This is a genomic window from Arenimonas aestuarii (assembly GCF_054781715.1).
Genome location: NZ_BAAGTW010000008.1, coordinates 56,101 through 278,798 on the forward strand (window position 1 = coordinate 56,101; position 222,698 = coordinate 278,798).

General features: G+C 69.3%; 209 protein-coding genes, 2 tRNA genes, 2 other RNA genes, 1 pseudogene and 1 riboswitch (2 of these 215 only partly in view). Of the genes and pseudogenes, 132 read left to right on the forward strand and 82 right to left on the reverse strand.

Annotated elements, in window-relative coordinates:
* On the reverse strand, positions 1–739 hold the 5' portion of the coding sequence (locus ACYVJH_RS12170; protein ID WP_460454924.1) for a DMT family transporter. It extends 149 nt beyond the left edge of the window; only the first 739 of its 888 coding nucleotides appear in the window; the start codon lies at positions 737–739; its stop codon lies beyond the left edge, outside the window.
* Positions 740–867: 128 nt separating this feature from the next.
* On the opposite strand from ACYVJH_RS12170, the gene ACYVJH_RS12175 reads away from it, so the two are divergent.
* Complete coding sequence (locus tag ACYVJH_RS12175; protein ID WP_460454925.1) at positions 868–1,374, forward strand: hypothetical protein; 507 nt, start codon at positions 868–870, stop codon at positions 1,372–1,374.
* Between the two features lie 67 nt (positions 1,375–1,441).
* Here the strand turns inward: ACYVJH_RS12175 and ACYVJH_RS12180 are convergent, their stop codons facing one another.
* Entirely contained in the window at positions 1,442–1,945 is a 504-nt protein-coding gene (locus tag ACYVJH_RS12180; RefSeq protein WP_460454926.1) for an Mpo1 family 2-hydroxy fatty acid dioxygenase, read from the reverse strand.
* A gap of 11 nt (positions 1,946–1,956) precedes the next feature.
* Positions 1,957–2,853 (reverse strand): phosphoribosylaminoimidazolesuccinocarboxamide synthase, encoded by an 897-nt coding sequence (locus ACYVJH_RS12185; RefSeq protein ID WP_460455211.1) that lies wholly within the window; start codon positions 2,851–2,853, stop codon positions 1,957–1,959.
* 94 nt (positions 2,854–2,947) lie between these two features.
* Here ACYVJH_RS12185 and ACYVJH_RS12190 point away from each other — a divergent pair, with 94 nt between their 5' ends.
* Genes ACYVJH_RS12190 through rpe form a run of 3 tightly spaced genes read left to right on the forward strand, consistent with a single transcriptional unit; the run spans position 2,948 to position 4,309 of the window.
* A complete protein-coding gene (locus ACYVJH_RS12190) occupies positions 2,948–3,310 on the forward strand; it encodes a c-type cytochrome (protein WP_460454927.1) in 363 nt (120 codons plus the stop codon).
* Positions 3,307–3,633, forward strand: coding sequence for a J domain-containing protein (locus ACYVJH_RS12195; RefSeq protein ID WP_188664384.1), 327 nt, complete (start codon positions 3,307–3,309; stop codon positions 3,631–3,633). Before ACYVJH_RS12190 ends, ACYVJH_RS12195 begins: the two co-directional genes overlap by 4 nt.
* Before the next feature lie 7 nt (positions 3,634–3,640).
* On the forward strand, positions 3,641–4,309 hold the full coding sequence (rpe, locus tag ACYVJH_RS12200) for a ribulose-phosphate 3-epimerase (protein WP_460454928.1): 669 nt from the start codon (positions 3,641–3,643) through the stop codon (positions 4,307–4,309).
* Here rpe and ACYVJH_RS12205 read toward each other — a convergent pair.
* The 3 genes from ACYVJH_RS12205 to ACYVJH_RS12215 form a co-directional block, all read right to left on the reverse strand.
* Positions 4,272–4,922: a class GN sortase gene (locus tag ACYVJH_RS12205; RefSeq protein ID WP_460454929.1), complete on the reverse strand. Its 651-nt coding sequence runs from the start codon at positions 4,920–4,922 to the stop codon at positions 4,272–4,274. The genes rpe and ACYVJH_RS12205 overlap by 38 nt on opposite strands.
* 20 nt (positions 4,923–4,942) lie before the next feature.
* Positions 4,943–5,125: a hypothetical protein gene (locus tag ACYVJH_RS12210; RefSeq protein ID WP_460454930.1), complete on the reverse strand. Its 183-nt coding sequence runs from the start codon at positions 5,123–5,125 to the stop codon at positions 4,943–4,945.
* A gap of 176 nt (positions 5,126–5,301) precedes the next feature.
* Entirely contained in the window at positions 5,302–7,311 is a 2,010-nt protein-coding gene (locus tag ACYVJH_RS12215; protein WP_460454931.1) for a marine proteobacterial sortase target protein, read from the reverse strand.
* Positions 7,312–7,452: 141 nt separating this feature from the next.
* Between ACYVJH_RS12215 and pdsR the strand changes: the two genes are divergently transcribed.
* The 5 genes from pdsR to ACYVJH_RS12240 all read left to right on the forward strand — a co-directional run bounded on the left by pdsR (position 7,453) and on the right by ACYVJH_RS12240 (position 16,531).
* A complete protein-coding gene (gene pdsR, locus ACYVJH_RS12220; protein ID WP_460454932.1) occupies positions 7,453–8,142 on the forward strand; it encodes a proteobacterial dedicated sortase system response regulator in 690 nt (229 codons plus the stop codon).
* Positions 8,143–8,149: 7 nt separating this feature from the next.
* Positions 8,150–10,159 (forward strand): ATP-binding protein, encoded by a 2,010-nt coding sequence (locus ACYVJH_RS12225; RefSeq protein ID WP_460454933.1) that lies wholly within the window; start codon positions 8,150–8,152, stop codon positions 10,157–10,159.
* A 49-nt stretch (positions 10,160–10,208) separates the two neighbouring features.
* Positions 10,209–11,684: an anthranilate synthase component I gene (gene trpE / locus ACYVJH_RS12230; RefSeq protein ID WP_460454934.1), complete on the forward strand. Its 1,476-nt coding sequence runs from the start codon at positions 10,209–10,211 to the stop codon at positions 11,682–11,684.
* A gap of 10 nt (positions 11,685–11,694) precedes the next feature.
* The gene (locus ACYVJH_RS12235) at positions 11,695–13,419 is read left to right on the forward strand and encodes a sensor domain-containing diguanylate cyclase (protein WP_460454935.1); all 1,725 of its coding nucleotides are present in this window, start codon (positions 11,695–11,697) and stop codon (positions 13,417–13,419) included.
* A gap of 151 nt (positions 13,420–13,570) precedes the next feature.
* Complete coding sequence (locus tag ACYVJH_RS12240; protein ID WP_460454936.1) at positions 13,571–16,531, forward strand: autotransporter outer membrane beta-barrel domain-containing protein; 2,961 nt, start codon at positions 13,571–13,573, stop codon at positions 16,529–16,531.
* 51 nt (positions 16,532–16,582) lie between these two features.
* On the opposite strand, the gene ACYVJH_RS12245 is transcribed toward ACYVJH_RS12240, so the two are convergent.
* A complete protein-coding gene (locus ACYVJH_RS12245) occupies positions 16,583–16,930 on the reverse strand; it encodes a MerR family transcriptional regulator (RefSeq protein WP_460454937.1) in 348 nt (115 codons plus the stop codon).
* Positions 16,931–17,153: 223 nt separating this feature from the next.
* Between ACYVJH_RS12245 and ACYVJH_RS12250 the strand changes: the two genes are divergently transcribed.
* From ACYVJH_RS12250 to ACYVJH_RS12270, 5 genes are read left to right on the forward strand one after another with little or no spacing between them, the layout of a single operon-like run.
* The gene (locus tag ACYVJH_RS12250; protein ID WP_460454938.1) at positions 17,154–17,741 is read left to right on the forward strand and encodes an anthranilate synthase component II; all 588 of its coding nucleotides are present in this window, start codon (positions 17,154–17,156) and stop codon (positions 17,739–17,741) included.
* A 23-nt stretch (positions 17,742–17,764) separates the two neighbouring features.
* Entirely contained in the window at positions 17,765–18,799 is a 1,035-nt protein-coding gene (trpD, locus tag ACYVJH_RS12255; protein ID WP_460454939.1) for an anthranilate phosphoribosyltransferase, read from the forward strand.
* A 5-nt stretch (positions 18,800–18,804) separates the two neighbouring features.
* Entirely contained in the window at positions 18,805–19,155 is a 351-nt protein-coding gene (locus ACYVJH_RS12260) for an antibiotic biosynthesis monooxygenase family protein (protein ID WP_460454940.1), read from the forward strand.
* Positions 19,152–19,940, forward strand: a complete 789-nt coding sequence (gene trpC, locus ACYVJH_RS12265; RefSeq protein WP_460454941.1) for an indole-3-glycerol phosphate synthase TrpC — start codon at positions 19,152–19,154, stop codon at positions 19,938–19,940. The genes ACYVJH_RS12260 and trpC overlap by 4 nt, the downstream gene beginning before the upstream one ends.
* A 4-nt stretch (positions 19,941–19,944) precedes the next feature.
* Entirely contained in the window at positions 19,945–20,607 is a 663-nt protein-coding gene (locus tag ACYVJH_RS12270; protein WP_460454942.1) for an HAD family hydrolase, read from the forward strand.
* A gap of 9 nt (positions 20,608–20,616) precedes the next feature.
* Here ACYVJH_RS12270 and ACYVJH_RS12275 read toward each other — a convergent pair whose 3' ends face one another.
* Both ACYVJH_RS12275 and crp read right to left on the reverse strand, forming a co-directional pair.
* Positions 20,617–21,075, reverse strand: coding sequence for a GNAT family N-acetyltransferase (locus tag ACYVJH_RS12275; protein WP_460454943.1), 459 nt, complete (start codon positions 21,073–21,075; stop codon positions 20,617–20,619).
* Between the two features lie 3 nt (positions 21,076–21,078).
* Positions 21,079–21,750: a cAMP-activated global transcriptional regulator CRP gene (gene crp / locus ACYVJH_RS12280; protein WP_425489108.1), complete on the reverse strand. Its 672-nt coding sequence runs from the start codon at positions 21,748–21,750 to the stop codon at positions 21,079–21,081.
* Between the two features lie 183 nt (positions 21,751–21,933).
* Here crp and speD point away from each other — a divergent pair, with 183 nt between their 5' ends.
* Positions 21,934–22,728: an adenosylmethionine decarboxylase gene (gene speD, locus ACYVJH_RS12285; RefSeq protein WP_460454944.1), complete on the forward strand. Its 795-nt coding sequence runs from the start codon at positions 21,934–21,936 to the stop codon at positions 22,726–22,728.
* Positions 22,729–22,851: 123 nt separating this feature from the next.
* Here the strand turns inward: speD and coq7 are convergent, their stop codons facing one another.
* Together coq7 and ACYVJH_RS12295 are read right to left on the reverse strand one after the other, a co-directional pair.
* Entirely contained in the window at positions 22,852–23,499 is a 648-nt protein-coding gene (coq7, locus tag ACYVJH_RS12290) for a 2-polyprenyl-3-methyl-6-methoxy-1,4-benzoquinone monooxygenase (RefSeq protein WP_460454945.1), read from the reverse strand.
* On the reverse strand, positions 23,496–24,665 hold the full coding sequence (locus tag ACYVJH_RS12295) for a (Fe-S)-binding protein (RefSeq protein ID WP_460454946.1): 1,170 nt from the start codon (positions 24,663–24,665) through the stop codon (positions 23,496–23,498). The genes coq7 and ACYVJH_RS12295 overlap by 4 nt, the downstream gene beginning before the upstream one ends.
* Positions 24,666–24,775: 110 nt before the next feature.
* Here ACYVJH_RS12295 and rplM point away from each other — a divergent pair, with 110 nt between their 5' ends.
* The 4 genes from rplM to ACYVJH_RS12315 all read left to right on the forward strand — a co-directional run bounded on the left by rplM (position 24,776) and on the right by ACYVJH_RS12315 (position 27,096).
* Positions 24,776–25,207, forward strand: coding sequence for a 50S ribosomal protein L13 (gene rplM / locus ACYVJH_RS12300; protein WP_460455212.1), 432 nt, complete (start codon positions 24,776–24,778; stop codon positions 25,205–25,207).
* Positions 25,208–25,216: 9 nt separating this feature from the next.
* Positions 25,217–25,609 (forward strand): 30S ribosomal protein S9, encoded by a 393-nt coding sequence (rpsI, locus tag ACYVJH_RS12305; RefSeq protein ID WP_188664434.1) that lies wholly within the window; start codon positions 25,217–25,219, stop codon positions 25,607–25,609.
* 30 nt (positions 25,610–25,639) lie between these two features.
* Positions 25,640–25,713, forward strand: a tRNA-Gln gene (locus ACYVJH_RS12310).
* Between the two features lie 321 nt (positions 25,714–26,034).
* The gene (locus ACYVJH_RS12315; RefSeq protein ID WP_460454947.1) at positions 26,035–27,096 is read left to right on the forward strand and encodes a cyclic nucleotide-binding domain-containing protein; all 1,062 of its coding nucleotides are present in this window, start codon (positions 26,035–26,037) and stop codon (positions 27,094–27,096) included.
* Between the two features lie 120 nt (positions 27,097–27,216).
* Here the strand turns inward: ACYVJH_RS12315 and rpiA are convergent, their stop codons facing one another.
* From rpiA to ACYVJH_RS12350, 7 genes are all read right to left on the reverse strand, one after another.
* Positions 27,217–27,876 carry a ribose-5-phosphate isomerase RpiA gene (gene rpiA / locus ACYVJH_RS12320; protein ID WP_460454948.1) on the reverse strand — a complete coding sequence of 220 codons (660 nt, stop codon included), beginning with the start codon at positions 27,874–27,876 and terminating at the stop codon, positions 27,217–27,219.
* On the reverse strand, positions 27,877–28,356 hold the full coding sequence (locus ACYVJH_RS12325) for an EVE domain-containing protein (RefSeq protein WP_460454949.1): 480 nt from the start codon (positions 28,354–28,356) through the stop codon (positions 27,877–27,879).
* Entirely contained in the window at positions 28,356–28,937 is a 582-nt protein-coding gene (locus tag ACYVJH_RS12330) for a 5-formyltetrahydrofolate cyclo-ligase (RefSeq protein WP_460454950.1), read from the reverse strand. The genes ACYVJH_RS12325 and ACYVJH_RS12330 overlap by 1 nt, the downstream gene beginning before the upstream one ends.
* A gap of 1 nt (position 28,938) precedes the next feature.
* A non-coding RNA gene (gene ssrS / locus ACYVJH_RS12335) (6S RNA) lies at positions 28,939–29,122 on the reverse strand.
* A 41-nt stretch (positions 29,123–29,163) separates the two neighbouring features.
* Positions 29,164–29,457 (reverse strand): cell division protein ZapA, encoded by a 294-nt coding sequence (locus ACYVJH_RS12340; protein WP_460454951.1) that lies wholly within the window; start codon positions 29,455–29,457, stop codon positions 29,164–29,166.
* Positions 29,454–29,675 (reverse strand): TIGR02449 family protein, encoded by a 222-nt coding sequence (locus tag ACYVJH_RS12345; protein WP_188664449.1) that lies wholly within the window; start codon positions 29,673–29,675, stop codon positions 29,454–29,456. The genes ACYVJH_RS12340 and ACYVJH_RS12345 overlap by 4 nt, the downstream gene beginning before the upstream one ends.
* Before the next feature lie 32 nt (positions 29,676–29,707).
* A complete protein-coding gene (locus ACYVJH_RS12350) occupies positions 29,708–31,954 on the reverse strand; it encodes a putative bifunctional diguanylate cyclase/phosphodiesterase (RefSeq protein WP_460454952.1) in 2,247 nt (748 codons plus the stop codon).
* A gap of 123 nt (positions 31,955–32,077) precedes the next feature.
* On the opposite strand from ACYVJH_RS12350, the gene ACYVJH_RS12355 reads away from it, so the two are divergent.
* Both ACYVJH_RS12355 and ACYVJH_RS12360 read left to right on the forward strand, forming a co-directional pair.
* Positions 32,078–32,629 (forward strand): UPF0149 family protein, encoded by a 552-nt coding sequence (locus tag ACYVJH_RS12355; protein WP_460454953.1) that lies wholly within the window; start codon positions 32,078–32,080, stop codon positions 32,627–32,629.
* 7 nt (positions 32,630–32,636) lie between these two features.
* On the forward strand, positions 32,637–33,947 hold the full coding sequence (locus tag ACYVJH_RS12360) for an aminopeptidase P N-terminal domain-containing protein (RefSeq protein ID WP_460454954.1): 1,311 nt from the start codon (positions 32,637–32,639) through the stop codon (positions 33,945–33,947).
* 36 nt (positions 33,948–33,983) lie between these two features.
* Here the strand turns inward: ACYVJH_RS12360 and ACYVJH_RS12365 are convergent, their stop codons facing one another.
* Both ACYVJH_RS12365 and ACYVJH_RS12370 read right to left on the reverse strand, forming a co-directional pair.
* Positions 33,984–34,409, reverse strand: a complete 426-nt coding sequence (locus tag ACYVJH_RS12365) for a DNA polymerase III subunit chi (RefSeq protein ID WP_460454955.1) — start codon at positions 34,407–34,409, stop codon at positions 33,984–33,986.
* Position 34,410: 1 nt separating this feature from the next.
* Positions 34,411–35,886: a leucyl aminopeptidase gene (locus ACYVJH_RS12370; protein WP_460454956.1), complete on the reverse strand. Its 1,476-nt coding sequence runs from the start codon at positions 35,884–35,886 to the stop codon at positions 34,411–34,413.
* Positions 35,887–35,957: 71 nt separating this feature from the next.
* Between ACYVJH_RS12370 and lptF the strand changes: the two genes are divergently transcribed.
* Positions 35,958–37,037, forward strand: a complete 1,080-nt coding sequence (gene lptF / locus ACYVJH_RS12375) for an LPS export ABC transporter permease LptF (protein ID WP_460454957.1) — start codon at positions 35,958–35,960, stop codon at positions 37,035–37,037.
* Positions 37,034–38,134, forward strand: coding sequence for an LPS export ABC transporter permease LptG (lptG, locus tag ACYVJH_RS12380; RefSeq protein ID WP_460454958.1), 1,101 nt, complete (start codon positions 37,034–37,036; stop codon positions 38,132–38,134). Before lptF ends, lptG begins: the two co-directional genes overlap by 4 nt.
* A 12-nt stretch (positions 38,135–38,146) precedes the next feature.
* Here lptG and ACYVJH_RS12385 read toward each other — a convergent pair whose 3' ends face one another.
* Positions 38,147–38,584 carry an RDD family protein gene (locus tag ACYVJH_RS12385; RefSeq protein ID WP_460454959.1) on the reverse strand — a complete coding sequence of 146 codons (438 nt, stop codon included), beginning with the start codon at positions 38,582–38,584 and terminating at the stop codon, positions 38,147–38,149.
* 75 nt (positions 38,585–38,659) lie between these two features.
* Here ACYVJH_RS12385 and xerD point away from each other — a divergent pair, with 75 nt between their 5' ends.
* The 21 genes from xerD (at position 38,660) to ACYVJH_RS12490 (ending at position 62,541) form a co-directional block, all read left to right on the forward strand.
* On the forward strand, positions 38,660–39,613 hold the full coding sequence (gene xerD, locus ACYVJH_RS12390) for a site-specific tyrosine recombinase XerD (protein ID WP_460454960.1): 954 nt from the start codon (positions 38,660–38,662) through the stop codon (positions 39,611–39,613).
* An 83-nt stretch (positions 39,614–39,696) separates the two neighbouring features.
* The gene (locus ACYVJH_RS12395) at positions 39,697–40,488 is read left to right on the forward strand and encodes a DsbC family protein (RefSeq protein ID WP_460454961.1); all 792 of its coding nucleotides are present in this window, start codon (positions 39,697–39,699) and stop codon (positions 40,486–40,488) included.
* Positions 40,489–40,562: 74 nt separating this feature from the next.
* Positions 40,563–44,417, forward strand: coding sequence for a phosphoribosylformylglycinamidine synthase (purL, locus tag ACYVJH_RS12400; protein ID WP_460454962.1), 3,855 nt, complete (start codon positions 40,563–40,565; stop codon positions 44,415–44,417).
* Between the two features lie 93 nt (positions 44,418–44,510).
* The gene (gene gspE, locus ACYVJH_RS12405) at positions 44,511–46,223 is read left to right on the forward strand and encodes a type II secretion system ATPase GspE (protein ID WP_460454963.1); all 1,713 of its coding nucleotides are present in this window, start codon (positions 44,511–44,513) and stop codon (positions 46,221–46,223) included.
* Positions 46,224–46,227: 4 nt separating this feature from the next.
* Positions 46,228–47,445 (forward strand): type II secretion system F family protein, encoded by a 1,218-nt coding sequence (locus ACYVJH_RS12410; RefSeq protein WP_460454964.1) that lies wholly within the window; start codon positions 46,228–46,230, stop codon positions 47,443–47,445.
* A gap of 4 nt (positions 47,446–47,449) precedes the next feature.
* Positions 47,450–47,875 (forward strand): type II secretion system major pseudopilin GspG, encoded by a 426-nt coding sequence (gspG, locus tag ACYVJH_RS12415; RefSeq protein ID WP_460454965.1) that lies wholly within the window; start codon positions 47,450–47,452, stop codon positions 47,873–47,875.
* Between the two features lie 18 nt (positions 47,876–47,893).
* Entirely contained in the window at positions 47,894–48,346 is a 453-nt protein-coding gene (locus ACYVJH_RS12420) for a GspH/FimT family protein (protein ID WP_460454966.1), read from the forward strand.
* Positions 48,343–48,798, forward strand: a complete 456-nt coding sequence (locus ACYVJH_RS12425) for a type IV pilus modification PilV family protein (protein WP_460454967.1) — start codon at positions 48,343–48,345, stop codon at positions 48,796–48,798. Before ACYVJH_RS12420 ends, ACYVJH_RS12425 begins: the two co-directional genes overlap by 4 nt.
* Complete coding sequence (locus tag ACYVJH_RS12430) at positions 48,795–49,487, forward strand: prepilin-type N-terminal cleavage/methylation domain-containing protein (RefSeq protein ID WP_460454968.1); 693 nt, start codon at positions 48,795–48,797, stop codon at positions 49,485–49,487. The genes ACYVJH_RS12425 and ACYVJH_RS12430 overlap by 4 nt, the downstream gene beginning before the upstream one ends.
* The gene (locus ACYVJH_RS12435) at positions 49,484–50,362 is read left to right on the forward strand and encodes a type II secretion system minor pseudopilin (protein WP_460454969.1); all 879 of its coding nucleotides are present in this window, start codon (positions 49,484–49,486) and stop codon (positions 50,360–50,362) included. The genes ACYVJH_RS12430 and ACYVJH_RS12435 overlap by 4 nt, the downstream gene beginning before the upstream one ends.
* On the forward strand, positions 50,362–51,495 hold the full coding sequence (locus ACYVJH_RS12440; RefSeq protein ID WP_460454970.1) for a PilN domain-containing protein: 1,134 nt from the start codon (positions 50,362–50,364) through the stop codon (positions 51,493–51,495). The genes ACYVJH_RS12435 and ACYVJH_RS12440 overlap by 1 nt, the downstream gene beginning before the upstream one ends.
* Complete coding sequence (gspM, locus tag ACYVJH_RS12445) at positions 51,479–52,072, forward strand: type II secretion system protein GspM (protein ID WP_460454971.1); 594 nt, start codon at positions 51,479–51,481, stop codon at positions 52,070–52,072. Before ACYVJH_RS12440 ends, gspM begins: the two co-directional genes overlap by 17 nt.
* Positions 52,065–52,793 carry a hypothetical protein gene (locus tag ACYVJH_RS12450; protein WP_460454972.1) on the forward strand — a complete coding sequence of 243 codons (729 nt, stop codon included), beginning with the start codon at positions 52,065–52,067 and terminating at the stop codon, positions 52,791–52,793. The genes gspM and ACYVJH_RS12450 overlap by 8 nt, the downstream gene beginning before the upstream one ends.
* Positions 52,794–52,797: 4 nt before the next feature.
* Entirely contained in the window at positions 52,798–54,981 is a 2,184-nt protein-coding gene (gene gspD / locus ACYVJH_RS12455) for a type II secretion system secretin GspD (protein ID WP_460454973.1), read from the forward strand.
* A 1-nt stretch (position 54,982) separates the two neighbouring features.
* Positions 54,983–55,756 (forward strand): ABC transporter permease, encoded by a 774-nt coding sequence (locus ACYVJH_RS12460; RefSeq protein WP_460454974.1) that lies wholly within the window; start codon positions 54,983–54,985, stop codon positions 55,754–55,756.
* Entirely contained in the window at positions 55,753–56,943 is a 1,191-nt protein-coding gene (locus ACYVJH_RS12465) for an ABC transporter ATP-binding protein (RefSeq protein WP_460454975.1), read from the forward strand. Before ACYVJH_RS12460 ends, ACYVJH_RS12465 begins: the two co-directional genes overlap by 4 nt.
* Positions 56,940–57,797, forward strand: a complete 858-nt coding sequence (locus ACYVJH_RS12470; protein ID WP_460454976.1) for a glycosyltransferase family 2 protein — start codon at positions 56,940–56,942, stop codon at positions 57,795–57,797. Before ACYVJH_RS12465 ends, ACYVJH_RS12470 begins: the two co-directional genes overlap by 4 nt.
* Positions 57,798–57,806: 9 nt before the next feature.
* A complete protein-coding gene (locus ACYVJH_RS12475; protein WP_460454977.1) occupies positions 57,807–58,646 on the forward strand; it encodes a class I SAM-dependent methyltransferase in 840 nt (279 codons plus the stop codon).
* Complete coding sequence (locus ACYVJH_RS12480) at positions 58,643–59,518, forward strand: glycosyltransferase family 2 protein (protein WP_460454978.1); 876 nt, start codon at positions 58,643–58,645, stop codon at positions 59,516–59,518. Before ACYVJH_RS12475 ends, ACYVJH_RS12480 begins: the two co-directional genes overlap by 4 nt.
* Positions 59,515–60,456: an SPASM domain-containing protein gene (locus tag ACYVJH_RS12485; RefSeq protein ID WP_460454979.1), complete on the forward strand. Its 942-nt coding sequence runs from the start codon at positions 59,515–59,517 to the stop codon at positions 60,454–60,456. Before ACYVJH_RS12480 ends, ACYVJH_RS12485 begins: the two co-directional genes overlap by 4 nt.
* Before the next feature lie 225 nt (positions 60,457–60,681).
* Entirely contained in the window at positions 60,682–62,541 is a 1,860-nt protein-coding gene (locus tag ACYVJH_RS12490; protein WP_460454980.1) for a S8 family serine peptidase, read from the forward strand.
* A 90-nt stretch (positions 62,542–62,631) separates the two neighbouring features.
* Here ACYVJH_RS12490 and ACYVJH_RS12495 read toward each other — a convergent pair whose 3' ends face one another.
* A complete protein-coding gene (locus ACYVJH_RS12495) occupies positions 62,632–63,366 on the reverse strand; it encodes a hypothetical protein (RefSeq protein WP_460454981.1) in 735 nt (244 codons plus the stop codon).
* 58 nt (positions 63,367–63,424) lie between these two features.
* A complete protein-coding gene (gene ettA, locus ACYVJH_RS12500) occupies positions 63,425–65,089 on the reverse strand; it encodes an energy-dependent translational throttle protein EttA (protein WP_460454982.1) in 1,665 nt (554 codons plus the stop codon).
* Between the two features lie 230 nt (positions 65,090–65,319).
* On the opposite strand from ettA, the gene creD reads away from it, so the two are divergent.
* From creD to ACYVJH_RS12555, 11 genes are all read left to right on the forward strand, one after another.
* Positions 65,320–66,636, forward strand: a complete 1,317-nt coding sequence (gene creD / locus ACYVJH_RS12505; protein WP_460454983.1) for a cell envelope integrity protein CreD — start codon at positions 65,320–65,322, stop codon at positions 66,634–66,636.
* A 75-nt stretch (positions 66,637–66,711) separates the two neighbouring features.
* The gene (gene glyA / locus ACYVJH_RS12510; protein ID WP_460454984.1) at positions 66,712–67,962 is read left to right on the forward strand and encodes a serine hydroxymethyltransferase; all 1,251 of its coding nucleotides are present in this window, start codon (positions 66,712–66,714) and stop codon (positions 67,960–67,962) included.
* Between the two features lie 10 nt (positions 67,963–67,972).
* Positions 67,973–68,488, forward strand: coding sequence for a transcriptional regulator NrdR (nrdR, locus tag ACYVJH_RS12515; protein WP_460454985.1), 516 nt, complete (start codon positions 67,973–67,975; stop codon positions 68,486–68,488).
* 52 nt (positions 68,489–68,540) lie between these two features.
* Complete coding sequence (locus ACYVJH_RS12520; RefSeq protein ID WP_460454986.1) at positions 68,541–68,996, forward strand: GNAT family N-acetyltransferase; 456 nt, start codon at positions 68,541–68,543, stop codon at positions 68,994–68,996.
* Entirely contained in the window at positions 68,993–70,081 is a 1,089-nt protein-coding gene (gene ribD / locus ACYVJH_RS12525; protein ID WP_460454987.1) for a bifunctional diaminohydroxyphosphoribosylaminopyrimidine deaminase/5-amino-6-(5-phosphoribosylamino)uracil reductase RibD, read from the forward strand. Before ACYVJH_RS12520 ends, ribD begins: the two co-directional genes overlap by 4 nt.
* A gap of 110 nt (positions 70,082–70,191) precedes the next feature.
* Positions 70,192–70,797, forward strand: coding sequence for a riboflavin synthase (locus ACYVJH_RS12530; protein WP_460454988.1), 606 nt, complete (start codon positions 70,192–70,194; stop codon positions 70,795–70,797).
* Positions 70,794–71,882 (forward strand): 3,4-dihydroxy-2-butanone-4-phosphate synthase, encoded by a 1,089-nt coding sequence (gene ribB / locus ACYVJH_RS12535; protein WP_460454989.1) that lies wholly within the window; start codon positions 70,794–70,796, stop codon positions 71,880–71,882. Before ACYVJH_RS12530 ends, ribB begins: the two co-directional genes overlap by 4 nt.
* 38 nt (positions 71,883–71,920) lie before the next feature.
* A complete protein-coding gene (gene ribH / locus ACYVJH_RS12540; RefSeq protein ID WP_460454990.1) occupies positions 71,921–72,388 on the forward strand; it encodes a 6,7-dimethyl-8-ribityllumazine synthase in 468 nt (155 codons plus the stop codon).
* The gene (gene nusB / locus ACYVJH_RS12545) at positions 72,385–72,846 is read left to right on the forward strand and encodes a transcription antitermination factor NusB (RefSeq protein ID WP_460454991.1); all 462 of its coding nucleotides are present in this window, start codon (positions 72,385–72,387) and stop codon (positions 72,844–72,846) included. Before ribH ends, nusB begins: the two co-directional genes overlap by 4 nt.
* Positions 72,846–73,808, forward strand: coding sequence for a thiamine-phosphate kinase (thiL, locus tag ACYVJH_RS12550; protein WP_460454992.1), 963 nt, complete (start codon positions 72,846–72,848; stop codon positions 73,806–73,808). The genes nusB and thiL overlap by 1 nt, the downstream gene beginning before the upstream one ends.
* Positions 73,805–74,293, forward strand: coding sequence for a phosphatidylglycerophosphatase A family protein (locus ACYVJH_RS12555; RefSeq protein ID WP_460454993.1), 489 nt, complete (start codon positions 73,805–73,807; stop codon positions 74,291–74,293). The genes thiL and ACYVJH_RS12555 overlap by 4 nt, the downstream gene beginning before the upstream one ends.
* Here ACYVJH_RS12555 and ACYVJH_RS12560 read toward each other — a convergent pair.
* Genes ACYVJH_RS12560 through ACYVJH_RS12575 form a run of 4 tightly spaced genes read right to left on the reverse strand, consistent with a single transcriptional unit; the run spans position 74,290 to position 78,454 of the window.
* Complete coding sequence (locus ACYVJH_RS12560) at positions 74,290–74,892, reverse strand: uracil-DNA glycosylase family protein (RefSeq protein WP_460454994.1); 603 nt, start codon at positions 74,890–74,892, stop codon at positions 74,290–74,292. The genes ACYVJH_RS12555 and ACYVJH_RS12560 overlap by 4 nt on opposite strands.
* On the reverse strand, positions 74,889–76,292 hold the full coding sequence (locus ACYVJH_RS12565) for an FAD-binding oxidoreductase (protein ID WP_460454995.1): 1,404 nt from the start codon (positions 76,290–76,292) through the stop codon (positions 74,889–74,891). Before ACYVJH_RS12565 ends, ACYVJH_RS12560 begins: the two co-directional genes overlap by 4 nt.
* 28 nt (positions 76,293–76,320) lie before the next feature.
* Positions 76,321–76,689, reverse strand: a complete 369-nt coding sequence (locus tag ACYVJH_RS12570) for a YraN family protein (RefSeq protein WP_460454996.1) — start codon at positions 76,687–76,689, stop codon at positions 76,321–76,323.
* Positions 76,673–78,454, reverse strand: a complete 1,782-nt coding sequence (locus ACYVJH_RS12575) for a penicillin-binding protein activator (RefSeq protein ID WP_460454997.1) — start codon at positions 78,452–78,454, stop codon at positions 76,673–76,675. The genes ACYVJH_RS12570 and ACYVJH_RS12575 overlap by 17 nt, the downstream gene beginning before the upstream one ends.
* Before the next feature lie 61 nt (positions 78,455–78,515).
* On the opposite strand from ACYVJH_RS12575, the gene rsmI reads away from it, so the two are divergent.
* From rsmI to lpxC, 17 genes are all read left to right on the forward strand, one after another.
* The gene (gene rsmI / locus ACYVJH_RS12580) at positions 78,516–79,349 is read left to right on the forward strand and encodes a 16S rRNA (cytidine(1402)-2'-O)-methyltransferase (protein WP_460454998.1); all 834 of its coding nucleotides are present in this window, start codon (positions 78,516–78,518) and stop codon (positions 79,347–79,349) included.
* Between the two features lie 67 nt (positions 79,350–79,416).
* Positions 79,417–79,770: RNase P RNA component class A (gene rnpB / locus ACYVJH_RS12585), an RNA gene on the forward strand.
* A gap of 295 nt (positions 79,771–80,065) precedes the next feature.
* On the forward strand, positions 80,066–80,512 hold the full coding sequence (mraZ, locus tag ACYVJH_RS12590; RefSeq protein WP_460454999.1) for a division/cell wall cluster transcriptional repressor MraZ: 447 nt from the start codon (positions 80,066–80,068) through the stop codon (positions 80,510–80,512).
* A gap of 5 nt (positions 80,513–80,517) precedes the next feature.
* Positions 80,518–81,474 carry a 16S rRNA (cytosine(1402)-N(4))-methyltransferase RsmH gene (gene rsmH, locus ACYVJH_RS12595; RefSeq protein WP_460455000.1) on the forward strand — a complete coding sequence of 319 codons (957 nt, stop codon included), beginning with the start codon at positions 80,518–80,520 and terminating at the stop codon, positions 81,472–81,474.
* A 2-nt stretch (positions 81,475–81,476) separates the two neighbouring features.
* A complete protein-coding gene (gene ftsL, locus ACYVJH_RS12600) occupies positions 81,477–81,740 on the forward strand; it encodes a cell division protein FtsL (RefSeq protein WP_460455213.1) in 264 nt (87 codons plus the stop codon).
* On the forward strand, positions 81,737–83,488 hold the full coding sequence (locus ACYVJH_RS12605) for a peptidoglycan D,D-transpeptidase FtsI family protein (RefSeq protein WP_460455001.1): 1,752 nt from the start codon (positions 81,737–81,739) through the stop codon (positions 83,486–83,488). Before ftsL ends, ACYVJH_RS12605 begins: the two co-directional genes overlap by 4 nt.
* Positions 83,485–84,963: a UDP-N-acetylmuramoyl-L-alanyl-D-glutamate--2,6-diaminopimelate ligase gene (locus ACYVJH_RS12610; RefSeq protein ID WP_460455002.1), complete on the forward strand. Its 1,479-nt coding sequence runs from the start codon at positions 83,485–83,487 to the stop codon at positions 84,961–84,963. Before ACYVJH_RS12605 ends, ACYVJH_RS12610 begins: the two co-directional genes overlap by 4 nt.
* Positions 84,960–86,342: a UDP-N-acetylmuramoyl-tripeptide--D-alanyl-D-alanine ligase gene (locus tag ACYVJH_RS12615; RefSeq protein WP_460455003.1), complete on the forward strand. Its 1,383-nt coding sequence runs from the start codon at positions 84,960–84,962 to the stop codon at positions 86,340–86,342. Before ACYVJH_RS12610 ends, ACYVJH_RS12615 begins: the two co-directional genes overlap by 4 nt.
* A complete protein-coding gene (mraY, locus tag ACYVJH_RS12620; RefSeq protein ID WP_460455004.1) occupies positions 86,332–87,414 on the forward strand; it encodes a phospho-N-acetylmuramoyl-pentapeptide-transferase in 1,083 nt (360 codons plus the stop codon). Before ACYVJH_RS12615 ends, mraY begins: the two co-directional genes overlap by 11 nt.
* A gap of 1 nt (position 87,415) precedes the next feature.
* Entirely contained in the window at positions 87,416–88,720 is a 1,305-nt protein-coding gene (gene ftsW, locus ACYVJH_RS12625) for a putative lipid II flippase FtsW (protein ID WP_460455005.1), read from the forward strand.
* Positions 88,717–89,802, forward strand: coding sequence for an undecaprenyldiphospho-muramoylpentapeptide beta-N-acetylglucosaminyltransferase (gene murG / locus ACYVJH_RS12630; protein ID WP_460455006.1), 1,086 nt, complete (start codon positions 88,717–88,719; stop codon positions 89,800–89,802). The genes ftsW and murG overlap by 4 nt, the downstream gene beginning before the upstream one ends.
* Positions 89,802–91,235 carry a UDP-N-acetylmuramate--L-alanine ligase gene (gene murC, locus ACYVJH_RS12635; RefSeq protein ID WP_460455214.1) on the forward strand — a complete coding sequence of 478 codons (1,434 nt, stop codon included), beginning with the start codon at positions 89,802–89,804 and terminating at the stop codon, positions 91,233–91,235. Before murG ends, murC begins: the two co-directional genes overlap by 1 nt.
* Positions 91,232–92,203 carry a D-alanine--D-alanine ligase gene (locus tag ACYVJH_RS12640; RefSeq protein WP_460455007.1) on the forward strand — a complete coding sequence of 324 codons (972 nt, stop codon included), beginning with the start codon at positions 91,232–91,234 and terminating at the stop codon, positions 92,201–92,203. The genes murC and ACYVJH_RS12640 overlap by 4 nt, the downstream gene beginning before the upstream one ends.
* Positions 92,200–92,919 (forward strand): cell division protein FtsQ/DivIB, encoded by a 720-nt coding sequence (locus tag ACYVJH_RS12645; RefSeq protein ID WP_460455008.1) that lies wholly within the window; start codon positions 92,200–92,202, stop codon positions 92,917–92,919. Before ACYVJH_RS12640 ends, ACYVJH_RS12645 begins: the two co-directional genes overlap by 4 nt.
* Positions 92,916–94,151 (forward strand): cell division protein FtsA, encoded by a 1,236-nt coding sequence (gene ftsA / locus ACYVJH_RS12650; RefSeq protein ID WP_339828256.1) that lies wholly within the window; start codon positions 92,916–92,918, stop codon positions 94,149–94,151. Before ACYVJH_RS12645 ends, ftsA begins: the two co-directional genes overlap by 4 nt.
* An 82-nt stretch (positions 94,152–94,233) precedes the next feature.
* Complete coding sequence (ftsZ, locus tag ACYVJH_RS12655) at positions 94,234–95,469, forward strand: cell division protein FtsZ (protein ID WP_460455009.1); 1,236 nt, start codon at positions 94,234–94,236, stop codon at positions 95,467–95,469.
* 247 nt (positions 95,470–95,716) lie between these two features.
* Positions 95,717–96,628 carry a UDP-3-O-acyl-N-acetylglucosamine deacetylase gene (lpxC, locus tag ACYVJH_RS12660; RefSeq protein ID WP_460455010.1) on the forward strand — a complete coding sequence of 304 codons (912 nt, stop codon included), beginning with the start codon at positions 95,717–95,719 and terminating at the stop codon, positions 96,626–96,628.
* A gap of 67 nt (positions 96,629–96,695) precedes the next feature.
* On the opposite strand, the gene ACYVJH_RS12665 is transcribed toward lpxC, so the two are convergent.
* A complete protein-coding gene (locus ACYVJH_RS12665; protein WP_460455011.1) occupies positions 96,696–97,202 on the reverse strand; it encodes a DciA family protein in 507 nt (168 codons plus the stop codon).
* On the opposite strand from ACYVJH_RS12665, the gene ACYVJH_RS12670 reads away from it, so the two are divergent.
* The 3 genes from ACYVJH_RS12670 (at position 97,186) to ACYVJH_RS12680 (ending at position 101,932) form a co-directional block, all read left to right on the forward strand.
* Positions 97,186–98,100, forward strand: a complete 915-nt coding sequence (locus ACYVJH_RS12670) for a M23 family metallopeptidase (RefSeq protein WP_460455012.1) — start codon at positions 97,186–97,188, stop codon at positions 98,098–98,100. The genes ACYVJH_RS12665 and ACYVJH_RS12670 overlap by 17 nt on opposite strands.
* A 130-nt stretch (positions 98,101–98,230) precedes the next feature.
* Positions 98,231–100,972 carry a preprotein translocase subunit SecA gene (secA, locus tag ACYVJH_RS12675; RefSeq protein WP_460455013.1) on the forward strand — a complete coding sequence of 914 codons (2,742 nt, stop codon included), beginning with the start codon at positions 98,231–98,233 and terminating at the stop codon, positions 100,970–100,972.
* A 9-nt stretch (positions 100,973–100,981) separates the two neighbouring features.
* The gene (locus tag ACYVJH_RS12680; protein WP_460455014.1) at positions 100,982–101,932 is read left to right on the forward strand and encodes a Nudix family hydrolase; all 951 of its coding nucleotides are present in this window, start codon (positions 100,982–100,984) and stop codon (positions 101,930–101,932) included.
* A 19-nt stretch (positions 101,933–101,951) separates the two neighbouring features.
* On the opposite strand, the gene coaE is transcribed toward ACYVJH_RS12680, so the two are convergent.
* Genes coaE through pilB form a run of 4 tightly spaced genes read right to left on the reverse strand, consistent with a single transcriptional unit; the run spans position 101,952 to position 106,420 of the window.
* The gene (coaE, locus tag ACYVJH_RS12685) at positions 101,952–102,560 is read right to left on the reverse strand and encodes a dephospho-CoA kinase (protein ID WP_460455015.1); all 609 of its coding nucleotides are present in this window, start codon (positions 102,558–102,560) and stop codon (positions 101,952–101,954) included.
* 4 nt (positions 102,561–102,564) lie between these two features.
* Positions 102,565–103,431, reverse strand: a complete 867-nt coding sequence (locus tag ACYVJH_RS12690; protein ID WP_460455016.1) for a prepilin peptidase — start codon at positions 103,429–103,431, stop codon at positions 102,565–102,567.
* A 7-nt stretch (positions 103,432–103,438) separates the two neighbouring features.
* The gene (locus ACYVJH_RS12695; protein ID WP_460455017.1) at positions 103,439–104,692 is read right to left on the reverse strand and encodes a type II secretion system F family protein; all 1,254 of its coding nucleotides are present in this window, start codon (positions 104,690–104,692) and stop codon (positions 103,439–103,441) included.
* Between the two features lie 3 nt (positions 104,693–104,695).
* A complete protein-coding gene (gene pilB / locus ACYVJH_RS12700; RefSeq protein ID WP_460455018.1) occupies positions 104,696–106,420 on the reverse strand; it encodes a type IV-A pilus assembly ATPase PilB in 1,725 nt (574 codons plus the stop codon).
* Positions 106,421–106,549: 129 nt separating this feature from the next.
* Here pilB and ACYVJH_RS12705 point away from each other — a divergent pair, with 129 nt between their 5' ends.
* Positions 106,550–107,407, forward strand: a complete 858-nt coding sequence (locus tag ACYVJH_RS12705; RefSeq protein WP_460455215.1) for a glycosyltransferase family 2 protein — start codon at positions 106,550–106,552, stop codon at positions 107,405–107,407.
* A gap of 10 nt (positions 107,408–107,417) precedes the next feature.
* Here the strand turns inward: ACYVJH_RS12705 and ACYVJH_RS12710 are convergent, their stop codons facing one another.
* From ACYVJH_RS12710 to ACYVJH_RS12765, 12 genes are all read right to left on the reverse strand, one after another.
* Entirely contained in the window at positions 107,418–108,137 is a 720-nt protein-coding gene (locus ACYVJH_RS12710) for a cephalosporin hydroxylase family protein (RefSeq protein ID WP_460455019.1), read from the reverse strand.
* Between the two features lies 1 nt (position 108,138).
* On the reverse strand, positions 108,139–109,071 hold the full coding sequence (locus ACYVJH_RS12715) for a class I SAM-dependent methyltransferase (RefSeq protein WP_460455020.1): 933 nt from the start codon (positions 109,069–109,071) through the stop codon (positions 108,139–108,141).
* A 128-nt stretch (positions 109,072–109,199) separates the two neighbouring features.
* Positions 109,200–110,036 (reverse strand): NAD-dependent epimerase/dehydratase family protein, encoded by an 837-nt coding sequence (locus ACYVJH_RS12720; RefSeq protein ID WP_460455021.1) that lies wholly within the window; start codon positions 110,034–110,036, stop codon positions 109,200–109,202.
* Positions 110,033–111,262, reverse strand: coding sequence for a methyltransferase domain-containing protein (locus tag ACYVJH_RS12725; RefSeq protein ID WP_460455022.1), 1,230 nt, complete (start codon positions 111,260–111,262; stop codon positions 110,033–110,035). The genes ACYVJH_RS12720 and ACYVJH_RS12725 overlap by 4 nt, the downstream gene beginning before the upstream one ends.
* Positions 111,259–111,795, reverse strand: a complete 537-nt coding sequence (locus tag ACYVJH_RS12730; RefSeq protein ID WP_460455023.1) for a dTDP-4-dehydrorhamnose 3,5-epimerase family protein — start codon at positions 111,793–111,795, stop codon at positions 111,259–111,261. The genes ACYVJH_RS12725 and ACYVJH_RS12730 overlap by 4 nt, the downstream gene beginning before the upstream one ends.
* 11 nt (positions 111,796–111,806) lie before the next feature.
* Complete coding sequence (gene rfbG, locus ACYVJH_RS12735) at positions 111,807–112,913, reverse strand: CDP-glucose 4,6-dehydratase (protein ID WP_460455024.1); 1,107 nt, start codon at positions 112,911–112,913, stop codon at positions 111,807–111,809.
* A complete protein-coding gene (rfbF, locus tag ACYVJH_RS12740) occupies positions 112,895–113,665 on the reverse strand; it encodes a glucose-1-phosphate cytidylyltransferase (protein WP_460455025.1) in 771 nt (256 codons plus the stop codon). Before rfbF ends, rfbG begins: the two co-directional genes overlap by 19 nt.
* A gap of 74 nt (positions 113,666–113,739) precedes the next feature.
* Positions 113,740–114,624, reverse strand: coding sequence for a hypothetical protein (locus ACYVJH_RS12745; RefSeq protein ID WP_460455026.1), 885 nt, complete (start codon positions 114,622–114,624; stop codon positions 113,740–113,742).
* 15 nt (positions 114,625–114,639) lie between these two features.
* Entirely contained in the window at positions 114,640–115,497 is an 858-nt protein-coding gene (locus ACYVJH_RS12750) for a glycosyltransferase family 2 protein (protein ID WP_460455027.1), read from the reverse strand.
* Positions 115,494–117,347, reverse strand: a complete 1,854-nt coding sequence (locus ACYVJH_RS12755) for a hypothetical protein (RefSeq protein WP_460455028.1) — start codon at positions 117,345–117,347, stop codon at positions 115,494–115,496. The genes ACYVJH_RS12750 and ACYVJH_RS12755 overlap by 4 nt, the downstream gene beginning before the upstream one ends.
* Before the next feature lie 63 nt (positions 117,348–117,410).
* Positions 117,411–117,818 carry a pilin gene (locus tag ACYVJH_RS12760; protein WP_460455029.1) on the reverse strand — a complete coding sequence of 136 codons (408 nt, stop codon included), beginning with the start codon at positions 117,816–117,818 and terminating at the stop codon, positions 117,411–117,413.
* Positions 117,819–117,938: 120 nt separating this feature from the next.
* Complete coding sequence (locus ACYVJH_RS12765) at positions 117,939–118,352, reverse strand: pilin (protein WP_460455030.1); 414 nt, start codon at positions 118,350–118,352, stop codon at positions 117,939–117,941.
* A gap of 333 nt (positions 118,353–118,685) precedes the next feature.
* Between ACYVJH_RS12765 and ACYVJH_RS12770 the strand changes: the two genes are divergently transcribed.
* Positions 118,686–121,709 carry a fused MFS/spermidine synthase gene (locus ACYVJH_RS12770; RefSeq protein WP_460455031.1) on the forward strand — a complete coding sequence of 1,008 codons (3,024 nt, stop codon included), beginning with the start codon at positions 118,686–118,688 and terminating at the stop codon, positions 121,707–121,709.
* Positions 121,710–121,724: 15 nt separating this feature from the next.
* On the opposite strand, the gene ACYVJH_RS12775 is transcribed toward ACYVJH_RS12770, so the two are convergent.
* A complete protein-coding gene (locus ACYVJH_RS12775; protein WP_460455032.1) occupies positions 121,725–123,110 on the reverse strand; it encodes a sigma-54-dependent transcriptional regulator in 1,386 nt (461 codons plus the stop codon).
* Positions 123,111–123,160: 50 nt separating this feature from the next.
* Positions 123,161–124,795 (reverse strand): sensor histidine kinase, encoded by a 1,635-nt coding sequence (locus ACYVJH_RS12780; protein ID WP_460455033.1) that lies wholly within the window; start codon positions 124,793–124,795, stop codon positions 123,161–123,163.
* Between the two features lie 115 nt (positions 124,796–124,910).
* Here ACYVJH_RS12780 and sucC point away from each other — a divergent pair, with 115 nt between their 5' ends.
* From sucC to ACYVJH_RS12795, 3 genes are all read left to right on the forward strand, one after another.
* On the forward strand, positions 124,911–126,071 hold the full coding sequence (sucC, locus tag ACYVJH_RS12785) for an ADP-forming succinate--CoA ligase subunit beta (protein ID WP_460455034.1): 1,161 nt from the start codon (positions 124,911–124,913) through the stop codon (positions 126,069–126,071).
* Between the two features lie 21 nt (positions 126,072–126,092).
* Entirely contained in the window at positions 126,093–126,968 is an 876-nt protein-coding gene (gene sucD, locus ACYVJH_RS12790) for a succinate--CoA ligase subunit alpha (RefSeq protein ID WP_460455035.1), read from the forward strand.
* A gap of 181 nt (positions 126,969–127,149) precedes the next feature.
* On the forward strand, positions 127,150–128,781 hold the full coding sequence (locus ACYVJH_RS12795; RefSeq protein WP_460455036.1) for an NAD+ synthase: 1,632 nt from the start codon (positions 127,150–127,152) through the stop codon (positions 128,779–128,781).
* On the opposite strand, the gene ACYVJH_RS12800 is transcribed toward ACYVJH_RS12795, so the two are convergent.
* Positions 128,782–129,621, reverse strand: coding sequence for an outer membrane protein assembly factor BamD (locus tag ACYVJH_RS12800; RefSeq protein WP_460455037.1), 840 nt, complete (start codon positions 129,619–129,621; stop codon positions 128,782–128,784).
* 112 nt (positions 129,622–129,733) lie between these two features.
* Between ACYVJH_RS12800 and rluD the strand changes: the two genes are divergently transcribed.
* The 4 genes from rluD (at position 129,734) to ACYVJH_RS12820 (ending at position 135,821) form a co-directional block, all read left to right on the forward strand.
* On the forward strand, positions 129,734–130,729 hold the full coding sequence (gene rluD, locus ACYVJH_RS12805; RefSeq protein ID WP_460455038.1) for a 23S rRNA pseudouridine(1911/1915/1917) synthase RluD: 996 nt from the start codon (positions 129,734–129,736) through the stop codon (positions 130,727–130,729).
* Positions 130,726–131,496 (forward strand): peptidoglycan editing factor PgeF, encoded by a 771-nt coding sequence (gene pgeF / locus ACYVJH_RS12810; protein ID WP_460455216.1) that lies wholly within the window; start codon positions 130,726–130,728, stop codon positions 131,494–131,496. Before rluD ends, pgeF begins: the two co-directional genes overlap by 4 nt.
* Before the next feature lie 139 nt (positions 131,497–131,635).
* On the forward strand, positions 131,636–134,218 hold the full coding sequence (clpB, locus tag ACYVJH_RS12815) for an ATP-dependent chaperone ClpB (protein ID WP_460455039.1): 2,583 nt from the start codon (positions 131,636–131,638) through the stop codon (positions 134,216–134,218).
* 76 nt (positions 134,219–134,294) lie between these two features.
* Positions 134,295–135,821, forward strand: coding sequence for a cryptochrome/deoxyribodipyrimidine photo-lyase family protein (locus tag ACYVJH_RS12820; protein ID WP_460455040.1), 1,527 nt, complete (start codon positions 134,295–134,297; stop codon positions 135,819–135,821).
* A 48-nt stretch (positions 135,822–135,869) separates the two neighbouring features.
* Here the strand turns inward: ACYVJH_RS12820 and ACYVJH_RS12825 are convergent, their stop codons facing one another.
* Both ACYVJH_RS12825 and ACYVJH_RS12830 read right to left on the reverse strand, forming a co-directional pair.
* Complete coding sequence (locus ACYVJH_RS12825) at positions 135,870–136,466, reverse strand: hypothetical protein (protein ID WP_460455041.1); 597 nt, start codon at positions 136,464–136,466, stop codon at positions 135,870–135,872.
* A gap of 85 nt (positions 136,467–136,551) precedes the next feature.
* Positions 136,552–138,234 (reverse strand): cation:proton antiporter domain-containing protein, encoded by a 1,683-nt coding sequence (locus tag ACYVJH_RS12830; RefSeq protein WP_460455042.1) that lies wholly within the window; start codon positions 138,232–138,234, stop codon positions 136,552–136,554.
* A gap of 124 nt (positions 138,235–138,358) precedes the next feature.
* On the opposite strand from ACYVJH_RS12830, the gene ACYVJH_RS12835 reads away from it, so the two are divergent.
* Both ACYVJH_RS12835 and ACYVJH_RS12840 read left to right on the forward strand, forming a co-directional pair.
* Positions 138,359–140,224 carry an ABC-F family ATP-binding cassette domain-containing protein gene (locus tag ACYVJH_RS12835; protein ID WP_460455043.1) on the forward strand — a complete coding sequence of 622 codons (1,866 nt, stop codon included), beginning with the start codon at positions 138,359–138,361 and terminating at the stop codon, positions 140,222–140,224.
* Between the two features lie 97 nt (positions 140,225–140,321).
* Positions 140,322–141,869 carry a sodium:solute symporter family transporter gene (locus ACYVJH_RS12840; protein WP_460455044.1) on the forward strand — a complete coding sequence of 516 codons (1,548 nt, stop codon included), beginning with the start codon at positions 140,322–140,324 and terminating at the stop codon, positions 141,867–141,869.
* Here the strand turns inward: ACYVJH_RS12840 and ggpS are convergent.
* A complete protein-coding gene (ggpS, locus tag ACYVJH_RS12845) occupies positions 141,776–144,133 on the reverse strand; it encodes a glucosylglycerol-phosphate synthase (RefSeq protein WP_460455045.1) in 2,358 nt (785 codons plus the stop codon). The genes ACYVJH_RS12840 and ggpS overlap by 94 nt on opposite strands.
* Positions 144,134–144,153: 20 nt before the next feature.
* Positions 144,154–145,410: an MFS transporter gene (locus ACYVJH_RS12850; RefSeq protein ID WP_460455046.1), complete on the reverse strand. Its 1,257-nt coding sequence runs from the start codon at positions 145,408–145,410 to the stop codon at positions 144,154–144,156.
* A gap of 130 nt (positions 145,411–145,540) precedes the next feature.
* On the opposite strand from ACYVJH_RS12850, the gene ACYVJH_RS12855 reads away from it, so the two are divergent.
* The 18 genes from ACYVJH_RS12855 (at position 145,541) to ACYVJH_RS12940 (ending at position 158,882) form a co-directional block, all read left to right on the forward strand.
* A complete protein-coding gene (locus tag ACYVJH_RS12855; protein WP_460455047.1) occupies positions 145,541–145,849 on the forward strand; it encodes an FmdB family zinc ribbon protein in 309 nt (102 codons plus the stop codon).
* A gap of 40 nt (positions 145,850–145,889) precedes the next feature.
* On the forward strand, positions 145,890–146,540 hold the full coding sequence (locus tag ACYVJH_RS12860) for a hypothetical protein (RefSeq protein ID WP_460455048.1): 651 nt from the start codon (positions 145,890–145,892) through the stop codon (positions 146,538–146,540).
* A gap of 112 nt (positions 146,541–146,652) precedes the next feature.
* Entirely contained in the window at positions 146,653–148,428 is a 1,776-nt protein-coding gene (aspS, locus tag ACYVJH_RS12865; RefSeq protein WP_460455049.1) for an aspartate--tRNA ligase, read from the forward strand.
* Positions 148,429–148,432: 4 nt separating this feature from the next.
* Positions 148,433–149,068 carry an esterase/lipase family protein gene (locus ACYVJH_RS12870; RefSeq protein ID WP_460455217.1) on the forward strand — a complete coding sequence of 212 codons (636 nt, stop codon included), beginning with the start codon at positions 148,433–148,435 and terminating at the stop codon, positions 149,066–149,068.
* Positions 149,069–149,134: 66 nt separating this feature from the next.
* On the forward strand, positions 149,135–149,866 hold the full coding sequence (locus ACYVJH_RS12875) for a YebC/PmpR family DNA-binding transcriptional regulator (protein ID WP_460455050.1): 732 nt from the start codon (positions 149,135–149,137) through the stop codon (positions 149,864–149,866).
* Entirely contained in the window at positions 149,863–150,390 is a 528-nt protein-coding gene (gene ruvC, locus ACYVJH_RS12880) for a crossover junction endodeoxyribonuclease RuvC (protein ID WP_460455051.1), read from the forward strand. The genes ACYVJH_RS12875 and ruvC overlap by 4 nt, the downstream gene beginning before the upstream one ends.
* Positions 150,387–150,983: a Holliday junction branch migration protein RuvA gene (gene ruvA, locus ACYVJH_RS12885; protein WP_460455052.1), complete on the forward strand. Its 597-nt coding sequence runs from the start codon at positions 150,387–150,389 to the stop codon at positions 150,981–150,983. Before ruvC ends, ruvA begins: the two co-directional genes overlap by 4 nt.
* A 38-nt stretch (positions 150,984–151,021) precedes the next feature.
* Entirely contained in the window at positions 151,022–152,059 is a 1,038-nt protein-coding gene (ruvB, locus tag ACYVJH_RS12890; RefSeq protein ID WP_460455053.1) for a Holliday junction branch migration DNA helicase RuvB, read from the forward strand.
* Complete coding sequence (ybgC, locus tag ACYVJH_RS12895; protein ID WP_460455054.1) at positions 152,056–152,454, forward strand: tol-pal system-associated acyl-CoA thioesterase; 399 nt, start codon at positions 152,056–152,058, stop codon at positions 152,452–152,454. Before ruvB ends, ybgC begins: the two co-directional genes overlap by 4 nt.
* A 141-nt stretch (positions 152,455–152,595) precedes the next feature.
* A complete protein-coding gene (gene tolQ, locus ACYVJH_RS12900; protein ID WP_460455218.1) occupies positions 152,596–153,246 on the forward strand; it encodes a protein TolQ in 651 nt (216 codons plus the stop codon).
* Positions 153,247–153,290: 44 nt separating this feature from the next.
* A complete protein-coding gene (gene tolR / locus ACYVJH_RS12905; RefSeq protein ID WP_460455055.1) occupies positions 153,291–153,731 on the forward strand; it encodes a protein TolR in 441 nt (146 codons plus the stop codon).
* Positions 153,721–154,671, forward strand: a complete 951-nt coding sequence (locus ACYVJH_RS12910; protein WP_460455056.1) for a cell envelope integrity protein TolA — start codon at positions 153,721–153,723, stop codon at positions 154,669–154,671. The genes tolR and ACYVJH_RS12910 overlap by 11 nt, the downstream gene beginning before the upstream one ends.
* Positions 154,668–155,978: a Tol-Pal system beta propeller repeat protein TolB gene (gene tolB, locus ACYVJH_RS12915; RefSeq protein WP_460455057.1), complete on the forward strand. Its 1,311-nt coding sequence runs from the start codon at positions 154,668–154,670 to the stop codon at positions 155,976–155,978. The genes ACYVJH_RS12910 and tolB overlap by 4 nt, the downstream gene beginning before the upstream one ends.
* A gap of 70 nt (positions 155,979–156,048) precedes the next feature.
* Positions 156,049–156,552: a peptidoglycan-associated lipoprotein Pal gene (pal, locus tag ACYVJH_RS12920; RefSeq protein ID WP_460455058.1), complete on the forward strand. Its 504-nt coding sequence runs from the start codon at positions 156,049–156,051 to the stop codon at positions 156,550–156,552.
* 3 nt (positions 156,553–156,555) lie between these two features.
* A complete protein-coding gene (ybgF, locus tag ACYVJH_RS12925; RefSeq protein ID WP_460455059.1) occupies positions 156,556–157,392 on the forward strand; it encodes a tol-pal system protein YbgF in 837 nt (278 codons plus the stop codon).
* Positions 157,393–157,417: 25 nt separating this feature from the next.
* On the forward strand, positions 157,418–158,074 hold the full coding sequence (gene queE, locus ACYVJH_RS12930; protein WP_460455060.1) for a 7-carboxy-7-deazaguanine synthase QueE: 657 nt from the start codon (positions 157,418–157,420) through the stop codon (positions 158,072–158,074).
* A 19-nt stretch (positions 158,075–158,093) separates the two neighbouring features.
* Positions 158,094–158,777 (forward strand): 7-cyano-7-deazaguanine synthase QueC, encoded by a 684-nt coding sequence (gene queC / locus ACYVJH_RS12935; protein WP_460455061.1) that lies wholly within the window; start codon positions 158,094–158,096, stop codon positions 158,775–158,777.
* A gap of 32 nt (positions 158,778–158,809) precedes the next feature.
* A tRNA-Lys gene (locus ACYVJH_RS12940) sits at positions 158,810–158,882 on the forward strand.
* A gap of 68 nt (positions 158,883–158,950) precedes the next feature.
* On the opposite strand, the gene ACYVJH_RS12945 is transcribed toward ACYVJH_RS12940, so the two are convergent.
* Positions 158,951–159,952 carry a lipid A deacylase LpxR family protein gene (locus tag ACYVJH_RS12945; RefSeq protein ID WP_460455062.1) on the reverse strand — a complete coding sequence of 334 codons (1,002 nt, stop codon included), beginning with the start codon at positions 159,950–159,952 and terminating at the stop codon, positions 158,951–158,953.
* Positions 159,953–160,020: 68 nt separating this feature from the next.
* On the reverse strand, positions 160,021–161,823 hold the full coding sequence (gene recQ, locus ACYVJH_RS12950; protein WP_460455063.1) for a DNA helicase RecQ: 1,803 nt from the start codon (positions 161,821–161,823) through the stop codon (positions 160,021–160,023).
* 112 nt (positions 161,824–161,935) lie between these two features.
* Here recQ and ACYVJH_RS12955 point away from each other — a divergent pair, with 112 nt between their 5' ends.
* Both ACYVJH_RS12955 and ACYVJH_RS12960 read left to right on the forward strand, forming a co-directional pair.
* Positions 161,936–162,325 carry a DUF4878 domain-containing protein gene (locus ACYVJH_RS12955; RefSeq protein ID WP_460455064.1) on the forward strand — a complete coding sequence of 130 codons (390 nt, stop codon included), beginning with the start codon at positions 161,936–161,938 and terminating at the stop codon, positions 162,323–162,325.
* Positions 162,326–162,329: 4 nt separating this feature from the next.
* Positions 162,330–162,977: a YiiX/YebB-like N1pC/P60 family cysteine hydrolase gene (locus ACYVJH_RS12960; RefSeq protein ID WP_460455065.1), complete on the forward strand. Its 648-nt coding sequence runs from the start codon at positions 162,330–162,332 to the stop codon at positions 162,975–162,977.
* 6 nt (positions 162,978–162,983) lie between these two features.
* On the opposite strand, the gene ACYVJH_RS12965 is transcribed toward ACYVJH_RS12960, so the two are convergent.
* Positions 162,984–163,499 carry a Dps family protein gene (locus ACYVJH_RS12965; protein WP_460455066.1) on the reverse strand — a complete coding sequence of 172 codons (516 nt, stop codon included), beginning with the start codon at positions 163,497–163,499 and terminating at the stop codon, positions 162,984–162,986.
* A 94-nt stretch (positions 163,500–163,593) separates the two neighbouring features.
* Here ACYVJH_RS12965 and hrpA point away from each other — a divergent pair, with 94 nt between their 5' ends.
* The gene (hrpA, locus tag ACYVJH_RS12970) at positions 163,594–167,592 is read left to right on the forward strand and encodes an ATP-dependent RNA helicase HrpA (RefSeq protein ID WP_460455067.1); all 3,999 of its coding nucleotides are present in this window, start codon (positions 163,594–163,596) and stop codon (positions 167,590–167,592) included.
* A 3-nt stretch (positions 167,593–167,595) separates the two neighbouring features.
* Here hrpA and ACYVJH_RS12975 read toward each other — a convergent pair whose 3' ends face one another.
* A complete protein-coding gene (locus ACYVJH_RS12975; RefSeq protein ID WP_460455068.1) occupies positions 167,596–168,075 on the reverse strand; it encodes a hypothetical protein in 480 nt (159 codons plus the stop codon).
* 103 nt (positions 168,076–168,178) lie between these two features.
* Between ACYVJH_RS12975 and ACYVJH_RS12980 the strand changes: the two genes are divergently transcribed.
* On the forward strand, positions 168,179–170,281 hold the full coding sequence (locus ACYVJH_RS12980) for a RelA/SpoT family protein (protein ID WP_460455069.1): 2,103 nt from the start codon (positions 168,179–168,181) through the stop codon (positions 170,279–170,281).
* Positions 170,282–170,341: 60 nt separating this feature from the next.
* Positions 170,342–171,952, forward strand: a complete 1,611-nt coding sequence (locus ACYVJH_RS12985) for a hypothetical protein (protein ID WP_460455070.1) — start codon at positions 170,342–170,344, stop codon at positions 171,950–171,952.
* Between the two features lie 4 nt (positions 171,953–171,956).
* On the opposite strand, the gene ACYVJH_RS12990 is transcribed toward ACYVJH_RS12985, so the two are convergent.
* Positions 171,957–174,071, reverse strand: coding sequence for a glycosyltransferase (locus ACYVJH_RS12990; protein WP_460455219.1), 2,115 nt, complete (start codon positions 174,069–174,071; stop codon positions 171,957–171,959).
* 639 nt (positions 174,072–174,710) lie between these two features.
* Positions 174,711–176,261: pseudogene (locus ACYVJH_RS12995) on the reverse strand (glycosyltransferase family protein); the annotation flags it as partial.
* Between the two features lie 72 nt (positions 176,262–176,333).
* On the opposite strand from ACYVJH_RS12995, the gene mrcB reads away from it, so the two are divergent.
* From mrcB to tsaB, 4 genes are read left to right on the forward strand one after another with little or no spacing between them, the layout of a single operon-like run.
* Positions 176,334–178,691, forward strand: coding sequence for a penicillin-binding protein 1B (gene mrcB / locus ACYVJH_RS13000; RefSeq protein WP_460455071.1), 2,358 nt, complete (start codon positions 176,334–176,336; stop codon positions 178,689–178,691).
* A gap of 1 nt (position 178,692) precedes the next feature.
* Positions 178,693–179,217, forward strand: coding sequence for a tetratricopeptide repeat protein (locus ACYVJH_RS13005; RefSeq protein WP_460455072.1), 525 nt, complete (start codon positions 178,693–178,695; stop codon positions 179,215–179,217).
* Complete coding sequence (locus ACYVJH_RS13010; protein WP_460455073.1) at positions 179,218–181,260, forward strand: ATP-dependent DNA helicase; 2,043 nt, start codon at positions 179,218–179,220, stop codon at positions 181,258–181,260. It abuts the gene before it with no gap.
* A complete protein-coding gene (gene tsaB / locus ACYVJH_RS13015) occupies positions 181,257–181,946 on the forward strand; it encodes a tRNA (adenosine(37)-N6)-threonylcarbamoyltransferase complex dimerization subunit type 1 TsaB (protein WP_460455074.1) in 690 nt (229 codons plus the stop codon). Before ACYVJH_RS13010 ends, tsaB begins: the two co-directional genes overlap by 4 nt.
* A gap of 3 nt (positions 181,947–181,949) precedes the next feature.
* Here the strand turns inward: tsaB and mgtE are convergent, their stop codons facing one another.
* The 14 genes from mgtE to ACYVJH_RS13085 all read right to left on the reverse strand — a co-directional run bounded on the left by mgtE (position 181,950) and on the right by ACYVJH_RS13085 (position 193,245).
* Positions 181,950–183,308: a magnesium transporter gene (mgtE, locus tag ACYVJH_RS13020; RefSeq protein ID WP_460455075.1), complete on the reverse strand. Its 1,359-nt coding sequence runs from the start codon at positions 183,306–183,308 to the stop codon at positions 181,950–181,952.
* A gap of 45 nt (positions 183,309–183,353) precedes the next feature.
* Positions 183,354–185,066 (reverse strand): phosphoenolpyruvate--protein phosphotransferase, encoded by a 1,713-nt coding sequence (ptsP, locus tag ACYVJH_RS13025; RefSeq protein WP_460455076.1) that lies wholly within the window; start codon positions 185,064–185,066, stop codon positions 183,354–183,356.
* A complete protein-coding gene (locus tag ACYVJH_RS13030; protein WP_460455077.1) occupies positions 185,066–185,335 on the reverse strand; it encodes an HPr family phosphocarrier protein in 270 nt (89 codons plus the stop codon). Before ACYVJH_RS13030 ends, ptsP begins: the two co-directional genes overlap by 1 nt.
* Complete coding sequence (locus ACYVJH_RS13035; RefSeq protein ID WP_460455078.1) at positions 185,328–185,720, reverse strand: PTS sugar transporter subunit IIA; 393 nt, start codon at positions 185,718–185,720, stop codon at positions 185,328–185,330. Before ACYVJH_RS13035 ends, ACYVJH_RS13030 begins: the two co-directional genes overlap by 8 nt.
* Positions 185,720–186,592, reverse strand: coding sequence for an RNase adapter RapZ (rapZ, locus tag ACYVJH_RS13040; RefSeq protein WP_460455079.1), 873 nt, complete (start codon positions 186,590–186,592; stop codon positions 185,720–185,722). The genes ACYVJH_RS13035 and rapZ overlap by 1 nt, the downstream gene beginning before the upstream one ends.
* A complete protein-coding gene (hprK, locus tag ACYVJH_RS13045; protein ID WP_460455080.1) occupies positions 186,589–187,539 on the reverse strand; it encodes an HPr(Ser) kinase/phosphatase in 951 nt (316 codons plus the stop codon). Before hprK ends, rapZ begins: the two co-directional genes overlap by 4 nt.
* Positions 187,540–187,543: 4 nt before the next feature.
* Positions 187,544–188,014 (reverse strand): PTS sugar transporter subunit IIA, encoded by a 471-nt coding sequence (locus ACYVJH_RS13050; RefSeq protein ID WP_460455081.1) that lies wholly within the window; start codon positions 188,012–188,014, stop codon positions 187,544–187,546.
* A 3-nt stretch (positions 188,015–188,017) separates the two neighbouring features.
* A complete protein-coding gene (gene hpf / locus ACYVJH_RS13055) occupies positions 188,018–188,344 on the reverse strand; it encodes a ribosome hibernation-promoting factor, HPF/YfiA family (protein WP_460455082.1) in 327 nt (108 codons plus the stop codon).
* Between the two features lie 132 nt (positions 188,345–188,476).
* Entirely contained in the window at positions 188,477–189,901 is a 1,425-nt protein-coding gene (locus ACYVJH_RS13060) for an RNA polymerase factor sigma-54 (protein ID WP_460455083.1), read from the reverse strand.
* 31 nt (positions 189,902–189,932) lie between these two features.
* On the reverse strand, positions 189,933–190,652 hold the full coding sequence (gene lptB / locus ACYVJH_RS13065; protein ID WP_460455084.1) for an LPS export ABC transporter ATP-binding protein: 720 nt from the start codon (positions 190,650–190,652) through the stop codon (positions 189,933–189,935).
* Complete coding sequence (gene lptA / locus ACYVJH_RS13070) at positions 190,652–191,158, reverse strand: lipopolysaccharide transport periplasmic protein LptA (RefSeq protein ID WP_460455085.1); 507 nt, start codon at positions 191,156–191,158, stop codon at positions 190,652–190,654. Before lptA ends, lptB begins: the two co-directional genes overlap by 1 nt.
* Entirely contained in the window at positions 191,142–191,699 is a 558-nt protein-coding gene (gene lptC, locus ACYVJH_RS13075; RefSeq protein WP_460455086.1) for an LPS export ABC transporter periplasmic protein LptC, read from the reverse strand. Before lptC ends, lptA begins: the two co-directional genes overlap by 17 nt.
* Complete coding sequence (locus ACYVJH_RS13080) at positions 191,696–192,235, reverse strand: KdsC family phosphatase (RefSeq protein ID WP_460455087.1); 540 nt, start codon at positions 192,233–192,235, stop codon at positions 191,696–191,698. Before ACYVJH_RS13080 ends, lptC begins: the two co-directional genes overlap by 4 nt.
* Before the next feature lie 8 nt (positions 192,236–192,243).
* On the reverse strand, positions 192,244–193,245 hold the full coding sequence (locus ACYVJH_RS13085; RefSeq protein ID WP_460455088.1) for a KpsF/GutQ family sugar-phosphate isomerase: 1,002 nt from the start codon (positions 193,243–193,245) through the stop codon (positions 192,244–192,246).
* 70 nt (positions 193,246–193,315) lie between these two features.
* Here ACYVJH_RS13085 and ACYVJH_RS13090 point away from each other — a divergent pair, with 70 nt between their 5' ends.
* Together ACYVJH_RS13090 and murA are read left to right on the forward strand one after the other, a co-directional pair.
* A complete protein-coding gene (locus tag ACYVJH_RS13090; RefSeq protein ID WP_460455089.1) occupies positions 193,316–193,561 on the forward strand; it encodes a BolA family protein in 246 nt (81 codons plus the stop codon).
* Between the two features lie 13 nt (positions 193,562–193,574).
* Positions 193,575–194,834 carry a UDP-N-acetylglucosamine 1-carboxyvinyltransferase gene (gene murA, locus ACYVJH_RS13095; protein ID WP_460455090.1) on the forward strand — a complete coding sequence of 420 codons (1,260 nt, stop codon included), beginning with the start codon at positions 193,575–193,577 and terminating at the stop codon, positions 194,832–194,834.
* On the opposite strand, the gene ACYVJH_RS13100 is transcribed toward murA, so the two are convergent.
* From ACYVJH_RS13100 to purM, 3 genes are read right to left on the reverse strand one after another with little or no spacing between them, the layout of a single operon-like run.
* On the reverse strand, positions 194,831–195,547 hold the full coding sequence (locus ACYVJH_RS13100; protein WP_460455091.1) for a DUF3108 domain-containing protein: 717 nt from the start codon (positions 195,545–195,547) through the stop codon (positions 194,831–194,833). The two genes, murA and ACYVJH_RS13100, sit on opposite strands and share 4 nt — an antisense overlap.
* A complete protein-coding gene (gene purN / locus ACYVJH_RS13105) occupies positions 195,540–196,217 on the reverse strand; it encodes a phosphoribosylglycinamide formyltransferase (protein WP_460455092.1) in 678 nt (225 codons plus the stop codon). The genes ACYVJH_RS13100 and purN overlap by 8 nt, the downstream gene beginning before the upstream one ends.
* 2 nt (positions 196,218–196,219) lie before the next feature.
* Positions 196,220–197,251 carry a phosphoribosylformylglycinamidine cyclo-ligase gene (gene purM / locus ACYVJH_RS13110; RefSeq protein ID WP_460455093.1) on the reverse strand — a complete coding sequence of 344 codons (1,032 nt, stop codon included), beginning with the start codon at positions 197,249–197,251 and terminating at the stop codon, positions 196,220–196,222.
* Between the two features lie 117 nt (positions 197,252–197,368).
* On the opposite strand from purM, the gene ACYVJH_RS13115 reads away from it, so the two are divergent.
* From ACYVJH_RS13115 to ACYVJH_RS13165, 11 genes are all read left to right on the forward strand, one after another.
* Positions 197,369–198,565: a DUF2066 domain-containing protein gene (locus ACYVJH_RS13115; protein ID WP_460455094.1), complete on the forward strand. Its 1,197-nt coding sequence runs from the start codon at positions 197,369–197,371 to the stop codon at positions 198,563–198,565.
* Complete coding sequence (locus tag ACYVJH_RS13120; RefSeq protein WP_460455095.1) at positions 198,562–199,122, forward strand: CDP-alcohol phosphatidyltransferase family protein; 561 nt, start codon at positions 198,562–198,564, stop codon at positions 199,120–199,122. Before ACYVJH_RS13115 ends, ACYVJH_RS13120 begins: the two co-directional genes overlap by 4 nt.
* The gene (locus ACYVJH_RS13125) at positions 199,119–200,237 is read left to right on the forward strand and encodes an AI-2E family transporter (protein ID WP_460455096.1); all 1,119 of its coding nucleotides are present in this window, start codon (positions 199,119–199,121) and stop codon (positions 200,235–200,237) included. Before ACYVJH_RS13120 ends, ACYVJH_RS13125 begins: the two co-directional genes overlap by 4 nt.
* Complete coding sequence (hda, locus tag ACYVJH_RS13130; RefSeq protein ID WP_460455097.1) at positions 200,234–200,917, forward strand: DnaA regulatory inactivator Hda; 684 nt, start codon at positions 200,234–200,236, stop codon at positions 200,915–200,917. Before ACYVJH_RS13125 ends, hda begins: the two co-directional genes overlap by 4 nt.
* Before the next feature lie 27 nt (positions 200,918–200,944).
* On the forward strand, positions 200,945–201,982 hold the full coding sequence (locus tag ACYVJH_RS13135) for an aminoglycoside phosphotransferase family protein (RefSeq protein WP_460455098.1): 1,038 nt from the start codon (positions 200,945–200,947) through the stop codon (positions 201,980–201,982).
* Positions 201,979–202,665 (forward strand): N-acetylmuramate alpha-1-phosphate uridylyltransferase MurU, encoded by a 687-nt coding sequence (gene murU / locus ACYVJH_RS13140; protein WP_460455099.1) that lies wholly within the window; start codon positions 201,979–201,981, stop codon positions 202,663–202,665. Before ACYVJH_RS13135 ends, murU begins: the two co-directional genes overlap by 4 nt.
* Positions 202,666–202,763: 98 nt before the next feature.
* Complete coding sequence (locus ACYVJH_RS13145) at positions 202,764–203,909, forward strand: GGDEF domain-containing protein (protein ID WP_460455100.1); 1,146 nt, start codon at positions 202,764–202,766, stop codon at positions 203,907–203,909.
* 59 nt (positions 203,910–203,968) lie between these two features.
* Entirely contained in the window at positions 203,969–205,378 is a 1,410-nt protein-coding gene (locus tag ACYVJH_RS13150; protein WP_460455101.1) for a mannose-1-phosphate guanylyltransferase/mannose-6-phosphate isomerase, read from the forward strand.
* Positions 205,375–206,667: a nucleotide sugar dehydrogenase gene (locus tag ACYVJH_RS13155; RefSeq protein WP_460455102.1), complete on the forward strand. Its 1,293-nt coding sequence runs from the start codon at positions 205,375–205,377 to the stop codon at positions 206,665–206,667. Before ACYVJH_RS13150 ends, ACYVJH_RS13155 begins: the two co-directional genes overlap by 4 nt.
* A 36-nt stretch (positions 206,668–206,703) precedes the next feature.
* The gene (locus tag ACYVJH_RS13160; RefSeq protein WP_460455103.1) at positions 206,704–207,714 is read left to right on the forward strand and encodes an NAD-dependent epimerase; all 1,011 of its coding nucleotides are present in this window, start codon (positions 206,704–206,706) and stop codon (positions 207,712–207,714) included.
* 60 nt (positions 207,715–207,774) lie between these two features.
* A complete protein-coding gene (locus ACYVJH_RS13165) occupies positions 207,775–208,047 on the forward strand; it encodes a hypothetical protein (RefSeq protein WP_460455104.1) in 273 nt (90 codons plus the stop codon).
* Here the strand turns inward: ACYVJH_RS13165 and ACYVJH_RS13170 are convergent.
* From ACYVJH_RS13170 to hslO, 3 genes are all read right to left on the reverse strand, one after another.
* The gene (locus ACYVJH_RS13170) at positions 208,031–209,143 is read right to left on the reverse strand and encodes a sensor histidine kinase (protein ID WP_460455105.1); all 1,113 of its coding nucleotides are present in this window, start codon (positions 209,141–209,143) and stop codon (positions 208,031–208,033) included. The two genes, ACYVJH_RS13165 and ACYVJH_RS13170, sit on opposite strands and share 17 nt — an antisense overlap.
* A gap of 212 nt (positions 209,144–209,355) precedes the next feature.
* Positions 209,356–210,357 carry an XOO1806 family protein gene (locus ACYVJH_RS13175; protein ID WP_460455106.1) on the reverse strand — a complete coding sequence of 334 codons (1,002 nt, stop codon included), beginning with the start codon at positions 210,355–210,357 and terminating at the stop codon, positions 209,356–209,358.
* A gap of 110 nt (positions 210,358–210,467) precedes the next feature.
* Complete coding sequence (gene hslO / locus ACYVJH_RS13180) at positions 210,468–211,361, reverse strand: Hsp33 family molecular chaperone HslO (RefSeq protein WP_460455107.1); 894 nt, start codon at positions 211,359–211,361, stop codon at positions 210,468–210,470.
* Between the two features lie 116 nt (positions 211,362–211,477).
* On the opposite strand from hslO, the gene mtgA reads away from it, so the two are divergent.
* The 3 genes from mtgA to ACYVJH_RS13195 all read left to right on the forward strand — a co-directional run bounded on the left by mtgA (position 211,478) and on the right by ACYVJH_RS13195 (position 213,661).
* Entirely contained in the window at positions 211,478–212,185 is a 708-nt protein-coding gene (mtgA, locus tag ACYVJH_RS13185) for a monofunctional biosynthetic peptidoglycan transglycosylase (RefSeq protein ID WP_460455108.1), read from the forward strand.
* A 9-nt stretch (positions 212,186–212,194) separates the two neighbouring features.
* Complete coding sequence (locus tag ACYVJH_RS13190; RefSeq protein WP_460455109.1) at positions 212,195–213,133, forward strand: glycosyltransferase family 2 protein; 939 nt, start codon at positions 212,195–212,197, stop codon at positions 213,131–213,133.
* Positions 213,134–213,232: 99 nt separating this feature from the next.
* Positions 213,233–213,661 carry a CBS domain-containing protein gene (locus ACYVJH_RS13195; RefSeq protein WP_460455110.1) on the forward strand — a complete coding sequence of 143 codons (429 nt, stop codon included), beginning with the start codon at positions 213,233–213,235 and terminating at the stop codon, positions 213,659–213,661.
* A 9-nt stretch (positions 213,662–213,670) separates the two neighbouring features.
* On the opposite strand, the gene trhA is transcribed toward ACYVJH_RS13195, so the two are convergent.
* The 3 genes from trhA to ACYVJH_RS13210 are packed head-to-tail and all read right to left on the reverse strand — an operon-like array spanning position 213,671 to position 217,101.
* Positions 213,671–214,321 carry a PAQR family membrane homeostasis protein TrhA gene (gene trhA / locus ACYVJH_RS13200; protein WP_460455111.1) on the reverse strand — a complete coding sequence of 217 codons (651 nt, stop codon included), beginning with the start codon at positions 214,319–214,321 and terminating at the stop codon, positions 213,671–213,673.
* Between the two features lie 55 nt (positions 214,322–214,376).
* Positions 214,377–215,981: a peptide chain release factor 3 gene (locus tag ACYVJH_RS13205; RefSeq protein WP_460455112.1), complete on the reverse strand. Its 1,605-nt coding sequence runs from the start codon at positions 215,979–215,981 to the stop codon at positions 214,377–214,379.
* Between the two features lie 16 nt (positions 215,982–215,997).
* Positions 215,998–217,101 carry a phytase gene (locus tag ACYVJH_RS13210; protein WP_460455113.1) on the reverse strand — a complete coding sequence of 368 codons (1,104 nt, stop codon included), beginning with the start codon at positions 217,099–217,101 and terminating at the stop codon, positions 215,998–216,000.
* Positions 217,102–217,263: 162 nt separating this feature from the next.
* Positions 217,264–217,392, forward strand: a riboswitch (SAM riboswitch).
* A 75-nt stretch (positions 217,393–217,467) separates the two neighbouring features.
* Between ACYVJH_RS13210 and metX the strand changes: the two genes are divergently transcribed.
* Genes metX through ACYVJH_RS13225 form a run of 3 tightly spaced genes read left to right on the forward strand, consistent with a single transcriptional unit; the run spans position 217,468 to position 220,732 of the window.
* Complete coding sequence (gene metX, locus ACYVJH_RS13215) at positions 217,468–218,493, forward strand: homoserine O-succinyltransferase MetX (protein ID WP_460455114.1); 1,026 nt, start codon at positions 217,468–217,470, stop codon at positions 218,491–218,493.
* Positions 218,490–219,683, forward strand: coding sequence for a cystathionine gamma-synthase (metB, locus tag ACYVJH_RS13220; protein ID WP_460455115.1), 1,194 nt, complete (start codon positions 218,490–218,492; stop codon positions 219,681–219,683). Before metX ends, metB begins: the two co-directional genes overlap by 4 nt.
* On the forward strand, positions 219,680–220,732 hold the full coding sequence (locus ACYVJH_RS13225) for a homoserine dehydrogenase family protein (protein ID WP_460455116.1): 1,053 nt from the start codon (positions 219,680–219,682) through the stop codon (positions 220,730–220,732). The genes metB and ACYVJH_RS13225 overlap by 4 nt, the downstream gene beginning before the upstream one ends.
* A gap of 66 nt (positions 220,733–220,798) precedes the next feature.
* On the opposite strand, the gene ACYVJH_RS13230 is transcribed toward ACYVJH_RS13225, so the two are convergent.
* Positions 220,799–222,355 (reverse strand): inorganic phosphate transporter, encoded by a 1,557-nt coding sequence (locus ACYVJH_RS13230; RefSeq protein ID WP_460455117.1) that lies wholly within the window; start codon positions 222,353–222,355, stop codon positions 220,799–220,801.
* Between the two features lie 132 nt (positions 222,356–222,487).
* A protein-coding gene (locus tag ACYVJH_RS13235; RefSeq protein WP_460455118.1) for a M23 family metallopeptidase crosses the window boundary here: on the reverse strand, positions 222,488–222,698 show its final stretch. It continues 563 nt past the right edge of the window; 211 of the gene's 774 nt are visible here — the last part of the coding sequence; its start codon lies beyond the right edge, outside the window — the gene reads right to left on this strand; the stop codon is at positions 222,488–222,490.

Consider the following 222,698-nt stretch of genomic DNA (forward strand, 5'->3'; position numbering starts at 1 on the left):
ACACCGGCGTCAGCAGCAGCCAGGGCATCACCTTGGCCACGGCGTGGCGCTGCACGAGGCTGTAGTAGATGCCGTGGCCAAGCACCGACGCGACGATGGCCGCATAGGCCACGCCCGCCCAGGCCGTGCCCGAAACGCCGCCGAGCCGGCCGATGGCGCCCGGCTCCAGCCACAGGCTCAGGCCCAGCAGCGGAGACACCCCCACCAGCGCGATCCAGGCCTGCAGGCTGTAGCGGGTGACGCCCCCGAGGCCGCGCATCAGCACCGTGCTGATCGCCAGGAAAAAGCCAGACGCCAGCATCAGGCCCAGCGATGCCGGGTTGTCGAGCACCAGGGGGTCGAATCCGAGCACCAGCACGCCCCCGAAGCTCAGGGAAATGGCCGCGCCCGTGCGCCAGGCAAAACGCTCGCCCAGGAAAGCCCAGGCCAGCAGCACCGAGAACGGGATGTAGCTCTGCATGACGATCGATGGCGAGCTGAGGTCGCCGGCAAGCTTGAGCGCCCAGAAGCTCAGGCCGAAATGCATCACCCCCGTGCACAGCGTGATCGCCAGGAGCCGCGGCCATTGACCCGGCCCGGGGCGACGCAGGAAGGGCGCCAGCAAGACCACCAGCAGCATCAGCCTCAGCGCCGTGAAGAGCAGCGGCGGCATTTCCTGCAGGGCTGTCGCCGATCCCAGGAAGTTACCCGCCCAGGCGACGCAGACCAGCAGGGCCAGCAGGATGTCGCGGAGTGGCATGGCGGGGCCCGGACGGAGAAGGCCACATTATGGCCCCGTCACCGGGTCCGGCTTGCCCCGGATGCATGATCGGGTCAAAGTCGGGCTGCGCCGTGCTGGCGCGATCCTTTCGAATGGGGAGATTCGCAATGGAAATGGCAGCAGTGGGGGGAGTGCTGGTGATCATGCTGATCACGGTGCTCGTGGGGCTCTTGGTCGCCGGCCTGGTCCTGAAGCTTTCCGTCCGCCTGGTGGCGGGCTTTTCAACCGGTTACGGCCGCGCCCTGCTGACGGTCCTGGCCGCGGCGGCGCTGGGTTTCGTCGTCAATATCGTGCTGACGATGGTCTTCGGCGTGGGTGGTGGACTGATGGGCGGCGGGCTGTCCGGTAACGACCCGGATGCCGCCGCCGCCGCGATGGCCGGCGCCGGCATGGCGATGATGGGCGTCATGGCCGTCAGCGCCATCGTCAACCTCTTCATCATCGCCGCCTGCGTCAACTGGATCATCAAGCGGCCCGGCGGCATTGCCATCGGCTATGGCCGTTCGCTGCTGGTTGCCCTGGTCTACCTGTTGATCTTCATCGTGATCGGCATCATCGCCACCGTTCTGATGAGCGTGCTGGGCCTGGGTGCCGGCATGATGAGCGGTCTGTAGGCAGCGCCCTGTGGAAAGAACGAGGGCGCGGCTGCCTGGCAGCCGCGCCCTTTTTCGTGGGCCCGGTTCAGTGCGACCAGCCGGCCTTGCGGTAGAGCTTGTCGAGCGTCCACAGCGGCCCGACGAGCAGGTACTTGAGGTCGGTGAAGAAGCTGGGGCGGCGGCCTTCGATATTGTGGCCAACGAACTGGCCGATCCAGGCCACCACGAACACACCCAGCGCCAGCCAGCCCAGGCCTGCGTTACCCAGCTGCTGCGAGACCAGGAAGTTGACCAGCCCGAAAACGGCGAACACCGCCAGCGCGCCCAGGGCCAGCGGTCGCGACAGCCGCCAGTACCAGGCCAGCGCCAGGAACATCGCCAGCCCCATCCAGGCGCCGGGCCGGACCAGCGCCGCAGGCACCGGGATGATCCACAGCGCCGCCGTCACCGACCAGACGATGGCCGGCACGCAGACCAGGTGGATGGCCTGGTTGGTGGGATTCTGGTGGTCGCCGGAATAACTGTGCAGCCAGCGGTCGATCGGCCGGCGCGGGTCGGGCGTGTCGATCAGGTCGGGCGAAGTAGCCATAACGGTCTCCTTCAGTCGAGTTTGATGTCGGCCAGTCGGTCCAGGGCTTCAGCGTACTTGGCGCGGGTGCCTTCGATCACGCCGGCTGGCAGGTGCGGGCCGGGCGCGGTCTTGTCCCAGTCCAGCGTTTCCAGGTAGTCGCGCACGAACTGCTTGTCGTAGCTGGGTGGGCTGGTGCCCACTTCGTACAGGTCCGCCGGCCAGAAGCGCGAACTGTCGGGCGTGAGCATCTCGTCCATGACGTGAAGCACGCCGTTTTCGTCCAGGCCGAACTCAAGCTTGGTGTCGGCGATGATGATGCCGCGCTCGCGCGCATGCCGGGCCGCGAACTTGTAGATCTGCAGCGTTGCGGCGCGGATCTGCTCGGCCAGGTCGGCGCCGACCTGGGCGACCATGGTGTCGAAGCTGATGTTCTGGTCGTGTTCGCCCGGGGCGGCCTTGCTCGACGGCGTGAAGATCGGCTGGGGCAGGCGCTCGGCCTGGCGCAGGCCGTCGGGAAGGCGGATTTCGCAAACGGCGCCGGTGCGCTGGTAGTCCTTCCAGCCGCTGCCGATGAGGTAACCGCGCACGATCGCTTCAACCGGCACCGGCCGCAGCTTCTTGCACACCACCGAACGGCGCGCGTACAGCGCCGAGTCGGTGCCTTCGGGCAGGACCGAGGACACCGGTTCGTGGGTGAGGTGGTTGGGCACCAGGTGCGCGGTCTTGTCGAACCAGAAGTTGCTGATCTGGCAGAGCATCTCGCCCTTGCCCGGGATCGGGTCGGGCAGCACCACGTCGAAGGCCGAGAGCCGGTCGGTGGCGACCATCAGCAGGCGTTTGCCCGGCAGTTCGAACACGTCGCGGACCTTGCCGCGATGGAGCAGGGGCAGGCCGGGAAGCTCGGCGGTATGCAGGGTGGTGGGCACGGGCGTCTCGTAGAACGGGACCGGGCCGGCCATTGTACGTATCTATCGGCCCCGGTGCGCGCCCGGCTGCTGGGCCGGCTGCTAGAATCGCCGCATGCTCCGACCCGTCCTTATCCTGGGCCTGGTACTGGCCCCGCTGGTGGCCTGCGCCGACGGCCAGACTGCCACCCCGCCGCCGGTCACCGCCGCCGCCGCAGGCGCGCCGGAACGGCCCGCCAAGCTGGGCCTTTGCACCGCCTGCCACGGGGACGAGGGCACCAGCCGCACCGCCGGCACGCCGCACCTGGGCGGGCAGGACCGCCTCTACCTGGCCCGCTCCCTGGCCGCATACCGGAGCGGCGAACGCCGGCACGAACCCATGACCAGCCTTGCCAACGCACTGCAGCCCGGCGACATCGAGGCCCTGGCGGCCTGGTACGCGGCCCAGCCGGGATTCGCCGGTGGGAGCCAGCCATGAGGTGGTACGGGAAACTCTTCGGTTTCATCGCCGGCTGGCTGCTGCTGCGCCACCCGGCGGGCGCGGTGCTGGGCCTGGCCCTGGGCCACGCCTTCGACGCGGACTGGTTCCGTGCGAAGAAGTACGACCCCTACGCCGTGCTGGGCCTGACCGAAGACGCCAGCGAGGCCGAGATCGACCGCGCCTATCGCCGGCTCATCACCCAGTACCACCCCGACCGCCTGGGCGGAATCGCCGAGGACCTGCGCAAGCAGGCCGAGGAAAAGGCGCGGGAGATCAACCACGCCTACGACCGCATCAAGAAGCTGCGCAACAAGCACTGAGGCCGCCATGTCCAACTGCATCATCGCCCCGTCCATCCTGTCGGCCAATTTCGCCAAGCTCGGCGAGGAAGTGGACGCGGTGATCGCCGCCGGCGCCGACTGGGTGCACTTCGACGTGATGGACAACCATTACGTGCCCAACCTCACCATCGGTCCGCTGGTGTGCGAGGCGCTGCGCAAGCACGGCGTCACCGCCCCGATCGACGTGCACCTGATGGTGAAGCCGGTGGACCGCATCGTGCCGGACTTCGCCGCGGCCGGCGCCAGCCTCATCAGTTTCCATCCCGAGGCCAGCGAGCACGTGCACCGCACCGTGCAGCTGATCAAGGCCCAGGGCTGCAAGGCCGGCCTGGTGCTCAACCCGGCCACGCCGGTCGAGGTGCTGGACTATGTGCTGCCCGAACTCGACCTGGTGCTGCTGATGTCGGTGAACCCGGGCTTCGGCGGCCAGGCCTTCATCCCGTCGGCGCTCGACAAGCTCAAGCGCGTTCGCGATCGCATCGACAAACTCGGCAAGCCCATCCGCCTGGAAATCGACGGCGGCGTGAAGGTCGACAACATCCGCGCGATCGCCGCCGCCGGCGCCGACACCTTCGTCGCCGGCTCGGCCATCTTCAATGCGCCCGATTACCGCGAGGTCATCGCGAGGATGCGCGCGGAAGTGGCCGCAGCGTAACCAGGTAACGCAGCGGCCCGCGCGGCGCCGTGGCCTCGAAGGGCCAGCAGGTCACCAGCAGCAACTGGTCGCGGCCGGATGCCGCGATGCGTTCGCTGCGGGCATCGGCCACGCGCGTGCCGGCCACCTGGTAGCGACGCGGGCCATCGCGGGATTCAAGTTGCACCACGTCGCCGTCGCGCAGGTCCTTGAGCCAGCGGAAGTGGGTGTCGCGGTGGCCGCTGATGACCACCGTGCCGGCCGCCCCTGGGGCAGCGCTCGACTCCGCCCAGCCCGGCCCGAAGGCGAGGCTGCGGCCGCTGTCGCCGGCCAGCACGACCTGCGAAACGCCCAGCCGTGGCGATGACAAACGCGCCACCGCATGTGTATCGGCCCAGGGCCAGGGGCGGTGCGCTTTGCCGTCGGCCAGGGACTGCTGCCAGGACGTCGCAAGCAGGACCTGCGCCAGCGCGGCCTTGGCCGGCAGCCAGGCCGCCTGCGCCGCCAGCAGCCCGGCGGCGAGGAGCAGGGTCCTGGCCAGCCAGCGCCGGGCCGGTGCGGCACTGCCGCGAAGTCCGCGCGGCCGCGGCATGCGGCGAATGGCTGGTGGGACGTCCTTGTCCCGAGGGTGCATCCATGATGCCGGGGCGAAGTTCACCGCGCCTCCTGCGCGGCCTTTGGGGAGGGAAGGGGAAACGGCCGGCGGCGCAGCAGCGGGCTGGCGTCGGCGGGCACGAAGAACCAGTGCATGTGCGCCAGCGCCTGTTCGGTCGAACGTGGACCGGGCTCGGGCGCCGGGGTGGGGAAGCGACCGCGGTTTTCAACAATCAGGACCATGTCGGTATCTCCATCGGCTGTCATGTGGGAACGGCCTTGGCCGTCGTTCTTTCGACTTCGCTTTCAGCGAAGCAGGGCTTCGCCCCTGAAGGCGCTCCTGGACGGGGTGTCGGTTGCACGCAGCAGGCACATCAGCAGCGCGCAGAACAGGCAGGCGAGCACGCGCGAGGCCATCGTCAGCTCCGCGTCCGCAGGAGCAGCAGGCTGCCCAACAGCAGTAACGCCGCGAGCAACGCGTCCCGCATCCAGCCCGTGCTGCCCTGGGCAAAGGCCAGGCTGCCCGCCGGCGTGGCGTTCGCCAGGCGCGTGCTTGCCAGGCCCTGGTCGGCGGGTCGCGCCGGTGTCCTGTCCACGGCGACCAGGCTGGTGTAGCTGCTGACAAGGCCATGGCGAAGCGCGACATCCACGATGGCCGGACGCAGGCTCTCGATGTCGCCACTGCGGCGCAGTTCGTCTTCCAGCGCATTGATGCGCGCCCGGCCCCAGAGCCGCGCCACGCCCGGCGCCGGCACCGATTTTTCGCTCACCAGCGCCAGCCGACGCGACCAGGGCTGCGGGGCCAGGCCACGCACGGTGGCGATGCCGTCGACGCGGTCCAGGCGCGCGACCACCTGCACGGCTTCGCCCTGGTAGAGGTCGGGGATGCGGGCCGGGTAGGCTTCGGTGACGCCCGGCCAGTCCACCTGGATGTCGCGCATGGCCGGTCGGTCGAGTTTGGCCAGCAGGCCGTCCATCTTTTCGGCGACCTCGTTGACGTCGCGCACCACCACGCCGGTGCCGCGGCCAAGTTCGGCGGCCTTGCGCAGGAAGTGGTCATTCGGTGCGCTGCCGATGCCAACCGGGAACAGCCGGCTCTTGCCGCGTCCGGATTCGATCAGGCGGAGCAACTGGTCCTCGTTGCCGATCGCGGCATCGGTGGCCAGCACCACCTGGCGCAGGTAACCCTCGGGCGCGTGCCCGGCAAAGGCGGCAACCAGCGCCGGCAGCATTTCCGTGCCACCTTCGGCGCGCAGCGAGCGCACGTAGGCGCGGGCGCGGGCGACGTTGCCCGGCTGCGCGGGCACCGCGTCCGCGAACAGCAGGTCGAAGTCGTCGTCGAAGCGGATCACGTTGAAGCGATCCCCCGGGCGCAGCCGCGCCAGCGCGCGGTCGGCGGCTTCGATGGCCTGGGCCATGGACGCACCCGACATCGAACCCGAGTTGTCGATCACCAGGATCAGCTCGCGCGGCAGCGGCGCGGTCGGCAGGGTCGGTGGCACCAGCATCAGCAGCGCGTAGTCCTCGCCGGCGACGCGGTCCAGGAACACGGCGCTGCGCGGGGCCTTGCTCGGCTCGGGCTCCCATTCGAGGACAAAATCGCGGTCGCTCGCTTCCACCAGGTTGGCCAGCTCGACGCGGTGCCTGCCTTCGTGGCCGAACACGGTCACGGCATGGGTGGGACTGTGGATGCGCTGCAGCGGCAGGCCGGCGTCGATGTCGGCGACCAGGGCCACGGTCGGGCCGGCGGCCACGCCACCTTCAAGGCTGCCGGCGACGGCGGGCAGGGACTCGGGTGTTTCCCGTGACATCGCGTGCATGGCAAAAGAGGCGTCGGGCGAAGGCGTCGGCAGGTAACGCGGGGTCAGCGTCAGCGGCAGCCCCAGTGAGAACACGCCGTCGCGGTAGGTCACCGGCTGCCAGTAGCTCACTTCGATCTCGATTTCCTCGCCGGGACCGATGTTGGCCAAGGCGGTCTGGAACAGGTTCGGCCGGTTCTGCGACACCAGGCTGGCGCGTTGGCCTGCCGCGGCGGCGGCTTCGTAGACGGCCTTGGCATCTTCCTTCTCGCGGATCTCGCCTTCGACCAGGCGGTTGCCGATGCGCAGGGTAAGGGCGCCAACCGCGGCGTTCTCCGGCAGCGGCAGGAGGTAGCGGCCCTCGCGCCAGCGGTTCGAATCATTGCGGTAGGTCTGGCGCACGGACACCTCCGCCATCAGGCCGTGCACCTGCATGTGCACGCTGGTGTCCATGGCCAGCGTGGCCACCCATTCGCCTTCCTCGTTGAACATCAGGCCCTCGGGGTCTTCGCCGGCCAGGGCCAGCAGCGGCAGCAGCGACAACAGCAGTCCGGCCAGCCAGCGGCGGGTCCAGCCGGCCGTGCGCAGGGACAGGTACAGGCGGGGTTTGCGGGTTTCGCGCTCGGTCATGGCGGCTCTCCGTGGGGACAGCTGCATCACAGCGCCACCGGCGGCCCGTCGCGGGGCAGGCCGGGGCAGGGCGCTGACCAGTTGTGGCGATTTGCGGGCAACACATTGCCGGCCCGCGGCCGCTGGCCTAGGCTGGCCGCCATGTCACGCACTGTTGCCATCGTCGAAGACGAACCCGCCATCCGCGAAAATTACGCCGACGCCCTGCGCCGGCACGGTTACGGGGTGCTGGCCTTTGCCAGCCGCGCGGAGGCGCAGGCCGCCTTCGCGCTGAAGCTGCCCGACCTGGTGATCATCGACGTCGGCCTGGGCGAGGAGCCCGAGGGCGGCTTCGACCTGTGCCGGGAACTGCGCGCGAAGTCGGCGACGCTGCCTATCCTGTTCCTGACCGCGCGCGATTCCGATTTCGACGTCATTTCGGGCCTGCGCCTGGGCGCCGACGACTACCTCAGCAAGGGCACCAGCCTGCCCCAGCTCACCGCGCGCATCCACGCGCTGTTCCGGCGCATGGACTCGCTGGCCGCGCCGCGGGTGAAGGAACAGGTGTTCCGCCTGCGCGGGCTGACGCTGGAACTCGAGCGCATGCGCGTGACCTGGAATGACCTGGACGTCGCGCTCACCGTCACCGAATTCTGGATGGTGCACGCGATGGTGCGTTACCCGGGCCACGTCAAAACCCGCGAGCAGCTGATGCGCGAGGCCCAGGTGGTCGTGGATGACGCCACCATCACCTCCCACATCAAGCGCATCCGCCGCAAGTTCCAGGCGCTGGACCCGGCCTTCGACGACATCGACACCGTGCACGGCGCCGGTTACCGCTGGCGCGCCTGAGCCCGGCATGAGCCTGCGAGCAAAGCTGCTGCTGGTCGCCCTGTCGATCCTGGCGCTGCCCTGGGCCGGCTGGCAGTTCGTGCGGCAAATGGAAACGCTGCTGCGCCAGGGCCAGGAGCAGGCCCTGCTCGCCTCCGCCGAAGCCCTCGCGCGCGGCATCGCGGTGCGCCCGGCGGGGCTGCCCGCGGCCGGTGACAGCTGGTTCGTGCATCCGCTGGATTTCGCACCGCGGCTCGACGGCGAGGCCAGCGACTGGCGCGGCGCCGCTTCGGCACCGCTGGCCTTCGGTGCGCCGCGACCCTGGCTGCGGGTCGTCGCCGGCCGGGCCAACGAGCGCCTGCACCTCTGGATTTCTGTGGACGACGCCAGCGCGCAGCGCGGCGACGCCCACTGGCCGGCCGACCTGGACTTCGACCGATTGCAGCTGCGGGTGCTGGGCCGCGGCGGCGACCTGCTGCTGCGCCTTGCCAACGCCAGTCCCGGTGAGCTGCGCGTGGCCGGCGAAGACGGCCTGCCGCCATCCGTGCGCGTCGAAGGCGCCTGGCGCGAACGCGAGGGTGGCTACGACGTCGAGCTGGCCCTGCCGCAGGACTTCAGCGTTCGCGCGATCGGGCTGCGGGCGCAGGATGTCAACGCCGCCGGCGACGTCCGGATCGCCGGGACGCTCGATGGCACCGGCCAGCTCGGGGCCGTGCCGCTGCATGGTTTCCTCGGGTCGCTCGAGCCGGTGTTGCAGGCATTGGCCCCGGAGGGCATGCGCGTGCGCGTGGCCGACCGCGATGGCTGGGTGCTGGCCCGGGCCGGTGAGCTGCGTGCCGATGAATCCGAGGACGACATCCTGCCGTGGCGACGCGGCCTTTACCGGGCGCTGCTTTTCCGCGACGTCACCGCGACGGCCGAGGAACCGCCGATGGCGCGCCGGCTCGTGCGCGCCGAGGTGGCCCGCGCCGTGGCCGGCACGCCGGCCGTGGCCTGGCGCCGCGATCCGGCCGGCGCGCGCCTGCTGCTGTCGGCGGCGGTGCCGCTGTACGTGGCGGGGCAGGAGCGCGGGGCGCTGCTGATCGAGCGGTCGAACTCGGAAGTGCTCCTGCTCACCGACCAGGCGTTTTCAGGCCTGCTGGGTGTCAGCCTGGTGGCCTTCCTGGCTTCGGGCGGCATCATCCTGCTGTTCGCCACGCGCCTGGGCCAGCGCATTCGCCGCCTGCGAGACGCCGCCGAACATGCGCTCGACCGCGAGGGCCGGGTCACGCCCTTCCCGCGCACGAACGCCCGCGATGAAATTGGCGATCTTTCGCGCAGTTTCGCGCGCCTGCTCGACCAGGTGGCGGCCTACACCGACTACCTGCGTTCTCTGTCGGGCAAGCTGTCGCATGAGCTGAACACGCCGCTGGCGATCGTGCGCACCTCGCTCGACAACCTCGACGATGCCCGGCTCGACCCGCAGGCGCGGGTGGTGGTGGCCCGCGCGCGCGACGGCATAGAACGCATGGGCCACCTGGTGCGCACGATGAGCGAAGTCACGCGCATCGAACACGCCATCGAAGCCGCCGAGGCCGAGGACCTGGACCTGCGCGCGCTGCTCGAGGGCTGCGCCGAGGCCTACGCCGCGCTGCTGGCGCCGCGTTCGCTGCAGCTGACGCTGCCGCCCGGCCCGCTGCCGCTGCGAGCCGCGCCCGAACTGCTGGTGCAGGCCCTGGACAAGCTGGTGGACAATGCCCACGGTTTCACCCCCGAATCGGGCTGGGTGCGCCTGTCCGCGTCCCGGGAAGAGGGCGGCGTGCGCATCGCCCTGGCCAACCAGGGGCCGCCGCTGCCGGAAGCCATGCGCGGCCGCCTGTTCGACTCGCTGGTGAGCCTTCGCGACAGTTCCCGGCGCGCCGAGGGCGGCGCCCACCTGGGTTTCGGTCTTTACGTCGTGCGCCTGGTCGCCGACCTGCACCGCGGCCACGCCGAGGCCAGCAACCTGCCGGCGGGCGACGGCGTCGAGTTCGTTCTTCACCTGCGCGGCATGCCCTGAGCCAAACGCGGCGGATATACTCGGGGCCTGCCAAACACGGGCGCCGTGCGTGATTTCCGCCGAACAGTTCCAGACCCTGGCCAAGGCCGGCCACAACCGCATCCCGGTGGTGCGCGAGGTGCTTTCCGATCTCGACACCCCGCTGTCGGTCTACCTCAAGCTTGCCGACGGCTCGCACACCTACCTGTTCGAGTCCGTGGAAGGTGGCGAGACCTGGGGCCGGTATTCGATCATCGGCCTGCCGGCGCGCCGTACCTACACCTTCCGTGGCCACGAGCTGGAAGTGCGCGAGCACGGCGAGGTGGTGGAAACCCGCACGCTCGAAGACCCCCTGGCCGAGGTCGACCGGCTGCGCGCCTCGTTCAAGGTGCCGCGCATTCCCGAGCTGCCCGGTTTCACCGGCGGCCTGGTCGGCTACTTCGGCTTCGAGACCATCGGCTGGATCGAATCGCGACTGGCCGGCGGCGACAAGCCCGACCAGCTGGGCACGCCCGACGCGCTGCTGATGCTCAGCGAGGAACTCGCGGTCTTCGACAATCTCAAGGGCCGCCTGTACCTGGTGGTGCATGCCAACCCCGACGAGCCGCACGCCTATGCCCGTGCGCTGCGCCGGCTCGACGAACTGGTGCACCGGCTGCGCCACTCGGGCCGCAGCTATCCGGACGTGCTCGATCCTTCGCTGCTGCAGGAACAGGACTTCGTCTCGGGCTTCACGCGCGAAGGTTTCCTGGCGGCCGTGGAGCGCTGCAAGGAGTACATCCGCGCCGGCGACATCTTCCAGGTCGTGCTCAGCCAGCGGATGAGCGTGCCCTTCCGCGCCCGGCCGGTGGACGTCTACCGTGCCCTGCGTGCGCTCAATCCCTCGCCCTACATGTATTTCCTCGACCTGGGCGACACCCAGGTGGTGGGCAGCTCGCCCGAGATCCTGGTGCGCCTGCAGGGCGGGGAAGTGACCGTGCGGCCGATCGCCGGCACCCGCCCGCGCGGTGAGACCCCCGAGGCCGACGCCGCGCTGGAAGCCGAGCTGCTGGCCGATCCCAAGGAACGCGCCGAGCACCTGATGCTGATCGACCTGGGCCGAAACGACGTTGGCCGCGTCGCCAACGCGGGCAGCGTCACCGTGCCCGACCAGTTCATCATCGAACGCTATTCGCACGTGATGCACATCGTCAGCGAAGTGCGCGGCCAGCTGCAGCCTGGCCTGGGTTTCGCCGATGTCATCAAGGCCACCTTCCCGGCGGGTACCGTGAGCGGCGCGCCCAAGATCCGCGCGCTGGAGGTCATCCGCGAACTCGAGCCGATCAAGCGCAACATCTATTCCGGCGCCGTCGGTTACCTCAATTGGTGGGGCGACGCCGACACCGCGATCGCCATCCGCACCGCGGTCATCCAGGACGGGCGCCTGCATGTGCAGGCCGGCGCCGGCATCGTGCACGACTCCGACCCGGTCAGGGAGTGGGAAGAAACGATGAACAAGGGCCGGGCGCTTTTCCGCGCCGTCGCCCAGGCCGCCGGCGGCCTCTGAGGCGCACGGGGTGGAAGGGTTCCTTCGCCACTTCCGCCCCCGGTCCACGGGCCTGAGGCTCTGGCTGGCGCTGAGCTTCGGCGCGCTCGCGGTCGTCCTGGTGGGCGTGCTGGCGTGGCGGGTGGAGCGTGTGGCCGCCGACAAGCTGCAGGAGGACATCGGCCTGCGCATGCAGACCCGGGCCCAGGCCCTGGCCGGACGACTGGATCGTGGCCTCTACGAACGCCTGAACGACATGCGTGCGCTGGCACTGATGCCGATGCTCGACGATCCGGCCGGCAGCGAAGACGCCGTGCGCGACCTGTTCGACCTCATGCAGCTCAACTACCCCGACTACGTCTGGATGGGCGTGGCCGACTCCACCGGCCGGGTTCGGATCGCCAACCGCGGCCTGCTCGAGGGCGCGGACGTGTCGCAGCGGTCCTGGTTCGCGGGCGCGCGCCGCGAGCCCTTCGTGGGCGACCTGCACGACGCGGTGCTGCTGTCGGAGCTGTTGTCCACCCCGGGCGGTGAGCCGCTGCGCCTGGTGGACGTCGCGGCACCGATCCACGACGCCCACGGCGTGGTCACCGGCGTGCTCGGCGCACACCTGTCCTGGCGCTGGGCCGAGGGCCTGCGCCAGGACCAGATGGCGGCCAACGACCCGGTGGAGGTGTTTTTCCTGAACGTGGCCGGCGAGGTGATCATGGGCCCCGAGGACATGCGCGGCCAGGTCTTGCAGGTTCCCAGTGCCCTGGCGGTCCGCGAGGGCCAGCGCGGAGCCTTGCTGGAAACCTGGCCCGACGGCGAGCTCTACCTCACCGGTTTCGAGCCCACCCAGGGCCACGAGTCCTACACCGGCCTGGGCTGGACCGTGCTCGTGCGCAAACAGGCGCGCCAGGCCTTCGAACCGGTGCGGGAACTGCGCCAGCAGATCGTGCTTGCCGCGATCGCCATCACTGCGCTTTTCCTGGCGCTGGGCAGCCTGATGGCACGCTGGATCGGCGCGCCCCTGCACGCGCTGGCCGTGGCCGCGCGGCGCATCCAGGCGCGCGAGCCCGATGCCGCGTTTCCGCCCGAACGTGGTTATCGCGAGGCGCGCGAACTCACCCTGGCCCTGCGCGGCCTGGTGGACGACCTGACCGAACACGAACGTGAACTCACCGACATGGCCGCCGGCCTTGAGCAGCGCGTGCGCGAGCGGACCCTGGCCCTGAGCGAAGCCAACGCCCAGCTCGAAGTGCTGGCCATGACCGACGCCCTGACCGGGCTGGCCAACCGCCGCCATTTCGGCGACCAGCTGGCACGTGAATCCACCCGCGCCGCCGAGACCGGCCGGCCGCTGAGCCTGGTCACGATGGACATTGACCACTTCAAGGCCATCAACGACCAGCACGGGCACCCGACCGGCGACGCGGTGCTGCGTCGCATCGCACTGCTGCTCGAAGAATGCGTGCGCAGCAGCGACCTGCTGGCGCGCGTCGGTGGCGAGGAATTCGCGGTGCTGGCGGTGGACACCGGCCCGGGCGAGGCCGGCCAGCTGGCCGAACGCCTGCGCGCGGCCGTCGAGAACGCGGGTCCCGTCAGCGTCGGGCGTGCATCCATCCCGGTGACGATAAGCCTGGGCCTGGTGACCCGGCGCATCCAGCCCGGCGAACTGTCCCGTGCGCCCGAACGCCTGCTCGCCGCCGCCGACGACGCCCTTTACCGGGCCAAGCGCAATGGCCGCAACCGGGTGGAAGTGGCGGCGAACTGATTCCGCCCGCGTTGGCAACGAGCCCGGTGCAAGCCGAGGCCGAGGGTGAAATCCGCCAACTTCCGGAAGGGTGGCGGATCCGGCATGTAAGCGCTTGACCTTGCACTTGCTGCAAGCCCCAGAGTCCCGGCTCCCCCAACGGAGCCAAACCATGAATCGAATCCATCGGCGCGATTCCCGCGCCTTTCGCCGCACGGTACTGAGCCATGCGCTCCTGCTGGCTTTCGCCAGTCTTTCCCAGTCGGCGCTGGCCGACGACGAGTGCGGCGTGGCCAACGCCGGCGGCCAGGTTGTCTGCGATCCCTCGGGTCCGGACCCGTTGCCCCAGGTGCGTTACACCGGCGTCACGGACGTCGAAGTGGTGCTGCGCAGCGGCGTCGTCGTCGATGGCAGCGCGATGCCCGAAGGCGACACCGCAGTGACGCTCTACGGCACCGGCAGCCTGGGCCTGCATGCCGAGGACGGCACCGTGATCCGCGCCTACGACGCCTGGCCCGCTGTTGACGTTGTTTCGGACTCCGGCCCGGTCAGCGTCCGCGTCGACCAGGTCTACGGCGGCAACATCGGCATCTCCGCCGGCAGCTCCGGCGACGTGACCGTGTGGGCCAACCACGTCGAGGGCACAACCGCGATCGAGGCTTTCAGTTCCGGCGGCAACGTGCTCGTGGACGTCGCCAGCGCCCGGGCGGGCGCCTACGGCACCGGCGTGTACGCGCTGTCGGAGCAGGGTGATGTCGGGGTCCTGGCCGGCGAGGTCCGGGCACGGGGCGACTTCACCGCCGGCATCGACGCCACCACCTACGACGGTTCCGTCGCCATCGAGGCCGGCTACGTGATGGCCGATGGCTACGCTGCACGGGCCGTGCTGGCCGTCTCCTACGAGGGCGGCGACGTCAGCGTGGACGTGGAGAACGCGGCCTCGTTCGGCGAAGGCAGTTCGGGCATCGTCGCGTTTGCTGGCTTCGGCGACGTCAATATCCGCGCCGGGTTCGTAAGCGCCAGCGGGAACTACGGCCTCGGCCTGGGCGTATATGCCTTCGAGGGCGGCGCCAACCTGGATGTCGGCAACGTCGGCACGGACGGTGACTTCTCCCGCGCCATCGACGTCAATGCGCTGCTGGACGTCAACATCCTCAACGAATCCGTCTTCACGAGCGGCATGTACTCGGACGCGATCAGCGTCGAGACCGTGGGTGACGTCAACATCGCCTCCAGGCGCGTCGCGACCTATGGCAACGAGTCGACCGGCATCCGCGTCCTGACCAGCCAGGACATCTCGATCGACGTCGACGAGGTCATGACCTATGGCGCCGGCTCCGCTGCCGTCTCTGCGGCCTCGTACGCTGGCGACGTGTTCGCCCGGGTCGGCAGCGTCCGCACCTGGGACATGTCGTCGCCGTGGTACGCCATCGGCCTGGGTTCGTACCTGGGCGACGTCACCCTGGTCGTCGACGAACTCGTACGTTCCGAGGGCGGCTACGCCGTCACCCTGGGTTCCCAGATGGGCCAGGCACGCATCCTGGTGGGCGAAGGCGCCACCGTGCACGGCGAAATGACGGCCATCGACGCGGCGGCCGGGCTGGGCAGCCGGATCGACGTCGCCGGCACCGTCACCAGCAACCGCGGCGCCGTCATCCAGGTGGCCGCCAACGACCTTGGCGACGGTGCGGCCGATATCCGGATCGGCTCGACCGGCCTGGTGCAAGGCTGGGTCGACCTGACCGACAACGACGACCGCGTCGCCAACGCGGGTCGCTTCCTCAGCGCCGGCACCAACCGGTTCGGCGCCGGCGATGACCTCTTCACGAATTTCGGCACCCTCGGCCTGAAGGCGGGCTCGCACGAGATCTTCTTCGAGGGTCTGGAGCGGCTGGAGAATGCCGGCCGCGTGGATCTGGTGAATGGCGTCGCCGGCGACCAGCTGGTGCTGGACGGCACCCTGCACGGCGTCGGCGGCACGCTGGCGATCGACTACAACGTCATCAGCGGCCAGGCCGACACGATCTCGGTCGGGGCGGTTTCCGGCACCAACCTGCTGGATCTGTCCCTGGTGGGCCACGGATCGCTGCTCGGCATCGACGGGGTGCGCGTGCTCAGCTCCGGCGCCTCCCAGCAGGGCGATGAACTCGTGCTGTCCTCGGCCAGCCGCAACCGTGGTTTCATCGGCTTCGACCTGGCCTTCGACGGCGTCGACAGCTGGTTGCTGCAGAGCGACCTCGCCGACGCCGCCTACCTCGCCGGCGCCGTCCCCACGGCCGCCCGCGACGCCTGGCGCCAGGGCGTGCAGGCCGTCACCAGCCATCTGGACGCGACCCGGGACCATGCCGACAGCAGCGGTGCCTGGCTGCAGGTCTACGGCGGCGACTTCGACGGCAGTTCCGACTTCACGCACACGCTGGGTGCGCGCGAGCTGGCCTGGAAGGGCTCGCACGAAGGCCTGCAGGCCGGCCTCGAGGGCGACTTCGGCGTCTGGCGCGCCGGCGTCACCGCCGGCATCGGCAAGGCGGACATGGACCTGGGCGGCAACGAGGGCAATGAGCTCGACCTGGCCAACGCCGGCCTGTACGCGCGTTACGAGCAGGACGGCTGGTTCGCCGGCGCGGTGCTGCGCGCCGAGCGGATCTCGCTGGACGCCGACTGGGCCTCGATCGGCCTGGTCGGTTCGGGCAAGGGCAACGTTCTTGGCCTGCAGCTCGAGGGCGGACGCCGCTTCGCCGTCTCGAACGTCTGGATCGAGCCGAGCCTGCGCCTGGCCTGGACCGACCTGTCGCTGCCCGAGCTCGATGGCGCCAACGGCGACGTGCGCTGGCAGGACGGTGCGCGCGGCAGCGGTGAGCTGGGCCTGTCGATCGGCCTGGCCGAAGGCTGGAAGGGCCTGCGGCCGTACGCGACGATGGCGATTGGCCGTGAGTTCGGCGGCGCCGATCGCACGCTCTACGACCTGGCTGCCGATGACGTGGTCGTGCATGCCGAGGGTGGCCGCGGCTTCGGTCGCTTCGCCGCCGGCCTGAATTGGACGCGTGGCCGCTTCGACGCTTACGGCGAAGTGGACGCGCGCACGGGTGACATCGAAGGCAACACGACGCGCGTCGGCCTCCGCGTGCGCTTCTGAACCAGCACGGCCCCGGGGCGCACGTCGCCCCGGGGCCGTTGCGTGACGGCCTCAGGGGCCGGGATGGCGCGACAGCCAGCGCCGCAGGTGGCGTCGCAGCCGGGCCTTGCGGTGAAGCTCGCAGTCCAGTCGCGACAGGTGCGAGCGCAGCAGGCGCAGCAGTCCGCTTCCGCCGCGGGTCACGGCGTCGGCGACCTCGGCCATGCTCAAGCCCAGTTTCCTGGCCCGGCGCACCAGCCGGGCCCGCCGCAGGTCCTCGGCCGAATACTTGCGATAGCCCGAGAGTGATCGTTTCGCCGGCGGCAGCAGGCCGCGGCGCTCGTACAGGCGCAGTGTCGCGGGGCTCACGCCCACGCGGCGGGCGGCTTCTCCGATATCAAAGGAAGGGCGGGGAGGCATGGGGGTGGCGTGTTTCCGGAAACGCGCCCGAGGCTGGGGTTTGCCATGGGGGCAAGGTCAATCCCGCGCGTTCGTCCCGCAGGCTCCGTGCCCGGAGCCCAACCTCCGCTATCCTAGGCACCCGGCTCGCCGGGTCGTCCTGTTTCCACCCGCCGGTTCCCCCGAGGGGCCATCGGCGCTTCCGGCATGGCGAAGACAAAAGAATCAAGGACTTGGGCCGCCCATGCTGCTGATGATCGACAACTACGACAGCTTCACCTACAACCTCGTGCAGTACCTGGGCGAGCTGGGGCAGGACGTGAAGGTGGTGCGCAACGACGAGCTGACGGTGGCCCAGATCGCGGCCCTGGCGCCCGAACGCATCGTCATCTCGCCGGGCCCGTGCACGCCCAACGAGGCCGGCGTGTCGCTGGAGGTGCTGGCGGAACTCTCGGGCAAGCTGCCCATCCTCGGCGTGTGCCTGGGCCACCAGAGCCTCGGCCAGGCCTTCGGCGGCAAGGTGGTGCGGGCGCGCACGATCATGCATGGCAAGACCTCGCCGATCCGGCACAAGGGCCTTGGCGTGTTTTGCGACCTGCCCGATCCCTTCGAGGCCACCCGCTACCATTCGCTGGTGGTGGAGAAGGAGTCGCTGCCCGACTGCCTGGAGATCACCGCCTGGACCGAGAATCCCGACGGGTCGATGGACGAGATCATGGGCCTGCGGCACCGGACGCTGCCGGTGGAGGGCGTGCAGTTCCACCCCGAATCGATACTCACGCAGCATGGGCATGCCATGTTGCGAAACTTCCTTCAGGCCACGCGCGCCTGAAGGCGCCCCCACAGGTGATGCCCATGCCGATCAAGCCGCAGGATGCGCTCCAGCGCATCATCGAAAACCGCGAGATCTTCCACGACGAGATGGTCGACCTGATGCGCCAGGTGATGCGCGGCGAAGTCTCGCCCGTGCTCACGGCCGCCATCCTGTCGGGCCTGCGCGTGAAGAAGGAAACGGTCGGCGAGATCGCCGGCGCGGCGCGGGTGATGCGCGAGTTCTCGGCCAAGGTGGTGGTGCCGGACGCCCATAATTTCGTCGACATCGTCGGCACCGGCGGTGACGGCGCGCACACCTTCAACATCTCCACCGCCAGCATGTTCGTGGTGGCCGCGGCCGGCGCCAAGGTGGCCAAGCACGGCAACCGCAGCGTGTCGTCCAAGTCCGGCAGCGCCGACGTGCTCGAGGCCCTGGGCGCGGTGATCGAGCTGCAGCCCGACCAGGTCTCGGCCTGCATCGCACAGACCGGCATGGGTTTCATGTTCGCGCCCATCCACCACCCGGCCATGAAGAACGTGGCGCCGGTGCGCAAGGAAATGGGCGTGCGCACCCTGTTCAACATCCTGGGCCCGCTGACCAACCCCGCCGATGCACCGAACATCCTGATGGGCGTCTTCCACCCCGACCTGGTGGGCATCCAGGTGCGCGTGCTGCAGCGCCTGGGCGCCAAGCGCGCGATGGTGGTCTGGGGCCGCGATGGCATGGACGAAATTTCGCTCGGCGGCGCCACCATGGTCGGCGAGCTGCGTGGCAACGAGATCGTCGAGTACGAGATCCACCCCGAGGACTTCGGCATCCCCATGGCCGCCAGCCGTAACCTGCGTGTCGAGGACGCCGACCAGTCGCGCGCGATGCTGCTCGAAGCCCTGGACGGCAAGGACGGGCTGCCGCGCGAGATCGTCGCGCTCAACGCCGGCGCCGCGCTGTACGCGGCCGGCCGCGCCGTCTCGATCACCGATGGCATCGGCCAGGCCCGCGCCGCGCTTGAAGGCGGCAAGGCCCGCGCCAAGCTCGATGAATTCGTCGCGGCCACCCGCCGCCTGGCCGGGAAATGAGCGCCATGTCCGAACGATTCGCCCGCACGCCGGAACCGCCGTACTACGCGGTCATCTTCGCCAACCAGCGCACCCCGGGCGACGACGGCTACGCCGCCACCGCCGACCGCATGGTCGAGCTGGCGTCGCGGCAGCCGGGTTACCTAGGCATCGAAAGCACGCGCGACGAGGCCGGCTTCGGCATCACCGTCAGCTACTGGGAATCGGAAGCCGCGATCGCCGCCTGGCGCGCCGACGCCGAGCACGCCGACGCGCGCCGCGATGGCCGCGAGCGCTGGTATGAACACTTCGAGCTGCGCGTGGCCCGGGTCGAACGCGCCTACGGTGGCCCGGCGCGACGTGGGGAAGGCGCATGAGCGACATCCTGCAGACCATCCTGGCCCGCAAGGCCGTCGAGGTCGCCGAACGGTCGGCGAGACTGCCGCTGGCCGAACTCATCGCCCGCCAGGCTGACGCGCCGGCGCCGCGCGGGTTCGCCGCGGCGCTGCAGGCCAGGGTCGCCGCCGGCCAGCCGGCGGTCATCGCCGAGGTGAAGAAGGCCAGCCCCAGCAAGGGTGTCATCCGGCCGGACTTCCGCCCCGCCGACATCGCCGCCAGCTACGAACGTGGTGGCGCCGCCTGCCTGTCGGTCCTCACCGACGTGGACTTTTTCCAGGGCGCCGACGCTTACCTGCAGCAGGCCCGCGCGGCCTGCTCGCTGCCGGTGCTGCGCAAGGATTTCGTGGTGGACGCCTACCAGGTGCACGAAGCCCGCGTCCTGGGCGCCGATTGCATCCTGCTCATCGTCGCGGCGCTGGACGACGCGGCCCTGGGCCGGCTGGCGAACCTGGCCCTGGAACTGGGCATGGACGTGCTGGTGGAAGTGCACGACATCGACGAACTCGAACGCGCGCTGCAGGTGGGCGCACCGCTGGTGGGCATCAACAACCGCAGCCTGCGCACGTTCGAGGTGTCCTTGGACACGACGCTGGCACTGAAGCCGGCGGTGCCGGCCGACCGCCTGCTGGTGACCGAGAGCGGCATCGCGACGCGCGAGGACGTCGCGCGCATGCGCGCCAACGACGTCAACGCCTTCCTGGTGGGCGAAAGTTTCATGCGCGCCGACGACCCGGGCGCCGAACTGGCCAGGCTGTTTGGCTGACGACATGCCTACCCGCGCTGCCAGCGTCCTGTTCGATTTCGACGGCACCCTGGTCCGTGGCGACTGCGCGGCGGCGTGGCTGCGCGACCTGCTGGCCAGCCACCCGCTGCGGCGGCTGCTGGCGGGCGCCAGTTTCCCGGTGCTCAAGCCGGCCTTCGCTTGGTGGCGCGTGGCCTGGATGCCGGCGAGCTTCTACACCTGGCTGGCCACGGTGGGGCGCACCGACGAGGCCCTGGCCGAAGCGCGCGAGGATTTCCTGCGCCTGTGCGCGGCCCGCCGCGACCAGCTGCTGATCGCGCCGGCGGTTGCGCGCCTGCATGCCCATCTGGCGCTGGGCGACCCGGTGGTGATCGTCACGGGCGCCGAGGCGGGCCTGGCGCGTTCGCTGTGGCGGGCGCTGGGCCAGCCGGACGTGCCGGTCGTGGGCTCGAGCGTGCGCCCGGCCCTGGGGGGTTACATCGGCGCCGAACACACCGTCGGCCCGCGAAAGCTCCAGGCGCTGCGGCGCCTGGGCATCCACCCGCCCTTCGCCGCGGTGTATTCGGATAGCGCCATCGACCTGCCGCTGCTTTGCGAAACCGCCCGCCCGGTGCTGGTCCAGCCCGACCCGCGCAGTCTCGCCCGCGTCGACAAGCGCCTGCGCGGCGCCTTCGAAACCCTGCTCTGACGCCGGGGCTCAGGCCCCGAGGCGCTTGAGGAAACGCAGCGCCCCGTCTTCGTAGCCGCAGGCGCGGTAGAAGTCGTGGGCCTGCATGCGCTGTGCGCCCGAGGTGAGTTCGATGCGGGCGGCGCCGGCCTGGCGGGCGCGCTGTTCGGCCTCGCGCAGGAGCATGCGGCCCACACCCTGGCGCTGTTCACCGGAAGACACCGCCAGCGCCGTGATCCGGCAGGTCGGCCCGCCCAACGGCAGGTAGTAGCGGATGTCCAGCGCCAGCAGCCCGACCAGGCAGCCGTGGCGGTCGGCCACCAGCACCTGCTGGCCCGGTTCTTCGGCCACCGCACGCAGCCGGCCCGCGGCTTCCTCGCGGTCGCAGGGGTAACCCAACACGCCCAGCAGGCTGGCCAGGCCACTGGCGTCCTGCGCGGCGGCCGGCCGCACCAGCAGGGTGTCGGTGCCGGCGGCCTGGCGTCCCATCGGTCAGCGGGTTCCGTAGACCACGACGGTCTTGCCGCGGGCGTGCAGCAGGCCCTGCTCCTGCAGCTGCTTGAGCACGCGGCCGGCCATTTCGCGGCTGCAGCCGACGATGCGCGCCAGTTCCTGGCGCGACACCCGGATCTGCGTGCCCTGGGGATGCGACAGGGCGTCCGGCTCCTGGCACAGGTCGTGCAGCGTGCGGATGATGCGTCCGCTCACATCCAGGAAGGCCAGTCGGCTCGCCTTGCGGCTCGTGTCCAGTAAACGTTTGGAGAGCTGCAGGCCGATCGCGTAGAGGATGCGCGGGCATTCGGCCGCCAGCGGCCCGGCGAACAGCTGGTGCAGCCGGTCATAGTTGATTTCGGCCAGTTCGCAGGCGCTGCGCGTGCGCACCACCACCGCGCGGGCGTCGGCGGCGAAGAACAGGCCCATCTCGCCGATGAACTCCCCGGCGTTCACGTAACCCAGGATCAGCTCGCGGCCGTCCGGCTCTTCGCTGACCACCGACAGGGAGCCGCTGACCACGTAATAAAGCGAGGTGGCGGGCGTGCCGGGCCGGAAGACGTCGTTGCGGGACGGGTACCTTCGCCGGTGGCAGTGATCCAGGAAGCGACTGAACGTCGCCGCGTCGGGCGCCAACGGACTGTTGACCACCTTGTGCGGCTGGATCGGCATCGGCGGCGTACTTTCCTGCGCCATGGCGCGTCCTCGACTGGCTGTGAAGCGTTCAGATTAGGCCGTCATGGCGGGATCGGCAATGCCGGCGGCGGCCCGGCCGGGCCAAGGTTTCCCCCGGGGGGTATTTGGCCGATAATGCCCGCCCTCCGCTCCACCCCCTTCGCACGCAGGAAAGCCATCGTGGTCAAGCCGCTTCCTCGCCTCAGGCTCCAGGGTTTCAACAACCTGACCAAGGCCCTGAGCTTCAATATCTACGACGTCTGCTACGCCGTGTCGGAAGAGCAGCGCCAGCGCTACATCGAGTACATCGACGAAGCGTACAACGCCGAGCGCCTGACCCAGATCCTGACCGACGTCGCCGAGATCATCGGCGCCAACATCCTGAACGTGGCCCGCCAGGACTACGACCCCCAGGGCGCGTCGGTGACGATCCTGATCTCCGAAGAGCCGGTGATCGACAAGAAGGCCGCGGGCAAGGAGATCATCTCCGACGCCGTGGTGGCGCACCTGGACAAGTCGCACATCACCGTGCACACCTATCCGGAAACCCATCCGCACAACGGCATCGCCACCTTCCGCGCCGACATCGACGTGGCCACCTGCGGCGTCATCTCGCCGCTGAAGGCCCTGAACTACCTGATCGAGAGCTTCGAGTCCGACATCGTGGTCATGGACTACCGCGTGCGCGGCTTCACCCGCGACGTGAAGGGCACCAAGCATTACATCGACCACAAGATCAATTCGATCCAGGACTTCATGTCCAAGCCGATCAAGTCGCGCTACGAGATGATCGACGTCAACGTGTACCAGGAAAACCTGTTCCACACGAAGATGCACCTCAAGGAGTTCGACCTCGACACCTACCTGTTCGAGGAAAAGGCCAAGAACCTGAGCTTCAAGGACCGCATGCGCATCGAGTCCCAGCTCAAGCGCGAGATCGTCGAGCTCTTCAACGGTCGCAACCTGGCCGACTGAGGGTGTTGCCCGGGCACGCCTGGGCAACCACACGGCTTGCTTCGCAAGCCGCCGGCCCCGACCGGGGGCTGCCAGAGCCCCAGCCGCGCTTCGCGCGGATCGCCCCCTGACCCAGGGGGCTATTCAAACGCGGTAAGCCACCGCCTTCATCAGCTTCGAAGTGAGGGCCATGAGGCCCGGAATGGGGGCCGGCAGGACGCGGGCGCCGGCCTGCTGGGCGTCGTCGGCGTGGCGGGCCTCGTCGGCCTTCATGGTGCGCAGGATGGCCCGGCTTCGCTGGTCGCCGGGTGGCAGGGTCTGCAGGTGTTCTTCCAGGTGGGCTTCCACCTGCCGTTCGGTCTCCACCACGAAACCCAGGTTCCAGCCGTCGCCGCGCAGGCCGGCGGCCAGGCCGATGGCGTAACTTCCGGCGTACCACAGCGGATTGAAGAGGCTGGGCCGGCTGTCGAGCTCGGCCAGGCGGTCGCCGCACCAGGCCAGGTGGTCGGTTTCCTCCTGGGCGGCGTGCTGCAGGTGCTGGCGCGTGTCCGGGTCGCGGGCGACCGCGGCCTGGCCCAGGTAAAGCGCCTGCGCGCAGACCTCGCCGGTGTGGTTGATGCGCATCAGGCCGGCCGCATGGCGACGGTCCGGCTCGGCCAGTGTCTGGTCGTCGGACAGGCTGCCGGCCGGGTTCGGCCGCTCTGCGTGCGCCTGTCCCAGGCTGGTGCCCAGCGCGTGCTGGAACTCGATGATCAGGCGGTCCAGGGGGCTGAATTGGCGGGTGGGTGTCATGCCAGCTGCTCGGCCAGGAAATCAAGGGGATGTCGGACCACCATTGTAGTCCCGGTGGCCAGGTGCAGCCGGCAGCCGATGTTGGCCGACAGCAGCTCAGTGGCGCCGGAATCGGCCAGGGCCTGCAGCAGCGGCGCCCTCAGGGCGTCGGCGCGGTCCGGTTCGGCCAGCTGGTGCAGGCCGGCGGCGCCGCAGCAGCCGGTGTCGGGCAACTCCACCAGGTCCAGCCCGGGAACGCGCGCCAGCAGGCGGCGAAGGGCGGCCTCCGAGCGCACCACGCTGCGCTGGGTGCAGGGCAGGTGCAGGGCCACCCGGCGCGGCGCGGGGCGGAACTTCAGCCGGTCGCCGGCCTGGTCGAGCAGCACCAGGGGATCCTCGACCCGGCCCAGGCCGGCCAGGCTGCTGGCCAGGGTGTCGTGGCAGCCCGAGGCCAGGCACAGCACGCGATCGTGGCCGGCCAATGCCTGCCGGTTGGCCCGGGCCAGCTTCGCCGCCCCGGCGGCATCACCGGCGTGGGCGGCGGCCGCACCGCAGCAGCCTTGCCCGGACGGCACCACGCTGGCTATTCCGGCGGCCGCCAGCAGGCGGGAAAGGGCGTCGCGGCTGCCGGCCTCGTGCGGCCGGGCGATGCAGCCGGCGAACAGGGCAACCACCGGGGACCCGTCCGGGGCCGGCACGGCTGCCCTGCCGGCCTCCCGCCGCGGCGGGGGAGGCAGGCCCGCGCGCCAGCGCCGGGGCAGGGCCCAGGCCAGGGGGCGCTGCAGCGCCACGAGGACGGCCAGCAGCCGGGGCCGGGCCAGCAAGGCCAGCGCGGCGCGGATCCGGGCCGGCGGGGGCCGGCGGGTGGCCTGCAGCGCACGGGCACTCTGCAGCAACTCCCCGTAGCGCACGCCGGCGGGGCAGGCGGCTTCGCAGCGCCGGCAGCCCAGGCAGTGGTCGAGATGGGTGTCCCCAACGGGGCCCGGGGCCATCTGGCCGGACGCGAGGGCCCGGACGTAGGCGATCCTGCCCCGCGGCGACTCGGCCTCGCTGCGGTCCAGCTGGTAGGTGGGGCAGTGCGGCAGGCACAATCCGCACTGCACGCACTGGTCGGCCAGGGCCAGCAGGGGCGCAGCGCCCGGCGCCAGGGGCGGGGAGGGGCGGGCCAGGGGCGGCGTGGCGGGCATGCGGCGATGCTAACACGGGGTTAAAACGGGCTTGCACGAGGTCCGGAACGCGGCTATCATTCCGCTTCTTTCAACCCCGATTTCTATCTTTTGGAGCCGTCATGAAGTCCATGACCGTCAGCGCCAACGCCCAGACCGTCAAGCAAGACTGGTATGTGGTCGATGCCAGCGGCAAGACCCTGGGCCGCCTGTGCTCGGAACTCGCGCGTCGCCTGCGCGGCAAGCACAAGCCGGAATACACCCCGCACGTTGATACGGGTGACTACCTCGTCGTGATCAACGCCGAGAAGATCCACGTCACCGGCAACAAGCTGCAGGACAAGAAGTACCACCGCTTCACCGGCTACGTCGGCAACCTCAAGACCCAGTCCCTGGGCCAGGTCCTCGACGCCCATCCGGAGCGCGTGATCGAAATCGGCGTCAAGGGCATGCTGCCCAAGAATCCGCTCGGTCGTGCCATGTACCGGAAGCTCAAGGTGTACAAGGGCTCCGAGCATCCGCATTCCGCCCAGCAGCCGCAGGCGCTGGACTTCAAGGCTTAAGGCAACTTTATGGCTACCCAGCAGAACTACGGCACCGGCCGTCGCAAGTCCTCCACCGCCCGCGTCTTCATGCGCTCGGGCAGCGGCAAGATCGTCGTCAATGGCCGTCCGGTCGACGAGTTCTTCGGCCGCGAGACCTCGCGCATGATCGTGCGCCAGCCGCTCGTGGTCAGCGACATGGCTGACAAGTTCGACTTCACCGTCACGGTCGAGGGCGGTGGCATCACCGGCCAGGCCGGCGCCATCCGCCTGGGCATCGCCCGCGCGCTGGTCGAGTACAACGACACGCTCAAGCCCGACCTGCGCAAGGCCGGCCTGATGACCCGCGACGCCCGCGAAGTCGAGCGCAAGAAGGTCGGCCTGCACAAGGCTCGCCGCGCCACCCAGTTCTCGAAGCGCTAATAACTTCGTAAACTGGCGCGGTCCCGGAATTGGGGGATCGTCTAATGGTAGGACTGCAGACTCTGACTCTGCCTATCTAGGTTCGAATCCTAGTCCCCCAGCCAAAAAACAGAGAGGGCTCCCGAAAGGGGGCCCTCTTTGTTTTTCTGCTCGGGGGAGAGGAGACGGGCCTGTGTTCGACAAATTTGTCTGGAACAAATTTGGTCGGCGCAGCCGACCCCGGAGCGAAGCGCAGGGGCCAAGCCCACGGATGGGCTTGGCAATCCTAGACCCCCAGCCAAAAAACAGAGAGGGCTCCCGAAAGGGGGCCCTCTTTGTTTTTCGGTTCGGGGAAAAGGTTTCGGCCCTCGTTCGCCGCAGCCCCGACTACCCCTCCGGCCCCGCCCGGCGATAGACTCGGGTGCAATTGCTCCCGGAGCCTGTCCATGCCCGTTCCCGCGACCGACCTCGCCCGCCTTTTCCCGCTGGAATCACTGCGCCAGGAAACCCGGGACCAGCTGGCCCGCGAGGCCCTGGTGTCGGAATACCACCGGGGCGACAACGTCTTCGAGGCCGGCGACCTGGACGAGGACACGATCTACCTGCTCGAGGGCGAACTTCGCTGCGTGTACCCGGACGGCCGCAACGTGGCCCACATCGCCTCGGCGCCCCACGGTCGCTATTCGCTCAACGACGCGATCCCGCGCCGGTTCACGGCCAAGGTCATGTCCGGCAGCGCCAAGGTGATGCGCGTGGACCGGCGCTACCTGGAAAAGCTGATCACCTGGGACCAGCTGAGCCGCGACGACAACAACCGGCACTTCGGCAGTGCGCCGGGCGGCAACGACTGGGTGTTCCGGCTGCTGCGCGCGCAGGCCTTCGCGCGACTGCCAACGGGCAACATCGAGAAGATGTTCCAGATGTTCGAGCCGGTGACGGTGAAGCCCAGCGAGGTCGTGATGCGCGAGGGTGACCCGGCCGATTATTTCTACGTGGTGCGCTCGGGCACGGCGTCGGTCTCGAAATACCTGGACGGGGCGCCGCAAGTGGTGGCCTATCTGCGCGAGGGCGATACCTTCGGCGAGGATGCCCTGCTGTCGAACCTGCCTCGAAACGCGACCGTCCGGATGATGCAGGGTGGCCAGCTGATGCGGCTGTCGCGCGAGGCCTTCGAGGCGGTCCTGAAGCCGCCGCTGCTGTCCTGGGTGTTGCCGGCCGACGCGGCCCGGCAGGTGCACTCGGGCGCGGTGCTGCTGGACGTGCGCATGCCCGAGGAGCACGCGCAGCGTGCGATCGACGGTTCCGTGAACGTGCCGCTGTTCCGGCTGCGCGAGGACGTGGGCAACGTGCTGTCGCCGGGCGCGCGCGTGGTGGTCTACTGCAACACGGGCGAACGTTCGGCCGCTGCGGCCTTCGTGCTCAAGCGCCTGGGCTACGAAGTCAGCGCCCTGCACGGCGGCCTGGGTGCCATGCTGCGCATGATTGCCGCCAGCACCCCCGCCGACTGAGCACGCACTTGTAGGAGCTCCATCAGGCGCGACTCTTTTAGCCCTCTGGCGATGCCCTTGGCCCTTGGCCGAAGGCCAAGGGCATCGGGACTGACGTGCCTCCCACGCGGAGGGGGATGGTCAGGCGGGGCGACGGATGGGGCGGACTTCGCCGCCGATGATGACGTCGTCGGCGCCGCGCGCGGCGAACAGGCCGCAGGTGACCACGCCCGGGATCTGGTTGAGCTTGGCTTCCAGGCCCACCGGGTCGGCGATGCGCCAGTGGTGCACGTCCAGGATCCAGTTGCCGTTGTCGGTCACCACGCCTTCGCGCCAGATCGGGTGGCCGTCCATGTTGGCGATCGCCCGGGCCACCAGGCTGCGCGCCATCGGGATCACTTCCACCGGCACCGGGAACGCGCCCAGGTGTTCCACCTGCTTGGCCGCGTCGATGATGCAGATGAAGCGGTCGCTTGCCTGCGCGATGATCTTCTCGCGCGTCAGCGCCGCGCCGCCGCCCTTGATCAGGCGGTTGTACGGGTCGCATTCGTCCGCCCCGTCCACGTAAAGCTTCAGCGGCCCCACCGCATTGAGGTCGAAGACCGGGATGCCGTGGGATTCCAGCTGCCGCGTGCTCTGTTCCGAGCTCGACACCGCGCCTTCGATGCGGTTCTTCATCCGGGCCAGGCCGTCGATGAAAAAGGCCACCGTCGAGCCCGTGCCGACGCCGACGACCATGCCGTCCTCGACGTATTCCAGGGCCTTTTCTGCAGCCAGCTTTTTCTGTTCGTCGCGGGACATCTACTGGCCTCCGGCCTTTGCCATGGAAAGGATGCGCTTGTACTGCGCCGCGCCCACCGGCATCACCGAGAGCCGGTTGCCGCGTCGGAGCAGTGCGAAATCGCCGAAATCTTCCGCCTGGGCCTTCATGGACTCAAGCGACACCGTGCCGCCGAACTTGCGCTCGAAACCCACGTCCACCAGCCACCAGCGCGGTTCCTCGGGCTTGCTCTTGGGATCGTGGTAGTCCGAGCCAGGCTCGAACTGGGTCGGGTCCGGGTAAGGCGCCGACGCCACCCGGGCGATGCCCACCACGCCGGGCACGGCGCAGTTGGAGTGGTAGAAGAGGATGGGGTCGCCGACCTTCATGTCCTTGAGCATGTAGTTGCGTGCCTGGTAGTTGCGCACGCCGCTCCAGGGCTCTGTGCCGACGCGTTCGAGCGCGTCGATCGAGAACTCGTCGGGTTCGGATTTCATCAGCCAGTGTTTCATGGCCGCCATTATCGCCCGAACGCGAGCCAATCGAGCTCGGTGGCGACGGCGTCGAGCGGCACGTCCCAGTCCTGCGCCGCCAGCGCCGGCACTTCCTGGCAGGAATAGGCCACGCCGACCAGCCGCGGCGGGGCCGGTGCCCCGCGCCGGAAGGCGAAACTGCGGTCGTAGAAACCGCCGCCCATGCCCAGGCGGTTGCCGGCCCGGTCGAAACCCACCAGGGGCAGCAGGACCACGGACAGGTCTTCGGGTGCCAGTGTCGATGCAGGATCGACGTCGGGTTCGGGGATGCCAAACCGGTTGTTCACCAGCGGGTCGCCGGCGCGCCAGGGCGCGAAACGCAGGTGGCCGCCGTCCTGCAGCACCGGCAGGCACCAGACCTGGGCCGGGGCAAGGCGGAGCTGCACCGCGTGCAGCGGGACTTCACCGCCCACCGCCCAGTAGCCGGCGACGTAGCCGGGCTCACGCAGGTCGGGCTGGGCGCAAAGATGGCGCGCCACCGCGTCGGCGGCGGCCAGGCGTTCGCCCGGGGAAAGCGCGCCGCGCCGGGCCTGCAGCTGCCTGCGAAGTTCGGGGCGCGTCGAATTCAAGAGAGCCTCCACCATGCCGATGCGTGCGAAACGACCTTGATCCCTGGGATCAAGTGGGTACCCGGACCATCGCTTCAGGCTTTCCGCAACAGGGCGGACATGCACACCACTTTGGGCCAGATTCCCGGGTCGTGTTTATGGGACAAGGCGAATGTTAGGCACGCTGTCGGACACGGCAGAGGACTGGACGGAATTATATGCCCGGCGTTGCCGGAAAGCGTGAACGTCAGCGCGCCGTGTCGAACAGGCCGTCGAGCTTGCGGTTCAGTTCGGAAAGGGTCTGGTTCAGGGCCTGGTCGCGCTGCTCGGACTGGTTGCGCAGCTGCAGCAGTTCGTGGGCCAGGTTCAGCGCCGCCAGAACCGCGACGCGGTCGATCGCCGCCATGCGGTTGCCGCCGCGGATTTCGCGCATGCGGGCATCGAGCAGGTGGGCCGCCGCGGTGAGACCCTCGCGTTCACCCGGCTCCACGCCGACCGTGTACTCGCGGTCGAGGATCTTGACGTTGACCGGCTCGCTCACGCGTTGTGCTCCAGCGACTTCAGGCGCGCGATCATGGCCTCGACCCGGGACCGGGCCTGTTCGTTCTTGTTGAGCAGCGCGGCACGTTCCGACACCAGCTGCTCCTGGCCCTGGCGCAGGCTGCGGTTTTCGTCGAGCAGGCGCCGGTGTTGTTCGGCCAGGCGCTCGAAGCGCTCGGCAAGGGCCTGCAGCTGGGCGATCGGGTCGTTGGCGCTCATCGCGGACATCTTGGGCGGGCCTCGGGACGGGGTCAATAAGGCGCCGGGATGGCGGCCACGGTGGCGGGCTGCCAGCTCCGGATGAAGGCCAGGCAGCGGTGCGCGTCCAGGGGCGGCGACAGCCAGAAGCCCTGGATCTCGTCGCAGCCCTGTTCGCGCAGGTAGCTGAGCTGCTGTTCGCTTTCCACGCCCTCGGCGATGACGTTCAGGCCCAGCGAGTGGCCCATCGTGATGACCGTGGCGGTGATCGCCTCGTCGTCGGGGTCACGGGTGAGGTCGCCGATGAATTCCTTGTCGATCTTGAGCGTGTCGATCGGCAGCCGCTTGAGGTAGACCAGGGACGAATAGCCGGTGCCGAAATCGTCGATCGCCAGGGTGATGCCCAGCTTGCGGAGTTCGTTGAGCACGTGCGTGGTCTGTTCGGCGTTCTGCATCACCATCGATTCGGTGACCTCGAGCTCGATGCGGTTCGAGGGCACGCCCAGGTCCTGGATCAGGTGGCGCAGCTGCGCGGGCAGGTTGCCGCGCAGCAGTTGCAGCACCGACACGTTGACGCCGATGGAAATCTCGTTCAGGCCGTGCGCACGCCAGCGCTTGAGCGTCTGCAGCGCCTCGTTGAGCACCCAGTCGCCGATCTGCAGGATCAGCCCCGATTCCTCGGCCAGCGGCACGAACACGGTCGGCGGGATTTCCCCCAGCTCGGCGCTATGCCATCGCAGCAGCGACTCGACGCCGGTGATGCGGCCATCGGCCAGCGCCATGCGTGGCTGGTACACCAGCCGGAACTCGCCGCGGTCGAGCGCCTTGCGCAGCGACGCCAGCACGGTGGCGCGCCGGCGGGACTCGGCGTCCATGGTTTCGTTGTAGATCTGGTAGGTGTTCCGGCCTTCGGCCTTGGCCTGGTACATCGCCGTATCGGCGAACTTGAGCAGGTCGGTGGGCACCAGGGCGTGGTCGGGGTAGAGGCTGATGCCCAGCGACGGCGTGATCGAGACATCGTGGCGCTCGTCCACCTCGAGCGGCATCGTGAAGGCCGTGAGGATCTCGCGGGCCATGCGCTCGACCGCCGGGAAGGACTCCACGTCCTCGAGCACCACCGTGAACTCGTCGCCGCCCAGGCGCGCGACCGTGTCCGAAGCCCCGACCGTGGCCTGCAGACGCGTGGCGGCGGCCTTGAGCAGGCGGTCGCCGGCGGCATGGCCGAGGGAGTCGTTGATGTCCTTGAAGCGGTCGAGGTCGAGGAACAGCACCGCGACCCGGGTTTCCTGCCGGCGCGCCCGCACGATGGCGCGGCCCAGGCGCTCGGACAGCAGGGCGCGGTTGGGCAGGCCGGTGAGGGTGTCGTAGTTGGCCAGGTAGCGCAGCTCCTGCTCGGCGCGCTTCTTGTCGGTGATGTCGTTGACCACCGCGACGAAATGGCTGCGCAGGCCCAGGGCGTCGCGCACCTCGCTCATTTCGATCCAGCCGAGGAATTCTTCGCCGTCCTTGCGCCGCTGCCACATCTCGCCGGCCCAGTGGCCGGTGCGTTCGAGCACGTCGCGCACGCGCCGGTAGAACTCGGCGCTGTGCTGGCTGGAGTCGAGCAGGCGGCTGTTCTGGCCGATCACTTCCTCTTCGCTGTAGCCGGTGATGCGCGAGAAGGCCGGGTTCACCGAGATGAAGCGGAAATCGAGGTCGATCACCGCCACGGCTTCGCTCATGCTGCGCAGCACCTCCAGGGCGACGCGGCGTTCGCGCTCCGCCCGGCGGATGGCGGTGATGTCGCGGGCGGTGCCGGCCATGCGCAGCGGGCTGCCGGAGCTGTCGCGTTCGACCACCTTGCCGCGCGAGCGCACCCAGACCCACTCGCCGCGGGCATTGCGGATGCGGTGCTCGGACTCGAAAACGTCGGTGTGGCCGACGATGTGCTCCTGCAGCAGCTTCTGGACCCGTGGCAGGTCCTCGGGGTGGATGGACTGCGTGCGCCAGTCGTCCGTGCTCATCTTGTCGCGGCTGCCGTGGCCCAGCAGCTGGTTGGCACCCAGCCGGTAGAGGCTGTTTTCGCGAATGTTCCAGTCCCAGAACTCGTCGCCCGAGCCCCACAGGGCCAGGTTCAGGCGCTCCTCGCGTTCGTGGATCTCGCCGAGCAGGGAGGTTTCCTGGCGGCGGCGGTGGCTCCGCACCCGCCACAGCAGCCAGCACAGGAACAGGGCGATCGCCAGCAGCAGCCACTGCACGATGCCTCCCAGGGCCAGGCCGCTGGCTTGGGCCACCACCGCCCCATTTGCGTTCAGCGCCATTACCAGCCGTGGTCCCCTGGGTTTTCCCCTGATATCTCGCCGAGTGTAGGGTGACGCTAACAGGGCCACAAGCGGCGAGGCCGCCCTTGCTAGAATGCCCGCACCCCCGACAAGGCCGATTCGATGACCCAAGCCCAGCTCCCGACGCACGCCCTCGTGGCCGCCGAACTCGAGGCCCTGGAGGCCTCGCTGGCCGCTTCGGAGCTGCATGGGTCGCTGTGCGGCTTCCTTTCGGGCGGCGGCGCGCACGATCGCAAGGGCTGGTTCGCCGCGGTGATGGCCGACCCGCTGCTGTCGGCGCCCGAGCCCGACAGCGCGCTTGACCATCTTTACCTGGCCAGTGCCGCCCAGCTCGAATCTCCTGATTTCGGCTTCGAGCTGCTGCTGCCGGCCGAAGACCGGCCGGTGGACGAGCGGGGCGACGGCCTGCTTGCCTGGTGCCGCGGCTTCCTCGGCGGCTTTGGCCTGGCGTCGGGCGCCAAACCGCCGCTGTCGGAGGATTCCGAGGAAGCCCTCGCCGACATGGCCCGCATCGCCGCCAGCGACCTCAGTTACGAAGAGCCGGAAGCCGACGCCGAGGCGCTTGAGGAAGTCGCCGAATTCATACGCGTCGCCGCGCTGTTGCTGCACAGCGACTGCGTGCTCGGGCCCCGGCATCGCCGCAGGCTCAACTGACCCGGCCATGATCAAAGCCGCCGAATTCGCGCGCCGTCGCAAGCAGCTGATGCGCATGGCGGACGAGGACGCCATCCTCATCCTGCCGGCTTCGCCCGAACGCGTGCGCAGCCATGACACCCACTACCCGTACCGCCAGGACAGCGACTTCTGGTACCTCAGCGGCTTTCCCGAGCCCGAGGCGGTGCTTGTGCTGGTGCCCGGGCGCGCCCACGGCGAGGTGCTCATGTTCTGCCGCGAGCGCGACGCCGAGCGCGAAGCCTGGGACGGTCCGCGTGCCGGGCCGGAAGGCGCGGTGGACGGTTACGGCATGGACGATGCCTATCCCATCGCCGACCTCGACGAAATCCTGCCGGGCCTGCTGGAAGGCCGTTCGCGCGTTTATTACCACTTCGGCCGCGACACCGAATTCGACCTCAAGTTGATCGGCTGGGTGAATCGCGTGCGCTCGCAGGTGCGCCACGGCGCGCAGCCGCCGCACGAATTCCTCGAGCTTGGCCACCTGCTGCACGAACTGCGCCTGTTCAAGAGCGCGGCCGAACTCAAGCTGATGCGCCGTTCCGCGGCGATTGCCTGCGACGCCCAGCTGGCCGCCATGCGCGCCACGCGCCCAGGGGGGCACGAATACGAAGTCGAGGCGGCGCTGCAGTACACCTACCGCCGCCACGATGCCGTCGCCGCCTACGAACCCATCGTCGGCGCCGGCGCCAACGGCTGCGTGCTGCACTACCGCGCCAACAAGGGCGCGCTGGCGGACGGCGACCTGTTGCTGTGCGACGCCGGTGCCGAGTACGCCGGTTATGCGTCCGACATCACCCGAACCTGGCCGGTGAACGGGCGTTATTCAAAGGAGCAGCGCGCGCTCTACGACATCGTGCTGGCCGCCCAGGGCGCCGCGATGGCGCAGGCGGCGCCGGGCCGACCCTGGATCCTGGGCCACGAGGCGGCGGTGGAAGTGCTGACCGAAGGCCTGCTGTCGCTGGGCCTGCTCAAGGGCAGCCTGAAGGCGGCGCTGCAATCAGGCGCCTACCGGCGCTTCTACATGCACAAGACCGGCCACTGGATCGGCCTGGACGTGCATGACGTCGGCGAATACAAGGTCGCCGGCGAGTTCCGCGAACTCGAGCCGGGCATGGTCTTCACCATCGAGCCGGGCCTTTACATCCCGCCCGGCAGCAAGGGCGTGCCCGCCAAATTTCAGGGTATCGGCATCCGCATCGAAGACGACGTCGCCATCACCAAGACGGGCCATGAAGTCCTTACCGATGCAGTGCCGCGTGAGGTCGAGGCGATCGAGTCGGTGTTGGCCGATCGCTGATCAGGCCACGACCTGGGCCGGGAGCGGCCCGGGCGCCTACATGTCGAACTTGTTCAGTTCCAGACCCTGCGCCTGGTAGTGCTTCCAGCGCTCTCGCAGGGGGGCGCGCGCCGACGGGTCGGCGGGCACGACCTCGAGCACGCGCTCGAAGCCGGCGGGCACGGGATCGTCGCGCAGGTTCAGCACCAGAGGGCGCAGCGCCGGCGATTGTTCCGGCGGCACGATCAGCACCTCCACCTCGTCTTCGTCCTCGTCCATTCCGGCGATCTGGTGCGGCAGGAATTCGTCGGGGTCGAAGGACCACATGAGGTCGTCCAGGGCCTCGGCCTGCTCCGCCGAGGCCGCCAGCACCAGCAGCGGCTGCCCAGCGTGCACGGCCTTGCGGGCCAGTTCGCACACCAGCAGCAGCGGCTGCTCGCGGAAGCGCGGCTTGCCGATCAGGTAAAAATCGGCGCGGGCCATGTCAGCCGGCCCGGTCGACCAGCCACTGCGTCAGCAGGCCCACCGGGCGACCGGTGGCCAGTCCCTTGCGGCCCTCGGTGTTGGAGACGCCGGCGATGTCGATATGCGCCCAGCGCTGGCCTTCGGTGAAACGCGACAGGAAGCAGCCAGCGGTGATCGTGCCCGCGGCCTTGCCGCCGATGTTGTAGACGTCGGCGAAGCCGGACTCGAGCTGGCTCTGGTAGTCATCCCAGAGCGGCAGGCGCCAGGCGCGGTCGTGCACGTTGTCGCCGGCGGCCAGCAGTTCGTCGGCCAGGTCGTCGTGCTTGCTCATCAGGCCGGCAGCGTGTTTGCCCAGGGCGATGACGCAGGCGCCGGTGAGCGTGGCGACGTCGACGATGGCCTGGGGCTCGTAGCGCTGCACGTAGGTCAGGGCGTCGCACAGGATCAGGCGGCCTTCGGCGTCGGTATTGCCGACCTCGATGGTCTTGCCCGACATCGAGGTGATGACGTCGCTGGGACGGTAGGCATCGGCGTCCACCATGTTTTCCACCGCCGGCACCACCATCACCAGGTTCAGCGGCAGCTTCATCTTCGCCACGGACAGGAAGGTGCCGAAGACGCTGGCGGCGCCGCACATGTCGAACTTCATTTCCTCGATGCCACCCTGGACCTTCAGGTTGATGCCGCCCGAGTCGAAGGTGATGCCCTTGCCGACCAGCGCGTAGGGCTTGGCGTCGCCGGCGCCGTTGTAGCGCAGCACCACGAGGCGCGGCGGGTTGGCCGAGCCGCGGGCCACGGCCAGCAGCGAGCCCATGCCCAGCTTCTCCATGTCGGCGCGCTCGAGCACCTCGGCGGTCACGCCCGCGTGGTCCCGGGCGATGCGGTGGGCAGTGTCGGCCAGGTAACCGGGGTTGCAGATGTTCGGCGGCAGGTTGCCCAGCTCGCGGGCCAGGGCCACGCCGGCGGCGATGGCCTGGCCGCGTTCGAAGTCGTTCTGGTGCGCGGCGTCGCCGGCGATCTCGACCGACGCCAGGCCGCTGTCGCCGTTCTTGACGCTGCGGGTGGCGGTGTACACGTAAGCCGCGTGGTTGGCCGACACCACCGCCTGGCGAACGGCCCAGCCGGCGTCGCGGCCGGCGACGGGAATGTCAGCCAGGGTCAGCAGGGCGCTGCGCGCCGGGCCGGCGCGGAGGGCGCGCACGGCATCGGTGACCGCCTTCTGGAACTGGGGGGCGCCGAACTTGCCGGATTCGCCCAGGCCCACCACCAGCACGCGCGGCGCCTTCACGCCGTCGAGGTCGTGCAGCAGGGTGGTGCGTCCGGTCTTTCCAGACAGGTCGCCACGCGTGGCCAGCGTCGAAAGCCGGCCACCGGCCGCCTTGTCGATGGCCTTGCCCGACGCGGACAGGCTGCCATCGGCAAACAGGCCCACCACGACACAATCGACGTCGGCGTGGCTGGGTTCAGGGCGGTTCAGGCGAAATTCGAGGCTCATGGGCGATCACCGTTACAATTTGCAAACCCCGATTCTAGCAAGCCCGCCCCCTCACAGCCCGGCGCCCCTGAATGCTGCTTATCGAGCGTTACCTGCTGCGCCAATTCGTCCAGAGCGTCACCGCCGTGGCCGTGGTCCTCCTGCTGGTGGGGCTGGGCGGCCTGCTCGTGGACCTGATGAGCGACATCGCCCGCGGCCAGGTGCCGGCCGGCCTCTTGCTCTCGCAGCTGGGCCTGCGCTCCATCCAGGTGCTGCCGCTGCTCCTGCCGCTGGCCCTGTTCGTGGGCCTGCTGTTGGCGGTGGGCCGCCTGTACGGCGACAGTGAGATGGCCGTGCTTGCCTCCGTGGGGCTGGGACCGCGGCAACTCTGGCGGCCGTTGGCGGCCGTGACGATCCCGGTGGCGCTGCTGGTGGCCGCTGCCTCGCTCTGGGCGGCGCCGGCCGGTGCGCGCCTGGCCCAGCGCATGGTCGAAGACGCCAACCGGTCCTTCCTGGTGGCGGGGCTGGAGGCCGGGCGGTTCATCGAGCTGCCTGGCCGGGGCGGCATCCTCTATGTCGGCGAGATCGACACCGAAGGCTCGCGGTTTGGCCGCATGTTCGTGCAGTCCGAGCGCGATGGCCGCATCGACGTGGTCACCGCCAGCGAGGGCGAACTGATCCTCGAGGGCGAGCGTGGTCGCTACCTGCTGCTGCGCGATGGTTTCCGGGTAGAAGGCGACCCCGCCGCGCGCGACTTCCGCATGATGCGTTTCCAGGAAAACGAACTGCAGGTCCCCGATCGCGAGCCCGAGGTCGGGGCCGATGAACTCAACGCCGTGGCGACCGGCGCACTGTTGCCCGCCACCGCGCCGGCCGCCCGCGCGGAGCTGCATTGGCGCATGGTGACGCCGCTGCTCGTGCTGGTGCTGGGGGTCCTGGCCCTGCCGCTGGGACGCGGCGAACCGCGCCAGGCCCGCTACGGGCGCATCCTGGCCGCCCTGCTCATCTACATCAACGCGATGATCCTGCTGGTGCTCGGCAAGGGCTGGCTGGCGGTCGGCATGATGCCGGCCTGGCTCGGCCTGTGGTGGCTGCTGCTGCCGATGGCGGCGCTGGCCACCTGGCTCTTCGCCACCGACGGGCGCCTGCCGCGCCGGCGGGTGTCGGCATGATGCTGCGGCGGCCGGGCCGCATCGACGCGTACCTGGCGCGAACCGTCCTGGTCGCGACCCTGGTCGCCTGGGCGGTGCTGCTCGGCTTCGACGTGCTCACGGCGATGGTCAACGAACTCGACGAGGTGGGCGAGGGCGGCTACACGCTGAGCCACGCCTTCCTCTACACGCTCTACACGATCCCGCGGCGCACCTACGAACTGTTCCCGACCACCGCGCTCATCGGCACCGTGCTCGGCCTGGGTGGCCTGGCGGCACGTTCGGAGCTCACCGCGATGCGCGCCGTCGGGCTGTCGCGCCTGCGCATTGGCCTGGGAGCACTGGGTTCGAGCGGATTGCTGGCGCTGGTGATGGTGCTCAACGCCGAAACGGTGGCGCCGATGGGCGAGCAGCAGGCGCAGTTGGTGGCCAATTCGGCCAAGGCCGGCGACGTGGTGATGGCGCGGGTGTCGGGCCTCTGGGCGCGCGAGGGCAATCTGTTCCTCAACGCCCGCGACGGCCAGCGGCGCGAACTGGACGGCAAGGTCTGGACTGAACTGCAGGGCGTGCGCCTGTACGAATTCGACGACGACGGCCGGCTGCTGTCACTGGCCGAGGCCAGGTCGGCGGAACACCGCGACGGCGAGTGGCGGCTCAAGGAAGTAAGACGCAGCCGTTTCGGCGAACGGTCGGTTGAAGTCGAAACCCATGCATCGGAAGTCTGGACCACGGCCCTGGGCGACGAAGTGGTGTCGTCGGCAGTGGCGCGGCCGCGCTACCTGTCCAGCGCCGAGCTGCAGCGCAACATCACCTACCTCGAACGCAACGGCCTGGATGCCAAGGCCTTCGAGAACGCCTACTGGGCGCGCTGGTTCTACCCGGTCAACGTGGTGGTGCTGTGTCTTTCGGCGCTGCCCTTCGCGTTTGGTTCGCTGCGTTCGGGGGGCTTCGGCAAGCGCCTGTTCATTGCGATCGTCATCGGCATCGCCTACCTGCTGGCGCAGCGCCTGGTCGTGAGCCTGTCCGACGTCTACCGCTTCGATGCGCGCCTGGCCTACCTGTTGCCGCCGCTGGGGCTGATGGCGGTGACCTGGGGCCTGTTCGCCCGGCGCGAGTAGCGCCCGCGCGGGTCAGCGCGGCGGCGGGGCGTCCAGCCGCACGAGCACCGTGCCGCTGGCCAGGTCATGCCAGCCGCGGCGGTCGCGGTCGACCAGGCACCACAGCAGGCCCAGGCCACCCGCGGCCAGCGACACCGTCGCCACCACGAAACGAAGCACCAGGGCGCGCAGCGCGGGCCGCTTGCCGTCGGCCTGCAGCACCTTGAGCCGCCAGGGCCGCATGCCCAGGGTCTGGCCACCGCGGTGCCAGGAAAACACCACGTAAAAGCCGGTCACGGCCCAAAGCAGCGCCAGCTCCAGCCATGACGCCAGGCTCCCGGGTTGCACCGGCTCGCCGCCGCGGACGAGCAGGACCAGGGCACTGGTCGCGAACCACAGCGCCAATGCTGGGAAGAAGTCATAGACCAGGGCGAACAGGCGCCAGCCCAGGTGGGCCGGGCGGCCGCTCAAGGCGCCCGGTGGGGAAGGGTTTGCGGACATCGGCACAGCATAGCCGGGGCCGGTGCCGGCCGTTAAGCTGGCGGCATGCCTGCCCGCTCCCCCGCCGACCGACGCGCCCGCGCCCAGTCCCTGCCGCCGGCCTCGGAGGCCGACCAGCGGGCGATCACCGGTTTCCTGGACCGGGCCTGGGCAGAAAGTGGCCTGGCCCGGCTGACCCTGGACAGTTACAGGCGCGACCTCGAGGGCCTTGCCCGATGGCTGGCCGCCCGCGGCCAAAGCCTGGGCGCCGTCGACCGGCAGGGGCTCTTCGATTACCTGGCCTACCGCACCACCGCGGGCTATGCCGCGCGCAGCAACGCCCGCCTGCTTTCGGCGCTGCGGGCCTATTTCGCCCAGCAGGCGCGGCTGGGCCTGCGCGACGAGGACCCGACGGCGAGGCTGGACCCGCCCAAGCTGCGCCGCAGCCTGCCCAAGGCCCTGTCCGAAAGCGAGGTCGAAGCCCTGATCCAGGCGCCGGATACCGGCACGCCGGCGGGCCTGCGCGACCGCGCCATGGTCGAGCTGATGTACGCCACCGGCCTGCGGGTGAGCGAGCTGGTGAACCTGCCGGCGATGGCGGTAAACCTGCGCCAGGGCGTGCTGCGGGTCACCGGCAAGGGCGGCAAGGACCGCCTGGTGCCGCTGGGCGAAGAAGCCCAGCACTGGCTGCAGCGCTACCTGGACCAGGGCCGCCAGGTACTGGCCGGGGGGCGGGCAACGGCACCGCTGTTCCTGGGCCGGGGCGGTGAGGCGATCAGTCGCCAGCAGTTCTGGAACGTGGTCAAACGCCTTGCGGCGGCGTCGGGCATCGACCCGGCGCGGGTCAGCCCCCATGGGCTCCGGCACAGCTTCGCCACCCACCTGCTCAACCACGGCGCCGACCTGCGCACCCTGCAGATGCTGCTGGGCCACAGTTCGCTCTCGACCACGCAGATCTACACCCTGGTCGCGCGCGAAGGCCTGAAACGGCTGCACCAGCAGCACCACCCGCGCGCCTGAACGGGCCTGCGCCTGTGCGAGAATCGCTGAACTTTCCGGCCCCTTGCGGGTCGGACCCGCAATGCCCCGAGGAACACGACCCGATGATCCGTCCCACCCTGTTTGCCCTGGCCTTCTCGGTCTCCCTGGCCGCCTGTGCCGCTGAATCCCCGGCCACCGCCGGAGGCCAGGCCGTCGCCAAGGCACCGGCACCGGCCACTGCCGACGCCGCCACGCGTGACCGCATCGAGGCCGCGCTGCAGGGGCTGGCGCCGGGCATGAAGGTGGACGCCATCGCGCCATCGCCGATCCCGGGTTTCCTGGAAGTGGCCCTGGGCGCCCGCATCATCTACGTGTCCGAAGACGGCAAGCAGCTGCTGCAGGGTTCCCTGGTGGATATCGCCAGCCGCGAGAGCCTCACCCAGGCCAGCGAGGCGAAACTGCGGCGCGACATGCTGGCCGAGGTCGGCGACGAGACCGGCATCACCTTCGCCGCGGCCGAGCCCAGGTACGAAGTCACCGTGTTCACCGACATCGACTGCGGTTATTGCCGGCGCATGCACAGCGAAATCGCCGAATACAACCGCCTGGGCATCACCATCAACTACCTGTTCTACCCGCGGGCGGGCGTGGGCTCGGAGTCCTACCAGAAGGCCGTCAACGTCTGGTGCGCGCGCGATCGCCGCAAGGCGCTGACCGAGGCCAAGGCCGGCAAGGACCTGCCCAAGGGCAACTGCACCAGCCCGGTCACCCGCGACTACGACCTGGGCCGCCGGATCGGCCTGGACGGCACCCCGGCCGTCTATGCGGCCAACGGTACGCAGCTGGGCGGCTACGTGCCGCCGGCCGAAATGCTTGCCCGGCTGGACGAAATAGCCGCCAAGTCGGGGCAATAACGCGCCCGGGCCGGGCCCCGGGCCCGGCCTTGGTTTACAATCGGCGGCTCGCTTCCCCAGGGATCTGTGCGGACATGATCGTCCTCGAGGGCCTTCCGGCCCTGTCGCCTTTCCGGCACGAACGTCTCCAAGCCCGCCTGCAGCAGCTCGTACCCGGGCTCCGGCTCACCGGCGCTTGGTTCGTCTACTTCATCGAGCCCGGCTCCGGCGGCAGCCCGGACACCGCTGCGCTGGGCCGCATCCTGGAAGGCTGCGTGTCCTTCGAAGCCGCCGCGCCCGGCGCCAGCTCGCGCTTCGTGGTGCCGCGCCTGGGCACGATGTCGCCCTGGGCCAGCAAGGCCACTGAAATCCTGCGTGGTGCCGGCCTGGCGGTGAAGCGTGTCGAACGTGGCACCCGGCTCGACCTCGAAGGCCTGCCGGCCGCGGGCGATGCGCGCTGGCCGAAACTGGCCCGCATCCTGCACGACCCGATGACCCAGTCCCTGCTCGAGACCCGTGAACAGGCCTCGGCGCTGTTCGTGGCCGGCCAGCCCGGCCAGGTCGAGCGCATTGCCCTGGACCAGCTCGAAGCCGCCAACCGCCGCCTGGGCCTGGCCCTGTCGGATGACGAAATCGACTACCTGCGCCGCCGCTACGGCGACCTGGGCCGCGACCCGTCCGATGCCGAACTGATGATGTTCGCGCAGGCCAACTCCGAACACTGCCGGCACAAGATCTTCAATGCCGACTGGACCATCGATGGCGAGCAGCAAAGCCATTCCTTGTTCCGGATGATCAAGAACACCCACGCCCGCAGCCCGCAGCTGACGCTTACCGCCTACAGCGACAACGCGGCGGTCGTGCAGGGCCATTCCGGCGCGCGTTTCCGGCCCGAGGCCGGCACCGGTGAATACGGCCACAGCGCACCGATGGATTCGGCCTTTGCCATCAAGGTCGAAACCCACAACCACCCGACCGCCATTTCGCCTTTCCCGGGCGCCGCCACCGGCGCCGGTGGCGAGATCCGCGACGAGGGAGCCACCGGTCGCGGCGGCAAGCCCAAGGCCGGTCTTACCGGTTTTTCGGTCTCGCACCTGCGTATCCCGTCGCTGCCCCAGCCCTGGGAAGGCGAGCGCCCGCTCAACCCGCGCATGGCCACGGCCCTGGAAATCATGACCGACGGCCCGATCGGCGCGGCCGCGTTCAACAATGAATTCGGCCGCCCGGCGCTGGCCGGCTACTTCCGCAGTTTCGAACAGGTCACCGACCAGCCCGGCCTGGTGCGCGCCTACGACAAGCCGATCATGCTGGCGGGCGGCCTGGGTGCCATCGACCCCTCGCAGGTCACCAAGCTGGGCCTGCGCCCGGGTGACGCGGTGGTGGTGCTCGGCGGCCCGGCGATGCTCATCGGCCTCGGCGGCGGCGCCGCTTCGTCGGTGGCATCGGGCCAGAGTTCGGAAGACCTCGATTTCGCCTCGGTCCAGCGCGACAACCCCGAGATGCAGCGCCGCTGCCAGGAAGTGATCGACCGCTGTTTCGCCCAGGGCGAACGCAACCCGATCCTGACCGCGCACGACGTTGGTGCCGGCGGCCTGTCCAACGCCATTCCCGAGCTGCTGCACGACTCCAACGTCGGTGGCGTCATCGACATGGCGAAGATCCCCAGCGACGATCCCTCGCTGTCGCCGATGCAGCTTTGGTCGAACGAAGCCCAGGAGCGTTACGTGCTGGGCGTCGCCGCCGACCGCGTGGCCGATTTCGAGGCCATCTGCCGGCGCGAGCGCGCCGTGTTCGCGGTGGTTGGCCATGCCACCGCCGAAGAACGCCTGGTGCTGCGTGCACCGGACGACAGCACCCCGATCGACCTGCCGATGGACCTGCTGTTCGGCAATTCACCGAAGATGCTTCGCGACACCCAGCGTGAACCGGCCCCGCGCTGGCCGCGCCTGGAAAGCGCCAGGCTCGACCTGCACGAAGCCGGCCTGCGCGTGCTGGCGCACCCGACGGTTGCGTCCAAGAACTTCCTGGTCACCATCGGCGACCGCAGCGTCGGCGGCCTGTGCTCGCGCGACCAGATGGTCGGCCCCTGGCAGCTGCCGCTGGCCGACGTCGCCATCACCCTGACCGACTTCAACGGCGTGGCCGGCGAAGCCATGGCCGTGGGCGAACGCACGCCGCTGGCCCTGATCGACGCTGCTGCCTCGGCGCGCATGGCCGTGGGCGAAGCCATCACCAACCTCGCCGCGGCGCCGGTGGCCTCGCTCGAGGAAGTGAAGCTGTCGGCCAACTGGATGGCGGCGGCCTCGTTCCCGGGCGAGGACGCGGCCCTGTTCGACGCGGTCAGGGCCGTGGGCATGGAACTGTGCCCGGAACTCGACCTGTCGATCCCGGTCGGCAAGGACTCGCTGTCCATGCAGGCGCAGTGGCAGGCCGACGAAGGCCCGCAAAAAGTCGTCTCGCCGGTCTCGCTGGTGGTCAGCGCCTTCGCCCGCGTCGCCGACGCGCGCCGGCAGCTGCTGCCGGTGCTCGACCGCGGCGCCGATTCCGAAATCTGGCTGATCGGCCTGGGCGCCGGCCAGCGGCGCATGGGTGGCTCGATCCTGGCCCAGGTGCACGGCGCCTTCGGTGGCGCCTGTCCGGACCTGGACGAACCCGGCCGCCTGCGCGCCTTCTTTGAAATGATCCAGGCCGCGCGTGCCGACGACCTGCTGCTTGCCTATCACGACCGGTCCGACGGCGGCGCTTTCGCGGCGCTGTGCGAGATGGCCTTCGCCGGCCACTGCGGCCTCGAGCTCAACCTCGAAGGCTGGGGTGACGATGCCTTCGCCGCGCTCTTCAACGAAGAGCTCGGCGCGGTCGTGCAGATAGCCTCCGAAGACCGCGTGGCCTTCGCCGATCTCGTCAACCGCCACGACCTCACCCACTGCGCCCAGCGCATCGGCAAGCCGACCACGGCGCCGGTGGTGCGGGTGAACCAGGGTCGCGAACTGCTGGCCGAATGGAGCTGGCAGCAGCTTTTCGGCGCCTGGTGGTCGGTGACGCACGCCATCCAGGCCCTGCGCGACGACCCGGCCGGTGCCGACGGCGAACGCGCCGCGCGCCTGGACTTCGCCGACCCGGGCCTGTCGCCGGTGCTGACGTTCGACCCGGCCCAGGACATCGCCGCGCCCTACATCCACACCGGCGTCCGGCCCCGGATCGCCGTGCTGCGCGAGCAGGGTGTCAACGGCCAGGTGGAAATGGCGGCCGCCTTCGACCGCGCCGGCTTCAGCGCGGTTGACGTGCACATGACCGACCTCATCGAAGGACGGCACCGGCTGGAAGACTTCAAGGGCCTGGCCGCCTGCGGCGGCTTCAGCTACGGCGACGTGCTCGGCGCCGGCCGCGGCTGGGCCACGTCCATCCTCGAGCGCCCCGGCCTGCGCGAACAGTTCGCGCGTTTCTTCGAGCGTCCCGACAGCTTCAGCCTGGGCGTGTGCAACGGCTGCCAGATGCTGGCCCAGCTCAAGGGCCTGGTGCCCGGCGCCGAACACTGGCCGCGTTTCCTGCGCAACCGCAGCGAACAGTACGAAGCCCGCCTCGCCCTGGTGGAAGTGCTGGACTCGCCCTCGATCCTGCTCGCCGGCATGGCCGGCTCGCGCATCCCGGTCGTGGTGGCGCATGGCGAAGGCCAGGCCCGCTTCGACCAGCCCGGCCACCAGGGCCAGGCGGCGGTGGCCTTGCGGTTCGTGGACAACAGCGGCGCCGTCACCGAGGCTTACCCGGCCAATCCCAATGGCTCCCCGGCCGGCATCACCGGCCTGGCCAGCCGCGACGGCCGCGCCACGCTGATGATGCCGCACCCCGAGCGCGTGTTCCGGACCCTGCAGATGAGCTGGCACCCGGCCGACTGGGGCGAGGACTCGCCCTGGATGCGCATGTTCCGCAACGCCCGCGCCTGGGTCGGCTGACGAGGTTTTCCTACGCCGCCCCTCGCCCTCGGGGGAGGGCAGGGTGGGGGCTTACCTGCTAAATTCCGGGCTCCCCCAGACGTGGAGCCCCGCGTGGCCGCGGCCCTGAACGAACAACCCGGCAATGCCGACCTGCGGGTCGCCGAAGCCCTGGCCGAACGCGGCCGCCTCAAGGACAGCGACCTCGCGCGCGCCCAGCGCCTGCACGCCGAGGCCGGCGGTTCGCTGGTGGCGCTGCTGGTGCGCCTGGGCATGGTGTCCGAGCGCGACATGGCCGAAACCGCGGCCGAAGTCATGGGACTGCCGCTGCTGTCCACCAAGGACTGCCCGGAAGCGCCGCCGGCGGGCGTGCAGCTGTCCCTGCGTTTCCTCAAGCAGGCTTCGGTCTGCCCGGTGGGCGAGGATGAAACCCACGTCGACCTGCTGGTCGCCGACCCCCAGGATCCCTACGCCGCCGAAGCCGTGGCCCTGGCCACCGGCCGCGCGGTGCGCGTGAAGGTGGGCCTGCGCGCCGAGATCGCCGACCTGGTCGAGCGCTACTACGGCTCGGGCCGCTCGGCCATGGGCACCATCGTCGAGAACCTGGGCGACGAATCGAGTGGCGACGAAGCCGACGTCGAGCAGCTGCGCGACCTGGCGTCCGAAGCCCCGGTCATCCGCCTGGTGAACCTCGTCATCCAGCGTGCGGTCGAGCTGCGCGCCTCGGACATCCACATCGAACCCTTCGAAAATCGCCTCAAGGTGCGCTACCGCGTCGACGGCGTGCTCGAGGAAGCCGAGTCGCCGCCGGCCAACCTCACCGCCGCGGTGATCTCGCGCATCAAGATCATGGCCAAGCTCAACATCGCCGAACGCCGGCTGCCGCAGGACGGCCGGATCATGGTGCGAGTGCAGGGCAAGGAGCTGGATCTTCGTGTTTCGTCGGTGCCCACGGCGCATGGCGAATCCGTGGTCATGCGCCTGCTCGACCGCGAGTCGGTGGTGCTGGACTTCAAGGCCCTGGGATTCACCGACGAGTTCCTGGACAAGTTCGTCAAGGTGCTCGAGCAGCCGCACGGCATCCTGCTGGTCACCGGCCCCACCGGTTCGGGCAAGACCACCACGCTGTACGCGGCGCTCAGCCAGCTCAACACGCCCGACGTGAAGATCATCACCGTCGAGGACCCGGTCGAATACCAGATCGAAGGCATCAACCAGATCCAGGCCAAGCCGCAGATCGGCCTGGACTTCGCCCAGGCCCTGCGCAGCATCGTGCGCCAGGATCCGGACATCATCATGATCGGCGAAATGCGCGACCTGGAAACCTCGCGCATCGCCATCCAGTCGGCGCTGACCGGCCATCTGGTGCTGTCGACGCTGCACACCAACAACGCCGCCGGCGGCATCACCCGCATGATGGACATGGGCGTCGAGGACTACCTGCTCACCTCCACCGTGAACGGCATCCTTGCCCAGCGCCTGGTGCGCCGCATCGAGCCCACGCACGCCGAGAAGTACGAAGCGCTGCCGGAGGTGATCGAGGAATTCGGCCTGCGCCGGTTCCAGCCCGAAGGCCCGATCCATCTCTACCGGCCGAAGCCTTCCCCGCTGACGCCCACCGGCTACCTGGGCCGCACCACCATCATGGAGTTCCTGGTGATGGACGACGACCTGCGCCGGCTGGTGATGCAGCACGCCGGCATGGGCGAGCTCGAGGACGCGGCGCGCGCCCGCGGCATGCGCACCATGTACGAAGACGGCCTGCTCAAGGCCATGCAGGGGCTGACGACCATCGAGGAAGTCCTGCGCGTGACCCAGGAAGCCTGAGCCGATGCCGCTGTTCCGCTACAAGGCCCTGTCCACCGTCGGCGAATCGCTGGAAGGGCAGATGGAGGCCGGGAGCGCCGACGAGGTGATCGTGCGCCTGCAGGAGCAGGGCCACCTGCCGGTGGAGGCCCGCCGCGCCGACGAAGACGGCGCCGGCGTCGGCTGGACGCCGCCGTGGCGGCGCAAGGAGTTCGACGAAGAGCAGGTGCTGCAGTTCACCCAGCAGCTGGCCACGCTGCTCGGCGCCGGCCAGCCGCTCGACCGCGCCCTGGGCATCCTGCTCGAATTGCCCGACACCGCGCAGGCCCGGCGCGTGGTCGAACGCATCCGCGAAGCCGTGCGCGGCGGCACCCCGCTGTCCACCGCGCTCGAGCAGCAGCACGGCGTGTTCTCGCGCCTGTACGTGAACCTGGTCCGCGCAGGCGAGGCCGGCGGCAACGTGCACGAATCCCTGGGCCGGCTGGCCGACTACCTCGAGCGCAACGCCAAGCTGCGTGGCCGGGTGGTCAACGCCCTGATCTACCCGGTGATCCTGGTGGTCATGGTCTTTGCCTCGGTGGCCTTCCTGATGGCCGTGGTGGTGCCGCAGTTCCAGGAATTGTTCGAAAGCATGAATGCCGACCTGCCCTGGTATTCCGAAGCCGTGCTGCATGTCAGCCTGTTCATGCGCAGCTGGTGGTGGGTGGTGGCGTTGATCCTGGCGGGCGCCGGGATGTGGCTGGCGGTGCGCCTGCGCGAGCCCGATGCCCGCCGCGCCATCGACGCGCGCCTGCTGCGGCTGCGCTACGTCGGCGATCTGGTGGCGCGCCTGGACACCGCCCGCCTGGCGCGCACCCTGGGCACCCTGGTGCGCAACGGCGTACCGCTGCTCAGCGCGCTGAACTTGTCGCGCCCGGTGCTGTCGAACCGGGTGCTGGCCGACGCGGTCGAGGTGGCGGCCGAGGACGTCAAGACCGGCAACGGGCTGGGGTACGCACTGGGTCGGCAGAAGTGTTTCCCCCGCCTGGCCGTGCAGATGATCCAGGTCGGCGAAGAGTCAGGTGAACTCGATACCATGCTGCTGAAGGTGGCCGACACCTTCGACCAGGAAACCAGCAACGCGCTCGACCGGCTGATGGCGGCGCTGGTGCCGGCCCTGACCATCCTGATGACGGTGGTGGTCGCGGTGATCATCCTGTCCGTGCTGCTTCCCATCTACGACCTCACCAACGCCATAGGCTGACACCATGCAAGCAATGCCCCGCAAGATTTCCGCCCCGCGCAGCCAGCGCGGCATGAGCCTGATCGAGATTATGATCGTGATCGTGCTGATCGGCGGCGTGCTGGCCCTGATCACCAGCCGCGTCATGGGCGGACAGGACCGTGCCAACGTCAAGCTGACCGAAAGCCAGCTGATCACCCTGGCGCAGAAGGTCGACGCCTACCGCCAGGACACCGGCCGCCTGCCCGATTCACTCGACCAGCTGGTCACCAGCGGCGGCCAGCCGAACTGGCTGGGTCCCTACGCGACAGCCGAAGAGCTCAAGGACCCGTGGCAGACGCCGATCGAACTTCGCCGTCCCGGCAGCAACGGTCCCTTCGAGCTGGTCAGCCTGGGTGCCGACCAGGCCCCGGGCGGCGAAAGCGTCAACGCGGACATCCGCAAGCCCTGACGGGCCGGCGACGCCGCCATGAATCGCGCGCGCGGCATGTCGCTGCTGGAGCTGCTGATGGTGCTGGTGCTTGTCGCCACCCTGGCCGGCATCGGTGCGACGGTCATCGGGCGGCAGTTGCCGGGGCGCGAATTGCATGACGCCGCCCGCACCGTCGCCGGCGAACTGCGCTTCGCGCGTGCACGCGCCATTGCCACCGGCAGGCCGCAGGTGTTCGTGATCGACGTGAACACCCGCAGCTGGCAAGGCGCCGACGAGCGCAAGGGCACGCTGCCCGAGGGCCTGGACGTGGTCGCCACCACCGCCCGCGAAGAGCGGCCCGCGCGCGACCAGGCCGCCGTCAGGTTTTTCCCGGAAGGCGCCGCCACGGGCGGCCGAATCGTCATCAAGCGCGGTGGAGCCGCCTGGCGCGTGGACGTCGCCTGGCTCACCGGCGAGGTCACGCTCAGCCGCGGCGAGGGCCCCGCATGAAGCGTGCGCGCGGTTTCAGCCTGATCGAGGTGATGCTCGCCTTCGTGCTGATGGCGGTGTCGCTGGCTATCCTGATCGCCATCCTCGGCGGCGGCCTGGCCCAGGTGCGCACGTCCGGCGACGCCACCGAAGCCAGCCTGCTGGCACAGAGCCTGCTGGCCGAACAGGGCGTGCTGTCGGCCATCGAGCCCGGCACGCAGCAGGGCGAATTCGCGCGCGGGCGCTACCGCTGGACCCTGGAGATCACCGAAGTGCCCGACCCGGCGCCGGCCGCGCCGGTCATCCCGGGCGCCGAACCCATCGAAACCGCCGGCCGGGTCATGCCCAACGCTCCGGTGCTGTACCAGCTGCAGCTCGACGTGGGCTGGGGCGAGGACGACTACGCCCGCCAGCTGCGTTTCACCAGCCTGCGCGCGCGCTATCCGCCGATGCTGGAAGGGGCGCTGCCATGAGCCGGCACGCGCGCGGTTTCAGCCTGATCGAAGTAATGATGGCCACGGCGCTGCTGGCGGCCGGCATGGCCCTGGCTTTCGCCGCGGTCAGCAACGCGACCCGCGCCACGGCCGCGGCCGAAGTCGAGTCGGCGCGCAATGAACGGCTTCGCGCGGCGCAGAGTTTCCTGCGCCGCCAGCTGGAAGGCGCGCTGCTGCTGCCGATGGAGGTGCCGCGCGCCGGCGAGGAGGCGCCGGTGTTCGAAGCCAGCGCCGACCACCTGCGCCTGGTGGCGCCGATGCCGGGCTACCTCTCGCGGGGCGGTCCGCACGTGCAGGAATTCCGCCTGGTGCGCGGCGCCGGCGGCCTGCGCCTGGAATTCCAGCACCAGCAGCTCAGCCCGGAAGGCCCGATCGAACACGACCGTCCGCCGGAAGTGCTGCTCGACGGCATCCGCGACGCCCGTTTCGCCGTGCGCACGCTCGACCAGACCGGCGAAGCCGGCGACTGGCTGGCCGACTGGGAAACGGTGGGGCAGATCCCGCGCCTGGTGCGCCTGGAACTCGAGTTCGCTGAACCGCGTGCTCGTTGGCCCGACTTCGTGGCCGCGCCACGGCTGGGCCAGTCGCTGCCGCCGGGTGCGGGCGAAGGCCTGCTGTCGCCCGGCAGCCCGGTGCCCCTGCCCGAAACGCCGGGGCCGGTGCGATGAAGGCCTCGCGCGGCGCCGCCCTGCTGCTGGTGATCTGGCTGCTGTTGCTGTTGGCCGGCGTGGTCGTGGTGTTCGCCTTCAGCGCGCGCATCGAGTCCATGCAGGGCAGTGCCCTGCGCACGCGCCTGGCGGGCCAGCTCGCCGCCGAGGCCGGCCTGGAAGTCGCGGCCCTGAGGCTGGCCGAGGCCGACCCGACCCGGCGTTGGTTTCCCGACGGCCGCGCCAACCGTTTCGATTTCGCGGGCCACACCGTGGACGTGAGGGTGCTGGACGAATCGGGGAAAGTGGACTTGAACGCGGCCGATGCGTCGCTGATCGCCAACCTGATGATCGCGCTGGGCGTGGAGGAATTGCGGGCCCGGCAGCTTGCCGGCGCCATCCAGGACTGGCGCGACACCGACGACCTGCTGGCGATCGGCGGCGGCGCCGAGGATCCCGACTACGCCGCGGCCGGCTTCGACTACGGCGCCAAGGACCAGCCCTTCAACACCGTTTCCGAGCTGCAGCAGGTACTGGGCATGGATGCCGATGTCTACGCGCGCCTGGTGCCCCATGTCACGGTGTTCACGGCGGCGCCAAGGCCCCTGCGCGATTTCGCGCAATTGCCGGTGCTGCTGGCCCTGGGAATGAACCCGGCCGATGCCGAAGCCTGGATCCAGGCGCGATCAGCCTGGCAACCCGGCCTGCCGCTGCCGGTATCGCCGGAAGGCGGCGCCCTCGCCGCGGCCGGGTCCGGCACGTATAGTGTGGCCAGCCGCGCCGTCCGTCCGGACGGCCTGGCGGTCGAAGTCACCAGCACCGTGCAGATCGGCGCGGCGGCGGGCTTCGGCCAGCTCTACGCACCGCTGGCCTGGCGGGTAGGGGAACCCGACTGATGCCTGCTGTCGATACATTGATCACATCGCTCGAAACCCTGCGCCTGCGCCTGGCACGCACGCCGCTGCCCGGCTGGGGCCACGAAGCCGCCGCGGCCTGGCGCGACCTCCTGCCGGCGGGCCTGCGCCCGCTGCTGCAGGGTGAGGCCAACCGCTTGCTGCTCGATCGCCATTCCGACCTGCTGCAGGTGGCCGTGGCCGACGCCGCGGGCGAACGCCCGCTCGGCGACGTTTCGCTGGATGACCCGTCGCTGCAGGATGCCCTGGCCCGCCGGCTGGGCGAGTCGCCGGCGCCGGTCTGGCTGATGTTGCCGGCCAGTGCCGTGCTTCGCCGTACGCTCACGCTTCCCGCTGCCGCCGAGGCGCGCCTGCGCGACGTGTTGGCCCACGAAATCGACCGCCAGACACCGTTCTCCGCCGACCAGGTGAGTTTCGAAGGCCGGGTGCTGGCCCGGGACGCCGCCGGCCAGTCGCTGCGGGTGGAGCTGCTGGTGTTGCCGCGGGCCCGCCTCGAACGTGAGCTGCAGTCCATCGGCCCCCTGGCCGGGTGCCTGGCCGGTGCCGACGTGCGCGACGCGGACGGCCGCGGCCTGGGCGTCAACCTGCTCACGCACACCCAGCGCGCCCGCCGCAGCGACCCGTCTCGCAGGTTCAACCTGGGACTGGCGGCCGTGGCCCTGGTGGCCCTGCTGCTGGCCCTGGGCCTGGTCCGCTACAACCGCGGCGAAGCCCTGGCCGACCTGCGCGCGGACGTGGCCGATGCCACGGCCGAAGTCCGGCAGGCCCGCCTGGCGCGAAACCAGCTGGTGGCCAAGGTCGAGGCCGCCAACTTCCTGGCCACGCGCCGCGCCGCCCAGCCGACCATGCTCGAACTGCTCGACGAACTCACCCGCCTCATTCCCGACGACACCTCGGTGGACAAGCTCACCGTGAATGACGGCCGCCTGGTGATGGTCGGGCAGAGCCGCGCCGCGCCGGCGCTGGTGGGGCTGCTGCAGGCTTCCCCGCTGCTCGAGGAGCCCGCGCTTACCGGCGCGGTGCAGGCCGACCCGCGCACCGGTCGCGACCGTTTCACCCTGACCGCGCGCGTGGTTGGCGCCAACCCGGAGGCTGGCGATGACACCGTCCGCTGACCGTCTGCGCTGGCTGCTGGTGGGCGCGGCCATCGCCACGCTTGCCTATTTCGTGCTGGTGCACTGGTGGTTCACCGCGCCGATGCTGGCCATGGGCGACGAGATCGGCCGTCTGCGCGACGAACACCTCATGCTGCGCATGGAAATCGCCCAACGTCCCGCGCTGGAGGCCGAGCTCGAGCGCGTTCGCGCCTTTGAAGCCGGCAATACCGCCTACCTTCCCGAAGCCAACCGCCAGCTGGCCACCGCCGCGCTGGTGCAGCGGCTCGAGTCGGTGGTTTCGGAGGCCAGCCCGCAGTCTTCGCGTTGCCAGATCACCGCCCGCACGCCCACCGAAAGCCGCAGCGACGAACCCTTCGTGCGTGCCACCGTGCAGGTGCGCCTGCGCTGCGGCATGCCCGAGCTGGCGGCGGTCCTGCACGCGCTCGAAAGTGGCAGTCCGCAGCTGTTCGTGGACAACCTCGACCTGCTCTCGCGCGCCAGCTACCTCGGGTCCGCCCAGGAGTCGGGGGCGGTGGACGTGAACTTCAACCTCTATGGCTACCTACTCGACGTGCCGGGGGTGCCTGGTGCTTGAGTCCCTGCGCCCGGTCAACGTCTTGCCGGCTGCCCTGGCGGCCTGGGCGCTGGCCTTGCTGCTGCTGGCCATCGCCGGGCTGGGCGCGAATTTCGGCCCCCACCCGGACGATGCGGCGCTGGCGCCGCCGCTGCCCCGGGTGGAGCTGGCGGACAGCAGTCCGCGCCTGGGCCCGCCCAGCCAGTACGCGGAAGTCGCGCAGCGCCCGCTGCTGATTCCCAACCGGCGCCCGGTGGCGGTTTCCGACTCGGGCGACCAGGACGCGCCGCTGGACTTCAACCTGACCGGCATCCTGCTGGTCGGCGAGTTCCGCGCCGCGATGCTGCAGTCGCCCGACGGCCGCCGCGACGAGCGGGTTCGCGAGGGTGAACTGGTCGAGGGCACGAGCTGGCGGCTGGTATCGCTCGAGCCGCGGGCTGCGGTATTCGAGGGCCCGGAAGGGCAGCGCCGGCTGGACCTGCGGCTTTACGACGGCAGCGGCGACCCGGTGCGTCCGCGCGCCGCCGCCGGGCCGACGCCCGCCGCGGACAGCCGCCGCAGCCGCCGCACCGGCGAGGTGGCGCAGGAAGGTGCGCCGGACGGGGCGCCGGCCGAAGCACCGGCCAAGGAAACCGAGGCCATGAGCGAAGAACAGCAAGTCGAAGCAATCCGCCGCCGCATCGAGGCCCGCCGCGCGCAGATGCGCGAGCAGTCCGCGCGGGAAGGCCAGAAGGTAGAGTAGCCAGATGAATTTCCGACTCCGTCCCGCCCTCCTCGTCGTGCTGGCCCTGCTGGTGTTCCTGGCAGGCTGCGCCACGCCGGCCTCGCCGGTGGTCCGCCGCGGCGCCGACCCGCTGGCCGGCGTGCCGGTGATCAGCCGCGAAGCCACCTCGCCGGAGGCCGGCGCCGACCCGTCCACCGCGCCGGAAGAAGCCGCGCCCGATCCCTACGCCGCCCGGCTCACCCCGGGCACCGGCCGGGTCATCAACGAACGGGTCGCCTCGGCGCCGCCGCCGTCCCTGGACCTGCCCGGCGAGGCCACCTTCAACTTCGAAGGCGAGCCCGTGCACGCCGTGGTCAAGGTGATCCTGGGCGACCTGCTGCAACAGAACTACGTCATCGCACCGGGCGTGCAGGGCCAGGTGACGCTGGCCACGCCGCGTCCGGTCAACGCCGCCCAGGCCCTGGGCCTGCTGGAAATGGTGCTGGGCTGGAACAATGCCCGCCTGGTCTGGCTTGACGGTCGCTACAACGTGCTGCCGACCGAGCAGGCAATCGCCGGCAACCTGTCGCCGCGTACCGGCGGTGCCGGCAACGCCCGCGGTTACGAGGTGCGTGCGGTGCCGCTGCAGTTCATTTCGGCCAACGAAATGAAGAAGCTGCTCGAGCCCTACGCGCGCCCCAATGCCGTGGTCAGCACCGACCCGGCCCGCAACATGATCGTGCTGGCCGGCACCCGCGCCGAGCTGCAGAATTACCTGCGCACCATCGAGATCTTCGACGTCGACTGGCTGTCGGGCATGTCGGTGGGCGTGTACCCGCTGCTGTCGGCCGAGGCCGACGACGTGGTCGGCGAACTCGAGGCCATCTTCGGCGCCGAAGGCAATACGCCGGTGTCGGGCATGTTCCGCTTCATGCCGCTGCAGGGCCAGAACGCCGTGCTGGTGATCACGCCGCAGCCGCGTTACCTCAACGAAGCCAAGACCTGGATCGAACGCCTGGACGCCGGCGGCGGCGAAGGCGCGCGCCTGTACACCTACGAAGTGCTGTACATGAAGGCCACCGACCTGGCCGAGCAGCTGAGCCAGGTCTTCGGCGGGGGTTATTCGGCCTCCGGTGGCGGCGACGCCGCGGGCCCGCCCTCGCTGATGCCCGGCCTGGAGCCGGTGCAGATCCGCTCGATCAATACGCCGGCGCCCGACGCCGCCGACCCTGGCGCGCGCGCCAAGGCGGCCGAACAGGCGGCGGCTGGCCGCGGCGGCGGCGACGGCATCGCGGTGGGCTCGTCCAACGACGTGTCGGTGAGCGCGGTCGAAGAATCCAACGCCCTGCTCGTACGCGCAACGCCGGGTCAGTGGGAGTCGATCCGCCGGACCATCGAACGCCTGGACACCATGCCGCTGCAGGTGCACATCGAGGCGCAGGTGGTCGAGGTCGAACTCAGCGGCAAGCTCAGCTATGGCGTCAACTGGTTCTTCGAACAGGCCGTGACCGAAAACGACCTGCCCAGCGCCCTGGGCCGCGACATCTGGGGCGACATCGCCGGCAGCATCACCGGCAGCAACGGCCTGGGCTGGACCTTCCTCGGTCGCAACGCCGCGGCGGTCATCTCGGCGCTGGACAACCATTCCAACGTGCGCGTGCTGTCCACGCCGTCCGTGGTCGTGCGCAACAACGCCGAAGCCAAGCTCGACGTCGGCACCAAGATCCCGGTCAACTCGACCAGCTTCAACCCGATCATCGGCGACGGCACCGGCGGCAACGGCACCTTCACCCAGGTGCAGTACCTCGATACCGGCGTCATCCTCACGGTCACGCCGCGCATCAGCCGCGACGGCACCGTGTTCATGGAAATCGACCAGGAGGTCAGTTCGCCCGGTGACACGCCGGACGACAATGGCAACCTGCCGATCAACAAGCGCAGCCTCGTCACCGAAGCCGCGATCCAGAGCGGCGAAACCGTGATGCTGGCCGGCCTCATCCGCGACAGCTCGCTCAAGGGCAGCGACGGAATCCCGGGCCTGAGCCGTCTGCCGGTGGTCGGTGCCCTGTTCGGCAAGAAGACCGAAGACAACCTGCGCACCGAAGTGATCATCCTGGTCACCCCGCGCGTCATCCGCGACCCGAACGAAGCCCGTCGCCTGACCGACGAATACGGCGAGCGTTTCCGCGCGCTTGAGCCGATGCGCCGGGAAGACGATTCGCGCTGACATGGGTCCGGCCGTCCGCGCGGTTTTCCGCGAGCTGCTTCGACGCGAGCTCGAGGAACGCTACCGCGGCAGCCTGCTCGGTGCCGCCTGGCTGCTGCTGCTGCCGCTGCTGCAGCTGGCGGTGCTGGCCTGGGTGTTCGGCGCGCTGCTGCCGGCGCGCGCGATGGGTGGCGGCGAGCTTCCCTACGCCGCCTTCCTGGCCCTGGGTCTGTGGCCATGGAACCTGCTTGCCAATGCCGTCAACCGCGGCGTCACCGCGCTCACCGACAACGCCGCGCTGATCGGCAAGGTCACCGTGCCGCACGGGCTGTACGTGGACACCCGCGTCGCCGCCAGCGCGCTGATCGAACTGGCCGGCTTCGCCATCGTGCTGCTGGCGCTGTGGCTCTGGGGCGTACCGCTGGACTGGACCGGCCTGCCGGCCCTGGCCGCCGGCCTGGGCGTGGTGGCGGTGCTGGCCCTGGCGCTGGCACGGCTGCTGGCGGTGCTGCAGGTGTTCCTGCGCGACATCGCGGCGCTGACCAGCCAGTTGCTGGTGCTGGGCTTCTTCATGACGCCGGTGCTGTACGACCGCACGCTGCTGCCGCCGGCGGTGTCGCCGTGGCTGGTCCTGAACCCGATGACGGTGCCGGTGGAAGCCATCCGCGCCGGCCTGTCGGGTGGTCCGGTGGACTGGCAGGCCCTGGCCGTTTGCGCCGCCGTCGCCGGCCTGCTGCTGGTGTTGGCGCAGTGGCTGATGCGCCGCGGCCGTGCCCACCTCGAGGACTTCCTGTGAGCACGCCGCTGGTCGAAGTGCGCGGCCTGTGCAAGCGCTACCCGGTGCTGGGCCACCGCGGCGACCGCCTGGCGGCGCTCTGGGACGTGGTGCGCGGCCGGCCGGCGCGACGCCACGCCAGCGTGCTCGAGGACATAGGTTTCAGCGTGCAGCCGGGGGAATCGCTGGCGATCATCGGTGAAAACGGCGCCGGCAAGTCCACGCTGCTCAAGCTGATCACCGGCGTGCTGACGCCGACCTCGGGCCGGGTGCGCACCCGCGGCCGCATCGGCGCGCTGCTCGAGCTTGGCGCCGGTTTCCACCCCGAACTCAGTGGCCGCGACAACGTGCGCCTGGCCGCGGCCCTGCACGGGCTCGATGCCCGCGCGCTGGCGGAAAAGCTGCCCGAGATCGAAGCCTTTGCCGACATCGGCGACTACCTCGACGAACCGGTGAAACACTATTCCTCGGGCATGGTCGTGCGCCTGGGCTTCGCCATCATCGCCGCCGTGCGGCCGGCGCTGCTGGTCACCGACGAAGTGCTGGCGGTCGGCGACGAGGCCTTCCAGCGCAAGTGCATCCGCTGGCTCGACGACTACCTGGCCAGTGGCGGCACCCTGCTGCTGGTGTCGCATTCGCTCTACCACGTGCGCAAGCTGTGCCGGCGCGCGCTGTGGCTGCAGGACGGCAAGGTCCGCGCACTGGGTGACGTGTTCGAGGTCAGCCAGGCCTATGAAGCCGCCCAGGCGGAAAAATCCGCCGGCGAAGTCGCCAGCGAATCCGCCGCCGCACCGCGCCTGCCCGGCGAGGTCAGCGTCCAGGTCTTTCGCCTGCAGGGCGACGAGGGCAGCGACACCCTGGTGCTGGGGCAGGGCGCCGGCCTGGACTGCGAACTCGAGCTGCACAGCCGCGACGGCCGCGCGCCGGTGGCGATGCTGGGCTGGCTGCACGCCGACGGCACGCCGGTGTACGGCGTCAGCTCGGAAATGGACGACGCGAGACCCGAGCCCCTGGGCAATGGCCGCTTCGGCTTCCGCATCCGCTTCGACGCGCTGCCGCTGCTGCCGGGCCGCTATCGCCTGCGCGCGGTGGCGCTGGACGCCGAGGGCCTGCGCCTGTTCGACCAGCGCGAACGCGAAGTCGTGGTGCGCGGCGAGTCGCGCGAGTTTGGCCTGGTGCGGCTGCCGCACCGCTGGGGCGCGCCATGAGCCGCCTGCCCACGGTCATCGTGCCCATCTACAACGCGCTCGAGGCGCTGGACGCCTGCCTGGCCTCGCTCGACCGCACCTTGCCGGCCGGTGCCATCGTGCTGCTGGCCGACGACGCCTCCACCGACCCGCGCATCAGTCCGATGGCGCGTGGCTGGTGTTACCGCAGCGCCCTGGACGCCCGCTACGTGCGGCGCGAGCTGAACATGGGCTTCCCGGCCAACTGCAACGCCGCCTTCGAGGAAACCGGCGACGCCGACGTCGTGCTGCTCAACTCCGACACCGTCACCACGCCCGGCTGGCTGCAGCAGATCGCCCGCTGCGCCGACCGCGACCCGCGCATCGCCACCCTCACGCCCTGGTCCAACAACGCCGAGATCTGCAGCTTCCCGCGCTTTTGCGAAGCCAACCCGGTGCCCGAACAGCCCGACACCCTGGCCGAAGCCGCCGCCCTGACCACCGACTCCGACCTGCCCGAGCTGCCGACCGCCGTGGGCTTCTGCATGTACCTGCGCCGGGCGGCGCTGCGCCAGCTCGGTGGCTTCGACGCCGCGACCTTCGGCCGGGGCTACGGCGAGGAAAACGACTTCTGCCTGCGCGCGGCCGCCATGGGCTGGCGCAACGTGCTGTGCGAGACCGCCTACGTGGTGCACCTGGGCAATGCTTCCTTCGGCCCGCTGGACATGGCGCCCAACGGCGACAACCTGGCCCGCCTGCTGGCCCGCTGGCCCGACTACAACGAGCGCGTGGCCCGGTTCATCATGGCCGACCCGCTGCGACCGCACCGGGAGCGCCTGCAGGAAAACCTTGAAAAGATCGCGCGTTCGGGCCCGCAGCGCGACCTGTTCGGCTAGCATCTGCACATGTCCGAACGCCCCGTCCTGCCGTTCACCGGCGAGCGCTACACGCCCGAGCGCGGCCTCGAGATCGCCTACGAGCACTGGCACCGCTACGCCCTGGCGCGCCCGCTGGCCGCCGGCCGGCGCGTGCTCGACGCGGCCTGCGGCGAAGGTTACGGCAGCGCCCTTGTCGCCCGCGCCGGCGGCCGCGTGCTCGGCCTGGACACCGACGTCGAAACCATCGAACACGCCCGCAGCCGCTACGCCGGCATCCCGGGCCTGGTGTACGAACAGGCCGACGCCACCGCCCTGGACCACCTGCCCGACGCCAGCTTCGACCTGATCCTGAGTTTCGAAACGCTTGAGCACGTGCAGGCCCAGGAAAGGCTGCTCGACGGCTTCGCCCGCCTGCTCGCGCCCGGTGGCCTGCTGCTGGTGTCCACGCCCGACAAGCGCGTGTACACCGAGCTCACCGGCGAAGTGAACCCGCATCACGTGCGCGAGCTCTACCGCGATGAGTTCGAGGCCCTGCTGGCAGCGCGTTTCCCGGCCCGGCGCCTGTTCGGCCAGAAGCTGCTGTTCCAGTCGGTGCTGTGGGACCTGGCTGGAGGCGGCACGGCCGACGCCAGCACCGCCACGCCCGAAGGCCTGCAGCCCGGCCTGGCCTATGCGCCGATGTACCTGCTGGCCGCCTGCGCCCACGCGCCGCAAGCCCTGGCGGCGCTGCCGGCGCTGTCCCTGCACGGGGACCTGGCTGAAAGTGTTTACGCCGACTACCGCGACGAGGTGCGCCGCAATCGCGCCGCCGCCGCCCACATCGCCCACCTCGAGGGCGAGCTGGCCCGACTCCGGGGCGACGCGTGAACCAGACCCCCGTGCCCCAGGGAGCGCTGGACTTCGGCGCCCGCGACATCGGCGTGGTGGTCGTGACCTACGCCAGCGCCTCCACCATCGAACGCTGCCTGGCCGCGCTGCTGGCAGCCAGGCACGTGATGCGGGTGATGGTGGTGGACAACGCCTCTAAGGACGACACCTGCGCCATCGTCGAGCGACTGGCCGCGCGCGACCCGCGTGTCGGTCTGGTGCGCAACCCCGACAACCGCGGCTTTGCCGCCGCCTGCAACCAGGGCGCCACCGCGATCGCCCAGCCCTGGATCGCCTTCGTCAATCCCGATGCCTTCGTCGAACGCGACACGCTGGCCCGCCTCGCGGACGTCGCGATGGCGCGCGCCGGCGCCGGCCTGCTGGGCGTCGAACACCGGGACCCGGACGGCCAGCCCGACCCGGCGTCGCGCCGCAGTGACCCGTCGCTGCGCGAACAGCTGTTTTCCCTGGGCCGCCGCGAAAACCTGTTCCTGGGTCGCGACCCGGCCCTGGCGGTGCAGGCGGTGGACGCGGTGTCGGGCGCGCTGATGTTCCTGCCGGCGGTGCTGTTCGTGCGCATCGGCGGGTTCGACGAAGCTTATCGCCTGCACGCCGAGGACCTGGACCTGTGCCGCCGCGTTCGCCAGGCCGGCTACGAGGTGCTGGTGGTGAACGACCTGCCCGTGACCCACCTGCGCGGCGTGTCCAGCCGCCGCCGCCCGGCCTGGGTGGAATGGCAGAAACACCGGGGCATGTGGCGCTATTTCCGAAAGTTCGAGGCGCAACAGACGCCGATGTGGCTGCAGCCGCTGCTGTTCGTTGCGCTGTGGCTGCACCTGCCGCTGGCACTGGCCCGTAAGCTATGGCGATGAACCGCAAGCCCGCCCGCAGCATTTATCTCGCCCACCTGGACATCGTGCACGGCTGCCAGCTGCGTTGCCTGGGCTGCCCGAACTCGATCCTGCAGCCAAAGATCAGCCAGGTCCCGGAAGCGGATTTCGCGGCGATCCTGGCCAATATCGACGTCGACCGCATCCACCTGCTGCGCCTGTTCAACTTCGGCGAACCGCTGCTGCATCGCAATCTTTCCGGCCTGCTGGCGCACATCCCGAAGCAGCGCTGGACGGTGGAGCAGGTCGAGCTCTCGACCAACGCGCAGAAGGTCTACTGGGACGACTTCGAGAAGGCCATCGCCGGCGGCGTGCTCAGCCGCATCATCGTCAGCTGCGACGGCGACGGCACGCCGGAGGAATACGAACGCCTGCGGCCGCCGTCGCAGTGGTCGAAGCTCGAGGAGTTCCTGGAGCGCACCAAGGCGCTGTGCGACAAGCACGGCCAGGACATCGAGCTGCGCACGATGACGGTGTGCGAAGACGAGGCCTCGCGCGAGCGCTGGAACGCCTTCCTGCTGCCGCGCGGCTGGACGCCGCGTTTCCGGCGCTGGATGTGGCTGCCCGAATCGAGCCAGAACCTGACCGGCCGCGATCCTCAGCCCGGCAAGGGCGTGTGCCTGTTCATGGCCGACCCGGAGGAGTTCACCGACCATCCCTGGGATGGGGAGGTGAACCAGCTGTACATGGACGCGGACGGCACGGTGGTGCCGTGCTGCGTGCATCCGCAGGCGGGCATCCTGGGCAACCTGCGCGAGCAGTCCTACAACGAGGTGCTGGCGGGCGCCGCTCGCGCGGGCTTCGTCAGTGAACTGCGCGACAACCGCGCCGCGATGCGCATCTGCGGCGGCTGCGAAGTCGGCCCCGCCGGCGCCGCCGGCCCTCCGCAGGAAGCTGCCCTGGACGGCGGCAATAATTAGTCGCGGATCCCGCGCTTTTGCCCGGTCGTAAAGTTTTTGTTAAGGCCAACCGGCAGGCTCCCAGGCCCATCTGACGCCGTTTCGGGAGCGACCTCGCCTGACGGGAAGATGAACGCGACGCGACCTATATGAATGACGAATAAATCCTGTTAGCGTCCGGTTACTTTGCGACGGGCAGCACAGTTCTGTCACCGCCGCGCCCCTTTTTTCCGGTGGAGGATTTTCGTGAACAAGCTGACCCGTAATCTGCTCTGCACTGCTGTCGCTCTGGCGTTCTCGGGCGCGGCCCTGGCTTCCCAGCCGGACGCAGACCGCTACATCATCAAATTCCAGGATGGCGCCCGCGGCAATGCCGAAAACGCCGTGCGCGCTGCCGGCGGCAGCGTCAAGCTGCAGATCTCGGGCATGAACGCGATGGCCGTCTCGGTTCCCGCGGCTGCCCTCAATGGCCTGCGGAACAACCCGAACATCGAATACATCGAGCAGGACCACCCGCGTTACCTGATGGCGCTGTACAACGACGACGCAGGTAACCCGACGACCACCCAGCTGACCCCCTATGCGATCTACCAGTCGCAGGCCAACCAGGTCGCGCTGAACCTGGCCAGCGCCAAGACGGTCTGCGTCATCGATTCCGGCCTGGCCTATTCGGGCCAGGGCGAGACGGGCGGTCCGAACATGGACTTCTCGGACAGCAACATCACCGGCAGCAACGACAGCGGCACCGGCAACTGGTTCCAGGACGGCGGCCCGCACGGCACCCACGTCGCCGGCACCATCGCCGCGCTCGACAACGGCTTCGGCGTGGTCGGCATGGCGCCGGGCAACCCGCTGCATATCGTCAAGGTCTTCAACGAGGCGGGCTGGGGCTACTCCTCCGACCTGGCCAATGCGGCCTCGAAGTGCTCGCAGGCCGGCGCGAAGATCATCTCTATGAGCCTGGGCGGCGGTGGCGCCAACAGCACCGAGCAGAACGCATTCGACCAGTTCACTGCCAATGGCGGCCTCGTCATCGCCGCGGCGGGCAACGACGGCAACAGCGTGCGTTCCTATCCGGCCGGCTACAAGTCGGTGATGATGATCGGCGCCAACGACGCCAACAACCAGATCGCCGACTTCTCGCAGTTCCCGTCCTGCACGGTCACGAACGGTCGCGGCAAAAATGCGACCACCGAGACCCACGACGGCTACTGCGTGGAAGCGACCGCCGGCGGCGTGGACACGCTGTCCACCTATCCGGCCGGTGGCGCCACGCTTTCCACGCTCGAAGCCGACGGCAGCGGTTTTGCGTCGTCCGCCATGGAGAACGTCGGTTCCGCGTCCGGTGCCACCTTCTTCATGGGTACGGCCGAGTCGACGGCCGCCGGCGCGGCCGGAAGGGTCTGCGTCATCGATCGCGGCGTGATCTCCTTCCACGACAAGGTGAAGAACTGCCAGAACTCCGGCGGCATCGGCGCAATCATCATCAACAACGAAGCGGGCATGCTGTACGGAACGCTCGGCACCGCCAACACCACCTCGATCCCGGCGGTTGGCGCCGCGCTTGAAGACCGCAGCGCGCTGGTCGGTTCGTCTTCCGCCGCGGTCAGCATTGGCGCCGGCGACTACGGCTACATGAGCGGCACCTCGATGGCCACCCCGGGCGTGTCCGGCGTCGCGGCCCTGGTGTGGTCGAACCATCCGACCTGCACCGGCACGCAAATCCGCGACGCCCTCAAGGCCACGGCCGAGGACGGCGGTGCGGCGGGTCCGGACGCTTACTTCGGCTACGGCATCGTCAAGGCCAAGGCGGCCAGCGACTACCTGACCGCGAGCGGCTGTGGTGGTGGCAACGAGCCGCCGCCGCCGGCGGGCGCGCCGGAGAACCTCAGCGGTTCGGTGAACAAGCGCGGCAAGAACTACAACTACAGCCTGTCCTGGAGCGGCGGTGGCTCGACGGTGGACATCTTCCGCAACGGCGGCAAGATCACCACGACCAGCAATTCCGGCGGCTTCAGCGAGAACCTGGGCGCCACCTCGGCGAGCTACCAGGTGTGCAATGCCGGCACCACCAGCTGCACGGCCACCGTCATCGTCACGTACTGAGTCGACACGGCAACCGGTTGCACAGAAGGCCCGCGCAAGCGGGCCTTCTTCATTCGGCGAGGCTTGTGCGCACGTGGGAACGTTCTACTGCTAGCCGACGAACAGGGAAAAGGCCCGATTCGTGAATTCGTTCCAGCCCGGAGCCCGCGCGAGTGCGTGGCGCAAGAAGCCACTGCCTTGCACCAGCAACAGCCCAAGCAGGTAGATCCAGGGCCAGCGGCGTTCGAAAAGTGCATCCTTGAAGATGCCCGCGAGCAGCGGCAGGCTGATGAGGAGCAGGATGGCCGGGAAAACCGGAAGCTCAAACGTTGACAAGGCGCGGGCACTCGCCGGCTCGAGCAACTGTGCGTGGGCAACGATGATCCATCGTTTGTGCCAGTCCGGCCGGTTGCGAAACCGGATCGCCAGCCCGATCGCCAGGGCAAAGCCGAGCATGATCACCAGCGGCAGCGCGAACAACCCGGCGTCCTTTCCATCTGCAAGCCAACGCGTGGCCTGCACGCCTCCGACATAGATTCCCGTGACGACCAGCGCCAGTGCCAGCCAGGCGGTCCACAGGCCGACCCGGCGATGGTCGCGAATGCGCCCCGCGCGGATCTGCCAGGGCTGGTAGACCGCCAGCGCCAGCCACAGCGTGAACACCAGGGCGTGGAGCACGACGCCAGGGTAGATCGGTGCGCTCCCGGCAAGCGGGGTCGAACCGAATGGCAGCAGGTAGAAGTTCCGGGCAAAGCCAATCAGGCCAAGCGCTGCGACGTAAATGCCGACCAGGAGATAAAAAGCGTCGCCACGTTCCGCGGGCAAGGCCCTGCCGTATACGCCCATCGCGATTCTCCGTACTGGCGCGCGGCTCTGTCCGCGCGCCGGTGGTGGGAGGAATAGCTTACTTCAAAGCCTTGAAGCGCAGGCGGTGCGGGCCGGCGGCGTCTTCGCCGAGGCGGCGCTTCTTGTCTTCTTCGTATTCGCGGTAGTTGCCCTGGTAGAACTCCACGTGCGAGTCGCCCTCGAAGGCCAGGATGTGCGTCGCGATGCGGTCCAGGAACCAGCGGTCATGCGAGATGACCAGCGCGCAGCCCGGGAATTCCAGCAGCGCGTCTTCGAGCGCACGCAGGGTTTCGATGTCCAGGTCGTTGGACGGTTCGTCGAGCAGCAGCACGTTGCCGCCCTGCAGCAGGGTGGCTGCCATGTGCAGGCGGCCACGTTCACCGCCCGACAGCGTGCCCACCAGCTTCTGCTGGTCCTGGCCCTTGAAGTTGAAGCGGCCGATGTAGGCGCGTGACTGGATCTCGACGCCGTTGATGTTGAGGATGTCCGAGCCACCCGACACCGCCTGCCACACGTTCTTGTCGGCATCGAGTGAATCGCGCGACTGGTCCACGTAGGCCAGCTTCACCGTCGGGCCGATGTTGATCTCGCCCGTGTCCGGCTTTTCCCGGCCGGTAAGCATGCGGAACAGCGTCGACTTGCCGGCGCCGTTGGGGCCGATGATGCCGATGATCGCGCCGCCCGGCACCGTGAAGTTCAGGTCCTCGAACAGCAGCCGGTCGCCGTAGCTCTTCGACACGTTCTTGAACTCGATGACGTTGTTGCCCAGGCGCTCGCCCGGCGGGATGAAGATCTCGTTGGTTTCGTTGCGCTTCTGGTACTCGACAGACTGCAGGTCCTCGAGGCGCTGCAGACGGGCCTTGCCCTTGCTGCGGCCGCCCTTGGCGTTCTGGCGCGACCACTCGAGTTCGCGCTGCAGCGCCTTCTGGCGGGCCTTTTCCTGGGACTCTTCCTGCTTGAGTCGGTCGGACTTCTGCTGCAGCCATTCGCTGTAGTTGCCCTTCCAGGGAATGCCGCGGCCGCGGTCGAGTTCGAGGATCCACTCGGCGGCGTTGTCCAGGAAGTAGCGGTCATGGGTGACCGCCACCACGGTGCCCGGGTAGCGGGCCAGGAACTGTTCCAGCCACTCCACCGACTCGGCGTCGAGGTGGTTGGTGGGTTCGTCGAGCAGCAGCATGTCGGGCTTGGACAGCAGCAGGCGGCACAGCGCCACGCGGCGCTTCTCGCCGCCCGACAGCGGGCCCACGATGGCGTCCCAGGCCGGGATGCGCAGGGCGTCGGCGGCGACCTCCAGCTGTTGTTCCAGGGTATGGGCGTCGCCCGAGGCCAGGATCGCTTCCAGGCGCTCCTGTTCCTTGGCCAGCTTGTCGAAATCGGCGTCTTCCTCGGCATAGGCCGCGTAGACCTCGTCCAGGCGCTGCTGGGCCTGCAGGATGTCGCCCACGCCTTCTTCCACGGCTTCGCGCACGGTGTGTTCGGGGTTGAGCTTGGGCTCCTGCTCCAGGTAGCCGATCTTGATGCCCGGCTGCGGGCGCGCCTCGCCGGTGAAATCGGTGTCCACGCCGGCCATGATGCGCAGCACCGTGGTCTTGCCCGAGCCGTTCAGGCCCAGCAGGCCGATCTTGGCACCCGGGAAGAAGGACAGTGAGATGTCCTTGATGATCTGCTTCTTCGGCGGCACGGTCTTGCTGACGCCGATCATGGTGTAGATGTATTGCGACATGGTGTTTCCCGGTTCAAGCGCGCCGGCGCGCAGGTAGCGCGGGGCCGGGCGGGGGTGGGGCCGCGCCAGGGGGCGCAGCCGGTCCGTCAATCGGAGGGGCGGCCATTATCGCTGAAACGGTGCCCGGCCTGAACCGCCCGCGTTTTGCCATTTCGCTGCCGTTGTACCGCCAGATCCGGCTGTTTCCATGTCCCTGGCCGCATTTGGCGGCGGTGAACGGGGATCGCGCCATGCGCATTGGATGGAAACTGGCCCTGGTCGGGCTGCTGCTGTTGCTGCTGCTGGTGCCGCTGATGATGCTCAGTGGACTGGTGTCCGAACGCCAGCAGCGCGGGCGGGAGGTGGCGGCGGAGATCGCCCGGGCCACGGCCGGCGAGCAGGCCCTGGTGGGCCCGCTGCTGCTGGTGGAGGCCGAACACCGCGTCGAGCACCGACGGGTGGTGAACCGCGGCGGCCACATGAGCCAGGAAACCGAAGAGACCGTGCAGCCCTTCCACTACCTGGTCGCGCCCGAGCGGCTCGCCGTGGACGGCAGCCTGCGCAGCGAGCGCCGCGGACGCAGCCTGTTCAGCGTGCCGGTCTTCCATGCCAGCCAGACCCTCCAGGGCCGGTTCCGGCACGTGCCGCCGCCGGTGGATGCCGGCGAGCTGCAGCCCAGGCGTGCCTGGCTGGTGCTCGGCCTGGGCGACAACCGGGGCGTGCGGCGGATCAGCCTTGAGCTGGCGGGCAAACCGGTCCCGGTCGAGCCGGGCTCGCGCGTGGCCTGGCTGGGCGAGGGCCTGCATGCGGCGGTACCGCTGGCGGCCCTGGACGATGAGCTGGGCTTCCTGGTGAACCTGGACCTGGCCGGCACGGGATCCCTGGCCTGGGTGCCGGTGGGGGGCGAAACCAGCGTCAGCCTGGCCGGCGACTGGCCGCACCCGGGTTTCGAGGGCCACCACCTGCCGGACCAGCGCGAGGTCGGCGAGGCGGGTTTCAGCGCCCGCTGGGCGGTATCGCGGCTGTCGAGCCGGGTGTCGCAGGCCCTGGCGGCGTGCGCGCCGGGCGACGGGCAGTGCAAGGGCGTGTTCGAAGGAGCCTTCGGCCTGCGGCTGGTGGAGCCGGTGGATCGCTACCTGATGACCGACCGGGCGATCAAATACGCCCTGCTGTTCCTGGGCCTGGTGTTCGGCGCGGTGTTCCTGGTCGAGGCCCTGGCCGCGCGGCCGGTGCATTTTGTCCAGTACGGGCTGGCGGGGCTGGCGATGGCCATGTTCTACCTGCTGCTGCTGTCGCTGTCCGAGCACGTCGGCTTCGGGCCGGCCTACGCCACGGCGGCCCTGGCCTGCAGCGGCCTGCTGGGCTTCTACCTGGCCGGGGTGCTGGGCGGGCGGGGCCGGGGGCTGGGCTTCGGCCTGGGCCTGGCCGGACTGTACGGCCTGCTCTACCTGTTGCTGCGCTCGGAAGACCACGCCCTGCTGGTGGGCAGCGGGGCGCTGTTCGCGGCCCTGGCGACGGTGATGGCGCTGACGCGCAGGGTGGACTGGCACACGCTGGGCAAGGGCTGAGGGGGCGGCGGGCAGCCCAAAGACAAGAAGGCTACAATTTCGGCATTGCAGCCTAATCAAGGAAGCGCGCCCCCGATGTTTGCCAAGGACATGCAGATTGCCGGTTATGACGATGAACTGGCCCGGGCCATCGCCCAGGAGGCCCGGCGCCAGGAAGACCACGTCGAGCTGATCGCCTCGGAGAACTACGCCAGCCCGCGCGTGCTCGAGGCCCAGGGCACCGTGCTGACCAACAAGTACGCCGAGGGTTACCCGGGCAAGCGCTATTACGGTGGCTGCGAATTCGTGGACATCGCCGAGAAGCTGGCGATCGAACGCGTCAAGCAGCTCTTCGGCGCCCACTACGCCAACGTGCAGCCGCATTCGGGTTCGCAGGCCAATGCCGCGGTGTACCTGGCGCTGCTGCAGCCGGGCGACACGATCCTGGGCATGTCGCTGGCGCACGGCGGCCACCTGACCCACGGCGCCAAGGTCAATTTCAGCGGCAAGCTTTTCAACGCCGTGCAGTACGGCGTCAACGAGCAGGGCCTGATCGACTACGACGAGGTCCAGCGCCTGGCCACCGAACACCAGCCGAAGATGGTGGTGGCGGGCTTCAGCGCCTACTCGCAGGTGGTGGACTGGGCGCGCATGGCGGAGATCGCCAAGTCGGTCGGCGCGTATCTGTTCGTGGACATGGCGCACGTGGCCGGCCTGGTGGCGGCGGGCGTGTACCCGAACCCGCTGCCGTTCGCCGACGTGGTGACCTCGACCACGCACAAGACCCTGCGCGGCCCGCGCGGCGGCATCATCCTGGCCCGGGCCAACGAGGCGCTGGAGAAGAAGTTCCAGTCGCTGGTGTTCCCGGGCACCCAGGGTGGCCCGCTGATGCACGTGATCGCCGCCAAGGCGGTGGCCTTCAAGGAGGCGCTGGAGCCGGGTTTCACCGACTACCAGAAGCAGGTCGTCAAAAACGCCCAGGCCATGGCCAAGGCGATGATGGCGCGTGGTTACAAGATCGTTTCCGGCGGCACCGAGAACCACCTGATGCTGATCGACCTGATCGGCCGCGACGTCACCGGCAAGGATGCGGAGGCCGCGCTCGGCGCTGCCCACATCACGGTCAACAAGAACGCCGTGCCCGGCGACCCGCGTTCGCCCTTCGTCACATCGGGCCTGCGCATCGGCACGCCGGCGGTCACCACCCGCGGCTACAAGGAGCCGGAGTGCGTGGCGCTGGCGAACTGGATCTGCGACGTGCTCGACGCGCCGACGGACGAAAACGTCATCCGTGGCGTGCGCGAGAACGTGACCAAGCAGTGCCACGCTTTCCCGGTCTACGGCTGACAGGCTCCGGATGTTCTGTCCCTTCTGCCAGCACACCGACACCCGCGTGATCGATTCGCGCGTGTCCGACGACGGCAGCACCATCCGCCGCCGGCGCGAGTGCGAGGCCTGCGGGGAGCGTTTCAATACCTTCGAGAACGCCGAGCTGAAGCTGCCGGCCATCGTCAAGAGCGACGGCCGCCGGGAGGCCTTCGACGAACGCAAGCTGCGGATCAGCTTCGACCGGGCGCTGCAAAAACGCCCGGTGTCGGCCGAAGACATCGACGTCGCGGTGCGCGGCGTCATCCACGCGCTTCGCCTCACCGGCGAACGCGAGCTGCCTTCGCTGCGTGTCGGCGAGTTCGTGATGGCCGAGCTCAAGAAGCTCGACCAGGTGGCCTACGTGCGCTTCGCGTCGGTGTACCGCAAGTTCGAGGACGTGCAAGCTTTCCGCGAGGAAATCGAGCGGCTCGAACGCGACCTGCCCGGCCTCGAGGGCCTGCAGCTGCCCTTGCTCGACGCCGCGGCGGACAAGGCCAAAAAATGAACCGGGGTCAGTTGCGGCCCGCCGGGAAATGAGCCGGCTCGAGATACGGCCCTTGGCCGATTGCCCGGGGCAGGCGGCACGGCTGGCGGCCTGGCACGTCGGGCACTGGGGCCACTTCTACGACCCGGCCGACTGGAACCTGGCCTTGGCCACCGCCGAACTCGAGGACCATGCAAGCCGGCGCGGCCGGCCGACCACGCTGGTGGCGATGCAGGACGATGCGCCGGTGGGCTCGGTGAGCCTGGTGGATGAAGACGCCCCGGAATTCAGGGGCGTCGGCGAGGCCTGGCTGGCCAGCCTGTTCGTGCTGGAGCCGGCGCGGGGTCGCGGCATCGGGGCGGCGCTGGTGCGCGCCTGCGTGGCGCTGGCGGCGCGGGAGCGGGTGCCCAGGCTGTGGCTGTTCACCCCGGAACACGTCGGCTTCTACGCCGCGCTGGGCTGGCGCGACCAAGGCGCGGCGACGCTGCGTGGCCAGCCCGTACACCTGATGGACATCGTCCCGGCATGACCCCGTTTTCCGCCCACGACCACGCCCACATGGCGCGCGCCCTGCAGCTGGCCGAGCGCGGCTGTTTCACCACCAAACCCAATCCGGTGGTCGGCTGCGTCATCGCCGACGGCGGCCGGGTGCTCGGCGAAGGCTGGCATGAACGCGCAGGCGAACCACATGCCGAAGTCATGGCGCTGCGCGCCGCCGGTGGCCGGGCTTCGGGCACCACGGCTTATGTCACGCTCGAACCCTGCGCCCACCACGGCCGCACGCCGCCCTGTGCCGACGCGCTGGTGGCGGCGGGCGTTACCCGGGTGGTGGCGGCCTGCCGCGATCCGTTCTACCAGGTGGCCGGGCAGGGGTTTGCCAAGCTCGCCGCCGCCGGCATCACGGTCGAGCACGGGCTCATGGAAGCCGCGGCGCGCCACCAGAACCGCGGCTTCATCTCGCGCATCGAACGTGGCCGGCCCTGGGTGCGGGTGAAGCTGGGCATGAGCCTGGACGGACGCACGGCGCTGGAAGACGGCGTTTCGAAATGGATCACTTCCGAAGCGTCGCGCGCCGACGTGATGCGCTGGCGTGCGCGCTCGGGCGCCATCATGACCGGCATCGGTACCGTGCTTGCCGACGACCCGCGGCTGACGGTACGCCTGACCGGCGACGAGGCCTTCGTGCCGCCACTGCGCGTGGTGCTGGACGAACGCGGCCGCCTGCCGGCCACCACGGCCCTACTCACCGACGGTGCCGCGCCGACCCTGGCCGTGCATGGCGACGACGTGGTGCCCGACTACGGCGATGACGTGGACGCCTTCGCGGTGCGCCGCGCGGGCGCGGGTCTGGATCTGAACGCGGTGCTGTCGCAGCTGGCCCAGCGCGGTGTCAACGAACTGCAGGTCGAGGCCGGAGCCACGCTGTCCGGCGCCCTGGTGGCCGCCGGGCTGGTCGATGAGCTCCTTCTCTACGTCGCGCCGGTGCTGCTGGGCGACCGCGGCCGTCCCCTGCTCGCCGGCGTGACACCGGCGTCAATGGCCGACCGCATCGGCCTGCGCCTGCTCGAAACCCGCCAGGTCGGCCCCGACCTGAGGCTGCTGCTGGCGTCATAGGCAGCTGCGGTCGGAGAGGACGGTTCGTTCCACTGGCCGGTGAAGCCCGTCCCGGTCGGCCCGCGTACAATGGCGGGCTTCCGGCGAAAGCCGGCTTTCTGGGTGCTGGGATGTTCACGGGACTGATCCAATCGGTTGGCCGCCTGCTGGCCCGCGAGCCGCGCGGCGGCGACCAGCGCCTGCGGTTCGGCTGGGGCGCGATGGCGCACGATGACGTGGCCCTGGGCGAGTCGATTGCCGTCAATGGTTGCTGCCTGACCGTCGTGGCCTTCGGTGCCGAGGGCTGGGACGCCGATGTCTCCAACGAGTCCCTGGCCCTGACGACGCTCGGCTCGCTGCCGGTCGGCGCGGCGGTGAACCTGGAGCGATCGCTTCTGCCCACCGACCGCCTGGGCGGGCACCTGGTCTCGGGCCACGTGGATGCCGTCGGCCGCGTCGAAAAGATCTGGGACGACGGCCGCAGCCAGCGCTGGCGCTTCGCCGCGCCGGCCTCGGTGCTGCGCTACGTCGCGGTGAAGGGCTCGATCGCCGTCGACGGCACCAGCCTCACCGTCAACGCCGTCGACGCCACCGGCTTCGAAGTGAACCTGGTGCCGCACACCGTCGCCCACACCGCCTTCGGCGAAACCGCCGCCGGCGACGCCGTCAATCTCGAGGTCGACACCGTCGCCCGCTACGTCGAGCGGCTGCTGGCCGCCCGCGAGGAATCCGCATGAGTTTCGCCCCCGTCCCCGAACTGCTCGAAGAAATCCGCCAGGGCCGCATGGTCGTGGTGGTGGACGACGAGGACCGCGAGAACGAAGGCGACCTGATCATGGCCGCCGAGCTGGTGAAGCCGGCCGACATCAACTTCATGGTCACCCATGCCCGGGGCCTGGTCTGCCTCTCGCTCACCCGCGAACGCTGCCGGCAGCTGGGCCTGGGCCCGATGGTGCGCGACAACAACTCGCCCTACCAGACCAACTTCACCGTCAGCATCGAAGCCGCCGAAGGCGTCACCACCGGCATCAGCGCCTACGACCGCGCGCACACCATCCGCACCGCCGTGCGCCCCGATGCCGCCGCCGACGACCTGACCCAGCCCGGCCACATCTTCCCGCTGATGGCCCAGCCCGGCGGCGTGCTCACGCGCAGCGGCCACACTGAGGCCGCCAGCGACCTGGCCCTGCTGGCCGGCCTCGAGCCCGCCGGCGTGCTGGTGGAGATACTCCATCCCGACGGTTCGATGGCGCGCCGCCCCGAGCTCGAGAAGTTCGCCGCCGAACACGGCCTGAAGATCGGCTCGATCGAGGACCTGATCCGCTACCGCCTGGAAACCGAACACACGGTCGAACGCGTGGACGAGCGCGACATCCCCACCGCGCACGGCGACTTCCGCCTGGTGACCTATCGCGACCGGCTCAGCCGCGACCTGCATTTCGCCCTTGTCCTGGGCCAACCGCGCGCCGATACGCCCACCCTGGTGCGGGTGCACGTCAAGAACCCGCTGTCGGACGCCCTGCACTGGCAGCGCGCCGATTTTGGCGTCGCCACCGGCGACGCGCTGGCCGCCGTGGCGGCGGCGGGCGAGGGCGTGGTGGTGGTGCTGTCCGAACCGCTGTCGCCCGACGACCTGCTGGCCCGCATCACCGAAGCCACCAGCCCCGATGCCCCGCGCGCGCGCGAATGGCGCCGCAACGGCGCCGGCGCCCAGATCCTGCACGACCTGGGCCTGGGCAAGCTGCGCGTGCTTGGCACCCCGCGCCGCCAGGTCGGCCTGGCCGGCTACGGCCTTGAAGTGATCGAATACGTCTCGCCCTGAACGGGTAAACTGGCGTCCCACATCCCGTCCCGGTCCCCATGACCCACTTCGAAGGCGACGTCCGCAGCCCCGCCGCGGCCCGTTTCGCGATCATCGCCAGCCGCTGGAACCCGCGCATCACCGATGCGCTGGTCGACGGTGCGCGCCGGGCCTTCGAGGGCAACGGCGTCACCGCCGACGCCGTGGACGTCATCCGCGTCCCCGGCGCCTGGGAACTCCCCGTGGCTACCGCCAACGCGCTCGACCGCCAGGGTTACGCCGGCGTGGTCGTGCTGGGCTGCGTGGTGCGCGGCGATACCCGCCATTTCGAACAGGTCGCCGACGAATGCGCGCGCGGCCTGATGAGGGTGTCCCTGGACACCGGCGTACCGGTGGCCAATGGCGTGCTGGCGGTCGACGACTACGCCCACGCCGAGGCACGTGCCGACGGCGCCCACGGCAACAAGGGCGAAGAAGCCGCGCTGGTGGTGATCGAAATGGCCAACCTGATTGGAAAACTGGCATGAAGCATCCCCGACTCGACGGCGTCGACCCGCAGGCGCGTTCGCGCGCACGCCGCCGCGCGCTGCAGGCGGTCTACGCCTGGCAGATGTCCGACACGGCCATCACCAAGGTGCTCGAACAGTTCCGCAACGAGCAGGACATGGAGATCGCGGACGTCGAATACTTCGAGGACCTGGTGCGCGGCGTGCACACCAACCTGGCCTCGCTGGACGAGGCGCTGGCGGTTTTCCTCGACCGCGAGATCGACCAGGTCGACCCGATCGAACGCGCGGTGCTGCGCATCGCCGCCTACGAGCTGCGGCATCGCATCGACGTGCCCTACCGGGTGATCATCAACGAGGCCATCGAAACCACGAAGCGTTTTGGTTCCGAGCATGGCCACACCTTCGTCAACGGCGTGCTCGACCATGCCGCCGCCGACTGGCGCACGGCCGAGGCCCAGGCGCCGCGCCGGTCCTGATGCCGGGCGAATTCGCCCTGATCGACCGCATCCGCGCCCGCGCGGCGCGGCGCGACGACGTGGTCAGGGGCATCGGCGACGACGCCGCCGTCCTGGCCGCGCCGGCTGGCCATGAACTCATCGTCACCTGCGACACCCTGGTCGCCGGCGTGCATTTCCCCGATGGCACCGGCCCGGCCGACGTGGGTTACAAGACCCTGGCGGTCAACCTGAGCGACCTGGCCGCCATGGCCGCGGCGCCGGCCTGGTGCACGCTGGCGCTGACCCTGCCCGAAGGCGACGACGCCTGGCTGGATGCTTTCCTCGACGGTTTCCTGGAACTGGCCGATGAACACGGCGTGTCCCTGGTCGGCGGCGACACCACGCGTGGCCCGCTGGCGATCACGGTCACTGCCCTTGGCCTGGTGCCGACCGGCCAGGCCCTGCTGCGCAGCGGTGCGCGCGCGGGCGAGGACATCTGGGTCACCGGCACCCTGGGCGACGCCGCCGGCGGCCTGGCGCAGTGGCGCCAGCGCGGGCCGGCGTCGGCCAAGCTGCGTTATCGCCTGGACCGCCCGACGCCGCGCGTGCAGGCCGGCCTGGCCCTGCGCGGCCTGGCCAGCGCGGCGGTCGACCTCAGCGACGGCCTGGCCGCCGACCTGGGCCACGTGCTGGCCGCCAGCGGCGTCGGTGCACGCCTCGACCTGGGCCGCCTGCCAAGTTCGCGCACCCTGGCCGACCACTTCGAAGAAAACCGCCGCTGGGAGCTCCAGCTCACCGGCGGCGATGACTACGAGCTGTGTTTCACCGCGCCTGCTGCCAATGCGCTCGCCATCGAACAGGCCATGGCCGCGCTCGAGCTGCCGGCCACCGTGGTCGGCCAGGTCGAAGCCGAACCGGGCCTGCGCCTGCTCACGCCCGAGGGCGGCGCCTGGTCACCCCCGGCCACCGGTTACCAGCACTTCGAAGGTGGCCACGCATGAGCAAGCTGCCCGAGGGTACGCGCCGGCGCCTGATGAAACACCCGCTGGGCTGGATCGCCGCGGGTTTCGGCGCCGGCTTTTCGCCCAAGGCGCCGGGCACTGTCGGCAGCGTCGCCGCCCTGCTGCCCTGGTGGTTTTTCATGAAGGACCTGCCGCTGCCGGCCTACCTGGCGGTGGTGGTCGCGGGTTTCGCGCTTGGCTGGTGGGCCGCGCACTGGGTTATCCACGATACGAAGATCGAAGACCCGGGCCTGGTGGTCTGGGACGAATACGTCGGCATCTGGATCACCCTGCTGGCGGTGCCGGCCGGCTGGCCGTGGATGCTGGCCGGCCTGGTGCTGTTCCGCATATTCGACATCGCAAAACCCTGGCCGGTGAGCTGGGCCGACCGCAAGCTGCACGGCGGCTTCGGCGCCATGTTCGACGACGCCCTGGCGGGGCTTTACGCCCTGGCCGTCCTGCAGCTTGTGGCGCGGTTTTTCTAAGGCTGTTTTTCGATCAGCGACGCAACGCGTGAACGCAGCGCCGGCACGACGTCGGCGTCGAACCAGGGGTTGTGCTTGAACCAGCCGGTATTGCGCGGGCTGGGGTGGGGCAGGGGGAATACGCGCGGCGCATAGTCCCGCCAGGCCTGCACGGTGTCGGTCAGGGTCTTGCGGCGATGCTCGGCCAGGAAAAAGGCCTGCGCGTACTGGCCGATCGCCAGCACCAGTTCCACCTGCGGCAGCAGCGGCAGCAGTCGCGGGTGCCAGGTGGCGCGGCATTCCGGGCGGGGCGGCAGGTCGCCGGAGGCCCCGCGGCCCGGGTAGCAAAAACCCATCGGCACGATCGCGACCTTCGATTCGTCGTAGAACACCGCCTTGTCCAGGCCCAGCCAGCCACGCAGGCGCACGCCGCTGGCGTCGTCCCAGGGAATGCCGCTGCCGTGCACCAGGGTGCCGGGCGCCTGGCCGACCACCAGCAGCTTGGCGCTGTCGCTGGCGCGCAGCACCGGGCGCGGGCCCAGGGGCAGGCTGGCTTCGCAGATGCGGCAGGCGCGGATCTCGCCAAGCAGCTGCTCGAGCTCGCTGCGCGGCCGGCTCATGCCTGGCCTTCGGCCGGCGCCGGCAGCACCTTGCCGGGATTGAGGATGCCGGCGGGGTCGAACTGTGACTTGATCGCCCGCATCAAGGAAAGCGTCGCCTGGTCCAGCGACCTGGCCAGCAGCTCGCGCTTGACCAGGCCGATGCCGTGTTCGCCCGACACCAGTCCGCCGAGCGCGATGACCGCGTCGAAAACGGCCTCAAGGGCCGCCGCGGCGCGTGCGCATTCATCGGGGCTGGCCGGATCGTAGAGGATGTTGACGTGCAGGTTGCCGTTGCCGGCATGGCCGAAACACACGATGGCCAGCGACTGCGCCGCGGCGGCCTCGCGGACCGCGGCCACCAGGGCCGGGATGCGCGACACCGGCACCACCACGTCTTCATTGATCTTGCCTGGCGCCAGCGTGCGCAGCGCCGGCGAGAGCGCCTTGCGCGCGGCCCAGAGGCGGGTGCGCGCGGCTTCATCGGGTGCGGCTTCCACCGCCAGGCAGCCGGGGCCGTCGGCGGCGCGCGTCAGCGCGGCGACGGCGGCGTCCAGCACGGCCTCGTCGCCGTCGGCTTCGATCATCAGCAGCGCGCCGGCGTCCGCGGGCAGGTCGGCGCCGCCGACCTCGCGGGCCAGGCGCACGCAATCGCCGTCCATGAATTCAAGCATCGAAGGCGTGACCGGCTGCGCCATCAATCGGGCGACGGCAGCCGCGGCCGATTCCACGTCGGCGTACAGCGCGCGCAGGGCGCGTCGATGCGTCGCCATCGGCGTCAGCTTCAGGGTGGCCTCGACGATCAGCGCCAGTGTGCCCTCGGAGCCGATGAGCAGGCGCGACAGGTCGTAGCCGCTCGCGCCCTTGGTCGTCGCGGCGCCGAACTCCACCAGGGCGCCGGTGCCAGTGACGGCCTTGAGCGCCAGCACGTTGTCGCGGGTTGCGCCGTATTTCACCGCGCGCGGGCCGCCGGCGTTGCAGGCCAGGTTGCCGCCGATGGTGCTGAAGGCGGCGCTGGTGGGGTCGGGCGGCCAGAACAGGCCGTGCGGCGCCAGCGCTTCCTGCAGGTCGCCGTTGAGCAGGCCCGGCTGCACGATCGCCACCCGGTCGCCGGGCCGGATGGCCAGCAGCTTGTCCATGCGTTCGAAGGAAACCACCAGGGCGTCCTCGCCGGGCACGGTGGCGCCGGTGGTATTGGTGCCACGGCCGCGGGCGACAACCGGCAAGCGATGGTCGCGGCACAGGCCGACGATGGCCTGCACCTGCGCCGCGTCGGTGGGCAGCGCCACCGCCAGCGGCAAGCCCTGCCGCCGGGAGTTGTCGAAGCCGTAGACCAGGCGCTCGGCGGCATCGAGCAACAGGCCGCCGGGTCCCAGCAGGGTCCGCAGTTCGTCGGCCAGCGAGGCAGGCAGCTCGGTCATGATGCGAGTGTAGGGCAAACGCCGGATTTCACAGGTCGTCGAGCGTAAATGCCGCACGCTGCCAGTCGAGGCCGGCGGGCGAAGCGGCGACGATATCGAAGCGGCAGGGCGCGTCGGCGAGCTCCGGCTGCCGAGCGAGCCAGGCGCGGGCCGCGAGGACGATGCGGCGGCACTTGCGCCGGTCGACCGAGGCCAGGCCGCCGCCGAATCGATCATCGCGGCGGTAGCGCACTTCAACGAAGACCACGGCCTCGCCGTCGCGCATCACCAGGTCGATTTCGCCGAACCGGTAGCTGACGTTGCGGGCCAGCGTGCGCAGGCCCTCACCCTCCAGCAGCCGGCACGCCGCGATTTCCGCAGCGTCGCCCGAGGCCCGCTTTTCAGGGCGTGCCGGCATCCGAGGCCGACGCGCCGTCGTCCTGGTACAGCGCGCCGTCGGGCGCGGGACGCGGGCGGCCGCCGCTGAACACGGCCCAGGCCGGCGCGCGCTGGACCTGGCCGGTGGCGTCGAGCGTGAGTTCGCCGGTGGCGCCGCGCACCTGGGCGCCCGGGTCGGACACCAGCTTGTCCAGGTAAACCGCCAGCTTCCAGGCGTCCATGCCGAAGGCGAACAGGCGGGCGCCGCCACCCTGGGCGCTCGGCAGGGTGCTGCCTACCGTGTCCGGGTCGGGCAAGCCACCGCGCAGGCCGATCAGCCAGGGCAGCTCCGGGTATTCGATGCCGTCGAGTTCGGTGTCCATGCGCAGGTTGGCGCCCGACAGGATCAGCGAGGTCGCCACCCTCGGCACGCCGGCCAGGCCGGCCGGTTCGACCTGGCTGGCCAGCAGCCGCGCTTCGGCGGCCTTGAGGCTCAGGAACAGCGCTTCGGGGCGCAGTCCGCCCGCCGACTGAACCGCCTGCTGCAGGGCCGGCACGATGTCGGGGTTGTCGGCCGGCATGCTGACTTCGGCGATGATCTCGCCGCCGCGTGCGCGCATGTGGTCGCGGAAAGCCGCCAGGCCGCGCTGGGCGGTTTCGTCGGCCTGGCTGACCACCAGCACGCGGCGAAGGCCACGCTGGAGCAGGCGTTCGGCGGCCGCCACGCCTTCGTCCTCGGGCGCCAGCGCGTAGCTGGCGCTGCCCGGGGTCGGCGGATGGCTGCCGCGATTGAGTGCGACGGTGGGCAGTGACAGCTCGGGCAAGGCGAACAGTTCGTTCACCGCGTCGCGCGACAAGGGGCCGACCAGCATCTGGGCGCCGTCACCGGTGGCTTTCGCCAGGGCCGCACGCAGGCCGCCGGGCGCGCCGGTATCGTAGAAGCGCAGGGCCGGGCGGCGGCGGGATTCCGCGTAATAACCGGCCAGCATGCCGTCGCGAACCGACTGGCCGGCCGCGGCCAGCGGACCGGTCAGCGGCAGCAGCGCGGCCAGGCGCTCGGGCGGGCGGTAGCCGTCGAATTCGGCGCGGGGCAGGGCGTCGAGTCCGGGCGTGCTGCCGCTGCGGTCGTAGGGACGCGGCAGCGGCAGGCCACGCTGCGACAGCGCGCGGCCCGCATAGGCATAGAGCGGATGGCCGACCGGCAGCGCCGCGGCCTTGGCCGACAGCGCGGCATCGGATTCAACCGAAAGCAGGCTGGCGATTTCGCCGACGGTGGCGACGCGGCTTTCGCCGAGCTGGCGCGTGGCCAGCCAGGCCAGGTCGCCGGCGGCGTCGAAGCCGCGACCCAGACGGCGCAGCGCGTCGGCACGCAGTGCGTGCCAGCGCGCGGCATACGCATCGGGCACCGACTCACGGCGCTGGCCCAGCAGCGCCAGGGCCGCTTCGGCCTGGCCCGCTTCGAGCCGGAAACCGGCGTTGAGCAGGTCGTGCAGGAGTTCGTCCTGGCCCTCGAGGCGGCGGCGCGGTGCATTGGCGAACGCGGCGCGCGCGGCTTCGGCTTGGCCGGCCAGCTGGTGCTGCCAGGCGGCGCGCAGCCAGGCGCGGGCGCGGGCGTCGCCGCGGGCCTGTTCGGCCTGGGCGGCGTAGGCGCGCGCGGCTTCGGCGTGGCGGCCTTCGTCAGCCAGCTGCGATGCGGGTGAAGTTGGCGCGGCCGGCGCCGGCGCACCGGGGTCGCGCTGCACCGAGACGCTGGCGCAGCCGGCGAGCAGGGCGAGGGCCAGCAGAAGTGGGGCGGTTCGCAGCATGGTCGGGGTCCGGGTTCGTGGCGCGTAAGATGATACCCGGTGCACAAGGAGGGCGCGGTCAATGACGAACACACAGGCAGGTGCGCTTCATGTGGTGGCCACCCCGATCGGAAACCTGGGTGACCTGACCGCGCGTGCGCGCGAGGTGCTGGCCTCGGTGGACGCCATCTGCGCCGAAGACACCCGGCACACGCGCCAGCTGCTGGGCGCGCTGGGCATCGAACGGCCATTGCTGGCCCTGCATGAACACAACGAGGCCGACGTCGCCTGGAAACTGGTGGAGCGCCTGAAAGCCGGCGACTCACTGGCCCTGGTGTCCGACGCCGGCACGCCGCTGGTCAGCGATCCGGGTTACCGGCTGGTGCGCGAAGTGCGCGCGGCCGGCCTGCGCGTGATCCCGCTGCCGGGGCCCTGTGCGGCGATCGCGGCGCTGTCGGTGGCCGGCTTGCCCAGCGACCGGTTCTGCTTCGAAGGTTTCCTGCCGGCCAAGGCGTCGGGACGACGCGAACGCCTGACGGCGCTGGCCCGCGAACCCCGGACGCTGGTGTTCTACGAAAGCTCACACCGCATCGAAGAATGCCTGGCCGACCTGGTGGCGATATTCGGACCCGAACGCGAGGCGGTGCTGGCGCGCGAGCTGACCAAACTCTTCGAAACCGTGCTCGGCGACACCCTGGGCGAGCTGGCCGAACGCGTGGCCGCCGATGACAACCAGCGCAAGGGCGAGTTCGTGCTGGTCGTGCGTGGCTGCGAAGACGACGGCGAGGCGCGGCTCATCGAAGGCCAGCGCATCTACGCCAAGCTCGCCGAACACCTGAAACCCTCGGTGGCCGCCAGGCTCGCGGCCGACCTGAGCGGCGCGCCGCGCAAGGCGCTCTACGGCGGCGGCGAATGAAGCGCCCGGCGGCCACCGCCGGCGGCTGAAACGGCGATGCCCCGCCTGTGCGAGAATCCGCCCCGGCGGAGTCGGCCGAGGCAGTCGCGTCGCAGCAATGCGCCGAGGAAAGTCCGGGCTCCACAGAGCAGGGTGCCAGGTAACGCCTGGGCGGCGTGAGCCGACGGAAAGTGCAACAGAAAACAAACCGCCGAACGGCCCGCAAGGGTGCGTGGTAAGGGTGAAACGGTGGGGTAAGAGCCCACCGCCCGGGGGGACAACGCCCCGGGGCACGGCAAACCCCACCCGGAGCAAGACCAAATAGGGGTGCTATGGCATGGCTCGTGCCGCACCCGGGTTGGTTGCTTGAGGCCTGCGGTGACGCAGGTCCCAGAGGAATGACTGTCCACGACAGAACCCGGCTTAATGGCCGGCTCCGCCACTTCCTCGCCCCACCCATCCGCGCAATCGCCCCGCCCGGGGCTTTCGGCCGGCCGCCCTGGCCGCTGCCGGTCCTTTCCGCGACGTGTTTCACGACTTTGGATCAAATCCATGTGAAACAACAGTTGCCGAATGGTTCTTAAACAAGACTCTCAAGTATCGCGCAAGGCGTTGATCCGCTTGGCGAAATTCCCTCCCAATTGTCCTTGACACCCCGTAGGGGCAGGTCTAACGTGGGCATCTGAGGGAATTCCGGGCTTTTTGTGGTTTTTAGTGGCGAGGGTGGATCCGAGGCGATGTTCCAGGGCGAAACGGCGATCACGATCGATGACAAGGGGCGGCTGGCCATTCCCACGGCTTACCGCGACCTGGTCGCGCGCGCCTGCGGCAACCGCCTGGTGGTCACCTACAACCCCTACGAAGCCGGCTGCCTGTGGCTCTACCCGGAAGCGACCTGGGAAAAGGTCCGCGACCAGGTCAACGCCCTGCCCAACGCCAAGCGCGTGCACCGCAACCTGCAGCTCAAGCTCGTCGGCGCCGCCACCGTGGTCGAGCCCGACGGCAGCGGCCGCGTGACGCTGCCGGCCAGCCACCGCAACGCGGCGGGCCTGGAGAAGAAGGCCGTGCTGCTGGGCATGGGCGGCAAGTTCGAATTGTGGAGCGAGCAGGCGCACCTCGCGCAGATCCGTCAAACCATCGGTGAAGACGAGATCAGCGAGGACATGCTCGACCTGAGGCTGTGACGGGCATGGCCGGGATGCGTCCTGGAACGCAGCCCAGCCATCTTCCGGTGATGTGGGCGCAGGTCATGGACGGCCTGCAGGTACGCAGGGATGGCAGGTATCTGGATGGCACGTTCGGGCGAGGGGGCCATGCGCGCGGCGTGCTCGACCGGCTGGGACCGGATGGACGGCTGTTGGTGATGGACAAGGATCCTGAAGCGATCGCCACCGCGCACGCGCTTTCCAGCGCGGACGGGCGGGTTCTCGCCCGCCAGGGCTCCTTCGCCGGCATGGCCGAATGGGACGAAGCCGCGGCCGGCCTGGACGGCGTGATGCTGGACCTGGGCGTTTCCTCCCCGCAGCTCGACGTCGCCGAGCGTGGTTTCAGTTTCGGCAAGGACGGCCCGCTGGACATGCGCATGGATCCGGGCTCGGGTGAAAGCGCCGCCAACTGGCTGGCGCGCGCCGACGAACGCGAGATCGCCGACGTGCTGTGGAAGTACGGCGAGGAAAAACTCAGCCGCAAGATCGCCCGCACCATCGTCGCCCGCCGCGACGACGAGCCGCTGCTGCGCACCGGCCAGCTGGCCGACCTCATTGCCTCGGTGCTTGGCCGCGGCGACGGCAAGATCCATCCCGCCACGCGCAGCTTCCAGGCCATCCGCATCCACATCAACCGCGAACTCGAAGACCTCGAGGCGGGCCTCGACGCCGCGCTCAAGGTGCTCAAGCCCGGCGGCCGGCTGGCGGTGATCAGCTTCCACTCGCTCGAAGACCGCATCGTCAAGCAGTTCATCAACCGACACGCCAAGGCGCCCCCCGGCAACCGACGCATGCCGGTGGAACAGCCGTTCACGCCGGACCTGCGCGACCTCGGCGGCGCCCTGCGCGCCACGCCCCAGGAAGTAAAGGACAACCCGCGCGCGCGCAGCGCCGTGCTGCGTGTCGCCGAGAAGCTCGCCGTGCAGGGGGAGCCCGCGTGAGCCTGCGCAACTTCGCCCTGTTCGTGCTGGCCCTGGTGGTGATCACCAGCGCCCTGGGCGTGGTCTGGGCGCGCCACCTGCATCGCCAGGCCTACATCGCGCTGAGCACCCTGGAAAGCGAGCGCGACGAGCTCAACATCGAATTCGGCCGCCTGCAGCTGGAGCAGGCCACCTGGTCGGAAGCCAACCGCATCGAACAGGTCGCCGGCACCCGCCTGGGCATGACCTTCCCGGCCGACACCGACATCGTGGTGCTGCAGCCATGAGCGGCCGGGCCAACTACAGCCCGCGCAGGCGCCTGATGGTGGTCGGCGGCATCCTCGGCACCTGCTGTGCCGTGCTGGTGGCGCGCGCGGCGCACCTGCAGGTGGTCAGCGAGGAGTTCTACCAGCGCCAGGGCGACGCCCGCTTCCTGCGCGAGATCCCCATCGCCACCTCGCGCGGCATGATCACCGACCGCAACGGCGAACCGCTGGCGGTGTCTTCGCCGGTGGAATCGATCTGGGCCAATCCGCAGGAACTGCTGCTGCACCCGGATCGTCTTGGCGAGCTGGCCGAGGCGCTGTCGATCCCGCGGGACGTGCTGACCCGGCGCGTGTCCGAGCGTGCCGACAAGGAGTTCGTCTACCTGCGCCGGCACCTGAACCCGGACGTCGCCGAGGCCATCACCGCCCTGGGCATTCCCGGCGTGTACTCGCAGCGCGAATTCCGGCGCTTTTATCCCTATGGCGAGGTGATGGCCCACGTGCTGGGTTTCACCAACATCGACGACAAAGGCCAGGAAGGCCTGGAACTGGCCTTCAACCACCACCTGACCGGCAAGGAAGGCAAGCAGCGCGTCATCCGCGACCGCCGCGGCCGCATCGTCGAAAACGTCGACCTGGTCGAGGCCGCCGAACCGGGCGGCGACCTGATGCTGTCGATCGACCGCCGCATCCAGTACCTGGCCTACCGCGAGCTCAAGTCCGCCCTGGTCGAAACCGGCGCCACCAGCGGATCGGTAGTCGTGCTCGACGTGCCCACCGGCGAAGTGCTGGCGATGGTGAACCAGCCGTCCTACAACCCGAACTCGCGCGTCGGCGCCGACGCCGAGTCGCGCCGCAATCGCGCCGTCACCGACGTGGTCGAGCCGGGTTCGGTGATGAAGACCTTCACCCTGGCGGCGGCGCTGGAGGCGGGCAAGTTCACCCCGGCGTCGCTGATCAATACCGCGCCGGGTTACACCACCTTGCCCGGTGGCTACACGGTCAAGGACTTCCGCAACTACGGCACGCTCAGCCTGGCCGGGATCCTGACCAAGAGTTCCAACGTCGGCGCCATCAAGGTGTCCAACGAGCTCAGCGCCGACCACCAGTACGACATGTACCGCCGCTTCGGCCTGGGCCAGCGCAGCGGCAGCGATTTCCCGGGCGAACTGCAGGGCGTGCTGACCTCGGCCGCGACCTGGGGTCCGACCGAAAAGGCGAGCATTTCCTATGGTTACGGCCTGTCGGTGACGCCGCTGCAGCTGGCGCGCGCCTACGCCGCCGTCGGCAACCACGGCCGGCTGATGGAGGTCACCTTCGTCAAGGGTGGCGCCGGCGAAGGCACCCAGGTCATCGACCCGGCGATCGCGGGCCAGCTGATGGACATGCTCGAAACCGTGGTCGGTCCCGACGGCACCGCCCGCCGGGCCGCCGTGCTCGGCTACCGCGTGGCCGGCAAGACCGGCACCTCGCGCAAGGCCAGCGGCGGCGGTTATGCCGCCAACCGCTACGCCGCCGTGTTCGTCGGCCTGGTGCCGGCGACCAACCCGCGCTTCGCCATGGCCGTGGTCATCCACGAACCGCAGGGCCTGGAATACGGCGGCGGCGCGGTGTCGGCGCCGGTATTCCACCGGGTGATGGAGGGCGCGCTGCGGCTGATGGACGTGCCGCCGGACGACATCGAAGGCTGGTACGCCGCGCAGGCGGCCAACCAGGCCAGGCAGGCGCGCCAGGCCGCCGCGGCCGCGCCGCGCGAGGTGGCGCCGTGACCCGCGCCATGCCCCTGCACGCATTGCTCGAGGGCCTGGCCCTCGCGCCGGCCGGGCTGGACCCGCTGGTGACCGGCCTGGGTGCCGACAGCCGCGCCCTGCAGGCCGGCGATGCCTTCGTCGCGCTGGCCGGCGAAAGCACCCACGGCCTTCGCCACCTCGACCAGGCGCAGGCCGCCGGTGCCAGCGTCATCCTGTATGAACCGCCGGCGCCGGAGGCGCTGCCGCTGCCGGCCAACGCCATCGCCTTCCCGGGCCTGCGCGCGCGCCAGGGCGAGCTGGCCGATCGTTTCTACGGCGCGCCGTCGAAGGCCCTGCGCCTGGTCGGCGTCACCGGCACCAACGGCAAGACGTCGACGGTGCAGCTGATCACCCAGGCCCTGGCGCTTTCCGGCGTGACCGCCGGCAGCATCGGCACCCTGGGCGCCGGGCTGCACGGCCGACTGGTGGCCGGCGAACGCACCACGCCCGACGTGATCGCCGTGCACCGCCTGCTGGCCGGCATGCGCGACGATGGCGCCAGCCACGTCGCGATGGAAGTGAGCTCGCACGCGCTGGCCCAGGGTCGCGTGGACGCCGTCGCGTTCGACGTCGCGGTGTACACCAACCTCACCCGCGACCATCTCGATTTCCACGGCAGCATGGACGCCTACGGCGAGGCCAAGGCGCTGCTGTTCGGCTGGCCCACGCTCGAAGCGGTGGTGATCAATCTCGACGATCCTTTCGGTGTGCGGCTGGCCGCGCGCATCGCGCCCGGCGTACGCATCATCGGCACCAGTGCCCGCGGTGCGGCGCAGGCGAACCTGCGCGCCGACGGCGTGCGGCTGGTGCCCGAAGGCCTGCGGTTCACGCTGTCCGGGGCCGGGGAAAACCACCCGGTGTCCTCGCCGCTGCTGGGCCGCTTCAACGTCGAAAACCTGCTTGCCGTCGCCGGCACCCTGCATGCACTGGGCTGGTCGCTGGCCGATGTCGCGGCGATGCTGCCGCGGCTGTCGCCGGTCGGCGGCCGCATGAGCCGCGTCGGCGGCCGCGATGGCCAGCCGCTGGTGGTGGTGGATTACGCGCACACGCCCGATGCGCTGCAGCAGGCCCTGGCCGCGCTGCGCGAACACACCCCGGGCCGCCTGACCTGCGTCTTCGGCTGCGGCGGCGAACGCGACGCCGGCAAGCGGCCGCTGATGGCCGCGATCGCCGAAGCCGGTGCCGACTGGGTCATCGTCACCGACGACAACCCGCGCGGCGAAGACGGCGACGCCATCGTCGCCGGCATCCTGGCCGGCTTCACCCGCCGCGACGCGGTGCACGTCCAGCGCGACCGTCGCCGTGCCATCGCAATGGCACTGGCCGACGCCGCGGCGGGCGACATCGTGCTGGTCGCCGGCAAGGGCCACGAGCCCTACCAGGAAGTCGCCGGCGTGCGCCACGCCTTCGACGACCTGCAGGTCGCCGGCGAACTGCTGGAGGCGCGCGCATGAGGCCGCTGATGCTCTCGCAGGTCGCGCGCTGGGTCGAAGGCCGCCAGCTCGGCGCCGACGTGGAAATCCACTCGGTGGGCACCGACACCCGAAACCTGGCGCCCGGTGCGCTGTTCGTTGCCCTGCGCGGCGAGCGCCACGACGGCCACGACCTGGCCGGGCAGGCGCTGGCGGCCGGTGCCTCGGCGCTGCTGGTGCAGCGCGAAGTCGACTGCGCGCTGCCGCAGGTGCTTTGCGCCGACACCCAGGACGCACTGGGCGAACTGGCGGCCGGCGTGCAGCAGGGCCGCCCGGCGGTGGTGATCGCCCTGACCGGCAGCAACGGCAAGACTTCGGTGAAGACGCTCGTGCTGGCGATCCTGTCCGAAGCCGGCAAGGCCTACGCCAACCCCGGCAACCGCAACAACGAAATCGGCCTGCCGCTGGCGGTGCTCGAGGCGCCCGAAGACGCACGTTTCGCCATCTACGAAATGGGTGCCGGCAAGCCGGGCGACATCGCCTACCTGGCCTCGATCGCGCCGCCCCAGGTCGCGCTGGTGAACAACATCATGCCGGCCCACCTCGAGCGCATGGGCAGCCTGCTCGGCGTGGCCGAAACCAAGGGCGCGATCTACGAGGCGCTGCCCGACGACGGCATCGCGGTGGTCAACGCCGACGATGCCTTCGCGCCCTGGTTCATGCAGCGCATCGGCGAACGCCGCTGCCTGCGCTTCGGCATCGAGAACGACGCCGACGTGCGCGCCAGCGCCCTGCGGCTGGGCCCGGAGGCCTCGCTTTTCCGCCTGCACACGCCCGGTGGCGACGCCGACGTGGCGCTGCCGCTGGCCGGCCGCCACAGCGTGATGAACGCGCTGGCCGCGGCCGCGCTGGCCCTGGCTGCCGGCGCCAGCCTGGAGAACGTGGTCACCGGCCTGCAGTCGGCGCCCGCGGTGCCCGGCCGGCAGGTGCCGCACGCGCTGCGTGGTGGCGCGGTGCTGGTGGACGACAGCTACAACGCCAATCCCGGTTCGGTCGCCGCCGCCATCGCCGCGCTGGCCGAAACCGGCGCCGAGGCCTGGCTGGTGCTGGGCGACATGGGCGAACTGGGCGAGGGCGCCGAGGCCCTGCACGCCGAGGTTGGCGAACGTGCGCGCCGGGCCGGCATCAAGCGGCTCTGGACCGTCGGCGAACTCAGTGCCGCCACCAGCCGCGCCTTCGGTGACGGCGGCCACCACTTCAACGACCAGGCCGGCCTGCTTGCCGCGCTGGGCCCGGCGCTCGCCGCCGCCCCCGCGGGGCTGCGCTGCCTGGTGAAAGGCTCGCGTTCGAGCGCGATGGACAAGGTGGTTGCCGCGCTGCTGGCGGCCGACAGGCAAGGAGACGCCGACCATGTTGCTTGAACTGGCCCGCTGGCTGAACGAAATGGGCTGGATGCCGCCGCTTTTCGGCTACATCACCTTCCGCGCCATCCTCGGCGCGCTGACCGCGCTGCTGCTGTCGCTGTGGCTTGGCCCGGCCGTGATCGCCCGCCTGGCCCGGCTCAAGGGCGGCCAGCCGATCCGTGCCGACGGCCCGCAGTCGCATTTTTCCAAGGCCGGCACGCCGACCATGGGCGGCGCGCTGATCCTGCTCACCATCGGCCTGTCGACCCTGCTCTGGGCCGACCTGCGCAACCGCTACGTGTGGGTGCTGCTGGCCGTGATGGTGGCCTTCGGCGCCATCGGCTGGCTGGACGACTGGATCAAGATCGTCAAGCGCGATCCCAACGGCCTGAAGTCGCGGCACAAGTACGCCCTGCAGTCGCTGTTCGGGCTGGCCGCGGCGCTGGCACTGTTCTGGACCGCCGACCATCCCAGCAACACCACGCTGTTCCTGCCCCTGCTCAAGGATTTCGCGATCCCGCTGGGTGGCCTGTTCGTGGTGATCGCCTATTTCTGGATCGTTGGTTTCTCAAACGCGGTGAACCTGACCGATGGCCTCGATGGCCTGGCCATCATGCCGACGGTGCTGGTGGCGGCGGCGCTGGGCATCTTCGCCTACGCCTCGGGCAACGCGGTGTTCTCGGAATACCTGCAGATCCCGCCGATCCCCGGTGCGGGCGAAATCACCATCTTCTGCGCGGCGATCGCCGGCGCCGGCCTCGGTTTCCTGTGGTTCAACACCTATCCGGCCATGGTCTTCATGGGCGACATCGGCGCGCTGGCGCTGGGCGCGGTGCTGGGCACCATCGCGGTGATCGTTCGCCAGGAAGCCATCCTCGTGCTGATGGGCGGCATCTTCGTCGTCGAAACCCTGTCGGTGATGATCCAGGTCGCCAGCTTCAAGCTGACCGGGCGGCGGGTGTTCCGCATGGCGCCGATCCACCACCATTTCGAGCTCAAGGGCTGGCCGGAGCCGCGCGTGATCGTGCGCTTCTGGATCATCTCCGTGATGCTCGTGCTGGTCGGCCTCGCCACGTTGAAGGTGCGCTGACATGAGCCTTCTCGAAGAACGCGCCGGACAGGCCACCAAGCTCGAGCAGATCGCCGGTCGCTACGACCCGGTGCTGCTGGGATTGGCGCTGCTGATGGCGGGCTTTGGCGTCGTGATGGTCGGCTCGAGTTCGATCGCCATCGCCGAGGGCCTGGACGTCGGCCCCTTCCATTTCCTGGCCCGGCACGTGGTGTTCCTGGTCCTGGGCGGCGTGCTGGCCTTCGCGCTGATGCGCACCGAGCTCAAACTGATCGAACGCCACAACCACCTGTTGCTGTTCGGTTGCATCGTGCTGCTGGGCCTGGTGTTCATGCCCGGCATCGGCCACACCGTCAATGGCGCGCAGCGCTGGATCAACCTGGGCGTGTCCAAGTTCCAGGCGGTCGAGGCGGTGAAGCTGCTGCTGATCGTCTGGCTGGCCAGCTACGTCGTTCGCTACCGCGACGACATCGGCGAGAAGTGGTCGACCCTGCTCAAGCCGCTGGGCGTGGCGGGTTTCCTGGTCGCCCTGCTGCTGCTGCAGCCCGACTTCGGTTCGGCGGCGCTGATCCTGGCGATCACCGGCGGCATGGTCTGGCTGGGCGGCGCGCGCATCGGCCACCTGCTGCTGATCGGCGCCGGCGTGCTGCCGCTGCTGGTGGGCGTGGCGGTGGCCGCGCCGTACCGCGTGGCGCGCCTGAAGTCCTTCCTCAATCCCTGGGAAGACCCGTTCAACGACGGCTTCCAGCTGACCCAGGCGCTGATCGCGATCGGCCGCGGCGAATGGTTCGGCGTAGGCCTCGGCGGCAGCGTGCAGAAGCTGTTCTACCTGCCCGAGGCGCATACCGATTTCATCTTCTCGGTCAGCGCCGAGGAGCTGGGTTTCGTGGGTTCGGTGGCGATCATCGCGGTGTTCGCGATCTTCAGCTGGCGCACCTTCAGCATCGGCCTGCGCGCGGTCGAGATGCGCCGCTATTTCGCCGGCTTCTGCGCCTTCGGCGTCGGCCTGTGGATCAGCCTGCAGTCCTTCGTCTCGATCGGCGTGAACCTGGGCCTGCTGCCGACCAAGGGCCTGACCCTGCCGCTGGTGTCCTCGGGTGGTTCGAGCGTGCTGGTGACCTCCATGGCCATCGGCCTGCTCCTGCGCGTGAGCTACGAGCTCGACCGCGCCGAACGCCAGGTCGCCCGCCTGCGCGGCGGCGTGTCCGACGAGCTTGCGGTCACCGGCGAACGCGATCCGGCGTCTTCGCCCGCCGCGGTGGCGCCGCCGGTCGGCGCACGCAGTGGCCGCGGCCGCATCGAACCCAAGATCGGAGCCGTGGCATGAGCGCCGCGACCGCTCCCGTGCTGATCCTCGCCGGCGGCACCGGTGGCCACATCTTCCCGGGCCTGGCCGTCGCCCAGGCCCTGCGCGAGCGCGACGTGCCGGTGGTCTGGCTCGGCTCGGCCGGCGGCATGGAAACCCGGCTGGTGCCGCCCGCCGGCATCCGCATCGAAACCATTTCGGTCAAGGGCCTGCGTGGCAAGGGCGCGCTGGCATTGCTCAAGGCGCCGTTCCTGCTGCTGCGTTCGGTGGCCCAGGCGCTGTCGATCCTGCGCCGGCTGCGTCCGCGCGCCGTGCTGAGCTTCGGCGGTTACGCCGCCGGCCCGGGCGGCCTGGGCGCCTGGCTGCTGCGCCGGCCGCTGCTGGTGCACGAACAGAACCGCGCTCCCGGCCTGACCAACCGCGTGCTTTCGCGCCTTGCCCGGCGCGTGCTGTGCGGATTCCCCGGCAGCTTCCCGGAAGGCCGGGCCGAAGTCGTGGGCAACCCGGTGCGCCCGGCGATCGCGGCCCTGCCGGTGCCGGCCGACCGCCTGGCCGGTCGCCAGGGGCCGGCCCGCCTGCTGGTGCTGGGCGGCAGCCAGGGTGCGCATGCGCTCAATACGGTGCTGCCGCAGGTCCTGGCCGCGCTGCCGGCCGGTGATCGCCCGCAGGTGCGCCACCAGTGCGGCGAGCGCCACGCCGACGCGACCCGCGCGGTGTACGCCGACGCCGGCGTCGACGCGCAGGTCGAACCCTTCATCGCCGACATGGCCCAGGCCTACGGCTGGGCCGACCTGGTGGTCTGCCGCGCCGGTGCGCTGACCCTGGCCGAGCTCTGCGCCGCGGGCGTGGGCAGCGTGCTGGTGCCGTACCCGGCCGCGGTGGACGACCACCAGACCCGCAATGCCGACTACCTGGTCGAGGCCGGCGCCGCCGTGCTGGTGCCCGAAGGCGAGGGCTTCCGCGACCGCCTGGCCGAAACCACCCGCCGGCTGTTGCCGGCCGCTGGCGTGCGCCTGGCCATGGCCAACGCCGCGCGCGGCATCGCCCACGCCGATGCCGCCGGCCGCGTGGCCGAGATCGTGATCCAGGAGGCCCGCGCATGATCCGCCGTCGCCTGCAGGAAACCGGAGACCTGGCCCGCGCGTTCCCGCGCGTGCACTTCATCGGCATCGGTGGCGTCGGCATGTCGGGCATCGCCGAAGTGCTGGTGACGCTCGGTTACCAGGTGTCCGGTTCGGACGCCAACGAGTCCGTGGCCACCCGCCGGCTGACCACCCTGGGCGCCAGCGTGTTCCGCGGCCACGCCGCCGGCAACATCGCCGGCGCCGACGTGGTGGTGGTGTCGAGCGCGATCCGTGACGACAACCCCGAACTGGCGGCGGCCCGCGAGCAGCGCATCCCGGTGGTGCCGCGTGCGGAGATGCTGGCCGAACTGATGCGCTTCAAGCGCGGTATCGCCATCGCCGGTACGCACGGCAAGACCACGACCACGTCGCTGGTCGCCAGCGTGCTCAGCGAAGGCGGCCTGGACCCGACCTTCGTGATCGGCGGCCAGCTGCTGTCGGCGGGCGCCAATGCGCGCCTGGGCGGCGGCCAGTGGCTGGTGGCCGAAGCCGACGAAAGCGACGGCAGCTTCCTGCGCCTGAACCCCCTGGTGGCCGTGGTCACCAACATCGATGCCGACCACCTGGAAAACTACGGCGGCGATTTCGCCCGCGTGCAGGCCGCCTTCGACGAATTCCTGCACCGGCTGCCGTTCTACGGCCTGGCCGTGCTGTGCATCGACGACGCCGAGGTGGCCGAGCTGGCCGCGCGCACGCCGCGCCACCTGGTCACCTACGGCCTGGGCGAAGCCGCCGACGTGCGCGCCACCGACCTGCGCCAGGACGGGGCCGCCATGCGCTTCACCCTGCACCTGCCCGAAGCCCCGGACCAGGCCGTCACCCTGAACCTGCCCGGCGAGCACAACGTGCTCAATGCCCTGGCCGCCGCCGCCATCGGCTGGCAGCTCGGCGTGACGCCGGGCCAGATCGCCAGTGCGCTGGAGAAGTTCGAAGGCATCGGCCGGCGCTTCAACCTCAAGGGCGAGCTCGACTTCGGTCGCGGCAAGGCGCTGCTGGTGGACGATTATGGCCACCATCCGCGCGAGCTCGAGGCGGTGTTCGCCGCCGCCCGCGGCGGCTGGCCGCAGCGTCGGCTCGTGGTGGCCTTCCAGCCGCACCGCTACAGCCGCACCCGCGACCTGTTCGACGATTTCGCGGCGGTGCTTTCCAGCGCCGACGCGGTCGTGCTGGCCGATGTCTATCCGGCCGGCGAAGCGCCCATCGTCGGCGCCGACGCCAAGGCCCTGGCCCGCGCGATCCGCGCCCGCGGCCGCATCGATCCGGTGCTGGCCGGGCCCGTGCGCGAACTGCCGGGCGTCCTGGCCGACGTGCTTGAAGACGGCGACCTGCTGCTGGTGATGGGCGCCGGCGACATCGGTGCCGTGGTCGCCGACCTGGCCGTGAATGGTATCCACGGAGGGTCCCAGGCATGAGCGCCGCCAACTTCCCCGCCCCGCGCCTGACCGATCCCGCCGGCTTCGGCCGCGTGGCCGTGCTGATGGGCGGTACCAGCGCCGAACGCGAGGTGTCGCTGGCCTCCGGTGGCAACGTGCTCGAGGCGCTGCGCGCGCGCGGCGTGGACGCGCACGCGGTGGACGGCATCCCGGCCCTGGTCCCGGCGCTGGTGGAAAAGAAGTTCGACCGCGTCTTCAACATCCTGCACGGCAACAAGGGCGGCGGCGAAGACGGCGTGCTGCAGGGGCTTTGCGAAGCCCTCGGCGTGCCGGTCACCGGCTCGGGCGTGCTGGGTTCGGCGCTGGCGATGGACAAGATCCGCACCAAGCAGGTCTGGCTGGCCCTGGGCCTGCCGACGCCGCGCTACGTTCGCCTGCAGAAGGGCGCGGACGTTCAGGACGCCGCGCGCGAGCTGGGCCTGCCGGTCATCGTCAAGCCGGCCTGCGAGGGCTCCAGCGTCGGCATCACCCGCGTCTTCGACGAAGCCGGCCTGGACGCCGCCGTCGAACTGGCCGCGCGTTATCCCGGCGAACTGCTGGTCGAACAGCTGGTCACCGGCGGCGAGTACACCGTCGGCGTGCTCGGTGACGTGGCGCTGCCCTCGATCCGGATCGTGCCCGCCGGCGAGTATTACGACTACCACGCCAAGTACCAGGCCGAGGACACGCAGTACCTGTGCCCCGGCCTGGCCGGCGACGACGAGGCCGCGATCCGCAGCCTGGCGCTGTCGGCCTTCCGCGCCGCCGGCTGCCGTGGCTGGGGTCGCGTGGACGTGATGCGCGACGCCGCGGGCAACAACTGGCTGCTCGAGGTCAATACCGCGCCGGGCATGACCAGCCATTCGCTGGTGCCCAAGGCCGCGCGCGAAATGGGCCTGTCCTTCGAAGACCTGTGCTGGCGCGTGCTTGAAACCAGTCTCGCGGACGGGGAGGGCGGCCACGCATGAGCGCCCTGATGCGCATCGCCGCCTGGATCCTGGCGATCGGCCTGGTGGCACTGCCCCTGGTGGCGGTGCTCAACGGCTGGATCGCGGGCGACCGCTGGCCGATGCGCCGGCTGGCGGTCACGGGTGCCTTCGAACAGGTGGACGAAGCGGTCGTGCGCGACGCGGTAATGCCGCACGTGCAGCGCGGCTTCTTCGCGGTGGACCTGGACGACGTGCGCGCCGACGTGGCGGCGCTGCCCTGGGTCGAACAGGTGGAAGTGCGCAAGCGCTGGCCGGACCGGCTGGAAGTGAGCCTGACCGAACACACGCCGGTTGCCCGCTGGAGCGACGGCCGCATGCTCAGCGAGGAAGGCCGGCTGTTCGCCGCCCCGCCTGGCGCCGGCGCCGGCCTGCCACTTTTCGACGGCCCGGAAGACCGTGCCGGCGAACTGATGTCCTTCCACAGCCTGGCCCGGCCGCTGTTCCTGCCGCTGGGCCTGCGCGTCGAACAGGTGCGCCTGAGCGCGCGCGGCAGCTGGCAGCTGGTGCTCGACGACGGCACCCAGATCGAGGCTGGCCGCGGCGAGCCGCAGGCGAGGCTGGCGCGTTTCGCACGCATGTTGCCGCAGCTGCGCAAGGACCCGGCGCGCCGGGTCGCACGTGCGGACCTTCGTTACACCAATGGGTTCGCGATCGTCTGGGAAGACGTCGCGGTCAATGAGGAAAAGAACGCATGAATCGCAAGGGCGACAAGTCGCTGATCGTGGGCCTGGACATCGGCACGTCGAAGGTGACGGCGCTGGTGGGCGAGTACTCGCCGGGGCAGGAGATCGAGGTGATCGGCATCGGCTCGCACGAATCGCGCGGCATGAAGCGCGGTGTGGTCGTGGACATCGAGTCCACCGTGCAGTCGATCCAGCGCGCGGTCGAGGAGGCCGAGCTGATGGCTGGCTGCGAGATCCGGTCGGTGTACGCGTCCATCTCCGGCAGCCACACCCAGTGCCGCAACTCGCCGGGCATCGTGCCGGTGGCCGGGGGCGAAGTGACCTACGCCGACCTCGACCGCGTGCTCGAGGCCGCCAAGGCGGTCGCGGTGCCGGCCGACCAGAAGATCCTGCACGCCATCCCGCAGGAATACATCGTCGACAACTCCCAGGAAGGCATCCGCAATCCGGTGGGCATGTCGGGCGTGCGGCTCGAGGTCCGGGCGCACCTGGTCACCGGTGCCCAGTCGGCCGCCAGCAACGTCAGCAAGTGCGTGCAGCGCTGCGGCCTGCAGGTGGACGACCTGATCCTGAGCTCGCTGGCCTCCAGCACCGCGGTGCTGACTACCGACGAAAAGGAGCTGGGCGTGGTGCTGGTGGACATCGGTGCCGGTACCACCGACATCGCGGTGTTCGTGCAGGGTGCGATCCGCCATTCGGCCTCGCTGCCGATCGCCGGCGACCAGGTCACCAACGACATCGCCCACCTGCTGCGCACGCCCACGCCCGAGGCCGAGCAGATCAAGGTGCGCTACGCCTGCGCCCTGGCCCAGCTGGCGACTGCGGAAGAGTCGATCCAGGTGCCCAGCGTCGGCGACCGGCCGCCGCGCCGCCTGGCCCGCCAGGCCCTGGCCGAGGCGGTGCAGAACCGCTACGAGGAAATTTTCGAGCTCGTCCAGGCCGAGCTGCGCCGTTCCGGCTTCGAGGAACTGGTGCGCGCCGGCTTGGTGCTCACCGGCGGCGCCTCGCGCATGGAAGGCGTGGTCGAGCTGGCCGAGGAAATGCTGCACATGCCGGTGCGGGTGGGGATTCCCCAGCACGTGTCGGGCCTGGGCGAAGTGGTCGGCAACCCGGTGCACGCCACCGGCGTCGGCCTGCTGCTCTGGGGCAGCCAGATTGAACACCCGCGCCGCCCGACGCTTTCGGCGGGCAAGGCCGGGACGATTTGGACGAAGTTCAAGAACTGGTACCGAGGTGAGTTCTGAACGACGTCATGGAAGCACACGCGACAACAAAGCAAAAAAAACACAAGACAAACCCTGGATTCGAATCACGGAGGACGAGGACATGGCACATTTCGAACTGATCGAGAAGCTGGCACCCAACGCGGTCATCAAGGTGATCGGCGTCGGCGGCGGCGGCGGCAACGCCGTCGCGCACATGGTCAACGCGGGCGTGGAGGGCGTTGAGTTCATCACCGCCAACACCGACGCACAGGCCATCAAGCAGTGCGGCGCCAAGCTGCAGCTGCAGCTGGGTGGCAACGTCACCAAGGGCCTGGGCGCCGGCGCCAACCCCGAGGTCGGCCGCCAGGCCGCGCTCGAGGACCGCGAACGCATCGTCGAGGCGCTTGAAGGCGCCGACATGGTGTTCATCACCGCCGGCATGGGCGGCGGCACCGGCACCGGCGCGGCGCCGGTGGTGGCGCAGCTGGCCAAGGAACTGGGCATCCTGACCGTGGCGGTCATCACCAAGCCGTTCCCCTTCGAGGGCCGCCGGCGCATGCAGGTGGCGCTCAAGGGCATCGAGGAGCTCAGCCACCACTGCGACTCCCTGATCACCATCCCCAACGAGAAGCTGATCACCGTGCTGGGCCGCCAGGCCACCATGGTGCAGGCCTTCCGCGCCGCCAACGACGTGCTGCTGGGCGCCGTGAAGGGCATCGCCGACCTGATCGTCAGCCCGGGCCTGATCAACGTCGACTTCGCCGACGTCCGTACCGTCATGTCCGAAATGGGCCTGGCGATGATGGGCACCGGCGTGGCCCGCGGCGACGACCGCGCCCAGGCCGCCGCCGAGGCCGCCATCTCCAACCCGCTGCTGGACGAGGTCAACCTCTCCGGTGCCAACGGCGTGCTGGTGAACATCACGGCCGGCCCGGACTTCACCATGGCCGAGTTCGACGAAATCGGCCGCATCATCGAGGAGTTCTCGTCCGAGGACGCCACGGTGGTCATCGGCACCTCGCTGGATCCGGACATGCAGGACGAGGTGCGGGTGACCGTGGTCGCCACCGGCCTCAACCGCGGCGTCGTGCGCCAGCCGGTCCGGGCCCCGGAGCGGGAAGTGCAGCGGGCCCCGGTGAAGCTGGTGCGCAACGCCACGACCGGCATGGTCGACGACGTCGCCACCGCCCAGGCCAATGGCACCGCGATGCCGGGCGCCAACCACCTGGGCCTGCGCTCCTCGGGCCGCACCTCGGCGGGCGAGCCGGCCTCCGGCACGGCCACCGCCCTGGGCGAGCTGTCCAACGAGCACGCCTACCTCGACATCCCGGCCTTCCTGCGCCGCCAGGCCGACTAAGCGTGAAAGGGCCACCCAGGAAGGGTGGCCCGGTGTAACCCGCGGGCCTGGCCCGCGGGGCGTGTCCCCAGGGGGAGATGGAATCCTTGGCCCGCCGGCCGGTCCGGCGGGCCCTTTTCCAGCCCCAAAAACCTGAACTGGGTTGCAGAATCAATACAATTGTTTGAATGTTAGGTTTTCGTTTGTTCTTTGGTGTGCTATCGTCCTCGACGGTTTTGCGCGCTCCTGCCCCGGAGAACGCCTCAAGATGATCAGACAACGCACTCTCAAGAATGTCATCCGCGCCACGGGTGTCGGTTTGCATAGCGGCGAAAAGGTCTACATGACCTTGCGCCCGGCTGCGCCCGACACCGGTATCGTTTTCCGGCGCGTGGACTTCGACCAGCCCGTGGAAATCCACGCCAAGGCCGAAAAGGTCGGCGACACCAGCCTGTGTACGGCGCTGGTGGAGGGCAACGTGCGGGTCATGACCATCGAGCACCTGCTGTCGGCCATGGCCGGCCTGGGCATCGACAACGCCTACGTGGACCTGTCCACGGCCGAGGTGCCGATCATGGACGGTTCGGCCGGTCCCTTCGTGTTCCTGCTGCAGTCGGCGGGCATCGAGGAACAGGAAAAGGCCAAGCGCTTCATCCGCATCCTCAAGCCGATCAAGGTCGAGGAAGGCGACAAGTGGGCCCGCTTCGAGCCGTTCGACGGCTTCAAGGTCGGCTTCACCATCGATTTCGCCCACCCCATCTTCAACAAGGCGACCTCGAGCACCGAGATCGACTTCTCCACCACGTCCTTCGTCAAGGAAGTCAGCCGCGCCCGTACCTTCGGCTTCATGAAGGACATCGAGTTCCTGCGCGAGCGCAACCTGGCCCTGGGCGGTTCGATGGACAACGCCATCGTTCTCGACGACTACCGCGTGCTCAATGACGACGGCCTGCGCTACGAAGACGAGTTCGTGAAGCACAAGATCCTGGACGCCATCGGCGACCTTTATCTGCTGGGCCACAGCCTGATCGGCGCCTTCTACGGCTACAAGTCCGGTCACGCGCTCAACAACCAGCTGCTGCGCGCCCTCCTGGCCGACACCTCGGCCTGGGAAGAGGTGACCTTCGAGGACCCGGCCCTGGCGCCGATCTCGTACGCGCATCCGGCGCAGGCGGTTTGAGACCTGCGTCACACTCTTTAACGAACGTTTAACCGCAGGTTAACGACATGCCCCGTCTGCCGGGGCATCATGCCCCGTCGGTCTTGTTCCGGGGCGACTCAGCCAGCCGCAGAAGCTGGTCGCGCAGCCCCGGATCCGAAACCGATTGGGCGGTCGCCCGCAGTGAATCGCGGACGGCCTCGGAAAGTGGTTTCGGTGTTCCGGTCCCTTCGGGGATGGCAGGGTCCGGTGTAGCCACCTTCACCACCAGCGTCCTGGCCTTGAGCCCGGCCGCGGCCGCCGCGCCCAGCAGGGCGTCGGCATGAAGCCGCAGCTTGGCCTTCCAGACCGGGGCGCTGACCAGAAACACCAAGTTCTTGTCATCCACATTGGCCAGCTTGCATTGGCCGGCCAAGGTGGCGGGGAGACTCTGGCGTAGCACGGGGTCGAGTTCGCCCAGCCAACGGGCGCGTTCGACCACGCTGGCAAGCCCGGTCCCGGACAGCGCCTCGAGGGCGCGCGGGGGCAGGCTGGTTGGTGGTGACGCGCCGCGGACGAAAGGTTTGAATGAATTCGACATGATGAATGTCATCATCGCAGCAAATTTCCTCCGGTCGCCAAAAAAACTGGCGTTCGACCAGCCCAAGGTCGCCGCCACTGCCCTGGGTGGCATCGCCCTGGTCTTGAGCCTGGCCTTCGCGGCCGGTTTCCTGACCCGCGGCGCCGACGGCGCGGCCCGGGCGGAAATCGCCCGCCTGCAGGCCGAGTTCGACCAGCAGGCGCTTGAGCTGGCCCAGGCCCGCGACGAAGCCCAGCTTGAAGTGAACGCCATCGCCGCCCGAGTCGGCGAGCTCCAGGCCCAGGCCAACCGCCTCAATGCCCTGGGCGAGCGCCTTACCCAGGTCGGCAAGCTCAAGGACGGCGAGTTCAATTTCTCCGACCTGCCCGGCCAGGGTGGTTCGGAATCCGCCGAAGACGTTCAGTCCATGGAGCTGCTGGGCAGCCTGGACGCCCTCGAGGCCCAGTTCGCCCACTCCGGGCGCCAGCTCTCGGTGCTCGAATCCATGCTGTTCAACCAGAAGGTTGACAGCCAGGCCACCCCGCACCGCATGCCGGCGCCGGGCTATATCTCCTCCCGATACGGCAGCCGCAACGACCCCTTCGGTCGCGGCCGCGCCCATCACGCGGGCATCGACATCGACGCCAACTCCGGCGACCCGGTCCGGGCCGCCGCCGAGGGCGTGGTCAGCTTCTCGGGCTGGCGCAACGGCTACGGCAACGTCGTCGAGATCGACCACGGCAACGGCTACAAGACCCGCTACGCGCACAACCAGGCGAACCTGGTGAAGGCCGGCGACGTCGTGCGTGCCGACCAGCAGATCGCCAAGGTGGGTTCCACCGGTCGTTCCACCGGCTCGCACCTGCACTTCGAGGTGACGCTCAACGGCCGCCAGGTGAACCCGCGCAACTACCTGGAACGGGCCCGCGGTTGAGGCCCCGCGGGGGCTTGATACCCCCGCCCCCGTCCCCACGTTAGACTAGACGGCCGCGACGCCCCCACCGGGCTGCCGCGGCCTTCTTCTTTCCGCGTGAGCGCCCCGCGCTCCCCAACCGGCTTTCCCAATGCTCAACAGCTTGCTCACCCGCATCTTCGGCAGCCGCAACGAGCGCCTGCTGCGCCAGTTCCAGAAGAACGTCGCCCGCATCAACGCCTACGAGCCCGAGCTCGAAAAGCTCGACGATGCCGCCCTGAAGGCCAAGACCGACGAGTTCAAGGCCCGGGTCGCCGACGGCGCCAGCCTCGACGAGCTCCTGCCCGAGGCCTTCGCGGTCTGCCGCGAGGCGTCCCGCCGGACCCTGGGCCTGCGCCACTACGACGTCCAGCTCATCGGCGGCATGGTGCTGCATTCGGGCCGCATCGCCGAGATGCGCACCGGCGAGGGCAAGACCCTGGTCGCCACCCTGCCGACCTACCTCAATGCGCTGTCGGGCAAGGGCGTGCACGTGGTGACGGTGAACGACTACCTGGCCCGTCGCGACTCGGCCTGGATGGGCAAGCTGTACAACTTCCTGGGCATGTCGGTGGGCGTGGTCTACCCGGGCATGCCGCATTCGGACAAGAAGGGCGCCTACGGCGCGGACATCACCTACGGCACCAACAACGAATTCGGCTTCGACTACCTGCGCGACAACATGGCGCTGGGCAAGGACGACCGCTTCCAGCGTGGCCTGAACTTCGCCATCGTCGACGAGGTGGACTCGATCCTCATCGACGAAGCCCGCACCCCGCTCATCATTTCCGGCCCGGCCGACGAATCGCCCGAGCTGTACGTGAAGGTCAACCGGATCGTGCCCAAGCTGGTCAAGCAGGAGTCTGAGCAGGGCGAGGGCGACTTCTGGGTCGACGAAAAGGGCAAGCAGGCCCACCTGTCCGAACAGGGCATGGAACACGCCGAAGAGCTGCTTCGCCAGGCCGGCATCATCGGCGAGGACGACGGCCTGTATTCGGGCAACAACCTGGCGGTGGTGCACCACCTGATGGCCGCCCTGCGCGCGCACGCGATCTACCAGCGCGATGTCGACTACATCGTGCGCGACGGCGAGGTCATCATCGTCGACGAGTTCACCGGCCGTACCCTGGCCGGGCGTCGCTGGTCCGACGGCCTGCACCAGGCGGTCGAAGCCAAGGAAGGCGTGCCCATCCAGCGCGAGAACCAGACCCTGGCCTCGATCACCTTCCAGAACTACTTCCGCATGTACGGCAAGCTCGGCGGCATGACCGGCACGGCCGACACCGAGGCCTACGAGTTCCAGACCATCTACGGACTGGAAGTCGCCGTCATCCCGACCCACCGGCCGATGGTGCGCAAGGACCACCCGGACCTGGTGTACCTGGCCCGCCCGGCCAAGTTCAACGCGGTCGTCGAGGACATCAAGGATTGTTACGAGCGCGGCCAGCCCGTACTGGTCGGCACCACGTCGATCGAAACCTCGGAACTGCTGGCCAAGCAGCTCAAGGAGTCGGGCATCCCGCACGAAGTGCTCAACGCCAAGCAGCACGAGCGCGAGGCGCAGATCGTCGCCAACGCTGGCCGCCCGAAGGCGGTGACCATCGCCACCAACATGGCCGGCCGTGGTACCGACATCGTGCTGGGCGGCTCGCTCGACGCCGAACTGACCGCGCTGGGCGAAGACGCCGGCGAGATGGACAAGGCCCGGGTGAAGTCGGAATGGCAAAAGCGCCACGACGAAGTGAAGGCCCTGGGTGGCCTGCACATCATCGGTACCGAGCGCCACGAAAGCCGCCGCATCGACAACCAGCTGCGTGGCCGTTCCGGTCGCCAGGGTGACCCGGGCTCGTCCCGCTTCTACCTGTCGCTGGAAGACAACCTGATGCGCATCTTCGCGTCCGACTGGGTGCAGAAGGCGATGCGCGGCATGGGCATGAAGGAAGACGACGTCATCGAGTCGGGCCTGGTGACCAAGCAGATCCAGAACGCGCAGCGAAAGGTCGAGGCCCACAACTTCGACATCCGAAAGAACCTGCTCGACTTCGACGACGTCGCCAACGACCAGCGCAAGGTGGTCTACCAGCAGCGCAACGAGCTGCTGGAGGCCGACTCGGTGAACGAAGCCATCAGCGCCATCCGCGAGGACGTGCTGGTCGAAACCACGCGCCGCTTCGTGCCGGCCGAGTCGGTGGACGAACAGTGGGACCTGCCGGGCCTGGAACGCAGCCTGGCCGACGAGTTCGGCATCGCCGTGGACCTGCAGGGCCCGGCGGCCACCGAAGACGCGATCGACGAGGAGCGCATCCTGGCGCTGGTGCTGGATGCCGGCGAAAAGCTCTTCGCCGACAAGGAAGCCCAGCTCGGCGACGAAATGATGCGCCACCTGGAAAAGCACCTGATGCTCAACGTGCTCGACCAGAACTGGAAGGAGCACCTGGCGCGCATGGATTACCTGCGCCAGGGTATCCACCTGCGCGGTTACGCCCAGAAGCAGCCCAAGCAGGAATACAAGCGCGAGAGCTTCGAGCTGTTCACCGAAATGCTGGACAAGGTCAAGCAGGAGGTCGTGTCGCTGCTGGCCCGCGTGCGCATCCGCAGCGAAGAGGAGGTGGCCGCGATGGAGGCCGCCGAGCGCCAGCGTGCCGCCGCCCAGGCCAACAGGATGCAGTTCCAGCACCCGGAAACGGGTGGCTACGGCACCGAGGACGAGGCCGAACAGGCCCAGGCGATGGCTGCCGAGGGCCACGGCGTGCTGGCCCCGGCGACCCGCGAGGGTCCGAAGATCGGCCGCAACGATCCCTGCCCCTGCGGCAGTGGCAAGAAGTACAAGCAGTGCCACGGGAAGCTGGACTGATCCCGGCGTATGCCCGGCGACCGACCTAAACCCGTGCACGTGGTCGCGGCCGTCCTCAGGGACGCCCGCGGCCGCATCCTCCTGGCCCGGCGCACCGCCGGGCGCGACCTGGCCGGCGCCTGGGAGTTCCCGGGTGGCAAGGTCGAACCGGGGGAAAGCCCGCGCGAAGCCCTGGATCGGGAGCTGCACGAAGAGCTGGGCGTCCGGGTCCTGGACGCGGTGCCATTGGTGGCCGTTCCCCAGGCTTATCCGGACAAGCGCATCCTGCTCGACGTCTACACGGTCGATGCCTACGAAGGCACGCCGCGGGGCCGCGAGCGCCAGGCCCTGGCGTGGTCGCCGCTGGAAAAACTGCATGGCTACCCGATGCCACCGGCCGACCGGCCGGTGGTGTCGGTGCTGACGCGGCCGCCGCGTTACCTGATCAGTCCCGAGCCCCTGGCGCCGGCCGCCTGGCTGGCCCAGCTGGACAAGGCCCTGGCCGCCGGAGCCCGGCGCGTGCAGCTGCGCGCGCGCGGGCTCGGTGCGCAGGCCCTGGCCAATCTGGCCATGGATGCCCGCATCCGCTGCCACGCCGCCGGCGCCGATCTGCTGGTGAACGGGGAAGCCGGCCTGGCCGCCGACCTGGGCATCGGACTGCACCTGCCGGCCCGCCAGCTGATGGCGCTTTCAACCCGGCCGCTGCCGGCAGGCCAGTTGGTGGCCGCCTCCTGCCACGACGCCGACGAGCTGGCCCAGGCCGAGCAACTGGGCCTGGATTTCGCGGTGCTCGGGCCGGTGCGTGCCACCGAAAGCCATCCGGGGGCCGCTGCTATGGGCTGGGAGCAGTTCTCCCGCCTGCGTGAGGCCGTTTCGCTGCCCCTCTATGCCCTGGGCGGCCTGCGCCCCGCCGACGTCGCCACGGCGCGCAGGCACGGCGCACAGGGTGTGGCGGGAATCCGCGCTTTCTGGCCGAAGTAGGGCCGGGGCGGGGGCGTCGTCAGCCGGCCAGGCCCAGATACCGCCCATGTAACCGTCGCACCGCGGCCTCCAGGTCCGCCAGCGAGCCGTCATTGACCACCACGTCGTCCGCCATCGCCAGCCGCTGCGCACGGCTGGCCTGCGCGGCGACCATGCGCGCGGCCAGGGCCGCGTCCACGCCGTCCCGGGCCTGAAGGCGGGCCAGTTGCACGGCTTCGGGCACGTCCACCACCAGGATGCGCTGCAGCCAGGGGTAGGCGGCGCGGCCACCGCCTTCGGCCAGCAGCGGGATCGCCACCGCTGCATACGGCCCGGGCGCCGCGGCGCAGGCTGCCTGCAGCCAGGCGCGGATCGGCGGGTGCAGCAGGGCTTCGAGGTCGGCGCGGGCGGCGGGGTCGGCGAAGACCCGTTCACGCATGGCGGCCCGGTCGAGGCGTCCGTCCGGGCCGATGGCGCCGGGACCGAACCGGTCCGCCACGGCCGCCAGTGCCGGCTGCCCGGGTTCGACCACGGCGCGGGCGGCGATGTCGGCGTCGACCACCGGCACGCCCAGGGATTCAAGGACGCGGGTGGCGGCCGACTTGCCCGAGGCCACGCCGCCGGTCACCGCCACGAGAAAACCGGCCATGCGCTCAGCTCAGGCCGGTGAAATCGCGATAGGCCTGCAGCAGCTGCGGCCCCCACATCAGCTGCACCCAGCCGGCGGCGGCCAGGTAGGGGCCGAAGGGAATGGGCGTGGCGCGGTCGCTACCGCGCAGGACAAGCCACAGGCTGCCGACGATGGCGCCGATGAAGGACGACATGAGCACGATCGGCAGGATGCCCGCCACGCCGCACCAGGCACCCAGCGCGGCCAGCAGCTTGAAGTCGCCGTGGCCCATGCCCTCCTTGCCGGTGATCAGCTTGAAGGCCCAGTAGACGCTCCACAGGCTGAGGTAGCCCGCCAGCGCCCCGAAGATGGCCTGCACCGGGGATACGAACAGCGTCATCGTCGCCAGGCCCAGGCCGATCCAGAGCAGGGGGTAGGTGAGCTGGTCGGGCAACAGCGTGGTGCGCAGGTCGATGCCCGACATCGCCACCAAAAGGCCGGTGAACACCAGGGCGGCCAAACCTTCGGGGCCGACGCCGAAGCGCCAGATGCAGGCGGCGAACAGCAGGCCGGTCACCAGTTCGACCACGGGGTATTGCCAGGAAATCGGGCTGCCGCAGCCGCGGCACTTGCCGCGCAGCATCAGGAAGCTGAGGACCGGGATGTTTTCCCAGGGCGCCAGATTGTGGCCGCACTTGGGGCAGGCCGAGCGCTGCACCACGATGCCGGGCGGGGCCGGCTCGTAGTGTTCGGGTTGTTCGAGGATCTCGCGGCTGTCCCGTCGCCACTGCCACTCCAGCCGGGGAGGCAGGCGCAGGATCACGACGTTCAGGAAGCTGCCCACCAGCAGGCCGAAGGCAAGCGCGACGGCGGCCGAAAGGGCCGCCGAGGCCAGGAGCGCGTCGAACATCCGGGGCTCAGCCCGTCGTGGCGGCGAGCTTGAAGATCGGCAGGTACATGCCGATCACCATGCCACCGACCAGCACACCGATGACCACCATGATGAAGGGCTCGATCAGGCTGGCCAGGGCGTCCACGGAGTTTTCGACTTCCTGCTCGTAGAACTCAGCCACTTTCAGCAGCATGGTGTCCAGGGCGCCGGCTTCTTCGCCGATGGCGGTCATCTGCACCACCATGTGCGGGAAGATGCCGACCTGCTTCATGGCCACGTTCAGCTGGTAACCGACCGAGACGTCTTCGCGGATGCGCTTGACCGCGTCGTTGTAGACGATCGAGCCCGTAGCGCCGGCCACGGTTTCCAGGGCTTCGACCAGCGGCACGCCGGCCTTGAAGGTCAGGGCCAGGGTGCGCGCGTAGCGGGCGATAGCCGACTGGTGGAGGATCTGCCCGATGACCGGCAGCTTGAGCATCAGCCGGTCGATCGTGCGCTGCAATGCTTCGGAGCGCTTGTAGATGAAGATGAAACCAGTGACCGAGCCGACGGCGATCAACAGGATGGCCCACCACCACTTGGTCATGAAGCGGGAGGCGTTGACGATCATCTGTGTGAAGGCAGGCAGGTCGGCGCCAAAGCCCTGGAACACCGCTTCAAACTGCGGCACCACGTAGATCAGCAGGATGGAGCTGACCAGAAGTGCCACGGCCATCACCGCCGCCGGGTAGAACAGCGCCTTCTTGATCTTGCCCTTCAGGGCTTCGGTGCGTTCCTTATACGTCGCCACGGTGTCGAGCACCGTGTCGAGCACGCCGGCGGTTTCGCCGGCGCGGGTGAGATTGCGGAACAGCAGGTCGAACTGCACCGGATGCCGGGCCATCGCCTCGCTGAGCGAGCTGCCGCCGGCGATGTTGTCGCGGATGTCGGTGAGCATGTTGCTCATCCGCGGGTTCTTCTGGCCGGTGGAAAGGATCTCGAAGCTCTGCACCATCGGCACGCCGGACTGCAGCATGGTGGCGATCTGGCGGCTGAATACCGCGATGTCCTGGGCCGAGATGGCCTTGCCCGAGGCGCCGAACAGCGGCTTGGATTTTGTCTTCACCACGGTCGGGCTGATGCCCTGCCGCCTGAGTTCGGCGCGCAGCAGGTTGGCGTTCTTGGACGTGGTTTCGCCCTTCATCTTGACGCCGCGTTTGTCCGTCCCCTCCCAAAGGAATTGCTGCATATCGGAGGTACGCGTCGCGGGGGCTTTCGCTTTCGCAGCGGTGGTCGCCATGGCTTAGTCCTTGGTCACGCGGTTGACTTCAGCCAGGCTGGTGACGCCTTGCCTGGCCTTCATGAGGGCAGAGTCTCTCAGATCGCGCACACCCGCCTGCTTGGCGGCCTCGGCGATCTGCAGGGCATTGCCGCCCTCGAGGATGATCTTCTGGATACCTTCGGCCATCGGCATCACCTGGTAAATACCCAGGCGGCCCTTGTAGCCGTCGTTGCAGTCGTCGCAGCCGACCGGTTCGTAGAGGGTGATTCCCGCCGCGACCTCTTCGGGCGTGAATCCCTCGGCCAGCAGCGCGTTCTCGGGCAGCTGCACCGGTGTCTTGCAGTCGTGCAGCCGCCGCGCCAGGCGCTGGGCGATGATGATGGTGACCGACGAGGTGATGTTGTAGGGCGCGATGCCCATGTTCATCAGGCGGCTGACCGTCTGCGGGGCGTCGTTGGTGTGCAGGGTGGAGAGCACGAGGTGACCGGTCTGGGCCGCCTTGACGGCGATTTCGGCGGTTTCCAGGTCGCGGATTTCGCCGACCATGATCACGTCCGGGTCCTGGCGCAGGAAGCTGCGCAGCGCGGCCGCGAAGGTCATGCCCTTCTTGACGTTCATCTGCACCTGGTTGATGCCCGGCACGCGGATTTCGACCGGATCCTCGGCGGTGGAGATGTTGCGCTCGTCGGTATTGAGGATATTCAGGCCGGTGTACAGCGACACCGTCTTGCCCGAGCCGGTGGGGCCGGTGACCAGGATCATGCCGTAGGGCTTGGCCAGGGCGTCGAGGTAGAGCTGCTTCTGGTCTTCCTCGTAGCCCAGCTTGTCGATGCCCAACTTGGCCGCGCTGCCGTCGAGCAGACGCAGCACGACCTTTTCGCCGAACAGGGTGGGGCAGGTGGACACGCGGAAGTCCATCTGCTTGGTCTTGGAGATGTTGAGCTTGATGCGGCCGTCCTGCGGCAGGCGGCGCTCGGCGATGTCCAGGGCGGCCATGACCTTCAGGCGGGCGCTGATGCGCGGGTGCAGCTTGACCGGGGCCTTGGCGACGGTGCGCAGGATGCCGTCCATGCGCAGGCGCACGCGGTATTCGGTTTCGTAGGGCTCGAAATGGATGTCCGAGGCGCCGCGCTTGATCGAGTCCAGCAGCACCTTGTTGACGAAGCGCACCACCGGGGTGTCGTCGCCGCCCTTGCTGTCGGCCAGGTTGTCGGCCGCATCGTCGTCGCCCGAGCTGGACTCGAGGTTCTCCAGCCCCTCGGCATCGTCCATGCTGTCGCCCATCGAATCCGAGGCGGTCAGAGCCAGGTCGATGGTTTTGCGCAGCCTGTCCTCGTCCACCAGGATCGGTTCGACCGTCAGGTTGGTGGCGAACTTGATTTCGTCCAGGGCGCGGGTGTTGGTGGGGTCGGAAATGCCCACGAACAGCCGGTTGCCGCGCTTGTACAGCGGCAGCGCCTGGTGTTTGGTGATCAGTTCTTCGCTGACCAGCTTGGTCGCCGCCTGGTTCAGGTCCAGGGCCGAGGCGTCGAACAGCGGCATGCCGAATTCGATCGCGTTGGCACCGGCGATATGGGCCGCGGTGGCCAGCTTCTTGTCCAGCAGGTAACGGTGCACCGGCTGCTTGGCCTTGGTGGCCTCGTCCAGCGCCTTGCGGGCGTCGGCTTCAGCCAGGTGGCCATCCAGCACCAGCCGCCGGGCAATGCCGGTAATCCCCACCAGATTGGCAGTCGCGTTGGCGTTCACCCTTCCTCCCCGAGCCGCGCCATGGCGGCCACTCTAACCCAAAACAGCCGTTCGGCCAGCCCCCGCGGGGGCCGTCCCGGCTGCCGGGCGTCCGTGTAAAGTACCCCAGAATCAGGCGGATCCGGGGAAATCATGAAAATCAGCATCATCCTCCCAGCCAAGAACGAGGCCGAGGGACTTCGCCGGACACTGCCGGCCCTCGCCGAGACCCTGCCCGGCGCCGAAGTGATCGTGGTGGATGATGGCTCGACTGACGAAACCGCCGATATCGCACGTGCCGCCGGGGCGCGGGTGCTGTCGTCCCCCTATTCGATGGGCAACGGCGCGGCGATCAAGCGGGGTGCCCGCGCGGCCGGCGGTGACGTGCTGGTGTTCCTGGACGCCGATGGCCAGCATGACCCCGGGCATATCCCGGCGCTGCTGGCCAAGCTCGACGAGGGCTACGACATGGTGGTGGGGGCGCGCGACGGTTCCGGCCAGGCCAGCGTCGGCCGCGGCCTGGCCAATCGCCTTTACAACCGCCTGGCGAGCTGGATGACCGGCCATTCGGTGCTGGACCTGACCTCGGGCTTCCGCGCGGCGCGCGCGGACAAGTTCAAGGAATTCCTGCACCTGCTGCCGAATGGATTCAGCTACCCGACCACCAGCACCATGGCTTTCTTCCGCAGTGCCTACCCGGTGGCCTACTTGCCCATCCGGGTCGACCGCAGGGTCGGGACCTCCAGCCACATCCGGCCGCTGAAGGACGGCATCCGGTTCCTGCTGATCATCTTCAAGATCGCGACCCTGTATTCGCCGCTCAAGCTTTTCGTGCCCGCGGCCGCCGGGTTCTTCCTGCTGGGGCTGGGGTACTACGGCTTTACGTTCGCCACCCAGCACCGTTTCACCAACATGAGCGCGCTGTTGCTGAGCGCGGCCGTGATCATCTTCCTGATCGGCCTGGTGTCGGAGCAGATCACCAACCTGACCTATCGCCGCGACCCCTGAGGGAGCGGCTTCAGCGCGCGCGCCTCAGGTAGCCGCCGGGTGCGACCGTTATCAGCAGCTGGGCTTCGCGGTCGTCATCCACCTCGAAGTCGGCGTTTTCGGCCAGATAGGCATTCACGGCCGTCTTGGGATTGTTGCCGACATCCCAGGGGCGGTCCGGATAGAGTCCTGCCGGCAGGTGCTCGACCACCGTGTCGAACACCACGCAATAGCTGCCGACACTGACCAGCGGGGCGTAGGCCCGCAACTCGGCGAGCACGTGGTCGTGGGTATGGTTGGAGTCGAGCACGACCAGCGTCCGCAGGCCGTTCGCGCGGCGCGAAACGTCGGCCACGACCTTGGGGTCGATGCTGGAGCCCTGGATCATGTCGATGCGGCGAGCCATCGGATGGGCTTCTATCGCGGCCCGGTTGTGCGCGCGGATGTCGATGTCGATGCCCAACACGCGTCCCTTGCCGATCAGTTCCAGGATCGAGGCGTAAAAGACCAGCGAGCCGCCGTGCGCGATGCCGGTCTCGATGACCAGGTCGGGTTGCAGCCGCCAGAGGATCTCCTGCATCGCGACCATGTCCTGCGGGTACTGGATGATGGGGCGGCCCATCCAGCTGAAGTTGTAGGAATAGCGACCCTGGATGGACTGGCGCATGAAAGCGTCCGAGGTCTCACCGAGCAATTTGTCGTCGCCCTGCGCGCGGATGCGCTGGCGGACTTCATCTTCGAAGCTGTTCATGTCACGGGTTGTCCATGGGAATGTAGTCCAGGTGCGGGCCACCGGCCCGCGTGATCTCGTCGAGGTAGTTCGAGTTCATCACCACGACATGGTCGCCGGGCGCCAGGCGCGGCAGTCCGTCAGCGGGTGACAGTACCTCAATTCCGCTGCCCGCCAGGAAGCAGCCCTGCTTGGCCGGGTTGATGTCGATGGCGAACGAAACGTCCAGGCCGTGCGCGCGCGCATGGTGGCAAAACATCACCCCCTTGGCTGCCGCCCCCCAGACGACGGTGCGGTGGCCGTCGGCCGCCCGGGCAAGTACCGAGTGGATGTTGCCGAAAAGCTCGGCCGGCACCGTCACCGGCGTTGCCGGTGGCAAGGACGCCGGGGTGCGCAGCGTGGCCAGGTCGGCCACGGCATACAGGTACTGCCCACCGAACAGGTGGCCGGCCTCCAGCACGCGTCCGAATAATCGCTGGAAGTCGCCGGGGCGGAAATAGTTGACGTGTTCATAGAAAAAATCGAACCAGGCCCGGCGAGCCAGTATCCAGTCCAGGCACGGAACTTCGATGTAGATCAGGCCGCGGCCGCCGTTGGACTCGCGCAGACCGTCGAGGAAGCCGACGGGGTCGTCCAGGTGCTCAAGCGTATGCCTGAGCACGATGGCATCGCCGCGGACGCCGGCATCCGGGGTGAAATGCCTTTTCAGGATGCCCGGGTCATCTCCTTCGTAGGCCGGGTCGATGCCGATGGCGTCATGACCCTGAGCCCGCATCATCCCGAGGAAACGCCCCTTGCCGCAGCCCACCTCCAGGATCCGGGTCCCGCGAAAGTGCCGGCCGACTACGGCCAGTACCTCGGCAAGATGGGACTGGAAGGCTTCGGAGTGCGCCTGCTCGTTCTGGTAGCTCGGGTCGTAGCTGAGCAGGCCAGGCTCGAAATCGCGGTTGCACACGAGACCAGTCCGGCCGTCCTGCACGAGGCGCAGCCTGCCCCGTGGGCAGGCCCTGGCCGCGGCCGGATCCTGGTACATCTTGTTCTGATAGACGGGAAGGTCCGGCAGAAACAGTAGCTCCCGATCGTTCATGCAGACTCCAGCAGTCCGTCAAGCTTGTCACGTCGGCCCCAGAATGCGAACGGTTCGTAGCTGGGGTAGGGCAGCCGCCCGGTATCGAGCCGAAGCCCGGAGCCAAGTTCCGCCAGCCAGGTTTCGGCCATCGTCCTGACGGCGACCGGCTTTCCGCTGCAGATGTTGACTACCCCGACATTCCCCGCGTTGAGACAAAGCCAGGCCAGCAGCCGTCCGGCCTCCGCTGCCGGAAGGAAGTCCCGCTCCTGGTCCCCGGGCGACATGGGAAGGGAGGGGTCGCCGCAGCGGGCGGCGGCCTGCACCAGGGAGTACAGCGAGGTTGGCGCCTGTCCGGGGCCGTAGAGATAGAACAGCCTTGCCCAGGCCAGGTCGAAGCCCAGCTCCGCCTGCAGGGTCTGCAGGTGGCGGCGAAGGGCATCCTTGGCCTGGCCGTAGGCGGTGGTCGGTGCGGCCGGCATCGACTCGTCGAGGGCGCCTTCGCGCAGGCCGTACTCCAGGCAGGTTCCAGCGACCACGAGGCGACGAAGTCCGCTGCGCAGCAAGGACTCCAGGAAGCGGGTGTGGCGCGGCAATTCCTGCTGGACGTGGTGGGGCGAGGCGTAGTTCGGCAGACCGCCCCAGGCCAGGTGCAGCAGAGCGTCCGGCCGCCCGAGCCGGTCGAAGAGCTCGGGGTCGGGTGCTTGGCCGAGGTCCGCGTGAACGACCTGCGCCGAGGGCAGGCCTGGGTCGCTGGCGTGGCGTAGCAGCACCAGGTCGGCACCGGTCGCCGCGAGCGCGGCGCAGGTATGGCGGCCGAGGAAGCCGCTCGCCCCGCTGACGGCAATCCTCACGCCGCCACCACCTCTAGCCGCGGTACCGCGAAGACGAGCTGGCCGCCCCAGTCCCGGACGTAGGCCAGCTGGCTGGTGATCTCGTCGCGCAGGTTCCACGGGAACACGACCACAAAGTCCGGTTTTTCCTCGCGCAGCCGGCCTTCCGCGACGATGGGGATGCGCGAGCCAGGCAGGAAACGACCCTGCTTGTGCGGGGATGCATCGACGACGAAGGCAAGCAGGTCGCTTCGCGCGCCGGCGAAGTTGAGCAGCGTATTGCCCTTGGCCGCGGCGCCGTAGCCCGCCACCCGGCGACCGGCACGCTTCTGTTCGAGCAGGAAGGCGAGGAACTCGTCCTTCACCTCTTCGGCCTGACGCTGGAAGCCGCGGTACCAGTCGAGCGCGTCCATGCCGGCCGCGCTTTCAGCCTCCCTCATCTTCGCCAGGGCTGCGGTCTGTTCGCGGACCGCCCCGGGCAGGCAGGCCCAGACCCGTAGCGAGCCGCCGTGGGTCGGCAGGGCCTGCACGTCGAACACCCGCAGCCCCTGGGCCGCGAATATGCGCTCGACCACCTGCAGGGAAAGATAGGAAAAGTGTTCGTGGTACACGGTATCGAACTGGCGCTTGCGCACCAGTTCCATCAGGTGCGGGAATTCGAGCGTGGCCACGCCCTCGGGCGCCAGCAGGGCGGCGATGCCGGCCACGAAGTCGTTGATGTCGGGAACGTGCGCGAGCACGTTGTTGCCCACCACCAGGTCGGCGCCACCGCGTTCCGCCTTGAGCCGGGCGCCCAGGCCGGCCCCGAAGAATTGAGTGAGCGTCTCGATGCCGTGCTCGCGCGCGACCCGCGCCGTGCTCTCGGTGGGCTCGATGCCCAGGCAGGGAATGCCGCGTTCGGCGACGTACCGGAGCAGGTAGCCATCATTTGAGGCCAGTTCGACCACGAAGCTGCGCGGGCCGAGTCCGAGTCTTGGCACGACCTCATCCACGTAGCGCTCGGCGTGCGCCAGCCACGAGCGCGAATAGGAAGAAAAATAGGCGTAGTCGGGGGAAAACAGCCGGTCGTGCGACTCCACCTCGTCCACCTGCACCAGCCGGCAGTTCCCGCAGGTGTACAGCTTCAGGGGGAACCAGGTTTCGGGCCGCGCGAGCTCGGCGGACGACAGGTAGGCATTGGAGGGGGGCGCGGTGCCCAGGTCCAGGAACACCTCTTCCAGTGGTTGCGCGCAGGCGCGGCATTTCATAGGACGATTCCGGTGAATTCTGGCGTCAGCAGGGGATGGGCAAGGTCGCGTTCCGAAAGGCCGCTGGCCGGCAGGGGCCAGGGGATGCCCAGCCGCGGATCGTCGTGGCGCAGCCCGCCTTCGTGGGTGGGCGACCAGGGCGCGCCATGCAGGTAGAGCAGTTCGGCCTCGTCTTCGAGCACCTGGAAACCGTGTGCAAAACCTTCCGGGATGAACAGGGCCCGCTTGTCCCCGCCGGCCAGTTCGACGGCATGCCATCGCAGGAAGGTGGGCGAGCCGGTGCGAAGGTCGACCACCACGTCGTACACGCTGCCGCGAAGACAGCGGACTAGTTTCCACTCCGCCGACGGCGGCGACTGGTAGTGCAGGCCACGAAGCGACCCGCGACCCCGCGTCAGCGACAGGTTGGTCTGGGCGACCTGCAGGTCCGGCCGGATAGCCGCCAGCTCCTGCGCGCAGAAGATCCGCTGGAAACGCCCACGCGCATCGTCGGCCGCCAGGCTTTCGACCAGGTGCAGGCCCGGGAGCGGCATCGGGACAAGTTTCAACCGGCCCATGGCAGGCCCGCGGAACGTGCATCGGCAACGTATTGGTCGAGGTCCCGGGTGCTGTGCAGCCGACCATCGGCAAGGAAGGCCCGGTACCAGGTCGCCGTGCGCGCCAGGGCAGCGGCAGCATCCCAGACCGGCTTCCAGCCCAGCTGTCCGCGCGCCGCGCTGCTGTCGAGCACCAGCTGTCCCGCCTCGTGTGGATGCGGTCCAGGGGTGGTGGCGACCTCGATGCCGGGCCAATGGCGGGCAAGCGCGGCCACCACCTCGCCGACAGTGAGGCAGTCGGCGGAAGCAGGCCCGAAATTCCAGGCCCGGTCCACGTCTTCGCCGGCAAGCAGGCGCCGGCCTAGTTCCAGGTAACCCGACAGGGGTTCGAGAACGTGCTGCCAGGGGCGCGTGGCGGCGGGATTGCGCAAATGCAGCGTTTGCCCGGCCATGGTCGCGCGCACGAGGTCGGGCACCAGGCGGTCTTCGGCCCAGTCGCCACCGCCGATCACGTTGCCGGCGCGCGCCGTGGCAAGCCGGACCGGATCGACGCGCTCGTCGCCCGTCCGGAAGAAGCTGCGCCGGTAGCTCGCAGAGACGATTTCGGCGCAGGCCTTCGAGGCACTGTAGGGGTCGTGGCCACCCAGCGGATCGGCTTCGCGATATCCCTCCGGTCGGGAAGGTGGTTCATAAACCTTGTCGGTGGTGGCGTTGACCACTGCGCGCACCGACGGGCAGGCACGCACCGCCTCGAACAGGTTCACCAGGCCGACGACGTTCGTCTCGAAGGTGCCTGTCGGATCCCGGTAGCTGCGCCTGACCAACGGCTGCGCGGCAAGATGCACGACGAGTTCCGGCTGGAATTCATCCAGCGCCGCGCTCACCGCCCGGGGGTCCCGCAGGTCGGCGCGGATGTCGCGGGAAATATGCAGTCCCAGCGCCTGCCAGTGCGAAGGAGTGGTGTCGGGGTCCAGCGCGTAGCCGGCGACGTCCGCCCCCATCGATTGCAGCCACAGGCAAAGCCAGGAGCCCTTGAACCCGGTGTGGCCGGTCACCAGGACGCGTCGGCCGACGTACGCGCCCCCGAAGGCCGAAGTCAGGTCCAGGACTTCCACGGTGCCTTCCCGCCCTCCCAGAGCTCTTCCAGCCGGGTCTTGTCCCGCAAGGTATCCATTGGCTGCCAGAACCCGGCGTGGGTATAAGCCGAAAGTTGTCCGTCCCTTGCGAGGCCCTCCAGGGGCTCGCGCTCCCAGATGGTGGCGTCGCCTTCGACGTAGTCGAGCGCGCCCGGTTCGAGCACGAAGAATCCGCCGTTGATCCAGCTGCCGTCACCCTGTGGCTTCTCGGTGAAGCGCGTGATGCGCGCGCCTTCGATGTCGAGCGCGCCGAAGCGTCCGGGCGGCTGCACCGCGCACACCGTCGCCAGTGTTTTCCTTTCGCGGTGGAAGGCTATCTCGCCGGTGATGTCGACGTCCGCCAGCCCGTCGCCATAGGTGAAGCAGAAGGTTTCGTCGTCGAGGTACTCGGCAGCGCGCCGGAGCCGACCGCCGGTCTGGGTATGCTCGCCGGTATCGACCAGGGTGACGCGCCAGGGCTCGGCGTGGCGATGGTGGACCTGCATCTGGTTGTTGACCAGGTCGAACGTCACGTCCGAGGTGTGCAGGAAGTAGTTGGCGAAGTACTCCTTGATCAGGTAGCCCTTGTAGCCAAGGCAGATCACGAAGTCGTTGATCCCGTGACCGGAGTAGATCTTCAGGATGTGCCAGAGCAGCGGCTTGCCGCCGACCTCGACCATCGGCTTCGGGCGCGTGCCGGTTTCTTCGCTCAGACGCGTACCGAGCCCGCCCGCCAGAATCACTGCCTTCATCAAAACCCCCGGAAAACCGCTGCTTCGAAAGTTCGGAGCGCGTACTGGATTAGAGCGACGGCACCGGGTGGGTGTCAATGATCGCTATTGCGGGCTGCCGGGCGGCGCAAAGCGAGGTACAGCAGGTAGGCCAGTGCATCGCCGGCCAGCAAGGTTGCGCGGAAGCCGGCGACCAGCACGGCCACGCCGGCGAAGGGAAGCGCGCCCCTGAGCAGGGAGGCGGCCACGGCCTCGAACACGCCCATGCCCTGTGGAGCAAAAACCGCGACGAAGCCGCTGGCCCAGGCCAGGAGGTAGGCCGAGGCAATCTCAAGCATCGCCTGGCCCTCCGAGGCCGTAGGAAAGGCCAGCCAGTAAGTGGTGAACGCAAAGGCCGCGATCAGCCAGAAAGCGGTCGCCGGAAGCAAGGCGGCGGCGTAGGCGCGCATCACCACTGCGTGGCCGGCGAGGCGCGACGCGAGCAAAGGAAGCAACAGCAGCGTGGCGGCGCCGCCGGCGAGCAGCCACCCGGCGACCTGCGGATTCTTGTCGTCTGCGAACCAGGCCAGGCCCGCCAGCAGGAGGGCCAGCCCGAGTGGAAGCAGGTTTTCGAGCGCGACCAGCGCGGCCAGCGTGCGCCGGCCGAAACCCATCGTACTGAGGTCGGCAATCCGCGAGACCGTGTGCCAGATGCCGCCGGGCAGGTAGCGTGCGGGCAGGCGTTCGAAGTGGATGCGCAGTGTCGCCCGGTAGCCGGGGCTGCGCCCGAGCGCCGCCAGCAGCGCATGCACCATCAGCGGTACCAGCAGGTGCGTCCCGGACCAGGCCAGGATGGCAAGCAGCACCGGTCCGGCCCGGGCCAGCGACAGCGCCTGCAGGAATGCGTCGCGCGCCGTCCAGGCGGCAAACAGCAGGAAAGCCAGCGCCACCGGCGTGAAGGCGCGGCGGGACAGCTGCAGCAATCGGCGAGGCGGAATCATGCGGTGCGCCCGGCCTCAGGTCGGACGCCGGCCGACGACGTAGCGCAGCAACAGGAGCGTCGGCAGCGACGCCAGCACGAGCACCTTGTCCAGCCACCCCAGACGCGCGCGGACGATGATCCCCGCCAATGCGACCGGCAAGCCCAGGAGCGGCAGCCTGCGCGAGATCCAAGAGCGCGAAACGCCGAATCCGTGCGAGGTGTACCGGGAGAGCTTGGCGCCGTAGTGGCTCTCAGAGCGCAATTCGCGGCGCGACCATGAGCCGTTCCGCGCATGCAGGAAGTCGCCCGAAAGCGACAGGGCGGAAAGCAGCAACAGGTCGCCGCCGACGGTCGCCGGCAGTGGGCCGCATTCACGCAGCCGGTCCAGGCGCATCACCCCCAGAACAGGATTCATGCTGCCCCAGAACACCGTGAAAAAGCGTGCCGCCGGGGCCATGCCCCGGGTGTCGCTCCAGCCGCTCCGGCGTGGGTAGGGCAGCCCGTCCGGCCCGATCCATTCGGTGCTGGCGTGGGCCAGGCTGGCCGACGGGTGCGCGATCAGCAGGTCCACGCATTCGGAAACCAGGCCCGGGGTCCAGAGATCATGTCCGGAGGCCCACATGAAGAACTCCCCCGAGGCCAGGTCCGCCGCGCGGCGGAAATTGGCCGTAACGCCCCGGTTGGCCGGCGCCACGTCGATGCGGATTCGCGCGTCCTCCGCAGCATGGCGCCTGCATATCGCGAGCGTTTCGTCCGTCGAGGCGTTGTCGCAGATGATTATTTCCAGGTTCGGGTAGTCCTGGGACCGCAGGCTGGCCAGCGCCTCATCGATGTGTGCCGCTTCGTTGAATACCGGCACGCCGATGCTGACCAGCGGGTGTGCCTTCGTCACCTGCCGGTCTCCGGCGGCAGCTCGATCACGGCCAGTCCGGTGTTGGCGGCATGGTCAGCGACGGCGCGGGCGATGTCACGGTGGCCTGCGTCAAGCAGCGCCTGCACCACGGCACTGGCGAACTCGGCGTCGCCATGGTCGATGGCGGCCTGGTACAGCCCTGTTGCGAGCGATTCGTCGCCAAGCAGGGTGAGGGCGTGGTCGGCGAAGGCGTAATACTGGCCCGGCGGCATGTCCATGCGGTCGACCAGGACCAGGTAGGCCTCGGCGAAGCGGGCGTCGTCAAACTCCACGCCTTGCTGGCGCATGCTCAGCATGCCCGTGATCATGCCCAGCTCCTGTGGCCCGATGGCCCGGTTCTTGAGCTTGGAGACGATGCGGTCCCACCATTCGGGCTTGGCCGGCTGCCCGGCCGTGGCGGCAAGCACGATCAGGCCCTGCTCGGGCATTGGCGAGGCATTGGGTACGCGCGAGCCCCTTTCGAACTCGGATTCGGCGAGCGCGTAGAAGCGCGACGACGAATCGTTGTTGGCGCGGATCATGAACTGCTCCCCCAGGTCCATGCTGGCGCGCGAGGAATCGGGATTGCGTGCCACCAGCGACATCGCCAGGTGCAGCGGATCGCCCCAGGTCGCGCTGCGGATCAGGGTCAGCACCAGCAGGCCGGCCAGGACAACGCCGACGGTGGCCGGGCGCAGCCAGTGGATTCTTCCGGCTGGCATTCGCAGCACAAGCGATGCGATGGCCAGCACGATGCCGAGGATCGCGAAGTAGTTGCGGTGCTCGAACACCTGCTCCAGCGGCACCACGTTGCTGCTCAGGGCGTGCGATACAAAGAACCACATCAGTCCAAGCGAGAGCAGGGGCACCCGGTGCCGGCTCGCCCAGGCCAATGCCGCCAGCGCGGCCAGCAACAGTCCACCGAACAGCGTGGTCAGCGGATCAAGCAGGCTGCGTGAGGCCTGGAGGTGGTCGTAATAAAAAAGGTAGGAGGCCGGTTGCGGCAGCACGATCCAGGACAGGTAGGTCGGCAGCACCCTTAGCTGGGTAAGCAGACGCTCGCCCGGGCCGTAGTCACGGATGGCATAGACCTCGGGCGCGACATAAGCCGGCACAAGCACGAAGAAAAACGCCAACAGGGCCGCCGTCACAAAGACCACGTAGCCCATCCTGATTCTCGACCCGGCTCGTGCATCGGTCGCCGCGAAGCGCAGCAACGTCAGCTCGAGCGCCAGGGTGTATGCCGGGAAAAGCGCGGCGGTTTCCTTGCACAGCAGACCGATGGCTGCAATCGCGAAAGCGCCTGCAACCCAGGGCCAGCCGTTGCCCCCGGCCATCTGTAGGCGCCGTCCACGCAGGTAGGCCAGCAAGCCCAGCAGCACGAAGGCCAGTGCCATCATTTCCATGCGCTGCACCACATAGGCCACCGTGGAGACCTGCAGGGGATGGATGGCCCACGCCAATGCCACGGCCGCCGGCGGCATCAGTGCGGCGAGGGTGTTTTCCGGGCGCTCGGGAAGCAACCGGCGCACCAGCGCGAAAACCAGCAGCACGTTCGCCAGGTGGATCAGCAGGTTGGTGAGCTTGTAACCGAAGGGATCCAGGGCCCAGATCGAATGGTCGATCGCCAGGCTGATCGTGGCCAGTGGACGGCCCAGTAGTCCGCCATAGGCCGATGCCGCCGCGAGCAGGCTGTCTGCGTCGAGCTGTTCGGCATGGATCTGTTCGCGGTGGACGATGTTCGAATAATCGTCGAAGAGGAAACCACCGCTGAGTGCCGGGAAGTATGCCAGTGCGGTGACCAGCAGCAGGACAGCGGCTGGAAGCAGGAAACGCTGGGCGTGGGTCATCGGCTCTGCTCGGGCGGGTCTCGGGGGCTAGTGTAAGGCCACGAACACCGCTCCGGGGAAACGTCAGTTGCAGTGCGCTGGCTTGTATTTCTGGGGCGTGCCGGCCGGTGTGTTGCAGGTCCAGACGCCGGCGCTCGAACGGCTCAGGCGCAGCTGGCCGCCGGCGATGGCCGGGTGTCCGACGAGTACGCACTCAATGTAGCCATTGGCGGCTGCCGAAATGTTGATCGGGTTGCAGCGCGGGGTGCTGGCCGGGAGGCCAAGGTCTGTGGCAGCGAACGTGGTGTTGCTGTCGGCCACCAACTGCGACTCGAATGGCGCGCGGCCCGTGGCGATGTCGGCCAGTCCGCCGGTCATCTGCGCGCGGATCGTGTAGTCCTGGTAGATCGCCGCGCCTATCGCCGAAAGGATGGCGATGATCGCGATGACGATCATTAACTCGATGAGTGTGAATCCCTTGGACTGATGCATAACCCACCTGCTGGCTGGTGATGACGAGCGGGGGGAGCTCGGGAATCTAACAAGTGCCGGGGGTTCAAAGTAGGAAGGGGCGGCGAACCGCCCCTTCCGATTACCACGTCACGCAAAAACTCAGGCGCAGTTGCCCGGCTTGTGCTTCGACAGGGCGATGGTGCTGGTGCAGTTCCACTGACCCGTGGCGGAAACGCGCTTCAGGGTGATGGTCTTGGTGTTGACGATCGGGTTGCCGCGCAGGGTGCAGATGATCGTACCCGAGGTGCTGGCGGTGACCGCGATGGTGGAGCAGCGCGGGGTCGAAGCGCTCAGGCCGATGACGTCCGGGGCAGTGATCACGGTGACCGAACCGCGCTGGACGAACTCTTCGTACGCGGTCACGCCGCCACGGATGTCGGCCAGGCCGGCGGTCGCCTGCGAACGGGCGATGTAGTCCTGGTACAGCGGCAGCGCGATGGCGGCCAGGATCGCGATGATCGCAACCACGATCATCAGTTCGATCAGGGTGAAGCCTTTCTGGATGTTTTTCATGGGTGAATCCCCTAGGTGGATTGTGATTGTCACGTGTCGAGACGGAATTCCCTTCCGTGGGTAGCCGTGCCGAAGCACGTGCTATTTCAGTGAAGCATCAACTGTGCCAGCTGTTTGACGGCCGTCACAGGCCGGAATATAGGCATAAGGACTAACGCAAGGCCAGCTTGGAAGGGGACAACGGTGGGCTTTTTTGAGCATCAGGTCACAATGTGACGCAGAGCGTCATTTTGTGCCAATTAACACTGTGATGGGTCTCACAGTTTGCCGGTGCGACTGGTCCCGGTCGGATTTGCGGCTATTCTTCCGCCCATCAACCAAGGGGAGTATTGGATGAAGGTCCAGGGCTGGGGATTGGAGCGCGCGCTGCTCGCGCTGTTCGTTGCGTCCGGGTTCGCCGGGCTCATTTACCAAGCTATCTGGTCCCATTACCTGGGTCTTAGCCTGGGTCATGCCGCCTACGCGCAGACGCTGGTCCTGGCGATCTTCATGGGCGGCATGGCGGCCGGTGCGTGGCTGGTGAGCCGCCGGGGCGTGAACTGGAAGCGCCTGATCTTCGCCTATGCCGTCGTCGAGATCCTCATCGGCCTGGCCGGCCTGGTCTTCCATCCCTTGTTCCAGGCCTACTCCGGGTTCTCGCAGGGAGTGGTCTATCCGGCGCTCGAGTCCGAACTGGCCGTCAGGGCCTGGCAGTGGGGCAGCGCGGCCCTGCTGATCGCGCCCCAGAGCATTCTTCTTGGAATGACCTTCCCGCTGATGAGCGGCGGCTACCTGCGCGTTGCGCCCAGGGCCGACGGCCAGATCCTCGGTGGCCTGTATTTCACCAACAGCATCGGCGCCGCCTTCGGCGCCCTGTTTGCCACGTTCGTCCTGTTGCCATCGGTGGGGATGCCCGGCGCCATGGTCACCGCTGGCCTGGTAAACCTGCTGGTCGGCCTGCTTGCCTTCATGGTGTCCAGGCAGGTAGATGCCATGCCCCTGCCGGGCAGCATGGCGTCGCCCGCGCCTACGAAGGAATCGCCAACGGCGGCGGCGGGGCGGCCGACGGTCGGGTTCTACCGGATGATGTTGCTGGCGGCACTGGTCACCGGTGCCAGCTCGTTCGTCTACGAGATTGGCTGGGTCCGCATGCTCAACCAGTCGCTTGGCACGACCCTGCACTCCTTCGAGCTCATGCTGGCGGCCTTCATCCTGGGCCTCGCCTTCGGCGGTCTGTGGATCCGCCGAAAAAGTGATGCCATTCGCGACGCCGTGCAGTACGCCGGCTACGCGCAGGTCTGGATGGGGATTGCGGCGCTGATCTCCATTCCCATCTTCGGGCAGAGCTTCCGCGGCGTGAGCTGGCTGCTTTCGATGCTCCCGCGGGACGACTTCGGTTACGCGCTTTTCAGCTTCGGCAGCGGCATCATCGCGCTGCTGGTGATGTTCCCGGCCGCGTTCTTTGCCGGCATGACGCTGCCGTTGTTCACCATGGCGCTGCTGCGCCGGGGCGCGGGTGAAGCCAGCATCGGACGGATATACGCGGCCAATACGCTCGGCGCCATCCTCGGCGTGGCGCTGGCAGTGCACGTGCTGATTCCGTTCATGGGCCTGCGCCTCGCGGTGACGGTGGCGGCGCTGGCCGATATCGTCCTGGGCCTGGTGCTGCTGCGCCTGTTCGCCGACAGCGTGCGGCCCAGCAATTACCTGGGTGCCATGTCCGCGACCCTGGTGGCGCTGGTTGTGAGCCTGCTGGTCGGTCGCCCGAGCCCAGAGGCGCTGGCTTCTGGCGTTTTCCGCACGGGTGACGTCGTGCTGCCGGGAGACGCCAAGGTCAGGTTCATGCGCGATGGCAAGACTGCCACGGTTGCGGTGTCGACCCAGGGAACCACGGCCGCCATTTCCACCAACGGAAAGCCCGACGCGTCGCTCGAGCTTTCGCCCGATGGCCCGCCCACCGCCGACGAGATAACCATGCTCATGGCCGGGGCCCTGCCGCTGGCGATCCATCCCAACCCCAGGCAGGTCGCCGTGATCGGCTGGGGCTCGGGACTCAGCACGCACACCCTGCTGGGCAGCCCGGTGCCGGACCGGGTCGATTCGATCGAGATCGAGCGCGCCATGATCGATGGCGCCTCGCTCTTCGGCGACCGGGTGGCAAGAGCCTACAAGGACCCGCGTTCCCGCATCCACATCGACGATGCCCGCACCTACTTCTCCACGGGTCACCGGCGCTACGACGTGATCGTTTCCGAACCGTCCAACCCTTGGGTGAGCGGCGTCGCCAGCCTGTTCACCAAAGAGTTCTATGCCTTCATGCGCAGGCACCTCAATGATGAAGGCATCGTCGTCCAGTGGCTGCAGAGCTATGAGCTCGATGATCCGCTCCTGCTGACGATGGTGGCGGCGCTGGTGGAGGAGTTCCCCTACGTGGACGCCTACCTGGCCAGCGACGCCGACATCCTTTTCGTCGCGAGCGAAACGCCACTCCCGGAACTGAATATGTCCAGCCTGAAACATCCGGCGCTTGCGGCGGAACTCGCGCGGGTGGGCGTTGCCCGGGAAGGCGACATCAGGGTGCGTCGCGTCGCGTCGCAGGAAGTACTGCGCACGCTGGTTTACCTTTACGGCGCCGAGCCCTATTCGGACTATCTGCCCGTTGTCGCGCTCGAGGCCCCGCGCGCGCGGTTTGCCCGTCTGGGCGCCGAGAGCGTGGTATGGCTCACGCGTGCCGGCATGCCCATCGTCGAGATGACCGATGGCCGCGAGCCGGCCTCCATCAGCGACAACATCACCCTCGTGCCGGACAGTTCAGCCGTTGAGTTCCACTGGAATGCCCGCAACATTCACACGGCACTTCTTTCCGGCGAAGCGCTCTCCGAAAGGCAGGTTTCCCCGGAGTTGGCCAATGCACTCTCACTGCTGATCGATTCAGGCAACACCGGAATTCCCGCTGACGGGCTCGACGACTGGCTGGCGGCGATCGCAGTGGTGGCCGACAACTCACTCTCCCACCTGCCTGCCCAGGACCACGAGGGCGTCTGGATCAATCCGGGCTGGATTCCGGCCGATCTTCCGGAGCCTGCCCGTCTCGTCCTGGCGGCTTATGACGCTACCGCGCGCCGGGATGCCGCCACGATGCACCAGGCGGGCCTGGAGGCCCTGGCCGCGCTGGATCCGTCGCGTCCCGCGGCGATCCGCGAGCACATGCTCGTGATCGCAGAGCTGGGCGCGATTGCCAGCGGGAAGCCGGAAGAGGTGCTGCCGATGGAGCGGAGCGTCGGCCGCGACGTCGAACTCAGCCAACTCTACGGCTACTCGCGCTCGTTCCTGATGGCCTGGGCCGACCGTGTGCAATTGGAGCAGGGCGCGCAGTAGCGCGCCCTGTTTTTTTCACTCCATTCCCAGCTTCTTCAGCTTGTACCGCAGCGCCCGGAACGTAATGCCCAGCTGCGCCGCCGTCTTGGTCTTGTTGTAACGGTTCGCTTCCAGCGCCTTCTGGATGGTTTCCCGCTCCATCTGCTCGATCGCGTCGGGCAGGGCGGTGCCATCGGCCATGCCGGGCGGCACGGCGGGCGAGGGTGCGGCGGCGACGGGACGCAGCGGCATGTCGTCCTCGGTGCCGATTAGGCTGTCCACCTGCGGCAGGTAGAGGTCGGCCACCTCGATGCGCTGGCCGTCGCACAGGGCCACCGCGCGCTCGAGGATGTTCTCGAGTTCGCGCACGTTGCCGGGGAAGGGATAGGCCGTCAGCGCAGCCTCGGCTTCCTCGCTCAGCGCCGGCAGGGTATCGGCGGTCTCGCCGGCAAGGCGCTTGAGGATGGCCTCGGCCAGCTGCGCGATGTCCTCGCGGCGCTGGCGCAGCGGCGGCACCGCCAGCTCGATGACGTTGATGCGGTAATAAAGGTCCTGGCGGAAGCGACCCTCTTCGACCAGCCTGGCCAGGTTCTTGTGCGTGGCCGACAGGATGCGCACGTCCACGGGCAGTTCGGCCGGCGCGCCGACCGGGCGCACCGATTTTTCCTGGATCACGCGCAGCAGCTTCACCTGCATGTGCAGCGGCAGCTCGGCGACTTCGTCAAGGAACAGCGTGCCGCCCTGCGCCGCCTGGAACAGGCCTTCCTTGTCCACGTGGGCGCCGGTGAAGCTGCCCTTCTTGTGGCCGAAGAGCTCGCTTTCCATCAGGTCGGACGGGATGGCGCCGCAGTTCACCGGCACGAAGGCGCCGCCCGCGCGCGAGCCCTGTTCGTGGATCAGCCGGGCGACCAGTTCCTTGCCGACGCCTGATTCACCGCTGATGTACACCGGTGCCTGGCTGCGCGCGACGCGCTGGATGGTCTGGCGCAGCTGCTGCATGCGCGCCGAATCGCCGAGCAGGCGGGCGCTGGCCGGCGCGGTCTTGCGCTGCTGGTTGAGGTCCAGCGCGTGCTGCACCAGGCGGCGCAGCACCGCCAGGTCCACCGGCTTGGTGACGAAGTCGAAGGCGCCGGCCTTCAGGGCCGTCACCGCCGCCTCGACGTTGCCGAAGGCGGTGATCATCGCCACGGGGATGTCGGCGTACTTCTGGGCAATGTGTTCGATCAGCTCCTGGCCCGAACCGTCGGGCAGGCGCATGTCGGTCAGGCACAGGTCGTAGCTCGCCTGGGCAAGCTGGGCGCGGGCCGACGCCAGGTCGGCCGCGGTGTCCACCCGAAGGCCCATGCGGCCCAGGGTCAGGACAAGCAGTTCCCGGATGTCGCGCTCGTCATCTACTACCAGTGCGCTGCGGGCGGTGGCCATGCGGGTTCGGGGGGCTGGGGACCCACGTACATTAGCCGATGCCGGGTGTTTCAGGCCAGATTTAGCCGTCCCGGGCCGGCCGGATGCTGCATCAGGGTCATGCCCGGCGGCATGATGATGCGGAAACAGCTGCCGCCGCCCGGCACGGGCTGGTAGCTCAGGCTGCACTGGTTGGCCTCGCACAATTGCTGGGCGATGTAGAGGCCCAGGCCGGTGCCGTGTTCGCTGGTCGTATAGAAAGGCGTGAATATCTGGGCGGCCACGGGCGCCGGGATGCCGGGGCCGCGGTCTATCACGTTGAGTTCCGGCGGGGCGCCCGGCGGGGCGCTGCGCACCGACACGGTGACCTTGGCCGGCTCGCCCGGCAGGCGGCCGTAGGTCAGGGCGTTCTGGACCAGGATGGTGAGCACCTGGTGCAGGTGGCGGGGGTCGGCCATGGCCAGCACGCTGCGTTCGCTGACGGCCTGCAGCACGTCGGTTTCCAGCGGGTGGCTGGCCCGGTATTCATCGACGAAACGCCGGGCGAACTGGCTGATGTCGATCGATTCGGGCTGGCTGCGCTCGCGCCGGGCCAGGCCCAGGATGTCCTGGACGATGCCGTTCATGCGCTGGCACTGCGTGTGGATGATTTCCAGCAGGCGCTGGTCGGCCTCGGGCAGTTGGGCGGTTTCCTCCAGCAGCTGCACCGAATACATGATGGCGGCCAGGGGGTTGCGGATTTCATGGGCGATCGAGGCCGACAGCCGGCCCAGCGTGGCCAGGGTCAGTTCCTCGGCGCGGTCCGAATACAGGCGGCTGTCGTCGAGGAAGATGAGGAACAGGTTGTCCGTGAGGCTGAGCGAGACGAAGCGCGGCAGCACTTCGGGCGCGCCTTCGCCCAGGGTCATGGCCTTGGGGGTCTCGCCCCGGCCCTGGCGCCAGGCCAGCAGGGCCCGGTGCAGGCTCATGGCGATATCGGCCAGTTGGCGGCGCTCGGGCGAGGGTTTGCCCAGCAGGCCCCAGGCGGCTTCGTTGCAGACCTTTACCCGGTGTTCGCCGTCCACCACCAGGATGCCGGTGCGCATGCGCCGGATCACCAGTTCGTTGATCTCGGCCTGGTTGGCCAGTTCTTCGCCGCGTTGTTCGGCCAGGGCCTGCGACTCCAGCACCTGCCGGCTGAGCAGTTCGCACAGCACCGCCGTGGCCAGGTAGGTCACCGAGAACATCACCGACTCCGCCAGGGGCCGGGCGTTGGCGATGTCCACCGTGCGCAGGTACAGGCTGTCGAGCAGCACCACCAGGCACGCCGCCAGTGCGAAGCCCAGGCCCACGCGCTGGGACAGGATCAGGGCGCCGGCGCCGACGTTGAACAGCAGCAGCAGTGCCACGCCGCCCTGGCTGCCGGAGGTGGTGCTGAAGACGGCCGCGGCGACCGCGATGTCGATGCCCAGGCCGATCGCGGCCTGGCGGGACGGGGGAAGTTCGCTGCGGTAGCCGGCCACCAGCAGGGTGATGGCGGCCACGGTGTAAAGGACCACCATTGACTGCAAGAGGGCCGGCTGGCGGATCTGCAGCAGGTACTCCCCGGCCGGGCTGAAGGCCACCAGGGCCAGCAGGGCCGCCTCCAGCGTGCGGTAGAGGTTGAAAAAATAGAGCTCGCGGCGCTGGGGGCTGGGGCCGGGCGATTTGTGGGGGGCGGGGGCCATGGCGCCCAGTATGCCTCGCGGCCGGTCGGCTGGCGCAGGGGCTTTTGCGTTGGGTGGGCCGGGTCGGCGACAATACCGCCCCCGTTCGCGACCCCCTCCCCACACAGGTATCGGCATGAACTTCCACGAATACCAGGCCAAGCAGCTGTTCGGTGACTACGGCATCGCCGTCCCGGCCGGCCGCGTTGCGCGCACTTCCGACGAGGCCGTGGACGCGGCCAAGGCCATTGGCGGCGACTTCTGGGTCGTCAAGGCGCAGATCCACGCCGGCGGCCGCGGCAAGGCCGGCGGCGTCAAGCTGGCCAAGACCCTGGACGAGGTCCGCGCCTACGCCAAGGGCATGCTCGGCACCAAGATGTCCACCTACCAGACCGCCGGCGTCGAACTGCCGGTGGACAGCGTGCTGGTGACCCAGGCCACCGACATCGCCAAGGAGCTCTACCTGTCGGTGCTGGTCGACCGCGCCACGCGGTCCATCACCTTCATCGCCTCCGCCGAGGGCGGCGTCGAGATCGAGAAGGTCGCCGAGACCAACCCGGACGCCATCAAGTCGCTGCACGTCAACTACGTGCAGGGCCTGCAGCCCTACCAGTGCCGCGGGCTGGGCTTCAGCCTGGGCCTGACCGCCAAGCAGGTGGGCCAGCTCACCAAGATCATGATGGGCCTGTACAAGCTGTTCAATGAAAAGGACCTGGCGCTGGTCGAGCTCAACCCGCTGGCCATCCTGACCAACGGCGACCTGGCCGTGCTCGACGGCAAGATCAACTCCGACGACAACGCCGGCTACCGCCACGCCGACCTGCTGGCCATGCGCGACATCCGCCAGGAAGACGAAACCGAGGTGCTGGCCAGCCAGCACGACCTCAACTACGTGACCATGGACGGCAACATCGGCTGCATGGTCAACGGCGCCGGCCTGGCCATGGCCACCATGGACGTGATCAAGCTCAACGGCGGCGAGCCGGCGAACTTCCTCGACGTCGGCGGCGGTGCCAACAAGGAGCGCGTCACCGAAGCCTTCAAGCTGATCCTGCGCGACCCGGACGTGAAGGCGATCTTCGTCAACATCTTCGGCGGCATCGTGCGCTGCGACATGATCGCCGAGGGCATCATCGCCGCGGTGAAGGAAGTGGACGTCAAGGTGCCGGTCATCGTGCGCCTGGAAGGCACCAACGTGGACAAGGGCAAGGAGATCCTCAAGAACTCCGGCCTGGCCATCCAGCCCGCCGACGACATCAACGACGGCGCCAAGAAGGCCGTCGCGGCCGCCGCCTGATCCCCCAAGGACAATCATTCCATGAGCGTTTTGATCGACAAGAACACCAAGGTCATCGTCCAGGGCTTCACCGGCCAGCAGGGCACCTTCCACGCCGAGCAGATGCTCGAATACGGCACCAAGGTCGTTGGCGGCGTCACCCCGGGCAAGGGCGGCAGCACCCACATCGGCCTGCCGGTCTTCAACACCGTGGCCGAAGCCGTGGAAGAAACCGGCGCCGATGCCTCGGTCATCTACGTGCCGCCGCCGTTCGCGGCCGACGCCATCCTGGAGGCGGCCGACGCCGGCATCCGGGTCATCGTCTGCATCACCGAAGGCATCCCGGTGCTGGACATGCTGCGCGTCAAGAACACCCTGGCCGGCTACGACGACGTCGTGCTGGTCGGCCCGAACTGCCCCGGCGTCATCACCCCGGGCGAGTGCAAGATCGGCATCATGCCGGGCCACATCCACATGCCCGGCAAGATCGGCATCGTGTCCCGTTCGGGCACGCTGACCTATGAAGCCGTGAAGCAGACCACCGACGCCGGCCTGGGCCAGTCCACCTGCATCGGCATCGGCGGCGACCCGATCAACGGCACCAACTTCATCGACGCGCTCAAGCTCTTCCAGGAAGACCCGCAGACCGAGGGCATCATCCTGGTCGGCGAGATCGGCGGCACCGCCGAGGAAGAAGCGGCCGAGTTCATCGCCGAGTTCGTCACCAAGCCCGTGGTCGGCTTCATCGCTGGCGCCTCGGCCCCGGCGGGCAAGCGCATGGGCCACGCCGGCGCCATCGCCTCCGGCGGCAAGGGCACCGCGGCCGGCAAGTTCGAGGCCCTGGAAAAGGCCGGCGTCACCACCGTCAAGTCGCCCGGCGACCTGGGCGCGGCGATCGCGGCGAAGCTGAAGAAGTAAGCTTCGTCCCCGCGTCGCACGGAAGGCCTCTTCCCTGGCGGGGAGGGGCCTTTCGCGTTCTGGCGGCCGGAGGCGTGGGCGGTCGGTACGTCGGTCCCGATTCGCCATCCGGGGCTAAAGTCCCGCCCGCACGCCTTAAGATGCCCGCCAGGCAACAACTCCCGTGGAAGGAAACACCTGGATGACCCAGATATTGCGCATCGCCCTGGCCCAGTTCGATTTCCCCGTCGGCGATGTCGTCGGCAATGCGCGGCGCATGGCGGCCTGGGTGGCCGAGGCGCGTGATACGCACGGGGCCGACCTGGTGCTGTTCCCGGAGCTGGCGCTCAGCGGCTATCCGCCCGAGGACCTGGTGCACCGGCCGGCGTTCCTGCAGGCCTGCGAGGAAGCGCTGGCCGGCCTGGCGAGGGCCTGCACCGGCATCGTCGCCGTGGTCGGCTGGCCGCAGGCGGCCGGGTCGATCGTCTACAACGCCGCCAGCGTGCTGCGCGACGGCAAGGTCGCGGTCACCTACCGCAAGCGCGAGCTGCCCAACTACGCGGTGTTCGACGAGCGCCGCTATTTCGACGTCGATCCGGACGGCGGGGCCTGCGTCTTCAACGTCAAGGGCGTGCCGGTCGGCCTGGTGATCTGCGAGGACCTGTGGTTCCCCGAGCCGCTGGCCGAAACCGTGGCCCTGGGCGCGAAGCTGGTGCTGGTTCCCAATGCGTCGCCGTTCGAGCGGGGCAAGACCGCCAGGCGCGACAGCCTGCTTGAAATGCGCGTGCAGGAAGCCGGCATTGGCCTGGCCTACCTCAACGTCGTGGGTGGGCAGGACGAACTGGTCTTCGACGGCGCTTCGGTGCTGGCCGATGCCGACGGCAGCCTGCACGAGGCCGCGGAGGCCTTCGTGGACCACTGGCTGGTGGCCGACTTCGATGCCGGCGAAGGCAGGTTCACGCGCGTGCGCTGGGCCACCGAAGACGACGAGTCCTGGCAGTCCCAGGCCTGGCGCGCCATCGTGCGCGGCATCCGCGACTACTGCGGCAAGAATGGCTTCGACAAGGTCTGGCTGGGCCTCTCGGGCGGTATTGATTCGGGACTGGTCGCGGCGCTGGCGGTGGATGCGCTGGGGCCCGGCAACGTCACCGCCGTGCGCCTGCCCTCGCGGTTCACCTCGGACCTGAGCAACGACCTGGCGGAAGAACAGGCCCGCCTGCTCGGCATCGCGCTGGAAACCGTGGCCATCGAAGCCCCGTTCGAGGGCTTCCTGCAGGCCCTGGGCCCGCTGTTCGAAGGCCATGAGGCCGGCGTGGCCGAGGAAAACCTGCAGTCGCGCTGCCGCGGTGCGCTGATGATGGCGCTCTCGAACAAGTTCGGCGGGCTGCTGCTCACCACCGGCAACAAGAGCGAATACGCCGTTGGTTACGCCACCATCTACGGCGACATGTGCGGCGGCTTCGCGCCCATCAAGGACCTGTACAAGACCGAGGTGACGGCGCTCTGCCACTGGCGCAACGCCCGGTCGCGGGTGATCCCGGAAGAGGTGATCACGCGCCCGCCGTCGGCCGAGCTGCGCGAAAACCAGACCGACCAGGATTCGCTGCCGCCCTACGAAGTGCTCGACGGCATCCTGCTGCGCTACGTCGACCAGGACCGTTCGCCGGAAGAGATCGTCGCCGACGGCTTCGATGCACCCACGGTCGAGCGCGTGCTGCGGCTTTTGCGGGTCAATGAATGGAAACGGCGCCAATCGGCGCCGGGTCCAAAGCTCTCGCACCGCGCTTTCGGGCGCGAGCGCCGCTACCCGATCAGCTCGGGCTGGCGCGACTGATCAGTCGCCAGAGAAGGGATTGAGCCGCCCGAAGAAACCCCGGCCGTCCGGCCAGTCGTCCGACAGGTAGGGGTGCTGCGGGTAGTTGGTTTCCAGCACCTTGCGGCTGTCGGCGGCCAGTTCGTCCTGGCCCAGCGCGACGTAAGCCGACGCCATCAGCGCCAGGGCGTCACCTTCGTGCTCGCTCTGCGGGTAGGTCTGCAGGATGTACTTGCCGCGGTTGGCGGCGGCCACGTAGGCGTCGCGGCGCAGGTAATACAGGCCGACCTGGAGCTCGTGGCGCGCCAGCAGGTTGCGCAGGTAGATCATGCGCTGGCGGGCATCCGGCGCGTAGCGGCTGTTCGGATAGCGGCGCAGGACCACGGCGAAGTCGTTCAGGGACTGCGTGGGCGCACCCAGGTCGCGCTTGGCCATGTCCTGGTTGGCGATGCGCAGCAGCGTGGCGCGGCCCTGGTCGAAGTTGATCAGCGCCTTGAGGTAATAGGCGTAATCGATATGGCGGTGCGTCGGGTAGGTGCGGATGAAGCGGTCGACCGCGGAGGTGGCTTCTTCGTTCTTGCTCTGCTTGTAGAGCACGTAGGCCACTTCAAGCTGCGCCTGCTCGCTGTAGGGGCCGTACGGGAAACGGGCGACCAGCCGCTGGAAATAGAGCTCCGAACGGTTCCAGTTCTTCATTTCCATCGCCGACTTGCCGACCCGGTACATCTCTTCGACCGGCAGGGATTCGGTGGGTTTTTCCTTGTCGCCGTCGAACCAGCCGCCGACGGTCTTGCAGCCAGCGAGGGCGAGCATCATCACCAGGAGGGCGGAAATACGGATCAGGCCGGTTGGTCGGGTCATCAGGGGAACAGGTTCGGACGCTGCGGGCAGCAAGTTCAGGGATAATACCGGAAAGCCCGCTGTCGCCTCCATGAACCCGGTGCGACCCCCTCCGCAGGCCCCAGGACCCCGCATGACCCCGACCCAGATCCCCGAAACCGACGAAAACGACCGCGAGCTGCTCGAAGCCAGCATTCCCCTGGAGGCGGCCGGCCGCCGGTTCGACCAGGTCCTGGCCGAACTTTTCCCCGATTTTTCCCGTTCCCGGCTGTCCGAGTGGATCAAGTCCGGCGACGCCCTGCTCGACGGCCGGCTGGTCAAACCCAAGGAAGCCGTGCGCGGCGGCGAGCCGGTCACCGTGTCGGTGCGCATGGAAGTCGAAACCCATGCGCTGCCCGAGGCCATCGACCTGGACCTGGTGTACCAGGACGAGGACGTGCTGGTGGTCAACAAACCCGCCGGCCTGGTGGTGCACCCCGGCGCCGGCAACCCGCGCGGCACACTGGTGAACGCGCTGCTGCACTTCGATGCCCGCCTGGCCGAGCTGCCGCGTGCCGGCATCGTGCACCGGCTCGACAAGGACACGTCCGGCCTGATGGTGGTCGCGCGCACCCTGCGCGCCCACACCTCGCTGGTTGAACAGCTTTCAGGCCGCGAAGTGCACCGGCAGTACCTGGCCGTGGTGCAGGGCACGATGGTCGCCGGCAACACCATCAATGCCCCCATCGGCCGCCATCCCACCGACCGCGTGCGAATGGCCGTGGTGAAGGAAGGCGGTCGCGACGCCATTACCCATTACCGGCTGCGGGAGAAGTTCCGGGCCCACACCCTGGTCGAATGCCGCCTCGAAACCGGCCGCACCCACCAGATCCGCGTGCACATGGCGCACGTGCGCCACCAGATCGTCGGCGACCCGCTTTACGGCGGCGCCTTCCGCCTGCCCAAGGCCGCCACCGAGGCCCTGGTGGCGCGGCTGCACGGTTTCCGCCGCCAGGCCCTGCACGCCGAGCAGCTGACCTTCGCGCATCCGTCCACCGGCGAACCCGTGGCCCACGAGGCGCCGATGCCCGAAGACATGCAGGCCCTGGTGCGCGACCTGCGCGAGGACACCGCGGCCTTCAAGGCCTGACCGTGCCGGCGCCGGCCTGGCTTGACGCCGATTGGCCCGCCCCGCCGGGGGTGCGGGCGCTGACCAGCCTGCGCTGCGGCGACGGCGTATCGGCGCCGCCCTTCGACCGGCTCAACCTGGGTTCTAACTGCGGTGACGAACCGGCAGCGGTGCGGGAAAACCGGCGCCGCTTCCGGGAATGGCTGGCGCTGCCATCCGAGCCGGTCTGGTTGAAGCAGGTGCACGGAACCGGGGTGCTGCGGGTGGAGGACCGGGCAGGCGAGCTGGCCAACGGCACGCCGGCTGAAGCCGACGCCGCCGTGACATCCCACCCTGGCGTGGTCCTGGCCATCCTTACCGCCGACTGCCTGCCCGTGGTCTTCGCGGCCGACGACGGCAGCGAAATCGGCGCGGCCCATGCCGGCTGGCGAGGCCTGGCCGCGGGCGTGCTGGAGGCCACGATCGCCGCCATGCGCACGCCGCCGGCCCGGCTGCGCGCCTGGCTGGGGCCCGCGGCCGGCCCGGACCACTACGAGATCGGCGCCGAGGTGCGGGATGCCCTGATCGCCGGCGATCCGGGCGCGGCATCCGCCTTCTTGCCAACGCGTCCCGGCCACTGGCGGGTAGACCTTTTCGCCCTCGCGCGCCGGCGATTGGCCGCGCTGGGCCTGGCGGGCGTCCATGGCGGTGGCCTGTGCACCATCGCCGATCCCTCGCGTTTTTTCTCCCACCGCCGCGATGGCCGCAGTGGCCGTCTGCTCACCCTGGCCTGGCGTAGCGGGTCCTGACGCGTGCCGGCCGGACCCCGGCAGGCCGAGGCCAAGGCTGAACTGGCGAGGCTCCGGCGCTTGAATTTCCAGGCCCGGGCGTCCATCTGGAGGGCATCGGGCGGCGCGCCGCCGCTCCCTGCCATGCAAGGACCTCCCCATGCGGATGGACAAACTGACTTCGCGTTTCCAGCAGGCCCTCAGCGACGCCCAGTCGCTGGCCGTTGGCCGTGACCACAACCTGATCGAACCCGCGCACGTGCTGCTGGCCCTGCTTGACCAGTCCGGCGGCAGCACCCGGCCCACCCTGGCCCAGGCCGGCGTCAACGTCGCCGCCCTGCGCCAGCGCCTGGTCGAGGCCCTGGACAAGCTGCCCAAGGTGACGGGCCAGGAGGGCAACCTGTCCATCGGCAACGACCTGGCGCGCCTGCTCAACCTCAGCGACAAGCTGGCCCAGCAGCGTGGCGATGCCTTCATCGCCAGCGAACTGTTCGTGCTGGCCTGCCTCGAGGACAAGGGCGAGGCCGGCCAGGCGCTCAAGGCCGCGGGTGCAAGAAAGGACGCGCTGGAAAAGGCCATCGAAGGCCTGCGCGGCGGCGAGAAGGTGGACGACGCCAACGCCGAGGAAAACCGCCAGGCGCTGGAGAAGTACACCATCGACCTGACCGCGCGCGCCGAGTCGGGCAAGCTCGATCCGGTGATCGGCCGCGACGAGGAGATCCGCCGCACCATCCAGGTGCTGCAGCGGCGCACCAAGAACAACCCGGTGCTGATCGGCGAACCCGGCGTCGGCAAGACCGCCATCGTCGAAGGCCTGGCCCAGCGCATCATCAACGGCGAAGTGCCCGAAGGCCTGCGCGGCCGGCGCGTGCTGTCGCTGGACATGGGCGCGCTGATCGCCGGCGCCAAGTTCCGCGGTGAGTTCGAGGAGCGCCTCAAGGGCGTGCTCAGCGACCTGTCCAAGCAGGAAGGACAGGTCATCCTGTTCATCGACGAACTGCACACCATGGTCGGGGCCGGCAAGGCCGAAGGCTCGATGGACGCCGGCAACATGCTCAAGCCCGCGCTCGCCCGCGGCGAGCTGCACTGCATCGGCGCCACCACGCTCGACGAATACCGCAAGTACGTGGAAAAGGACGCCGCGCTCGAACGCCGCTTCCAGAAGGTCTTCGTGGGCGAACCCTCGGTCGAGGACACCATCGCCATCCTGCGCGGCCTGAAGGAGCGCTACGCGGTGCACCACGGCGTCGAGATCACCGACCCGGCGATCGTGGCCGCGGCGACGCTGTCGCACCGCTACATCGCCGACCGCCAGCTGCCCGACAAGGCCATCGACCTGATGGACGAGGCGGCCAGCCGCATCCGCATGGAAATCGACTCCAAGCCCGAGGAGATGGACCGCAAGGAGCGCCGCCTGATCCAGCTCAAGATCCAGCGCGAGGCGCTGAAAAAGGAAAAGGACAAGGAATCGAAGCAGCGCCTGGCCGACCTCGAGGACGAGATCGCCACGCTCGAGCGCGACTTCAACGACCTCGAGGAGATCTGGAAGGCCGAAAAGGCCACGCTCACCGGCGCCACCCGGGTGAAGGAGCAGCTGGAGCAGGCGCGCCAGGAACTCGATGCCGCGCACCGCCACCAGGACTTCGCCAAGGCCAGCGAGATCCAGTACGGCCGCATCCCGGCGCTGGAGAAGCAGCTCGCCGCCGCGCAGGAAGTCGAGACCAAGGGCTTCCAGCTGCTGCAGGACAAGGTCACGGCCGAGGAAATCGCCGAAGTCGTGTCGCGCTGGACCGGCATCCCGGTCAGCAAGATGCTCGAGGGCGAGCGCGAGAAACTGCTGAAGATGGAGGACGCGCTGCACAACCGCGTCGTTGGCCAGCACGAGGCCGTGAAGGCCGTGTCCGACGCCATCCGCCGCAGCCGGGCCGGCTTGTCCGACCCGGACCGCCCCAATGGCAGCTTCCTGTTCCTTGGCCCCACGGGCGTGGGCAAGACCGAATTGTGCAAGGCACTGGCCGGCTTCCTGTTCGACACCGAAGACGCCATGGTGCGCATCGACATGAGTGAGTTCATGGAAAAACACTCCGTGGCCCGCCTGATCGGCGCGCCCCCGGGTTACGTCGGTTACGAAGAGGGCGGCTACCTGACCGAAGCCGTGCGCCGCCGGCCCTACAGCGTGCTGCTGCTCGACGAGGTCGAGAAGGCGCATCCGGACGTGTTCAACATCCTGCTGCAGGTGCTCGACGATGGCCGCCTGACCGACGGCCAGGGCCGCACGGTGGATTTCCGCAACACCGTCATCGTGATGACCTCCAACCTGGGCAGCCAGCACATCCAGGAGCTCAGCGGCGAAGGCGACGCGGCCTACGTGCAGATGAAGGCCGCGGTGATGGGCGTGGTGCAGTCGCACTTCCGCCCGGAGTTCATCAACCGCCTGGACGAGATCGTGGTTTTCCATCCGCTGGGCCGCGACCAGATCCAGGCCATCGCCCGCATCCAGACCGCCTACCTGTCCAAGCGGCTGGCCGAACGGCAGATCGCCCTGGAAATCGACGAATCGGCGCTGGCCCTGCTGGGCAACGTCGGTTTCGACCCGGTGTACGGTGCCCGCCCGCTCAAGCGTGCGATCCAGCAGCAGCTGGAGAACCCGCTGGCCCAGAAGATCCTGGCCGGCGAGTTCGGCCAGGGCGACACGGTCCGCGTCGGTGCCGACGCCGGCACCCTGACCTTCGCCCGCAGCTGAGTCCGGCAGGAGCGCCCGAGGGCGCTCCTGCGACTTCCTGACTCCATTTTCATGGGTCACGGGGCAGGGTGGCGGGATGTCCCTGCAACTCGTCTGGTTCAAGCGCGACCTGCGCAGCCTCGACCACGCGCCGCTGGTCGAGGCGGCGGCGCGCGGCCCGGTGCTGCCGCTGTACGTAGCCGAGCCCGGCTATTGGGCCTTGCCCGACACCAGTGCACGCCAGTGGGAGGCCGTCGCCGACGGCCTGCACGACCTGCGCCAGGACCTCGCCCGCCTGGGCCAGCCGCTGGTGCTGCGGTCCGGCGACGTCGTCGAAGTCTTCGACCGACTCCACGCCAGCCAGGGCATCGCCACCCTGTGGTCGCACGAGGAAACCGGCAATGCCTGGACCTACGCCCGCGACAAGCGGGTGATGGCCTGGGCGCGCGCCCGGGGCATTGCCTGGCATGAAATCCCCGCCGGCGGCGTGTTTCGCCGGCTGCGCAGTCGCGCCCGCTGGGCCACGGGCTGGGAAGCGCGCATCGCACCGGCCCCGTTGCCGGAACCGGCGCTGGCGCCACTACCGGACATCGCCCCCGTGCCGATTCCGTCCGCGCGGGACCTGGGCATGGCGCCCGACCCCTGTCCCGGTCGCCAGCGTGGCGGACGTCGCCGCGGCGAGCGCGCGCTGCAGACCTTCCTGGCCGGGCGTGGCGCCGGCTACCAGCGCGGCATGAGCAGCCCGCTGTCGGCGCAGACCCGGTGTTCGCGGCTGTCGGTGGCCCTGGCCACCGGCACGCTGTCGCTGCGCGAAGTGGTGCACGCCGGGCGTGCGGCGCGTGAACAGGGCGGTCCGGTCCCCGCCCGCGACCTGGCCGCGTTCGACAAGCGCCTGCACTGGCACTGCCACTTCATCCAGAAGCTCGAGAGCGAGCCGGCCATCGAGTTCCGCAACGTGCACCGCGGTTTCGACGGCCTGCGCGAGGGACAGTTCAACCGCGAATGGTTCGGCGCCTGGCAGCGCGGCGAAACCGGCTGGCCCTTTGTCGATGCCTGCCTGCGGGCGCTGCAGCAGACCGGCTGGATCAACTTCCGCATGCGCGCCATGCTGGTGTCGGTCAGCAGCTACCACCTGTGGCTGCACTGGCCCGAGCCCGCGCGCCAGCTGGCGCGCTGGTTCACCGACTACGAGCCAGGCATCCATTACCCGCAGGTGCAGATGCAGGCCGGCGTCACCGGCATCAACATCCCGCGCATGTACAACCCGGTGAAACAGTCGCAGGACCAGGATCCCCGCGGCGAGTTCATCCGCCGCTGGCTGCCCGAACTCGACGGCGTGCCGGATGCCTGGGTCCACACGCCCTGGAAGATGGGCGCAGCCCAGCAATCCGCCGCGGGCCTGCGCATAGGCGAAAGCTACCCGGCGCCGGTGCGCGACCACGAGCAGGCCGCGCGCGAGGCCCGGGCGAAACTCACCGCCTGGAAACGCGCTTACGTGGCCCGCGAGGAGAGCCAGCGCGTGTTCGAGAAACACGGCAGCCGCGCGAAGCGGCCGGGACGCGCGGGACGACGCACCGCCGTCGCCACGCCGGTCGCGCCGGATCCGCAGCCGGACCTGTTCTGAACCGGCCGCGAAACGAACCGGGCCGCCTTGCGGCGGCCCGGTGCGGACTCACTTGGCGGTGAACTTCAGCGGGCCGCTGTAGTCCCGCCACGGCAGCGATTGGTCGCTGCGCAGGTTGATCGCCACTTCCTCGCCGGCCCCGTCCTCCGTGACCACGCGGGTCATCAGGGCGGGCACGTACCACTTGATCAGGAAGGTCATGTCCTTGCGGATGATCGGGTTGATCTCGACCGTGGTGGTCTTGCCTTCCTCGATCCGGAAGCTCAGCACGTCTTCGTTGAGGAAGGCTCCCTTGTCCAGCATCTTCTCCGGGCTGAAAGCCGTGACCATTTCCAGGCCGATGCCGGTGATCCGATAGTCGCCGGGCGGCAGCTGCAGCGTCTCTTCGCTGCCGTAGCGCGTCATGTGGTTGACGTTGAAGTCGATGAAACGCTTGTTGACCATCGTCACCACCATCAGGCCGTCCTGCAGGCCCCACTCCAGGCCGCCGGACTCGAGCTGCGCCTGGACCTTCTTCTTGAGTTCGATCTCGCTGGTGAAGGGCTTCACCTGTACCACCAGGGTGCCGGTGGCTTCCTGGGCGGCCACCGGACGGCCCAGCACGAGCGCCAGCAGCGGCACCAACCAAATCATCGTCTTGCTCATAGATTCCCTGTTTCCCCGAATGGATTTGTCCACGAAAACGGGCACCCTGCGGGGCGCCCGGACGCGATGATGCCATTGCCCGGGGTCAGGCGGTGCGGGGCTTGCGGAAGGGCGGTGCCGACATCGCCATCTCGGCCATGGAGTGCGCCAGTTCCTTCTCGGCCAGCACGGCGCCGTCGGCGCCGTGGGCGAGCAGGTGCTTGACCTCGCTGTCGCCGTGGGCGCGCGCCAGGATGGTCAGCCCGGGATTCAGGGCCCGCAGCCGGGCGACCGTCTCGCCCGCTTCCAGCGCATGCCGGATAGCCAGCACCACCAGCTTGGCTCCGGCGGGCGAGGCCTCGGCCAGGACCTTCGCCGCCGTGGCATTGCCGCGGATGGTGGGGAAGCCGGCCGCGCGCGCCTTCTGCGCCACGTCGGAGTCGCCCTCAATCACCACCAGCGGGACGTCGCGCTCGCGCAGCAGCTTGGCGATTTCACTGCCCACCTTGCCGAAGCCGACCACGATCGCGTGGCCCTCCACCGGCAGCGAGGGGCCGCTGTGCGGGCCGGGCACCTCGGGTTCTGGCGCTTCGGGCAGGTGTTTGTGCGTGCCGCGCCAGCGCCCCATCACCAGGAACACAAAGGGATTGGCGATGATCGACAGCAGGGATCCGGCCAGCACCAGGTTGCGGCCTTCCGGCGGCAGGATGGCGAGGGCCACGCCCAGCCCGGTCAGGATGAAGGAGAACTCGCCGATCTGCGCCAGACTGGCGCCGGTGGTGGCCGCGGTCGAGGCCGGGTGTCCGAAGGCGCGAACGATGGTGTACGAGGTCAGCGACTTGCCGACGATGATGATCAGGAAGGTGGCCAGCACCGGGATCGGTTGATCGAGAACGATCGCCGGGTCGAACAGCATGCCCACCGAAACGAAGAACAGCACCGCGAACGCGTCGCGCAGCGGCAGCGAGTCCGAGGCCGCCTTGTGGCTCAGGTCGCCGTTGAGCAGCATGCCGGCGAAGAAAGCGCCCAGTGCGAACGACACGCCGAACAGCTTCGCCGATCCGAAGGCCACGCCGAGGGCGATGGCCAGCACCGAGAGGGTGAAAAGTTCGCGCGAGCCCAGGCCGGCCACCCGTTCGAGCAGCCAGGGGATGCCGCGCCGGCCGACCAGCATCATCACCGCGACGAAGGCGGTCACCTTGGCCAGGGTCAGGCCCAGCGATCCGAGCAGGCTGCGGTCGCCGGCGTCGCCCCCGGCCGGACCCATGGCATCGGCCAGTGCGGGCAGCAGCACCAGCGCCACCACCATCACCAGGTCCTCGACGATCAGCCAGCCCAGCGCGAGCCGGCCCAGCGGGGTATCCACCAGCCGGCGGTCCTCGAGCGAGCGCAGCAGCACCACGGTGCTGGCGACCGACAGTGACAGCCCGAACACGAGGCTTTCCGGCAGCGACCAGCCCATCCACCAGGCCAGGCTGGCACCCAGCGACGTGGTCACTGTCATCTGGATAAGCGCCGCCGGGATGGCGATCCACTTCACCTCCAGCAGGTCGTCCACCGAGAAGTGCAGGCCGATGCCGAACATCAGCAGGATCACGCCGATCTCGGACAGCTCCATCGCCAGCCTCGGGTCGGCCACGAACCCGGGGGTGTAAGGCCCCACGAAGATGCCGGCCACCAGATAGCCCACGATCGGCGACAGTCGCAACCGATGCGCGATCGAGCCCAGCACGAAGGCGAGCACGAGGCCGACGGCGAGCAGGGCGATCAGTGGCGTTTCGTGCGGCATCGACGCTCGATCGGAAGGGGGCTGGCTGCCCGCAGTATCGGCGCTGGCGTCAATGCGGGGCAAATCCGCGTCCGCCAGCGGCCTGATAGAATGCGCGCCCTCGCTTGCCGCCCGTCCCCACCCCATGATCGCCTTCCGCAACTTCGCCCTGCGCCGCGGGGAACACCTGCTGCTTTCGCAGGTCGACCTGTCCCTGCACGCCGGCTGGCGGGTGGGCGTGATCGGCCGCAACGGCTGCGGCAAGTCCAGCCTGTTCGCCGCCATCCTGGGCGAGGTCGAAGCGGACAAGGGCGACATTGACCTGCCCGGCAAGACGCGCATTGCCTGGGTCGCACAGGAAACCCCCTCGCTGCCCGACCCGGCCATTGACTACGTGCTGGCCGGCGACACCGAAGTGCATGCGGTGCTGCAGGCCGAAGCGGCCGCCAGCGAAGCCGAAGACTGGGACGCCGTCGCCGAAGCCCACCAGCGGCTGGCCGAGATCAACGGTTACGACGCCACGGCGCGCGCCGGGCGCCTGCTGCACGGCCTGGGCTTCCCGCCGGAAACCCACGGCAAGCCGGTGTCCGATTTTTCCGGCGGCTGGCGCGTACGCCTGAACCTGGCGCGGGCGCTGATGATGCCCTCCGACCTGCTGCTGCTCGACGAACCGACCAACCACCTCGACCTCGACGCCGTGCTGTGGCTCGAACAGTGGCTGCTCAAGTACCCCGGCACCCTGCTGATGATCTCGCACGACCGCGAGTTCCTAGACGGCCTGAGCACGCACACCCTGCACCTGCACGAAGGCCGGGCCAAGCTCTACGTCGGTGACTACACCAGCTTCGAACGCCAGCGCGCCGAACACCTGCGCCAGCAGCAGATCGCCCACGACAAGGAACAGGTGGAACGCGCCCACCTGCAAAGTTTCATCGACCGCTTCAAGGCCAAGGCCAGCAAGGCCAAGCAGGCCCAGAGCCGCATGAAGCGCCTGGCGAAGCTGGCCGGCACCGAAGCGGTGCGCGCCGAGCGCGCCTTCAACATCACCTTCGCCGAGCCGGCGCGGCTGCCGCATTCGATCATCCGCATCAACCACGGCGAGGCAGGGTATGGCGCCGATGCGGTGATCCTGCACGACGTCGGTTTCGGCCTGGAGGCCGGCGACCGCGTTGGCCTGCTTGGCCCCAACGGCGCCGGCAAGTCGACCCTGGTAAAGACCCTGGTCGGTGAGCTGCCGCTGATGGGCGGCGAACGCGTGGCCCACCCCGACATGCGCATCGGTTATTTCGCCCAGCACACGGTCGAAAGCCTGCACGAAGGCCAGAGCCCGCTGTGGCACCTGAAGGAAATCGCGCCCAATGCCGGCGAACAACAGCTGCGCGGCTTCCTTGGGCGCTGGAACTTCATCGGTGACCGCGCCTTCGAAAACGTCGATGGCTTTTCGGGCGGCGAGCGCGCGCGCCTGGCGCTGGCCCTGATCGCCTTCCGCGAGCCGAACGTGCTGCTGCTCGACGAACCCACCAACCACCTCGACCTGGACATGCGTGAGGCGCTGGCCGAGGCCCTGTCCGACTTCCCCGGCGCGATCGTGCTGGTATCGCACGATCGCCATCTGATCGGCCTGGTCTGCGAAACCTTCTGGCGCGTCGCCGACGGCCACGTCGAAGAATTCAACGGCGACCTGGACGAATACGCCGCCTGGCTGCGCTCACGCGGCAACGAACCCAAGGCCCCGAAGGCCGCCGCGCCGCCGCCCAAGCCGGCCAAGCCGGTGCGCAGCAAGCACGAACAGGACACCGCCGCGCGCCGGGCTCGCCAGCTCGAAACCCGCGTCGCCGAACTGGCCGGCCTGCTCGCGCAGGTCGAGGCCCAGCTGGCCGATCCGGCGATCTATGGCAACGACGGCGGCTCCGAAGTCGGGCAACTGACCCAGCGCCAGCAAAAGCTGGCCGCCGAGAAGGATGCGCTGGAAGCCGAATGGCTGGCGCAGCTCGAGATCGCCGAGGCCTGAGCCTGGGGGCCGGTGCGACTGGCCCCGGCCAGGCGGGGTGCCGGCGTAACACCGGGCAAATTGCACCTGTCCACGCTTCCATGTTTCCCTGTCCGGCATGGGCGCGCTGGCAACGCTCGACTACATCGTCCTTGCGATCTACCTCCTGGTGGTGGTCGCCGTGTGCCTGCGCGTCAGCCGGCGCAGCCCGGACAGCGACGAACTCTTCCTGGCCGGACGCTCGCTCGGCGCCGGCGTGGTCGGTCTTTCACTGTTCGCGTCCAACATCTCCTCGACCACCCTGATCGGATTGCCGGGCGCCGCCTGGAACAGCGGCATCGCGGTCGCCAACTACGAATGGATGGCGGCGCTGGTGCTGGTGTTCACCGCGGTGTTCGTGGCGCCGACCCTGCTTGGCAACCGCATCACCACGCTGCCCGAGCTGCTCGAGCGGCGCTTCGATGCGCGCATGCGCAAATACCTCTCGGGCGTGTCGGTGTTCCTGTCGATCGTGCTCGACACCGCCGGCAGCCTGTTCGCCGGTGCGCTGGTGCTGCAGGTGTTCTTCCCGGGCCTGCCGCTGGGCGCCACCATCGCGGCGCTGGCGGTGTTCGCCGGCCTCTATACCGCCGCTGGCGGCCTGCGCGCGGTGGTCTATACCGACGTACTGCAGTCGGTCGTGCTGCTGGCCGGGTCGGCCATGCTGGCCTGGCTGGTGTTCGCCGAGTTCGATTTTTCCTGGGCGGCGGTGAAGGCAGCGGTGCCGGAAGACCACCTGAGCCTGATCCGCCCGATCGACGACCCGCACCTGCCCTGGCTGGGCACGCTGGTCGGCCTGCCGATCCTGGGTTTTTACTACTGGACCATGAACCAGTACGTCTCCCAGCGCCTGCTGGGCGCGCGCGACATGAAGGCCGCCGGTGGCGGCGCACTGCTGGCGGCGGGCCTCAAGCTGCTGCCGCTGTTCCTGATGGTGCTGCCGGGCGCCATGGCGATTTCGCTGCTGCCCGACCTGCAGCGCAGCGATGAAGTTTTTCCGCGCCTGCTGGCCGAATACGCGCCGGCCGGCCTGGTCGGCCTGGTGCTGGCGGCGCTGCTGGCGGCGATCATGTCCAGCGTCGACTCGGCGCTCAATTCGGCGTCGACGCTGATCACGCTGGATTTCGTGCAGCCGCGACGCCCCGGTCTCGATACCCGTGCACTGGCGCGGCTGGGCCGCTGGACCACGCTGGGGCTGATGGCCGTGGCGGCGCTCTGGGCGCCGATGATCCAGTCCTTCCCCGGCCTGTTCGCCTACCTGCAGCAGGCTTTCGCCTACGTGACGCCGCCGCTGGTGGCGGTATTCGCGCTGGCCTTCCTGGACAGGCGGCTGGGTGCACGCGCGGCGCTGTATGCCACCGCCAGCGGCCATGCCTTCAGCGCGGCCTGGTTCGTCGCCACGCAGCTGGGCTGGATCGACCTGCACTTCACCATCGTCGCCGGCCTGCTGTTCGTGGTGACCGTAGTGTTCGCATTCGCGTGGCGGCGGGTCACGGGCGAGACACCCGCGCCCGCCGCGCTGGCGGTGATCGATCAGGCCGCGGCGTCGGCCTCGCCGGCCTGGTTGCGGCCGGCCGCCCTGGCCATGACGGTGGCGACCGCGGCCTTGGTGCTGGCCTTCTGGTGACCGTCCGGGCCGCGCACCGCGGCCAGGAAATCGCTTCCCCAACGATCCACGTCGTAGTTCTCGACAATGCCGTAAAGCTGGCGAAGCCGGCCTTCGGCCTCGTCCGAATCCATGGCAAGGGCCTGGCCCAGGGCGGCGCTAAGGTCGGCCGGGTCGTGCGGGTTGGTGAGCACCGCGCCCTTCATTTCGGCGGCGGCGCCAGCAAACTCCGATAGCACCAGCACGCCCTTGCCGCCCTCGATGCCCTGGGTCGCCACGAACTCCTTGGCCACCAGGTTCAGGCCGTCGCGCAGCGGGGTGATCCACATCACGTCCGAGGCGGCGTAGTGAGCCACGACTTCCTCGAAGGGCAGGCCGCGGGCGAAGAAGCGCACCGGTGTCCAGTCCAGGCGCGAATGTTTGCCGTTGATGCGGCCCACGGCCTGTTCGATCTGGGTCTGCAGCTTCTGGTAGATGGTCATTTCCTTCGCGGCCGGCACGCAGATCATCAGCAGCGTCACCTTGCCGGCCAGCTGTGGCTGGGCTTCGAGCAGGCGTTCGAAGGCGTTCAACTTCTCCAGGATGCCCTTGGTGTAGTCCAGGCGCTCGATGGAAAGCACCAGCTTGCGCGGGCTGATTTCCCGGCGCAGTTTTTCCAGCGTGGCGCGGGTGCCGCGCTGGGCCAGCACGTCGCGGATGCGGCCCAGGTCGGTGCCCACCGGGTGCGCGCCCAGACCGACCTCGCGGTCGCCAACGCGCATGCGCGTGACCATCGATTCCAGGCCCACCGCGCAGCCGTAGGTCAGGAAGCGCGGGGCACAGCCTTCGCGTTCAAGTACTTCCACCGGCATCGCCCCGCGCACCACGTCGACGAAGTTCTCCACCTGGCGCGGGATATGGAAGCCGATGTAGTCGCAGCTGAGCAGGCTGCCCAGGATCTCGCGACGCCAGGGCACGACGTTGAAGATGTCGGCCGACGGGAAGTAGGTGTGGTGGAAGAAGGCGATCTTCAGGTCCGGCCGCAGTTCGCGCAGGCGCGCCGGCACCATCCACAGGTTGTAGTCGTGCAGCCAGACGGTGGCGCCGGGCGCGGCTTCCGCGGCCGCGGCTTCGGCGAACTTCCGGTTCACCTTCAGGAACACCTTCCAGTCGTCTTCGCGGAAACGCGCACGCTCCCAGAAGGTGTGCAGCATCGGCCAGAAGGCTTCCTTGGAAAAACGCTTGTAGAACGCATCGACTTCCGACTTGGCCAGCGGCACGCGCGCGGCGGTCAGGTTCGGGTAGCGGTCAGCGTCCACGGGGCTGCGTGCTTCGAAACCCGGGCGTTTGGCGTCATCCAGGGTCCAGGCAACCCAGGACCCGGGCTGCCCGCTGCCAAAGAAGCTGAGCAGGCTCGGGATGATGCCGTTGGGCGAGGCGTGGCGTTTTTGCACGCGCTTGCCGTCTTCCACCGATTCGTCGAAGGGAAGGCGGTGGTAAACCATCACCAGGTCGGACTTGCCCTCGCCGGTGCTGGCGGGTTTGTCGATGTAGGGGTCGTTCGCGGGCAGGAAGCCGAAGTGTTCGATCGCTTCGAGAATGCCGCCGCAGCCGGCATCGTCGGCGTGCAGCACGCGCTCGTGGCGCTGCGTGGCTTCCAGCAGCGCCGGTTCGGAGCGGCCCACGCACACGCCCTTGAAACCGGCGTCGAACATCGACAGGTCGTTGAGCGTATCGCCGGCGACCAGGATGCGGTCGCGACCCATGTCCAGCTGTTCGGCCAGGGCGATCAGGGTGCGGCCCTTGTCGGTGCGCGGCGGCAGGATGTCGAGGTAACGGTCGGCGGAATAAAGCACGTCGCAGCCCAGCTCACGGGCAGCGGCCTCGATGTCGTCGCGGTGGCGCGCCAGCACGTCGGGGTCGCAGAAATAGGAGCAGCGGCGCTCCTGCGGCACGTCCTGGCGCTGCAGGGCCGGGAAGCGGCGCATGGATTTTGCGACCACGTGCTCGCCGGGCCAGCGTGCGTCGATGCCCGACTGGATCGGCTGCAGCGGTTGCAGCGTGCGGCCACAGGCCACGGTCGCGCCGACGTCGCAGACCAGGTAGTCCGGGCGCGGCAGCGAAGGATCGGAAAGCAGGGGGATCACGGCCTCGAGGCTGCGGCCGGTGACCCAGACCAGGCGGATGCCCGGGTGCTGGTCGACCAGGCGGTAGAGCCGCTGGCGATGGCCGGGCTCGCCGGCCAGGAAGGTGCCGTCCAGGTCGGTGGCCAGCACCAGGGCGGGTTTATCGGTGAGGGAGTTCATGGAATCGCCTTTCTGGTTGCTCAATGGGTTTCCTTGTTGCTCGAAGCCAGGTCGGCTTCGGTCTGGGTTTCAGGCAGCAGCTCGAGGGCGGCCGGGGTAGTGCGCAGCATCGGGTGGAACGGGGTTGGGTGGGCCCGGCCGCGGCGCGCGGCCAGGCGCAGCAGCAGGAACATCGCCAGCGCCGCCAGCACTGCCGCGAAATAGGCGGGCAGGGCACCGGGCCCGTGCCGGGCCATCAGTTCGCCGGCGATCGCCGGGCCCAGCGCCGCGCCGATGCCGTGCACCAGCAGCAGGCTTGAACAGCCCGACAGCAGGTCTTCGGGCGGCAGCGTGTCGAGCATGTGCGCCACGCTCATCGGGTAGATGGAAAACGCCAGGCCGCCGAAGGCAAAAAACAGCGCGTACACCGGCCAGGGCCCCCAGTCGCCGGCCAACAGGGCCAGCACCGACACGCCGGCAGCCGCCAGGCAGGCCAGGGCCAGGCCGATGCGCCGGTCCACCCGGTCCGACAGCCGGCCCACCGGCCACTGCAGCAGCGCCCCGCCCAGGATGGTGGCGACCATGAAGTGCGACACGCCCTCGCGGTCGAAGCCCAGCTGCCCGGCATATACCGGCCCCAGGCCCCAGAACGCGCCCATCGCCAGCCCGGAAATGCCGGCGGCCAGGGTTGCCGCCGGCGCCATGGCGTAAAGCCGGCGCAGCCCCAGCCGGGCATTGGGCGGGATGCTGGGCTGGGCCAGGCGGGTCAGCGTGACCGGCAGGGCCGAGGCGCAAATCAGGATGGCCACCAGGCTGAAGAGCATGAAGCCGCCGTCCTCGCCCAGGCCCAGCAGCAACTGGCCCAGGGCCAGCGCGCCGAGGTTCACGGCCATGTAGATCGTGAAGATGCGGCCGCGCAGGGCCGGGTCGGGCTGGGCGTTGAGCCAGCTCTCGATCACGGTGTACAGGCCGACCAGGGCGATGCCGGTGACCAGTCGCAGGCCGAACCAGGCCGGCGGGGTCACGAAGATCGGGTGCATCAGCACGGCGATGGCCGCCAGCCCGGTGAAAAAGGCGAAGGTGCGGATGTGGCCGATCCGGCGCACCAGCGGCGGCGCCAGGAAGGTGCCGATGAAGAACCCGGCGAAGTAGCCCGACATCACCAGGCCCAGGGTCCGGTCGTCGAAACCCTCGATGCCACCGCGCACGGCCAGCAGGGTGCCCAGCAGGCCGCTGCCGGCCAGCAGCAGGGCCACGCCCGCCAGCAGGGCGGCCAGCGGCAGGACCACGCGGATCATCACTACTCCCGATGCAAGCAAGTCGGCGATTGTAACATATTGATATGAATGGGAAAAATTACAGGGCTTGAATCGCCGTCCGGTCCCCCCACTAATGCGCGGTCCCCCTCTGTTTCATTGGAACCGATCCATGCCCATCTACGCCTTCGAATGCAGCGCCTGCGGCCACGCCTTCGACCGGCTGCAGAAGCTGTCCGACGCCGACCCGGTCGACTGCCCGGAATGTGGCCAGGCGCAGGTGCGCCGGCAGGTCACCGCGCCCAGCTTCCGGCTGGCCGGCAGCGGCTGGTACGAGACCGACTTCAAGAAGGACGGCGACAAGAAGCGCAACCTCGCCGACGGCGGCGACAAGCCGGCCAGCAAGCCTGAAGCCAAGGCCGATTCGAAGGCCGAAGCCAAGCCGGCGGCGGCCAAGGCCGAGCCCAAGCCCGCCGCCTGAGTCCTTGCCGGGCTTCCGGGCCGCGGGGTAGGGTCGGGGCATGAAGACCACGCCCCCCCTGCTGTTTTGTTGCTTCCTGCTGCTGGCCGCCTGTGCGGCCGAACCCCAGGCCCCGGCCGCGTCGTCGCCGGCCGCGGATGCGGTGGCTTCGGCCCCGGAAGCGCCGGCACCCGCCGACGCCTTCATGGCGCGCCTGGCCGAACACTGCGGCAAGGCCTTCGCCGGCCGCATCGTCGCCGACGAACCGCCACCGGAAGGGGATGACCCCTTCGCCGGCAAGCCGCTGGTGATGCACGTGCGCGAATGCTCGGCGGCCGAGCTGAAGGTGCCTTTCCACGTGGGCGACGACCATTCGCGCACCTGGGTGATCACCCGAACGGCTACCGGCCTGCGCCTCAAGCACGACCACCGCCACGCCGACGGCAGCCCGGACGCCGTCACCCTGTACGGCGGCGACACCGACGACGCCGGCACCGCGGTCCGCCAGGCTTTCCCGGTGGATGCCGACTCGGTGGAAATGTTCGGCCGCGAAGGCCTGAAAGCCTCGATCCAGAACACCTGGGCGATGGAAGTCGAACCGGGCCGGCGTTTCCTCTACGAACTCTCCCGCCCGGGCGGTCGCCTGTTCCAGGTCGAGTTCGACCTGAGCAAGCCGGTCGAGCCGCCGCCGGCGCCGTGGGGTCACGACTAAGCGCGCCCGCGCCGCGCTGGCCCGATTTGCCCGGGAACCTGCCCAGGACCTACAATTTCGGGCTTTTCCGGGGTCGGAGTCCCGCCCCCGCGCCATGATTTCCGGAGCCAGCATGCGCAGCCATTTCTGCGGCCTCGTGGACGAGTCCATGATCGGCCAGACCGTCACCCTTTGCGGCTGGGCGGATGTCGCCCGCGACCTGGGCGGCGTCTGCTTCATCGACCTGCGCGACCACGAAGGCATCGTCCAGGTCGTGGCCGAGCCCGCGGAAACCGAAGGCAACGCCGCGGTGGTGAAGGCCGCCGCCGCCGTCGGCTACGAGGATTGCCTGCGCATCACCGGCACCGTGCGCGCGCGCCACTCGGTGAACGACCGCATCCGCACCGGCAAGGTCGAAGTGGTGGCCACCGCCATCGAAGTGCTCAACAAGGCCGAGCCGCTGCCCTTCCACGCGCACGAAAACGCCGGCGAGGACATCCGCCTCAAGTACCGCTACCTCGACCTGCGCCGCCCGGAAATGCAGAAGATGATGCGCACCCGCATCCGCCTGGTGCAGTCGCTGCGCCGGTGGCTGGACGCGCGCGGTTTCCAGGACATCGAAACGCCCATCCTCACCAAGGCCACGCCCGAAGGCGCGCGCGACTTCCTGGTGCCGGCGCGCATGCACGCGGGCGAGTTCTACGCGCTGCCGCAGTCGCCGCAGCTGTTCAAGCAGATCCTGATGGTCGCCGGCTTCGATCGCTACTACCAGATCGCGCGCTGCTTCCGCGACGAGGCCCTGCGCGCCGACCGCCAGCTTGAATTCACCCAGCTCGACATGGAGTTCGCCTGGGTGTCCGAGCAGGACGTGCAGGACGCGGTGGAAGGCATGATCCGCGAAGTCTTCAAGGAAGTGATCGACGTCGAGCTCGACGCCAGCTTCCCGCGCCTCACCTGGGCCGAGGCCATGCGGCGGTTCGGCTCGGACAAGCCCGACCTGCGCAACCCGCTGGAACTGGTGGACGTGGCCGGGCTGGTGAAGGACTGCGGCTTCAAGGTCTTCGCCGACGCCGCCAACGACGATGGCGGCCGCGTCGCCGCGCTGCGCATTCCCGGCGGTTCGTCGCTGAGCCGCAAGCAGATCGACGAATACGCCGCCCACGCCGCCAAGTACGGTGCGAAAGGCCTGGCCTACGCGAAACTCGACGAGGCCGGCGCGGTGAACTCGCCGATCGCCAAGTTCTTCGACGAAGCCGCCTTCGCCGCGCTGCTGCAGGCCACCGGTGCCCAGGCCGGCGACATGGTCTTCTTCGGCGCCGGCGCCTACAACAAGGTCTGCGACTTCATGGGCGCGGTGCGGCTCAAGGCCGGCAAGGACTTCGGCCTGGTCCAGCACGCCTGGAAGCCGCTGTGGGTCACCGACTTCCCGATGTTCGAGTGGGACGAGGAGGAAAGCCGCTTCGTCGCGCTGCACCACCCGTTCACCGCGCCGGCCATCGACGACATCGCCGAGCTCAAGGCCAATGCCCGCATCGCGGTTTCGCGCGGCTACGACATGGTGCTCAACGGCAACGAAATCGGCGGTGGTTCGATCCGTATCCATCGTCCGGACATGCAGAGCGCGGTTTTCGACCTGCTGGGCATCGGCGCGGAAGAGGCCGAGGCGAAGTTCGGCTTCCTGCTCGACGCCCTGCGTTACGGCGCGCCGCCGCACGGCGGCATCGCCTTCGGCATCGACCGCATCGCCGCGCTGATGGCCGGCACCGAATCGATCCGCGACGTCATCGCCTTCCCCAAGACCACCACGGCGCAATGCCTGATGACCGGTGCCCCGTCGCCGGTGCCCGAGGTGCAGCTGGCCGAAGTGCACGTGCGCGCGGTGCCCAAGGCCCCGGCCGCCAAGGACTGAGACCCTGGCAGCCGCGGCCCCCACCGGCGACCGCGTCATCCTGCTCCACGGCGTGTGGATGCGCGGGCTGACGCTGTGGCCGCTGGCCAGGCGCCTGCGCCGGTTCGGCTACCGCGCGGAAGTGTTCGACTACGCCAGCCTGCTGCACGGGCCGGCGCCCAGCGTCGACAGGCTGGCCAGCCGCCTGCTGGCGCTGGCCGACGGTCCCGTGCACCTGGTCGGCCACAGCCTGGGCGGCCTCGTGGCCCTGGAAACCGTCGCAAGTTACGCCGGCCTGCCGCCGGGCCGCGTGTTGTGCCTGGGTTCGCCGCTGGCCGGCTCCAGCGCCGCGCGCGGCCTGGCGCGCCACCACCTGGGCTTCTGGCTGGGCCGCAGCGGCACCCTGCTGCGCAGCGGCCTGCATGCCTTGCCCGAAGGCCGGGACGTGGCGGTGATCGCCGGCAGCAAGCCCATGGGCCTGGGGAAGTACTTCGGCGACTTCGACGGCCTCAACGATGGCACCGTGGCGGTGTGGGAAACCCGGCTGCCCGGCCTGGCCGACCACCGGGTGCTGCCCGACAGCCACACGGGCCTGCTGCTGGACCCGCGCGTGGGCGACCTGGCGGCGGGATTCCTTCGCGACGGGCGCTTCCCGGCCTGAAGACGGCTGCGGTCGGGGGGCGGGCCGTATAATCACGGCTTCGCCACAGCACAAAGAGTCGGGTTCATGGGCAGATTGATGGCCATCGAAGGGCGCAAGAACGCCCAGGACGCCAAGCGCGGCAAGGTCTTCACCAAGGTCATCCGCGAGATCTCAACCGCCGCGCGCCTGGGGGGCGGTGATCCCAAGGCCAACCCGCGCCTGCGCGTGGCGGTGGACAAGGCGCTGGCGGTGAACATGACCCGCGACGTCATCGACCGCGCGATCAAGAAGGCCACCGGCGAACTCGAGGGCGTGAGCTACGAGGAAATCCGCTACGAGGGCTACGCGCCCGGCGGCGTCGCGGTCATCGTCGATTGCCTGACCGACAACAAGGTGCGCACCGTGGCCGACGTCCGCCACGCCTTCAACAAATGCGGCGGCAACCTGGGCACGGATGGTTCGGTCGCTTTCATGTTCCGCAAGCTCGGCGTGCTCAGCTTCGGGCCCGAGAGCAGCGAAGATGCCATCACCGAAGCCGCCATCGAGGCCGGTGCCGACGACGTGGCCAGCTACCCGGACGACGGCGTCATCGAAGTGATTACGTCGCCCGAAGCCTTCGAGGAAGTGAAGGCGGCGATGGCCGCGGCCGGCCACGTGGCGCTGGATGCGCAGGTGACCATGCGCGCGGAAAACGACAGCAAGGTCGAAGGCGAGGTGGCGCTGCAGGTCAAGAAGATGCTCGACATGCTCGAGGACCTGGACGACGTGCAGGACGTCTACCACAACGCCGACCTGGGCGATGCCGCCTGGACGTGACCCGCATCCTCGGCATCGACCCGGGCTCCCAGCGCACGGGCATCGGCCTGGTGGACGTGGATGCGTCGGGCAGGAGCACCTACGTGCACTGCCAGGCGCTGAACCTGCTGCAGGACACCGATGATTTCCCGGCCCGGCTCGGCAAGCTGGTGTTCGACCTCGAGGACATCCTGGCCGAATGGAAGCCGGCCGTGGTGGCGATCGAATCGGTCTTCATGGCCAAGTCGGCCACCTCGGCGCTGAAACTCGGCCACGCCCGCGGCGCGGCCATCGCAACGGTCGTGCGCCGCGGCCTGCCGGTGCACGAATACGCGCCGCGGCTGATCAAACAATCCCTGGTGGGAAACGGCGCGGCCGACAAGGACCAGGTGCAGCACATGGTGCGCCTGCTGCTGTCGCTGCCCGACAAGAAGCTGCAGGCCGACGCCGCCGACGCGCTGGCGGTGGCCCTGACCCATGCACACATGAGCGCCACGGCGGGCCGCACGGGCCTGACCGCGGCCCTGCTGAGGAGACGCCGATGATTGGTCGCCTGAAAGGCACGCTGGTGTACAAGTCGCCGCCGCAGCTGATGGTGGACGTCAACGGCGTCGGCTACGAACTCTCGGCGCCGATGAGCACGTTCTACGACCTGCCGGAAGTAGGGCGCGAAGTCACGCTGTCCACGCACTATGCGGTCAAGGAAGACGGCGTGGCGCTGTATGGCTTCCTCACCGAAGCCGAGCGCCGCCTGTTCCGCGAGGTGCAGAAGGTCACCGGCGTCGGTGCCAAGATCGCGCTGGCGGTGCTTTCGGGCGCCAGCGTGGACGACTTCGCGCGTTTGGTGCAGTCCGGCGACATCACCGCGCTGACCCGGATCCCGGGCATCGGCAAGAAGACCGCCGAACGCATGGTGGTGGAGCTGCGCGACCGCGCGGCCGACTTCGCCGGCGGCGGCGCGGTGCTGGCCGGCGCCGGTGGCGCGGTCCCCGCCGATCCGGCTTCGGAAGCGTCGGTGGCCCTGCAGCAGCTGGGCTACAAACCCGCCGAGGTCCAGCGCATGCTCAAGCAGGCCGAACCCGGCGACAGCGCCGAGGACATCATCCGCAAGGCCCTGCGCTCGGTCCTCAGGGGCTGAGTCCCTCCCACAAGGCTTCCCTGCCATAATCGTGGCCCATGGAAGACACCCGCGTCATCGCCCCCGCCGCCACCCGTGAAGACGACCTCGCCGAGGCCAGCATCCGGCCCAAGCGGCTGGACGACTACCTGGGCCAGCAGCCGGTCCGGGAACAGCTGAAGATCGCCATCGAGGCCGCCCGGGGCCGGTCCGAGGCCATGGACCACGTGCTCATCTTCGGGCCCCCGGGGCTGGGCAAGACCACGCTCAGCCACGTCATCGCCAACGAGCTTGGCGTCAACCTGCGCCAGACCTCCGGTCCGGTGATCGAGCGCGCCGGCGACCTGGCCGCGCTGCTGACCAACCTGCAGCCGCACGACGTGCTCTTCGTGGACGAGATCCACCGCCTGTCCCCGGTGGTCGAGGAAGTGCTGTACCCGGCCATGGAAGACTTCCAGATCGACATCATGATCGGCGAGGGCCCCGCCGCGCGCTCGATCAAGCTCGACCTGCCGCCCTTCACCCTGATCGGCGCCACCACCCGCGCTGGCCTGCTGACCGCGCCGCTGCGCGACCGCTTCGGCATCGTCCAGCGCCTGGAGTTCTACAGCGCCGAGGAACTGACCCGCATCGTGCGGCGTTCGGCCACCATCCTGGGCATCGAATGCGCGCCCGACGGCGCCAGCGAAATCGCCCGCCGCAGCCGCGGCACCCCGCGCATCGCCAACCGCCTGCTGCGGCGGGTGCGCGACTTCGCCCAGGTCCGGGCCAACGGCGTGATCACCTGCGACGTGGCCGACCAGGCCATGGCCATGCTCAAGATCGATGCCGAGGGCTTCGACCAGCTCGACCGGCGCATGCTGCAGATGATCATCGACAACTTCGACGGTGGCCCGGTCGGGGTCGAGTCCCTGGCCGCGGCCCTGAGCGAGGAGCGTGGCACCCTCGAGGACGTCATCGAGCCCTACCTGATCCAGCAGGGTTACCTGGTGCGCTCGGCCCGCGGCCGCATGGCCACCCACAAGGCCTATACCCACCTGGGGCTCAAGTCGCCCCGCAAGGCCCCGGCGCCCGACGACCTGTTCGAAGCGCCATGAAACCGGCGTTCAGCTTCCCGATAAGGGTGTATTGGGAGGATACCGACGCGGGTGGGGTGGTCTACCACGCCAGCTACGTCCGGTTCCTCGAGCGCGCCCGCACCGAATGGCTGCGCGCCATGGGCCTGGGCCAGCAACAGCTCAAGGACCGCGAGGACCTGGTGCTGGTGATCCGCGACATGAACCTTGATTTCCGTAAACCGGCGCGCCTGGACGATGAACTGCAGGCCAGCGTCGAACTGCTTGAACGCCGGCCCGCCAGCCTGCTGTTCGCGCAGCAGATTACCCGCGGCAACCAGGTGCTGGTCGGCGCGAAAGTGCGCGCCGCCTGCCTGGTGGCCTCGAGCTTCAAACCCCGCGCGCTGCCCGAGTGGCTGCTCGCGGACACCCCCTGATCCGGAGTCCCGCCGATGTCGCTTGCCACCGCCCTGATCCTCGCCGTCGCCCCGGTGACCGAGCTGCCCGTGGAGGCCGTGCCGGCCGCCGGCGAGGCCGCTGCCGCCAGCTCCGGCGCCGGGCTGAGCTACCTGCAGCTGATGCTGCACGCCAGCCTGCCGGTGCAGATGATCGTGCTGCTGCTCCTGCTGGGCTCGGTGCTGAGCTGGGTCATCATCTTCCGCAAGAACCGGGTGTATTCGAAGGCCACCGACGAAGCCGACGAGTTCGAGTCGCGCTTCTGGTCGGGCGTCGACCTGACCCAGCTCTACCGCAGCGCCACCGACCGCAACCGGGTGGTGTCGGGCCTTGAGGCCATCTTCGAGGCCGGCTTCCGCGAGTTCGCCCGCCTGCGCCAGAAGAAGGGCCTGGACGGCCGCACCCAGCTCGAAGGGGCCCAGCGCGCCATGCGCGCCACCTTCGCCCGCGAAGTCGACCGCCTGGAACACAACCTCGAGCTGCTGGCCAACATCGGTTCGACCGCGCCCTACGTCGGCCTGGTCGGTACGGTGTTCGGGATCATGGTGACCATGCACGGCCTCTCGACCGAACAGAGCGCCTCGATCGCGGCCGTGGCGCCGGGCATCTCCGAAGCGCTGTTCGCCACCGCCATCGGCCTGTTCGTGGCCATCCCGGCGGTCTGGGCCTACAACCGCTTCGCCACCCGGGTCGAACGCCTGAGCGTGCGCTACGAATCCTTCGCCGAGGAGTTTTCCTCGATCCTGCAGCGACAGACCCACATCGAGGAATAAGCGGGCAACCCCGTTTCCCCCGGTCCCACGTTAGGTACTGACGCATGTCCGCCACCATCACCCGCCGCCACAAGCGCAAGCTCAAGGCCGACATCAACGTCGTGCCCTACATCGACGTCATGCTGGTGCTGCTGATCATCTTCATGGTCACCGCGCCGCTGCTGAGCCTGGGCGTGGACGTGGAACTGCCGCAGGCGCAGGCCAAGCCGATCCAGCAGCAGAAGGAGCCGGTGGTGGTCACGGTGAACGCCGCCGGGGAGTACTCGCTCAAGCTCGAGTCGGCCGATGCCGAGCCGATCGACGCCACCACCCTGCAGGCCAAGCTGGCCGCCTTCGTCAAACAGAACCCGGAAGTGCCGGTGTTCGTCGCCGGCGCCCGCGACGCCGAGTACGCGCTGGTCTTTGACACCATGGTGCTGCTGCAGCAGGCCGGCGTGCCGCGCGTGGGCCTGATGGGCCAGCCGCCGGAGGCCAATGCACGCTGACGCACTGCCGCTGCGCGACACCCGCGAGGACCTGGGCGGCCCGGTGCTGATGGCGCTGGCGCTGCATGTCGGCGTCGCGCTGTTGCTGTTGGTGGCGGGCTGGCTGCAGCCGCCGCCGCAGCAGGTGTCGGTGGCCGGGCCCGTGCTCGACGCCATGCTGGTCATTTCCAGCGCCGACATCAGCCAGGCCGAACAGACGGCGGAGGCCGCGCCCAAGCCGGCCCCGCGCGCCGAACTGGAGATGGCCCCGCCGCCGCAGCCAGTCCCGGTGCCCCGCCCGCAGGACGCCCCCATCGAAACCCAGCCGGCGCCGCAGGCCCCGATTCCCAAGCCCGATACCACCGAGCAGGAAGCCGTGGCCCGCCTGGCGCTGGAGCAGGAGCAGGCCCGCGAGCGCGAGGAGCAGGAAGCGCGCCGCCGGCAGGAGCAGATCGACCTGACCGAACGCGAACGCCAGCAGGAAGTCGAAGAGCGCCAGCGCCAGCGCCGCCAGCAGCTCGAAGCCCTGCGCGCCGAGCGCGAGGCCGCCGAGCGCCGCACGCGGCTCGAGGAGCAGCGCCTGCGCCAGCTGGCGGACCGCGAGGCCCCGCCCACTCCGCAGCCGCGCCCCAGCCCGGCGCCGGCCCAGGCCAGCGGCGGCAACAATGGCACCGACACCGACCTGCGGGCCCGCTATGCCCTGGCCATGCTGCAGACGGCGCAGAACAACTGGAACCGGGTCTTGGCGCCCGAACGCACCCGCTGTCAGGTGCGCTTCACCCAAATACCCGGCGGAGAGGTTATTGATGTTGCGTTCCTGAGCTGTCCCTTCGACGCCCAGGGACGGGAATCGGTGGAGCGCGCCCTGCGTCGTTCGCCGATGCCCTATGAAGAGTTCAAACCCGTGTTCGAGCGACAAGTCACCCTGACGTTCTGCTACCCCGAAGAGGCCTGCCGATGATGCGTTTACTTACTTTCCTGGCGCTCGCGCTGCTGCTTCCCTTCGGCCAGGTCCGCGCCCAGGGCCTGGACATCGGCGTGGTCACCGGCAACGAAGCCGCCTTGCCCATCGCCGTCGTCCCGATGCCCTACCTGGGGACGTCGGTGGCGCCCGATACCGACATCGCCGCGGTGATCCGCGCCGACCTCAACCGCTCCGGGCAGTTTCGCGCCCTGGCCGAGCAGGACGTGATCGAAAAGCCCCTGCGTGGCTCCGAGATCAAGTTCCCGACCTGGCGCGTGCTGCGCCAGGACTTCGTGGTGGTCGGCCGGGTGCTGGACAATCCGGACGGCGGTTACCGCGTTGAATACGAACTGTGGGACGTGGCCAAGCAGGAGCGCTTGCTGGGCCTGGCCGTCGGTGGCCGTGCCCGCGGCATGCGCGACGTCGCGCACCAGATCGCCGACCAGATCTACGAAAAGATCCTGGGCGTGCGCGGCGCCTTCTGGACCCGCATCGCCTACGTCACCGCAAATGGCGTCGGCGCCAACACCCAGTACTCGCTGATGATCGCCGACTCCGACGGCTTCAATCCGCAGACCGTGGTGCGCTCGCGCGAACCGCTGCTGTCGGCATCCTGGAGTCCGGACGGCCGCAAGCTGGCCTACGTCAGCTTCGAACGCGGCAACTCCACCATCTACATCCAGGAAATCGCCACCGGCGCCCGCGAAGTGGTGGCCAGCTTCAAGGGCATCAACGGCGCGCCCTCGTTCTCCCCGGATGGCCGCCGCCTGGCCCTGACCCTCTCGCGCTCGGGCAATCCCGAGATCTACGTGATGGACCTGGCCAGCAAGAACCTCACCCAGGTCACGCGCCACTGGGGTATCGATACCGAGGCCGTCTGGACCCCGGACGGCCAGTCCCTGATCTTCACTTCGGACCGCGCCGGCAAGCCACAGCTCTACCAGGTGCCCGCCGGCGGCGGCGACGCGACCCGCGTCAGCTTCCAGGGCGACTCCAATGCCAAGGCCAGTATTTCCTTTGACGGCAAGAAGATAGCTATGGCACAGGGCGGTGGAAACGTTTATCGTATTGCCGTTCTTGACCGCAGCTTCGGCGGGTCCGGGCGCTGGCAGACCCTGTCGCCGGGCAACCTCGACGAGTCTCCCAGTTTCGCCCCCAACGCCAGCATGCTGCTGTACGCCACGAAGGAAGGGTCCCGTGGCGTGCTGTACGCCGTGTCGGCGGACGGTCGAGTGAGGCAGCGTCTGGTTTTGGCCGATGGTGACGTCCGGGAGCCCGCCTGGTCACCGTACCGGCAGAGGTAGATTCAAGTAGGACGGGCCCTTCCAAAAAAAAGCGTCACCACTGCATCCGAGAACCCCAAGAGGCTTTGCCATGAATACCACCACCCGCGTGCTGCTCGCTGCTTCGATCTGTGTCGCTCTCGCCGCCTGCACCAAGAAGGTCAAAGAAGAGACGGCGCCGGTCGACACCACCCCGGCCACCACGGCGCCGGTTTCCGACGGTCGTTACACCCCGGCCGACCTGGATACCGATGCCTGCCTGCGCCAGCGTACCGTTTACTTCGATTTCGACCAGGACACCCTGCGTCCGGAGTTCCAGGCCATCATGGCCTGCCACGCCAAGTACCTGAACGACCGCTCCCAGGCCCGCGTCACGCTGGAAGGCAATGCCGACGAGCGCGGTACCCGCGAGTACAACCTGGGCCTGGGCGAGCGCCGCGGCAATGCCGTCTCCGGCGCCCTGCAGGGTGCGGGTGGTTCGGCCGGCCAGATCACCGTCGTTTCTTACGGTGAAGAGCGTCCGACCTGCAACACCTCCAACGAGTCCTGCTGGCAGCAGAACCGTCGCGTCGAAATCGTCTACACCGCCAAGTAAGTGATGGCTCGCCAGCACATTGTCTGCGTGCTGGCCGTGGTGGCCGCCCTCGTGGCGGCCACTTCGGCCACCCCGGCCCAGGCCCAGCGCCTCAGCCTGGCCGAACGCGTCACCCTGCTCGAGAACCAGGCCAATGCGGAGAACCGCAGCGCCGGCCAGGCCAATCTCGAAGCGCAGAACCGCATCACCCAGCTGCAGGCCGAAGTGTCGGGCCTGCGCAACCAGATCGAGACGCTCACGCACGAAATCGAGCAGCTCAAGCAGCGCAACCGCGACCAGTACGTCGACCTCGACAGTCGCCTGCAGCGGCTCGAGGGCGGTACGCCCGCGGCTGCCACCCCCAATTCCCCGGCCCCGGCGGATCCGCCGCGAGCCGCCGCCCCGGTGCCCGCGGAAGCCGGGCCCACCGTCGTTGACCAGGCACCGGTCGCTGGCGCCCCGGCCGATCCGGCCGCGGAAGAAGCCGCCTACCAGGCCGCGCTCGACGCGCTGGTGGAACGTTTCGAAGCCGACCAGTCGGCGCGCCTGTTCCAGGCCTTCATCCGCGACTATCCGGCCAGCCCGCTGGTGGCCAATGCCTGGTACTGGCTGGGCGAGAGTTATTACGTCACCCAGAACTACGACCTGGCCCTGGAAGCCTTCCAGACACTGCTCGCCGCCCACCCGGGCTCGCGCAAGGAAGCCGATGCCCTGCTCAAGGTCGGCTATTGCCAGGTCGCGCTGAACCAGCGTGCCGCCGGCGAAGACACCCTGCGCGAGGTATCGACCCGTTTCCCGGGCTCGGAAGCCGCCGCCAAGGCCCAGAGCCGCCTGCGCACGCTCGCGCTCGAAAACCGCTGATCCCGGCGCCAGGCCGGACACCGCCATGGATACCCCGGCCGCCGACCGTCTGCGCCTGACCGAAATCTTCCTGTCCGTGCAGGGCGAGGCGCGCTCGGTGGGCTGGCCGACGGTGTTCGTGCGCCTCACCGGCTGCCCGCTGCGCTGCCAGTACTGCGACACCGCCTACGCCTTCCACGGCGGCGAGTGGTGGGAAATCGACACCATCCTGGCCGAGGTCGCCCGGCACGGCGCACGCCACGTCTGCGTCACCGGCGGCGAGCCCCTGGCGCAGAAGCGTTGCCTGGTCCTCCTGGAAAAACTCTGCGATGCCGGCTACGACGTTTCGCTGGAGACCTCGGGTGCGATCGACATTTCCGGCGTTGATCCGCGCGTCAGCCGCGTGCTGGACCTCAAGACGCCCGGCTCGAAGGAAGTGCACCGCAACCTGCTGGAGAACATCCCGCTGCTGACGGCCCACGACCAGGTGAAGTTCGTCATCTGCGACCGCGCCGACTACGACTGGGCCAAGGGCATGCTGGCGGAACACGCGCTGGCCGATCGCTGCGACGTTCTGTTCTCGCCCAGCCAGGGCCAGCAATCACCCTCCGAACTGGCCGATTGGCTGCTGGCCGACAAACTCCCGGTCCGCTTCCAGCTCCAGCTGCACAAGGTCCTGTGGGGCGATGTCGCCGGTAAGTGAAATCGAGATTGGATCTGCGATGAACCAGAACAAGAAGCGCGCCGTCGTACTGGTGTCCGGCGGAATGGACTCGGCGGTGGTGTTGGCGATGGCGCGTGAGCAGGGTTTTTCCTGCCATGCGCTCAGCGTTTCCTACGGCCAGCGCCACACCTCGGAACTGGCGGCCGCGGCCGAACTGGCGACGTCTGTCGGCGCCGAGCACAAGGTGGTCACCGTGGACCTGCGCAGCATCGGCGGTTCGGCGCTGACCGCCGACATCGACGTGCCCGAGCAGGGCGGCCAGGGCATCCCGGTCACCTATGTGCCGGCGCGCAACACCATCATGCTGTCGATCGCCCTGGGCTGGGCCGAAGTGCTGGGCGCGGACGATTTGTTCTGTGGCGTCAATGCCGTGGACTACAGCGGCTATCCCGACTGCCGGCCGGCCTTCATCGAGGCATTCGAGCGGCTGGCCAACCTGGCCACGAAAGCTGGCGTCGAGGGCCACGCCCTGCGCGTGCATGCCCCGCTGATGCGCCTGTCAAAAGCCGACATCGCCCGGGAAGGCGTCCGCCTGGGCGTGGATTTCTCGCGCACGGTGTCGTGTTACCAGGCCGACGACCAGGGTCGCGCCTGCGCCCATTGTGATGCCTGCCGCCTGCGGGCCGAGGGTTTCGCCGCCGCCGGCCTGGCCGACCCCACGCGCTACGCGCCGCGCGCATGATGCGGTAAACTGCGCGCCTTGTTTTCCCCGGTGGGCCGTTAGCTCAGTTGGTAGAGCAGAAGACTTTTAATCTTTTGGTCGAAGGTTCGAATCCTTCACGGCCCACAGCCCCATCCTGCAGGAGCGCCCTCAGACGCGAAGAAGTCCGCGCCTGAGGGCGCTCCTGCCTTGTCTCAGAAGCGGCGGGAAAGGCTCAGGCTGCCGTACACCGGCGCCTCCCGCTGGCCGCTGAATTCGCGGCTGCGACGGTAGTGGCCACCGGCCAGGCGCCAGGGACCGTGGCTCAGCACCACGCCCAGGCCAAGTTCGGCATACCCGGCGCGGCTGTCGACCGAATGGCTGTCCCGGGTCAGCGTGCCGTCCAGGGTGAGCTCATACGCCACCGCGCGTGCCTCCAGGCTGGCGAAAAAGTGCCAGTCCCATCCATCGCCGCCGCTCACGCCGTGCATGGGCGACGTGCCGTCGCCGGCCAGGCGCAGTGGATTGGAGCCGAAGTCGTCGGGCAGGTTCCTGCCGAACCGGAACTCGACGCCGGCATTCGCATACGTCGACGGGCTGCCGAGGGCGCCACCGGCGAACCAGATGCGGTCCCAGCCCAGGCCGCTGTCGCCGGGCACGGCCTGGTGGCGCCAGGCGCGTTCGTGCGCGAGCTGCAGCAGGGGTTCGTCGCGCAGCTGGTTGTCCCAGCCCTTGAACCGTTCGCGACCGAACAGGTGGTGGAAGCTGTCCTGCGCGGCTTCGCCCTGGGCCGACGGGCCGACGATGCCCAGGCGCAGGTGGGTGGCGGCCATGCGATCGCCGTCGCGCAGCTGCTGGCCGATGCCCAGCACCATCGTGCCGGCGTAGGGCCGGTCGTCCAGGATCAGGTCGGCGCGGGTCCCGTCGGTCGGCGTATAGATCGAATGGTGGAAGGTCAGCACCAGGTTGCGGTGCGTGCCCGGTCCCCAGGCCAGCCAGCGGGTGGCGCGGTCGAGCGTCGGCAGGCAGCCGGTCTCGGCGCGGGCCACCGTCGGCGTCGCCCAGGTGAAGGCGAAGGCGGCCGAATACCCCTGGTCCTGTCCCGCCTGGCCGTAGACGTCGTTGTCCGAACGTGCGGTGGCGGTGCCGCCGCAGCCCGCGTGGGCCAAGGGGGCGAGGCAGAGCAGGGCGGTGGCAAGCAGGGTCTGGCGGAGCATGCGGGGTAACCTGGCGCGCTGGGCGCACCAGTTTAACCATCCCGTTGCGGGCGCGCCTGAAGGCGCGCCTACAGGTCGGTGAGCAGTTCGAGCACGCGCGGGCCGTAACGTTCGAGCTTGGCGGCGCCGACGCCGCCGACGGTGCCCAGTTCGGCCAGCGAGGCCGGGCGGCGTTCGGCGATGGTGCGCAGGGTGGCGTCGTGGAAGATCACGTAGGCCGGCACCGCCTGTTCGCGTGCCAGGGCGGCACGCAGCTCGCGCAGGGCATCAAAAACCGGCTGGTCGGCCGGCGCCAGTTGCACCGGCACCGGCGCCCCCCGGGCCTGGCGCTCGCGATCGCGCTTTCGCACGACTTCCTCGCGCAGGCTCACGGCCTGTTCGCCGCGCAGCACGGCGCGGCTCTCGGGCGTCAGGCGCAGGCTGCCGTGGCCTTCGATGTCCACGTCCAGCAGGCCCATTGCCACCAGTTGGCGGAACACGCCCTTCCACTGCTGGGCCGTCAGTTCGCTGCCGATGCCATAGGTGCTCAGCTGGTCGTGGCCCAGCTGGCGCATGCGTTCGGTGTCGGCGCCGCGCAGCACGTCCACCAGGTGGGTGACGCCGAATCGCTGGCCGGTGCGGTAGACGCAGGACAGGGCCTTCTGCGCCGCCACCGTGCCGTCCCAGGTCTTGGGCGGCTCCAGGCAGTTGTCGCAGTTGCCGCAGTTGCCCGGGTGGTCCTCGCCGAAAGCCGCCAGCAGCGACTGCCGGCGGCAACGCGTGGATTCGCAATAACCCAGCAACAGGTCGAGCTTGCGGCGCTCCAGGCGCTGGCGGTCTTCGCCGGCGCCGGACTGGGCGATCATCTGGCCCAGGGTCACCACGTCGCCCATGCCGTAACACAGCCAGGCTTCGGCGGGGTCGCCGTCGCGGCCGGCGCGGCCGGTTTCCTGGTAGTAGCCCTCCACGGATTTGGGCAGGTCCAGGTGCGCGACGAAGCGCACGTCCGGCTTGTCGATGCCCATGCCGAAGGCGATGGTGGCGACCATCACGATGCCCTCCTCGCGCAGGAACCGGCGCTGGTTGGCTGCACGCACGCCGGCATCGAGACCGGCGTGGTAGGGCAGGGCATCGATGCCGCGCGCGGACAGGTAGGCCGCGGTTTCCTCCACCTTGCGCCGCGACAGGCAATACACGATGCCGGCCTGGCCCGGTCGTGGCTGCAGGAAATCAAGCAGCTGCTGGCGCGCGTTGTCCTTGAGCACCACCCGATAGCGGATGTTCGGCCGGTCGAAGGACGTGATGAAACACGGCGCGTCCTGCAGGTCCAGGCGTTCGGCGATTTCGCGCCGCGTGGGCGGGTCGGCGGTGGCGGTCAGCGCGATGCGCGGGATGTCGGGCCAGCGCTCGTGCAGCAGGTTCAGCTCGCGGTATTCGGGCCGGAAATCGTGGCCCCACTGGGAAACGCAGTGGGCTTCGTCGATCGCGAACAGGGCCAGCCGGCTGCGGCCCAGCAGGGACAGGAAACGTTCGGTCAGCAGCCGCTCGGGAGCCACGTACAGCAGGTCCAGCTCGCCGGCGAGCAACTGGGCCTCGACCCGGGCGGCCTGATCGCCGGGCAGCGAGGAGTTGAGGCAGGCGGCGCGCACGCCGAGCTGTTCCAGGGACTCCACCTGGTCCTGCATCAGGGCGATGAGCGGCGAGATGATGATGCCGGTGCCTTCGCGAAGCAGCGCAGGCACTTGGTAACAAAGGGATTTTCCGGCGCCGGTGGGCATCAGCACCAGGCAGTCGCCGCCGTCGAGCAGGTGCTCGACCACGGCGGCCTGCTGGCCACGGAATTCGGCATGGCCGAAGACGCGGCGCAGCAGATCAAGGGCGGTGGAAGTCATGCCGGCATTTTAGCTGGTGCCGGAGGGGTCCGGACGCACGCCTTCTTCACGTTGGATAGACTCGGGACGCTCCGACGGCGTTCGACCAAGACCAAAACCACAAAGGAACGACATGAATACGATCCGGATCTCCCTTCTCGCCGCGGCCGTGCTGGCCCTCTCCGCCTGCGGCGGCAAGCAGCCCGGCGACACCATCATCGACATGCAGGCCGAGGTCTGCGCCACGGGCGACCCGTCGGTGATGCAGAAGTACGTCTCCAAGAAGTCCCAGCCCGCGGTGGGCATGATCGCGGCGGTGATGTCCGAGCCCGCCAAGGCCGAGCAGATGAAGGCCCAGATCAAGGAAGAGTGCAGCAAGGCCGGTGAGATCGAGATCCTCGAGACCAAGATCGAGGGCGACAAGGCCACCGTCCGCTACCGCAATCCCGAGGGCAAGGAAGAAACCGACACCCTGGTGAAGGAAGACGGCGAATGGAAGCTGGACTTCAACATGGACAAGTAGGGCCATGCGCCTGACCGGCCCCCTGGCCGCCGCCATGCTGGCGGTGGTCCTGGCCGGGCCCGGGGCGGCGCGGCTTCCGGCCGCGCCGGCGCTGCCCGCCCTGCTCGACGTCGTTCCCCTGGCCGCATGGCAGGGCGAGCTGCGGCCGGGCGACCTGGTGTTCCGACGCGGCAATGGGCTGTGGAGTGGTTATTTCGCGGGGGCTTCCGGCGACGAGGGTTTTTTCAGCCATGTCGGCTTGCTGGTGCGCGAAGGTGGCCGCTGGCAGGTCGTGCATACCGAAGCCGACGACCGCACCGGCGTCGGGGGCGTGCGTACGGACAGCCTGCGGCATTTCCTCGCCGACGCCCACGGCGTGGCGGTGGTCCGGCCCCGGCTGGACCCCGCGCAAGTCGCGCGTACCGTGGCGTTGGCGCGTGACCGGCGCTGGCAGGCCATCCCGTTCGACGGCCGTTTCCGGCTCGACGACGGTGGCGAAGCGATGTACTGCACCGAGTGGATCCAGGCCCTGATGCTGGCCGCGACCGGCGAGGACATCGCACGGCCGCGCAGCCACTTCGGCCGCATCGAGATAATCAGCATCGACGATCTGCGGCTCAGTGCCCGGGTCGAACCGGTGTTCGACCACAGGCTGGCGACCAACGGCCGCTGAGGCCGCTCACTCGAGCAGCGAGCGCAGCATCCAGGCGTATTTTTCGTGGACCTGCAGGCGCTGGGTGGCCAGGTCCACCGTCGGGTCGTCGCCGGCGGCCTCGGCGGTCTTGAGGACCTTGCGCGCGGTGCGGCACACGGCCTCGTTGCCGCTGACCAGCTGGCGCACCATGCCCGTCCAGTCCAGGCCGCCTGGTGACTGTTCTTCCTTGATCGACGAGAGCTTGACGAACTCGGCATAGGATCCCGGCGCAGGGAAACCCAGGGCGCGGATGCGTTCGGCGATCTCATCCAGCGCCGTCCACTGTTCGGTGTACTGGGTCATGAACATCGCGTGCAGGCTGTTGAACATCGGCCCGGTGACGTTCCAGTGGAAGTTGTGGGTCTTGAGGTACAGCGTGTAACTGTCCGACAGGAAGGCCGACAAGCCGTGCGCCACCTTCCGGCGGTCCTTCTCGCTGATGCCGATGTCGATGCCGGGCGCGGAGGGCGCGGCGGCGGCCTTTTTCGATTTTGAAGCCATGGTGGGACTCCCTGGTTGAACCAAGGCAACCAGCCTACTCCCGCGGAAGTTGAAGTCCGATGAACTCCCCGTGCCGACGTTAGAATGGCGTTATATGTCTGCCCGACCGGCCCCGCTCCCGCCCTTGCCCGATGACGCCGTGCCCAGCCGCGAACGTGGCCGGCTGCTGCGCCTGCGCGGTGCCGCGCGCAAGGCGCCCGACGATGCCGGCAAGCGCGAAGCGTACGAAACCGCCCTGGCCGCAGCGAAAGCCACGTTCGCGGCGCGCCAGGCCAAGCGGCCGACGCCGCGTTTCGACGACAGCCTGCCGGTGTCGCGCGCGGCCGACACCCTGGTCGCACTGATCCGCAAGCACCCCGTGGTGGTGGTGGCCGGCGAAACCGGCTCGGGCAAGACGACCCAGCTGCCCAAGCTCTGCCTGGCTGCCGGCCGCGGCGGCGCCGGCCTGATCGGCTGCACCCAGCCGCGCCGCATCGCCGCGCGCGCGGTCGCCAGGCGCGTGGCCGAGGAGCTGCAGGTGCCGATGGGCGGCGCGGTCGGCTACCAGGTGCGTTTCACCGACAACGTCGGCGACGACACCTTCATCAAGTTCATGACCGACGGCATCCTGCTGGCGGAAATCCAGTCCGACCGCTGGCTGTCGAAGTACGACACGCTGATCATCGACGAGGCGCACGAACGCAGCCTCAACATCGACTTCCTGCTCGGCTACCTCAAGCAGCTGGTCGCCAGGCGCCCGGACCTGAAGCTGGTCATCACCTCGGCCACCATCGACACCGATCGTTTTGCGAAACACTTCGGCGATGCGCCGGTGGTGAATGTCGAAGGCCGTGGCTACCCGGTGGACGTGCGCTATTTCGCCCCGGACCGGGACGGGGAAACCGGGTCCGGGCCCGTCGATCTGCCGCTGGCCGATGCGATCGTGGCCGCGGCCGACGACATCACCCGCCAGGACCCGATGGGCGACATCCTGGTGTTCCTGCCCGGCGAGCGCGAGATCCGCGATGCCCATGCCGCGCTCAACCGGCGCAAGTACCGCTCGACCGAAGTGATTCCCTTGTACGCACGCTTGTCGGTGCGCGACCAGGACAAGGTGTTCAACCCCGGTCCGGGCCGGCGCATCGTGCTGGCCACCAATGTCGCGGAAACGTCGCTGACGGTGCCGCGCATCCGCTACGTCATCGACCCCGGCCTGGCGCGGGTGAAGCGTTACAGTCCGCGCGGCAAGCTCGACCGCCTGCACATCGAGCCAGTCAGCCAGGCCAGCGCCGACCAGCGCAAGGGCCGCTGCGGCCGCATCGCCGCCGGCGTGTGTTACCGGCTCTACAGCGAAGACGATTTCGCGGCGCGCCCGCGTTTCACCGATCCGGAGATCCTGCGCGCCTCGCTGGCCGGCGTCATCCTGCGCATGCTCACGCTGGGCCTGGGCCGGGTCGAGGATTTCCCCTTCATCGATCCGCCGGACCCGCGCGCGATCGCCGATGGCTGGCAGACCCTGGGCGAACTCGGCGCCGTCGATGACACGCGCCAGCTCACGGCCATCGGTCGCGAGATGGCGCGCCTGCCCGTGGACCCAAAGCTCGCACGCATGCTGGTCGCCGCGCGTGGCCATGGCGTGCTTCACGAGCTTCTGGTGATCGCCAGTTTCCTGGGCATCCAGGATCCGCGCGAACGCCCGGCCGACGCCCGCGAGAAGGCCGACAACGCCCACGCCGAATTCGCCGACCCCAACTCGGAATTCGTTGGCATCCTCACGCTCTGGGACGCCTACCGCGAAGCCCACGAAGACCTCACGCAATCGAAGTTGCGCGGTTGGTGCGAAAAACGATTCCTGGCTTTCCTGCGCATGCGCGAGTGGCGGGAATTGCACCGGCAGCTGCGCCTGGCCTGCGAGGAGCTTGGCTGGAACATTCCGGCCAGGGGGCAGGTGCAATCTTCCCCGGACGAGGATGGCGGGCGAACCAGCCCGCGGAGTGTTTCAGCCGACCCCGGGCGCCGCCGGAAGGCCGCGCCCGAGGCCAACCCCGCTTACCGCCAGCTGCACCGCGCCCTGATCGCGGGCCTACCTACGCAAATTGGCCACCGCACCGAAAAGGGCATCTACGACGCACCGCGCCAGCGCAAGTTCCAGCTGTTTCCCGGCTCGTCGCTGGCGAAACAACCGCCGGCCTGGGTGCTGGTGGCCACCCTGCTCGACACCCAGAAGGTCTGGGGCCTGATGGCCGCGAAGATCGAGCCCGACTGGGTGATCGCCGAACTGCCGCACCTGCTGGCGCGCAAACATTTCGACCCGCACTGGTCGCGCAGCCAGGGCCGGGTGCTCGGCAGCGAACAGGTAAGCCTGTTCGGCCTGGTGCTGGCGCCGAAAAAGCCCGTTCACTACGGCGGCCTCTATCCGGCCGAGGGGCGCGAACTGTTCATCCGCCAGGGCCTGGTGCCCGGCGAAGTGGATTGCCGCGCGCCGTTCCTCAAGCGCAACCTCGCCACGCTGGAAAAGGCCCGCGAAGAAGAAGCAAAGCTGCGCCGCGCTGGTCTCGTGGCCGACGAAGACTGGCAGGCGCGCTGGTACCTCGATCGCCTGCCGCCCGATCTCAATTCGGTCGCCGGTCTCGACGCCTGGTACGGCAAGCTCGCGCCGGAGCAGAAGCAGGTCCTGGAATGGCCGCTGGCCGAACTTCTGCCGGGCGAGGGCAGCGAAGCCGAACGTTTTCCGAAATATTTCCCGATCGGCGATACCCGCCTGGCGCTGCACTATCGCTTCGAGCCGGGGCACGCCGAGGACGGCGTCACCCTGGACGTGCCGCTTCACCTGTTGATGGCGCTCGACGCCACGCGCCTGGGCTGGCTGGTGCCGGGCCTGGTCGAGGAAAAGGCTACCGCGCTCATCCGCGGCCTTCCCAAGGCCCTGCGCCGGAACTACGTGCCGGCGCCGGACTTCGCGCGCGCCTTCGCCCAGGCCTTTCCGGAACCGGAAGCCGACAGCCTGGCCGGCACCCTGGCGCGCTTCCTGGGCAAGGCCACCGGCGCGCCGGTGGCGGCCTTGGATTTCGACGAGTCGGCGCTGGACCCGCACCTGCGCATGAACCTGCGCCTGGCCGAGCGCGATGGAACCATGTTGGCGCTCTCGCGCGACCTCGATGCCTTGAAGTCGCGCTTCGGCGACCGCGCCGAACAGGCCTTCGCCGAACGGGCCGGCGAGGACCTGGCGCAGGAGGGCCTGGTCCGTTTTCCCGATGCGCCGGTCCCGGTGCAGGTGCCCGGTGCCGCCGGCGTGCCGGCCTTCCCGGCGCTGGTGGACCAGGGCGGCACGGTTTCGCTCAGCGTTTTCGCCGACCGCGACGAAGCCGCGCGCGAACATGCCGCCGGCGTGCGCCGCCTGCTGCGCCTGGGGCTCGCCGACAAGTTGCGCCAGGCGCGCAAACAATTACCGGTCAGCCCGAAACTGGCGCTGCTGTACGCCACCATCGAAGGTTTCCAGCAGGCGCCGGGGCAGGGTCCCGCGCACGAACACCTGCGCAGCGACCTCGCCGACGCAGCGCTGCTGGCGGTAACCGACGGCGACCTGGGCGCCGTGCGTGACCCGTCGGCCTTCAGTGCGCAGCTGCTCGAAGCGGGCAAACGCCTGTTCCCCGAAGCGATGGCAAGGCTGCAGCTGGCCGAACAGATACTGGGTCTGGTGGCCGACATCAAGCCGCGGCTGGAATCACCGCTGCTGGGCTGGGCCAAGGGCAACCTCGACGACCTGAAGGCGCAGCTGGCCGGACTGGTGCCGCCGGGTTTCCTGCGCGAAACACCGGCCGAGGCGCTGTCGGAATACCCGCGTTACCTGAAGGCCCTGTCGCTGCGGGCCGAACGGGCGCTGCGCGACCCGGTGCGCGACCAGGCCCGCATGCTGGAACTCAAGCCGTTTGCCGATGCGCTTGAACGCGCCCGCGCCACCGGCGAAGCGGCGTTGCCGGCCTGGCAGTCCCTGCGCTGGGATCTTGAAGAACTGCGTGTCTCGCTGTTCGCCCAGGAGTTGGGCACCCGCCGCCAGGTTTCGGCCAAAAAACTCGCCCGCACCCTGCAGGGCCTGCAGGGGCGGGCGACGTAGGGCTTACTTGAGGCGCTTGACCGCAGCGCGGGAGTTGTAGCCTTCGACCTTCATGTACCAGGCGCCGAGCGCGCCCGGTTCGATGATGATCTTCGGATCTTCCAACTTCACCCGCAGGCGCGCGGTCGAATCGGCAACCTGCCAGACCTGGCCGTTGTCGAGCGTGAACCGGCTGCCCTGGCTCCAGCCGCGGAACTCGCCGCTGATCGACGAGTAGATCGCACCATCGGGGCCGGAGGGCTGGTTGAAGCCGCGGTTGTCGGCGACCGGCGTCGCCGCCGGCAGGGTCGAGGCGACCTTGCCGGTTTCGGCGGCGATGAAGGCATTGAGCGCCGCCAGTTCTTCCGGCGACAGCTTGTCCAGGCCCGCGGCCTTGAACTCGGCTTCGGTCATGCGCTCTTCCACCGAGGAGAACGACTGGGCCAGGGCGCTGCCGGCCATCACGGCGGACAGGACGAGGGACACAAGGAGCATTCGGCGCATGGTTTTAATCCGTACTGGTTGAACTGCCAGCAATCGCGGGGCAGTCTAACTCCCCGGCCAATGCAGGCGCCACTTGAACACCGCCACCCCCCCACAAACGCTTTTGCATCAAGCCCTGGCCAGTATCGAGGCCGGTGCCGCCTGGTGGCCGGCCCTGGTGGAAACCGCGGCGCGGCTGCCGGCCGACGCCGACCAGAACCGCGCGCTGGCTGTGTTCGAAACCCTCCGGCCCCTGCGCGCCGACCCTGAAGTGCTGGCCGCCGCCTGCCTGCACCAATGGCCCGCCCTGCGCGCCGCGCTGCCGGCCGCAGCGCTCGAGCAGGCGCCGCGACTCAAGCGCCTGCTCGAGGGCCTGGTCGCCGCCGGACAGGTGGACGACCTGCACCAGCACCGCCCCGGGCAGGGCAGTGCCGAAGGCCTGCGCCGGCTGCTGCTGGCCCTGGTGCGGGACCTGCGTGCAGTGCTGGTGCTGCTGGCCGTGCAGCTGGTGCGCCTGCGCGAAGCCGCATCGCTTCCGGAGGACGAACGTCGGGCGCTGGCCGAACTCGCCCGCGACATCCACGCGCCACTGGCCAATCGCCTGGGCATCTGGCAGCTCAAGTGGGAGCTCGAGGACCTGGCCTTCCGCTGGCTGCAGCCGGACACCTACCAGCGCATCGCGCGCCTGCTGGACGAAAAGCGCGGCGACCGCGAGCGGTTCATCGACGAGGCGATGGTTCGCATCCGCGCCGCACTTGCGGAAGCCGGCGTGCGCGGCGCCGAGGTCGCCGGCCGGCCAAAGCACATCTACAGCATCTTCAAGAAGATGCAGCGCAAGGGCGTGCCCTTCAGCGAGCTCTACGACATCCGCGCCGTGCGCGTGCTGGTGGACGACATCCCCAGCTGTTACACGGTGCTCGGCGTGGTGCACCAGCTGTGGCCGTCGATCCCGTCCGAATTCGACGATTACATCGCCCATCCCAAGGGCAATGACTACCGGTCTCTGCACACCGCGGTGATCGGCCCGGGCGGGCGCACCCTGGAAATCCAGATCCGTACCCACGAAATGCACGAACACGCCGAACTGGGCGTCGCCGCGCACTGGCGCTACAAGGAAGGCGGCGGCGCCGATGCCAGCTTCGAGCGCAAGGTGGCCTGGATGCGCCAGCTGCTCGAGGCCCGCGACGACCGCGACGAAACCCTGGTTCAGGGCTTTTCCACCGAACTGGTGGAAGACCGCGTCTACGCCATCACGCCGCGCGGCGAGGTGGTCGACCTGCCGCGCGGTGCCACCGTGCTCGATTTCGCCTACGCGGTGCACACCGAGGTCGGCCATCGCTGCCGCGGCGCCAAGGTCAACGGCCGCATCGTGCCGCTCGACCACCAGCCTGCCACCGGCGACCAGGTGGAGATCCTCACCGCCAAGACCGCCGAACCGCGCCGCGACTGGCTGCTGGCCAGCAACGGCTTCCTGGCGACCGGCCGCGCCCGCGACAAGGTGCGCGCCTGGTTCCACCGCATCGACCGCGCCCGCAACCTGCACGACGGCAAGGACCTGCTGGAAAAGGAACTGCGGCGCATGGCGCTGACCCAGGCCGACCTGGCGCCGGTGCTGGCGAAGTTCAAGCTTGAGTCCACCGAAGACCTGCATCTGGCGCTGGCCCTGGGCGACCTGGGCCCGAGCCAGGTCACGCGCTGCCTGCACGACCACGCACAGGCGGAAAAGGAACCGGCCGAGCCGGCGCCGCTGACCCGCCGCAGCGCACCGCCGCCGCCGAACGCACCGTTCACCGTCGAAGGCGTCGGCAACCTGCTCAGCCAGATCGCGCGCTGCTGCCAGCCGGTGCCGGGAGATCCGATCGTCGGCTACCTCACCCGCGGTCGCGGCGTCAGCATCCATCGCGCCGGCTGCCCGGCGCTGCAGCGGCTTGAAGCACGCAATCCCGAGCGGCTGCTGCCGGTCGAATGGGGGCGCGGTACCCGCGGGAGTTACGACGTTGACATCCAGGTGCACGCCTTCGACCGCAAGTGGCTGCTCAAGGACCTGACCAACACCATTGCCCAGCAAGGCGTGAACATCCTCGGCCTGCAGTCGCGGGTCGACGACGACAAGGGACTGGCCGAACTGCGCCTTGCCGTGCGCGTGGCCGATTTCGGCCAGCTCAGCGACCTGCTTGGGCGCCTGAGCGCCGTGCCCGGCGTGCGCGAGGCGCATCGCCTGGGCTGACCCGGCCGGGGTCCGTTCACCTTGCGCTGCTATCCTGCCGCGCATGGACAAGGGAACGGCATGAATCATCGCAAGGACCCCGGTGCGACCCCGTCGCTGGGCGCCCTGGACCAACTTGACCTGGACCGCCCGCGTGGCCGCGAAGGCCCCGACGGCCCGCCGCCGTCCTCGCCGAGGGTGCAGAAGCCGCCCCGGCGGATGTTCTGGGCGTGGCTGGCCCTGGCCGCCCTGGTCGTCGTGGTGGCCCTGCTGCTGGCCCTGGGCACCTGGCGCGAAAGCCTGAGCCTGGCGCTGATCCCTTCGTCCGAAGTCAACCGCGAAATCGAAGCCGCGCAACTGGCCCTGGCCCGCGGCGAGCTCAGCCGCGCCGATGGCCAGGGGGCGCGCGAGCGTTTCCAGGCCGTGCTGGCCCGGGATCCCGACCACCCGGCCGCGCGCAGCGGCCTGGTCGCCGTGCGCGAAGCAGCGCTGGTACATGCGCGCGCCGCGCTGGCCAGCGGCGATCTCGCTGCCGCCCGCCAGCACCTGGCCCTGGCGCGGGCCATGGCCGCGCCGGCCGACGACCTGGCAGGCATCGAGGCGGAGCTTGCCAATCGCCAGTCCGCGGAGGCCGACATCGCCCAGCGCCTGCAGGCGGCGCAGCAGGCCCAGGCCCAGGGCCGCATCGAACAGCAAGGTGATGGTGCGCTGGCGCTCTACGAGGACGTGCTGCGCCTGCAGCCCGACAACGCCATCGCGCTCGAAGGCCGGCGCAGCGTGCTGGCCGGCCTGCTTGACGGCGCCGAGCGCGCGCTGGCCGACGGCGACCTGCGCACCGCCGGCGCGCTGGTCGATCGCGTCGTGAAAGCCGACCCGAGCCACCTGGGCCTGCCGGCCGTCCAGGCGCGCCTGGGCGAGGCCCGCGCCGCCGGCGAAAACGCCCGCGAAACCGCGCTCAAGGCGGCCCAGACCGAATTGCGCGCGGGCCGCCCGGAAGCGGCGGTACTGGGTTTCCAGGCGCTGTTGGCGGAGCAGCCCGACGATGCCCAGGCGCGCCAGGGAATGGACGATGCCGCGGCGATGCTGGCAGCGCGCGCCAGCCGCCTTGCCGCCGATTTCGAATTTGATGCCGCCGCCGAAGCGATCGGGCGTGCGCGGGAATGGGCACCCGGTTCGCCGGCCGTGGCGATGGCCGAACGCCGGCTTGAACAGGCGCGCGCGGCGCGCGAACAGGTGTCGCGCCAGGCCTTGGACCGGGACGAACTCAATGCCTTGCTCGACGAGGCCGCGGCCGCGATGCGTGCCGGCGACCTGGTCGACCCGCCGGGAGCCAGCGCCTGGGACCTCCTGCGCCGGGCACAGGCCATGGCCCCGGACGACGGTGGGGTGCGCCGTGCTTTTGTTGAATACAGCCGGCGCGCCCGCGCCTGCTTCGAGGACGAGCTGGCGGGCAACCGCCTGGGCGCGGCCCAGGCCTGCCTGGATGCGCTGGTGGTGCGCGATCGCGGCGGCGATGCGCTGGCGGACGAACGCCGGCGCCTGGCCGACCGCTGGCTGGCCTTTGGCGAAGAGCGCTTGGGAGCCGGCGAGTTCGCGCTGGCGCGCCGCGCGCTGTCGGCGGCGCGCGAAGTGGATCCCTCCAATCCGCGCCTGGAAACCTTCGCCGAACGCCTGCGTCGTGCCGGCGGCTGAGGAGTCAGCGCCCGGGAAGTTCGTCCAGCAGCCTGCGCAGCGGCGCCCGCACCACGTCCGGTGAAAAATGCCGGCGGGTGTTTTCCAGCCCGCCTTCCGAGAGCCGCGACCACAGCACGGCATCGTCGTGCAGGCGCAGCACGGCATCGGCGAACGTGTCGGCATCATCGGCCACCAGCACGTCCTCCCCATCCACCAGGTGCATGCCCTCGACCGCGCAGGTCGTGGCCACCACCGGCAGGCCATGCGCCAGGGCCTGGTTCACCTTGCCCTTGACCCCGGCGCCATAGCGCAGCGGGGCCACGGAAATACGCACCTCGCGCAGCAGCGGCCCAAGGTCGGGGACATAGCCGTGGAAGTGGATGTCGGGGTGCTGGCCGAGCGCCTTGATGGCGGGCGGGGAGTCGCCGCCGACCAGGTGCAGGGGCAGGCCCGGATGGCGGGCGTGGATGCGCGGCAGGATGTCGGTGGCCAGCCAGAGGGCTGCATCAACGTTCGGCGGGTGCCTGAAGCCGCCGACGAAAAGCAGGCCTTCGCGTCCGTCGAAACCCGGGCCCGGTTCGGCGATGTCATGGATGTTCGACACCACGTCCACGCGTGCGTCCGGTGCTTCGCCGGCCAGCAGCAGGCGTTCTGCTTCGCTGACCACCCAGGTCAGGTCGGCCTGGGCCACGAGGGCCAGTTCGGCCTTGCGGGTGCGCGCAGCCGTGCGCAGGCCGGCGGTGTCGCCGGCGAGCTCGGCTTCGCGCTGTTCGCGCAGGAAATGCAGGTCGACGGTGTCGAACACCACCCGTGCATGCGGCGCCTGCGAGCGCAGCAGCGGCAGCACCGGCCCCAGCACGTAGTGCCGGCTGCCGATGACCAGGTCGAAACGTTCCCCGTGCTGGGCCAGCCAGCGCGGCACGTCGGCCAGCCAGGGGTGCCACCAGGTCTCGACACCCAGCTGCTGCAGGGCATTGGTGTAGGCGCCGTCGTGGGCGCGGTTCTCGGGGAAGAACACCACCGAGCAACCTTCCTCGCGCAGGAGCCGCAGCAGGGCGGTCATGCGCAGCGAGCCGGAATCGCGGTCCGGGGTGGGCGTGCAGGCGTCGAGCACCAGCACGCGGTGCTTGCGGCCACGTTCGCTGGCGACTTCGGCGCCGGCCGAGGGCGGCTGGTGCTCGCCTGCCAGGACCTCGCGCCAGCGTTGAACGAACTTGACCTGGTTGGCGACCTGGTAGGCCTTCACGCCACTGCCGGTATCGGTGCCCGACGTGACGCCCTCGTGGTGCACCACCACGGACGCCGGCTGGTAGCGCACCTTCAGGCCCCGGCGGCGAACGCGCATCGCCAGGTCGGTGTCTTCGTAGTAGGCCGGCGCATAGAACGCGTCGAAACCGTCGAGGCTGTCGAACAGTTCGCGCCGGATCGCGATGGACGCGCCCGAGCAATAGTCCACTTCGCGCACGAAGTTGAAGCGCGGGTGTGCCGGGTCCTCGAAGCGTCCGTAGTTCCAGCACGAGCCGTCGGCGAAGATGATGCCGCCGGCTTCCTGCAGCTGCCCGTCCGGGTACACCAGCTTGCTGCCGGCCAGGCCGGTGTCCGGGTACTGGTCGAAGGTGGCCAGCAGGGCGTCGAGCCAGCCTGGCTGCACCGTGGTGTCGTTGTTGAGGAAGACCAGGAACTCGCCGCGTGCCTTCGCGGCCCCGGCGTTGCACGCACCGATGAACCCCAGGTTCTTTGCATTGCGCAGGAACACCAGGCCCGGCACCGTCGGCAGCAGTTGCGCCGTGGCGTCCGACGAACCGTCGTCGACCACGATGACCTCGAAGTCGGTGCCGTCTCCGGAATCGGCCAGCGCGCGCAGGCACGCCAGGGTCATGTGCAGTTGGTTGTAGACCGGCACGATGATGCTTGCCCGCGGCGTCGTCGGGCGTGGCAGCCGCAGCGCGGCACCACTGGCCGAGGGCGAGGGCGAACGCGGCAGCAGCCGGTTGTCGCCGGGCGGCGCGGCCCGGCGCTGGCGCCAACGCTCCAGGGTGCCGGCCCAGCCGCGCACGCGCAGGCTGGTAACGGCACGCCCGCCGAGCGAACGCAGCCGGCGCAGCCGGAACGCCAGGCCCTGCAGGCCGGAACGCAGCGCATCCAGGGCCTGCTGGGGACGCCGGGCCAGGCGCCACGCGAAGGAAGACTGCACGCGCGTGAGCGCCTTGTTCAGTTCATCGCGTTGCCCCAGGGCAACATCGCGCTGGCGGGCGAGGTCGCTGCAGTCGCGCTGGTAATAACCGTGGGCGTCGGCAAGTTGCTGGTCGAGTCGGGCGATCTGCTCGAGGTGGGCCTGGGTCTCTTCGATGGCCTGGCTGTTGCGTTCCAGCGTGGCGCGCAGCTGCGCTATCGAATCGAGTTGCCTCTCGCCGAGCCTGCGAGCCGATTCGAGCTCCGCGCGCTCACGCTGCAGTTCGGTCGCCAATGCCTGGCGATGTCTTTCGCTGCCCTGGAGCTGGGTTTGCAGTTTGAATGCCCAGTCGGCGCGACGAGCCAGTTCGTCGCTTTGCTCGGCCAGGGCGCTCTCTTTATTCCGGAGTGCGGCGTCGCGCAAGGCCACGGATTCGGCCAGGGCCAGTCGTGCGCTGCAGTCGGGGCCTGCGGCGGGCAGCAGCAGGGGAGCAGGGCGGGTCGGCAGCTGCCGGACCCAGGCAGCCGCCATGGGTGCAAGCCCTTCGTCCTGGGCAGGGATGCGTGTGCGTGCGGCTTCGATACGTTGCCGGTCTGCGGCCAGCTCCGACAAGGCCCGGCCGAAGGCCTCGGCGCCGCCGGCAAGGCACCAGCCGGCCCCTGTTTCCGCGATCCGCTCGGCCGGGGCGCCCAGCCCGGCACAGAGCACGGGCAGGCCCAGCGCCCACATTTCCGACAGCGTGTAGGACCAGGTTTCCGGAACGGTGGAGGGCAGCAGGGCCAGGTCCGGGGCCAGGGCCGACAGCCAGCGCGGAAGGTCTTCGCGCCGGTAGTCCTTCTTGACGTGCACGCCTGGCCGTCCCAGGTACCGGTGACCCTGCGGCCCGGTGCCGAGCAGCACCAGTTCGACGCCGGCCGGCAAGGCCATGACCAGTCCGTCGAGCAGTTCGCTGCCCTTGGCGCCATGCACGCGCCCGGGCACCAGCACCCGCAGCGGCGCGCCGGGCCGGGCCTGCGGCCGGCCGGGCAGTGGCCCGAAAGGCGCCAGCCCGTGGTTGATGACCGTCCACGCGCGTCCGGCCAAGGCGGGAGCCAGGGCCCGGTAACGATCACGGGCGAATGTGCTGGGTGCCACGAGCGCCACATCATGCTGTTCGATGCTCGCGAAAAGTTCCTCGCGGAGTGCCCACCAGCGTGACGCTTCCCGCGTCGCGAAGAGGAACCCGGGCCCGGCCTCGCTGATCTTCGCGGCGAGCGTGGCTTCGTCGAAAGGCGCGCAGGCCGGGTCGCGCGCATCGTGGAGCAGGGGCCACGCCGGGAACAGGTCGTGCGCGCAGAGCGCGGTGGGCAGGCCCGTGCGCAGGACGTCCAGCGAGTGACCGATCAGCGACGACACCAGGACGGCGCCTATGTTCCATCGGGCGAGCAACTGGGCGAGCACCGCCTCGACGTCCGGCGACGCAGCGCTGCAATCGGCGATGGGTGCGGCCAGGGGCCAGGCCTGCAGCGGCGGTGCGTCCAGGTCGGCGTGCAGGCAGAGTTCGCGACCGAATGGCGGGCGGTCGTCGGCGCCACGGGCCACCAGCACCAGGTGTTCGCGCGACGTGTCGGCCTGCATGAGGTCGCGTACGAATCGCTCCGCGCCGCCACCCCAGGCGTGGAGCACATGCAGCACGACGGGGCGCCCGGGGCGGATCCGGCGGCCGGGTGTCCCGGCCATCGCCAGCAAGGCGCGCACCGGCAAGGGCGGCGGCCCGGCCGCCGGGGCGGCCTGGCCCACCTGCACGCAGGGAAGCAGGCCGCAGCGGCCCGTCAGGCCGTCGCCGAAGGTATCGGGCGTCGTCGCGGCGCCACCGCGCCAGAGTGAACATTCCGCGGACCAGCCGTCCCAGGCGAATGCGGCGTGTTCGCCGAAGGTCCAGGCCAGCGTGTCCCCCTGCTCACCCAGGGGCCAGCGCCCGTCCAGGGGCGAGAGCACGTCCCAGTCCGCCTCGTGCCACGCAGCGTGCAAACGTTCCAGCGCCGACGCCTCCGGCTCGACCCCTTCGCGCAGCAACAGCACGTCCCGGCCGGGATGCTCGGCGCGGGCGCGCTGCAGCGCCTCGGCCGGCGAGTCGGCCCATCGGCACGTGACCGGTCGGGAAGTGGCGTCCATGCGGGGTGTTCAGTCTCGGGTGGGGGCGGGGAGATGGCGGCCTGCTAGACTCGCCGCACCCCGGGATTATCCATGTCCGTGCCCCGAAACGCTTCCCCCAAATCCTCAGGCTCTGCTTCCGCCCGTTCCCGCTGGCGTACCTGGCTCTTCCGCGGCGCATTGTTGGCGCTGGGTCTGGCCGTGGGCGTGGGCGTGCCGCTGTTCTACGTGCTCGACAAGCGCGTACGGGCGGAGTTCGACGCCCTGGTCTGGCAGGTGCCCACCCGCGTTTATGCCCGGCCGCAGTCCCTGGCGCCGGGAACACGCCTGGATGCCGACACCCTTTTGCTGGAACTGTCCGCGGCCGGCTACCGCGAAGACGGCGGCGACCTGCCCGGTACCTGGGCCCGCCAGGGCAAGCGCTTCGATGTCGCGACCCGGGCCTTCACCGGCCTCGAAGGCCCGGTGCCGGGGCGCCGGCTGTCCGTGGTGGTCGAAGGCGGTCGCGTGGCGACGGTCACCGACCGCAAGTCGGGCAAGCCGGTCGACGATGCCCACCTGGACCCGGCACGCATCGCCACGCTATATGGCGACGTCACCGAGGAACGCCGGCTGGTGCAGCTCAAGGACGTGCCGTCGCTGCTGGTCACCGGCCTGCAGGCGGTGGAAGACCGCAACTTCAAGCACCACCACGGCATCGACCCCTGGGGGATCCTGCGCGCCGCCTGGGTGAATACCCGCGAAGGCGAGATCGAGCAGGGCGCCAGCACGCTGACCCAGCAGCTGGTGCGAAACCTCTTCCTCAGCCGCGAGGTGGCGTGGACCCGCAAGATCAAGGAAGCCAGCTACTCGATCATCATCGAGGCGCGTTACGACAAGCAGCGCATCCTCGAGGCGTATTTCAACGAGGTCTACCTGGGCCAGCACGGCAACCAGGCCATCCACGGCATCGGCGCCGGCGCCGAGTTCTGGTTCGGTCGCGACCTCTCGGCGCTGCGTACCCAGGACATGGCGCTGCTGGTGGGCATGATCCAGGGCCCGTCGGTCTACGATCCCCGACGCAGGCCGGAAGCGGCGCTGAAGCGCCGCAACCTGGTGCTGGCGGTCTGGCGCGACACCGGCCTGATCACCGCCGGCGAGGCGGAAACGGCCATGGCGTCCTCGCTGGGCGTCAGCGCGCGCCCGGGCGTGGCCTCGAACCGCAACCCGGCCTTCATGGACCTGGTGCGCCGCCAGCTGGCGCGCGACTACCCGGCCGACGCGCTGCGCGGCGCCGGCCTGGTGGTGGTGACCACGCTGTCGCCTTCGGCCCAGCTGCGTGCGGAGCAGGCCGTCACCGGCACGCTCGACAAGGTGCAGCGCAAGGACGGCCCGGCCCTGCAGGCCGGCGTCGTCCTGACCGACACCCAGACCGGCGAGGTGCTGGCCATGGTCGGCAACCGCGACACCGACCAGCCGGGCTTCAATCGCGCGCTCGAAGCGCAGCGACCCGTGGGGTCGTTGCTCAAGCCGATGGTTTACCTGCTGGCGCTGGCCCAGCCCGACCGCTGGTCCCTGGCGACGCCGGTGGAGGACGCCCCGGTGAACCTGGTGCTTCCCAACGGCAAGCGCTGGAATCCCGAGAATTCCGACGGGCGCAGCCATGGCCGGGTCAGCCTGGCCGACGCGCTGGCGCATTCGTACAACCAGGCGACGGTGCGCGTGGGCATGGACGTGGGCCCCGAGCGCCTGGCCGAACTGCTCAAGGTGCTGGCCGGCCTGCGCGCCGATCCCAATCCGTCGCTGATATTGGGTTCGGTCGACCTGAGCCCGTTCTCGATGGCGCAGGTCTACCAGTTCCTGGCTTCGGGTGGCGAAATCCAGCCGCTGCGTGCCGTACGCGGCGTCATCGACGCCAAGGGCGAGGCCATCAGCGAGTACGACTTCAAGGCGGCGCCGGCCCAGGAGGGCGATGCGATCGCCGCACGCCTGGTAACGCTGGCGCTGCAGGACACGGTCACCCGCGGGACCGCCAGCCAGCTGGTGCGCGATGGCCTGGGGCACCTCAAGCCGGCCGGCAAGACCGGCACCAGCAACGACAGCCGCGACAGCTGGTTCGCGGGCTATACCGGTAGTCACCTGGCGGTGGTGTGGGTCGGCAACGACCGCAACGAGCCCACCGGGCTTTACGGATCGACCGGCGCGATGCGCGTGTGGTCCTCGATTTTCAAGGAACTGCCAAGCGCGCCGCTGGATGTCGGCACCCAGGGCCTGGAGTGGGGCTGGGTGGATGCCGAGGTGTTCGCGACCACCGAAGAGGACTGCGAGGGCGCACGGCGCTATGCCTTCGTCGGGGGCTTTCTGCCGCCCGAGCACGTCAGCTGCCGCAGGAACAGCTGGCTGGACTGGTTCCGCCGGGGCGGCGACGATCGCCGGGACCGCCGCGATGACCGTGACAGAAGGACCGACTGACGTGTTTCTCCGCCTTGCCGCATTTGCACTGGCCTTGCTGTTGGCCGCCTGCGCCTCCGCGCCCCCGGGCCCGGCCGCGCGCAGCGCCGGCGCCAAGGTGACGAAGGCATCGCCGGCCGAACTGGTGGCCAAGGTGCGCGCCGCCGGCGAACACGGCCACGAACTCGAAGTGCAGCCGCTGCGCGACCCCCAGGTCGAAGACCTGCGCGCGCGCGCCAAGGCCGAGGAAGATGCCGGTGACGTCACGGCGGCATTCGAAACCCTGGCCCAGGCCCTGGTGATCAGCCCGGACGATCCGGACCTGCTGCAGTGGCAGGCCGAACTGGCGCTGCTGCGCCGCGCCTGGAAACAGGCGGAAGCGCTGGCCGCGAAGTCCTTCGAACTCGGCCCGAAACTGGGCGGACTGTGCCGCCGAAACTGGGCCACCATCGGCCACGCCCGCGCCATGCGTGGCGCGCACGAGGCGGCCGACGTCGCCCATCGCCAGGGCGAGTCCTGCACGGTGTCGCCGCCGGTCCGCATGTAGGTGGGCGACCTGGCTCAACGCACGCTCGCCGCGCTCGCGCCGGACGGGCCGCTGGCGACCGGGCTGGAGGGCTTCGTGCCGCGTTCGGCGCAGAACCAGCTGGCCCAGTCGGTCGCCCAAGCCATCGACGACCGGGCCACCCTCGTGGCCGAGGCCGGCACCGGCACCGGCAAGACCTACGCCTACCTGGTGCCGGCGCTGCTGTCGGGCCAGCGCGTGATCCTCTCCACCGGCACGCGGGCACTGCAGGACCAGCTCTACCACCGCGACCTGCCGCGCGTGCGCCAGGCCCTGGGCGCCGGCATCAAGACGGCGCTGCTCAAGGGCCGGGCCAATTACCTGTGCCTGTACCGCATGGAACAGGCCAAGGGCGAAAAATTCCAGTCGCGCGAGGTGGTCGGGCATTTCCAGCGCGTGGTGGCCTGGGCCGGCCGCACGATGCGCGGCGACCTGGCCGAACTGGCCGACCTGCCCGAGGATTCACCGCTGTGGCCGCAGGTCACCTCAACGGCGGACAACTGCCTGGGCAGCGAGTGCCCGTTCTGGGACGAGTGTTTCGTGGCCAAGGCGCGCCAGCAGGCGCAGGCCGCCGACCTGGTGGTGGTCAACCATCACCTGCTGCTGGCGGACCTGGCGATCAAGCAGGAAGGATTCGGCGAAATACTGCCTGGCGCCTCGGCCTTCGTGCTCGACGAAGCGCACCAGCTGCCGGAGCTGGCGGCGCAATTTTTCGGCGAAGGCATTTCGGCGCGACAGCTCCTGGACCTGGCCCGCGACTGCCTGGCCGAGTGCAAGAACGTCACCGCCTCCCTGGCCACGGTGATGGGTCCGGCGCGCGCCCTGGAACAGGCCATGCGCGACCTGCGCCTGGCCCTGGACAAGCTGCCCCAGCGCGGCCCGCAGGCGCGGCTGATGGCCGTGCCCGGCGCGCCGGCCGCGCTGCAGCACCTCGAACATACCCTGGCCGAACTCCAGCGCGTGCTGGGCCCGCTGGCCGACGCGGCGCCGGGCTTCGCGGCCTGTGGCGACCGCGCGGTGGAGCTGCGCCGCCGCCTGGCGGCCTGGCTGGCCGAAAAACCGGACCCGGAAAAAATGGGTCCGGAGTCGGCGTCCTCGGCGGCTGAGCCGGATGCCGGATCGGCGCATCCCGATATCGACCCCGACGCCACCTTCTCGGTGAAGTGGTACGAGCTGACCCAGCGCGGCTTCACCCTGCAGCGCACGCCGCTGGACGTCTCCGGGCCGCTGCGCGACTACCGCGAAAAGAGCCGCGCCGCCTGGATATTCACGTCGGCGACGATGGCGGTGGATGGCCATTTCGCCCACCTCGGCCGACGCCTGGGCCTGGACGAGCCGCGCGAGCTGCTCCAGCCCAGCCCCTTCGACTGGCCCAGGCAGGCCCTGTGTTACCTGCCGCGCGGCATGCCCGAGCCCAACAGCCGCGACTACGTCGGTGCCGTGCTCGACGTCGCCTGGCCGGTGCTTGAGGCGTCCAAGGGCCGCGCCTTCCTGCTCTTCACCTCGCACCGCGCGCTGCGCGAGGCCGCCGAGGAGTTGCGCGACGCGCCCTGGCCGCTGTTCGTGCAGGGCACCGCGCCGCGCAGCGTATTGCTGGAACGTTTCCGTGCCTCCGGCAATGGCGTGCTGCTGGGCGCCGCCAGTTTCTGGGAAGGCGTGGACGTCGCCGGCGAAGCACTCAGCGTGGTGGTCATCGATCGCCTGCCGTTCGCCGCGCCCGACGACCCCGTGCTTGAGGCCCGGCTCGAGGCCGTGCGCCGGCGCGGCGGCAACCCGTTCCGCGACGAACAGCTGCCGCAGGCGGTGATCGCGCTCAAGCAGGGCGTCGGCCGGCTCATCCGCAGCGACCACGACCGCGGCGTGCTGGTCCTGTGCGACCCGCGCCTGCTCGGCAAGCCCTACGGGCGGACCTTCCTGGCCAGCCTGCCGCCGTTCCCGCGGACCCGGGACATCGAGGACGTGCAGCGCTTCTTCGCCGACGCCGGCCAGGACGATGCGCCGCTTGCGGCACAATCAACGCCATGAAGCTCCTGGCCATCGAAACCAGCACCGAAGCCTGCTCCGTCGCCCTGTACGCCGACGGCCAGGTAGTCGCGCGCCACGAACTGGCGCCGCGCCGGCACACCCAGCTGGTGCTGCCCTGGGCCGACGAACTGCTGGCCGAAGCCGGCCTGGCCAAGGCGCAGCTCGACGCGATTGCGGTCGGCCGCGGACCGGGCGCGTTCACCGGCGTGCGCCTGGCCATCGCGCTGGTGCAGGGCCTGGCGCTGGCGCTGGACCGGCCAGTGCTGCCGGTGTCCACGCTGGCGGTTCTGGCGATGCAGGGTCAGGGCGACAACATCCTCGCCACCATCGATGCGCGCATGGGCGAGATCTACCTGGGCGCGTTCGCACGTGATGCCGACGGCCTGGTCAGCGCCACCGGCCCGGAAGTCCTGTGCGCCCCTTCGGAAGCGCCGCATCCCGAAACGCCGGTGCAAGGAGTCGGCTCAGGTTTCACGGCCGTCGGCAGTGCGCTGGTCGCGCGCCTGGGCGACCGCCTTGCCGGCGTTGATGCCAGCGCGCTACCGCGGGCGCGCGATCTCGCCAGCCTGGCCGTGCGTGCCTGGCAGCGGGGCGAAGCGATTGCAGCCGACGCGCTCGAGCCTGCCTACCTGCGCGACAAGGTCGCGCTTACGCTCGCCGAGCAGGGCAAACCGGTTCCGCGCTAGCGGCTAGAGCAGGACCAGCGTCGCCAGGCCAAGGAAGGAAAAGAAGCCCATCACGTCGGTGACCGTGGTCAGCACCACGCCGCCGGCCAGGGCCGGGTCGATGCGCATGCGGCGCAGAAGCAGCGGCACGCCGACGCCAGCCAGCGCCGCAGTGACCAGGTTGATCACCATCGCCGCCGCGATCACGCCGCCCAGGGGCCAGTCGCTGAACCACAGCGCCGCCACCACGCCCACGACCATGGCCCAGGCCAGGCCATTGAGCAGGCCGACCATCACTTCCTTGTTGAGCAGGGCGCCGACGTTGCCCATGCCGACCTGGCCCAGGGCCATGCCGCGCACCATCAGCGTGAGGGTCTGGGTGCCGGCGACGCCGCCCATGCTGGCGACGATCGGCATCAGCACGGCCAGCGCGACCAGGCGTTCGATGGTGCCTTCGAAGCGACCGATGACCCACGAGGCCAGGAAGGCCGTAAGCAGATTGATGCCCAGCCACAGTGCCCGCCGGCGCGCCGCGCGCGCGACCGGGCTGAACATGTCCTCGTCCTCGTCCAGGCCGGCGGCGCTGAGCGCCTGGTGGGCGGCGTGGTCGCGGATGATGTCGACGACGTCGTCGATGGTGATGCGGCCGAGCAGGATGTTGTTGTGGTCGACCACGGGGGCCGACACCCAGTCGTGGTCGGAGAACTGGCTGGCGACGTCGTGCGCCGGCGTATCGACCTGGATGGCCGGCTGTTCGTCGTCGAAGAGTTCGTTGATGGGCGTGCTGGCATCGTGGGTCAGCAGTGACGCCACGGAAACGCGGCCCAGGTACTGGTGCCGGCGGCTCACCACGAACAGGTGGTCGGTGTGCTCGGGGATCTCGCCGCGCAGGCGCAGGTAGCGCAGCACCACGTCCACGGTGACATCGGTGCGCACCGTGATGACGTCCGGGTTCATCAGGCGGCCGGCGCTGTCCTCGTCGTAGGACAGCACCTGCTCCAGCCGTTCCCGGTTCTCCCGGTCCATCGACTTGAGAACTTCTTCGATGACCGTGTCGGGCAGGTCCTCCGCCAGCTCGGCCAGGTCGTCGATGTCCAGGTCTTCGACGGCCGCGACGATTTCGTCGGTGTCCATCTCGGCCAGCAGGCTTTCGCGCACGTCGTCGCCGACATGCACCAGCACCTCGCCGTCATCCTCGGGATCGACCAGGCCCCAGACGATGTTGCGCTTGGCCGGCGGCAGCGATTCGAGCAGGTTGCCGATTTCCGCCGGCGACAGCGAATTCACCAGGCGGCGCACCGGCCCCAGCCGGCCCGAGTCGAGCGCGTCCGACAGCAGCCGAAGCTGCCGGGCGGTCTTGTCGTGGTGCGCGGCGTCGGCCATGGGCGGGCTCCGTTGAAAGCCCGCACATTATGGCCGGGATGTCCCCTAGCGGGCGAGCCAGCGTTCGATGGCGGCGCGATCGTGGCAGCGAAGCAGGGTGGTGGCGCGCCGGCGCAGGCTGCCGTGGTCGGCCTCGCGCACGGCCTTGCGCACCTCCAGCAGGGTTGAAGGATGCAGGCTGAAGTCGCGCAGGCCCAGGGCCAACAGCATCGGCACGTTGGCGGCTTCACTGGCCATTTCGCCGCAAACCGCGACCGGAATGCCGTTGCGCCGGCCAAAGGCGAACACCTCGGCCAGCAGGCGCAGCACCGACGGGTGCCGCGGCGAATACAGTTCGGCCAGGGCTTCGTGGTTGCGGTCGGTGGCCAGCAGGTACTGGACCAGGTCGTTGGTGCCGACCGAAATGAAGTCCACCAGGTCCACGATGTCTCCCAGGCCCAGCGCCGCCGCCGGTACTTCGACCATGGCACCGAGTTCGGCCACGGGGCCGACCTGGTGGCCCTCGTCCCGCAGCGAGGTCCGGGCGCGGTCGAGCAGGTCGCAGACCTGCTGCATTTCCTCGCGGCCGCTGATCATCGGCACCAGGATGCGCACCGGTCCGTAGGCGCTGGCGCGCAGGATGGCGCGCAGCTGGGTCAGGAACAGGTCCGGGTGCGCCAGCGACAGCCGGACGCCACGCAGGCCCAGCGCCGGGTTGGGTTCGCTGCGCAGGGCCAGGCCGGTGCGGTCGGCCTTGTCGGCGCCCAGGTCCAGGGTGCGGATGGTCGCCACCCGGCCGGCCATGCCCAGCACCAGGTCGCGGTAGGCGAGGAACTGTTCTTCCTCGGTCGGCAGCTCGTTGCGCTGCAGGAACAGGAACTCGGTGCGATACAGGCCAACGCCGTCGGCCCCCAGGGCATGCGCTTCGGCAACGTCCTCGCGCGATTCGGCGTTGGCGTAGAGACGGATGTCGACGCCGTCCTTCGTGCGCGTGGGCTGGCGGCGCAGGCGGGCGAGCTGGGCGCGCTCGCGACCGATCTGGGCCTGGCGCGCGTGGTAGCGGGCCAGGTCCTCGGGTCCGGGTTCAAGCACCAGCTCGCCGTGGCTGGCATCGAGCATCAGCGCGTCGCCGTCGTTGGCATGGGCGAGCAGGTCGGAAACGTTAACCAGCAGCGGCAGGTGCAGGCTGCGGGCCAGGATGGCGCTGTGCGAGAGCGGGCTGCCGGTGGTCGTGGCCACCGCGACCACGCCGCGGGCCTGCCAGGCGGCCAGTTCGGCCGGCGCAACGGTTTCACAGACCAGGATCTCGCCGGCCAGTCCTTCGACGGCATCGTCGCCGCGGCGGTGCAGGGCGGCATGGATGCGGCCGACGACATGGTCGAGGTCTTCGCGGCGGCTGCGGAAGTACTCGTCGTCCATACCCTCGAACACCGCCGCCAGCCGGTCGCGCTGCAGCTTCAGGGCGTAGTCGGCCCCGTAGCGTCCGGTGCGCACCAGGTCGTCCAGGCCCTGCAGCAGCTCGGGGTCGTCCAGGATCATGGCGTGCAGGTCGATGAACTCGCCGACCTCCTGCGCCAGGGCGCCATGCAAGCGGTCGCGCAGGACGCGCAGTTCAGCGCGGGTGGCGTCCAGGGCGCCGTGCAGGCGGTCCAGCTCGGACGCGACCTCGTCGGCGGTGATCCGGGTTTCCTCCACCACCAGCGCCTGCGGATGCAGCACGCGGGCGCGACCCAGGGCCAGGCCACGCGAGGCGGTGACGCCACGCAGGTGGCGGCGCATCAGCCTTGCTCGTCGAAACCGCGCTCGAACAGCGCGGCGGCAGCGGCCAGGGCCTCGGCCTCGTCCTCGCCCTCCACCCGCATGAGCAGGGTGGCCCCGGGCGCCGCGGCCAGCAGCAGCACGCCCATGATGGACTTGGCGTTGACCTCCCGGCCGCGGCCGAGAAGCGTGGCCTGGCACTGGTAGCCCGAAAGCAACTGCACCAGCTTGGCCGCCGCACGTGCGTGCAGGCCGAGTTTGTTGGTCACCTGCAGTTCGCGCTCAAGCATCGTCCACCACCACTCCGTTGCGGGCGCCGGCGGCCGCCGTGCGCGTCAGTTCTTCCAGGTCCTGTTCGGGATAGTTCTGCACCCGAAGCAGCATGGGCAGGCCGAGGCCGCTGACCCGGCGGGCGGGCGTCCCCAGGTGCACCAGTCTTTCGGCCAGCCTGGCCGGGCTGGCTCCATAGAGGTCGGTCAGCAGCAGCACCCCGTCGCCGGCGTCGACCTTTCGCATCGCGCTGCTGGCGGCGGCCAGCAGCTCCACGGGCTCGGCTTGCCAGGGCACCTCGAAGGCTTCGGTGGCCAGCGGCAGGCTGCCCAGGAGCCCTCGCGCGGCCGCCAGCACGGCGGTGCCGACCCCGGGATGGCTGAGCAGGAGCACGCCGACGGACATCAGTCGAGCTCGCGGTGGAAGGTGAGCACGCCGTCCCGGCCGTTTTCGCGGCAATGTGCCGCCAGTCGTTCGGCCAGGTAGACCGAGCGATGCCGGCCGCCGGTGCAGCCAAAGGCGATGGTGAGGTAACTGCGGGTGCCGGCCTCGAAGCGCGGCACCCAGGTGTCGAGGAAAGCGACGACCTGGGCCACGAATTCCTGCACCTGCGGATCCTGCTCGAGGTACTCGCGCACCGACGCGTCGCGTCCCGACAGCGGGCGAAGGCGCGCGTCCCAGTGCGGGTTGGGCAGGGCGCGGGCGTCGAACACGAAGTCGGCGTCCGCAGGCAGGCCCCGCTTGTAGGCGAAGGACTCGAACAGCAGCGACATGTCCTGGTGGGTGCCGACGCCCAGCGCGGTGATCACCTCGCGGCGCATCTGGTGCACGTTCATGTCCGAGGTGTCCATCACCAGGTCGGCGATGGCCTTGAGCGGGCGCAGGCGCACGCGTTCGAGCTCGATGGCGTCGGCCAGGGCCAGGCCATCGTGGCTGAGCGGGTGCTTGCGGCGCGTGTCGGAATAGCGCTTGAGCAGCGTGTCGTCGCGGGTCTCGAAGAACACCAGTTGGTGGTCGATGCCCATTTCGCCAAGCGCCGACAGCCATTCGGGGATGCGCGTCAGGTCCGAGGCGTTGCGCACGTCGATGCCCACCGCCAGCCGGCGCAGGCCGCCGCTGCCCGCCACCGAGCGTACGAACTGCGGAAGCAGTTCCACCGGCAGGTTGTCGGTGCAGTGCACGTCCAGGTCTTCGAGCGTCTTGAGCGCCACCGACTTGCCCGAGCCCGACAGCCCGGTGATGACGTACAGCAGCGGACTCGACGGGTCGGCGCTCATTGGGTCTCACCCCGCTGCAGGAAGGCGCTGTGGCGCGCCAGGAAGGCCGCGGCCGGGTCCATGCCCTTGCTGCGCAGAAGGTGCAGGCGCACGGCGGCTTCGGTCAGCACGGCCAGGTTGCGGCCGGCCGCCACGGGAAGTTCGACCACCGGCACGTCCAGGTCCAGCACCTTGCGGCTGCCGGATTCGCCGGTGATGCGGGCCATGGCTTCGTCGCTTTGCTGCGGCGTCTGTTCAAGGTGCACGAGCAGGCGCAGGTACTTGTTTCGCTTCACGGCGGTGTCGCCGAACATTTCGCGGATGTTGAGCACGCCCAGTCCGCGGACTTCCAGCAGGTCCTGCAGGAGTTCCGGGCAGGTGCCGTCGAGTACGTCGGGTGCGATCTGGGTGAACTCGGGCGCGTCGTCGGCAACCAGGCGGTGGCCCCGGCTGATCAGCTCAAGCGCCAGCTCGCTCTTGCCGGCGCCGGAGTCGCCCGTGACCAGCACGCCTATCGAATAGATTTCCATGAACACGCCATGCAGCGTGATGCGCGGCGCCAGCGAGCGCGCCAGGTGGTACTGCAGCAGGTTGAGCAGTTCGTAGCCACGGCGCGGCGACACCCACAGCGGGGTTTCGCTTTCTTCGGAAGCGTCGCGCAGGTCGGCGGGGCAGGACTGGTTCTGGGTGATCACCATCGCCAGGGGCCGCGACTCCATGATCTTGAGCAGCACTTCCCAGCGCGTGCGCGCGTCCAGGCCGTCGAGCCAGGCCAGTTCGGCCGAACCGATGATCTGCACCTTGTTCGGGTGGATGACGTTCAGGTAGCCGGCCAGCGACGGGCGTCGCGAGAGATGTTCGCCGCGTTCGATGAGACGTTCACTGCCGCGTTGGCCGGAAAGCCAGCGCATCTCGAGCCGGTCGCCCAGTTCGTCGAAGAGTTCGCGGGCGCTCAGGCGGTCGGTCATGGGCTCAGCCGGCCTCGGGGTGGCTGGCCTGCCAGTCCGCCAGCAGGGCATGCAGGATGGCGGCGTCGCTGGCGGCGCGCAGTTGGTCGCGGAAGCCGGCGTCACCGAACATTTCGGCCAGCTGCGAGAGCAGCATCAGGTGCTGCGAGGAAAAATGCTCGGGTACGACCAGGGCGAAAACCAGGTCCACGGGCATGCCGTCGGGCGAGCCGAAATCCACCGGCTCGGCAAGGCGAAGGAAACAGCCGATGGCGGTGGCAACCTTGGCGCTGCGGCCATGCGGGATGGCGACACCGTGGCCCAGGCCGGTGCTGCCCAGGCGTTCGCGGCCGACCAGGCTGTCGAACACCGCGCGCTCGAGGTCCGCATTGCCCTCGGCGAGCAGGCCCGATGCCTTCTCGAGCAGTCGCTTCTTGCCGGGGATCGGGCCCGGGGCGACGACGCGCCCCGGGCTGAGCAGGTCGAGCAGGTGCACGGGCTAGCCGAAGCTGTCCGAACGGGCAGCCGATTCGCCGCGGTGGTGGTCGGTCATCTTTTCCTTCTGCTTGAGCAGCAGGCGGTCGAGCTTGTCGGCGAGCAAGTCGATGGCGGCATACATGTCGGGGGCCACGGCGTCGGCATGCACGGTCTTGCCGGCGGTGCCCACGGTGGCCTCGGCCCTCTGGTCGAGCTTGTCGACGGAGAGGATGACCCGGGCCTCGGCGTGGTGGTCGTAGTGGCGGTTGACGCGCGCGAACTTGTCATTGACGTAGTCGCGAAGGGCCGGGGTGACGTCCATCTGGTGGCCGCTGATGTCGATCCGCATGGTCACGATCCTCCTTGGTGGGTACAGCTACAGGTAATCACGCCCGGCGATAACGAGGCGTGACCGAGGTCAAGTCCTGGGGGAGTCTGCGCATTCGCGCGCCTGGGCTGGCATTGGCCATTGGGTTTGGCCTTAGGCCAGCCGCTGCCGCTCGTTGGAGGCGGGGATGTTCATGGATTCGCGGTATTTTGCCACGGTTCGACGGGCTACGGGGATGCCTTCGGCCTTCAGGGTTTCGGCGAGTTTCTGGTCCGAAAGCGGCGCGCGCGGGCTTTCGCCCTCGATAAGCTTCCGGATCATGGCCTGGATGGCCGTGGCCGAGGCCGAGCCGCCGTGGTCGGTGGCGATGCCCGAGCTGAAGAAGTGCTTGAATTCAAAGGTGCCGCGCGGTGTCCGCAGGTACTTCCGGGTGGTCGCCCGCGACACGGTGGACTCGTGCAGGCCCAGCTCTTCGGCCACTTCGCGCAGGGTGAGCGGGCGCATGGCCTCGTTGCCATGGTCCAAGAAGGCCGACTGCTGGCGAACGATGGCCCGGGCCACCCGTTCGACGGTGTCGGCGCGGGTTTCCAGGCTCTTTATCAACCAGCGGGCCTCCTGCAGCTGGCCGCGCAGGTAGCTGTCGTCCTCGCGGCTGGCCTTGCCGATCAGACCTTCATAGTGGCGGTTGATCGCCAGTCGCGGTCGGCTGCCGGGGGCCAGGCGGACCTTCCAGACGCCGTTCTGGCGGTAGGCGATGGCGTCCGGGGCGATGTATTCGGGCTCGCTGCCGCCGATCTGGGCGCCTGGCTTGGGGTCGAGCGAGCGCAGCAGGGCCACGGCGGTGGTCATTTCGAGCTCGGACTCGCCAAGCTGGCCGGCCAGGCGGTCCGCGCCCAGGCGGGCCAGGGCGTCCAGGTGGTCCCTGCTGAGCCGGCTTGCCAGGGCCAGGCCCGGCGTATCGTCGCTGAGCAGGCTCAACTGGACGCACAGGCATTCGGACAGGCAGCGGGCGCCGGCGCCAACCGGGTCGAAGTGCTGGACGATGTGCAGCACGGTTTCGATCTCGGCTTCGGAGACCTCGAGCTCGGGCTGCAGGGCGGCCTGGATGTCGGCCAGCGGGCCCTCGAGGTAGCCGTCGTCATTGATGGCTTCAATCACGGCCTGGCCGATCGCCAGGTCGCGCGGGCCCAGGTGGCTCAACTGCAGCTGCCAGACCAGGTGGGCGTGAAGGTCAACCGGCGCCGCGGCGGTGAGCTCGTCGGGTTCGCCGCCGTCGTTCTGGCGGCGGTCGCCGGCGGGGGGCTCGTACCACTCATCGGCTTCGGCGGGCTCGAACTCGTCGGGCTCCGGGGCGTCGCCCGGCGTGTCTTCGGGGCCGGGCTCGTCGGGCTTTTCACCTTCGGGGCGGTCGTCGCCCTGGTCTTCGTCGCCGCGTTCAAGCAGCGGGTTCGATTCCAGGGCCTGGTTGAGCTCGGTTTCCAGCTCCAGGGCCGACAGCTGCAGGAGCCTTATCGCCTGGCGCAGCTGGGGCGTCAGGGACAGCTGCTGGCCAAGTCGGGTCTGAAGGGTCGGTTTCATGGCGTTCCGCTGGGGGGGCGCGGCGCCGTGGCTACAGGCGGAAGGAATCGCCGAGGTAGACGCGTCGCACGTCGGGATTGGCCAGTACCTCGTCGGGCGTTCCCCGGGCGAGCACGCTGCCGGCATTGAGGATATACGCGTGGTCGCAAATGCCCAAGGTTTCGCGGACGTTGTGGTCGGTGATCAGGACGCCGATGCCGCGGGCCTTGAGGTGGCGCACGATTTTCTGGATGTCGCCCACCGAAATCGGATCGACGCCGGCGAAGGGTTCGTCGAGCAGCATGAAGCGCGGCCGGGCGGCCAGGGCGCGGGCGATCTCCACCCGGCGGCGTTCGCCGCCCGACAGGCTGGCGCCCGTCTGTTCCGCGACGTGCCCGACCTGCAGTTCTTCCATCAGCGCCGCCAGTTCGTTGGCGCGGCCGGTGGCGTCGAGGTCCTCGCGCAGCTCCAGCACAGCGTGGATGTTGTCGGCCACGCTGAGCTTGCGGAACACCGAGGCTTCCTGCGGCAGGTAACCCAGCCCCAGGCGGGCGCGCTGGTGCATGGGCAGGGCGGTGATGTCGCGGCCGTCGAGCGTGATGCGGCCGGCGTCGGGACCGACGAGGCCGACGATCATGTAGAAGCAGGTGGTCTTGCCGGCACCGTTCGGGCCCAGCAGGCCGACGACTTCGCCGGGGCGAACCTCCATCGCGAAATCCTGCACTACCTGGCGCGAGCGGTAGCGCTTGGCCAGGCCCGTGGCGGTGAGCATCAGTCGGCCGCGGCGGACTTGGGCAGGATGCGCATGGACACGCGGGCGCCGTCGCCGCCACCGTCGATGCGGCCGGTGTTGATGTCGTACTTCACCGTCTCGCCGCGCAGGTTGCCGCGCGGCTGGGTGATGACGACGTTGCCGGTGAGCATCATCGATTCGTTGGCCAGCAGGTAGACCACGCGGTTGGCCCGGGCGTCCATCGGTTCGCCGGCGTCGGAAACCTGGCGCAGGCGCGCCGGGCTGCCGGTGAGCACGATGCGGTTGATGTCGCCGGCGGCGCGGTGAACTTCCGCGCGGTCGGCGTCCACTTCAAGCGTGCCCTGGCGGATGCGCACGTTGCCTTCGAGCGTGGAGACGCTGTCGTCACCGAGCATGGCGTCCGTGCGGTCGGCGCTGATGTCCATGGGCTGGTTGCGGTCGCCGGACTTGGCAAGGACGGGCGGCGCCAGCACGAGGGCGGCGAGGATCAGGAGTCCGATCGGCAGTTCACTGGCGTGGCGCATAGTGTCCCTTGACGTCGTTGAGCAACTGGAAACGCTTGGCGGCCAAGTCCACCCGCAGGCCGGTGCCGGCGAAGGTGGACTCGCCACGGTCGATGTTAACCCGGTCATCCGTGGTGGCGCGCTGGTCGTTGGGGAATATCGAGAGGGTGTCGCTGGTGAAGCGGGTCCGCAGCCCTGACGGTTCGGTCGGCCCGACCATGTTGACGCCGCCAAGCAACTGCACTTCGCTGGCCTTGGGGCTCACCCAGGCCTTGTCGGAGCGGACCTGCCAGCGGCCTGAATCACTCGGGAAGGCAAAGCGCGGCCGACGGATGGTCAGGCTCTTGCCGTCCCGGTCGCGCTCCAGGTAGGGAGAGCGCAGGGTGAAGGACTCCGCGCCCGCGTCGTCCAGCGCCGTCAGCTCGAATTCGCGCAGCACGTAGTCCGAGCGCTGGCTTGGTTCGGGCGGCGGCACCCGGTTGCGCTGCCACTGCCACGCCGCGTAGCCACCCAGGCCGAGGGCGAGCGCAAACAGCACGACGTTGAGCGCCTGCCGGCTCATGCCACGCCGAACCGGTCCAGCACGGCCTGGCGCAGGCCCTTGGCGTCCAGGATCAGGTCGCAGAGCTCCCGCACGGCGCCTTCGCCGCCGCGGCGGCTTGACTGCCAGTGCACCCGCTCGGCGACCCAGGGGTGGGCGTTGGCCGGCGCCGCAGCCAGGCCGACCTGCAGCAGGGCGGGCAAGTCGGGCAGGTCGTCGCCCATGTGGGTGGCCTCGGAGGGAGCCAGTTCCAGCGTTTCGCACAGCTGCAGCAGCACCGCGCCCTTGTCCTTCACGCCGGCGAAAACATGCTGCAGGCCGAGGTCGCGGGCACGCGCCTGCACGGCGGCATTGCGGCGCGCGGTGACCAGGGCGACGGTGACGCCATTCTCCTCGAGCAGCTTCATGCCCTGGCCGTCCAGGACGTGGAAGGCCTTGGACTCCCGGCCCTCGCCGTCGTAGATGAGCCGGCCGTCGGTGAGGGTGCCATCCACGTCGAAACAGGCCAGGCGGATGCGGCCGGCGCGGTCGCGGATGTCGGATTCGGAAAGGGTCATCGGTTCGATCACACCACGCGTGCGCGCAACAGGTCATGAATGTTCAGGGCGCCAATCACCCGGCGTTCGGTGTCGAGCACCACCAGCGCACTGATCTTGTGCTCTTCCATCAGGTGCGCGGCCTCTATGGCCAGCGCCTCGGCACCGATGGACTTGGGCGAGCGGCCCATCAGCTGGCTGACCGGCGTGGTCTTGAGGTCGGTGTCCTCGTCATCCAGGCAGCGGCGAAGGTCGCCGTCGGTGAACACGCCCTTCAGCGTGCCATCGGCATCCACGACGGCCGTCATGCCCAGGCGCTTGCGGGTCATTTCCAGCAGCGCGTCGGACGTGCTGGCGTCGACCTGCACCATCGGGACATCGTCGCCGGTGTGCATGACGTCCCGGATCCGCAACAGCAGGCGGCGACCCAGGGCGCCGGCAGGGTGCGATCGGGCGAAGTCTTCGGCCGTGAAGCCGCGGGCCTCGAGCAGGGCCACCGCCAGTGCGTCGCCGAGCGCCAGGGCGGCGGTGGTGGACGAGGTTGGCGCCAGGCCCAGCGGGCAGGCTTCGGCCGGCACGCTGGCGTCCAGGTGCACATCGGCCAGCCGGGCCAGGCTGGACCCGGGGCGGCCGGTCATCGAGACCAGGACGTTGCCCTGGCGCTTGAGCGAAGGAACGATGGACAGGATTTCGTCGCTTTCGCCGGAGTTCGACAGCGCCAGCACCACGTCGGCGTCGGTCACCATGCCCAGGTCGCCGTGGCTGGCTTCGCCCGGGTGCATGAAGAAGGCCGGCGTGCCGGTGGAGGCCAGGGTGGCGGCGATCTTGGTGGCGATGTGGCCGGACTTGCCCATGCCGGTGCAGACGACCCGGCCGGTGGAGGCCAGGATGTGCCGGCACGCGGCGGCGAAGTCGCCGCCCAGGCGGCCCTTCACGGCGTCCAGGGCCTGCGACTCGATGTCGATCACGGCGCGGCCACTGGCGATCAGGGCCTCGTCGGTGGCTGCCAGTGCGGCTGGGGGGGCATTCATGGGCGGGCGCAGGGAGTATGATGCGGGGCCGCATTGTAAGGCCTGCGCGCCCGTCGCGCCCCGCTCGCCCATGAATCCCCAGATCATCCAGGAACTCATCGAAACCGGCCTGCCCGGCGCCCGCGCCCAGGTGCGCGGCGACGATGGGGTGCATTTCGAGGCCACCGTGGTGTGTGATGCCTTCGCCGGCAAGCTGCCGCTGGCGCGCCACCGCATGGTCTATGCCACGCTGGGCGCGAGGATGGGCGGCGAGATCCACGCCCTGGCCCTGCGCACCCTGACCCCCGAAGAAGCCGACAAGGCCGCCCAGGCCTGAGACCCCAGACCACATGGCAAAGATCGTAATCACCGGCGGTGAGCCGCTAAACGGCGACGTGCAGATTTCCGGCGCCAAGAACGCCGTGCTGCCCATCCTGGCGGCCACGCTGCTGGCCGACGGCCCGATCTCTATCGGCAACGTGCCGCACCTGCACGACGTCACCACCACCATGGAACTGCTGGGCGCGATGGGCGTGCAGCTGATGGTCGACGAAAAGCTCACCATCACCGCCGACCCACGCTTCATCACCTCCACCGTGGCCCCGTACGAGCTGGTGAAGACCATGCGCGCCTCGATCCTGGTGCTGGGTCCGCTGCTGGCGCGTTTTGGCCATGCCGAGGTTTCGCTGCCCGGTGGCTGCGCGATCGGTTCGCGGCCGGTGGAACAGCACATCCGCGGCCTGCAGGCGCTGGGCGCCGAGGTCAGCGTGGAGAACGGCTTCATCAAGGCCCGCGCCGAGCGCCTGCGCGGCGGCCGCTATGTGTTCGACATGATCACCGTCACCGGCACCGAGAACGTGCTGATGGCCGCGGCCCTGGCCAAGGGCACGACCGTGCTCGAAAACTGCGCGATGGAGCCGGAGGTCGTGGACCTGGCCAACTGCCTGATCGCCATGGGCGCCGACATCGAGGGCGCCGGCACCAACCGGATCGTCGTGCACGGCGTCGACCGCCTCAATGGCATCCACTACGACGTGCTGCCCGACCGCATCGAGGCCGGCACCTTCCTGGTGGCCGGCGCCATGACCGGCGGTCGCGTCACCGCGCGCCGCACCCGCGCCGACACCATGGACGCGGTGCTGGTGAAGCTCGAAGAGGCCGGCGCGCATCTCACCGTCACCTCCGACAGCATCACCGTCGACATGCGCGGCAATCGGCCGAAGTCGGTGAACCTGACCACCGCGCCGTACCCGGCCTTCCCGACCGACATGCAGGCGCAGTTCGCGGCGCTCAACACCATCGCCGAGGGCGTTGGCGTGATCACGGAAACGATCTTCGAAAATCGCTTCATGCACCTCAACGAATTGCAGCGCCTGGGCGCCGACATCCGCATCGAGGGCAACACGGCCATCATCCGCGGCGTCGCGCAGATGACCGGCGCGCCGATGATGGCCACCGACCTGCGCGCTTCGGCGTCGCTGGTGCTGGCCGGCCTGGTCGCCAAGGGCGAAACCGTGGTCGACCGCATCTACCACATCGACCGCGGCTACGAAAACATCGAAGAAAAGCTCGGCACCCTCGGCGCCAAGATCCGCCGCCTGCCGAGCTAACGAATGGCGGTGATGCGCAGGTCCAGCGTCTCGCCGTCGGATTCGTATTGCTTGATGCGCAGCGGCAGCCAGCCATGGTTGCGGGCGAACCAGAGCTTGGTGACGCGGCCGTTGTCGGCGCCGCGCTGGCGTTCCACGCGCAGGGCGCGTTCGGTGCCGATGGCGGTGCGCAGGCGCACGGCGGCGGCCACGCGGTAGGTCTGGGTTTCCACGCCGCGGCGGCCGGCCACCGGGAAGTCCATCGAGCCGCGTTCGCCCGCCGCCAGCGCCACCATGATCGCCGCGGTGGTGCCATGCGGGTCGAGCAGGCCGGCCGGGGCCGCGTAGGAGGCCGACTGGTCCTTCCAGTGGCTGCTGGCCTGGCCGGCGGCGCGATCCACCGAAAGCCGCTCCTCGCGGTTTTTCCATGCGGCCTTTTGCTGCATCTGGTAACTCACCAGCTCCAGGCCGTCGCCGGTCCAGCGAAGCCGCGAACGTTCCTCGCGTTCAATGCCCGCCAGCGCCGCGAGGCCTTCGGTGGCCTGGCTGCGGGTCACCAGTTCATAGACACCGTCGCCCAGGCGCTGCAGCGACACCTGGCCGGTGCCGATGTGCTGGTCGTTGCGGCGCACTTCGTAGTCCGCGCTGAAGGGTTTGGGCGGCGACGCGGCGCCGGCCAGCAGCGGCAAGGCCAGCGCCCCGGCGGCGAACAGGCCACGCAGGACGTTACGCATGTGCCGTCTCCCTCTGCAGCTCGTCCCTGGCGTCAAGCCGCAGCGGCCGGTCCAGCGCCTGGCCATCGAAAAGCCACCGGCCATCGTCCAGGCGGGCGCGGCCGCCGGCGATCGCGGCGGTGCAGGCCACCAGCAGGGCGTGTTCACGCGGCGACAGGCGGTCGGCCAGCGTGTCGGGCGTATCGTCGGCGCCGACCTCCAGGCGCACCTGCGCCAGCACCGGGCCGGCGTCCAGGGCCGGAATAACGGCGTGCACGCTGGCGCCGTGCTCGGTTTCCCCGGCGGCGAGGACGCGGGCGTGGGTGTCCAGGCCTGGATGGCGGGGCAGCAGGGAAGGGTGCAGGTTGATCATGCGGTCCTCGAATCGGCGCACCGTGGTGTCGGTGATGATGCGTAGGTATCCCGCACATACGATGAGGTCGGGCTGAACACCGGCCACCGCGCTGAACAGCGCTTCATCGTGGCTGGCCCGATCGGCGTAGTCGCGCGGTTTCAGGGCGACGGCGTGCAGGCCGTGATCACGGGCAATGGCCATCGCGCCGCACTTTGGCTTGTCCGAAAACACGCCCGCGATCTGGCCGGGCAGCCGGCCGTCGGCGATCGCGCGCAGCAGCGCCTGCAGGTTGCTGCCGCGTCCCGAGGCCAGTACCGCGATCCGGTATCCGGACATCTTCAGCCGATGCGCACGCGCTCGGCGCCGGCCTTCACCACCTGGCCGATGGCGCGGTGCGCCAGGCCCAGGCGCTGCAGGTCGGCCGATACCGCGGCCACGTCGCCCGGGGCCAGCACCAGCACGAAGCCGATGCCGCAGTTGAAGGTGCGCCACATTTCCTCGCGCGCCACCGCGCCTTCGCGCTGCAGCCAGTCGAACACCGGCGGCAGGTGAATCGCCGAGGCTTCAATGTCCAGGCCCAGGCCCTCGGGGATGACGCGGATGATGTTTTCCGTCAGGCCGCCGCCGGTGATGTGGGCCATGGCGTGCAGCTCGTGTTTGCCCAGCAGTTCCAGCACCGGCTTCACGTACAGGGTGGTCGGCGCCATCAGCGCGTCCACCAGTTTGACGCCGCCGACGTCGAGATCGGCCGGGCGGCCGGCGCGGTCGTAGATGCGGCGCACCAGCGAATAACCGTTCGAATGCGGGCCGGACGAGGCGATGCCCAGCAGCACGTCGCCTTCGCGGACCTTGGCGCCGTCAAGCAGCTGCGATTTCTCCACGGCGCCGACGGTGAAGCCGGCCAGGTCGTATTCGCCCGGGCCGTACATGTCGGGCATTTCCGCGGTTTCGCCGCCGATCAGGGCGCAGCCGGCGAGTTCGCAGCCCTTGGCGATGCCGGAGACGACGGCGACGGTGGTGTCGACGTCGAGCTTGCCGGTGGCGAAATAGTCCAGGAAGAACAGCGGCTCGGCGCCCTGCACCAGCACGTCGTTCACGCACATGCCGACCAGGTCGATGCCGATGCTGTCGTGGCGACCCAGCTGCTGGGCCAGCTTGAGCTTGGTGCCCACGCCGTCGGTGCCCGAAACCAGCACCGGCTCGCGGTACTTGCCGGCCAGGTCGAACAGCGCCCCGAAGCCGCCCAGGCCGCCCATCACTTCCGGCCGGAAGGTGCGCTTGACCAGGGGTTTGATGCGCTCGACGAGTTCATTGCCGGCGTCGATATCAACACCCGCGTCGCGGTAGGTGAGGGGAGTGGGCGTGGTCACGGCAGGTCCGGCGCTGGGAAAGGCCGGCATTCTACCAGCCGGCCATGGCACGGCCGACATGGACGTGCCGGCCCCTATCCGGCACCATTCCAGCCTGCCCCGCACGCCGCCGAGTCCATGCGCCCACGCCCCAACGCCCGTTTGTTCGCCGCCCTGCTGGCCCTGATGGTCGTGCCCTTCGCCGCCGCGCAGGCCCAGGCGCCCGACGTACCGCTGCCCGAGGAATCTGCCGCCGGGACCCCGGCCGACGCCGCCGACCTGCTGGCCGACGCCCCGGCCCCGCGCGACATGGCGCTTTACACCGGCGAAAGCGAATTGCTGGGCCAGTCATCCGGCGAACGCCGCGCCGCCACCGCCCGGGCCCTGGCCCAGGTGCTGGTGAAGCTGACCGGCGAGCCACTGGCCAGCGCCAATCCGGTGGTGCGACGGGCCCTGCCCAAGGCCGCTGGCTTCGTCCTGGACGAGCGTACGTCCGAAGGCGTGTCCGACCAGCAGGGCAATACCGCCATCGGCGGCGCCCCGGTATACAAGACCTCGCTGCAGGTGCAGTTCGACCCCAACAAGGTGGACGCGCTGATCGTCGGTGCCGGCCTTCCGTTCTGGGGTCCCGACCGACCCAGTCCGATCCTGTGGCTGGCGATTGACGACGGCCGCGGCGCCCGGCTTGTGAACGCCAGCCAGATCAACGTGGTCAAGCCGCTGGCGGCCCGCGGCACCGAACGTGGCCTCAGCTTTGGCCTGCCCGCGGGCAGCGCGGTCGAACAGGCCGCCGTGGACACCATCTGGGCCCGGAATCCGGCCCCGATGCAGGCCCTGACCGAACGTTACGGCCACCAGACCCAACTGCTGGGCCGCCTGTTCCGCGAAGGACAGGGCTGGACCGCCGACTGGGTCCTGACCAGCGGCGGCAGCGAGCTCTCGCGCTGGTCGTATAGCGACCCCAGCGCCCAGCGCGCCCTGGCCTCGGGCGCCGACGGTGCCGCCGACGCCATCGCCCGTCGCGACGCGACCCGCGCCGACGTCGGTGAACCAGCCCAGCACCAGGTGCTGATCACCGGCCTGCGCATGGCCGACGATTTCACGCGCGCCATGGGCTATCTGCAGACACTGCCGGTGGTGCGCGAACTGGCCGTGGAAGAAGCCACGTCCGACAGCCTGCGCCTGCACCTTGACCTTGCCGTGGGCGTGCCCGCCTTCGAAAGTTTCCTGGCGGCCGGCGACGTGCTCGAGGCCGAGGGCTCCGCCTACGTCGCCGCGCCCGGCGGGCTGCCGCCGGCCGAGCCGGTCGTGGCCCGCTACCGCCTGCGCCCATGAATCTCAAGCACCTGCCGAACGCCATCACCGGCCTGCGCCTGGCGATGGCGCCGGTGTTGCTTTGGCTGCTGTGGGCAGGGCATTACCGTGACGCCCTCTGGGTGGCAGTGGTGGCCGGCGCCAGCGATGCGTTGGACGGCCTGCTGGCCAAACGGTTTGGCTGGCAAAGCCGCCTGGGCAGCCTGCTCGACCCCGTGGCCGACAAGGCCCTGCTGGGCTGCGCCTTCGTCGGCCTGTGGCTGGCCGGAGCGCTGCCGGCCTGGCTGGTGGCCCTGGTGGTGGCGCGAGACCTGGTGATCCTGGGCGGTGCGATGGTCTGGTGGCGCCTGGCCGGCCCCTACGATGGCGAGCCCAGTTGGCTGGGCAAGGTCACCACCGTGGCGCAGATCGTCCTGGTGCTGGTCTGCCTGGTCGACCGCGCCGGCTGGACGGTGCCGCTGAACCGGCTGGTGGACCTGACGCTGGGCGTGGCCTTCCTTACCTTTGTCAGTGGCGTGGACTACGTTGTCCGCTATGGTGTGAAGGCCTGGCAGCAAGGAAGGAAACCCGCCGCATGAACTCGACCCGCATGCCCGACCCCTTCAGCGACCAGCGCCGCTGGCAGTGGCTGGCCCTGGCCGTCGTGGTGGGGGTGCTGGTGTGGCTGCTCAGCCCGATCCTCACGCCCTTCGTCATTTCGGCCCTGCTGGCCTGGCTGGGCGAGCCGCTGGTGAGCAAGATCGAGCGTAGCGGCCGCTCGCGCACCGCCGCGGTGATGCTGGTTTTCACCCTGATGACCCTGGCGCTGGCGCTGGCGGTGCTGCTGCTGGTGCCGCTGATCGAAAGCCAGGTGTCGAAGTTCATCGACTGGTTGCCGCGTTTCGGCCAGTGGCTCACCGGTACCGCCGTGCCCTGGGCCGAAAGCCGGTTCAACATGGAGCTGTCCGGTTATGTCGACCCGAGCCAGCTGATCGAACTGTTCAAGCAGCATTGGCGACAGGCAGGCGGTGTTGCCGCCACGGTGATGGGCGAGCTGTCCAAGTCGGGCATGGCCCTGATCAGCTGGCTGGTGAACCTGGCGCTCATTCCGGTGGTGACGTTCTATTTCATGCGCGACGGTTCGGCCATGCTGGCCCGCGTCCAGGAACTGCTGCCGCGTCCCGTGGAGCCGACGGTGACCAAGCTGGCGCGCGAATCGGACCAGGTGCTGGGTGGCTTCATCCGCGGCCAGCTGAGCGTGATGATCGCGCTGGGCACCATCTATGCCGTTGGCCTGACGGCCGTGGGGGTGGACCTGGGCATCCTGATCGGCCTGGTCGCGGGCCTGGTCAGCTTCGTGCCTTACCTGGGCGCCATCGTTGGCCTGGGCGCGGCGGTCATCGCCACGCTGGTCCAGCACGGCGACCTGATGCACCTGGCATTGGTGCTGGGCGTATTCGGCATGGGCCAGCTGCTGGAAAGCTTCTGGCTGACGCCCTGGCTGGTGGGCGACAAGATCGGCCTGCACCCGGTGGCGGTCATCTTCGCGATCATGGCCGGTGGCCAGCTGTTCGGTTTCCTGGGCGTCTTGCTGGCGCTGCCGGTGGCCGCGGTGGCGGTCGTGGTGGGCCGGTACCTGTATGAGCGTTACACCCACAGCAGGCTTTACGGCGCCGATGAATCAACCGTGGTTGTCGTCGAAAAAGAACCATGACCACCCCGCAATTGCCGCTGGGCCTGCGCGCGCCGCCGGACCAGCGCCTGGACGCTTTCCTGGGCAACGACGCCGTGCGCGCGGCAATTCAGGCCGCCGCCACCGGGGCGTCCCGCGAGTGGCTCTACCTGGCCGGACCCACCGGCAGCGGCAAGAGCCACCTGCTGCTGGCGGCCTGTGCCGAAGCCGTGGCGGCCGGCCGTCGCGCGGCCTACCTGCCGATGGCAGCCTTCGCGGGTCGCCTGGCTGCCGGGCTGGCCCAGCAGGAAAATGCCGACCTGCTGTGCCTGGACGGGCTTGAGGCGATCGCCGGCCATGCCCAGGACGAAGAGGCGCTGTTCCACTTCCACAACCGCGCCCGCCACGATGCCGGCGCGGTGATCTACGCCGCCCGCAGCCACCCCGGTGATATCGGCCTGGAGCTGCGCGACCTGCAAACCCGCCTGGGCCAGTGCGCGCGCCTCACCCTGGAAGCCCTGGACGAAGCCGGCCGCCGCGACGTGTTGCGCCAGCGCGCCGCCCGCCGCGGCCTGGAACTCGACGACGCCGTGCTGGACTACCTGCTGCGCCGCGTCGACCGCGACCTTGCCAGCCTCACCCGGCTTCTGGACGAGCTCGACCGCGCCAGCCTCGCCGCCCAGCGACGCATCACCATCCCCTTCCTCCGCCAGCACCTGTGAACCAGGCTCAACGGTTTCGGGCACCCGATGAACCTGGTCCGCGTCACCTCGGCCATACTTGCTGACATGAACCTCATTGATCGCGAAGGCTTGCGGCTGCAGTGGACCCGCCAGGTGCTGGGCGACCCCGATGCGCCGGTGGAGCGCGCTTCGAACGACGCGAGCTTCCGCAGCTACTGGCGTACGCGCTCGGCCGGCCGGGCGTGGATCGTGATGGATGCGCCACCGGACAAGGAAGACATCCAGCCCTGGCTGGACGTCGCCGGTCGCCTCGCGCGCGCCGGCCTGCACGTGCCGGACATCCAGGCCGCCGACCCGCAGCGCGGTTTCGTGCTGATGGAGGATCTTGGCGACCGCATCCTGCTTCCCGAACTCAACGGCACCCATGTCGACGGCCTGTATGGCGATGCCATGCGTGCCCTGCTGGCCATGCAGCTGAATGCCGACACCACCGGCCTGCCTGACTACGACGAGGCGCGGCTGGTGGCCGAGATGGAGCTGATGCCGGAGTGGTTCCTCAAGCGCCACCTGGGCTTCACGCCCGGGTGCGAACAGTGGGACATCATCGAGTCCGCCTTCCGCGCCCTGGTGTCCAGCGCCCGGGCACAGCCGCAGGTTTTCGTGCACCGCGACTTCCACTCGCGCAACCTGCTGGTCACCGAAAACGATTCGCCCGGCGTGATCGATTTCCAGGACGCCGTGCGCGGGCCGATCACTTACGACCTGGTCTCGTTGCTGCGCGATTGTTACATCGAATGGCCCAATCACCGCGTCGAAGACTGGGCCGGCGCCTACCGCGAAGAACTTGCCGCCGCCGGCGTGCCCGTGCCCGATCGCAAGGCCTTCCTGCGCGCCTTCGACCTGATGGGCCTGCAGCGCCACATCAAGGTGCTGGGCATCTTTTGTCGGCTCTGGTACCGCGACGGCAAGGCCGGGTACCTGCAGGACCTGCCGTTGGTGTGGAAGTACACCCGCGACGTCGGATCGCGGCACCCCGAAACCGCACCGCTGGTGGCGCTGATCGAAAGCGCCATCGGCAATCACGACATCACCCAGCCCGCATGAAGGCCCTGGTCTTCGCCGCCGGCAAGGGCGAGCGCATGCGCCCGCTGACCGACACCACGCCCAAGCCGCTGCTTTCCGTGCGCGGCAAACCGCTGATCGCATGGCACCTGGAAAAGCTCGCGGCCCTGGGCGTGAGCGAGGTGGTCATCAACACCTCGTGGCTGGCGCATGCCTTTGAACCCGCGCTCGGCAGGGGTGAACGCTGGGGCCTGCGGCTGCACTACTCGCACGAAGGCTCCGAGCCGCTGGAAACCGGCGGCGGCATGCTGCACGCCCTGCCGAGGCTGGGCGACCAACCCTTCCTGGCGGTTAACGCCGACATCTGGTGCGACTACGATTTCGCCCACCTGCCGCGCGACCCCGCCGGCCTGGCCCACCTGGTGCTGGTGGACAACCCGCCCCACAACCCGGAAGGCGACTTCGCCCTGCTCGAAGACGGGAGCGTGCAGCCCGCGGGTGAACAGCGCCTCACCTTTTCCGGCATCGGCCTGTACCGGCCGGCGCTGTTCGCCAACTGGCGCAGCGTCATCGGCGCCGCCGCCGGCGCCGAACTCGACCCGCCGCGTTTCCGCCTGGCGCCCCTGCTGCGCGCCGCCATGCGCGCTGGCCAGGTGACGGGCGAACACCACCGCGGTACCTGGACCGACGTGGGCACCCCCGAACGACTGGCCGCCCTGGGCTGAGCACGACCGAAACACGCATCCGGTCACGAAGTCGGCGCCTGGTCCGGATCCGGCGTGGCGTCGCCCCGGCCGGCGCCGCCGTACTGTGGCTCGGTTCCTTGAACCCATGGGCGAAATGGCTGCTTAATGCCTGGGTGCTCAAGACCGCCGCCCGCTCCGCGCAGCTGATGCTCTGCCACGCTCTGGAAGGCGACCTGGCAGGTCTGCCCGCGCACGAGCGCCGCGAACAGTACCGCCGCCAGATCCAGATGCTGCACGGGCCCATGAGCAAGCTGCTGCTGGCCATGGCCGTACTGGCGGCGATGGTTTCGGCCTACGAGGCCTTCGTGCTCCCGGCCCTGCCGTCGCGGCTGGTGCTTCAGGCCGGCGGCGTGGCGCTGCTGGTCGCCATGGCGGTGCGCTACCGCACGGTGGTGTCGATCCGCCGCCGCCGTGCGCTGGGCCTGGCGTTCCTGGCGCTGTTGCTGGGCTGCCTGGCCATGGGCGCGCTGGAGTGGCGCGGTGCTTCGTTGCTGCCGCTGGCGGTTTTCCTGCTGCTGCCGGTGACCTGGCTGCCGCTGTTGGTGAAGCCGCACATCACCTTCGGCGGCCTGGCCCTGTGTACCGCGGTGGTAGCGGGACTGTTGCTGGACGCCAAGGCGCCCGCGAGCGAAGTGCAGCTGTTCGGTTTGTACTACCTGCTGAGCACCGGTTCCGGCCTGGTGCTGCGGCGGGCCCGCAGCAACCTGGCCACCCGCCTGGACAAACAGGTCGAATCCCTGTGGCAACGCGCCGTCAGCGACCCGCTGACCGGCCTGCTCAACCGCCAGGGCTGGCTGAACCTGGCCGGCACCGCCATGGCCGACGCCCTGCGCGATGGCCGGGTGCCGGCGGTGCTGTTCATCGACGTCGACCACTTCAAGCGCACCAACGACGAATTCGGCCATATTGCGGGCGACGACCTGCTGCGTGCGCTGGGCCAGGTCATCGACGCCCGTATTGGCCCGGGCGAATACAGCGCCCGGCTGGGCGGCGAGGAGTTTGCCTGCCTGCTGCCGGATTCGTCGGTTGAAAATGCCCGGCGCTTCGCCGAACGCCTTGCCGCCGATTACCGCCTGCGGGCCCGCGATTACGGTTCGACACTGAGCATCGGCATCGCCACCCACGAGAGCGGCGACGTACTCAACGATCTGCTGGCCCGTGCCGATGCGGCGCTGTACCAGGCCAAACGCGGCGGTCGCGACCAGGTGGTGGTCAGCCGCTAAGTGCCCGTCCCAGGCGACTGTGGCAAACTGCCGGGCATTCAAATCCTGCTCCGATACCCATGACCGAACTCGTCCCCGTCCTGCTATCCGGCGGCTCCGGCACTCGCCTCTGGCCCCTGTCGCGGGAAACCCACCCCAAGCAGTTCCAGCCGCTGGTGGGCGAAAAGTCGCTTCTGCAAGCCACCTGGGAACGCCTCGAGGGCCTGGACGGGCTGGTCGCGCCGATCGTGGTGGCGAACGAAGACCATCGTTTCATGGTGGCCGAACAGCTGCGCCGGGTCGGCGCCGTGCCTTCGGCCATCGTGCTTGAACCGGTGGGTCGCAACACCGCCCCGGCGATTGCCGTTGCCGCGCTGCAGGCCCGCGCCGACGGCGCCGACCCGCTGCTGCTGGTACTGCCGTCGGACCATGTCATCGCCGACGAAGCCGGTTTCCGCGCCGCCGTGCAGGCCGCCTGCGCCGCGGCGGGCGAGGGCGCCCTGGTCACTTTCGGCATCGTGCCCACCGGCCCCGAAACCGGCTACGGCTACATCAAGGCGGGGGCCGCGACGTCGAGTGTGCAGCCGGTCGAAGCCTTCGTCGAAAAGCCCGACAAGGCCACCGCAGAAACCTACGTTGCCAGCGGGGACTACTTCTGGAACTCCGGCATGTTCCTGTTCCGCGCCTCGAGTTATCTGGCCGAACTGGAAAAATACGCGCCGGCCATGGTCGCCGCCGCCCGCGAATCGCTTGAGAAGGCGCAGCGCGACGTCGATTTCCTGCGCCTGGACCGCGACGCTTTCGAAGCCTGCCCTGCGGACTCCATCGACTACGCGGTGATGGAAAAAACCGACAAGGCCGCCGTGCTGTCCATCAACGTGGGCTGGAACGACGTGGGCAGCTGGAATGCCCTCTGGGAAATCGCCGACCAGGACGCCGACGGCAACGCCCACCACGGCGACGTGATCGCGCTTGATTGCCGCAACACCCTGGCCTGGGGCGGCCGCCGACTGGTCAGCCTGCTCGGCCTGGACGACGTGATCGTGGTGGACACCGACGACGCGCTGCTGGTGGCGGCGCGCGACCAGGTGCAGGAGGTGAAGGCGATCGTTGCCCGCCTGAAGGGCGAAGGCCGGCCCCAGGCCAGCATCCACCGAAAGGTCTATCGGCCCTGGGGCAGCTACGACGGCATTGATAGCGGCGAACGTTTCCAGGTGAAGCGCATCGTGGTGAAGCCCGGTGCGGCGCTCAGCCTGCAGATGCACCACCACCGCGCCGAACACTGGATCGTGGTCAGTGGTTCTGCCCGGGTCACCTGCGGCGACGAGGTCTTCCTGCTGGCCGAGAACCAGAGCACCTACATTCCGCTGGGCAGCAAACACCGGCTGGAAAACCCCGGCAAGGTTCCGCTGGAGCTTATCGAGGTGCAGTCGGGCAGTTACCTCGGGGAAGACGATATCGTGCGTTTCGAGGATGTGTACGGGCGATGACAAACCTATGGGGACAGGATCTGCGGCAGGTCCGGGTTGCCATAGTTGGCTTGGGATACGTGGGCCTTCCACTGGCCATGGCCTTTGGCCGCGGTCACCAGACCCTGGGCTTCGACGTCAACCAGGAGCGCCTCTCGGCACTGCGTGCCGGGCACGATCACACGGGCGAAGTCACGGACGCGCAGTTCGGCGCAGCGACGGGACTGACATTCAGTTCCGACCCGGCCGACCTGTCGGGCTCCGATGTTTTCATCGTCACCGTGCCAACGCCGGTGGACGAGGCGAACCAGCCGGACCTGGGGCCCTTGCGGGTGGCCAGCGAGACGGTCGGACGGGCGCTGAAGCCAGGGGCGGTGGTCGTGTTCGAATCGACCGTTTACCCCGGCACCACGGAAGAGGTTTGCGTACCCATCCTCGAGAAGGCATCCGGGCTCCGCTTCAACGCCGACTTCTTCTGCGGCTATTCCCCCGAGCGGATCAATCCAGGGGACCGCGTGCATACGCTGGAAACGATCATCAAGATCACGTCCGGCTCAAGCCCGGAGGCCGCCGCCTTCGTTGATGCGCTGTATGCCGGCATCATCCCCGCCGGCACGCACCTGGCCTCCTCCATTCGCGTGGCGGAAGCCGCCAAGGTCATCGAGAACACCCAGCGTGACGTCAACATCGCGCTGATCAACGAGCTCGCGATGATCTTCAACAAGATGGGCATCGATACCCGGGAAGTGCTGGCGGCCGCCGGCACGAAGTGGAACTTCCTGCCTTTCCGCCCAGGGCTGGTCGGCGGGCACTGCATCGGCGTCGATCCCTACTACCTGACCCACAAGGCCAGCGTGCTGGGCTACCACCCCGAACTGATGCTGGCGGCTCGACGCATCAACAGCCGCATGGGTATCTACGTCGCCCACCGGGTCATGGCGCTGATGGCGAGTCGGCGGCTCAACGTCGTGGACTCACGCATTCTTGTCCTGGGCCTGACCTTCAAGGAAGACTGCCCCGACCTGCGTAATACCCGGGTCGTGGACCTGGTGCGTGAGTTCGAGGCCGCCAACGCCAGGGTGGATGTCTTCGACCCCTGGGTCGATCCGGCGGAGGCTGGCGGCAAGCTCGGGATCGGCCTGGTGGCCGAGCCCGAACCCGGCGCCTACGACGCCGTCGTGCTGGCCGTGGCCCACCGGTCGTTCCGCGAACTGGGCAGCGACTATCTTCGCTCCCTCGCCCGTTCCGGGGGCGTGTTCTACGACATCAAGCATGCCTTGCCGGAAGGCCTGGCGGACGAGCGACTGTAACGGGCACCCGGTGCCACCTTTCGCCTGGAGTGAGCCATGACCATCCTCGTTACCGGGACCGCGGGTTTCATTGGATTCCACGTGGCCAGGGCCCTCCTGGGCCGGGGCATGCGGGTCGTCGGGGTCGACAACCTCAACGACTATTACGACCCCTCGCTCAAGCGGGCACGCCTCACGAGGCTTGAAAGTCTTCCGGGCTACACGCACGTGCACGCCGACCTGGCGGACCGGGAGGCGATCGAAGCGCTGTTCGCGAAAGCATCGCCCAGCCGGGTGGTTCACCTGGCCGCGCAGGCCGGTGTGCGCTATGCATCGACCAACCCGCATGCCTACGTGTCGAGCAATGTCGTTGGGTTCCTCCACATCCTCGAAGGGTGTCGCAACCACCAGGTGGAACACCTCGTGTACGCCTCCACCAGCTCGGTGTATGGCGCGAACAGCAAGCTGCCCTTCTCCGAGCACGAATCCGCCGAACACCCGCTCACCCTGTACGCAGCCACCAAGAAAGCCAACGAACAGATGGCGCACAGCTATGCCCACCTGTACGGCATCGCTTGCACGGGGCTGCGCTTCTTCACCGTGTACGGGCCCTGGGGCCGTCCCGACATGGCCCCCATCCTTTTCGCGAAGGCGATTTCAGAAGGCCGGCCGATCAAGGTGTTCAACCACGGCAAGCATTCGCGCAGCTTCACCTTCATCGACGACATCGTGGAAGGCGTCGTTCGCACCCTGGATGTCCCGCCCGGCCGGGACAAGGCATGGCGCAGCCTCGAGCCCGACCCCGCGACAAGCGGGGTGGCACCCTATCGGATCTACAACATTGGCCACGAAAAGCCGGTGCAGCTGCTTCACTTCATTGAGCTGCTCGAACGCAACCTGGGCCGCAAGGCGGTGATGGAAATGCTGCCGCTGCAGGCGGGCGACGTTCCGGATACCGAAGCCGACGTATCCGACCTGATCGCCGACATCGGCTACCGGCCGGTCGTGTCGGTCGAAGAGGGCGTGGCCAGGTTCGTGGCGTGGTTCCGGGAGTATTACGGGGCCTGAGCAGGGGCGTCGCGCGCCTGGCCCTGTCCCACAGCACGGCCAAGCTGCGTTGGGTGAAGCATGGACAACATTCACTCAGGCCACGGCGGCGCCGTCGACGACGTCGCGCTGGTGGTGTTTTCGCACCACCGGCTGCTCGACAAGCCCGCGCGCACGCTGGAATCGCTGCGCATATACCTGCGCGGGCAAGCCGGGCCGGTTTACGCGGAATTGCGTGCCGGGCGCCCGGTGATGGTGCGTCGGGGGCCGCGGCGACAGCTGGAGCTGCTGGCCCATTCGATGGAAGGCCAGGGTTTCGGCGTGCAGGTGCAGCGACTCAGGCCGGCAGCGTAAGCGTCAAACTCGCGCCCTCGTTGGGCCGCCCCTCCGCGCGCAGGTCGCCGCCCAGGCCCCGGGCCAGCCGCTGGCTGGTTGCCAGGCCGAGGCCGGCGCCAGGGTATTTGTGTTTGTCGTGCAGGCGAAAGAAGGGTTCGAACAGGCGGACGGCGTGCTCCGGGGCGAAGCCAGTACCGTTGTCGCGCACGCGCAGCCACCAGGTGGGAGCATCGGCGGGCTCGAGCCAGCCGGCTTCGATCTGCACTTCCGGCACCACGCCGTCGCGGCGGTACGTGATGGCGTTGGCCAGCAGGTTCTGCAGCACCTGGCCGACGGCGACGGCATCCACGTCGACATCGGGCAGCTCGCCGACGATCACTTCGGCGGCGGCGGCGGTGATATGTCGGTCGAAATCGCCCAGGACCTGGCTGACGACCTCGGCCAGTTGCCGGCGCGGGCGACCTTCGCTGGCCTGGCCGGAGCGGGCCAGCTGGTGCAGGCCGTCGATCATGCCCTGCATGCGTTCGGCCGCGGCCAGCATGCGTGCCACGTAGTCGCGGTCGCCGGGGTGCAGCTGGCTGCGCTGGCTGTGCAACAGGCGGTCACCGAAGGCGCGCACCTTCCGGGTGGGTTCGGAAAGATCATGCGCGGCGCTGGCGGCGAAGCGGTCCAGTTCGGCGTTGGCGCGTTCGAGATGGCCGCGTGCGCGCTCGACTTCGCGCCGGGCGCGCTGCAGGTCGCGTTCCTGGTCGGTGCGGCGCGGTGCCGGCAGGATGGCGCAGTGCACGACGGCGTCGGCGCCCAGGCCTTCGCGGCGGGCGGAAACCAGCACGGGCAGTTCGCTGCCGTCCACGTGCTGCAGGTCCAGCGCGATTTCGTCGGCCTGGCCGCGGCCCATCAGCAGCGGCAGTACGTAGGTGCGCAGGAACATGGTGCTGCCGGGGGTCAGCAGGGTGTCCAGGCGGCTGCCCGTCACCTGGCGGCGATTGCGCCCTAGCAGGTCCAGCAGCCTGGCGTTGCACGCGCGCACGCGCCCGGATGCGTCGAAGCGCAGCAGGGCACAGGGCAGGGTATCCAGCAGCTCGTCTTCGGGTCGCTCAAGGGCGCGATTCATGCGACGGGGCCATCGCGCAGGGACGGACGGTCTTGGATGGGACGGGTGGCCAGGTTCATCGCGGTCCGGGGGCAAGGCGACAAGGACGTGCACGTCGGCACGCGGCATGCCCGGAATGCTACGTGGAGGCGGCGTGAAGACCGAGGAACTGCATCACAGAATGCCGGCGGCCCGATTCTCGCCCGGAGGCGCTGCCACGATGGCTGGCGGGATCAGAGATCCTGCTCGTAGCGGATGTAGGGGACGCGGGTCGACTCGTCCTCGTCGTCCGTGGTGTTGCGGAAGGGATTCTGGCCGCGGCTGACGACGCTGGCGGCGCCGACGCTGAGGCGGGCCTGCCAGGGGGCGCGCCAGGTGACGCCGATGCCGACGTCGCTGTAGCTGGCCGGGCTGCCCGGCAGTTCGATGATGCGACCGACGATTTCGCCGCCGAAGTCGCCGAAGCCCGCCTCCAGGCGCAGGGTGCCGGTGTTCCACTCGGGGCGCACGCCACCGGGCAGCTGGTTGGCACCGACGATGCGTGCGCGGGCCAGCGTGCCGCCGATGCTTATCCAGCCGGTCTGGCCAACCTGCATTTCGCCCAGCAGGCCGACGTCGGTTTCTTCAATGTTGGCGCCGGCGAGACTGAGGATGAGGTCGCTCTGGGCGCCGCCGAAACGCGCGCCGGGGAGCAGCAGCGGCGCCTGGGTATCGAACTGGTTGAGGCCGATGCTGGCGGTGATGCGGCTGCGGTCGCCTTCGAACATGGCATTGGCGCGCAGGCCCGGCCGCGACAGCGCCAGCGGGATCGCGGTACCGGAATTGGCCAGGTTGGCGGCCAGGCAGTGCTGCGCCAGCTGGCCGACGCTGCGCGCGACGGCGCTGTTGTCGCACAGCAGGCCCAAAGTGGGATTGGCCTCAAGCTGCAGGCTGGCGCCCACGCGGCGGCCGTTGTCCATCGGCAGCACCACGCCTGCGCCGGCGGCGGGCGCGGCATTGCGGCCCAGCAGTCGGTCGAGGGAGCTGTCCTTGCCGGTGCCGCGGTCGATGAGAAGGAAGCCTTCCAACTGGCCGCTGCGGTTGTTGAGGATCGGCAGCGCCGTGGTATTGCCGGCCCTGTCTTCGTCCTGCGCGTCGGCCTGCGGGATGTACAGCGGGGGCGGCGTCTGCGCGAACGCGGAAGCCGCCGCGAGGGCAAGCACGATTCCGGCGATGGGGCGCAGCAGCGGCGACATGGGGGGGGCGTCCTAGTTGGCTCTGCTTAGGGCAGGCTCCGGCGGGAAAGTTCCCGGACGGTTAGCGGTGAATTTACCACTTTTTAACAGGACGGCAAAGAGGGAGGGGGTTACTGCAGGCTGGTGGGGCCGGGCGCGGTGGGCCTGGGGCTGAACAAGGCCTCGATCTGTTCAGGTTCAAAGCGGTAGCCCTGCCCGCAGAAATCGCAGTGCACCTCGGCCACGCCGTCCCGCAGCGCGGCCCGGGCCTCGTCGGCGCCCAGCCCCCGCAACATCTCGGCCACCCGCTCGCGTGAACAGCTGCAGGCGAAGGCCAGCGGCCGGGTATCGAGCACCCGCACGTCTTCCTCGTGGAACAGGCGCCAGAGCAGGGTTTCGACCGGGGTCTGCGCCAGTTCGGGGCCGGCCAGGGTCTCGAACAGGGCCTGCACCCGCGCCCAGCCGTCGGGATCGCCGTGGCCGCCGGGCAGCTGCTGGAGCATGAGGCCGGCAGCGCGCCCTTCGCCGCTGGCCAGCAGGAGGCGGGTCGGCAATTGTTCGGATTGCTGGAAGTAGCCTTCGAAGGCATCGGCCAGGGTGTCGGCGTCCAGGCCAACCAGGCCCTGGTAGCGGGTGGGCTCGCGGCTGCCGGGCGGGGTGGATTCGATGGTGATCGCCAGCACCGAGCCGTCGCCGAAGGCACGCGGGCTCAGCGGTTCGGGCAACGGCTCCTCGAAGTGGGCGATGCCGCGCACGGTGTCCTGGGAGGTGCATTCGGCGAACAGGGTGCGCAGCGCGCCGGTGCCGCGCAGTTGCACGCTGAGCCGGCCGTTTATCTTGGCATGGCCGGTGAACAGCGCCGCCGCGGCGCAGGTTTCGCCCAGGCGGGCGGCCACCGACGCCGGGTAGTGGGCGCGGCCGGCGATCTGCTGCCAGGCCTCGTCCAGGTGCACGACGATGCCGCGAACGCCGGAGCGTTCAAGCATGAAGCGGGTAAGGGTGTCGGCATCAGGGTGTTTGTCCATGGGCCCATTTTACGTCCGCCAGCCTTGCCAGGAGTGCCTTGAGCCGCGAATCTTTTGACTTTGTCCCGTGCAAGGAAGAGATTCGCGGCTCAAGGCACTCCTGGCAAGGCGGGGCGATGACGGCTGGAAACAAACGGAAACGGCGGTGGCTGCGGCGGCTGCTGTGGCTACCGGTGTGGCTGGCCGTGATCATGCTCTTGCAGGTGGCGCCCTTGCGCTGGCTGGATCCGCCGACGTCGATGTTCATGCTGATCCGGCAGGCCGAAGGCATTGGCGAGCCGGGCTTCACGCTGCGCCAGGACTGGCGCGACGCCGGCGAGATTGCCGCCTGTCTGCCGATCTCGGTGGTGGCGGCGGAGGACCAGATGTTCCCGGATCATTCGGGCTTCGACCTGCGTGCGATTGAGAAGGCGCTCGATTCCAACGCCGAAGGCGGACGGGTGCGCGGGGCCAGCACGATCAGCCAGCAGGTGGCCAAGAACCTGTACCTGTGGGGCGGCGGCGGTTACCTGCGCAAGGGCATCGAGGCGATGTACACGGTGCTCATCGAAGCTTTCTGGTCCAAGCAGCGCATCCTCGAGGTGTACGTGAACATCGCCGAATTCGGGGATGGCATCTACGGGGCCCAGGCCGCCGCCGAGGCCCATTTCGGCAAACCCGCCAGCGCGCTGACCACTTACGAATGCGCCCTGCTCGCGGCGGTGCTGCCCAATCCCAAGCAATACAGCGCCGCCCGACCCGGTCCCTACGTGCAGCGGCGGGCGGCCTGGATCCAGCGGCAGGTGAGGCAGCTCGGTGGCCCGGCCTACCTCCAGTCGCAGTAAACTGACCAGATGCCGCCCCGCCAAACCCTGACCATCGTGATCGCCGCCTTCAACGAGGAGGCATCGCTGCCCGAGATGCACCGGCGGCTGGCCGCGGTGCTGGACGGGTTGGATGCGCAGGCGACGGTGCTGTACGTCGACGATGGCAGTCGCGACGGTACCTGGCAGGTGCTGCAGTCCCTGGCCACCGAAGATCCGCGCGTCCAGCTGCTGCGCCTTGCCCGCAATTTCGGCAAGGAGCTTGCCCTGACCGCCGGCCTGGACCACGTCGAGACCGAAGCGGCACTGGTGATCGACGCCGACGGCCAGGATCCGCCCGAACTCATCCCGCAGTTCGTGGCGAAGTGGCGCGAAGGTTTCGACGTTGTTTACGGCACCCGCATCCGGCGCGACGGCGAAAGCTGGTTGAAGCGATTCACCGCGGCGGCGTTCTACCGGGTGATGACGCGGCTTTCGCACACGTCCATTCCCCCCGACACCGGCGATTTCCGGCTGATGTCGCGGCCGGTCCTTGATGCGCTTGGGCAAGTGCGCGAACGCCAGCGTTTCATGAAGGGCTTGTTCACCTGGGTGGGTTTCCGGCAGGTGGCATTGCCCTACGACCGCGCGCCGCGCCTGGCCGGTGGCAGCAAGTTCAATTATTGGCGGCTGTGGAACCTGGCGCTGGAAGGCATCACCAGTTTTTCCACGGTGCCGCTGCGCCTGGCCACCTACGTCGGCGTGCTTACCGCGCTGGGCGCGTTCACCTGGGGTCTGTGGATCGTCGCGCGCACCGTGCTCTGGGGCGATCCGGTGGAAGGTTGGCCGTCGCTGATGACGGTGATGCTGTTCCTGGGCGGGGTGCAGCTGGTGGCGCTGGGCATCATTGGCGAGTACCTGGGCCGGCTTTACATCGAGGTGAAGCAGCGGCCGCTGTACCTGGTCTCGGAGGCCAGGCTGCCCCGGTAGGGGCGGGTGCAATTTCCCGCCGGGAATTGCCCCCTTCCCGGTCCCCATCGCCGCCATCCCGGCGTATATTGGCCCCAGGGAATCACGGAGGGCCGCTGCATGCGCAACGTCAACCAGATCCTGGCCGGCAAGGCTGACCGCCTGGTCACCGTGCCCAGGGAGGCCCCGGTGCTGGAAGTCATCCGGCTGATGGCGGAGAACCACATCGGTTCGGTGCTGGTGATGCAGGGCGACGAACTTGTCGGCATTGCCACCGAGCGCGATTACGCCCGCAAGGTCATCCTTCAGGGACGCTCCTCGGCGCAGACACCGGTCGGTGAAATCATGTCGCATCCGGTGGTGACCGTCGGGCCAACCGACACCGCCCAGACCTGCATGGCCGTCATGACCGACCGCCGCATCCGCCACCTGCCGGTGATCGACGGCGAAAGGGTCGTCGGCATGGTGTCCATCGGCGACCTGGTCAAGGCCGTCATCGAGGACCAGCGCCTCGAGATCGAACAGCTGCAGCAGTACATCGCCAGCTGAGGGCTGCTCTCAGTTCGGGACGACGTGCTGGGTTACCGCGACGAAGTGGCAGGCGCTGCCGCCCAGCACGAAACCGTGCCAGATGGCGTGCGCGAACGGGATGCGCTTGTGCATGTAGAAGTACGTGCCGGCCGTGTAGGAGAGTCCGCCCGCCAGCAGCCACAGGATGGTGTCCATCGGCACCTGGCGCAGGAAGGGGCCCAGGGCGGTGACCAGCATCCAGCCCATGCCCAGGTAGATGGCGGTTGAAAGCCCCTTGAACCGGCCGGTGAAGAACAACTTGAACACCACGCCGGCCATGGCCAGGGTCCAGATGGCCGCGAACAGCCACCAGCCGCCGTCCTCGCGCAGCCCGACCAGGGTAAAGGGCGTATAGGTGCCGGCGATGAGGATGAAGATCGCGCAGTGGTCGAACACCTTCAGCCGGCCGCGCCAGGCCAGGTTGCTGGTGACGTGGTAGAGCGTTGATGCCAGGTAGAGCAGGAAAAGCGAGGCACTGAACACGATCGCGCCCGCCAGCTGCCATCCGTTCCCGAACGACGCCGAAAGCGTGACCAGCACCGAACCACCGGCCAGCGCGGCCAGCGCCCCCAGCCCGTGGCTGATGGCGTTGGCGAGTTCCTCGCGCGGGGATTCGTGGTCTTTTTCGTATTCGGTCATGGTTCGAGCATGCGCCTGCGATCTGGAGCTGACGCTCCATTTTTGTGGGGCCGCCTCAATCGACGGCCAGGGCCTGTGCGTGCTCGCGGGTGGCGGCGAACTCGAAGTCGGGCCAGCGTTCCTGGGTCAGCTGCAGGTTCACACGGGAGGGTGCCAGGTAAACCAGCTGGCCGGCGGCGTCCACGGCCAGGTGGCTGGCGTTCTTCTCGCGGAACTCTTCCATCTTCTTCGGCGTGCCGCCCTTGACCCAGCGGGCGGTGGCGACCGACACCGGCTCGAAGCTGGCATCGACGCTGTATTCGTCCTTCAGCCGGTAGGCCACCACGTCAAACTGCAGCATGCCCACGGCGCCCAGGATCAAGTCGTTGGACATCAGCGGCCGGAAGAACTGCGTGGCGCCTTCCTCGGAAAGCTGGGCCAGGCCCTTTTGCAGCTGCTTGAGCTTGAGCGGGTCGCGCAGGCGCGCGCGCCGGAACAGTTCGGGGGCGAAGTTGGGGATGCCGGTGAAACCCATCGATTCGCCGGTGCTGAAGGTGTCGCCGATGGAGATGGTTCCGTGGTTGTGCAGTCCGATCACGTCGCCCGGGTAGGCGGTTTCGGCGATCTCTCGGTCGCTGGCCATGAACGTCAGTGCGTTGGCCAGTTTGTGGTCCTTGCCGCTGCGCACGTGGAAGGCCTTCATGCCGCTTTCGTAGTGGCCCGAACACACGCGCAGGAAGGCCACGCGGTCGCGGTGCTGCGGGTCCATGTTGGCCTGGATCTTGAACACGAAGCCGGTGAAGGGTTCTTCCTCGGGCTTGACCACGCGCGTGGTGGTGGGGCGCGGAAGCGGTGACGGGGCGTGCTCGACGAAGAAGTCGAGCAGCGGCTGCACGCCGAAGTTGTTCACGGCCGAGCCGAAGAATACCGGCGTCTGCTTGCCGGCCAGGTAGGCCTGCTTGTCGAAGGCGTGCGAGGCGCCCTGCACCAGGTCCAGTTCGTCGCGCAGATCGGCCAGCATCTTCTCGCCGATGCGTTCGGCCAGGCCGGGCGCGTCGATGGAGGCGAAGATGGTGCTGTCCTGGCGGGTGAAGTTGCGGCCCTGTTCGTACAGGTGCACTTCGCCGCTGATCAGGTGAACCACGCCCTTGAGGCGCTGGCCCATGCCGATCGGCCAGGTGATGGGGGCGCATTCGATGCCGAGCACGCTTTCGACTTCGTCGAGTAGTTCGATCGGTTCCTTGCCCTCGCGGTCGAGCTTGTTGATGAAGGTCATGATCGCCGTATCGCGCAGCCGGCAGACCTCCATCAGTTTGATCGTGCGGTCCTCGACGCCCTTGGCGACGTCGATCACCATCAGCGCGCTGTCGACGGCGGTGAGCACCCGGTAGGTGTCCTCGCCGAAGTCGGCGTGGCCCGGGGTGTCGAGCAGGTTGACGATGCGGCCCTCGTAGGGGAACTGCATCACCGAGCTGGTGACCGAGATGCCGCGTTCCTTCTCCAGCGCCATCCAGTCCGACGTGGCATGGCGGGCGGCCTTGCGGCCCTTCACCGAGCCGGCCATCTGGATGGCGCCACCGAACAGCAGCAGCTTTTCGGTCAGCGTGGTCTTGCCGGCGTCGGGATGCGAAATGATCGCGAACGTTCGGCGGCGGCGGGTTTCGGTCAGATGGTCGGCCATAAGCCGGCCATTATAGCTACTCGCAGCTTCGGCGGATTGAGAGCACCCGGGCGATGTCCTGCCAGTCGAAAGCGGCCACGCCGGCGTCGTCATGGGCCGCGAAAAGCGCGCCGTAGGGGAACCGGCGGGTCGCCGAGGCGTGCAGCCAGATGCCGTCGGTCATGGCGGTTTTCTCTCCGGTGATACTGCCCAGGTAGCCCAGTTCGCGGCGGTCGAAGACGTGGAAGACGGTCAGGTCGCGCGCCTGGTCGGTGGTGATCCAGTAGCCGCTGCCGTCCGGGCAAGCCCACAGGGCCACGCCCTCGGCCTGCGCCCGGAAGCGTTCGCGCGGCAGGTTGGTGCCGGCGTAGTTGCCGGCCAGGTCGTAGACGCGCAGCGTGGTGCCCACGCGCAGGTCTTCTTCGGCGATGAGCAGGCGATCGTGCATCGGGTCGCCGGCGATCGATTCGACCATGCGCAGGGCGCCGGCCTCGGTGGTGTCGCCGAAGTGGCCCAGGTACTCGCTTTCCAGTCCGCCCATCGGCGGAATCCGCAGGCGGAAGCGCTTCACGCGCTCGTCCAGTTCGTGCATCGGCGGCAGGGTTTCGGTGCGGTAATCGGCCATGAAGCTGTCGGTGACCAACAACTGCAGCTCGCCCGGCGCCGTTTCGTTCAACCACAGGCCGTAGGGACTGCGCAGCACGTCCTGGCCGATCATCGCCACCGGTTCGAAGTCGGGCAGGCGCAATACCTGCACCCGGTGGTTGTCGCGTTCGACCACGAACACCAGGTCTCCGAAAACCGAGATGCCATTGGGGCGGTTGAATTGCCTGGGACCGTCGCCGCGTTCTCCGAACGCCAGCCGGTAATCGCCGTCGTCGCCGTCGAACACGACCAGTTGGTGGCTCTTCTTGCCGGTGGCTATCAGCCAGGTGTGGCCTTCGGGCGTGGTCCAGCTGGCGACCGAGTCGATTTCATGCTCGGGCATTTCCGTGCTGAGGAAGGCCTCGGGCACTGGTGCCGAGTCGGCGCCGAAGACGTCGGGCATGGGCCGCGACGACGGATCCGGCTGCGGCGGGGCCGGCACGCTGGCGCAAGCGGCCAGCAGCAGGGAGAGGACCAGGGCAAGGACGGTACGCATGGGGCAGGAGTATAGGGGACGGAGCGGGTTCGGCTCGCGGCCATGGCCGCGCCCGGCCCCGGGGGAGGGGAGCCGGTCGACCGCCGCCCCCAGCATAGCTATCGCTTCATCGGCATGAAGCGATTGACAAGCTGGCGCGGGGCGGGCAAAGTCGGCCTCGCAATCCCATCGAGACCGGCTGAGGGGTAGGCCCAATGACGCCGGGGCAACCCATGCACGAGCAATCGCGCATGAAGGTGCCAATTCCTGCGGGGGCGTCCGGATGGTCCGGCGCTCGCCGAAAGATGGGTCGTGTTTCCCCCGCGCCGGGGGCTGCCCGACTTCTTTCACCGCCGGACTCCCTGGGTTTGCCCCAAGGAGCCCGTCATGTCCCTGAGTTGCCCCGAAACCCACGCCGACGCTGCGCCCCTGGTCGCGGCCGCCCCGCCATCGTCACCGTCACCGTCACCGTCCGCGCGGCGATTCCTGCTGGAAGTTGACCTGCCGATGCGACATGCCGGACGACGCCGGCTGCGCCTGCGCGGCGAATGGCGGGGTCCGGCGGACGCGCCCTGGATCGTGGTGGCGGGAGGAATCTCCGCGGGCCGCAAGGTCGCGAACGATAGCCGCGGCGAAGGCTGGTGGCCGGCCCAGGTCGGTCCGGCGCGCGCGATCGACACCAACCGCCACCGCGTCCTGGCCATTGACTGGATCGGTGCCGACGGCTGCCTCGACCAGCCCATCGATCCCGCCGACCAGGCCGATGCGCTGGCCGCGGTACTAGATCGCCTGGACGTGCCGAGGCTTGGCGCATACGTGGGCGCCAGCTACGGCGCCATGGTCGGGCTGCAGTTCGCGGCCCGCCACGGGAACCGGCTCGATCGCCTGGTGGCGATCTCCGGTGCCCATCGCCCGCACCCTTACGCCAGCGCCTGGCGTGCACTGCAGCGGCAGGTCGTGGCCCTGGGCCGGGAAGAAGGGCAGGTGTCGCGGGCGCTCTCGCTGGCGCGGCAGTGGGCCATGCTGAGCTACCGCACGCCGGAAGAATTCGCCGCCCGCTTCGATGCGCCCGCCGTCCTTGACGGCGAGCGCGCCCGCGTGGCCGCCGAGGACTACCTGGCCCACTGCGGCCAGCGGTATGCGGCGCGCTGGTGCAGCACCGCCTTCCTGCGCCTGTCCGAATCGATAGACCTGCAGCAGCTCGACCCCGGCGGCATCACCGTGCCCACAACCGTCGTGGCCATTGCCGAAGACCGGCTGGTGCCGCTGTCGGACCTGCAGGCCCTGGTTGAATCCCTGGGCGGACCCGCCCGCCTGCGCGTGCTGCGTTCGCCCTATGGCCACGACGCCTTCCTCAAGGAGGACGCCGCTGTTGCCCGGGTCCTGCGCGAAAGCCTGGAGGTGGCGGCATGAGCACCTGTTGCCCCGCCACCGCCGCCGTGCGCGCCGGCATCGACGCCGACACCGCCTTTGGCGCCGTCACGCCGCCGCTGGTGCTGTCGAGCAATTTCAGCTTCGAAGGATTCGACCGCAAACGTCGCTACGACTACACCCGCAGCGGCAATCCCACCCGCGACCTGCTGGCCGGGGCACTGGCCGAACTCGAAGGCGGCGCCGGCGCCGTGGTCACCGCCACCGGCATGGCGGCGGTGGCCCTGGTGGCCGAAGCCCTGCTGCAGCCGGGCGACCGGCTGGTGGTGACGCGCGATTGTTATGGAGGCAGCTGGCGCCTGTTCGACGCGCTGGCGCGCAAGGGGCGCTTCGAGCTGGAACTGGTGGACCTGGGCGACCCGGTCGCGCTGGCCGCCGCCCTGTCGCGGCCGGCACGGCTGGTCTGGGTGGAAACGCCGTCGAACCCGCTGCTGCGCATCACCGACCTGCGCGCCGCGGCGCTGGCGGCACATGCCAATGGCGCCCTGTTGCTGGTGGACAACACCTTCCTCTCGCCGGCCCTGCAGCGCCCCATCGATTTCGGCGCCGACCTGGTCCTGCACTCGACGACCAAGTACATCAACGGCCACAGCGACGTCGTCGGCGGTGCCGTGGTTGCGCGCGATCCGGCCCTGGTCGAAACCCTTGCCTGGTGGGCGAATGCGCTGGGGCTTGCCGGGTCGCCCTTCGACAGCTTCCTTACCCTGCGCGGCTTGCGCACGCTCGACGCGCGCCTGCGCGTTCACCAGGAAAACGCCGCGGCCCTGGCCGAACGTTTCGCCCGGCACCCGGCCATCGGCGCCGTGCATTACCCCGGCCTGGCCTCGCATCCGGGCCATCGCCTGGCCGCGCGCCAGCAGCGTGGCTTCGGCGCCATGCTGGCGTTCGAACTGCACGGCGGCGTGCCGGCGGTGCAGGCGTTCCTGGCGCCCTTGCGCCACGTCACGCTCGCCGAATCACTCGGCGGCGTCGAAAGCCTGGTAGCGCACCCCGCGACGATGACCCACGCGGCGATGTCGGTCGATGCCCGCCGCGCCGCCGGTATCGGCGACGGCCTGCTGCGGCTGTCGGTCGGCATCGAGGCCCTGGACGACCTGGAAGCCGACCTGGTGCAGGCGCTGGATGCCGCCTGCCCGGTTCGCGCGCCCGCCGCCGCGGGAGGCCTGGCATGAGCGCCCGTCGCGATCACTTGCCGCTGGCCCCGCGCCGGCTGGCCCTGCTGGGCGCTGGCACGGTGGGCGGCGCCCTGCTGCAGCGCCTGGCGGCCGCACCGTCGCTGCCGCTGGCGCTATGCCTGGTGGCGACGTCGCGCCGGCGCCGCGTGGCGCCCGGTGGACTCGATGCCGCGTGTGTTGCGCGGGAGCTGGCCGGGGGCGAGGCCCACGACGGCGGTGGTGAACTGCCCGACTGGTTCCGCCCCGGCGACGTCGTGGTGGATGCCAGCGCCAGCGATGCCCTGGCCGACTGGCATGCACGCTGGCTGCGCCGTGGCCTGCACGTCGTTACTGCCAACAAGCTGGGCCTGGGCGGTCCCTTGTTTCGCCAGCAGCGCATCCGCCGGCAGCTGGGGCAGGGCGCCGTGTACGGCGACGCCGCGACCGTCGGCGCGGGCTTGCCGCTGCTTCGCAGCGTGCGCGAGTTGATCGACGGTGGCGACCAGGTCACGGCGCTGGCCGGCGTGCTGTCGGGCACCCTGGCCTGGCTGTTCGACGGTTACGACGGTCATGCGCCCTTCTCGCAGCGTGTCCGCGAAGCGGTCGCCCGTGGCTACGCCGAACCCGATCCGCGCGTCGACCTGTCCGGCGAGGACGTGCGGCGCAAGCTGCTGATCCTGGCGCGCTCGGCGGGTCGCGGCCTGGAAAGCGCCGAGGTGCAGGTGGAGTCGCTGCTGACGCCTGCCCTGCAGCAGGCAGATGACCCACCGGACCGGGATGCCGCGCTGGCGTCACTCGACGCCGTGTTGGCTGCGCGTGCCCGGGCGGCCGCGGCCGGGGGCAGGGTGCTTCGTTACGTTGCGAGGCTCGATGGCGACGGCGCCCGCATCGGCCTTGAGGCACTGTCGCGGGACGACGCCCTGGCCCAGGGCGGCGCCTGCGACAACCGCGTCGCGATCTGGAGCTGCCGCTACGCCGAACGGCCCCTGGTGATCCAGGGGCCCGGGGCTGGCGCCGGCGTCACCGCCGCCGCGCTGCTCGACGACATCCTGCGCGCCCTCGCATGAAGGTGGACGACGGGCTCGGCGGGCGCGAAAAAACAGCCAGGCCCACTACCCGTCATCGAGGCGGGCTCAGCCCAGGGCGACGCCGCGGATCATGAAGAAGATGCCCGCGGCCATCAGCGCCGAAGCCGGCACCGTGACGATCCATGCGGCCACGACCTTGAGCATGATCGAGCGCTTGACCAGTGCCTCTTTGTGGTAGCGGCGCAGGCTCTTGCGTTCCTGCTTGGAAATCGGGGTCAGGCCGGCCTTGCCCTGGCGCTTGAGCTCCTTGATCATCTGCGACTTCTCGGCGCGCGAGGCGGCTTCGAATCGGCTGAAGAAGGCCTCCACCTCGTGCCGCTCGGTTTCGTGCGCGGCGTGGTGGGCCTCGATCTCGGCGATGATGCGCTGGTAGTTGGCCTTGAGGTATTCGCGCAGGAAACCGACGCCGAACACCGCACCGATGGTGACGTGGGTGGTGGAAATCGGCAGGCCCAGCTGGGAAGCCACGATGACCGTCAGGGTGGCCGCCATGGCGATGCAGTAGGCGCGCATCGGGTCGATGTCGGTGATCTCGTTGCCGACCGTCTTGATCAGCCGCGGCCCGTACAGGGCCAGGCCGACCGACAGGCCGATGGCGCCCAGCAGCATCACCCACAGCGGCACCGCGACCTTGCCGTGCACGCCGGCGCTGATCAGCGCGTCATGGATGGCCGCCAGGGGGCCGATGGCATTGGCCACGTCGTTGGAGCCGTGGGCGAAGCTGAGCAGGGCCGCCGCCGCCATCAGTGGCAGGGTGAACAGGCGGTTGACCGAGTCGCGGTCGTTCTGCATGGACGCCGCACGCCTGGAGATGGCCGCCTTCACCAGCACGTAGGCCAGCACGCCCGCGACGGCGCCGATGCCAAGGGCCGGAAGGATGTCGACCTTCACCAGGGCGCCCAGGCCCTTGACGCACAGGTAGGTAACGAAGGACCAGGCCATCAGCGCCAGCAGCACGGGCACGGTCTGCCCGGAGGCGGCGACCAGGTCCGAGCGGTAGGTGATGCGGCGTTTGATCAGGTACAGCAGGCCGGCGGCGATCAGGCCGCCCATGACCGGCGAAACCACCCAGCTGGCGGCAATGCTGCCCATGGTGCCCCAGTTGGCGACACCCCAGCCGGCGGCGGCGATGCCGCCACCCAGGACGCCACCGACGATGGAATGGGTGGTCGAGACCGGCGCGCCGATGGCGGTGGCCAGGTTGAGCCACAGGGCCGCCGCCAGCAGCGCCGACATCATCAGCCAGACGAAGGCCCCCGCGTCGGCGATGTTCGCCGGGTCGATGATCCCGCCCTTGATCGTTCCGACGACTTCACCGCCGGCGATGATCGCGCCGGCCGCTTCGAAAACCGCGGCGATCGCGATCGCCGTCGTCAGTTTCATCGCCCGGGCGCCGACCGCGGGGCCAACGTTGTTGGCGACGTCGTTGGCGCCGATGTTCATCGCCATGTAGGCGCCGAACGCCGCCGCCACCACCAGGGTCAGGCTGATGTGCCCGAACTGCCACCAGACGTAGGCGCTGGACAGCACCACGAACAGGATGGCCAGGGCCAGTCGGATCACGCTGAAGCGAGACGGGGCAGCGACGTTTTCAGGGTTCATGCGGGGAAGCACGTGGCAAGAGAGCGCACAGGATGCCAGATTCCCTGAACCGGGGTCAGGGCCGCATCTCCCCTGCGTGCCCATGGAAGCCTGCCGGTGACGTCGCCGGAAAGCCGGCTCAGCCCCGGTCTATCAGCGTTTCAGGGGCAGGTAGCCGTTGGGGCCGATCATCCGGAAGGGCACCGACACCAGGCGCATGCCGCCATTCACCTGCACCGCGAAGTGCAGGTGCGGGCCGCTTGAGAAGCCGGTGCTGCCGGCATAGCCGAGCACCTGGCCAAGGTGCACGCGGTCGCCGGCGCGCACGCTGACGCCGCCCTCCTGCAGGTGGGCATAAAGCGCC

Excerpts from the sequence above, each read along its gene's own strand:
- ACYVJH_RS12175 (WP_460454925.1), top strand. The coding sequence starts at position 868 with ATGGAAATGGCAGCAGTGGGGGGAGTGCTGGTGATCATGCTGATCACG.
- ACYVJH_RS12180 (WP_460454926.1), bottom strand. The coding sequence starts at position 1,945 with ATGGCTACTTCGCCCGACCTGATCGACACGCCCGACCCGCGCCGGCCG.
- ACYVJH_RS12190 (WP_460454927.1), top strand. The coding sequence starts at position 2,948 with ATGCTCCGACCCGTCCTTATCCTGGGCCTGGTACTGGCCCCGCTGGTG.
- ACYVJH_RS12195 (WP_188664384.1), top strand. The coding sequence starts at position 3,307 with ATGAGGTGGTACGGGAAACTCTTCGGTTTCATCGCCGGCTGGCTGCTG.
- rpe (WP_460454928.1), top strand. The coding sequence starts at position 3,641 with ATGTCCAACTGCATCATCGCCCCGTCCATCCTGTCGGCCAATTTCGCC.
- ACYVJH_RS12205 (WP_460454929.1), bottom strand. The coding sequence starts at position 4,922 with ATGCACCCTCGGGACAAGGACGTCCCACCAGCCATTCGCCGCATGCCG.
- ACYVJH_RS12210 (WP_460454930.1), bottom strand. The coding sequence starts at position 5,125 with ATGGTCCTGATTGTTGAAAACCGCGGTCGCTTCCCCACCCCGGCGCCC.
- ACYVJH_RS12215 (WP_460454931.1), bottom strand. The coding sequence starts at position 7,311 with ATGACCGAGCGCGAAACCCGCAAACCCCGCCTGTACCTGTCCCTGCGC.
- pdsR (WP_460454932.1), top strand. The coding sequence starts at position 7,453 with ATGTCACGCACTGTTGCCATCGTCGAAGACGAACCCGCCATCCGCGAA.
- ACYVJH_RS12225 (WP_460454933.1), top strand. The coding sequence starts at position 8,150 with ATGAGCCTGCGAGCAAAGCTGCTGCTGGTCGCCCTGTCGATCCTGGCG.
- ACYVJH_RS12240 (WP_460454936.1), top strand. The coding sequence starts at position 13,571 with ATGAATCGAATCCATCGGCGCGATTCCCGCGCCTTTCGCCGCACGGTA.
- ACYVJH_RS12245 (WP_460454937.1), bottom strand. The coding sequence starts at position 16,930 with ATGCCTCCCCGCCCTTCCTTTGATATCGGAGAAGCCGCCCGCCGCGTG.
- ACYVJH_RS12250 (WP_460454938.1), top strand. The coding sequence starts at position 17,154 with ATGCTGCTGATGATCGACAACTACGACAGCTTCACCTACAACCTCGTG.
- trpD (WP_460454939.1), top strand. The coding sequence starts at position 17,765 with ATGCCGATCAAGCCGCAGGATGCGCTCCAGCGCATCATCGAAAACCGC.
- ACYVJH_RS12260 (WP_460454940.1), top strand. The coding sequence starts at position 18,805 with ATGTCCGAACGATTCGCCCGCACGCCGGAACCGCCGTACTACGCGGTC.
- trpC (WP_460454941.1), top strand. The coding sequence starts at position 19,152 with ATGAGCGACATCCTGCAGACCATCCTGGCCCGCAAGGCCGTCGAGGTC.
- ACYVJH_RS12270 (WP_460454942.1), top strand. The coding sequence starts at position 19,945 with ATGCCTACCCGCGCTGCCAGCGTCCTGTTCGATTTCGACGGCACCCTG.
- ACYVJH_RS12275 (WP_460454943.1), bottom strand. The coding sequence starts at position 21,075 with ATGGGACGCCAGGCCGCCGGCACCGACACCCTGCTGGTGCGGCCGGCC.
- crp (WP_425489108.1), bottom strand. The coding sequence starts at position 21,750 with ATGCCGATCCAGCCGCACAAGGTGGTCAACAGTCCGTTGGCGCCCGAC.
- coq7 (WP_460454945.1), bottom strand. The coding sequence starts at position 23,499 with ATGACACCCACCCGCCAATTCAGCCCCCTGGACCGCCTGATCATCGAG.
- ACYVJH_RS12295 (WP_460454946.1), bottom strand. The coding sequence starts at position 24,665 with ATGCCCGCCACGCCGCCCCTGGCCCGCCCCTCCCCGCCCCTGGCGCCG.
- rplM (WP_460455212.1), top strand. The coding sequence starts at position 24,776 with ATGACCGTCAGCGCCAACGCCCAGACCGTCAAGCAAGACTGGTATGTG.
- rpsI (WP_188664434.1), top strand. The coding sequence starts at position 25,217 with ATGGCTACCCAGCAGAACTACGGCACCGGCCGTCGCAAGTCCTCCACC.
- ACYVJH_RS12315 (WP_460454947.1), top strand. The coding sequence starts at position 26,035 with ATGCCCGTTCCCGCGACCGACCTCGCCCGCCTTTTCCCGCTGGAATCA.
- rpiA (WP_460454948.1), bottom strand. The coding sequence starts at position 27,876 with ATGTCCCGCGACGAACAGAAAAAGCTGGCTGCAGAAAAGGCCCTGGAA.
- ACYVJH_RS12325 (WP_460454949.1), bottom strand. The coding sequence starts at position 28,356 with ATGGCGGCCATGAAACACTGGCTGATGAAATCCGAACCCGACGAGTTC.
- ACYVJH_RS12345 (WP_188664449.1), bottom strand. The coding sequence starts at position 29,675 with ATGAGCGCCAACGACCCGATCGCCCAGCTGCAGGCCCTTGCCGAGCGC.
- ACYVJH_RS12350 (WP_460454952.1), bottom strand. The coding sequence starts at position 31,954 with ATGGCGCTGAACGCAAATGGGGCGGTGGTGGCCCAAGCCAGCGGCCTG.
- ACYVJH_RS12355 (WP_460454953.1), top strand. The coding sequence starts at position 32,078 with ATGACCCAAGCCCAGCTCCCGACGCACGCCCTCGTGGCCGCCGAACTC.
- ACYVJH_RS12360 (WP_460454954.1), top strand. The coding sequence starts at position 32,637 with ATGATCAAAGCCGCCGAATTCGCGCGCCGTCGCAAGCAGCTGATGCGC.
- ACYVJH_RS12365 (WP_460454955.1), bottom strand. The coding sequence starts at position 34,409 with ATGGCCCGCGCCGATTTTTACCTGATCGGCAAGCCGCGCTTCCGCGAG.
- ACYVJH_RS12370 (WP_460454956.1), bottom strand. The coding sequence starts at position 35,886 with ATGAGCCTCGAATTTCGCCTGAACCGCCCTGAACCCAGCCACGCCGAC.
- lptF (WP_460454957.1), top strand. The coding sequence starts at position 35,958 with ATGCTGCTTATCGAGCGTTACCTGCTGCGCCAATTCGTCCAGAGCGTC.
- lptG (WP_460454958.1), top strand. The coding sequence starts at position 37,034 with ATGATGCTGCGGCGGCCGGGCCGCATCGACGCGTACCTGGCGCGAACC.
- xerD (WP_460454960.1), top strand. The coding sequence starts at position 38,660 with ATGCCTGCCCGCTCCCCCGCCGACCGACGCGCCCGCGCCCAGTCCCTG.
- ACYVJH_RS12395 (WP_460454961.1), top strand. The coding sequence starts at position 39,697 with ATGATCCGTCCCACCCTGTTTGCCCTGGCCTTCTCGGTCTCCCTGGCC.
- purL (WP_460454962.1), top strand. The coding sequence starts at position 40,563 with ATGATCGTCCTCGAGGGCCTTCCGGCCCTGTCGCCTTTCCGGCACGAA.
- ACYVJH_RS12410 (WP_460454964.1), top strand. The coding sequence starts at position 46,228 with ATGCCGCTGTTCCGCTACAAGGCCCTGTCCACCGTCGGCGAATCGCTG.
- gspG (WP_460454965.1), top strand. The coding sequence starts at position 47,450 with ATGCAAGCAATGCCCCGCAAGATTTCCGCCCCGCGCAGCCAGCGCGGC.
- ACYVJH_RS12420 (WP_460454966.1), top strand. The coding sequence starts at position 47,894 with ATGAATCGCGCGCGCGGCATGTCGCTGCTGGAGCTGCTGATGGTGCTG.
- ACYVJH_RS12425 (WP_460454967.1), top strand. The coding sequence starts at position 48,343 with ATGAAGCGTGCGCGCGGTTTCAGCCTGATCGAGGTGATGCTCGCCTTC.
- ACYVJH_RS12430 (WP_460454968.1), top strand. The coding sequence starts at position 48,795 with ATGAGCCGGCACGCGCGCGGTTTCAGCCTGATCGAAGTAATGATGGCC.
- ACYVJH_RS12435 (WP_460454969.1), top strand. The coding sequence starts at position 49,484 with ATGAAGGCCTCGCGCGGCGCCGCCCTGCTGCTGGTGATCTGGCTGCTG.
- ACYVJH_RS12440 (WP_460454970.1), top strand. The coding sequence starts at position 50,362 with ATGCCTGCTGTCGATACATTGATCACATCGCTCGAAACCCTGCGCCTG.
- gspM (WP_460454971.1), top strand. The coding sequence starts at position 51,479 with ATGACACCGTCCGCTGACCGTCTGCGCTGGCTGCTGGTGGGCGCGGCC.
- gspD (WP_460454973.1), top strand. The coding sequence starts at position 52,798 with ATGAATTTCCGACTCCGTCCCGCCCTCCTCGTCGTGCTGGCCCTGCTG.
- ACYVJH_RS12460 (WP_460454974.1), top strand. The coding sequence starts at position 54,983 with ATGGGTCCGGCCGTCCGCGCGGTTTTCCGCGAGCTGCTTCGACGCGAG.
- ACYVJH_RS12470 (WP_460454976.1), top strand. The coding sequence starts at position 56,940 with ATGAGCCGCCTGCCCACGGTCATCGTGCCCATCTACAACGCGCTCGAG.
- ACYVJH_RS12475 (WP_460454977.1), top strand. The coding sequence starts at position 57,807 with ATGTCCGAACGCCCCGTCCTGCCGTTCACCGGCGAGCGCTACACGCCC.
- ACYVJH_RS12485 (WP_460454979.1), top strand. The coding sequence starts at position 59,515 with ATGAACCGCAAGCCCGCCCGCAGCATTTATCTCGCCCACCTGGACATC.
- ACYVJH_RS12495 (WP_460454981.1), bottom strand. The coding sequence starts at position 63,366 with ATGGGCGTATACGGCAGGGCCTTGCCCGCGGAACGTGGCGACGCTTTT.
- ettA (WP_460454982.1), bottom strand. The coding sequence starts at position 65,089 with ATGTCGCAATACATCTACACCATGATCGGCGTCAGCAAGACCGTGCCG.
- creD (WP_460454983.1), top strand. The coding sequence starts at position 65,320 with ATGCGCATTGGATGGAAACTGGCCCTGGTCGGGCTGCTGCTGTTGCTG.
- glyA (WP_460454984.1), top strand. The coding sequence starts at position 66,712 with ATGTTTGCCAAGGACATGCAGATTGCCGGTTATGACGATGAACTGGCC.
- nrdR (WP_460454985.1), top strand. The coding sequence starts at position 67,973 with ATGTTCTGTCCCTTCTGCCAGCACACCGACACCCGCGTGATCGATTCG.
- ribD (WP_460454987.1), top strand. The coding sequence starts at position 68,993 with ATGACCCCGTTTTCCGCCCACGACCACGCCCACATGGCGCGCGCCCTG.
- ACYVJH_RS12530 (WP_460454988.1), top strand. The coding sequence starts at position 70,192 with ATGTTCACGGGACTGATCCAATCGGTTGGCCGCCTGCTGGCCCGCGAG.
- ribB (WP_460454989.1), top strand. The coding sequence starts at position 70,794 with ATGAGTTTCGCCCCCGTCCCCGAACTGCTCGAAGAAATCCGCCAGGGC.
- ribH (WP_460454990.1), top strand. The coding sequence starts at position 71,921 with ATGACCCACTTCGAAGGCGACGTCCGCAGCCCCGCCGCGGCCCGTTTC.
- nusB (WP_460454991.1), top strand. The coding sequence starts at position 72,385 with ATGAAGCATCCCCGACTCGACGGCGTCGACCCGCAGGCGCGTTCGCGC.
- thiL (WP_460454992.1), top strand. The coding sequence starts at position 72,846 with ATGCCGGGCGAATTCGCCCTGATCGACCGCATCCGCGCCCGCGCGGCG.
- ACYVJH_RS12555 (WP_460454993.1), top strand. The coding sequence starts at position 73,805 with ATGAGCAAGCTGCCCGAGGGTACGCGCCGGCGCCTGATGAAACACCCG.
- ACYVJH_RS12560 (WP_460454994.1), bottom strand. The coding sequence starts at position 74,892 with ATGAGCCGGCCGCGCAGCGAGCTCGAGCAGCTGCTTGGCGAGATCCGC.
- ACYVJH_RS12565 (WP_460454995.1), bottom strand. The coding sequence starts at position 76,292 with ATGACCGAGCTGCCTGCCTCGCTGGCCGACGAACTGCGGACCCTGCTG.
- ACYVJH_RS12570 (WP_460454996.1), bottom strand. The coding sequence starts at position 76,689 with ATGCCGGCACGCCCTGAAAAGCGGGCCTCGGGCGACGCTGCGGAAATC.
- ACYVJH_RS12575 (WP_460454997.1), bottom strand. The coding sequence starts at position 78,454 with ATGCTGCGAACCGCCCCACTTCTGCTGGCCCTCGCCCTGCTCGCCGGC.
- rsmI (WP_460454998.1), top strand. The coding sequence starts at position 78,516 with ATGACGAACACACAGGCAGGTGCGCTTCATGTGGTGGCCACCCCGATC.
- mraZ (WP_460454999.1), top strand. The coding sequence starts at position 80,066 with ATGTTCCAGGGCGAAACGGCGATCACGATCGATGACAAGGGGCGGCTG.
- rsmH (WP_460455000.1), top strand. The coding sequence starts at position 80,518 with ATGGCCGGGATGCGTCCTGGAACGCAGCCCAGCCATCTTCCGGTGATG.
- ACYVJH_RS12605 (WP_460455001.1), top strand. The coding sequence starts at position 81,737 with ATGAGCGGCCGGGCCAACTACAGCCCGCGCAGGCGCCTGATGGTGGTC.
- ACYVJH_RS12615 (WP_460455003.1), top strand. The coding sequence starts at position 84,960 with ATGAGGCCGCTGATGCTCTCGCAGGTCGCGCGCTGGGTCGAAGGCCGC.
- mraY (WP_460455004.1), top strand. The coding sequence starts at position 86,332 with ATGTTGCTTGAACTGGCCCGCTGGCTGAACGAAATGGGCTGGATGCCG.
- ftsW (WP_460455005.1), top strand. The coding sequence starts at position 87,416 with ATGAGCCTTCTCGAAGAACGCGCCGGACAGGCCACCAAGCTCGAGCAG.
- murG (WP_460455006.1), top strand. The coding sequence starts at position 88,717 with ATGAGCGCCGCGACCGCTCCCGTGCTGATCCTCGCCGGCGGCACCGGT.
- ACYVJH_RS12640 (WP_460455007.1), top strand. The coding sequence starts at position 91,232 with ATGAGCGCCGCCAACTTCCCCGCCCCGCGCCTGACCGATCCCGCCGGC.
- ACYVJH_RS12645 (WP_460455008.1), top strand. The coding sequence starts at position 92,200 with ATGAGCGCCCTGATGCGCATCGCCGCCTGGATCCTGGCGATCGGCCTG.
- ftsA (WP_339828256.1), top strand. The coding sequence starts at position 92,916 with ATGAATCGCAAGGGCGACAAGTCGCTGATCGTGGGCCTGGACATCGGC.
- ftsZ (WP_460455009.1), top strand. The coding sequence starts at position 94,234 with ATGGCACATTTCGAACTGATCGAGAAGCTGGCACCCAACGCGGTCATC.
- lpxC (WP_460455010.1), top strand. The coding sequence starts at position 95,717 with ATGATCAGACAACGCACTCTCAAGAATGTCATCCGCGCCACGGGTGTC.
- ACYVJH_RS12670 (WP_460455012.1), top strand. The coding sequence starts at position 97,186 with ATGATGAATGTCATCATCGCAGCAAATTTCCTCCGGTCGCCAAAAAAA.
- ACYVJH_RS12665 (WP_460455011.1), bottom strand. The coding sequence starts at position 97,202 with ATGATGACATTCATCATGTCGAATTCATTCAAACCTTTCGTCCGCGGC.
- secA (WP_460455013.1), top strand. The coding sequence starts at position 98,231 with ATGCTCAACAGCTTGCTCACCCGCATCTTCGGCAGCCGCAACGAGCGC.
- ACYVJH_RS12680 (WP_460455014.1), top strand. The coding sequence starts at position 100,982 with ATGCCCGGCGACCGACCTAAACCCGTGCACGTGGTCGCGGCCGTCCTC.
- coaE (WP_460455015.1), bottom strand. The coding sequence starts at position 102,560 with ATGGCCGGTTTTCTCGTGGCGGTGACCGGCGGCGTGGCCTCGGGCAAG.
- ACYVJH_RS12690 (WP_460455016.1), bottom strand. The coding sequence starts at position 103,431 with ATGTTCGACGCGCTCCTGGCCTCGGCGGCCCTTTCGGCCGCCGTCGCG.
- ACYVJH_RS12695 (WP_460455017.1), bottom strand. The coding sequence starts at position 104,692 with ATGGCGACCACCGCTGCGAAAGCGAAAGCCCCCGCGACGCGTACCTCC.
- ACYVJH_RS12710 (WP_460455019.1), bottom strand. The coding sequence starts at position 108,137 with ATGAACAGCTTCGAAGATGAAGTCCGCCAGCGCATCCGCGCGCAGGGC.
- ACYVJH_RS12725 (WP_460455022.1), bottom strand. The coding sequence starts at position 111,262 with ATGAAATGCCGCGCCTGCGCGCAACCACTGGAAGAGGTGTTCCTGGAC.
- ACYVJH_RS12730 (WP_460455023.1), bottom strand. The coding sequence starts at position 111,795 with ATGCCGCTCCCGGGCCTGCACCTGGTCGAAAGCCTGGCGGCCGACGAT.
- rfbF (WP_460455025.1), bottom strand. The coding sequence starts at position 113,665 with ATGAAGGCAGTGATTCTGGCGGGCGGGCTCGGTACGCGTCTGAGCGAA.
- ACYVJH_RS12745 (WP_460455026.1), bottom strand. The coding sequence starts at position 114,624 with ATGATTCCGCCTCGCCGATTGCTGCAGCTGTCCCGCCGCGCCTTCACG.
- ACYVJH_RS12755 (WP_460455028.1), bottom strand. The coding sequence starts at position 117,347 with ATGACCCACGCCCAGCGTTTCCTGCTTCCAGCCGCTGTCCTGCTGCTG.
- ACYVJH_RS12760 (WP_460455029.1), bottom strand. The coding sequence starts at position 117,818 with ATGCATCAGTCCAAGGGATTCACACTCATCGAGTTAATGATCGTCATC.
- ACYVJH_RS12765 (WP_460455030.1), bottom strand. The coding sequence starts at position 118,352 with ATGAAAAACATCCAGAAAGGCTTCACCCTGATCGAACTGATGATCGTG.
- ACYVJH_RS12770 (WP_460455031.1), top strand. The coding sequence starts at position 118,686 with ATGAAGGTCCAGGGCTGGGGATTGGAGCGCGCGCTGCTCGCGCTGTTC.
- ACYVJH_RS12775 (WP_460455032.1), bottom strand. The coding sequence starts at position 123,110 with ATGGCCACCGCCCGCAGCGCACTGGTAGTAGATGACGAGCGCGACATC.
- ACYVJH_RS12780 (WP_460455033.1), bottom strand. The coding sequence starts at position 124,795 with ATGGCCCCCGCCCCCCACAAATCGCCCGGCCCCAGCCCCCAGCGCCGC.
- sucC (WP_460455034.1), top strand. The coding sequence starts at position 124,911 with ATGAACTTCCACGAATACCAGGCCAAGCAGCTGTTCGGTGACTACGGC.
- sucD (WP_460455035.1), top strand. The coding sequence starts at position 126,093 with ATGAGCGTTTTGATCGACAAGAACACCAAGGTCATCGTCCAGGGCTTC.
- ACYVJH_RS12795 (WP_460455036.1), top strand. The coding sequence starts at position 127,150 with ATGACCCAGATATTGCGCATCGCCCTGGCCCAGTTCGATTTCCCCGTC.
- ACYVJH_RS12800 (WP_460455037.1), bottom strand. The coding sequence starts at position 129,621 with ATGACCCGACCAACCGGCCTGATCCGTATTTCCGCCCTCCTGGTGATG.
- rluD (WP_460455038.1), top strand. The coding sequence starts at position 129,734 with ATGACCCCGACCCAGATCCCCGAAACCGACGAAAACGACCGCGAGCTG.
- clpB (WP_460455039.1), top strand. The coding sequence starts at position 131,636 with ATGCGGATGGACAAACTGACTTCGCGTTTCCAGCAGGCCCTCAGCGAC.
- ACYVJH_RS12820 (WP_460455040.1), top strand. The coding sequence starts at position 134,295 with ATGTCCCTGCAACTCGTCTGGTTCAAGCGCGACCTGCGCAGCCTCGAC.
- ACYVJH_RS12825 (WP_460455041.1), bottom strand. The coding sequence starts at position 136,466 with ATGAGCAAGACGATGATTTGGTTGGTGCCGCTGCTGGCGCTCGTGCTG.
- ACYVJH_RS12830 (WP_460455042.1), bottom strand. The coding sequence starts at position 138,234 with ATGCCGCACGAAACGCCACTGATCGCCCTGCTCGCCGTCGGCCTCGTG.
- ACYVJH_RS12835 (WP_460455043.1), top strand. The coding sequence starts at position 138,359 with ATGATCGCCTTCCGCAACTTCGCCCTGCGCCGCGGGGAACACCTGCTG.
- ACYVJH_RS12840 (WP_460455044.1), top strand. The coding sequence starts at position 140,322 with ATGGGCGCGCTGGCAACGCTCGACTACATCGTCCTTGCGATCTACCTC.
- ggpS (WP_460455045.1), bottom strand. The coding sequence starts at position 144,133 with ATGAACTCCCTCACCGATAAACCCGCCCTGGTGCTGGCCACCGACCTG.
- ACYVJH_RS12850 (WP_460455046.1), bottom strand. The coding sequence starts at position 145,410 with ATGATCCGCGTGGTCCTGCCGCTGGCCGCCCTGCTGGCGGGCGTGGCC.
- ACYVJH_RS12855 (WP_460455047.1), top strand. The coding sequence starts at position 145,541 with ATGCCCATCTACGCCTTCGAATGCAGCGCCTGCGGCCACGCCTTCGAC.
- ACYVJH_RS12860 (WP_460455048.1), top strand. The coding sequence starts at position 145,890 with ATGAAGACCACGCCCCCCCTGCTGTTTTGTTGCTTCCTGCTGCTGGCC.
- aspS (WP_460455049.1), top strand. The coding sequence starts at position 146,653 with ATGCGCAGCCATTTCTGCGGCCTCGTGGACGAGTCCATGATCGGCCAG.
- ACYVJH_RS12875 (WP_460455050.1), top strand. The coding sequence starts at position 149,135 with ATGGGCAGATTGATGGCCATCGAAGGGCGCAAGAACGCCCAGGACGCC.
- ruvA (WP_460455052.1), top strand. The coding sequence starts at position 150,387 with ATGATTGGTCGCCTGAAAGGCACGCTGGTGTACAAGTCGCCGCCGCAG.
- ruvB (WP_460455053.1), top strand. The coding sequence starts at position 151,022 with ATGGAAGACACCCGCGTCATCGCCCCCGCCGCCACCCGTGAAGACGAC.
- ybgC (WP_460455054.1), top strand. The coding sequence starts at position 152,056 with ATGAAACCGGCGTTCAGCTTCCCGATAAGGGTGTATTGGGAGGATACC.
- tolQ (WP_460455218.1), top strand. The coding sequence starts at position 152,596 with ATGCTGCACGCCAGCCTGCCGGTGCAGATGATCGTGCTGCTGCTCCTG.
- tolR (WP_460455055.1), top strand. The coding sequence starts at position 153,291 with ATGTCCGCCACCATCACCCGCCGCCACAAGCGCAAGCTCAAGGCCGAC.
- ACYVJH_RS12910 (WP_460455056.1), top strand. The coding sequence starts at position 153,721 with ATGCACGCTGACGCACTGCCGCTGCGCGACACCCGCGAGGACCTGGGC.
- tolB (WP_460455057.1), top strand. The coding sequence starts at position 154,668 with ATGATGCGTTTACTTACTTTCCTGGCGCTCGCGCTGCTGCTTCCCTTC.
- pal (WP_460455058.1), top strand. The coding sequence starts at position 156,049 with ATGAATACCACCACCCGCGTGCTGCTCGCTGCTTCGATCTGTGTCGCT.
- ybgF (WP_460455059.1), top strand. The coding sequence starts at position 156,556 with ATGGCTCGCCAGCACATTGTCTGCGTGCTGGCCGTGGTGGCCGCCCTC.
- queE (WP_460455060.1), top strand. The coding sequence starts at position 157,418 with ATGGATACCCCGGCCGCCGACCGTCTGCGCCTGACCGAAATCTTCCTG.
- queC (WP_460455061.1), top strand. The coding sequence starts at position 158,094 with ATGAACCAGAACAAGAAGCGCGCCGTCGTACTGGTGTCCGGCGGAATG.
- ACYVJH_RS12945 (WP_460455062.1), bottom strand. The coding sequence starts at position 159,952 with ATGCTCCGCCAGACCCTGCTTGCCACCGCCCTGCTCTGCCTCGCCCCC.
- recQ (WP_460455063.1), bottom strand. The coding sequence starts at position 161,823 with ATGACTTCCACCGCCCTTGATCTGCTGCGCCGCGTCTTCGGCCATGCC.
- ACYVJH_RS12955 (WP_460455064.1), top strand. The coding sequence starts at position 161,936 with ATGAATACGATCCGGATCTCCCTTCTCGCCGCGGCCGTGCTGGCCCTC.
- ACYVJH_RS12960 (WP_460455065.1), top strand. The coding sequence starts at position 162,330 with ATGCGCCTGACCGGCCCCCTGGCCGCCGCCATGCTGGCGGTGGTCCTG.
- ACYVJH_RS12965 (WP_460455066.1), bottom strand. The coding sequence starts at position 163,499 with ATGGCTTCAAAATCGAAAAAGGCCGCCGCCGCGCCCTCCGCGCCCGGC.
- hrpA (WP_460455067.1), top strand. The coding sequence starts at position 163,594 with ATGTCTGCCCGACCGGCCCCGCTCCCGCCCTTGCCCGATGACGCCGTG.
- ACYVJH_RS12975 (WP_460455068.1), bottom strand. The coding sequence starts at position 168,075 with ATGCGCCGAATGCTCCTTGTGTCCCTCGTCCTGTCCGCCGTGATGGCC.
- ACYVJH_RS12985 (WP_460455070.1), top strand. The coding sequence starts at position 170,342 with ATGAATCATCGCAAGGACCCCGGTGCGACCCCGTCGCTGGGCGCCCTG.
- mrcB (WP_460455071.1), top strand. The coding sequence starts at position 176,334 with ATGTCCGTGCCCCGAAACGCTTCCCCCAAATCCTCAGGCTCTGCTTCC.
- tsaB (WP_460455074.1), top strand. The coding sequence starts at position 181,257 with ATGAAGCTCCTGGCCATCGAAACCAGCACCGAAGCCTGCTCCGTCGCC.
- mgtE (WP_460455075.1), bottom strand. The coding sequence starts at position 183,308 with ATGGCCGACGCCGCGCACCACGACAAGACCGCCCGGCAGCTTCGGCTG.
- ptsP (WP_460455076.1), bottom strand. The coding sequence starts at position 185,066 with ATGCGCCGCCACCTGCGTGGCGTCACCGCCTCGCGTGGCCTGGCCCTG.
- ACYVJH_RS13030 (WP_460455077.1), bottom strand. The coding sequence starts at position 185,335 with ATGCTTGAGCGCGAACTGCAGGTGACCAACAAACTCGGCCTGCACGCA.
- ACYVJH_RS13035 (WP_460455078.1), bottom strand. The coding sequence starts at position 185,720 with ATGTCCGTCGGCGTGCTCCTGCTCAGCCATCCCGGGGTCGGCACCGCC.
- rapZ (WP_460455079.1), bottom strand. The coding sequence starts at position 186,592 with ATGAGCGCCGACCCGTCGAGTCCGCTGCTGTACGTCATCACCGGGCTG.
- hprK (WP_460455080.1), bottom strand. The coding sequence starts at position 187,539 with ATGACCGACCGCCTGAGCGCCCGCGAACTCTTCGACGAACTGGGCGAC.
- hpf (WP_460455082.1), bottom strand. The coding sequence starts at position 188,344 with ATGCGGATCGACATCAGCGGCCACCAGATGGACGTCACCCCGGCCCTT.
- ACYVJH_RS13060 (WP_460455083.1), bottom strand. The coding sequence starts at position 189,901 with ATGAAACCGACCCTTCAGACCCGACTTGGCCAGCAGCTGTCCCTGACG.
- lptB (WP_460455084.1), bottom strand. The coding sequence starts at position 190,652 with ATGCTCACCGCCACGGGCCTGGCCAAGCGCTACCGCTCGCGCCAGGTA.
- lptA (WP_460455085.1), bottom strand. The coding sequence starts at position 191,158 with ATGCGCCACGCCAGTGAACTGCCGATCGGACTCCTGATCCTCGCCGCC.
- lptC (WP_460455086.1), bottom strand. The coding sequence starts at position 191,699 with ATGAGCCGGCAGGCGCTCAACGTCGTGCTGTTTGCGCTCGCCCTCGGC.
- ACYVJH_RS13080 (WP_460455087.1), bottom strand. The coding sequence starts at position 192,235 with ATGACCCTTTCCGAATCCGACATCCGCGACCGCGCCGGCCGCATCCGC.
- ACYVJH_RS13085 (WP_460455088.1), bottom strand. The coding sequence starts at position 193,245 with ATGAATGCCCCCCCAGCCGCACTGGCAGCCACCGACGAGGCCCTGATC.
- ACYVJH_RS13090 (WP_460455089.1), top strand. The coding sequence starts at position 193,316 with ATGAATCCCCAGATCATCCAGGAACTCATCGAAACCGGCCTGCCCGGC.
- murA (WP_460455090.1), top strand. The coding sequence starts at position 193,575 with ATGGCAAAGATCGTAATCACCGGCGGTGAGCCGCTAAACGGCGACGTG.
- ACYVJH_RS13100 (WP_460455091.1), bottom strand. The coding sequence starts at position 195,547 with ATGCGTAACGTCCTGCGTGGCCTGTTCGCCGCCGGGGCGCTGGCCTTG.
- purN (WP_460455092.1), bottom strand. The coding sequence starts at position 196,217 with ATGTCCGGATACCGGATCGCGGTACTGGCCTCGGGACGCGGCAGCAAC.
- ACYVJH_RS13115 (WP_460455094.1), top strand. The coding sequence starts at position 197,369 with ATGCGCCCACGCCCCAACGCCCGTTTGTTCGCCGCCCTGCTGGCCCTG.
- ACYVJH_RS13120 (WP_460455095.1), top strand. The coding sequence starts at position 198,562 with ATGAATCTCAAGCACCTGCCGAACGCCATCACCGGCCTGCGCCTGGCG.
- ACYVJH_RS13125 (WP_460455096.1), top strand. The coding sequence starts at position 199,119 with ATGAACTCGACCCGCATGCCCGACCCCTTCAGCGACCAGCGCCGCTGG.
- hda (WP_460455097.1), top strand. The coding sequence starts at position 200,234 with ATGACCACCCCGCAATTGCCGCTGGGCCTGCGCGCGCCGCCGGACCAG.
- ACYVJH_RS13135 (WP_460455098.1), top strand. The coding sequence starts at position 200,945 with ATGAACCTGGTCCGCGTCACCTCGGCCATACTTGCTGACATGAACCTC.
- murU (WP_460455099.1), top strand. The coding sequence starts at position 201,979 with ATGAAGGCCCTGGTCTTCGCCGCCGGCAAGGGCGAGCGCATGCGCCCG.
- ACYVJH_RS13150 (WP_460455101.1), top strand. The coding sequence starts at position 203,969 with ATGACCGAACTCGTCCCCGTCCTGCTATCCGGCGGCTCCGGCACTCGC.
- ACYVJH_RS13155 (WP_460455102.1), top strand. The coding sequence starts at position 205,375 with ATGACAAACCTATGGGGACAGGATCTGCGGCAGGTCCGGGTTGCCATA.
- ACYVJH_RS13160 (WP_460455103.1), top strand. The coding sequence starts at position 206,704 with ATGACCATCCTCGTTACCGGGACCGCGGGTTTCATTGGATTCCACGTG.
- ACYVJH_RS13165 (WP_460455104.1), top strand. The coding sequence starts at position 207,775 with ATGGACAACATTCACTCAGGCCACGGCGGCGCCGTCGACGACGTCGCG.
- ACYVJH_RS13170 (WP_460455105.1), bottom strand. The coding sequence starts at position 209,143 with ATGAATCGCGCCCTTGAGCGACCCGAAGACGAGCTGCTGGATACCCTG.
- ACYVJH_RS13175 (WP_460455106.1), bottom strand. The coding sequence starts at position 210,357 with ATGTCGCCGCTGCTGCGCCCCATCGCCGGAATCGTGCTTGCCCTCGCG.
- hslO (WP_460455107.1), bottom strand. The coding sequence starts at position 211,361 with ATGGACAAACACCCTGATGCCGACACCCTTACCCGCTTCATGCTTGAA.
- mtgA (WP_460455108.1), top strand. The coding sequence starts at position 211,478 with ATGACGGCTGGAAACAAACGGAAACGGCGGTGGCTGCGGCGGCTGCTG.
- ACYVJH_RS13190 (WP_460455109.1), top strand. The coding sequence starts at position 212,195 with ATGCCGCCCCGCCAAACCCTGACCATCGTGATCGCCGCCTTCAACGAG.
- ACYVJH_RS13195 (WP_460455110.1), top strand. The coding sequence starts at position 213,233 with ATGCGCAACGTCAACCAGATCCTGGCCGGCAAGGCTGACCGCCTGGTC.
- trhA (WP_460455111.1), bottom strand. The coding sequence starts at position 214,321 with ATGACCGAATACGAAAAAGACCACGAATCCCCGCGCGAGGAACTCGCC.
- ACYVJH_RS13205 (WP_460455112.1), bottom strand. The coding sequence starts at position 215,981 with ATGGCCGACCATCTGACCGAAACCCGCCGCCGCCGAACGTTCGCGATC.
- ACYVJH_RS13210 (WP_460455113.1), bottom strand. The coding sequence starts at position 217,101 with ATGCGTACCGTCCTTGCCCTGGTCCTCTCCCTGCTGCTGGCCGCTTGC.
- metX (WP_460455114.1), top strand. The coding sequence starts at position 217,468 with ATGTCCCTGAGTTGCCCCGAAACCCACGCCGACGCTGCGCCCCTGGTC.
- metB (WP_460455115.1), top strand. The coding sequence starts at position 218,490 with ATGAGCACCTGTTGCCCCGCCACCGCCGCCGTGCGCGCCGGCATCGAC.
- ACYVJH_RS13225 (WP_460455116.1), top strand. The coding sequence starts at position 219,680 with ATGAGCGCCCGTCGCGATCACTTGCCGCTGGCCCCGCGCCGGCTGGCC.
- ACYVJH_RS13230 (WP_460455117.1), bottom strand. The coding sequence starts at position 222,355 with ATGAACCCTGAAAACGTCGCTGCCCCGTCTCGCTTCAGCGTGATCCGA.